231 protein-coding genes, 1 other RNA gene and 2 pseudogenes (2 of these 234 cut by a window edge) are annotated in these 230686 nt (G+C 38.3%); 181 read left to right on the forward strand and 53 right to left on the reverse strand.

Annotated elements, in window-relative coordinates; translation table 11 throughout:
- The 4 genes from AC6CH1_RS04175 to AC6CH1_RS04190 all read right to left on the reverse strand — a co-directional run.
- Window positions 1-429: the 5' portion of a glycerophosphodiester phosphodiesterase gene (locus AC6CH1_RS04175; protein ID WP_251688922.1), read on the reverse strand. Its footprint begins 270 nt before the window's first position; 429 of the gene's 699 nt are visible here — the first part of the coding sequence; the start codon lies at window positions 427-429; its stop codon lies off the left edge, out of view.
- 14 nt (window positions 430-443) lie between these two features.
- Window positions 444-686 carry an excalibur calcium-binding domain-containing protein gene (locus AC6CH1_RS04180; RefSeq protein WP_427711641.1) on the reverse strand — a complete coding sequence of 81 codons (243 nt, stop codon included), beginning with the start codon at window positions 684-686 and terminating at the stop codon, window positions 444-446.
- A 113-nt stretch (window positions 687-799) separates the two neighbouring features.
- Window positions 800-1576, reverse strand: a complete 777-nt coding sequence (gene fabI, locus AC6CH1_RS04185; protein WP_079525816.1) for an enoyl-ACP reductase FabI — start codon at window positions 1574-1576, stop codon at window positions 800-802.
- Between the two features lie 141 nt (window positions 1577-1717).
- Window positions 1718-1966, reverse strand: a complete 249-nt coding sequence (locus AC6CH1_RS04190) for a ferredoxin (protein WP_008404945.1) — start codon at window positions 1964-1966, stop codon at window positions 1718-1720.
- Between the two features lie 102 nt (window positions 1967-2068).
- On the opposite strand from AC6CH1_RS04190, the gene AC6CH1_RS04195 reads away from it, so the two are divergent.
- The 42 genes from AC6CH1_RS04195 to AC6CH1_RS04400 all read left to right on the forward strand — a co-directional run bounded on the left by AC6CH1_RS04195 (window position 2069) and on the right by AC6CH1_RS04400 (window position 39183).
- Complete coding sequence (locus AC6CH1_RS04195; protein ID WP_498316414.1) at window positions 2069-3109, forward strand: YpbB family protein; 1041 nt, start codon at window positions 2069-2071, stop codon at window positions 3107-3109.
- Window positions 3106-4551, forward strand: coding sequence for a RecQ family ATP-dependent DNA helicase (locus AC6CH1_RS04200; RefSeq protein ID WP_251688916.1), 1446 nt, complete (start codon window positions 3106-3108; stop codon window positions 4549-4551). The genes AC6CH1_RS04195 and AC6CH1_RS04200 overlap by 4 nt, the downstream gene beginning before the upstream one ends.
- An 81-nt stretch (window positions 4552-4632) precedes the next feature.
- Complete coding sequence (locus AC6CH1_RS04205; protein WP_251688914.1) at window positions 4633-5328, forward strand: LysM peptidoglycan-binding domain-containing protein; 696 nt, start codon at window positions 4633-4635, stop codon at window positions 5326-5328.
- 179 nt (window positions 5329-5507) lie between these two features.
- Window positions 5508-6266 carry a metallophosphoesterase gene (locus tag AC6CH1_RS04210; protein ID WP_498316415.1) on the forward strand — a complete coding sequence of 253 codons (759 nt, stop codon included), beginning with the start codon at window positions 5508-5510 and terminating at the stop codon, window positions 6264-6266.
- A gap of 42 nt (window positions 6267-6308) precedes the next feature.
- Complete coding sequence (locus AC6CH1_RS04215) at window positions 6309-7274, forward strand: YpdA family putative bacillithiol disulfide reductase (protein WP_251688910.1); 966 nt, start codon at window positions 6309-6311, stop codon at window positions 7272-7274.
- 12 nt (window positions 7275-7286) lie between these two features.
- The gene (locus AC6CH1_RS04220; RefSeq protein WP_251688908.1) at window positions 7287-8252 is read left to right on the forward strand and encodes an asparaginase; all 966 of its coding nucleotides are present in this window, start codon (window positions 7287-7289) and stop codon (window positions 8250-8252) included.
- Window positions 8253-8380: 128 nt separating this feature from the next.
- Entirely contained in the window at window positions 8381-9055 is a 675-nt protein-coding gene (gene prsW / locus AC6CH1_RS04225; protein ID WP_251688907.1) for a glutamic-type intramembrane protease PrsW, read from the forward strand.
- Between the two features lie 162 nt (window positions 9056-9217).
- Window positions 9218-10006: a spore cortex-lytic enzyme gene (gene sleB / locus AC6CH1_RS04230; RefSeq protein ID WP_251688892.1), complete on the forward strand. Its 789-nt coding sequence runs from the start codon at window positions 9218-9220 to the stop codon at window positions 10004-10006.
- A gap of 13 nt (window positions 10007-10019) precedes the next feature.
- Window positions 10020-11303 (forward strand): PepSY1/2 domain-containing protein, encoded by a 1284-nt coding sequence (locus AC6CH1_RS04235; protein WP_251688890.1) that lies wholly within the window; start codon window positions 10020-10022, stop codon window positions 11301-11303.
- A gap of 108 nt (window positions 11304-11411) precedes the next feature.
- Window positions 11412-12065, forward strand: coding sequence for a flagellar brake protein (locus tag AC6CH1_RS04240; RefSeq protein WP_251688888.1), 654 nt, complete (start codon window positions 11412-11414; stop codon window positions 12063-12065).
- 427 nt (window positions 12066-12492) lie between these two features.
- Window positions 12493-13167 carry a (d)CMP kinase gene (cmk, locus tag AC6CH1_RS04245; protein ID WP_079525837.1) on the forward strand — a complete coding sequence of 225 codons (675 nt, stop codon included), beginning with the start codon at window positions 12493-12495 and terminating at the stop codon, window positions 13165-13167.
- Between the two features lie 115 nt (window positions 13168-13282).
- Window positions 13283-14425: a 30S ribosomal protein S1 gene (rpsA, locus tag AC6CH1_RS04250; RefSeq protein ID WP_251688885.1), complete on the forward strand. Its 1143-nt coding sequence runs from the start codon at window positions 13283-13285 to the stop codon at window positions 14423-14425.
- Between the two features lie 384 nt (window positions 14426-14809).
- Window positions 14810-16120, forward strand: a complete 1311-nt coding sequence (der, locus tag AC6CH1_RS04255) for a ribosome biogenesis GTPase Der (protein ID WP_251688883.1) — start codon at window positions 14810-14812, stop codon at window positions 16118-16120.
- Window positions 16121-16233: 113 nt separating this feature from the next.
- Entirely contained in the window at window positions 16234-17247 is a 1014-nt protein-coding gene (locus tag AC6CH1_RS04260; protein WP_251688881.1) for an NAD(P)H-dependent glycerol-3-phosphate dehydrogenase, read from the forward strand.
- Between the two features lie 144 nt (window positions 17248-17391).
- Window positions 17392-17661 (forward strand): DUF2768 domain-containing protein, encoded by a 270-nt coding sequence (locus AC6CH1_RS04265; RefSeq protein WP_251688880.1) that lies wholly within the window; start codon window positions 17392-17394, stop codon window positions 17659-17661.
- A gap of 20 nt (window positions 17662-17681) precedes the next feature.
- Window positions 17682-18404 (forward strand): YphF family lipoprotein, encoded by a 723-nt coding sequence (locus AC6CH1_RS04270; protein ID WP_427710652.1) that lies wholly within the window; start codon window positions 17682-17684, stop codon window positions 18402-18404.
- 97 nt (window positions 18405-18501) lie between these two features.
- Window positions 18502-20016 (forward strand): stage IV sporulation protein A, encoded by a 1515-nt coding sequence (gene spoIVA / locus AC6CH1_RS04275; RefSeq protein ID WP_285848802.1) that lies wholly within the window; start codon window positions 18502-18504, stop codon window positions 20014-20016.
- 199 nt (window positions 20017-20215) lie between these two features.
- A complete protein-coding gene (gene hbs, locus AC6CH1_RS04280; RefSeq protein ID WP_004232618.1) occupies window positions 20216-20488 on the forward strand; it encodes a non-specific DNA-binding protein Hbs in 273 nt (90 codons plus the stop codon).
- Between the two features lie 400 nt (window positions 20489-20888).
- Window positions 20889-21458 carry a GTP cyclohydrolase I FolE gene (gene folE / locus AC6CH1_RS04285; protein WP_079525849.1) on the forward strand — a complete coding sequence of 190 codons (570 nt, stop codon included), beginning with the start codon at window positions 20889-20891 and terminating at the stop codon, window positions 21456-21458.
- Window positions 21459-21513: 55 nt separating this feature from the next.
- Window positions 21514-21729, forward strand: coding sequence for a trp RNA-binding attenuation protein MtrB (gene mtrB, locus AC6CH1_RS04290; RefSeq protein ID WP_008404919.1), 216 nt, complete (start codon window positions 21514-21516; stop codon window positions 21727-21729).
- Between the two features lie 70 nt (window positions 21730-21799).
- Window positions 21800-22540, forward strand: coding sequence for a heptaprenyl diphosphate synthase component 1 (locus tag AC6CH1_RS04295; RefSeq protein WP_498316416.1), 741 nt, complete (start codon window positions 21800-21802; stop codon window positions 22538-22540).
- Between the two features lie 25 nt (window positions 22541-22565).
- Window positions 22566-23267: a demethylmenaquinone methyltransferase gene (locus AC6CH1_RS04300; RefSeq protein ID WP_251688873.1), complete on the forward strand. Its 702-nt coding sequence runs from the start codon at window positions 22566-22568 to the stop codon at window positions 23265-23267.
- 22 nt (window positions 23268-23289) lie between these two features.
- The gene (hepT, locus tag AC6CH1_RS04305) at window positions 23290-24264 is read left to right on the forward strand and encodes a heptaprenyl diphosphate synthase component II (protein WP_065216960.1); all 975 of its coding nucleotides are present in this window, start codon (window positions 23290-23292) and stop codon (window positions 24262-24264) included.
- A 114-nt stretch (window positions 24265-24378) separates the two neighbouring features.
- Window positions 24379-24798: a nucleoside-diphosphate kinase gene (ndk, locus tag AC6CH1_RS04310; RefSeq protein ID WP_008404915.1), complete on the forward strand. Its 420-nt coding sequence runs from the start codon at window positions 24379-24381 to the stop codon at window positions 24796-24798.
- Window positions 24799-24954: 156 nt separating this feature from the next.
- On the forward strand, window positions 24955-25170 hold the full coding sequence (locus tag AC6CH1_RS04315) for a hypothetical protein (protein ID WP_498316417.1): 216 nt from the start codon (window positions 24955-24957) through the stop codon (window positions 25168-25170).
- Window positions 25171-25209: 39 nt separating this feature from the next.
- Window positions 25210-25431 carry a hypothetical protein gene (locus AC6CH1_RS04320; protein ID WP_251688871.1) on the forward strand — a complete coding sequence of 74 codons (222 nt, stop codon included), beginning with the start codon at window positions 25210-25212 and terminating at the stop codon, window positions 25429-25431.
- Window positions 25432-25452: 21 nt separating this feature from the next.
- The gene (locus AC6CH1_RS04325; protein WP_251688869.1) at window positions 25453-25692 is read left to right on the forward strand and encodes a hypothetical protein; all 240 of its coding nucleotides are present in this window, start codon (window positions 25453-25455) and stop codon (window positions 25690-25692) included.
- A gap of 80 nt (window positions 25693-25772) precedes the next feature.
- Window positions 25773-26543 (forward strand): CheR family methyltransferase, encoded by a 771-nt coding sequence (locus tag AC6CH1_RS04330; RefSeq protein ID WP_251688867.1) that lies wholly within the window; start codon window positions 25773-25775, stop codon window positions 26541-26543.
- A 265-nt stretch (window positions 26544-26808) separates the two neighbouring features.
- Window positions 26809-27990 (forward strand): chorismate synthase, encoded by a 1182-nt coding sequence (gene aroC, locus AC6CH1_RS04335; RefSeq protein ID WP_079525863.1) that lies wholly within the window; start codon window positions 26809-26811, stop codon window positions 27988-27990.
- Between the two features lies 1 nt (window position 27991).
- Complete coding sequence (gene aroB / locus AC6CH1_RS04340; RefSeq protein WP_498316418.1) at window positions 27992-29077, forward strand: 3-dehydroquinate synthase; 1086 nt, start codon at window positions 27992-27994, stop codon at window positions 29075-29077.
- 2 nt (window positions 29078-29079) lie between these two features.
- Window positions 29080-29442, forward strand: coding sequence for a chorismate mutase (gene aroH / locus AC6CH1_RS04345; protein WP_251688863.1), 363 nt, complete (start codon window positions 29080-29082; stop codon window positions 29440-29442).
- Between the two features lie 25 nt (window positions 29443-29467).
- Complete coding sequence (hisC, locus tag AC6CH1_RS04350; protein WP_498316419.1) at window positions 29468-30568, forward strand: histidinol-phosphate transaminase; 1101 nt, start codon at window positions 29468-29470, stop codon at window positions 30566-30568.
- A complete protein-coding gene (locus AC6CH1_RS04355; protein WP_498316420.1) occupies window positions 30565-31662 on the forward strand; it encodes a prephenate dehydrogenase in 1098 nt (365 codons plus the stop codon). The genes hisC and AC6CH1_RS04355 overlap by 4 nt, the downstream gene beginning before the upstream one ends.
- Before the next feature lie 35 nt (window positions 31663-31697).
- On the forward strand, window positions 31698-32984 hold the full coding sequence (gene aroA, locus AC6CH1_RS04360; RefSeq protein WP_498316421.1) for a 3-phosphoshikimate 1-carboxyvinyltransferase: 1287 nt from the start codon (window positions 31698-31700) through the stop codon (window positions 32982-32984).
- A 153-nt stretch (window positions 32985-33137) separates the two neighbouring features.
- Window positions 33138-34382, forward strand: a complete 1245-nt coding sequence (locus tag AC6CH1_RS04365) for a tetratricopeptide repeat protein (RefSeq protein ID WP_251688856.1) — start codon at window positions 33138-33140, stop codon at window positions 34380-34382.
- Between the two features lie 15 nt (window positions 34383-34397).
- The gene (locus tag AC6CH1_RS04370) at window positions 34398-34946 is read left to right on the forward strand and encodes a ReoY family proteolytic degradation factor (protein ID WP_079528701.1); all 549 of its coding nucleotides are present in this window, start codon (window positions 34398-34400) and stop codon (window positions 34944-34946) included.
- A gap of 70 nt (window positions 34947-35016) precedes the next feature.
- Complete coding sequence (locus tag AC6CH1_RS04375; protein ID WP_427710638.1) at window positions 35017-35460, forward strand: YpiF family protein; 444 nt, start codon at window positions 35017-35019, stop codon at window positions 35458-35460.
- A 175-nt stretch (window positions 35461-35635) separates the two neighbouring features.
- Window positions 35636-36142 (forward strand): Rieske (2Fe-2S) protein, encoded by a 507-nt coding sequence (locus AC6CH1_RS04380; RefSeq protein WP_251688852.1) that lies wholly within the window; start codon window positions 35636-35638, stop codon window positions 36140-36142.
- A 22-nt stretch (window positions 36143-36164) separates the two neighbouring features.
- Window positions 36165-36839: a menaquinol-cytochrome c reductase cytochrome b subunit gene (qcrB, locus tag AC6CH1_RS04385; RefSeq protein WP_008404891.1), complete on the forward strand. Its 675-nt coding sequence runs from the start codon at window positions 36165-36167 to the stop codon at window positions 36837-36839.
- A gap of 39 nt (window positions 36840-36878) precedes the next feature.
- Entirely contained in the window at window positions 36879-37673 is a 795-nt protein-coding gene (locus tag AC6CH1_RS04390) for a menaquinol-cytochrome c reductase cytochrome b/c subunit (RefSeq protein ID WP_079525881.1), read from the forward strand.
- Window positions 37674-37853: 180 nt separating this feature from the next.
- Window positions 37854-38453, forward strand: coding sequence for a lipoprotein heptaprenylglyceryl N-acetyltransferase LhaT (gene lhaT / locus AC6CH1_RS04395; RefSeq protein WP_427711639.1), 600 nt, complete (start codon window positions 37854-37856; stop codon window positions 38451-38453).
- A gap of 55 nt (window positions 38454-38508) precedes the next feature.
- Window positions 38509-39183 carry a zinc metallopeptidase gene (locus AC6CH1_RS04400; RefSeq protein ID WP_251690030.1) on the forward strand — a complete coding sequence of 225 codons (675 nt, stop codon included), beginning with the start codon at window positions 38509-38511 and terminating at the stop codon, window positions 39181-39183.
- Between the two features lie 155 nt (window positions 39184-39338).
- Here the strand turns inward: AC6CH1_RS04400 and AC6CH1_RS04405 are convergent, their stop codons facing one another.
- The gene (locus tag AC6CH1_RS04405; RefSeq protein WP_251688848.1) at window positions 39339-40205 is read right to left on the reverse strand and encodes a YitT family protein; all 867 of its coding nucleotides are present in this window, start codon (window positions 40203-40205) and stop codon (window positions 39339-39341) included.
- Window positions 40206-40396: 191 nt separating this feature from the next.
- On the opposite strand from AC6CH1_RS04405, the gene dapB reads away from it, so the two are divergent.
- The 19 genes from dapB (at window position 40397) to AC6CH1_RS04500 (ending at window position 59589) form a co-directional block, all read left to right on the forward strand.
- Window positions 40397-41194, forward strand: coding sequence for a 4-hydroxy-tetrahydrodipicolinate reductase (gene dapB / locus AC6CH1_RS04410; RefSeq protein WP_251688846.1), 798 nt, complete (start codon window positions 40397-40399; stop codon window positions 41192-41194).
- A 16-nt stretch (window positions 41195-41210) separates the two neighbouring features.
- Window positions 41211-41615 (forward strand): methylglyoxal synthase, encoded by a 405-nt coding sequence (gene mgsA / locus AC6CH1_RS04415; protein WP_251688844.1) that lies wholly within the window; start codon window positions 41211-41213, stop codon window positions 41613-41615.
- Between the two features lie 74 nt (window positions 41616-41689).
- Entirely contained in the window at window positions 41690-42862 is a 1173-nt protein-coding gene (gene bshA / locus AC6CH1_RS04420; protein ID WP_498316422.1) for an N-acetyl-alpha-D-glucosaminyl L-malate synthase BshA, read from the forward strand.
- Complete coding sequence (locus AC6CH1_RS04425) at window positions 42822-43991, forward strand: CCA tRNA nucleotidyltransferase (RefSeq protein ID WP_251688840.1); 1170 nt, start codon at window positions 42822-42824, stop codon at window positions 43989-43991. Before bshA ends, AC6CH1_RS04425 begins: the two co-directional genes overlap by 41 nt.
- Window positions 43969-44955, forward strand: coding sequence for a biotin--[acetyl-CoA-carboxylase] ligase (locus AC6CH1_RS04430; protein WP_498316423.1), 987 nt, complete (start codon window positions 43969-43971; stop codon window positions 44953-44955). The genes AC6CH1_RS04425 and AC6CH1_RS04430 overlap by 23 nt, the downstream gene beginning before the upstream one ends.
- Before the next feature lie 316 nt (window positions 44956-45271).
- Window positions 45272-46108, forward strand: coding sequence for a 3-methyl-2-oxobutanoate hydroxymethyltransferase (gene panB, locus AC6CH1_RS04435; RefSeq protein ID WP_251688836.1), 837 nt, complete (start codon window positions 45272-45274; stop codon window positions 46106-46108).
- The gene (panC, locus tag AC6CH1_RS04440; RefSeq protein ID WP_251688835.1) at window positions 46108-46971 is read left to right on the forward strand and encodes a pantoate--beta-alanine ligase; all 864 of its coding nucleotides are present in this window, start codon (window positions 46108-46110) and stop codon (window positions 46969-46971) included. Before panB ends, panC begins: the two co-directional genes overlap by 1 nt.
- The gene (gene panD / locus AC6CH1_RS04445; RefSeq protein ID WP_498316424.1) at window positions 46964-47347 is read left to right on the forward strand and encodes an aspartate 1-decarboxylase; all 384 of its coding nucleotides are present in this window, start codon (window positions 46964-46966) and stop codon (window positions 47345-47347) included. The genes panC and panD overlap by 8 nt, the downstream gene beginning before the upstream one ends.
- 197 nt (window positions 47348-47544) lie before the next feature.
- Entirely contained in the window at window positions 47545-48123 is a 579-nt protein-coding gene (locus AC6CH1_RS04450; RefSeq protein WP_285848801.1) for a 3D domain-containing protein, read from the forward strand.
- A gap of 138 nt (window positions 48124-48261) precedes the next feature.
- Entirely contained in the window at window positions 48262-49599 is a 1338-nt protein-coding gene (gene lpdA, locus AC6CH1_RS04455) for a dihydrolipoyl dehydrogenase (protein WP_498316425.1), read from the forward strand.
- 113 nt (window positions 49600-49712) lie between these two features.
- Window positions 49713-50051, forward strand: coding sequence for a transketolase (locus AC6CH1_RS04460; protein WP_498316426.1), 339 nt, complete (start codon window positions 49713-49715; stop codon window positions 50049-50051).
- A 166-nt stretch (window positions 50052-50217) separates the two neighbouring features.
- A complete protein-coding gene (locus AC6CH1_RS04465) occupies window positions 50218-51366 on the forward strand; it encodes a cation:proton antiporter (protein WP_427710622.1) in 1149 nt (382 codons plus the stop codon).
- A gap of 501 nt (window positions 51367-51867) precedes the next feature.
- Entirely contained in the window at window positions 51868-54654 is a 2787-nt protein-coding gene (gene dinG / locus AC6CH1_RS04470) for an ATP-dependent DNA helicase DinG (protein ID WP_498316427.1), read from the forward strand.
- A gap of 76 nt (window positions 54655-54730) precedes the next feature.
- Entirely contained in the window at window positions 54731-55213 is a 483-nt protein-coding gene (locus tag AC6CH1_RS04475; protein WP_251688829.1) for a cell wall elongation regulator TseB-like domain-containing protein, read from the forward strand.
- 13 nt (window positions 55214-55226) lie between these two features.
- Window positions 55227-56420: a pyridoxal phosphate-dependent aminotransferase gene (locus AC6CH1_RS04480; RefSeq protein WP_251688828.1), complete on the forward strand. Its 1194-nt coding sequence runs from the start codon at window positions 55227-55229 to the stop codon at window positions 56418-56420.
- A 32-nt stretch (window positions 56421-56452) separates the two neighbouring features.
- Window positions 56453-57748, forward strand: a complete 1296-nt coding sequence (gene asnS, locus AC6CH1_RS04485) for an asparagine--tRNA ligase (protein ID WP_498316428.1) — start codon at window positions 56453-56455, stop codon at window positions 57746-57748.
- Between the two features lie 84 nt (window positions 57749-57832).
- Complete coding sequence (locus tag AC6CH1_RS04490; RefSeq protein ID WP_251688826.1) at window positions 57833-58564, forward strand: DnaD domain-containing protein; 732 nt, start codon at window positions 57833-57835, stop codon at window positions 58562-58564.
- A gap of 18 nt (window positions 58565-58582) precedes the next feature.
- On the forward strand, window positions 58583-59245 hold the full coding sequence (gene nth / locus AC6CH1_RS04495) for an endonuclease III (RefSeq protein WP_251688824.1): 663 nt from the start codon (window positions 58583-58585) through the stop codon (window positions 59243-59245).
- Window positions 59242-59589 (forward strand): YpoC family protein, encoded by a 348-nt coding sequence (locus AC6CH1_RS04500; protein WP_251688822.1) that lies wholly within the window; start codon window positions 59242-59244, stop codon window positions 59587-59589. Before nth ends, AC6CH1_RS04500 begins: the two co-directional genes overlap by 4 nt.
- Before the next feature lie 89 nt (window positions 59590-59678).
- On the opposite strand, the gene AC6CH1_RS04505 is transcribed toward AC6CH1_RS04500, so the two are convergent.
- Window positions 59679-62372 (reverse strand): PBP1A family penicillin-binding protein, encoded by a 2694-nt coding sequence (locus AC6CH1_RS04505; RefSeq protein ID WP_251688820.1) that lies wholly within the window; start codon window positions 62370-62372, stop codon window positions 59679-59681.
- The gene (gene recU / locus AC6CH1_RS04510; RefSeq protein ID WP_251688818.1) at window positions 62359-63042 is read right to left on the reverse strand and encodes a Holliday junction resolvase RecU; all 684 of its coding nucleotides are present in this window, start codon (window positions 63040-63042) and stop codon (window positions 62359-62361) included. Before recU ends, AC6CH1_RS04505 begins: the two co-directional genes overlap by 14 nt.
- Before the next feature lie 181 nt (window positions 63043-63223).
- On the opposite strand from recU, the gene AC6CH1_RS04515 reads away from it, so the two are divergent.
- The 9 genes from AC6CH1_RS04515 (at window position 63224) to AC6CH1_RS04555 (ending at window position 73488) form a co-directional block, all read left to right on the forward strand.
- Entirely contained in the window at window positions 63224-63454 is a 231-nt protein-coding gene (locus tag AC6CH1_RS04515) for a molecular chaperone (RefSeq protein WP_251688817.1), read from the forward strand.
- Between the two features lie 108 nt (window positions 63455-63562).
- Window positions 63563-63928 carry a YppE family protein gene (locus tag AC6CH1_RS04520; protein WP_251688815.1) on the forward strand — a complete coding sequence of 122 codons (366 nt, stop codon included), beginning with the start codon at window positions 63563-63565 and terminating at the stop codon, window positions 63926-63928.
- Window positions 63921-66197 carry a DEAD/DEAH box helicase gene (locus AC6CH1_RS04525; RefSeq protein ID WP_251688813.1) on the forward strand — a complete coding sequence of 759 codons (2277 nt, stop codon included), beginning with the start codon at window positions 63921-63923 and terminating at the stop codon, window positions 66195-66197. The genes AC6CH1_RS04520 and AC6CH1_RS04525 overlap by 8 nt, the downstream gene beginning before the upstream one ends.
- Window positions 66198-66201: 4 nt before the next feature.
- A complete protein-coding gene (locus tag AC6CH1_RS04530; protein WP_498316429.1) occupies window positions 66202-67464 on the forward strand; it encodes a ribonuclease H-like domain-containing protein in 1263 nt (420 codons plus the stop codon).
- Window positions 67465-67564: 100 nt separating this feature from the next.
- The gene (gpsB, locus tag AC6CH1_RS04535) at window positions 67565-67864 is read left to right on the forward strand and encodes a cell division regulator GpsB (RefSeq protein ID WP_079528712.1); all 300 of its coding nucleotides are present in this window, start codon (window positions 67565-67567) and stop codon (window positions 67862-67864) included.
- A 63-nt stretch (window positions 67865-67927) separates the two neighbouring features.
- An RNA gene (gene rnpB / locus AC6CH1_RS04540) (RNase P RNA component class B) lies at window positions 67928-68311 on the forward strand.
- Between the two features lie 195 nt (window positions 68312-68506).
- On the forward strand, window positions 68507-70255 hold the full coding sequence (locus AC6CH1_RS04545; protein WP_498316430.1) for a putative bifunctional diguanylate cyclase/phosphodiesterase: 1749 nt from the start codon (window positions 68507-68509) through the stop codon (window positions 70253-70255).
- 4 nt (window positions 70256-70259) lie between these two features.
- The gene (locus AC6CH1_RS04550) at window positions 70260-71399 is read left to right on the forward strand and encodes a THUMP domain-containing class I SAM-dependent RNA methyltransferase (RefSeq protein WP_251688807.1); all 1140 of its coding nucleotides are present in this window, start codon (window positions 70260-70262) and stop codon (window positions 71397-71399) included.
- 187 nt (window positions 71400-71586) lie between these two features.
- Complete coding sequence (locus AC6CH1_RS04555) at window positions 71587-73488, forward strand: ATP-dependent DNA helicase (protein WP_251688805.1); 1902 nt, start codon at window positions 71587-71589, stop codon at window positions 73486-73488.
- A 280-nt stretch (window positions 73489-73768) separates the two neighbouring features.
- On the opposite strand, the gene AC6CH1_RS04560 is transcribed toward AC6CH1_RS04555, so the two are convergent.
- Complete coding sequence (locus tag AC6CH1_RS04560) at window positions 73769-74233, reverse strand: chemotaxis protein CheX (RefSeq protein WP_427710604.1); 465 nt, start codon at window positions 74231-74233, stop codon at window positions 73769-73771.
- A 365-nt stretch (window positions 74234-74598) separates the two neighbouring features.
- Here AC6CH1_RS04560 and AC6CH1_RS04565 point away from each other — a divergent pair, with 365 nt between their 5' ends.
- Window positions 74599-75393 carry an alpha/beta fold hydrolase gene (locus tag AC6CH1_RS04565; protein ID WP_251688801.1) on the forward strand — a complete coding sequence of 265 codons (795 nt, stop codon included), beginning with the start codon at window positions 74599-74601 and terminating at the stop codon, window positions 75391-75393.
- A 20-nt stretch (window positions 75394-75413) separates the two neighbouring features.
- Complete coding sequence (locus tag AC6CH1_RS04570) at window positions 75414-76400, forward strand: GGDEF domain-containing protein (RefSeq protein WP_498316431.1); 987 nt, start codon at window positions 75414-75416, stop codon at window positions 76398-76400.
- Between the two features lie 116 nt (window positions 76401-76516).
- Here AC6CH1_RS04570 and AC6CH1_RS04575 read toward each other — a convergent pair.
- A pseudogene (locus tag AC6CH1_RS04575) lies at window positions 76517-77505 on the reverse strand (S66 family peptidase).
- Window positions 77506-77650: 145 nt separating this feature from the next.
- Here AC6CH1_RS04575 and glsA point away from each other — a divergent pair.
- Complete coding sequence (gene glsA, locus AC6CH1_RS04580) at window positions 77651-78571, forward strand: glutaminase A (protein WP_251688796.1); 921 nt, start codon at window positions 77651-77653, stop codon at window positions 78569-78571.
- Between the two features lie 51 nt (window positions 78572-78622).
- On the opposite strand, the gene abc-f (AC6CH1_RS04585) is transcribed toward glsA, so the two are convergent.
- A complete protein-coding gene (gene abc-f / locus AC6CH1_RS04585) occupies window positions 78623-80083 on the reverse strand; it encodes a ribosomal protection-like ABC-F family protein (RefSeq protein WP_498316432.1) in 1461 nt (486 codons plus the stop codon).
- 427 nt (window positions 80084-80510) lie between these two features.
- On the opposite strand from abc-f (AC6CH1_RS04585), the gene AC6CH1_RS04590 reads away from it, so the two are divergent.
- The 4 genes from AC6CH1_RS04590 to AC6CH1_RS04605 all read left to right on the forward strand — a co-directional run bounded on the left by AC6CH1_RS04590 (window position 80511) and on the right by AC6CH1_RS04605 (window position 83112).
- Complete coding sequence (locus AC6CH1_RS04590) at window positions 80511-81245, forward strand: DUF2087 domain-containing protein (RefSeq protein ID WP_498316433.1); 735 nt, start codon at window positions 80511-80513, stop codon at window positions 81243-81245.
- 14 nt (window positions 81246-81259) lie between these two features.
- Entirely contained in the window at window positions 81260-81604 is a 345-nt protein-coding gene (locus AC6CH1_RS04595) for a DUF6176 family protein (protein ID WP_498316434.1), read from the forward strand.
- A gap of 220 nt (window positions 81605-81824) precedes the next feature.
- Window positions 81825-82874: a YeeE/YedE thiosulfate transporter family protein gene (locus tag AC6CH1_RS04600; RefSeq protein WP_251688788.1), complete on the forward strand. Its 1050-nt coding sequence runs from the start codon at window positions 81825-81827 to the stop codon at window positions 82872-82874.
- Window positions 82875-82887: 13 nt separating this feature from the next.
- Window positions 82888-83112, forward strand: coding sequence for a sulfurtransferase TusA family protein (locus tag AC6CH1_RS04605; protein WP_008404823.1), 225 nt, complete (start codon window positions 82888-82890; stop codon window positions 83110-83112).
- A 351-nt stretch (window positions 83113-83463) separates the two neighbouring features.
- On the opposite strand, the gene AC6CH1_RS04610 is transcribed toward AC6CH1_RS04605, so the two are convergent.
- Window positions 83464-84381 (reverse strand): LysR family transcriptional regulator, encoded by a 918-nt coding sequence (locus tag AC6CH1_RS04610; RefSeq protein WP_251688786.1) that lies wholly within the window; start codon window positions 84379-84381, stop codon window positions 83464-83466.
- Between the two features lie 175 nt (window positions 84382-84556).
- Between AC6CH1_RS04610 and AC6CH1_RS04615 the strand changes: the two genes are divergently transcribed.
- The gene (locus tag AC6CH1_RS04615) at window positions 84557-86476 is read left to right on the forward strand and encodes a penicillin-binding transpeptidase domain-containing protein (protein ID WP_498316435.1); all 1920 of its coding nucleotides are present in this window, start codon (window positions 84557-84559) and stop codon (window positions 86474-86476) included.
- Between the two features lie 65 nt (window positions 86477-86541).
- On the opposite strand, the gene AC6CH1_RS04620 is transcribed toward AC6CH1_RS04615, so the two are convergent.
- Both AC6CH1_RS04620 and AC6CH1_RS04625 read right to left on the reverse strand, forming a co-directional pair.
- Window positions 86542-87192: a ZinT family metal-binding protein gene (locus tag AC6CH1_RS04620; RefSeq protein WP_435368073.1), complete on the reverse strand. Its 651-nt coding sequence runs from the start codon at window positions 87190-87192 to the stop codon at window positions 86542-86544.
- A 140-nt stretch (window positions 87193-87332) separates the two neighbouring features.
- Window positions 87333-88343 carry a DUF2332 domain-containing protein gene (locus AC6CH1_RS04625; protein ID WP_498316436.1) on the reverse strand — a complete coding sequence of 337 codons (1011 nt, stop codon included), beginning with the start codon at window positions 88341-88343 and terminating at the stop codon, window positions 87333-87335.
- A gap of 78 nt (window positions 88344-88421) precedes the next feature.
- On the opposite strand from AC6CH1_RS04625, the gene AC6CH1_RS04630 reads away from it, so the two are divergent.
- A complete protein-coding gene (locus AC6CH1_RS04630) occupies window positions 88422-89339 on the forward strand; it encodes a LysR family transcriptional regulator (RefSeq protein ID WP_251688777.1) in 918 nt (305 codons plus the stop codon).
- A gap of 92 nt (window positions 89340-89431) precedes the next feature.
- Here AC6CH1_RS04630 and AC6CH1_RS04635 read toward each other — a convergent pair whose 3' ends face one another.
- Both AC6CH1_RS04635 and AC6CH1_RS04640 read right to left on the reverse strand, forming a co-directional pair.
- Entirely contained in the window at window positions 89432-89893 is a 462-nt protein-coding gene (locus AC6CH1_RS04635; protein WP_251688775.1) for a DUF2691 family protein, read from the reverse strand.
- Window positions 89890-90342: a DUF4275 family protein gene (locus AC6CH1_RS04640; RefSeq protein WP_251688773.1), complete on the reverse strand. Its 453-nt coding sequence runs from the start codon at window positions 90340-90342 to the stop codon at window positions 89890-89892. Before AC6CH1_RS04640 ends, AC6CH1_RS04635 begins: the two co-directional genes overlap by 4 nt.
- Window positions 90343-90629: 287 nt before the next feature.
- On the opposite strand from AC6CH1_RS04640, the gene AC6CH1_RS04645 reads away from it, so the two are divergent.
- The 5 genes from AC6CH1_RS04645 (at window position 90630) to AC6CH1_RS04665 (ending at window position 98058) form a co-directional block, all read left to right on the forward strand.
- Entirely contained in the window at window positions 90630-94241 is a 3612-nt protein-coding gene (locus AC6CH1_RS04645) for a dynamin family protein (protein ID WP_251688771.1), read from the forward strand.
- 14 nt (window positions 94242-94255) lie between these two features.
- Entirely contained in the window at window positions 94256-95053 is a 798-nt protein-coding gene (locus AC6CH1_RS04650; RefSeq protein ID WP_251688769.1) for a sulfurtransferase, read from the forward strand.
- Window positions 95054-95202: 149 nt separating this feature from the next.
- On the forward strand, window positions 95203-96009 hold the full coding sequence (locus AC6CH1_RS04655) for an MBL fold metallo-hydrolase (protein ID WP_251688767.1): 807 nt from the start codon (window positions 95203-95205) through the stop codon (window positions 96007-96009).
- A 394-nt stretch (window positions 96010-96403) separates the two neighbouring features.
- Entirely contained in the window at window positions 96404-97024 is a 621-nt protein-coding gene (locus tag AC6CH1_RS04660) for a DUF47 domain-containing protein (RefSeq protein WP_079525974.1), read from the forward strand.
- 17 nt (window positions 97025-97041) lie between these two features.
- Entirely contained in the window at window positions 97042-98058 is a 1017-nt protein-coding gene (locus AC6CH1_RS04665; protein ID WP_251688765.1) for an inorganic phosphate transporter, read from the forward strand.
- 292 nt (window positions 98059-98350) lie between these two features.
- Here the strand turns inward: AC6CH1_RS04665 and AC6CH1_RS04670 are convergent, their stop codons facing one another.
- Window positions 98351-99166, reverse strand: a complete 816-nt coding sequence (locus AC6CH1_RS04670) for a S1C family serine protease (protein ID WP_498316437.1) — start codon at window positions 99164-99166, stop codon at window positions 98351-98353.
- 388 nt (window positions 99167-99554) lie between these two features.
- Here AC6CH1_RS04670 and AC6CH1_RS04675 point away from each other — a divergent pair, with 388 nt between their 5' ends.
- The gene (locus tag AC6CH1_RS04675) at window positions 99555-100769 is read left to right on the forward strand and encodes an NAD(P)-dependent malic enzyme (protein WP_251688761.1); all 1215 of its coding nucleotides are present in this window, start codon (window positions 99555-99557) and stop codon (window positions 100767-100769) included.
- A 96-nt stretch (window positions 100770-100865) separates the two neighbouring features.
- Here the strand turns inward: AC6CH1_RS04675 and pepF are convergent, their stop codons facing one another.
- Window positions 100866-102671: an oligoendopeptidase F gene (gene pepF / locus AC6CH1_RS04680; RefSeq protein ID WP_498316438.1), complete on the reverse strand. Its 1806-nt coding sequence runs from the start codon at window positions 102669-102671 to the stop codon at window positions 100866-100868.
- A 158-nt stretch (window positions 102672-102829) separates the two neighbouring features.
- Between pepF and AC6CH1_RS04685 the strand changes: the two genes are divergently transcribed.
- Together AC6CH1_RS04685 and AC6CH1_RS04690 are read left to right on the forward strand one after the other, a co-directional pair.
- Complete coding sequence (locus AC6CH1_RS04685) at window positions 102830-103687, forward strand: patatin-like phospholipase family protein (RefSeq protein ID WP_498316439.1); 858 nt, start codon at window positions 102830-102832, stop codon at window positions 103685-103687.
- A gap of 171 nt (window positions 103688-103858) precedes the next feature.
- Complete coding sequence (locus tag AC6CH1_RS04690) at window positions 103859-104998, forward strand: cation:proton antiporter (RefSeq protein ID WP_498316440.1); 1140 nt, start codon at window positions 103859-103861, stop codon at window positions 104996-104998.
- A 53-nt stretch (window positions 104999-105051) separates the two neighbouring features.
- On the opposite strand, the gene AC6CH1_RS04695 is transcribed toward AC6CH1_RS04690, so the two are convergent.
- The 4 genes from AC6CH1_RS04695 to AC6CH1_RS04710 all read right to left on the reverse strand — a co-directional run bounded on the left by AC6CH1_RS04695 (window position 105052) and on the right by AC6CH1_RS04710 (window position 108471).
- Window positions 105052-105765, reverse strand: coding sequence for a DUF2812 domain-containing protein (locus AC6CH1_RS04695; RefSeq protein WP_251688755.1), 714 nt, complete (start codon window positions 105763-105765; stop codon window positions 105052-105054).
- Window positions 105762-106076, reverse strand: a complete 315-nt coding sequence (locus AC6CH1_RS04700; protein ID WP_014824262.1) for a PadR family transcriptional regulator — start codon at window positions 106074-106076, stop codon at window positions 105762-105764. The genes AC6CH1_RS04695 and AC6CH1_RS04700 overlap by 4 nt, the downstream gene beginning before the upstream one ends.
- 160 nt (window positions 106077-106236) lie before the next feature.
- Entirely contained in the window at window positions 106237-107619 is a 1383-nt protein-coding gene (gene nhaC, locus AC6CH1_RS04705; protein WP_251688754.1) for a Na+/H+ antiporter NhaC, read from the reverse strand.
- 165 nt (window positions 107620-107784) lie between these two features.
- The gene (locus AC6CH1_RS04710; RefSeq protein ID WP_427710554.1) at window positions 107785-108471 is read right to left on the reverse strand and encodes a phosphoribosylaminoimidazolesuccinocarboxamide synthase; all 687 of its coding nucleotides are present in this window, start codon (window positions 108469-108471) and stop codon (window positions 107785-107787) included.
- 175 nt (window positions 108472-108646) lie between these two features.
- Between AC6CH1_RS04710 and AC6CH1_RS04715 the strand changes: the two genes are divergently transcribed.
- Entirely contained in the window at window positions 108647-109069 is a 423-nt protein-coding gene (locus tag AC6CH1_RS04715) for a universal stress protein (RefSeq protein WP_251688750.1), read from the forward strand.
- 51 nt (window positions 109070-109120) lie between these two features.
- Here AC6CH1_RS04715 and gdhA read toward each other — a convergent pair whose 3' ends face one another.
- Window positions 109121-110488, reverse strand: coding sequence for an NADP-specific glutamate dehydrogenase (gene gdhA / locus AC6CH1_RS04720; RefSeq protein WP_251688748.1), 1368 nt, complete (start codon window positions 110486-110488; stop codon window positions 109121-109123).
- A gap of 171 nt (window positions 110489-110659) precedes the next feature.
- Here gdhA and AC6CH1_RS04725 point away from each other — a divergent pair, with 171 nt between their 5' ends.
- Genes AC6CH1_RS04725 through AC6CH1_RS04735 form a run of 3 tightly spaced genes read left to right on the forward strand, consistent with a single transcriptional unit; the run spans window position 110660 to window position 112812 of the window.
- Window positions 110660-111118 (forward strand): YaiI/YqxD family protein, encoded by a 459-nt coding sequence (locus tag AC6CH1_RS04725; RefSeq protein WP_353056572.1) that lies wholly within the window; start codon window positions 110660-110662, stop codon window positions 111116-111118.
- A complete protein-coding gene (gene dsdA / locus AC6CH1_RS04730; RefSeq protein WP_498316441.1) occupies window positions 111119-112447 on the forward strand; it encodes a D-serine ammonia-lyase in 1329 nt (442 codons plus the stop codon). It begins immediately after the preceding gene.
- Window positions 112448-112461: 14 nt separating this feature from the next.
- Window positions 112462-112812: a DUF4181 domain-containing protein gene (locus AC6CH1_RS04735; RefSeq protein ID WP_251688744.1), complete on the forward strand. Its 351-nt coding sequence runs from the start codon at window positions 112462-112464 to the stop codon at window positions 112810-112812.
- Window positions 112813-112854: 42 nt separating this feature from the next.
- Here AC6CH1_RS04735 and AC6CH1_RS04740 read toward each other — a convergent pair whose 3' ends face one another.
- The gene (locus AC6CH1_RS04740; protein ID WP_251688742.1) at window positions 112855-113676 is read right to left on the reverse strand and encodes a squalene/phytoene synthase family protein; all 822 of its coding nucleotides are present in this window, start codon (window positions 113674-113676) and stop codon (window positions 112855-112857) included.
- 331 nt (window positions 113677-114007) lie between these two features.
- Between AC6CH1_RS04740 and AC6CH1_RS04745 the strand changes: the two genes are divergently transcribed.
- The 26 genes from AC6CH1_RS04745 (at window position 114008) to AC6CH1_RS04870 (ending at window position 141994) form a co-directional block, all read left to right on the forward strand.
- Window positions 114008-114139, forward strand: a complete 132-nt coding sequence (locus AC6CH1_RS04745; RefSeq protein WP_427710549.1) for an RAxF-45 family protein — start codon at window positions 114008-114010, stop codon at window positions 114137-114139.
- Window positions 114140-114237: 98 nt separating this feature from the next.
- A complete protein-coding gene (gene abc-f / locus AC6CH1_RS04750; protein WP_498316442.1) occupies window positions 114238-115851 on the forward strand; it encodes a ribosomal protection-like ABC-F family protein in 1614 nt (537 codons plus the stop codon).
- Entirely contained in the window at window positions 115848-116288 is a 441-nt protein-coding gene (locus AC6CH1_RS04755) for an ASCH domain-containing protein (RefSeq protein WP_251688738.1), read from the forward strand. The genes abc-f (AC6CH1_RS04750) and AC6CH1_RS04755 overlap by 4 nt, the downstream gene beginning before the upstream one ends.
- 230 nt (window positions 116289-116518) lie before the next feature.
- Window positions 116519-118420: a lipoteichoic acid synthase gene (ltaS, locus tag AC6CH1_RS04760; RefSeq protein WP_251688736.1), complete on the forward strand. Its 1902-nt coding sequence runs from the start codon at window positions 116519-116521 to the stop codon at window positions 118418-118420.
- A gap of 533 nt (window positions 118421-118953) precedes the next feature.
- Entirely contained in the window at window positions 118954-120072 is a 1119-nt protein-coding gene (locus tag AC6CH1_RS04765) for a thiolase family protein (protein ID WP_498316443.1), read from the forward strand.
- A gap of 97 nt (window positions 120073-120169) precedes the next feature.
- Window positions 120170-121345 (forward strand): acyl-CoA dehydrogenase family protein, encoded by a 1176-nt coding sequence (locus AC6CH1_RS04770; RefSeq protein WP_427710544.1) that lies wholly within the window; start codon window positions 120170-120172, stop codon window positions 121343-121345.
- A 68-nt stretch (window positions 121346-121413) separates the two neighbouring features.
- Window positions 121414-122607: a thiolase family protein gene (locus AC6CH1_RS04775; protein ID WP_498316444.1), complete on the forward strand. Its 1194-nt coding sequence runs from the start codon at window positions 121414-121416 to the stop codon at window positions 122605-122607.
- A gap of 21 nt (window positions 122608-122628) precedes the next feature.
- Entirely contained in the window at window positions 122629-123915 is a 1287-nt protein-coding gene (locus tag AC6CH1_RS04780) for an acetyl-CoA hydrolase/transferase family protein (RefSeq protein ID WP_498316445.1), read from the forward strand.
- A 35-nt stretch (window positions 123916-123950) separates the two neighbouring features.
- Window positions 123951-124862: an SDR family NAD(P)-dependent oxidoreductase gene (locus AC6CH1_RS04785; protein ID WP_498316446.1), complete on the forward strand. Its 912-nt coding sequence runs from the start codon at window positions 123951-123953 to the stop codon at window positions 124860-124862.
- A 34-nt stretch (window positions 124863-124896) separates the two neighbouring features.
- The gene (locus AC6CH1_RS04790; RefSeq protein ID WP_498316447.1) at window positions 124897-126072 is read left to right on the forward strand and encodes an acyl-CoA dehydrogenase family protein; all 1176 of its coding nucleotides are present in this window, start codon (window positions 124897-124899) and stop codon (window positions 126070-126072) included.
- 54 nt (window positions 126073-126126) lie between these two features.
- Window positions 126127-126534 (forward strand): FAS1-like dehydratase domain-containing protein, encoded by a 408-nt coding sequence (locus tag AC6CH1_RS04795; RefSeq protein WP_251688721.1) that lies wholly within the window; start codon window positions 126127-126129, stop codon window positions 126532-126534.
- 12 nt (window positions 126535-126546) lie between these two features.
- Window positions 126547-126927, forward strand: coding sequence for a MaoC/PaaZ C-terminal domain-containing protein (locus AC6CH1_RS04800; protein ID WP_498316448.1), 381 nt, complete (start codon window positions 126547-126549; stop codon window positions 126925-126927).
- 102 nt (window positions 126928-127029) lie between these two features.
- Window positions 127030-127941 (forward strand): R2-like ligand-binding oxidase, encoded by a 912-nt coding sequence (locus AC6CH1_RS04805; protein ID WP_498316449.1) that lies wholly within the window; start codon window positions 127030-127032, stop codon window positions 127939-127941.
- 57 nt (window positions 127942-127998) lie between these two features.
- Window positions 127999-129516, forward strand: coding sequence for an aldehyde dehydrogenase family protein (locus AC6CH1_RS04810; protein WP_498316450.1), 1518 nt, complete (start codon window positions 127999-128001; stop codon window positions 129514-129516).
- 24 nt (window positions 129517-129540) lie between these two features.
- Window positions 129541-130743, forward strand: coding sequence for an iron-containing alcohol dehydrogenase (locus AC6CH1_RS04815; protein WP_498316451.1), 1203 nt, complete (start codon window positions 129541-129543; stop codon window positions 130741-130743).
- A gap of 77 nt (window positions 130744-130820) precedes the next feature.
- The gene (locus tag AC6CH1_RS04820) at window positions 130821-132344 is read left to right on the forward strand and encodes a class I adenylate-forming enzyme family protein (protein ID WP_498316452.1); all 1524 of its coding nucleotides are present in this window, start codon (window positions 130821-130823) and stop codon (window positions 132342-132344) included.
- 144 nt (window positions 132345-132488) lie between these two features.
- Window positions 132489-133250 carry a 3-hydroxyacyl-CoA dehydrogenase gene (locus AC6CH1_RS04825; protein WP_251688710.1) on the forward strand — a complete coding sequence of 254 codons (762 nt, stop codon included), beginning with the start codon at window positions 132489-132491 and terminating at the stop codon, window positions 133248-133250.
- A gap of 12 nt (window positions 133251-133262) precedes the next feature.
- Window positions 133263-134057: an enoyl-CoA hydratase/isomerase family protein gene (locus AC6CH1_RS04830; protein ID WP_498316453.1), complete on the forward strand. Its 795-nt coding sequence runs from the start codon at window positions 133263-133265 to the stop codon at window positions 134055-134057.
- Between the two features lie 76 nt (window positions 134058-134133).
- A complete protein-coding gene (locus tag AC6CH1_RS04835) occupies window positions 134134-135246 on the forward strand; it encodes a CaiB/BaiF CoA transferase family protein (protein WP_498316454.1) in 1113 nt (370 codons plus the stop codon).
- A gap of 192 nt (window positions 135247-135438) precedes the next feature.
- Window positions 135439-136200 carry a membrane protein insertase YidC gene (gene yidC / locus AC6CH1_RS04840; protein ID WP_251688704.1) on the forward strand — a complete coding sequence of 254 codons (762 nt, stop codon included), beginning with the start codon at window positions 135439-135441 and terminating at the stop codon, window positions 136198-136200.
- 382 nt (window positions 136201-136582) lie between these two features.
- Entirely contained in the window at window positions 136583-137434 is an 852-nt protein-coding gene (locus tag AC6CH1_RS04845) for an alpha/beta fold hydrolase (protein WP_498316455.1), read from the forward strand.
- 44 nt (window positions 137435-137478) lie between these two features.
- Window positions 137479-138060 (forward strand): GNAT family N-acetyltransferase, encoded by a 582-nt coding sequence (locus AC6CH1_RS04850; protein ID WP_251688698.1) that lies wholly within the window; start codon window positions 137479-137481, stop codon window positions 138058-138060.
- A 191-nt stretch (window positions 138061-138251) separates the two neighbouring features.
- The gene (locus AC6CH1_RS04855; RefSeq protein ID WP_498316456.1) at window positions 138252-139322 is read left to right on the forward strand and encodes a 3'-5' exonuclease; all 1071 of its coding nucleotides are present in this window, start codon (window positions 138252-138254) and stop codon (window positions 139320-139322) included.
- Window positions 139323-139425: 103 nt separating this feature from the next.
- Window positions 139426-140262 carry a type II pantothenate kinase gene (gene coaW, locus AC6CH1_RS04860; RefSeq protein WP_014824241.1) on the forward strand — a complete coding sequence of 279 codons (837 nt, stop codon included), beginning with the start codon at window positions 139426-139428 and terminating at the stop codon, window positions 140260-140262.
- A 137-nt stretch (window positions 140263-140399) separates the two neighbouring features.
- Window positions 140400-140798: a MarR family winged helix-turn-helix transcriptional regulator gene (locus AC6CH1_RS04865; RefSeq protein WP_498316457.1), complete on the forward strand. Its 399-nt coding sequence runs from the start codon at window positions 140400-140402 to the stop codon at window positions 140796-140798.
- A 5-nt stretch (window positions 140799-140803) separates the two neighbouring features.
- Entirely contained in the window at window positions 140804-141994 is a 1191-nt protein-coding gene (locus tag AC6CH1_RS04870; protein ID WP_498316458.1) for an MFS transporter, read from the forward strand.
- 144 nt (window positions 141995-142138) lie between these two features.
- Here AC6CH1_RS04870 and AC6CH1_RS04875 read toward each other — a convergent pair whose 3' ends face one another.
- A complete protein-coding gene (locus AC6CH1_RS04875; RefSeq protein ID WP_251688693.1) occupies window positions 142139-142528 on the reverse strand; it encodes a reverse transcriptase-like protein in 390 nt (129 codons plus the stop codon).
- A 111-nt stretch (window positions 142529-142639) separates the two neighbouring features.
- Between AC6CH1_RS04875 and AC6CH1_RS04880 the strand changes: the two genes are divergently transcribed.
- On the forward strand, window positions 142640-142831 hold the full coding sequence (locus AC6CH1_RS04880; RefSeq protein ID WP_008404740.1) for a zinc-finger domain-containing protein: 192 nt from the start codon (window positions 142640-142642) through the stop codon (window positions 142829-142831).
- Between the two features lie 310 nt (window positions 142832-143141).
- On the opposite strand, the gene AC6CH1_RS04885 is transcribed toward AC6CH1_RS04880, so the two are convergent.
- Window positions 143142-144137 (reverse strand): YecA family protein, encoded by a 996-nt coding sequence (locus AC6CH1_RS04885; RefSeq protein ID WP_251688691.1) that lies wholly within the window; start codon window positions 144135-144137, stop codon window positions 143142-143144.
- 234 nt (window positions 144138-144371) lie between these two features.
- Complete coding sequence (locus AC6CH1_RS04890) at window positions 144372-145271, reverse strand: DMT family transporter (protein ID WP_498316459.1); 900 nt, start codon at window positions 145269-145271, stop codon at window positions 144372-144374.
- 206 nt (window positions 145272-145477) lie between these two features.
- Here AC6CH1_RS04890 and AC6CH1_RS04895 point away from each other — a divergent pair, with 206 nt between their 5' ends.
- From AC6CH1_RS04895 to AC6CH1_RS04905, 3 genes are all read left to right on the forward strand, one after another.
- Entirely contained in the window at window positions 145478-146350 is an 873-nt protein-coding gene (locus tag AC6CH1_RS04895) for a LysR family transcriptional regulator (protein WP_251688687.1), read from the forward strand.
- Between the two features lie 14 nt (window positions 146351-146364).
- Entirely contained in the window at window positions 146365-147027 is a 663-nt protein-coding gene (locus tag AC6CH1_RS04900; RefSeq protein WP_251688685.1) for a phosphopantothenoylcysteine decarboxylase domain-containing protein, read from the forward strand.
- Window positions 147028-147111: 84 nt separating this feature from the next.
- Entirely contained in the window at window positions 147112-147918 is an 807-nt protein-coding gene (locus AC6CH1_RS04905; protein WP_498316460.1) for a VOC family protein, read from the forward strand.
- 42 nt (window positions 147919-147960) lie between these two features.
- On the opposite strand, the gene AC6CH1_RS04910 is transcribed toward AC6CH1_RS04905, so the two are convergent.
- Window positions 147961-148161 carry a cold-shock protein gene (locus AC6CH1_RS04910; RefSeq protein WP_008404734.1) on the reverse strand — a complete coding sequence of 67 codons (201 nt, stop codon included), beginning with the start codon at window positions 148159-148161 and terminating at the stop codon, window positions 147961-147963.
- Window positions 148162-148350: 189 nt separating this feature from the next.
- Between AC6CH1_RS04910 and AC6CH1_RS04915 the strand changes: the two genes are divergently transcribed.
- On the forward strand, window positions 148351-150030 hold the full coding sequence (locus AC6CH1_RS04915; RefSeq protein ID WP_498316461.1) for a formate--tetrahydrofolate ligase: 1680 nt from the start codon (window positions 148351-148353) through the stop codon (window positions 150028-150030).
- A gap of 158 nt (window positions 150031-150188) precedes the next feature.
- On the opposite strand, the gene AC6CH1_RS04920 is transcribed toward AC6CH1_RS04915, so the two are convergent.
- Entirely contained in the window at window positions 150189-150341 is a 153-nt protein-coding gene (locus tag AC6CH1_RS04920; RefSeq protein ID WP_008404730.1) for a hypothetical protein, read from the reverse strand.
- A gap of 275 nt (window positions 150342-150616) precedes the next feature.
- On the opposite strand from AC6CH1_RS04920, the gene AC6CH1_RS04925 reads away from it, so the two are divergent.
- From AC6CH1_RS04925 to AC6CH1_RS04940, 4 genes are all read left to right on the forward strand, one after another.
- The gene (locus AC6CH1_RS04925) at window positions 150617-151249 is read left to right on the forward strand and encodes an HD domain-containing protein (protein ID WP_251688679.1); all 633 of its coding nucleotides are present in this window, start codon (window positions 150617-150619) and stop codon (window positions 151247-151249) included.
- Window positions 151246-153132 carry an ABC-F family ATP-binding cassette domain-containing protein gene (locus AC6CH1_RS04930; protein WP_498316462.1) on the forward strand — a complete coding sequence of 629 codons (1887 nt, stop codon included), beginning with the start codon at window positions 151246-151248 and terminating at the stop codon, window positions 153130-153132. Before AC6CH1_RS04925 ends, AC6CH1_RS04930 begins: the two co-directional genes overlap by 4 nt.
- A 10-nt stretch (window positions 153133-153142) precedes the next feature.
- Complete coding sequence (locus AC6CH1_RS04935) at window positions 153143-154264, forward strand: virulence factor (protein ID WP_251688676.1); 1122 nt, start codon at window positions 153143-153145, stop codon at window positions 154262-154264.
- A 130-nt stretch (window positions 154265-154394) separates the two neighbouring features.
- Window positions 154395-155591 (forward strand): aldehyde dehydrogenase, encoded by a 1197-nt coding sequence (locus AC6CH1_RS04940; protein ID WP_498316463.1) that lies wholly within the window; start codon window positions 154395-154397, stop codon window positions 155589-155591.
- 72 nt (window positions 155592-155663) lie between these two features.
- Here the strand turns inward: AC6CH1_RS04940 and AC6CH1_RS04945 are convergent, their stop codons facing one another.
- From AC6CH1_RS04945 to proB, 3 genes are all read right to left on the reverse strand, one after another.
- On the reverse strand, window positions 155664-156557 hold the full coding sequence (locus AC6CH1_RS04945) for a DMT family transporter (protein WP_498316464.1): 894 nt from the start codon (window positions 156555-156557) through the stop codon (window positions 155664-155666).
- Window positions 156558-156647: 90 nt separating this feature from the next.
- Window positions 156648-157913: a glutamate-5-semialdehyde dehydrogenase gene (locus AC6CH1_RS04950; protein WP_498316465.1), complete on the reverse strand. Its 1266-nt coding sequence runs from the start codon at window positions 157911-157913 to the stop codon at window positions 156648-156650.
- A 14-nt stretch (window positions 157914-157927) separates the two neighbouring features.
- Complete coding sequence (gene proB / locus AC6CH1_RS04955) at window positions 157928-159010, reverse strand: glutamate 5-kinase (protein WP_251688668.1); 1083 nt, start codon at window positions 159008-159010, stop codon at window positions 157928-157930.
- Between the two features lie 677 nt (window positions 159011-159687).
- On the opposite strand from proB, the gene AC6CH1_RS04960 reads away from it, so the two are divergent.
- A complete protein-coding gene (locus AC6CH1_RS04960) occupies window positions 159688-160164 on the forward strand; it encodes a sigma-70 family RNA polymerase sigma factor (RefSeq protein WP_498316466.1) in 477 nt (158 codons plus the stop codon).
- Between the two features lie 53 nt (window positions 160165-160217).
- On the opposite strand, the gene AC6CH1_RS04965 is transcribed toward AC6CH1_RS04960, so the two are convergent.
- Window positions 160218-160610 (reverse strand): glucosamine 6-phosphate synthetase, encoded by a 393-nt coding sequence (locus AC6CH1_RS04965; protein WP_498316467.1) that lies wholly within the window; start codon window positions 160608-160610, stop codon window positions 160218-160220.
- 648 nt (window positions 160611-161258) lie between these two features.
- Here AC6CH1_RS04965 and AC6CH1_RS04970 point away from each other — a divergent pair.
- The 4 genes from AC6CH1_RS04970 to AC6CH1_RS04985 all read left to right on the forward strand — a co-directional run bounded on the left by AC6CH1_RS04970 (window position 161259) and on the right by AC6CH1_RS04985 (window position 163345).
- A complete protein-coding gene (locus tag AC6CH1_RS04970; RefSeq protein WP_498317736.1) occupies window positions 161259-161954 on the forward strand; it encodes a Type 1 glutamine amidotransferase-like domain-containing protein in 696 nt (231 codons plus the stop codon).
- A gap of 38 nt (window positions 161955-161992) precedes the next feature.
- Window positions 161993-162517: a P-loop nucleotide/nucleoside kinase family protein gene (locus AC6CH1_RS04975; protein WP_498316468.1), complete on the forward strand. Its 525-nt coding sequence runs from the start codon at window positions 161993-161995 to the stop codon at window positions 162515-162517.
- A 34-nt stretch (window positions 162518-162551) separates the two neighbouring features.
- Window positions 162552-162914 (forward strand): hypothetical protein, encoded by a 363-nt coding sequence (locus tag AC6CH1_RS04980; protein WP_427710486.1) that lies wholly within the window; start codon window positions 162552-162554, stop codon window positions 162912-162914.
- Window positions 162915-162985: 71 nt separating this feature from the next.
- Entirely contained in the window at window positions 162986-163345 is a 360-nt protein-coding gene (locus tag AC6CH1_RS04985) for a Clp protease ClpB (protein WP_498316469.1), read from the forward strand.
- Window positions 163346-163419: 74 nt separating this feature from the next.
- On the opposite strand, the gene AC6CH1_RS04990 is transcribed toward AC6CH1_RS04985, so the two are convergent.
- A complete protein-coding gene (locus AC6CH1_RS04990; RefSeq protein WP_498316470.1) occupies window positions 163420-165594 on the reverse strand; it encodes a DNA topoisomerase III in 2175 nt (724 codons plus the stop codon).
- A 385-nt stretch (window positions 165595-165979) separates the two neighbouring features.
- On the opposite strand from AC6CH1_RS04990, the gene AC6CH1_RS04995 reads away from it, so the two are divergent.
- From AC6CH1_RS04995 to AC6CH1_RS05020, 6 genes are all read left to right on the forward strand, one after another.
- Window positions 165980-167341, forward strand: coding sequence for an aspartate kinase (locus AC6CH1_RS04995; RefSeq protein ID WP_498316471.1), 1362 nt, complete (start codon window positions 165980-165982; stop codon window positions 167339-167341).
- A 115-nt stretch (window positions 167342-167456) separates the two neighbouring features.
- Window positions 167457-168107 (forward strand): DsbA family oxidoreductase, encoded by a 651-nt coding sequence (locus AC6CH1_RS05000; protein WP_251688652.1) that lies wholly within the window; start codon window positions 167457-167459, stop codon window positions 168105-168107.
- 30 nt (window positions 168108-168137) lie between these two features.
- The gene (locus AC6CH1_RS05005) at window positions 168138-169916 is read left to right on the forward strand and encodes a glycerophosphoryl diester phosphodiesterase membrane domain-containing protein (protein ID WP_498316472.1); all 1779 of its coding nucleotides are present in this window, start codon (window positions 168138-168140) and stop codon (window positions 169914-169916) included.
- 10 nt (window positions 169917-169926) lie between these two features.
- Complete coding sequence (locus AC6CH1_RS05010) at window positions 169927-170457, forward strand: tubby C-terminal domain-like protein (RefSeq protein ID WP_498316473.1); 531 nt, start codon at window positions 169927-169929, stop codon at window positions 170455-170457.
- Between the two features lie 12 nt (window positions 170458-170469).
- A complete protein-coding gene (locus AC6CH1_RS05015) occupies window positions 170470-170724 on the forward strand; it encodes a thymidylate synthase (protein WP_498316474.1) in 255 nt (84 codons plus the stop codon).
- Window positions 170725-170828: 104 nt separating this feature from the next.
- Entirely contained in the window at window positions 170829-171086 is a 258-nt protein-coding gene (locus AC6CH1_RS05020; protein WP_498316475.1) for a hypothetical protein, read from the forward strand.
- A gap of 56 nt (window positions 171087-171142) precedes the next feature.
- On the opposite strand, the gene AC6CH1_RS05025 is transcribed toward AC6CH1_RS05020, so the two are convergent.
- Entirely contained in the window at window positions 171143-171334 is a 192-nt protein-coding gene (locus AC6CH1_RS05025) for a hypothetical protein (protein WP_008408460.1), read from the reverse strand.
- Window positions 171335-171495: 161 nt separating this feature from the next.
- Between AC6CH1_RS05025 and AC6CH1_RS05030 the strand changes: the two genes are divergently transcribed.
- Window positions 171496-173712 carry an S-layer homology domain-containing protein gene (locus AC6CH1_RS05030; RefSeq protein WP_251688641.1) on the forward strand — a complete coding sequence of 739 codons (2217 nt, stop codon included), beginning with the start codon at window positions 171496-171498 and terminating at the stop codon, window positions 173710-173712.
- Window positions 173713-173943: 231 nt separating this feature from the next.
- Window positions 173944-174375 (forward strand): homoserine dehydrogenase, encoded by a 432-nt coding sequence (locus AC6CH1_RS05035; RefSeq protein WP_251688640.1) that lies wholly within the window; start codon window positions 173944-173946, stop codon window positions 174373-174375.
- A 131-nt stretch (window positions 174376-174506) separates the two neighbouring features.
- On the opposite strand, the gene AC6CH1_RS05040 is transcribed toward AC6CH1_RS05035, so the two are convergent.
- Window positions 174507-175853, reverse strand: coding sequence for an MATE family efflux transporter (locus AC6CH1_RS05040; protein WP_427710471.1), 1347 nt, complete (start codon window positions 175851-175853; stop codon window positions 174507-174509).
- A gap of 323 nt (window positions 175854-176176) precedes the next feature.
- On the opposite strand from AC6CH1_RS05040, the gene AC6CH1_RS05045 reads away from it, so the two are divergent.
- Complete coding sequence (locus AC6CH1_RS05045; protein WP_427710469.1) at window positions 176177-176758, forward strand: 3D domain-containing protein; 582 nt, start codon at window positions 176177-176179, stop codon at window positions 176756-176758.
- Window positions 176759-177067: 309 nt separating this feature from the next.
- Here AC6CH1_RS05045 and AC6CH1_RS05050 read toward each other — a convergent pair whose 3' ends face one another.
- Window positions 177068-177283: a hypothetical protein gene (locus AC6CH1_RS05050; protein ID WP_498316476.1), complete on the reverse strand. Its 216-nt coding sequence runs from the start codon at window positions 177281-177283 to the stop codon at window positions 177068-177070.
- Between the two features lie 111 nt (window positions 177284-177394).
- Here AC6CH1_RS05050 and AC6CH1_RS05055 point away from each other — a divergent pair, with 111 nt between their 5' ends.
- Both AC6CH1_RS05055 and AC6CH1_RS05060 read left to right on the forward strand, forming a co-directional pair.
- On the forward strand, window positions 177395-177727 hold the full coding sequence (locus AC6CH1_RS05055; RefSeq protein ID WP_251688632.1) for a redox protein: 333 nt from the start codon (window positions 177395-177397) through the stop codon (window positions 177725-177727).
- A 51-nt stretch (window positions 177728-177778) separates the two neighbouring features.
- Complete coding sequence (locus AC6CH1_RS05060) at window positions 177779-177988, forward strand: hypothetical protein (RefSeq protein ID WP_241368462.1); 210 nt, start codon at window positions 177779-177781, stop codon at window positions 177986-177988.
- 75 nt (window positions 177989-178063) lie between these two features.
- Here AC6CH1_RS05060 and AC6CH1_RS05065 read toward each other — a convergent pair whose 3' ends face one another.
- The 4 genes from AC6CH1_RS05065 to AC6CH1_RS05080 form a co-directional block, all read right to left on the reverse strand.
- Entirely contained in the window at window positions 178064-179086 is a 1023-nt protein-coding gene (locus AC6CH1_RS05065) for a hypothetical protein (RefSeq protein WP_498316477.1), read from the reverse strand.
- A gap of 12 nt (window positions 179087-179098) precedes the next feature.
- A complete protein-coding gene (locus AC6CH1_RS05070) occupies window positions 179099-179236 on the reverse strand; it encodes a hypothetical protein (protein WP_498316478.1) in 138 nt (45 codons plus the stop codon).
- A 1-nt stretch (window position 179237) separates the two neighbouring features.
- Complete coding sequence (locus AC6CH1_RS05075) at window positions 179238-179546, reverse strand: hypothetical protein (protein ID WP_498316479.1); 309 nt, start codon at window positions 179544-179546, stop codon at window positions 179238-179240.
- A gap of 409 nt (window positions 179547-179955) precedes the next feature.
- On the reverse strand, window positions 179956-181248 hold the full coding sequence (locus tag AC6CH1_RS05080; RefSeq protein ID WP_498316480.1) for an MFS transporter: 1293 nt from the start codon (window positions 181246-181248) through the stop codon (window positions 179956-179958).
- 191 nt (window positions 181249-181439) lie between these two features.
- Here AC6CH1_RS05080 and AC6CH1_RS05085 point away from each other — a divergent pair, with 191 nt between their 5' ends.
- On the forward strand, window positions 181440-182690 hold the full coding sequence (locus AC6CH1_RS05085) for a helix-turn-helix domain-containing protein (protein WP_498316481.1): 1251 nt from the start codon (window positions 181440-181442) through the stop codon (window positions 182688-182690).
- Between the two features lie 58 nt (window positions 182691-182748).
- Here AC6CH1_RS05085 and AC6CH1_RS05090 read toward each other — a convergent pair whose 3' ends face one another.
- Window positions 182749-183168 (reverse strand): hypothetical protein, encoded by a 420-nt coding sequence (locus AC6CH1_RS05090; RefSeq protein ID WP_498316482.1) that lies wholly within the window; start codon window positions 183166-183168, stop codon window positions 182749-182751.
- Between the two features lie 166 nt (window positions 183169-183334).
- On the opposite strand from AC6CH1_RS05090, the gene AC6CH1_RS05095 reads away from it, so the two are divergent.
- Window positions 183335-184306: an alpha/beta hydrolase gene (locus tag AC6CH1_RS05095; protein ID WP_498316483.1), complete on the forward strand. Its 972-nt coding sequence runs from the start codon at window positions 183335-183337 to the stop codon at window positions 184304-184306.
- Window positions 184307-184382: 76 nt separating this feature from the next.
- Here AC6CH1_RS05095 and AC6CH1_RS05100 read toward each other — a convergent pair.
- Window positions 184383-185755: pseudogene (locus tag AC6CH1_RS05100) on the reverse strand (aminotransferase-like domain-containing protein).
- A 146-nt stretch (window positions 185756-185901) separates the two neighbouring features.
- On the opposite strand from AC6CH1_RS05100, the gene AC6CH1_RS05105 reads away from it, so the two are divergent.
- The 6 genes from AC6CH1_RS05105 (at window position 185902) to AC6CH1_RS05130 (ending at window position 192042) form a co-directional block, all read left to right on the forward strand.
- Window positions 185902-186789, forward strand: coding sequence for a DMT family transporter (locus tag AC6CH1_RS05105; RefSeq protein ID WP_498316484.1), 888 nt, complete (start codon window positions 185902-185904; stop codon window positions 186787-186789).
- Window positions 186790-186996: 207 nt separating this feature from the next.
- Window positions 186997-187665, forward strand: a complete 669-nt coding sequence (locus AC6CH1_RS05110; protein WP_498316485.1) for a response regulator transcription factor — start codon at window positions 186997-186999, stop codon at window positions 187663-187665.
- Window positions 187662-188675, forward strand: coding sequence for a sensor histidine kinase (locus AC6CH1_RS05115; RefSeq protein WP_498316486.1), 1014 nt, complete (start codon window positions 187662-187664; stop codon window positions 188673-188675). Before AC6CH1_RS05110 ends, AC6CH1_RS05115 begins: the two co-directional genes overlap by 4 nt.
- 163 nt (window positions 188676-188838) lie before the next feature.
- Window positions 188839-189255 carry a hypothetical protein gene (locus AC6CH1_RS05120; protein ID WP_251688611.1) on the forward strand — a complete coding sequence of 139 codons (417 nt, stop codon included), beginning with the start codon at window positions 188839-188841 and terminating at the stop codon, window positions 189253-189255.
- 20 nt (window positions 189256-189275) lie between these two features.
- A complete protein-coding gene (locus AC6CH1_RS05125; protein ID WP_498316487.1) occupies window positions 189276-190043 on the forward strand; it encodes an ABC transporter ATP-binding protein in 768 nt (255 codons plus the stop codon).
- Window positions 190033-192042 carry an ABC transporter permease gene (locus AC6CH1_RS05130; protein ID WP_498316488.1) on the forward strand — a complete coding sequence of 670 codons (2010 nt, stop codon included), beginning with the start codon at window positions 190033-190035 and terminating at the stop codon, window positions 192040-192042. Before AC6CH1_RS05125 ends, AC6CH1_RS05130 begins: the two co-directional genes overlap by 11 nt.
- Before the next feature lie 170 nt (window positions 192043-192212).
- Here the strand turns inward: AC6CH1_RS05130 and AC6CH1_RS05135 are convergent, their stop codons facing one another.
- Window positions 192213-193913, reverse strand: a complete 1701-nt coding sequence (locus AC6CH1_RS05135; protein WP_498316489.1) for a M3 family oligoendopeptidase — start codon at window positions 193911-193913, stop codon at window positions 192213-192215.
- A 191-nt stretch (window positions 193914-194104) separates the two neighbouring features.
- Here AC6CH1_RS05135 and AC6CH1_RS05140 point away from each other — a divergent pair, with 191 nt between their 5' ends.
- Window positions 194105-195061, forward strand: coding sequence for an arsenic resistance protein (locus tag AC6CH1_RS05140; RefSeq protein ID WP_498316490.1), 957 nt, complete (start codon window positions 194105-194107; stop codon window positions 195059-195061).
- Window positions 195062-195188: 127 nt separating this feature from the next.
- Window positions 195189-196118: a serine O-acetyltransferase EpsC gene (gene epsC / locus AC6CH1_RS05145; RefSeq protein WP_251688601.1), complete on the forward strand. Its 930-nt coding sequence runs from the start codon at window positions 195189-195191 to the stop codon at window positions 196116-196118.
- A 56-nt stretch (window positions 196119-196174) separates the two neighbouring features.
- Here the strand turns inward: epsC and AC6CH1_RS05150 are convergent, their stop codons facing one another.
- Window positions 196175-196927 carry a CPBP family intramembrane glutamic endopeptidase gene (locus AC6CH1_RS05150; RefSeq protein ID WP_498316491.1) on the reverse strand — a complete coding sequence of 251 codons (753 nt, stop codon included), beginning with the start codon at window positions 196925-196927 and terminating at the stop codon, window positions 196175-196177.
- Between the two features lie 198 nt (window positions 196928-197125).
- Between AC6CH1_RS05150 and AC6CH1_RS05155 the strand changes: the two genes are divergently transcribed.
- From AC6CH1_RS05155 to AC6CH1_RS05165, 3 genes are all read left to right on the forward strand, one after another.
- On the forward strand, window positions 197126-197653 hold the full coding sequence (locus AC6CH1_RS05155) for a YceI family protein (protein WP_498316492.1): 528 nt from the start codon (window positions 197126-197128) through the stop codon (window positions 197651-197653).
- Window positions 197654-197779: 126 nt separating this feature from the next.
- Complete coding sequence (locus AC6CH1_RS05160) at window positions 197780-198373, forward strand: NADPH-dependent FMN reductase (protein ID WP_427711631.1); 594 nt, start codon at window positions 197780-197782, stop codon at window positions 198371-198373.
- Window positions 198374-198494: 121 nt separating this feature from the next.
- A complete protein-coding gene (locus AC6CH1_RS05165) occupies window positions 198495-199433 on the forward strand; it encodes a ring-cleaving dioxygenase (protein ID WP_498316493.1) in 939 nt (312 codons plus the stop codon).
- 53 nt (window positions 199434-199486) lie between these two features.
- Here AC6CH1_RS05165 and AC6CH1_RS05170 read toward each other — a convergent pair whose 3' ends face one another.
- On the reverse strand, window positions 199487-200002 hold the full coding sequence (locus AC6CH1_RS05170) for a GNAT family N-acetyltransferase (protein WP_498316494.1): 516 nt from the start codon (window positions 200000-200002) through the stop codon (window positions 199487-199489).
- A 65-nt stretch (window positions 200003-200067) separates the two neighbouring features.
- On the opposite strand from AC6CH1_RS05170, the gene AC6CH1_RS05175 reads away from it, so the two are divergent.
- The 4 genes from AC6CH1_RS05175 to AC6CH1_RS05190 all read left to right on the forward strand — a co-directional run bounded on the left by AC6CH1_RS05175 (window position 200068) and on the right by AC6CH1_RS05190 (window position 201890).
- Entirely contained in the window at window positions 200068-200199 is a 132-nt protein-coding gene (locus tag AC6CH1_RS05175) for a hypothetical protein (protein ID WP_498316495.1), read from the forward strand.
- Between the two features lie 13 nt (window positions 200200-200212).
- On the forward strand, window positions 200213-200452 hold the full coding sequence (locus tag AC6CH1_RS05180) for a hypothetical protein (protein WP_498316496.1): 240 nt from the start codon (window positions 200213-200215) through the stop codon (window positions 200450-200452).
- 114 nt (window positions 200453-200566) lie between these two features.
- Window positions 200567-201046: a DUF2243 domain-containing protein gene (locus AC6CH1_RS05185; protein WP_498316497.1), complete on the forward strand. Its 480-nt coding sequence runs from the start codon at window positions 200567-200569 to the stop codon at window positions 201044-201046.
- Window positions 201047-201080: 34 nt separating this feature from the next.
- Window positions 201081-201890 carry a cytochrome c oxidase assembly protein gene (locus AC6CH1_RS05190; RefSeq protein WP_498316498.1) on the forward strand — a complete coding sequence of 270 codons (810 nt, stop codon included), beginning with the start codon at window positions 201081-201083 and terminating at the stop codon, window positions 201888-201890.
- Between the two features lie 77 nt (window positions 201891-201967).
- Here AC6CH1_RS05190 and AC6CH1_RS05195 read toward each other — a convergent pair whose 3' ends face one another.
- Complete coding sequence (locus tag AC6CH1_RS05195; protein WP_498316499.1) at window positions 201968-203506, reverse strand: glycine betaine uptake BCCT transporter; 1539 nt, start codon at window positions 203504-203506, stop codon at window positions 201968-201970.
- Window positions 203507-203751: 245 nt separating this feature from the next.
- Between AC6CH1_RS05195 and AC6CH1_RS05200 the strand changes: the two genes are divergently transcribed.
- From AC6CH1_RS05200 to AC6CH1_RS05215, 4 genes are read left to right on the forward strand one after another with little or no spacing between them, the layout of a single operon-like run.
- Window positions 203752-205317: a spore germination protein gene (locus tag AC6CH1_RS05200; RefSeq protein WP_498316500.1), complete on the forward strand. Its 1566-nt coding sequence runs from the start codon at window positions 203752-203754 to the stop codon at window positions 205315-205317.
- Entirely contained in the window at window positions 205314-206360 is a 1047-nt protein-coding gene (locus AC6CH1_RS05205) for a GerAB/ArcD/ProY family transporter (protein WP_498316501.1), read from the forward strand. The genes AC6CH1_RS05200 and AC6CH1_RS05205 overlap by 4 nt, the downstream gene beginning before the upstream one ends.
- Window positions 206361-206374: 14 nt before the next feature.
- Window positions 206375-207397: a Ger(x)C family spore germination protein gene (locus tag AC6CH1_RS05210; RefSeq protein WP_231918724.1), complete on the forward strand. Its 1023-nt coding sequence runs from the start codon at window positions 206375-206377 to the stop codon at window positions 207395-207397.
- A 48-nt stretch (window positions 207398-207445) separates the two neighbouring features.
- Entirely contained in the window at window positions 207446-208282 is an 837-nt protein-coding gene (locus AC6CH1_RS05215; RefSeq protein ID WP_008408403.1) for an MBL fold metallo-hydrolase, read from the forward strand.
- A gap of 87 nt (window positions 208283-208369) precedes the next feature.
- Here AC6CH1_RS05215 and AC6CH1_RS05220 read toward each other — a convergent pair whose 3' ends face one another.
- Window positions 208370-209227, reverse strand: coding sequence for a manganese catalase family protein (locus AC6CH1_RS05220; protein WP_251688570.1), 858 nt, complete (start codon window positions 209225-209227; stop codon window positions 208370-208372).
- 257 nt (window positions 209228-209484) lie between these two features.
- Here AC6CH1_RS05220 and AC6CH1_RS05225 point away from each other — a divergent pair, with 257 nt between their 5' ends.
- From AC6CH1_RS05225 to AC6CH1_RS05245, 5 genes are all read left to right on the forward strand, one after another.
- A complete protein-coding gene (locus AC6CH1_RS05225; RefSeq protein ID WP_498316502.1) occupies window positions 209485-211479 on the forward strand; it encodes a catalase in 1995 nt (664 codons plus the stop codon).
- Between the two features lie 327 nt (window positions 211480-211806).
- Entirely contained in the window at window positions 211807-212862 is a 1056-nt protein-coding gene (locus tag AC6CH1_RS05230) for a YkvI family membrane protein (RefSeq protein WP_498316503.1), read from the forward strand.
- A gap of 241 nt (window positions 212863-213103) precedes the next feature.
- On the forward strand, window positions 213104-213322 hold the full coding sequence (locus AC6CH1_RS05235; protein WP_251688564.1) for a helix-turn-helix transcriptional regulator: 219 nt from the start codon (window positions 213104-213106) through the stop codon (window positions 213320-213322).
- Window positions 213319-213681 (forward strand): hypothetical protein, encoded by a 363-nt coding sequence (locus AC6CH1_RS05240; protein WP_498316504.1) that lies wholly within the window; start codon window positions 213319-213321, stop codon window positions 213679-213681. The genes AC6CH1_RS05235 and AC6CH1_RS05240 overlap by 4 nt, the downstream gene beginning before the upstream one ends.
- Window positions 213682-213693: 12 nt before the next feature.
- Window positions 213694-213972, forward strand: coding sequence for a DUF3784 domain-containing protein (locus AC6CH1_RS05245; RefSeq protein WP_427710404.1), 279 nt, complete (start codon window positions 213694-213696; stop codon window positions 213970-213972).
- A 44-nt stretch (window positions 213973-214016) separates the two neighbouring features.
- Here AC6CH1_RS05245 and AC6CH1_RS05250 read toward each other — a convergent pair whose 3' ends face one another.
- The 3 genes from AC6CH1_RS05250 to AC6CH1_RS05260 are packed head-to-tail and all read right to left on the reverse strand — an operon-like array spanning window position 214017 to window position 217054.
- Entirely contained in the window at window positions 214017-215567 is a 1551-nt protein-coding gene (locus AC6CH1_RS05250; protein WP_498316505.1) for a YndJ family protein, read from the reverse strand.
- A complete protein-coding gene (locus tag AC6CH1_RS05255; protein ID WP_498316506.1) occupies window positions 215536-216144 on the reverse strand; it encodes a DUF4166 domain-containing protein in 609 nt (202 codons plus the stop codon). The genes AC6CH1_RS05250 and AC6CH1_RS05255 overlap by 32 nt, the downstream gene beginning before the upstream one ends.
- 1 nt (window position 216145) lies before the next feature.
- A complete protein-coding gene (locus AC6CH1_RS05260) occupies window positions 216146-217054 on the reverse strand; it encodes a DoxX-like family protein (protein WP_498316507.1) in 909 nt (302 codons plus the stop codon).
- Window positions 217055-217231: 177 nt separating this feature from the next.
- On the opposite strand from AC6CH1_RS05260, the gene AC6CH1_RS05265 reads away from it, so the two are divergent.
- The 3 genes from AC6CH1_RS05265 to AC6CH1_RS05275 all read left to right on the forward strand — a co-directional run bounded on the left by AC6CH1_RS05265 (window position 217232) and on the right by AC6CH1_RS05275 (window position 218772).
- Complete coding sequence (locus AC6CH1_RS05265) at window positions 217232-217864, forward strand: hypothetical protein (RefSeq protein WP_498316508.1); 633 nt, start codon at window positions 217232-217234, stop codon at window positions 217862-217864.
- 94 nt (window positions 217865-217958) lie between these two features.
- Window positions 217959-218336 carry a peptidylprolyl isomerase gene (locus AC6CH1_RS05270; protein ID WP_498316509.1) on the forward strand — a complete coding sequence of 126 codons (378 nt, stop codon included), beginning with the start codon at window positions 217959-217961 and terminating at the stop codon, window positions 218334-218336.
- A gap of 34 nt (window positions 218337-218370) precedes the next feature.
- Window positions 218371-218772: a hypothetical protein gene (locus AC6CH1_RS05275; protein ID WP_498316510.1), complete on the forward strand. Its 402-nt coding sequence runs from the start codon at window positions 218371-218373 to the stop codon at window positions 218770-218772.
- Window positions 218773-218889: 117 nt separating this feature from the next.
- Here AC6CH1_RS05275 and AC6CH1_RS05280 read toward each other — a convergent pair whose 3' ends face one another.
- Both AC6CH1_RS05280 and AC6CH1_RS05285 read right to left on the reverse strand, forming a co-directional pair.
- A complete protein-coding gene (locus AC6CH1_RS05280; protein ID WP_498316511.1) occupies window positions 218890-220176 on the reverse strand; it encodes an alkaline phosphatase family protein in 1287 nt (428 codons plus the stop codon).
- A gap of 4 nt (window positions 220177-220180) precedes the next feature.
- A complete protein-coding gene (locus tag AC6CH1_RS05285; RefSeq protein ID WP_251688544.1) occupies window positions 220181-221428 on the reverse strand; it encodes an MFS transporter in 1248 nt (415 codons plus the stop codon).
- A gap of 155 nt (window positions 221429-221583) precedes the next feature.
- Between AC6CH1_RS05285 and AC6CH1_RS05290 the strand changes: the two genes are divergently transcribed.
- The 3 genes from AC6CH1_RS05290 (at window position 221584) to AC6CH1_RS05300 (ending at window position 224731) form a co-directional block, all read left to right on the forward strand.
- A complete protein-coding gene (locus AC6CH1_RS05290; protein WP_498316512.1) occupies window positions 221584-222756 on the forward strand; it encodes an MDR family MFS transporter in 1173 nt (390 codons plus the stop codon).
- Window positions 222757-222930: 174 nt separating this feature from the next.
- Entirely contained in the window at window positions 222931-223596 is a 666-nt protein-coding gene (locus AC6CH1_RS05295; protein ID WP_251688528.1) for a metal-dependent hydrolase, read from the forward strand.
- Between the two features lie 292 nt (window positions 223597-223888).
- Window positions 223889-224731: a GGDEF domain-containing protein gene (locus AC6CH1_RS05300; protein WP_498316513.1), complete on the forward strand. Its 843-nt coding sequence runs from the start codon at window positions 223889-223891 to the stop codon at window positions 224729-224731.
- Between the two features lie 172 nt (window positions 224732-224903).
- Here AC6CH1_RS05300 and AC6CH1_RS05305 read toward each other — a convergent pair whose 3' ends face one another.
- The gene (locus AC6CH1_RS05305; RefSeq protein ID WP_251688524.1) at window positions 224904-225761 is read right to left on the reverse strand and encodes an XRE family transcriptional regulator; all 858 of its coding nucleotides are present in this window, start codon (window positions 225759-225761) and stop codon (window positions 224904-224906) included.
- A 414-nt stretch (window positions 225762-226175) separates the two neighbouring features.
- On the opposite strand from AC6CH1_RS05305, the gene AC6CH1_RS05310 reads away from it, so the two are divergent.
- From AC6CH1_RS05310 to AC6CH1_RS05340, 7 genes are all read left to right on the forward strand, one after another.
- A complete protein-coding gene (locus AC6CH1_RS05310; protein ID WP_498316514.1) occupies window positions 226176-226727 on the forward strand; it encodes a sigma factor-like helix-turn-helix DNA-binding protein in 552 nt (183 codons plus the stop codon).
- Window positions 226720-226887 carry a YvrJ family protein gene (locus AC6CH1_RS05315; protein WP_498316515.1) on the forward strand — a complete coding sequence of 56 codons (168 nt, stop codon included), beginning with the start codon at window positions 226720-226722 and terminating at the stop codon, window positions 226885-226887. Before AC6CH1_RS05310 ends, AC6CH1_RS05315 begins: the two co-directional genes overlap by 8 nt.
- A gap of 14 nt (window positions 226888-226901) precedes the next feature.
- On the forward strand, window positions 226902-227087 hold the full coding sequence (locus AC6CH1_RS05320; protein ID WP_251688517.1) for a hypothetical protein: 186 nt from the start codon (window positions 226902-226904) through the stop codon (window positions 227085-227087).
- A gap of 613 nt (window positions 227088-227700) precedes the next feature.
- Window positions 227701-229401, forward strand: coding sequence for a midas domain-containing protein (locus AC6CH1_RS05325; RefSeq protein WP_498316516.1), 1701 nt, complete (start codon window positions 227701-227703; stop codon window positions 229399-229401).
- 220 nt (window positions 229402-229621) lie between these two features.
- A complete protein-coding gene (locus AC6CH1_RS05330) occupies window positions 229622-230104 on the forward strand; it encodes a DUF2975 domain-containing protein (RefSeq protein WP_427710378.1) in 483 nt (160 codons plus the stop codon).
- A gap of 11 nt (window positions 230105-230115) precedes the next feature.
- Complete coding sequence (locus AC6CH1_RS05335) at window positions 230116-230331, forward strand: helix-turn-helix domain-containing protein (RefSeq protein ID WP_251688508.1); 216 nt, start codon at window positions 230116-230118, stop codon at window positions 230329-230331.
- A 48-nt stretch (window positions 230332-230379) separates the two neighbouring features.
- A protein-coding gene (locus tag AC6CH1_RS05340) for a DUF4153 domain-containing protein (RefSeq protein ID WP_498316517.1) crosses the window boundary here: on the forward strand, window positions 230380-230686 show its 5' portion. 944 nt of this gene lie beyond the right edge of the window; 307 of the gene's 1251 nt are visible here — the first part of the coding sequence; its start codon is at window positions 230380-230382; its stop codon lies beyond the right edge, outside the window.

Here is a 230686-nt window from a genome sequence, read left to right on the forward strand (position 1 = left end):
ATGATTGAATGAAGAAATAATGACACGGTCTTCTAAATTAAAAGCATGAATTTCATTTGCAATGAGCGCTTCAATCCCGGGGTATTCAAAAATATCAGACTTTATCTCGATATTAATTTGAAAGGGGGTTGATTTAAAAATAGCCAAAGTTTCCGCTAATGTAGGTATTTTTTGACCTGCAAACTCCGGAGCAAACCATGAGCCATAGTCGAATGCTCGCAACTCTTCCAGTGTCATATCCTTCACATAGCCTTTACCTGTAGAAGTACGGTCAATTGATTCATCATGAATAACGACTAACTGGTTGTCCTTTGTTAAATGGACATCAAATTCAACTCCCCAAATGTCCATCTTTGCAGCTTCCTGAAAAGCGATCATCGTATTTTCAGGGTAGTTGGCACTGTAACCACGGTGAGCGAGAATCTTCATATAATTCACTTCTCCTATTTTTCGCAAGCAATCCCGTCTTTATCGCGATCGCTTTTCGCATTTAATTTGTAAAGCTCAGCTGATACGAAAGGTTTATATTTTGTTTTCCCGCCTTTGTTCGTAGTTTTGGCATCTTTCGCAACGCCGCCTTTATATACCTTATTTAAATCAGTGCAATTTTTATAAGCAACTGCTTTTGTAGCTGCTTCTGCTTCTATTGCCGAAAGTGAGAAACCGCCTATTAAAACAGCTCCCATTAATAATCCTGAAATATACTTTTTCACTGAATAACCCTCCACAAACAGTATTTTCCAGTATTTTAACATATAAAAAAGCGAATTCACAAGGGAGGTAGTGAATTCGCTTTAGATTAACCCATAATATTATAACCGCTATCGATATAAATCGTTTCGCCTGTCACACCGCGGGATAGGTGGCTTAACATCACAATTGTCATGTCAGCTACTTCTTCCTGATTTGTGTTGCGTTTTAGCGGAGAAGTTTCTTCGATTTTGTGCAGGATCTGATTGAAGCTAGGAACACCTTTTGCTGCCAATGTACGGATTGCTCCGGCAGAAATCGCATTAACACGAATATTATCCGCACCGACATCGGCTGCCAAATAGCGCATTGAAGCTTCCAGTGCTGCTTTCGCAACGCCCATTACATTGTAGCCGTCAAGAACACGCTGTGCACCTAAATAAGACATCGTTACGATAGAACCGCCTTCTGTCATATAAGGTTTTGCAGCTTTTGTTACAGCGATCAGCGAATAGGCACTCGTATCTTGTGCAAAGGCATAGCCATCGCGTGTTGTTTCGACGAATCGGTTGTGCAGATCTTCGGCATGTGCGAAGGCAACAGAGTGGATAATTCCATGAATTACTTTAAATTGCTCACCGATTTGATTGAATGCTTTTTCAATACTTTCGTCGCTGTTTACGTCACATTCTATCACTGTTGCATTGTGCTCTTCGTAATTTGTTAATAGTTTTTCGATTTTTCCTTTTGAACGTTCTTTACGATATGTGAAAATTACATTTGCTCCGACATCAAATAGTCGTTTCGCGATGCCCCAAGCAATACTGCGCTCATTGGCAACACCCATTACGACAATATTTTTCCCTTTTAATTGCAATAAATCCATAACGACACCCCTAAAATGATTAGTTAATATTAGTACCTACTACTAATATTAACTATAACATCTCGATTATAGATTCGCAATGAGAAAAAAGAGCAAAATAAAAAACGACCCTTGAAAGGAATCGTTTCGTATGTTTGTATACTATTCGAATTTTAATGAGTCGCCGTCAAATGTTTCATCTGCAACTTTAATTGAGTCAGTTGGACAGCCTTCAAATGCATCTTGCATATCTTCTAGTAGATCTTCTGGAACTTCAGCAGTACCCATGTTATCATCTAAAATAACGAAAGCGATTCCTTCATCATCATAATCATAAATATCCGGTGCAGCAGCGCCACAAGCGCCACATGCGATACAAGTATCTTTATCTACGATAGTATATTTTGGCATTGTTACCTCTCCTTTATCCGTTCGTTTCCATAAAGCTCTTACTTATTCTAATGGTGTTTTCGGCACTTTTCAACCTAATACTACGAAAATGAGGGATTTGATATGCTAATCCAACAAATTCTTTTAAAAATTTTACATACTTTTCAACAGGAACGCACTGTTTCCGCAGCCTATCATTTATTGAAAGGGAAGCGGTCAGGACAGACAATTCATGATGTAGGACTCTTTAATTTATATTCCTATTTTGGTCTGCTCCCAAAACTAGCTCGTCATAAATTTGATGAGCAAATTGATCTCATGTTTGCCAAGAGTATTATTATAATAGAGGAAAACGGTTTTTATACAATGACGGACAAAGGAAAACAGCTTGCTTCACAACCTTTGCCTCTTTCTTTTGATGGCTGGCATTACCGTGGCAATGAACATATGTTTTTCGGCAGGCTTTCGCTTATTATTCAAAGTCTGTCACATCAGCTCCATCATAAAAAAGCATTTATACCGATAGAAAGAAATGAACAGACACAGCAATGGGTACGTCAATTTTTAGTGCGTCACCATTATCAGAACGGCTTGCTGCAACAAGCAATTTACACAGAAATGACGGCAAGCTTATCCGAAATTGCAATTGAAGAAAACATGAAAGATATACTCATGTATCGATTAACCGGCTATAATGAACCGGGATTTACTTGGCAGCAACTTGCATTTGGCTATAATATGCAGGAAATGGATGTTCAACTGCACTACATAAGCGCATTGCATACTTGGTTGAACGAATTGTACCGTGAAAAAACACAATACCCGATATTAAATGAAATTATGCAAAATATACGTGTAGAAGTAGTGTTGACTGCTTCGACAAACTCAACCGCCCAGTTATATAGAGCGGGGAGAACATTGGAAGAAATCAGTCATATTCGTCGATTGAAAATGAGTACGATTGAAGATCATATTGTCGAACTTGCAATGAATGAACCGAACTTTTCGATTGAGCCATTTGTAACAAGTGAAGAACAGAAACAAATTCTGGCTGCAGTTGAAGGTTATGACACGAAACGATTAAAAACGTTGAAGGAACTACTGCCGCAGCTAAGCTATTTCCAACTTCGGCTAACGCTGGCGAAAGGAGCGACACCAACATGAATTTACAAAGTGCCTTAAAGCGATATTTCGGCTATGATGCATTCCGTCCAGGACAAGAAGAGATCATTAACAATATTATTGCTGGTAAAGATGTTGTTGCCATTTTACCAACCGGGATGGGGAAATCCCTTTGTTACCAGCTGCCGGGCTATTTATTTCAAAAACCGGTCCTTATTGTGTCGCCGCTTTTATCGCTCATGCAAGACCAGGTCGATCAGTTAAAGCAAATGGGGGAAAAGCGGGTTGTGGCATTGAATTCCTTTTTAACTCCAGACCAGAAAAGGTATGCCCTACACTATTTGGAAGAATACCGATTTATTTTCGTATCTCCTGAAATGCTGTTGCAGCCTCAAGTAAAGGCGAGAATCCAAGGAATGGAACTTTCATTAATTGTTGCGGATGAAGCACATTGCATTTCACAGTGGGGATTTGATTTTCGTCCGGACTATTTACGGATTGGCGAAATATTATCGGAATCGAAGCGTCCGCCAATCCTTGCGTTATCAGCGACAGCAACAGATACGGTTTTGGCAGATATCCAGTCTTATTTAAAAATGAATTCACCTTTTCACTATATGCATGATGTAAACAGGGAAAATATTCATCTAGTAAAAAAACTGTTCTCAGAGCGTGAGGAAAAGATGGAATGGATTATTGAACATGTTAAAAATACAGCCGGCCCGGGCATAATTTATACACAATCCCGGTCAAAAGCAGAGGCGATCAGTTTACAGCTTCTACAGCAAAATATTTCGGCGGCTGCTTATCATGCCGGGAAGGAAGCGCAGGACCGCCAGTTTATACAGCAGCAATTTTTAGCGGGTCAGCTTGAATGGATTGTTGCGACAAATGCATTTGGTATGGGTGTCCATAAAGAGAACGTCCGTCAAGTCATTCATGAAACAATGCCTGCAACGTTGTCGAATTATATGCAGGAAATTGGGCGGGCAGGTCGCGATGGCAAGAAAGCTGTAGCCTTTTTGTTATATTGTGATGGTGATGAGCAATTTGCAAAGTTTATCGCTTCAGAAGATTTGCCTAAAAATATACATGTTGACCGATTCGCAGAAGTGATAGCAGCCGGGGAGCAGCCGCAGTCATTACTTGCAAACGGAGAAATGTCAGAAGTGGTTTTCCGTGTTTTAAGTTATTGGCTGGCACGTGAATCAGCCGAGGAAGTAAAGAGCCGGATGCTGAATTTACAGATTAAGAAATTTGAAGAAGTCCGACTTGTATTAAAGCTTATTGAACATTCGGATTGTATGCGAAAGCAAGTAGTTCAGTACTTTGGTCAGCAATTAACAGAGCAGCAGGAAAATTGTTGTTCCAACTGTGGGATCGACCTGTCTCAACTTGTTGAAGAGAGAGATATTTCAAAAACTATGATTAAAATGACAAATTGGCAACACCGTCTCAAGAAAATATTGTTAATAAACTCTTAATCTACTATCGAACCGTTTACTTTTATGTAGAAATTGGTCATAATAAAGTTATAATTTTTAGTAGTTGGAGGGGTGCAGGCCATGACAAAAGAAGATTACCGGGAGAAGGTAGAGGAGCATCGTCAAGAGATTGACCTACATAACGAGTCAGGTACAAAAATGTCACGTGTTAGCCGACATCGAAAGAAAAACGGAAAAAAACAAACAAACCCGATTATGACGGTTTTAACAGTTGTCTTAATTTTTATTCCATTAGTTATTTTAGCTTATGTGTGGTTGATCTATGAACCGAATACATCTGCAAGTGAAAACGTAAATGCGGATAAGAAGGACGACTTAGTAGTGGAGATTCAAAAACAGGATCCGAAAACACAGCCATCTGCTACTAACGATGACGAAGAAAAAGAAGAAACAAATGATGACAATACGGCCGAAGTGGATGAGGCTAAAGCTAAAGCGGAAAAAGCTGCTGAAGAAGCGAAAAAGGCGGAAGCAAAAATCGCAAAAGAAAAAGCTGAAAAAGAAGCAGCGGAAATAAAAAAGGCGGAACAAGCACAGAAGGCAGCGGCGGCTAAAGCGAAAGAGCAGGAAGCGAAGAAAAAAGCTGCTCAAGCACAGCAAAAAACGCATACTGTACAATCGACTGACAATTTATACCGCATTGCATTAAAGTACTACGGTAATGGTGGTCCTGAATATGTTAATAAAATAAAAGCTGCCAACAATTTATCATCCGACAGTATTGCGACAGGGCAAGTTTTAGTAATTGTTCCATAATTTTTTCTATCCTGTATAACGACTAGTAAAAAGACGAACCGTTCCGGCTCTCGTCTTTTTCTTTATGAAAGAAATTTATTATTTTAGAAAACTTAATAACACTACGTTAAATTAATGGTTAATAAAACATTAAATCAGGCTATTGTATAATTAGTCTTTTTTGAATTGGAGGACCGTGTATGGTCATAATAAGTATTATCGGAATCGCCTGTATTTCAGTGCTTCTCTATATGTATAAGGAAGCGCATGAAAATAATATCCGGTCACATGAAGTGAAAGCAAATGGCGATAGTGAAACAATCCATCTATTTTTTATATCGGATACGCATGCGCGCAAAATTAATGAGGCGATGATTGATTCGATTGATCAAAATATACAAGCTGTCCTCATAGGGGGAGATTTTGTTGATCGTCGGACTTCTGAAGACACAGTGCTTCATAATATACGTATGCTTAAAAAACTTGGCCCTACCTATTTTATATGGGGGAATAATGATGTCGAATTCGGTGAACAAAAGCTGCGTCAACTACTGAAAGACCATCAAATCCATATTATAGAGAATGGGTCAATCAAGCTCGAAAGCAAAAATGATATGTCAGTCAGCGCGGTTTCATATCGTCCAGGGGAGGAGAACATCCAGCGTGCAATCGAGCAATGCGAAGAAAAGAACACCGTTTTCATTGCACATAATCCGGAGTTGTTCGGCAAAGTACATAAGCAGTTTCAGCCACTGCTCAGTATTGGGGCACATTTACATGGCGGGCAAATCCGCCTTGGGAAATTTGGACTGCAGCCGCACGGATATTTTAAAAAAATCAAAAACCGGTATGAACTTGTCAGTAACGGGTATGGTACGACTCTTGTCCCGTTGCGCCTCTCCGCTAAGCCGGAAAGTCATTTTATTACAATTAAATTTGAACAAGATGAATTGAAATGAGTAAATAATGTTTTACAGGAATTGGAATAAGGAGATGTTAGTATGCAAAAGGTAGAAGCAATCATTGTTGGTGGAGGTCCTTGTGGATTAGCTGCAGCGATTGAACTACAAAATCTCGGATTGTCGCCAATCATTATCGAAAAAGGTAATATTGTCAATGCGATTTACAATTACCCGACACATCAGACTTTTTTTAGTACGAGTGAAAAGTTGGCTATCGGTGATGTGCCGTTTATTATTGAGCAGCGAAAACCGAAACGCAATCAGGCGCTCGTCTATTATCGTGAAGTGGTGAAGGCGAAAAAACTTCACGTAAATCGTTTTGAAACAGTGGAAAGTGTTAAAAAGACGGACGGTTTATTTCATGTACAGACAGATAAAGACAGCTATGAAACACCGTATGTAGTTATTGCAACTGGCTATTACGATCATCCGAACTATTTGAAGATACCGGGGGAAAGCTTACCGAAAGTCCATCATTATTTTAAAGAAGGACACCCGTTCTTCGATTTAAATGTACTTGTAATCGGCGGTAAAAACTCTGCAATTGATGCAGCATTGGAGCTCAATAAAGCAGGCGCACATGTGACAGTCATCTATCGGGGCAATGATTATTCCCCGAGCATTAAGCCATGGGTATTACCGGAATTTTTAGGGCTTGTCCGAGAAGGTGAAATTACAATGCACTTTAATACAGAAGTAAAAGAAATTAAAGAAAACGAAGTCATTGTGGAAATCGAGGGCAAACAAGAAACAATTGCCAATGATGTCGTATTTGCAATGACCGGTTATCACCCTGATCATCGCTTCATCCGTGAAATGGGCGTAGAGATTGATGAACAAACAGGAAGACCGACATTTAATCCTGAAACAATGGAAACAAATGTAGAAAATTTATTTATTGCCGGTGTCATTGCAGCAGGAAATAATGCAAATGAGATCTTTATTGAAAACGGCCGCTTTCATGGGAACATGATTGCTCAGAAAATTGCTCGTCAAACTACATAAGGGGTGAATGTTGTGAAGAAAAAAGTAGTGCTGATTACGACAGGTGGAACGATTGCGAGTACACGCAATAAGAAAAACAAACTGGAGTCCGGCAAGCTGGATGGGCAAGCCATTTTATCGATGTGCCAGCTTGAAAATGAGATGGATATTGAATTGATTGATTTATATCAGATTCCATCGATGCATATGACATTCGAAAATTTAAATCTATTGAATCAAACGGTCAAAAATGTATTTAAAGATCAAACGGTAAGCGGAATTGTCATTACACATGGTACGGACAGTTTAGAGGAGACGGCCTACTTTTTAGAGCTGACAATTCATGACGAACGTCCGGTTATTGTAACAGGTTCCCAAAAGTCACCTGGCGATATTGGTACAGATGTTTATTCCAATCTGCGCAATTCCTTATTGGTTGCTTCGAATGAAGAGGCAAAAAATATAGGGGTGTGCGTTGTCTTTAATGAAAAAATCATTCATTCCAAATACGTAAAAAAAATGCATTCTTCAAGCATTAACGGCTTTGGTTCAATCGGCTATGGGATGCTTGGCTTTATCGATAATGACGAGGTCATCATTTATCAGAAGCCAACCCATAAAGAAGTATACGAAACAAAAGAAAGCTATCCTGCTGTTGAAATAGTATTTGCCTATTTAGGAGCAAGTTCTATTATTTTGGATGCCCTCTATGAAGCAAATGTTGAAGGTGTGGTGCTAGTCGGTGCCGGCCGAGGACAAGTTGCTCCGAAAATGATGGATGCGATCGAAAAGCTTTGTCAAAAAGGAACGAAAGTTGTACTAACAACATCGACTGAAGAGGGACGTGTTTTCCCAACATACGATTATTACAGTAGTGCGAATTACTTGAAAGATACCGGTGTCATTATGGGCGGAGACTTTGATCCAAAGAAAGCGCGTCTAAAGCTCCTGTTGATGATTGCTAACGGTAATACGGATTTTGATACATTTATGCATTAATCATAAAAACTCGGCAGGAAATTAGCCGAGTTTTTATATTTTCTAGACAAATATTGGGTATGCTACACTGTTGTGAAAAAAATAGTGCTATACTAATTAGGAGTCAAGAATCGAAAGGAGCCGGCATGATGTTTATACTTTTATCAGCAGCGATTGCGCCGGGTTTAGCCCTTTTAAGCTACTTTTATTTACGCAATGAGATGGATACCGAACCACGGCGTACACTAATGCATTCATTCATATATGGTGGGGTTATTACATTCCCCGTTTTATTTATACAGTTCGTAATAAAAGAAGAACAGACATTTTCGAATCCTTTCTTTATCAATGCTGTTTTTACCAGTTCGATAGAAGAATTCGTGAAATGGCTCATTATTTTAGCGGTAATTTTACGTCATATTGAGTTTGATGATCCGTATGATGGTATTTTGTATGGTGCAGCTGTTTCATTAGGATTTGCTACTGTGGAAAACGTCCTCTATCTATTATCTTTCGGAATTGATCAAGCTTTTATGCGTGCGTTATTGCCGGTATCAAGTCATGCACTGTTCGGTGTAGTAATGGGTTACTATTACGGTAAAGGGAAGTTTTCAAGTAACGAAATACAGAAGAAATATATCGCGCTTGCACTCTTAGCCCCTGTAGGACTTCATATTATGTATAATTCAATTTTAATGTTAGAAGAATACTTTATGTATGTGATGCTGCCGTTTATGTTGTTTTTATGGACGTTTGCATTGCGCAAAGTAAAGCAGGCACACGAACATCTAATTGAGCACTTATCCCGCAGCAATCATTTATAAAAGGTTTGTTACAAATATTTTTGTAGCAAACCTTTTTCTATGTGAAAAACGGATTAGCAAACTCAAAATAAGTGATGAGAATATTCTCTATAGACATAAAAAAGCAACTTTACAATGTATAAACTTTTCAATTTTCTCCATCCTACTGAAAAAGGAGTGGAAATGTCAGTGAAAAAAATCGTCTTGTTCGTATTCATTATATCAAGTAGTTTTGTAAGTCATACATTTGCATTTTCAGGTCAGGATGTGCAACGGGGTGCATTTGGTGACGATGTAATTGAGTTACAGGCACGACTTCAATACTTAAGTTACTATAATGGAAAAATTGACGGAAAATTTGGTTATGGAACGTATTGGGCGCTTCGTAATTTCCAGGAGCAGTACGGGCTACCTGTAGACGGAATTGCCGGAAGAGCGACGAAGGAAAAGCTCGAGAATAATTCGGATTTTGATAAAGTATGGGTTCATAAACAAATCAATGCAGGGAACAGTTTTACGTATTATGGCGGAATAGCGTTGGAAAATCAGGTGAAAAAAGGCGGGAATGGCGGTAAAAGTGCAAATGATACAACCTCCATGCAGCTTCCGCCAGGCTACACAGATCAGGACTTGCAAATTTTAGCGAATGCAGTATACGGGGAAGCACGAGGCGAGCCGTATGAAGGACAAGTTGCAGTTGCAGCCGTAATTTTGAATCGTCTGGAATCACCGGAATTTCCGGATACGATTTCGGAAATTATTTTTCAACCGTTAGCTTTCACAGCAGTTGCGGACGGCCAGATTTGGCTTACACCAAATGAACGTGCCAAACAGGCTGTATTGGATGCAATTAACGGCTGGGACCCATCCGAGAATGCTTTGTATTATTTTAATCCTGTTACAGCGACAAGTGATTGGATTTGGTCTAGACCTCAAATCAAACAAATTGGTGAGCATATTTTCTGCTTATAGGCGGGGGTAAAACATGAAAAAATTTGCATATTTATTAGGTTTATTTGTCGTCATATTAGCCTTTGTTTCCTTTGATCTATTTACACAAAATAAGGATTTGGAGCGAGCTGTTTATGCTACCCAATCAAGGGACCTTTCGGCAGCCACTGAAAAATTATCGGTATTGCATACAACGGTAGAACAATCTTTACTCTTTCAGGATGAAAAAGCTCTAAATAATGAGTTGGATTCCATATGGCGGATGAGCAGTGATTTAAGAAAAACTGTCGCCAACTTACCGATCCAGGCAGAAGTACAAAATGAATGGATGCGTTATTTAGGAAGAATTGGTGATAATGCAAAACAAGCGGCCGCTACAGGAGACTACGAAAATTGGCGCAACAAAATGGGAACGGTAGCTTCCAATTTACATGCATTCGCAGAGGAATGGAATATTGCCACTGTTGCATTTTATGAAAATGATGGAAATTTAAAAAAATGGTCAACGAATCATACGACCAATCTTAAAGATTCGCCATTTATGAACGTATCGAAACAATTAAAAACATATAATGAAACCGATTTTCCATTAACGGCGAGTGAATCGGACTATGAGAAAAAGCGGGAATTACAGCATTTAAAAGATAAAAAAATTACGAAAAACGAAGCTATTCAAAAATTCAAAAACTTTTTCCCGAATATCGATGATTCGATTGTAACGGTTACGAAAAGCAGTGATGATGCACCATATCCGTTCTATCATATTCAATTTATCCACGGTTCAAAAATCGGTTATGCTGACATAACAGAAAATGGCGGTCACCTTCTTTCGTTCCTGCTAGAACGGCCGGTTAAAAAGGATGCACGTTCACATGAGGAGATTTTGAACACTGCAAAAAGCTTTATGAATAAAGTGGGATACACTGATGTGAAGCTTTCAGAGTCACGAGAAAATCACGAAGCATGGCATCTCGTGTTTACGCGAGTGTATGGAGATGATGAAGCATTAATTTACCCGGATAGTATTCAAGTGAAAATTGCGAAAGATAACGCTGAGATTTTAGGTGTCAACGCAATGGAATATATTCAGGAAGAGAAAATTAAAGAGCAAAGCGAAGTACAGATAGATTGGGATAAATTTTTTGCAGATCATGTAGGTGTTGAACAAGTGCAAAAAATTTATACAGGCAATGGAAATCTGGAACTTCGTAAATGTTATGAAGTCATTGCAAGGCTCGACAATAAGACACAGGATACGTATCGTGTTGTAATTGATGCGGAAACACATGAAGTAATTAAAAATGAAAAAGTGTTTTAGTTGCATGTATCTGGTGCAAGGTCCAGTAAAGTTAATTGTAAAAATATAGCTATATTTACATTCCCATGAGATAATAAAGTATCAATAATTTCTTATGGGGAGAGGCAAATGGAACTTAAAATTGGAACGCAACTAACGCTGGAGCCAACCTATACGGAAAGGGCCGAAAAATTTAAATGTCGAGTTGTCGATCGACAAGACAATATGATTTTTATCGATTATCCAATTAATACGGCAACTAAAAAAATCGCTTTTTTAATAGATGGTGCACAATTCCGAGCAACATTCAGTACCGAAAAAAAAGAAAGTTACTGCTTTAATACAGAAGTTTTAGGACGTAAAGGCGGCAATGTTCAGATGATTCTGCTTGCGTGTCCACCTGCTGAAGAATTTATTAAAATCCAGCGACGCGAATATGTTCGTGTGGAAACACCTGTAGATATTGCGATAGAACATGACGGACAGAAATTTCAGTTTGCGGCCGAAGACATTAGCGCAGGGGGAACATTAATTCATATTAAGTCACCTGTTAATTTTACTGAGGGCGATACAGTTAAAGCTTTCGTCGTCCTGCCATTTGTAAATGGTGAAATTCGCTATGTCGAAACAGATGCGAGAGTCGTGAACACGTTCGAACGTAATGAAATGACGATGGCATCATTGAATTTCACGGATACGGATGATTATGATAAGCAGCAGATTGTCCGATTCTGCTTCGAACGACAAGTAATGATCCGCAAAAAAGAAATGAATGAATTATAAGCGGGATTGGCTAGAACTTTGAATTGAAAGAACACTTAAATAGAAAACGGATATTTTGTAAAATTGATTGGAATGAAGGGCGACTCCAGCGGGAATTGCGTGATGCCTGAGACTAGGAACAAAAGCTAAGAACGCCACTTCCTGTGGCAACGCTTTTGTGACCAACATCCTGTTGGCCTCACGCCAGCGCAAAGCGTCCCGGAATGGAAATTAATTTTTACGCACAGCAAAAAAATGCCATTTTTCTCCGGAGAAAAATGGCATTTTTGCATTATGTGCCAGCCTGTTTTAAATAAGTAAAACGAATGTGATGGGAGACGGTCCAGATTGTATGGAGGGGCAGCTTTTTTTCAAAAAAATATAGCGTAAAGAAGGTAAAAATTTTTTCGGTTATGATACAATAGCAACGGAAAGTAGGGAGTTAATTATGATGAAAAAAATTCAAATTGCAATTGATGGTCCTGCAGGTGCGGGGAAAAGTACCATTGCAAAAATTGTAGCCGAAGCACTTCGATTTACATATATCGACACAGGTGCAATGTATCGGGCAGTGACGTATAAAGCGATGAAAGAAAACATACAATTACATGACGCAGAAGCAATTGAAAAAATGCTGCAAGAAACGGCGATTACATTGAAACCGTCGGAGCAGGGACAACTCGTTTTTGTGGATGGACAAGATGTGTCACAGGCTATACGTTCAAATGAAGTTACGGCAAATGTTTCAGAAGTTGCGGCGCATGCAAATATTCGTGAAATTCTCGTAGCGATGCAGCAAAAGCTGGCTGCGGACGGCGGAGTTGTCATGGATGGACGTGATATTGCAACACATGTATTAAAAGATGCAGAGCTTAAAATTTACATGTCTGCCACAGTCGAAGAACGTGCACATCGACGCTTCCTGGATAATGAACGCCGCGGTATTCCTTCAACAATCGAATCCTTACAGAAGGAAATTGCACTGCGGGACAAGCTTGATAGTGAACGTGAAGCTTCACCGCTCATCCAAGCAGAAGATGCTTTATTTTTAGATACGACGCATTTATCAATTGATGAAGCAGCGCAGGAAATTTTGAAATTAGCGCAGCAAAAGATGCAGTAAACGCTAGTGCAAAATGAAGCTAACGTACGAAATTTCTGAAAATAAAGGGTTATTTTTTGTCTTTGTAGAAATTATCGAATAAAATAAAAGTGGAATACGCGAAGGAGGGCTACATATGTCTGAGGAAATGAATTTAGGGTCAAACCAAAAATTTCAAGAAGGAGATATTGTGAAAGGTGTTGCTGAACAGGTTGAAGAGAAGTCAGTAACGGTTTCGATCGAGGGGGCACCTTTCGACGGGATTATACCTATTAGCGAACTTTCAAGCTTACACATTGAAAAAGCTTCTGATATAGTTTCAGTTGGCGATCAGCTAGAGCTTATGATTACGAAAGTTGAAGAAGAGAATTTTGTATTATCAAAACGCAAAGTAGATGCACTACACGCGTGGGATGAATTAAAAGCAAAATTCGAATCTGGTGAAGTATTCGAAGCAGAAGTAAAAGATGTTGTGAAAGGCGGACTTGTCGTCGATTTAGGCGTGCGCGGTTTCGTTCCGGCTTCACTCGTTGAAGATTATTTTGTTGAAGATTTTGAGGATTACAAAGGCAAAACATTACGTTTAAAAATTACAGAGTTAGATAAAGAAAAAGGCCGACTTATTTTATCTCATCGTGCAGTACTAGATGAAGAAAAAGCGTCGAAAAAGCAACAAGTGATTCAAAACATCCATCAGGGTGATATGCTGGAAGGTACTGTTCAGCGCTTGGCGAAATTCGGTGCGTTCATTGATTTGGGCGGCATCGATGGATTAGTCCACATTTCACAAGTAGCGCATGAACATGTTGAAGATATTTCAACGGTATTACAGGAAGGACAATCTGTCACTGTAAAAGTACTTTCAGTCGATATTCCGAATGAGCGTGTTTCATTATCAATCAAAGATACGCTGCCTGGTCCGTGGACAGACATTGAAGAAAAGGCTTCTAAAGGCGCAATCTTAACGGGTACTGTAAAACGTCTTGTTACATTCGGTGCGTTTGTAGAAGTATTCCCTGGTGTAGAAGGTCTTGTCCATATTTCTCAAATTTCCCACAAGCATATTACGACACCACATGAAGTCTTAAAAGACGGCCAAGAGGTGGAAGTAAAAGTACTTGAGGTAAATGAAGCGGAAAAACGCCTTGCACTAAGCATTAAAGCATTGCAGGAAGATTCAGCGAGCGACGAGGACTTCGATTACGAGCTGCCTGAAGAAACTAAAGGCTTCTCATTCAGCGATGTTATCGGTGATCAGCTAAAAGGATTTAAAAAATAATAACACGAAAACCGCCAATGTAAGCATTGCTTATGTGGGCGGTTTTTTTTGCTTTTCGGGAAGTTGTTGTCTTCGGGGTGTGTGACTTTATTAGGACAATTTTGTAGTTTACTAGAAAAAGATAGTTAGATTTTAGAAGAACTGTAATCAATATTTGAACAAATGGCATTCATTTTAGCACTTTTGGGAACTATATTAGAAAACCGCATACTTATTAGAACAAATAAAATTATATTAGATAATCTCTAACTATTATAGAAAATCACACCGTGCGAAAAGTTTGACGATAAATCGAAATCGATTTTGAATGTTGCGAAAAAATGATATAATAGTCAAATTCGTGTATAATACGGAAAGACAAGAGTTTGGAAGGATGAAGTACAGATGACAAAACCAGTAATCGCCATCGTAGGACGTCCGAACGTAGGTAAATCGACAATTTTTAACCGAATTGTTGGAGAACGTGTATCGATCGTGGAAGATATCCCAGGTGTAACACGTGACCGTATTTATAGTTCGGCTGATTGGCTAGCACATGAATTTAATATTATCGACACTGGTGGTATTGAAATTGGAGACGAGCCGTTTTTAGAGCAAATTCGTCAGCAAGCGGAAATCGCTATTGATGAGGCGGACGTTATTATTTTTATGACTAATGGACGTGAAGGTGTTACAGCTGCAGATGAACAAGTAGCAAGAATTTTATATAAAACTAAAAAACCGGTTGTCTTGGCAATTAATAAAATCGATAACCCGGATATGCGTCATATGATTTATGACTTCTATTCATTGGGCTTCGGTGAGCCTTGGCCGATTTCAGGTTCACACGGTTTAGGTTTAGGGGATTTATTGGATGAATGTGCCAAACATTTCCCGCAGCCGGATGAAGAACAATATGATGATGATACAATTAAATTCTCTTTAATTGGACGCCCGAATGTTGGGAAATCATCTCTTGTGAATGCCTTTTTAGGTCAGGATCGAGTTATTGTAAGTGAAATTCAAGGAACGACTCGTGATGCAATTGACTCTCCGTACTCATATGATGGACAAGATTATGTCATCATTGATACTGCAGGAATGCGTAAAAAAGGGAAAGTCTATGAATCAACAGAAAAGTATTCGGTACTTCGTGCACTGCGCGCAATCGAACGTTCAGATGTTGTTTTAGTTGTTCTGAATGCTGATGAAGGTATCCAGGAACAGGATAAAAAAATCGCTGGCTATGCACATGAAGCTGGTAAAGCAGTCATTATTGTTGTAAACAAATGGGATGCGATTGAAAAAGACGAGAAAACGATGAATCTCTTTACAGAGCAAATTCGTGAGCATTTCCTGTTTTTAGATTACGCACCGATTATTTTCGTTTCAGCAAAAACGAAACAGCGTGTCCACAATATTTTACCGATCATCAAGCGTGTGAGTGAAAACCATGCAATGCGTATTCAATCATCAATTTTAAATGAAGTAATTGAAGATTCAATCGCACGTAATCCGGCACCAACAGATAAAGGCAAGCGTTTACGTATTTACTATGCAACACAAGTAGCGATTAAACCGCCTACATTTGTTGTATTCGTAAATGAACCGGAAATGATGCACTTCTCATACGAGCGCTTTTTAGAAAACCGTATTCGAGAGACTTTCGACTTTGAAGGAACTCCAATACGCCTAATTACACGTGCTCGTGACTAAATCAATAAAAAGAACGCTAGTTTATGAAAATGAACTAGCGTTTTTGTTCATAATAGGGTTTGACTTGAAGGATAAATTTTCAACTGACTTTAAGTGAAATTGGGGGTTATTTAATGGAAAATGTAGTAGTTTTAGGAGCAGGTTCCTGGGGAACGGCACTGGCCATTGTTTTAGCTGAAAATGGTCATAATACGTTAATTTGGTCGCATCGCGAAGATCAGGCAGCTGAAATTAATGAACAGCATACAAATAAAAAATATTTGCCGAATACAATTTTGCCAAGTAACTTAAAGGCGACTTCAAATTTAGAAGAGGCTGCAAAACACGGTTCTACTATTGTAATGGCAGTACCGACAAAAGGGATTCGGGAAGTTTGCGGTAAGATTTCGGGCTACTTAACTGAGAAAGCATTATTTGTCCATGTTTCTAAAGGAATTGAACCGGATACATTAATGCGTATTTCAGAGCTGATGAAGGAAAGCCTTGCTGACAATGCAGTAAGTGATATCGTAGTTTTATCAGGTCCTTCACACGCGGAAGAAGTCGTTTTAAAACATCCGACAACCGTAACGGCTGCTTGCGAAAATTTAGAAGCTGCGGAAAAAGTGCAGGATTTATTTATGAATCAGTACTTGCGTGTCTACACGAATGATGATGTAATTGGCGTTGAAATTGGCGGTGCACTTAAAAACGTCATCGCGCTTGCTGCAGGGATGACGGATGGTCTGGATTTCGGTGATAACGCAAAGGCTGCCTTGATAACACGTGGTCTAGCTGAAATTACGCGGCTCGGTGTAAAAATGGGTGGGAATCCATTTACGTTTGCCGGACTGACAGGTATGGGTGATTTAATCGTTACATGTACGAGTGTCCATTCCCGAAACTGGCGCGCAGGCAATATGCTCGGTAAAGGAATGAAACTTGAACAAGTATTGGATGAGATGGGAATGGTTGTCGAAGGTGTACGTACGACAAAGGCTACATACCAGCTCTCAAAAAAATACGATGTTTCGATGCCGATAACATCAGCCTTATATGATGTGCTGTTTAATAATATGGAACCGAGAGCATTAGTCGAATCATTAATGTTGCGTACGAAAAAAAGTGAAATTGATGAGATGAGCTGAACTAGTATATTTTGCAGGATTTCCAATTAATTTAATAATTTGTCACAAATAAGGAGGGATACTTGTATGCCTCCTGTTTTTTTTTACCTGAAAAGGCTATAATTATTAGCGGTATCAACAATAAATAGAAAGGCGGTTTTAATAGTGCAACTTACTTTGCAGCTCATGCATCCACTATCAAATTTACTCTTAAATTCTGCACGTGGCCCATTAGCGAGCATGCATGCGTTAGATGTTATGTGGATTTCTTTTTATTCGATTGGTTTACTGTTAGTATCAATTCTCATTATTACAGCAGTCCGTAAGTGGGTACATAATATGGTTTTGTCATTTTTATTGAAATTAGTAGCTTATGTCATGTTTTTTATCGGCACATTGTTAATGGTACTTGTCATACTTACATGGCCGAACTAATATAGGGGGAAATACATAATATGAAATCATCAAAATGGTTTGTTCTTTTATCGTTGGTCATTTTAGTGTTGACCGGCTGCGGCTCACCGACAAATTTTGACCAGTCCAGTTTAAGGCCGGATGTCGATATGCTTGCCGGCGTACAGCGTGCGGTCAATGAATATCGCGAAGATACAGGGGTTCTTCCGATTAAAACACGTGACCAGGATACAGATATCTTCATTAAATACTTAATCGATTTTGAAAAGCTTATCCCAAAATATATCGGCTCACCGCCGGCAAATTCCTATGAGAAGGGCGGTATTTTCCAATATATCATTTGGGATCCGGAAGAAAATCCAACTGTAAAGCTCGTCGATTTACGAACACCGGAACGTATTCGTGAGATTAATATCCGTTTCAAAGGAACAACATATCCACAATTCAAAGATAAAATAGTGGAGCACGTCTACACGGTTAATTTTGAGAATATTGGCTATAAGGAAGATATAACTGTACAAAGTCCTTATTCGAACAATCAGCTCCCGATTGTCGTATCTGCTGAAGGGGATTTATATGTCGATTATTCGATTGATTTATATAATTATATGAAAGACAATAATATTACAGCAGAACCGGGTGATGACATTCGCGAAATATTGGTGGAAAACTTTCCGGTTGTCCCTGCTTACTCATTGCCATATACGGTAGATGAGAACAATGAGCCTGTCATTATGTATGATCCAACCAAAAAAGAAAATTAAACTAAAAAAGGTGTGTAAAAAGTTAAATCTTTCTGCACACCTTTTTCATATTTAAAAATGTCAGTACATATAGTGTTTTGATAATGAATACTTCTAATTGGAGAAGATTACGGTATATAAAGGAGGCAATACAATTAGCGAGCATATTTTTCAGCAATTGGCAGAACGTACGAATGGTGATCTTTATATCGGCGTTGTAGGACCTGTTAGGGTAGGGAAATCCACGTTTGTTAAGAAGGTAATGGAAGGCGTGATTTTACCTAATATCGAAAATGCCGAGGACCGTATGCGGGCAATGGATGAACTTCCTCAAAGCTCACCTGGACCAACAATTATGACGGCTGAGCCAAAGTTTGTCCCAGCACAGGGAACTACGGTTGCCTTTGGGGAAAGTGCAATACCGTTTCGTGTTAGATTGGTAGATTGTGTAGGTTATGTAATTGATGGAGCAAAAGGCTATGAAGATGAGTCAGGACCGAAGTTTGTGCAAACACCTTGGCATAATGAAGCGATAGCGTTTCAGGAGGCTGCTAAAATTGGTACCGACAAAGTTATTCGGGACCATGCCAATATCGGAATTGTTGTAACAACAGACGGAACTGTAAATGGCATGTCGCGAGCAGCGGTAGAAAAAGCGGAGCAGCAAATTATTGAGCAGCTTACAGAGATCGGAAAGCCTTTTGTCATTGTGCTCAATAGTACGACACCGCATTCAGCTGAAACACTGCACTTACAAAATGCCCTGGCACAAAAATATGATGTTCCTGTTATTCCGACAGCCATTCAACATATGCAGTTGAATGACGTAATGCTCATTTTGCAAGAAGCATTATTTGAATTTAATGTGAATGAAATTCAAGTGGAAAAACCGGATTGGTTGGATGTTTTAGATGATACTCACCATTTAAATGAAACATTGGCATTTGCGACGGCGCAATTACAAGATGATGCAATGAAAATCCGTGATGTGGAAGCTGCAAGTCAACTGCTTCGCGAAATAGATTTTGTAGAAAGTTGCACCGTTGAAAATATTGATGCTGGACAGGGGATTGCGACATTACGTGTCAACATTCACAATGATTACTATAAGGAAACGTGTACCGAGTTTCTTGAAAAACCAGTCGATACAAAGAAAGAGTGGCTCCTATTTATTAAGGAAGCTTCAGAGGCAAAAGCAGCACAGCGAAGATTCCGCGATGCGATTGAACAAGCGAAGGAACACGGCTATGGTGTCACACTGCCTGCGATGGATGAATTTGATCCGAGCGAGCCGGAGCTGATCGAGCAAAATAATTTCTATGGTGTTCGTATGAAGGCGAAAGCCCCTTCTTATCACATTATCCGAATTGATATGGAAGCGGAATTCTCACCATTAATCGGATCTGAATTCCACAGTCAGCACTTGCTGAAAGACTTACAGCATGCGTATGAATTTGACCGCCAGGCATTATGGCAAACGCAATTGTTTGGGACACCGCTTCATGAAGTACTGACGGAAAGTATCCGTTTCAAAATGAAAAGTGTTCCGACACATGCGAAAAATAGAATGCGCCTCATGCTGGAAAGATTAATAAACGAAGGCGAAAGAGGTTTAATCACGTTTATTATCTAACATACTAATTGAATAGGAAGTACCAACGATTACAGGACCGTTCACTTTTATAGGTGAATTGTCCTGTAATTTTAGTTTTTTTTCAAAAAATGTTGAAATATATACAAAACATGAAGGAATTCAGTTGCGTCGCGGTTTTCTGTATGTTAATCTTTTTACAGGATTTAGATTCATGACCCTTTGAGAGGAGGTGAATGGTGTGAATAAAACAGAATTAGTAAACTCTGTTGCTGAAGCTGCAGGTCTTTCTAAAAAAGACGCTTCTAAAGCAGTTGAAGCTGTATTTGATACAATTCAAGATGCTCTTGCAAAGGGTGACAAAGTACAATTAATCGGTTTTGGTAACTTTGAAGTTCGTGAGCGTGCAGCACGTAAAGGTCGTAACCCACAAACGGGTAAGGAAATCGAAATTGCTGCTTCTAAAGTACCTGCTTTCAAGCCAGGTAAAGCACTTAAGGACGCTGTAAAATAATTCAGTTTCTCGAGGTACATAGAGCAGCTCTCAGTCTAACTGAGAGCTGCTCTTTTTTACGTCTAGGCTCAAGCGCCAGCTCCCGGCACCATTAGGTCCCTCGTACAAAAGTGGTGAAGCGTTTACTTTTGCGTCGGGCCCTCCAATGTCTGTCGGAGCTGAACGGGCGCTTTAGCGCTTTTGTTCATTTCAGTTGTTTTTACCTAACTATGCTAAAAATAGTATAACTGTTTTGAACTTATGAGCTTTATGTGCTACGATTCAAGAGTGTATTTAACCTTTTTTGCTAAGGTATTATCAACTAGCGAAAAATTTAATATAGAATAAAAATTAATTAAAAATTAATTAGATATAGATTTGTACATAATAAACGTTTTGGTTTGTAGGAGGAATTTGTTTCATGTCAAATGTCGATTTAAAAAAGATAGAAGAAGCAGTAAAGATGATTTTGGAAGCAGTTGGGGAAGATGTAGAGCGTGAAGGATTACTGGATACACCAAAACGTGTTTCAAAAATGTATGCAGAAATGTTCAGTGGCTTACAAGAAGATCCGCGTGATTATTTCAGTACGGTATTCCATGAAGATCACGAAGAACTAGTTTTAGTGAAAGATATTCCATTTTATTCAATGTGTGAACATCACTTAGTTCCTTTTTACGGAACAGCCCATATCGCCTACATACCTAAAGACGGAAAAGTTGCAGGATTAAGCAAACTTGGACGCTGCCTCGAATCAGTAGCACGCCGCCCTCAACTTCAGGAACGCATTACATCAACTGTAGCGGATACAATTATGGAAATGCTGAATCCTAAAGGAGTGTATGTTGTCGTGGAAGCGGAACATATGTGTATGACGATGCGCGGATTAAAAAAACCGGGTTCTAAAACAGTTACAGCGGTTGCGCGCGGTATTTATGAACAGGATGATGTAAAGCGCAATGAAGTGAATACATTCATCCAAATGAAATAATAATAACAATTATGGTATTATAGACAAAGAAATTAACACGTGGGGAGATTGTATAATGGGACAATCAGAGTATATTATTATCGAAGCAGAAGAAGATGGTGTACATGTTATTGGTTTAACACGCGGGACAGATACAAAATTTCACCATTCAGAAAAGCTGGATGCTGGTGAAGTTATGATCGCCCAATTTACTGAACATACATCGGCCATGAAAATACGCGGAAAAGCTAAAATTCACTCTGCACATGGTACGGTACAAAGTAAAAAGTAGCATATCGTAATTCTCACATAAATATAAAAATCGTACTTATGCTTTATAACATTGAAATGGAGTAATTTCTATGAATGCAACATCTATTACACAATCGGTTCAGACGCTAAAATCTAATATTCTTCAGCATGTTCATCATAGAGCATTACTTCAAAATGTTGGACAACCGACCTTACAGGAAGAACAGCTTTTTTTCATTCAGCTCCCTTTTTTAAATGGCGCTCTTATGACTGATGAACACCAAATAAGTGCGGTCACAGTCGGGATTGTACATGCTTCACTTACAGAGCACGAAAAAGTGAAGGAAGTGGAAGCGACGAGTAAAGAACAGCAGCTGCTTGTCCTTTCCGGTGATTATTATAGTGGTCGGTATTATCAGTTACTCGCAAAAACGGGCAATATTTTCTTAATCCATAAGTTATCGGAAGGAATCGTAAAGCGCTGTGAGCATCAAATCCGTATTTACGAGGACCAAAAACGGTCACTTGAACAGTGGATTGAGAGTTTAATGACGATAGAAAGCGAATTGATTGCCCAATATTATGATGTATACGGTTTCACATCCTATACAGAACTGATGCAGCAAACTTTAACATATATTCGATTGAAAAAAGAGCTGGATTTATTGAAAAAGGGGCAGCAAAGCTTTTTAAATAAGGCGTTTGCAGCTGATTTGACTATGATGAATTCTATTATTGAAGCCTTCCAGGATCATTTAAATGACATGGAGCGACAATTGAGAGGAAATTTGACGAATATTGATTTAACAGATGAATTAAAACATTCCATTGAGCAATACATCACTTTTTAGTGGATTTAGAAAGGTCTTGAAAAAAATGGCGAAATCGAAAGAACAACATGTTCATGAAGTGTTTGAAAGCATTTCAGAGAGCTACGATAAAATGAACTCGGTCATTAGTTTCCAAATGCATGTTGGATGGCGTGAAGATACGATGAAACGTATGGCAGTAAAAAAAGGTTCGAAATGCCTTGACGTATGCTGCGGTACAGCTGATTGGACAATCGCTTTATCGAAGGCAGTCGGTGAAGAAGGGGAAGTAAAAGGGCTTGATTTCAGTGAAAATATGCTGAAAGTCGGTAAGCAGAAAACCGAAAATATCCCGAATATTGAACTGATTCACGGAAATGCAATGGAACTACCATTTGAGGATAATACATTTGATTATGTAACAATTGGCTTTGGCTTACGAAATGTACCGGATTATATACAAGTTTTGCGTGAAATGAACCGGGTCGTTAAACCAGGCGGAATGGTTGTATGTCTGGAAACTTCTCAGTCCGAAATTCCGGTATACCGCCAACTTTTCCGTTTTTACTTTAATCATATTATGCCGCTGTTCGGAAAGATTTTTGCGAAAAGCTATAAAGAATATTCTTGGCTGCAAAAGTCGGCCAATGATTTTCCTGGCATGAAAAAATTAGCGCAAATGTTCCGGGAAGCCGGATATGAGAATGTCACATATAAACCATATAGCGGTGGGGCAGCAGCTATGCACATGGGTTTTAAGAAGAAATAAAAGTGGGAGTAGGTTTTGACGCGTGGAAAAGATGAAAATCAAAATGCTATATGCCGATATTAAATCAGATATAGAAGTCATCGAAAACGAATTGGAACAAGCGTTGAATTCATCTTCACACTTATTGAATGATGCCTCAGTCCATTTACTGCAAGCTGGTGGAAAACGTATTCGACCAGTATTTACGTTACTAAGTGCCAAGTTTGGTGACTATAATATTGACCGAATGAAAAACATTGCCGTCCCCCTGGAATTAATTCATATGGGTTCATTGGTGCATGATGATGTAATTGACAATTCGGATATGCGCCGTGGCCGGGAGACGGTGAAAGCACAGTGGAACAACCGTGTGGCGATGTATACAGGTAATTTTATATTTGCACGTGCATTACAATATGTAACAAGCATAGAAAATCCAAGAGCCCATCAAATATTAGCAAAAACAATGGTTGAGCTAGTAAATGGTGAAGTCATTCAAATTGAGGATAAGTTTCGTTTAGATCAAAGTTTGAAAGATTACTTCCGACGTATTAAACGTAAAACAGCATTACTGATTGAATCGAGTTGTGAACTTGGAGCAGTCGTAAGTGGTGCCGATGAAAAAACAGCAAGGCATTTAAAGCGTTACGGTTATTTTGTAGGAATGAGCTTTCAAATAGTAGATGATATATTAGATTTTACAGCGACAGACAAACAGCTCGGGAAACCGGCTGGCAGTGACTTAATGAACGGGAATGTCACATTGCCGATATTGTTGATGAAAGATGATCCGCAGCTTGCCCCTTATTTGACGAAAGTGGCAGAAGCAGGATTAACGGAAGAAGAGCGTCAAAGTATGCTGGCACTAGTTCGGAATTCGGAAGCAATAAAAGAAGCAACCCATATTAGTAATTTGTATTTAAAAAAGGCTTTAAAAGAGGTCGAGGCATTGCCGAAGCACCCAATGAAGAAAAAATTGCGTGATATTGCGCTGTTTATGGGTAAGAGAAAATCTTAAAATAATCTAGCCAATTTATGGGCAAATCTAATATTTGTTGCAGTATGAGTAGGATTTTGGTAATATTTATCGGTAGGTGTAAAACCTTTTACTCAAATTTAAGGAGTGTTTATAATGGCAATCGAAAAAACATTTTTAATGGTTAAACCAGACGGCGTAGAACGTCAAGTAATCGGAGATATCGTTGATCGTTTTGAGCGTCGCGGTTTCGTAATGCGCGGAGCAAAATTAATGGTACCAACTCGTGATTTAGCTGAAAAACACTATGCAGAGCACGCTGAGCGTCCTTTCTTCGGTGAATTAGTAGACTTCATCACTTCAGGCCCAGTATTCGGTATGGTTTGGGAAGGCGAAAACGTTATCCAATTATCTCGTATCATGATGGGTGCTACAAAGCCAGAAGAATCAGCTCCTGGTACAATCCGCGGTGACTACGCTGTAACTTTATCACACAACGTAATCCACGGTTCTGACTCTTTAGCTTCTGCTGAGCGTGAAATCGGTTTATGGTTCCCAGAAGGAATCGCTGAATAATTAAACTTACAGAAAAGCTATCACTTTTAAGTGATAGCTTTTTTTATATGGAACAGGAAAAAGATGGACTATTAATGGTATAATAAATCGGAATAATGAAACTATTTTTGGAATACATACGTATAAAAAGTACTGATTGAAATTAGGGGGATGTATATGTGGGTTTTGGCCGTTATTTCAGTTATGGCAGTAGGGGCGATTGCAGTCATCACCGATGCACGCAATGAAAGTAAACGGATTGAAGTAAATAAATTAACAAAAGAAATTGAGCTGGAACAATTACGTCTTGAAAATTACGATAAAGAAACAAAAAAAATGAGACTGGAATTGGAACATTCAAAGCAGATATTGTTGGAGCATAACCAAAAATAATTTTTCTTCTAATTTAACTATTCATAAGGGGTGACATCCATGTTCTGGGTAATGATTACAATAGTCGCTGTAGTAGGGATTTTAACGGATACGTACACGAAAAATAAAAATATTGAACTAAAACGCCTTGATAAAGAAATCAAGCTGGAAAAACTAAGACTCGAAACTTACGATAAAGAAACAGCGAAGATGCAGCTTGAATTGGAACAGACAAAGCAATTGCTGCTTGAAACACAATTGACAGATCGATCAGACAGGTAAAATAATAATTAGAGGAGCGTAATGAAACGTATGGAAGATATTATTATTATATGTATTATTTTCGGGTCAGGGGCTTTGATTGCATTAACGGCAATTCTGACAGCACATAAACGATCGAGTATGAAACTGCAAATTAGAATGTTGGAGAAAGAGGCCGAACTTGAACAGATTCGTTTGCAGAGCTACAATTCCGAGACGGAAAAGATGAAGCTTGAACTTGAACAATCGAAACAACTTTTGCTGGAAAGACACATTGATTAACGTTTATGGACGAAATCTGTTTCGGGTTCTGAAATTTTCAGCTATAATAGGCATACGTTAGATGAGGGGAAAGATGAATAATGTCAGATTATGTACAATTTATTGATGGCATTAAGCGCAAAACGGGCATTGATTTAGCCCTTTATAAAGAAGCGCAAATGAAACGTCGGTTAACATCATTATATGAAAAAAAGGGATATCGGGACTTTGTTGATTTTTATAATGCATTGATAAAAGACCGTGAACTGATGAATGAATTTTTGGATCGCATGACGATAAACGTTTCTGAATTTTACCGAAACGGAAAACGCTGGGAAGTATTACAAAATAAAATTTTCCCTTTACTGCTTCAATCTAACAAACGCCCGAAAATATGGAGTGCAGCTTGTTCAACTGGAGAAGAACCGTATAGTTTGGCAATGGTGTTGTCCCACCACTTACCGTTGTCCCAAGTGAATATACTGGCAACGGATTTGGATGAAAATGTTATCCAAAAGGCGAAGTTGGGTCTTTACCCGGAACGGTCTCTTGCAGAAGTGCCAAAACCTGTTCAATCAAAGTACTTCGTTCAAGAAGGTCCGTTTTACAAAGTGAAAGATGAGATTAAGCGTACGGTTAATTTTAAGAAACATAATTTACTGAATGATCCTTATGAATCGAATTTTGATTTGATTGTTTGCCGGAACGTGATGATTTATTTCACTGAAGAAGCGAAAGATCAGATCTATGCAAACTTCAGTAAAGCATTGCGTCCAGGCGGCATTTTGTTTGTAGGCTCAACTGAGCAGATATTTAATCCTGCAAAATATGATTTTGAAGTAGAAGATACATTTTTTTACCGTAAAAAATAATAGTACAATATTAGATGCTCTGTAGAACGTAGAAGCTTAAGTTGAGATATACTTTAAAAAGCTATATATGAATGCGCTTTTCGGATAATAGAGCGAAAAGCGTATTTTTGTTTCTTTTTGCTGATAAATGTGTCATTTTCTAGTTGGAACGTTCAGAATATTCTAAAATAGCTTATCAGATGGCGGAAACAGTACTGTTATTTAATTTGAAATATGTTATAGTGAAAAATACATACTTTAGCGAGTTGAAGGGAGAAAGTGTTTAATGCGTTATTTAACAGCAGGTGAGTCACACGGACCACAATTAACAACAATTATCGAGGGGTTGCCTTCTTTACTTCCAGTAACAGCAGAAAAAATAAATTATGATTTAAAACGTCGTCAAGGTGGTCACGGTCGTGGTCGTCGCATGCAGATTGAAACAGATACAGTGGAAATTGTATCAGGAGTTCGTCACGGGAAAACATTAGGCTCACCGGTCGCATTAGTCGTTACAAATGATGACTGGAAGCATTGGACAAAAATTATGGGTGCGGCAGAGTTGCCGGAAGATATCGACCCATCTGAAATTAAACGTCAAATCTCACGTCCACGTCCAGGTCATGCCGATTTAGTCGGAGGGATGAAATACGGTCACCGTGATCTGCGTAACGTACTGGAGCGTTCAAGTGCACGTGAAACGACAGTGCGTGTGGCAGTTGGCTCTGTTGCAAAAGCATTGTTAAACGAGCTTGGAATTTCGATTGTTTCTCATGTTACGGAAATTGTAGGGATTAAAGCAGACAGCAGTTTGTTGGAAGGTAAAACAGCAGATGAAATCCGTGCAATTATTGAAAACGATCCATGTTACTGTATCGATCCTGAAGCATCAGCAAAAATGGTTACAGCCATTGATGAAGCAAAGCAAGCTGGAGACTCAATCGGCGGTGTCGTAGAAGTCATCGTGGAAGGTTTGCCGGCAGGTATCGGATCTTATGTACATTACGACCGCAAACTGGATGCGAAACTGGCATCTGCAATGCTGAGCATCAATGCATTTAAAGGCGTTGAGTTTGGAATCGGTTTTGAAATGGCACGCAAAAAAGGTTCAGAAGTACATGATGAAATTTTATGGGATGAAGAAAAGGGCTATACGCGCGCAACAAATCGTTTAGGCGGTTTGGAAGGCGGTATGACGACAGGAATGCCGATTGTCGTTCGCGGTGTGATGAAGCCAATTCCAACATTATATAAGCCATTGCAAAGTGTTGACATTGAAACAAAGGAGCCGTTTAAAGCAAGCGTGGAGCGTTCTGACAGCTGTGCAGTACCTGCAGCATCAATCGTTGCCGAACATGTTATTGCCTGGGAAATCGCAAACGCAATTGTAGAGCAGTTCCATAGTGATCAATTACCACAATTAAAGGCGCAGTTAGATGAAATGCGTCAGTACACGAAGGAGTATTAATATGGAGATTCCGGTTCGAACTCCTTCACACTCGTACGCTGTAACGATTGGGAAAGGTATATTACGTGATGCTTTGACAGCACAGCATGACTTGCTTACAAAAGCAGATAAAATCATCTTATTGACAGATGAAAATGTTTGGACAGCACAGCAAAGCTATTTTGAAGCGAACTTTCCATATACTTTCGAAGTACATGTTATGCCGGCAGGGGAAAAGTGTAAAAGCTTTGAAAACTATAACGACGTGCAAACATATTTACTTAAGCAAAAGTGTACTAGAAAATCGCTCATTATCGCATTTGGCGGTGGTGCAGTCGGTGATTTGGCCGGTTTTGTTGCAGCCACTTATATGCGGGGCATTCCGTTCATCCAAGTGCCGACAACAATTTTGGCGCATGATTCAGCTGTTGGCGGAAAGACGGCCATCAATCACGAATTAGGAAAAAATATGATCGGTGCTTTTTATCAGCCTGAAGCCGTAATTTTCGATACAGAATTTTTACATAGTCTTTCCGAAAAAGAAGTGCGTTCAGGGATGGCGGAAGTGATTAAGCATGCTTTAATTTCCGATGCACAATGGGTGGAAGAGCTGCTCGAGGGAGATCATGTAACGGAACTTCCGGAAGATCTGTTGGCAAATTATTTGGCGCATGGCATTCAAGTAAAAGCTACGATTGTTGAGCAGGATGAAACAGAACAGTCCGTCAGAAAGTATCTTAACTTAGGCCATACATACGGGCATGCGATTGAAGCTGCTGCAGGCTATGGACGTGTAGCACATGGTGAAGCTGTGATGATTGGCCTTATTTATTCACTTCTATTAAGCGAAAAATACGGTAAAGTCAATCATCAGTTTACAAAGCGCTTTTTACATTTTGCAATGGAAAACGGCTATCCGTTTGAAGCGGTTCATGAATTTACATTCGATCAACTGATTGAATATTTACTTAAAGATAAAAAAGCCGACTACGGACAATTGCAGTTCGTGCTGCTTGAAACGATCGGACAACCATTTGTCCAAAAAGTTGAACTTGAACAATGCAGAGAAATTGATCGTCAACTTAGAGCATTATTAGCGGAGGTGTAGCAATGATTCGTGGAATTCGCGGTGCAATTACGATTGCTGAAGATAAAGCCGAGTACGTATGGGGAGAAACGGCAAGACTAGTGAAAGAAGTTGCGAAACAAAATACTATTGAACCGGAAGATATTGCCTCTGTGACAATTTCTACAACACCGGATATTCATTCCGCCTTTCCTGCAAAGTCGGTACGGTCAATGCCAGGATGGCAGTATGTGCCGATTATGTGCATGCATGAGATGGATGTGCCGGGTGCGCTGCCATTATGTATCCGTGTATTATTACATGTAAATACGGATACACCACAGCATGAAATTCAACATGTATATTTAGAAGATGCTGTAAAATTAAGACCAGATTTAGTGAAATAATTGCGAGTTAGAGGAGACGTTGAGGATGAAGTGGAAACAACAGTTATTTGGAATGAAAGCTTACCAACCGGGAAAACCAATCGAAGAAGTTAAGAAGCTTTTCGGATTAGATGAAGTCGTGAAGCTTGCTTCAAATGAAAATCCCTTTGGCAGCTCACCAAAAGTAAAACAATTTTTACAAAAAGATGAATCCAATCATGCAATATATCCGGACGGTTATGCTCAAAGCTTACGAACATCATTGGCGAATTTCTACGGCGTTGCCGAGAATGAACTCATTTTAGGGAATGGTTCGGATGATTTAATCGCAATCATTACCCGTGCATTATTATATCCAGGTGTGAACACAGTCATGGCAGATTTGTCATTTTCTCAATACTGGCATAATGCCGAGATTGAAGGAGCAGAAGTGCGTAAAGTACCATTGAAAAATGGAGTCCATGATTTAGAAGCAATGCTGGAGGCAATTGATGAAAATACATCGGTTGTTTGGGTATGTAATCCGAACAATCCGACAGGTACAATCGTATCGGATGAAACATTGAGTGCTTTCTTGGCTAAAGTGCCTAAGGATGTTTTCGTTGTATTGGATGAAGCATATGTGGAATACATTAACGATGTCTCTTATAAAGATACATTGCATTATTTCCGTGACTACCCGAACTTAATTTTATTGCGTACATTCTCAAAAGCGTATGGACTGGCTTCTTTCCGTGTCGGCTACGGAATTGCCCAAGCAGACATTATTGCGAAGCTTGATCCGGTGCGTGCACCATTCAATAATACGATTCTAAGCCAACAAATTGCGCAGGTCGCTCTACAGGACCAGGAATACATTGCCAGCTGCCGTGAAGCGAATGAAATCGGCAAAAAGCAGTTTGTTGAATTTTGCGAGCAGTACGGTTTAAATTATTTCCCTTCGCAAACGAACTTTGTCATGTTTGAAGTGAAAGCTCCAAGTAATGTTGTATTTGAAGAAATGATGAAGCGCGGATTTATTATCCGAAGCGGAGCAGCATTAGGATTGGAAGGCTATATTCGCGTGACGATCGGTACAGAAGCTCAAAATACAAGATTTTTACAACTACTGGCAGAAGTCTTAAATGAGCAAGGAGTACTTGCATGACACGAAATGTCTTCGTAATCGGACTAGGGTTAATTGGTGGATCTGTAGCGATGGCTTTGCAGAAGGCACCACATACAAAAGTGTTCGGCTATGATGCTCATGAACAAACACGACAATTAGCGGATACATTACAAGTCGTTCATGAAGTAGTTAAAAATCCTGCTGAGTTTGCAAAAGAGGCGGACGTAATTATTTTTGGTACACCGGTAAATGTCACACACGACTTTATGGAACAGTTGAAGTCGTGGGAATTAAAACGCAATGTCATTATTACAGATACTGGCAGTACAAAAGCAAAAATAATGGAAAAAGCATTAGAGCTGCGGCAACTGGGTATTACCTTTATCGGCGGGCACCCAATGGCGGGTTCCCATAAAAGCGGAATTACAGCAGCAAAGCCATATTTACTGGAAAATGCCTACTATATGCTGACACCCCATGAAGGGGAAGAACTTGAAAAACTTGCTGCACTGGACGATCTGCTGAAATTTACGCTCGGGAAAATGGTCGTTGTCGATGCAAAGGTACATGATCATATGACAGCGGTTGTCAGCCATTTCCCTCATATTATCGCGGCATCTTTAGTACATCAGCTTAATAGTGAAAAACAGACATATCCAATGACCTCTTCGTTAGCTGCTGGCGGTTTCCGTGATATTACACGTATTGCTTCCTCAAACCCTGCTTTATGGCGTGATATTACTATGCAAAACAAGCAGGAATTAGTCGGACAGCTTGATAATTGGCTTACTGAAATGCAGCGTGTCCGTGATCTATTGGCTGAAGGTGATGCGAAGGCAATCGAGAACTATTTCAGTGAAGCGCGTGATGTCCGGGACAGTTTGCCGGTTGCCAACGGTGCCTTGTATATGCCGTATGATCTTTATGTCGATATACCGGATTATCCAGGGGTCATTTCAGAAGTAACAGGCTTATTGGCGGAAAATAATATAAGTATTACAAATATACGTATCGTTGAAACACGTGTTGATGTATTCGGTATTTTGGTCATTAGTTTCCAGACAAACGAAGACCGTGAACGTGCCGCACAATGCATTGCACACAAGGCAAAGTTTGATACTTATATTTCATAAAGACAAATGGGATTTTCTTAAAAGGGGGTTCATATATGAGTACAACATTGCAATACAGTCAACCGTCATTACAAGGAGATATTACGGTACCGGGTGACAAATCGGTATCGCATCGCTCGGTGATGTTCGGCTCCATTGCAAAAGGAAAAACGACTGTCAGAGGCTTCTTATTAGGAGAAGATTGTCTGCGTACAATTGACTGCTTCCAAAAGCTTGGGGTAGATATCGAAGTTGACGGGACAGATGTAACGATTAACAGTCCGGGAATCGACGGTTGGACAGAACCGAAAGAAGTGCTTTACACAGGAAATTCGGGTACAACAACGCGTTTAATGCTAGGCCTGTTATCCGGCACGAAACTACATACAATCATGACAGGTGATGCATCGATTGGTAAGCGTCCAATGCGTCGCGTTGCAGACCCTTTACGTTTAATGGGTGCGCAAATAGCAGGACGTGACAATGGACAATATACGCCACTCGCGATTCAAGGTGGACCGTTAAAAGCGATCGACTACAAAATGCCTGTAGCAAGTGCCCAAGTGAAATCAGCTATTCTACTTGCCGGTATACGTGCGGAAGGTACAACGGTTGTGCGTGAGGAAGAGATTTCACGTGACCATACAGAGCGTATGCTGCGACAGTTCGGGGCAACGGTAACTGTTGAAGATGGTGTCGTGTCATTGCAAGGCGGCCAGACACTGACAGGAACACATGTAAATGTACCAGGTGATATTTCCTCGGCTGCATTTTTCCTTGTTGCTGGTGCCATTGCGAAAAACAGCAAAATTGTTCTGAAAAACGTGGGTGTCAATGAGACGCGTGACGGCATTTTGGAAGTGCTTCAAAAAATGGGTGCTGAAATGTCGGTTGCAATCGATGACGAGAATGCGGCAGAACCAACTGCTACTATTACGATTGAAACGTCCGATCTAAAAGGAACGACAGTGGAGGGCGCTATTATTCCTCGCCTAATCGATGAAATTCCGATTATTGCGCTGCTAGCTACACAGGCAGCTGGTAAAACAGTCATTAAAGATGCGGAAGAACTTAAAGTGAAAGAAACAAACCGTATTGATGCGGTTGTAAATGAGTTAAAGAAGCTAGGCGCAAATATTGAAGCAACAGATGACGGTATGGTTATCGAAGGTCCGACATCTTTACATGGAGGAAGCTTAAAAACATATGGTGATCACCGTATTGGAATGATGGGTGCAATCGCTGCCCTTATAGTGGACGGAGAAGTGGAATTGGATGATGCTGACTGTATCGCTGTTTCCTACCCAACTTTTTTTGATCATATCAATAATATTTTAAAATAATGATTTGCGGAGATGTAAAAAGAACTCACTTTTTACATCTCCTTTTCACTTTGCCAAGAGGAATTTTATAAAACAACCAGATTCTTTTTCTTGTGATGCATTGCTTCGTCATGTAGCATAATATTGAGAACAAAAGAAAAAGGTGAACTACACATGGAACTATTACTACAAGCGATTCAAGAAGGAAATTTAGAGGAGATTAACCGACTTCTTGAATCTTTTTTAATGGATGCTGAACCCGCAGCACAATATGAAGTAGCAGAAGCACTTATGCATTACGGATTTTTAAATGAAGCAGACCGTGTATTTGAACATCTGCAATTTTTATTTCCTGAGGAAGCGCAAATTTCAATCGATCGTGCAAGCGTATTAATTGAGCTAGGTGAAGAGGATAATGCCCTTGATTTATTAATGGGGATCGCCGATGATGCACCAGAATATCCTCAGGCATTGTTAGTATTGGCGGACTATTATCAAATGCAGGGATTATTTGAAGTGGCGGAACAACGAATTAATGATGCGTTGCAAATTTTACCGCATGAGCCATTACTGCAATTTGCCAAAGCAGAATTATTATTTGAAACAGGACGTTTTACAGAGGCTGTTCGAATTTATGAAGAGCTTTATGCAATCGATAAAAAGTTTGCTGGTATAATTTTAGCCCAACGTCTTGCGGAAGTTTATCGTGCAGGTGCAGGCTATGAAACTGCCCTGGATTATTATATGGAAGCACTTGAAGAAGAAGTTACAGCAGACTTGCTGTTTGGCTCGGCCTATGCAGCTTTCCAGACGGAAAAATATGAGCTAGCTATAAAACAGTTGGAAGATTTAAAAGAGTTGGACCCTGATTATTTCTCAGCGTATTTACTGCTGGCTGAAAGTTATGCAATGCTCGAGGATAATGAGCGTGCATTAAAAGTTATTAAAGAAGGTCTTAAACGAGACGAATACGATAAATCCCTCTACTTATTTGCAGGGAAAATGGCGATAAAAAATGGCAAACAACAGGAAGCGATAGAATTTTTAAGTGAGGCCATTGCCTTGGATCCGGAATATATGGAAGCGATTTTAGTATTGATGTCTGTTTACAATACGGAACAACGCTATGAAGAAATTATTTCACTATATGAACAATTGCATCAAAATGAATTCGAATGGGTCGCATTATATCCATTTGTAGCCAATGCTTATAATGAAGAAGAACTGTTCGAAAAAGCATACGAAATTTACAAAGAGGCATATAATGAATTTAACGATGATGTTGAGTTTTTAGAGAAATATTTCCTGTTTTTAGTTGAGGACGGCAAGCGTGATGAAGCAAAACAAATTGCCGAGCGACTTGTCCAATTACAGCCTTCTGAACAGCAATGGACTGATTTATTAGAACGCTTTGAGTAAAGGGAGGATTGCATGTTGACATATTCCGTACCACTGAATGACAAAAAGTTGTTTATCAGGTGGTTTTTAAAAAATTTTCAGTTAAAAAGACGTGAAGGTGTATGGATTTTAAATTACTTATTAAGTAATGACGACTTGTTGCAAAACGTTCATTTCGTTGACGAAGCACATTATTGCCCGCGCTCCATTGTAATGTCGACAATTGAGACAACGAGTATCCCATTCCGATTTTATAAAGAAAATATTATGACATCCGATGCTGAAAAAGCATTTCATGATTTACGAATCAATGCACATGAAGCAATTTACTTTCAGCTGAACTTCCCGAGTGTACCGCCTGATCCTCTGTATTTGGCGGTACTGGAGGAAAACCCGTATGTACCTGCTGATATCTTTATTAGTGAAAAAGACCGTCTAGCAGCAGAGCGTTTACTGGAAAATAGTGTACTAGAATTCCAGGAACAGCAACTGTTAAAAGAAATAGATGAAGCGCTGGACAGTGGAGATAAAGATCGTTTTTTCGAGTTATCTAATTTATTGCAAGCATTAAAGCATACGAAGTAATTTTGAACTTTATTAAAAAAATTACTTCTTTCCTATTTTCAGAAGTTTAAAGGTACTAGGAGGAAAGAATATGAACTTTATTGTAAAAGATGTAGAGCAGTTCCAGGCACAAAAGCAGTTTATAGATACGGCAATTGTCCCGCTCGTGCAATTGGATTTTTCTGATCAAGGAATAAAGCAGAGCAGTTCTGCTTCAGAATATTTAATGACGTTGACCAATTTCATAGAACAGCAGTTTAAAGGTCGTCTTTTATTATTGCCCCCCTTTTCATATACGATGGGAACCAAGTCAGATAATATGCCAGCAACAATGGAAAAAGAATTGAAGGAAGCAGGTTTTAAAGCAGTGGTCTTTATTACCTGTGACCATTCATGGACTGAATTTAAAGAATATTTAAATATTATTTGGCTTCCGGCTATCCCACTTGAGTCCATGGATCAGGGTGTAAAACAGAGAATTTTGGAAGACCAGTTAAAACAAGTCATCCCAACTTTTACGAAAATTTGGGTTTAACGAGCATATATGTGCGACATTTGTTTCATTAAATGTTCACAAACTACACTTTTGGAAATGAATGCTATATTGACCAACTTATTCAGTTGATATATCATAGATATGTCCTAGTTATTTACTATTTTTAAAAGTATATGTCCGTTGGACTGACCTTTTAGTAAGAGGGGGGAAAAGGATGAGTAGGAATCGAGTTACAAGACGTCAATTTTTAACTTATACAATTACTGGTGTAGGTGGATTTATGGCGGCAGGAATGTTAATGCCAATGGTACGTTTTGCTATTGACCCAATTCTTCAGTCAAAAGAAGATGGTGATTTTGTACAAACAAGCAAAAAAATTGCCGAGATTACAGAAGTTCCAGTCAAAGTGGATTTCTCGTATGAACAGACGGATGGTTGGTACAAATCAGAAGTAGCAGATGCTGCTTGGGTTTACAAAGAAGGCGACGAAATCATCGCAATCTCACCTGTATGTAAACATTTAGGGTGTACTGTAAACTGGGAAGGTAATCCAGAACACGCAAATCAATTCTTCTGTGCATGTCATGCGGGACGTTATGAAAAAACAGGCGTAAACGTAAAAGGTACACCGCCTCTTGGACCACTGGATATGTATGAAGTGTCAGAAAATGATGGTTTCTTAATGCTTGGGAAAAAAATCGCTAACACACACAGTAACTAAATAAGTTAGGGGGTACGACACAGTGCTAAATAAAATTTATGATTGGGTCGATGAACGTTTAGATATTACTCCTATTTGGCGTGATATTGCCGACCATGAAGTGCCAGAGCACGTTAACCCTGCCCATCACTTTTCAGCATTCGTTTACTGTTTCGGAGGATTAACATTCTTTATTACAGTAATCCAAATTCTATCAGGTATGTTCTTGACTATGTATTATGTACCAGATGTAGAGAATGCTTGGAAATCAGTTTACTATTTACAAAACGAAGTAGCATTCGGTGAAATCGTTCGTGGTATGCACCATTGGGGGGCATCTTTAGTAATTGTTATGATGTTCTTACATACACTTCGTGTATTCTTCACAGGTTCTTATAAAAAACCGCGTGAATTAAACTGGTTAGTTGGTGTAGGTATCTTTGCCATTATGTTAGGTTTAGGTTTCACAGGTTATTTATTACCATGGGATATGAAAGCGTTATTCGCGACTAAAGTAGGTATCGAAATTGCTGCATCTGTTCCGTTTTTAGGTGAAACGATAAAAATATTATTAGCTGGGGATTCTACGATTATCGGGGCGCAAACTTTAACTCGTTTCTTTGCTATTCATGTATTCTTCTTACCAGCAGCACTATTTGCTCTATTGGCAGTTCACTTTATTATGATCCGCCGCCAAGGTATTTCAGGACCTCTATGATCCGAAACTAATTGTACTATTTTTTAAGGAGGGGACACTATGCAACGCGGAAAAGGTATGAAGTTCGTAGGTGATTCACGTGTAAAAGCGAGTAACCGTATGCCGAACGTGCCAAAAGATTATTCCGAGTATCCAGGGAAAACAGAAGCTTTCTGGCCTGACTTCTTATTAAAAGAATGGATGGTTGGTGCAGTTTTCTTAATCGGTTATTTATTATTAACTGTCGCACATCCTTCACCACTTGAAGGCCCGGCAGATCCAACAAATGCATCGTATATACCGTTACCGGACTGGTACTTCCTATCAATGTACCAACTATTAAAATACTCTTATGCGTCTGGTCCATATAACGTTATTGGCGCAATGGTTATTCCAGGTATTGCATTTGGTTCATTAGCATTGGTACCATTTTTAGATAGAACACCTGAACGTCGACCATTTAAACGACCATTACCTACAGCATTTATGTTGTTGGCAATAGCAGCACTTATTTATACAACATGGGAATCTGTTCAGGCTACTAACTGGGAAGCAGTTCATGCTCAAGGTGAAATTACGGATAAACATTTAGGCTTACTTCCGGATGTTGAAGTAGATGAAACGTCCGAAGGATATGAAATCTATCAAGCTCAAGCTTCATGTATCGGCTGTCATGGTGGAGACTTGGCTGGGGTTTCCGGGCCAATGCTTCTTGGCAATGAGTTATCAGCTGAAGAAGTTCAAGAAGTAATTGTGAATGGACGTGGCGGTATGCCGGCTGGAGCATTTACAGGTACAGAGGAAGAACTTCAAGTTTTAGCTGAATTTATCGCAGGATTAAAAGAAGCTGAATAATTTTTACACTGGAGAGTCAGAATATTGACTCTCTTTTTTATTTTCATTTATTTGTATTTTTTAACGAAAGCTTGCGTAACAAATAAGAACATATATAATTAAAGACGTACAATATTTGGTTTAGTTGCACACACTACATAATAAGGAATAATGAAGAATGAGGAAGAAAAAGGTGAACAAATGAAAGCATATATGATGCAATTGTGGTACGTATTAAACCATCGTGCCTTTTTAACATTACTGCTTATTATTAACTTGCTTGGTACAGTTTACGGCTATTACTGGTATCGAGGGCAGTTGGCAGTAACAGACCCGATTTACTATATATTCGTACCGGATTCGCCCACTGCAAGCTTATTTTTCTGTTTTGCCATTATTGGTTGGCTGATCGGTAAAAACTTCAAATTAATGGAAGTTCTTGCCTTTATCACGTTAATTAAATATGGATTATGGGCAGTTGCGATGAATCTTCTAACATTTGCGGAGAATGGACAGTTGGGAGCAGACGGGTGGATGCTCGTTGCTTCACATTTTTTAATGGCAGTACAGGCTGTTCTGTATTTACCGAATTACCGATTTAAAATGTGGCACGTGATGGTTGCGGCTATTTGGACATTGCATAACGATATAATCGACTATTTATTTGGCCAAATGCCATTTTACAGAGTCATTTACCAGTATCCAAGCGAAATCGGCTACTTCACTTTTTGGCTTTCGATGGCATGTATAGTCTTTGCTTTTCTTGAAAGCCGTAAGCGTGAATATTTGCAACAAGACTAGAAAGCCTTTAAAATTAAAGCATAGAAAGAGATAGAAAGGGAGTTTGATAATAGTGATGTATATTATTTACTTTATCATCATTTTGCTGTTACCGTTGTATGCGCAAATGAAGGTAAAGAGTACTTACAAAAAGTTTGCTAAAGTTCCAGCTGAAAAAGGAATGACAGGTGCTCAAGTAGCACGTTATATTTTAGATCAACATGGTTTAACAGATGTTCGTGTAGTACCGACTCAAGGTTTTTTAGCTGACCACTATAATCCTGCAACTAAAACGGTTGCCTTGTCTGAAGACAACTACTACAATTCTTCAATCGCCGGTACATCTGTAGCAGCGCACGAAGTCGGTCATGCGATACAGCATGCGGAGGCTTATTCATTCTTAACATTGCGTTCGAAATTAGTGCCGGTAGCTAATATTTCATCGAATATGTCTTGGATTTTTGTAATAATCGGTATTTTAGCTTCATCTTCAGGTTTCCTGTTGCTGGGTATAGCTTTATTATTAGCGGGTGTTGTGTTCCAAGTTGTAACATTACCGGTAGAGTTCGATGCATCCAAACGTGCGATGAATGAAGTCGTATCTTTAGGGATTATCAACAATACTGAAGAACGCTCAGCGCGTAAAGTTTTAAATGCAGCGGCAATGACATACGTGGCAGCAGCAGCTGTAGCAATAATGGAACTATTACGTTTAATCCTGATTTATACAGGCATGACTTCGGAAGATTAATTTTTAAACTAATAGAAATTAAAAAAGTCATTTTCTCATTAGGGAAAATGACTTTTTTGTTTGAACATTATTCAAGCATTGAATGTTCTTACTAAGTTGTGTCCGTTAAATGGATACTGTAGGAGAGGGCAAAACGATTAGATAACTTATTTAGCCTAATGAAGAGGCTGTTTTTTATCGTCCAATGTGAAACCTTCTCCAGTTACATCGCGGACATCCATGACGGATACGAATGCATGCGGATCGATGCCGTGGACAATATTTTTTAGACGGACAAGTTCATTTCGTCCGATTACACAGTACAGAACATCCCGGTGTTCTTTTGTAAAATGACCATGACCGTCAAAAACGGTTACGCCACGGTCCATATTATTCGTAATTAGGTTTGCGATCTCATCGGACTTCACCGAAATAATAAATGCACCTTTTGCTGAATAGGCGCCTTCCTGCACTAAATCAATGACACGGCCGCCAACATATACGGCTACTAATGTATACATCATCGAACGGGCATCCAAAAATGTCATCCAGGAAAGGATAATGACAAAGAAATCAAAGCCGAACATCGTTTTACCCATACTCCAACCAAGATATTTATTTGCAAGTCGGGCTAAAATATCGACCCCGCCGGTTGTCCCGCCGAATCGAAACACAATCCCTAAACCGATCCCGACAAATACCCCTGCAAACAACGATACAAGGAATAGATCATCCTGCAAGTTCATATCGACTTCGTATATTTGGAAGATTTTTAAGAATACCGATACGCTAAGTGTACCGATGATCGTATAGATAAATGATTTTTTCCCTAGTAAACGCCATCCTAGAATAAACATTGGAATATTTAATAACAAATTCATTAATGCTGGGTCCCAATTTAGTGTAAAATATAAAATAAGTGTAATACCACTAAATCCACCTTCACCCAGTTGGTTTTGCATATTGAAGTGGACAAAACCGAAACTGAATATTGCGGAACCGATAAGAATTCCGATGATATTCTGTATTTTTATTCCTTGCATAGTAATCCCCCTAAAATCAGTTGAGTAAGAATATATGTGTTGGAGCAGAAAAAAGGTTACATTGTTTATTATGTTTGATTTTGTCGTATTTGACAACAATATGGATGAACGCAAAAATGGCGCATCTTATTACTCAAGATTATTTAAATAAGGATAAAAAGCAACTAACAGTAAAAAGGAGTTTTTTTAGTATGACAATCAGAGTAGCTATTGCCGGTGCACGAGGCAAGATGGGAACAGAAGCAGTACATACAATCATGAATAATGACGGAATGGAGCTTGTATCAGCACTTGATTATAAAGAGGTCGGTACATCACTAGCCTTACTTGAAGAGTTTCCGAATCATTATGAAGTTCCGATTTATACTAATTTTGTTGAGCTTGTGCGTGAAACAAAGCCGGATGTACTTTTAGATTTAACAAATCCGCTTTGTGTTTATGAACGAACAAAACAGGCATTATTACATAACATACGTCCAGTTGTAGGGACGACCGGTTTTACCGACGAACAACTTGAAGAACTGCAGCAAATGGCAACAGAAAAACAATTAGGCTGTATTATTGCGCCAAATTTCGCGATTGGTGCAATATTAATGATGAAGTTTGCCAAAGATGCCGCAAAATATTTCCCGGATGTGGAAATTATCGAAATGCATCATGATCAAAAGCTAGATGCGCCATCTGGTACTGGTATTAAAACAGCACAAATGATCAGTGAAGTTCGAAAAGCGAAAAAGCAAGGGCATCCGGAAGAAAAAGAAACACATACTGGTGCAAGAGGCGCAAACTTTGACGGCATGCATATCCATTCAGTAAGACTTCCGGGTTTAGTTGCGCACCAGCAAGTACTGTTTGGCAGCACAGGTGAATTATTAACGATTCGTCATGATTCATTAAATCGCGGAAGCTTTATGAGCGGTGTTACATTTAGTATTGAAGAAGTAATGAAAACCAATACATTAATCTACGGATTAGAGAACATCATTTAGAAATGGGTTGATAATTATGAAAATAGCATTAATAGCACATGACCGGAAAAAAGATAATTTAATTCAGTTTGCGATTGCGTATCGCGATATTTTAAAAGAGCATGATCTATATGCGACAGGCACTACGGGTACGATGATTGAAGCGGAAACAAGACTTCCGATTACGAAGTTTCGCTCAGGTCCATTAGGGGGAGATCAGCAAATCGGTGCGATGATCGCCAATAATGATATGGATATGGTATTTTTCTTCCGTGATCCATTGACAGCACAGCCACATGAGCCGGATGTCATGGCATTAGTGCGGTTATGTGACTTGTATCATATACCGCTTGCGACAAATATGGGAACAGCAGAAATTCTATTAAAAGGGCTTCAGGAAGGTTTTGTTGACTGGCGCATTTTAGAAGAACGCAGAAAATAAAAAGGCAGTCAATTTTACTTTGTTTCATTTTTGAAGAAAGTTAAAATCGTATAGTTGAAAGGATGGGGAGCCGAATGAAAAAATTAAAAATTGGTATTACATGTTACCCGACAGTGGGAGGTTCGGGTGTAATTGCAACAGAGTTAGGCAAAATGTTAGCAGAACGAGGACATGAAATTCACTTTATTACTTCAAGTGTGCCATTTCGACTTAATAAAATTTATTCAAACGTTTTTTTCCACGAGGTGGAAGTGAATAATTATTCGGTATTTCAATACCCACCATACGATATTGCATTAGCAAGTAAAATGGCTGATGTTGTTAAAGAGGAAAAACTTGATTTATTACATGTTCATTATGCGATTCCTCATGCGGTTTGTGCGGTTTTGGCCCGCCATATGAGCGGCGAGAACTTTGGCATTGTCACAACACTTCACGGAACGGATATTTCTGTTTTAGGCGAAGATTCTACATTGGCACAGGCGATCAAGTATGGCATTGATTGTTCCGATGCAGTAACGACTGTTTCGGAATCATTGAAACAGCAGACATATGCTATGATCGATACGAAAAAACCGATTGAGACGATTTATAATTTCGTTGATGAGGACGTATTTAAGCCTGTGGATCCCGGCAATTTAAAAGAGCAATTTGGTATTTTGCCGCATGAAAAAGTAATTATCCATGTCTCGAATTTCCGTAAAATAAAAAATCTGCCTGACGTGGTCGATTCATTCCTGAAGATTCGTGAGCGCATGCCGGCCAAATTATTATTAGTCGGGGATGGACCGGAAAAGCATCGTGTCACAGATATTGTTAAAGATTCACCTTATACGGATGATGTATTGTTTTTAGGCAAGCAGGAAAACATTACAGAACTTTTTGCAATCAGTGATTTAAAGTTATTGCTTTCAGAAAAAGAATCGTTCGGGCTTGTATTATTGGAAGCTATGGCATGTGGTGTACCTGGCATAGGTACAGCGATAGGCGGGATTCCTGAAGTGATCGAACATGGTGTGAACGGCTATTTGGTTCCGCTTGGAGATACGCAAGCTGTCGCGGATTATGCGGTCGAACTGCTGCAGGATGAGAAAAGACATAAAGCTTTCAAAGAAGCCGCACTACAATCGGTACGCGAACAATTCCATGAATCAAAAATGGTTGAACAATATGAACGTATATATGAAAGTGTGGTTGAAAAAAAGAATGATTCCGCAACAATGGCAAGCGGCAAAGGAAGTCATTAAAAAGATTGAACATGCCGGTTTTGAAGCTTTTATTGTAGGAGGAGCGGTGCGGGATTATTATTTGCAAAAAGAAAATAATGATGTCGATATCGCAACGAGTGCATTGCCAGAAGAAATTCAAACAATCTTTTCCCAAACAATTGATGTCGGCATCGCTCACGGGACGGTCATTGTACTGGACTGTGGAGAACCAATCGAAGTAACAACTTACCGGACAGAGTCTACTTACAGTGACCATCGTCGTCCAGATACAGTAGAGTTCGTTCGAAATTTACAAGAGGATTTAAAACGCCGGGATTTTACAATGAATGCAATGGCCCTAAGTCAAACGGGAGAGTACATCGATTATTACAATGGCCGCCACCATATCGACAGCAAAGTTATTTGTGCTGTAGGGGAGCCTGATCAACGTTTTGAAGAAGATGCTCTCCGAATGCTGCGGGCTGTCCGATTTGCTGCACAGCTTCACTTCTCAATCGAGGAAAACACTTTCGAAGCAATCCGGAAAAAAGCAGCATCGATTGAATATGTTGCAATCGAGCGCATTCAAGTAGAACTTTCAAAGATTTTTATCTCTGCTCATGCTGCATTCGGTATTGAATATATGGAAAAAACGAATTTGGGTAATTTTCTATATGGCGATTTTACTTCTTCTGATTGGGCATGCTTTTATTCGGAAGACCGACAAGTTGGCTGGGCATATTTCTGTTTAGTAAACGGCAGTGAATTGACGCTCCTTACGAAGTATCGCTGTTCGAATAAGGATAAGCTCTTCGTGAAAACGGTGTTGGAAGCTTATGAAAGCCTGCTCAGTGGGATGAGCCTTGGTGATCTAATGCGCTTTGATACAACGATTCTTAAAACAGCCCACCAATTTACTATTTGGCAAAATCATAAACTTGAATTGAGTTATGAAGAATTAGTGGCACGAAAGAGCGTATTGCCGATTCAGCATGTGCATGAGCTTGCGATTACAGGAAAAGACTTGTTGGAGTGGTCCCCGAAAAAACGCGGCAGCTGGATTAAACAGACGCTTGATGCAGCAGTGGAAGTGGTCTTAAATGGGAAAGTCCAAAATGATAAACAACAATTAAAGGAATGGTTTTATGCATTTCACGATGAAGGATGAAATTTTGAAACGATTTTTGACTGCGGATGGAGAACCGATTTCCGGCCAAGTGTTGGCGGATGAGCTTAACGTCTCCCGAACAGCAATATGGAAGCATATGCAAACATTGAAACAGGAAGGCTATGAGTTTGAAACGGTAAAAAAACGCGGGTATAAACTGTTATCTGTACCGGATAAAGTGGATATGGGTCAATTACAGCAATTTTTGACAACGGAACGCTATGGCCGACAAGTTCATTATTATGAAACGGTTGAGTCGACACAGCTTGTTGCGCATGAACTTGTCCGAGCGGGTGCACCGGATGGCACGGTTGTTATCGCTGAGCACCAAAAGGCAGGGCGAGGGCGCATGATGCGTGAATGGGAATCGACAGAAGGACAAGGGATTTGGATGACTGTCATCATACGCCCGGATGTTGCCCCGCACCAGGCCCCACAATTTACTTTAGTTACTGCTGTGGCCATTGTTGAAGCGATGAAGTCGAGTTTTAAAAATTTCACACCTGAAATCAAATGGCCGAATGATATTTTAATCAACGGCAAAAAAACAACGGGAATTTTGACTGAAATGGTAGCTGAGGCTGATCGTATCCAGGCTTTACTCATTGGTATTGGGATTAATGTCAATCAGCAGAAGAGTGATTTCCCTGAACAGCTGCAATCGATTGCAACTTCGATTGCGATTGAAGAAGGAGAGCCGATTGAACGTGTGCATTTCGTCGCCGATGTGCTTGAATCATTGGAGAAATACAGTGACGAATACGTGAAAAACGGTTTTGGTCAAATTAAACAACTATGGGAACAGTCTTCGGGGACAATCGGAAAACAGGTGAAAGCAACAACACTCCGTGAAGTCGTTGAAGGGGAAGCTGTCAGTATTACTGAGAGCGGTGTCCTGGAAATTCGTAAAGAGAACGGAGAAATTATTGGTATTTATTCTGCTGATATTGAACTTTTATCGTAAAGGCCTCGTTAAAAAAAGTTTTTACAGTAATTATTTATTCTGTACGTTTTCTTCCAAACTTGTTATAGTAACTCTAGGACAGTATCTTAATAGAACTGTACCTGCAACTGCTAGTCAACATTAAAAAAATCTGCTTTGATCTACACAAGACAGAGACGGAAGAAAACGCGCATAAATTAATTCATTTTATACTGGTAATTCGATTCTATTTCCACTTAAAGTATGAAATGTGTTGAATTTACGTATGGTACTACCCTTCTGTCTAATTTTAGATAGAAGGGTATTTTTGTTTTCTTTCCACTTAAGGAGGAAGAATATGAAAACAACTGCACAGTTTTTAAAAATGAAAGAGCAAGGCGAAAAAATTGTCATGATTACCGCCTATGATTATCCCGCAGCGAAATTTTCCGAAGCGGCAGGTGTTGATATGATACTTGTCGGGGATTCCCTCGGGATGGTTGTACTAGGCTATGAATCGACAATGCGTGTAACTGTGGAAGATATGATTCACCATAGTAAAGCGGTTCGCCGAGGTGCACCAGATACGTTCATCGTCGTCGACATGCCATTTGGTTCTTATCACGGAGATGTGAACGAAACATTGAAAACGGCTGTGAAAATGATGCAGGAAACGAATGCAAATGCCGTAAAAGTAGAAGGGGCCGATGATATCGTACCTGTTATTAAGAAGTTAACCGATGCGGGTATCCCGGTAGTGGCACATTTAGGATTGCTGCCACAATCGGCAGGAGTTCTTGGAGGTTATAAAGTGCAAGGCAAAACAGCCGAGCAAGCGGAAAAATTAATAAAAGATGCTCTACTTGTTGAACAGGCAGGTGCATGTGCTGTCGTGCTGGAATGTATTCCACATCAGTTGACGGAAGTTGTCTCGCATAACTTAACGATCCCGACAATTGGCATCGGTGCAGGTGTAAAAGCTGATGGGCAAGTACTTGTATACCATGATTTATTACAATACGGAAAACATCATATACCAAAATTTGTTGAAGCATTCGCACAAGTCGGTGAAGAGGTAGCGAAGGGGATTACGAATTATACAAATGCTGTAAAATCAGGTACATTCCCGACCTTACAACAAAGTTTCACAATGAAAGAGACAGAGCTAATCGAGCTCTACGGAGGCGTAAAATAATGAACGTATTAACAACAATAGCCGAGTTGCGGGAAGTAGTTCAAATGGCAAAATACAATCGCCAATCAATCGGTCTTGTCCCGACAATGGGTTATTTACATGAAGGCCATCTAACATTGGCTGCAAACGCACGCAGCGAAAATGAACTTGTTATCATGAGTATATTCGTCAACCCAACACAATTTGGTCCAAATGAAGATTTTGAATCATACCCAAGAGATTTACCACGCGATACAGAATTGGCAAAATCGGTAGGGGTAGATTATATATTTGCACCGTCTGTAGAGGAAATGTATCCACACAATGGAGGGATTTCTATTCGTGCAGGACGGCAGGCGCATATTTTATGCGGAGCGACCCGTCCTGGTCATTTTGACGGAGTTTTGCAAGTCGTGGCGAAGCTCTTTAATTTAGTACAGCCGGACCGTGCTTATTTCGGTCAAAAGGATGCCCAGCAAGTGGCGATCATTCAAACAATGGTACGCGATTACAATTTCCCGGTGACAATCCGTGTTGTTCCGGTTGTACGCGAAGAGGACGGTTTGGCAAAATCAAGCCGCAACGTTTATTTGTCTGCTGAAGAACGTTCACAGGCACCTGCAATTCAGCAGGGACTACAACTGGCGAAAAGAGAGCTGTTGGAATCCGGAAGTGTGGAATCGGCAATTGCACTCGCAAAAAGAATCATCCATGACAACACAGATGGCCACGTTGATTATTTAATGATTTTATCTTACCCGGATTTACAGGAAATTGATGATCGGACAGAGCAAATCGTTGTTGCAGCTGCCGTTCAAATTGGTAAAACACGTTTAATCGATAATTTAATTTTTTCATTAAAAGGGGAAGTAATCCATGTTTAGAATGATGATGAACAGTAAAATCCACCGTGCCCAAGTGACCCAGGCAGATTTGAATTATGTTGGATCCATTACAATAGATGAAGATATTTTGGATGCGGTTGGAATGCTGCCGAATGAAAAAGTTCATATTGTCAATAACAACAACGGAGCACGCTTTGAGACATATATTATCGCCGGAGAGCGTGGTACAGGAGTTATTTGCGTAAATGGAGCAGCAGCTCGTCTTGTTCAAAAAGGTGATATTGTCATCATTATTTCTTACGTGTATGTGGATAATAAAGAAGTTGCCGAACATACTCCGACTGTTGCGATTATGGGGGAAAACAATACAATTAAAGAAATAATCGAATACGAACCGGAAGCAACAATTATGTAAAATTTATATATGAAAAGCTGTCATGAAGGATTATTCCTATATGACAGCTTTTTTTATATTACATTTTTGGTTTAAAAAGGATATTTTTGTAATTTTTATATCATCTCCTTGTAATCTTTTTGAAATATTAAATGTGTAGACTTGGATTTAGCTTTATTTTACAAAATAGACAAAAGATACAGGGGGAAATAATTAATATGTTTCAAAATAAACTATTATTTAGCTTTGCCTTCTTTGTGGTCACTGCCTTATTCTTCACAAGCGCGGCAATTGCAGCAACGCATACTGTGAAGAAAGGTGAGGAATTGGATGAAATTGCAGATCTTTATGACACATCAGTATATACATTGCTTGAATTAAATGAAGTTAACGACATAGAAGAAGTAACGGAAGGCTTCGTACTGAAATTACCGGATCATATTCAAAATAAGAAGGTTCCGGTTGAAAAAAAGGAGAAAAAGGAAACAATTGATGACTTTGAAGTTGTTAAAACTTTAACAGTTGAAGCAAGCGCTTTTACAGCATACTGTAAAGGATGTTCGGGAAAAACGGCGTCGGGAATTGACTTGAAGAAAAATCCGGATATTAAGCTGATTGCGGTTGATCCAAAGATTATCCCGCTTGGAACGAAAGTATGGGTGGAAGGGTACGGAATTGCAGTTGCTGGTGATACAGGCGGTTCGATTAAAGGAAACCGAATTGATGTTTTTGTTAAAACAAAAAAAATCGCGCTTAATTGGGGACGTAAAAATGTAGAAATTAAAGTATTAAAATAACGAATAAATGGGCGGCGAATGCGATTGGCATTTCGCTGCTTTTTATTTGTGTGAATATTGGGAATTGGAAGAATATCGGTGGGCGAATTGTTGCATTCACCATACTGTAATGCTAATGTGAAAAATGAGGTGGTATATATGGAAAAATTTGATTTAGCCGTCATTGGTGCAGGGCCTGGTGGATATGTAGCGGCAATCCATGCTGCAAAAAGCGGGTTAAAAGTAGCGCTTGTCGAAAAAGATAAAGTTGGTGGTGCCTGCTATAATGTCGGCTGTATTCCATCAAAAATTATGCTTGAGCATAGTAAGCTGGTGCAGGAAATTCGGCGCGGAACTGATTGGGGTGTGACGGTACCAACGATTAATATTGATTTTCCGAAGTTAATGCAGCGAAAAGATCAAGTGGTTGATGAACTGTTATCTAATATTGAAACATTTATCGGAAATGCACAGATCACAATGTTTCGGGGGAAGGCGACAGTGACCGCAGAACGAAAAGTGATTATCGGTAATGAGGCGTTTACAGCAGATCATGTCATTTTAGCAACAGGCAGCCGTCCGTTCGTTCCGCCATTTAAAGGGCTTGAAAACGCCAATTATCATACGACGGATACGTTTTTTTCGATCCAGGAGCTGCCGAAACAATTAACAATCATCGGAGGCGGGGTCATTGCAATTGAAATGGCATTTGCTTTAGCGCCAATGGGAACAAAAGTAACCGTATTAAACCATAGTAAAGATATTCTGCAAACAGAAGAACCGGATGCACGACCGATTATTAAAGAAAAAATGAAACAACTGGGAATTGAACTTGTGACCGACTTTACATTTGAAGAAATCCATGCTGACCATGTTCAAACATCAATCGGCAATTTCCCGTTTGAAAATTTACTGTTTGCTACAGGGCGCCGACCAAACACTGAAATTGCTGAAGCGCTGGAAATGCAGATGGATGGCCGTTTAATTAAAGTAAATAATCACTATGAAACGAGTATTTCCGGTATTTATGCGATAGGTGATTTAGTCGGCGGATTCCAGCTTGCCCACTCTGCAAGTGCAGAAGGTGTACATGCAGTAGACTATATTTTAGGAAAGCATCCGAAAGTGATCAATCAGCAGGAAATCCCGCGATGTGTATATACACATCCTGAAATTGCGACTTTCGGCATGCTGGAACACGAAGCACCTGCAGATAGTATTGTAACGAAGATGTATTTACCTACGAACCCTAAAGCATTGCTTGAAGGAAATACACAGGGCTTTATGAAGTTTGTGGCGAGTCCTGAAGGTGATATTTACGGGGCATGTGTCGTTGGTGATGGCGCGACGGAAATGATTAACTCTATGCTTGCGGCAAAAGTATTAGGAGGATCAGTAAAAGATTTGGCAAGGCTTATTTTCCCGCATCCGACGGTCAGCGAGCACGTCGGCGATGCGGCACGTTCTGTTTTCGGAAAAGCGATTCATGCAAAATAACTTGTTGCTACGGTGCAGTTGAGATGTACCGTAGCTTTTTTCAATCCAATTTCTTTTTTATTGTGCTGAATACTACTATACTTGTTGTATACAATTCCAACATGAGGTGACATATGAAAAATCAGTCAATGGAGCTTGTAGAAAAAGAAGTGGAAAACACATTATATCGATGTATTGATTTTAATATAGAAGAAAACTATATTGCGATGGGACAAGAGTTTGCTAAGGTGCTCGCGCTACTGCAGGAACATGGTCTTATTAGTCCGGCATTAAAAGTGATTACTGACCCGGAACAATGTCTGACGGAAACGCGTATATTGCTCGAAAGTCTGCAGGAAGCGCAAAAAAGGCATGCTTCACGGAGAAAACTGCTGACACATCGGCATATTTTAAATGTATGGCTCAGAAAAAATCAGTATTTTCAGCGAGAGGTTTTACCGGGTTTTTTCTAATCTATCTCTTTGTTTATGTATAAGAAATATTCACATAATGATAAAATGTTATTGCTTTTTCTTTTTTTATTGTTTAAAATAAAGCTAATCTTATACGAAGCAAGGCATGGTGGAGTCAGTCAAATCTGGCTCCTTCATGCCTTTTTGTATGGAAAAGGGGTATATTATGTTTATTTTTCAAATTGTTATCGTACTATTGGCTACTAAACTCGCAGGACATTTATCAGTACGTTTAGGCCAGCCTTCAGTACTCGGTAAAATTCTGATCGGTATCATTATCGGTCCTGCAATGCTTGGCTGGATTACTGACAATGAAATTATGCAAACATTCAGTCAAATAGGGGTGATTTTATTAATGTTTTTAGCCGGTTTGGAAACAGACCTGGAAGATTTAAATGCAAATATGAAGGGGGCAATTTTCGTAGCAATTGGCGGTGTCATTTTACCGATTGCAATGAGTTATCCGTTAGCATTGGCATTTGGCCTTACACAAGGTCAGGCGATTTTCATCGGATTAACATTAGCCGCTACATCTGTAAGTATTTCGGTTCAGACATTAAGTGAAATTGGTTGGCTGAAGAGTAAGGAAGGTTCTACTTTGCTAGGAGCTGCTGTACTGGATGATATTATCGTCGTTGTGTTAATTGCAATTGCAATGAGTTTCCTTGTAGGGGATGATGTTTCGATTCCAGCATTAATCGGCGGAAAAGTATTCTTTTTTGTTCTATTGGCTGTCGTAATGATATGGGTGATTCCGACATTCTTAAAACTGTTTAGCCGCCTGAAGGTAACGGAGGCCCTGTTAAGCGGAGCACTTGTTGCATGTTTTGCTTTAGCTTACATAGGAGAACATTATTTTGGTATTGCTACAATTATCGGAGCGTTCTTTATCGGTATTGCGATTGGACGTACTCCATTTAAAGATACAGTCGAACATAAAGTAGAACCGATTGCAAACGGGTTATTTGTGCCATTCTTCTTCGTAAGTATCGGATTGTCCGTTACATTCGCTGGAATTACAGAAAATATCTGGTTCTTAGTGATTTTCTCGATCGTGGCAATTATATCGAAGCTTATCGGTTCTGGTCTTGGTGCAAAATTGGCAGGCTTCAGCTGGAAATCTTCAACAGGTATCGGTGCCGGGATGATTTCTCGTGGTGAAGTTGCACTGATTCTCGCGGGTATGGGATTATCAAGCGGATTGCTGCCGGCGGAAGATTATACACCAATGGTAATCGTAATTATTATTACAACGTTGGTTACACCACCAATGTTAAAAGGTATTTTCGGAAATCGTTCAAATTTAATTGATTAATCTAGTTGAATGATTCCTCAAATTGTTGTATTCTATGTTTTAGGTGCCAAAACCTCGGTGAAGATTTAGTCTTCACAACAAAAGCCTCCACCAACAGCACGGATTTGCTGGGAAGCTTTTGAATTGTGCAGGGAGATGAGCCCCTGCACACCTATACATAGTATATTAACCTAGTGTTGTCCTTGAGGCGGCACTAGGTTTTTTTGTCGCCAAATAAAGTAGAGGTGCCCTTAAATTTTATTAGAACATTTAAGATATATTAGAAAACTTGGATGGATATTCGAATAACCGGAAAGGATATTAGCACAAACGGGACTTATTTTAGAACAGTTAGCGGTTATATTAGAAAATCGTGGCTTTATTAGAATAAATAAAATTTTATTAGATGGTTTTCGCAGCATTCCGCCTCCACGTTTCAGCCGTTCTATCCAATTACATGACCTCATCACCTCCAGTATGATAAAATGCCGTTATATTACTTGAACTGTGAGTTGAAGAAAAATGAAGGAAAGTCAAAAATATGCGATTGTCGACATTGAAACAACAGGGCATTCCCCTGCAAGCGGCGACCGTATGATTCAAATCGCCATTGTCATTATGCAAGGTTGGGAAATCGTTAAAAAATATTCTAAATTTATTAATCCGGGAAAACCGATTCCGTTATTTATACAGGATTTAACTAATATTACAGATGAAGATGTAAAAGATGCTTTACCATTTGAAGCGCATGCGGATTATATTTATGAGCTGCTTGAAGGGGCTGTATTTGTAGCCCATAATACAGATTTTGACTTGAATTTTTTACAGGCGGAGTTTAACCGTGCCGGAATATCGAAATGGCACGGAAAGAAAATCGACACGGTTGAATTGACTAAGATTTTGTTCCCGATGTCGTTAAGCTACAAATTATCGGATTTAGCGAATGATTTTCATATCGAGCTGCAAAGTGCACACCGCGCGGATGACGATGCACTCGCGACAGCGTACCTGCTTAAACATTGTTGGGAAGAGCTGTTAACATTGCCGCTCGTTACTTTGGAGCAATTGCATAAACGTTCTTTCCGTTTGAGAACAGACTTGTCCCAGTTGTTTTTTGATGCGCTTGTCATTAAACGCAATAAAGCATTAACGGATGAAGGGCATGTCTTTTACCGTAAAATAGCCATCCGCAAAATGGCACCGACGCCAAAAAGTGATGGAGATGAACTTGTTTACCCGCAAACAACAGATGAAAAGATGGCCTTATTATTAAAAGGGATTCCCGATTTTGAAGAGCGCCCGCAGCAGTTTCAAATGATGGACAGCATATGGCATGCATTCAACGCAAAGGCGGAACATGTCATTGAAGCATCAACGGGAATCGGAAAAACAATGGGTTATTTAGTGCCGTCGATTTATTATGCTAAGAAAACAAATCAGAAAATAGGAATCAGTACGTATACTTCCCATTTGCTGGATCAGCTTATGCAAAATGATATTCCGATATTGGAACAGGCGCTTGGCCAGCCGATTAAAATGACCTTGTTAAAAGGGATGAATCATTATATCGACGTCGAAAAATTCGAGAAAGAGCTGAAGACACAGGATGTTTCATATGATCAGACATTTACAGTACTGCAAACACTTATCTGGCTTTCGAAAACGGAGACGGGTGATTTAAGTGAACTGAATGTGTCGGGTGGTGGCCAGCTGCTCATTGATAAAATCCGAAAGACCGCATTGCCGAAAACGACAATGCCACTTTATGATTTTTATTCACGTGCAATTCAAAATAGTCGCCAGGCGGACATTATTGTAACAAACCATGCGATGCTGCTCAGTGATCTTGTACGCAATGAACAGATTTTTAATTCATTAGGCGGCTGGGTAATCGATGAGGCCCATCAGTTTATACAAGCTGCAATCAATCAGCACGAAAAAATATTCACTTATATGAATTGGAAATATTTATTTGGACAAATTGGTATACAGGAAGATGAACAGCTATTTTATAAGATCCGTCGAGTAGCAATAAAAAAACAGTTGTTGAATTATCAAACACTTGATCAGCTGGAAAAGCGCTATATTCAAATGGTCAATGCATTTGATACGGCAATGACGGTATTGCTTCGAGGAGTGAAAGAAGCGCATCATCACCAGACTAAGCAACTTCAGAAAATCGAAGTGTTCATTTCTGAATTGAAATTAGGTCGTGAAGTTTTAATGAAAGTTTCACTCACTGTGCAGCAATGGGTGGATGAAGCGACCGAGCTTATCCGGAAGTTTACTTCAAGTGTGGAAGAGCTTGCACCGGAGCATGAATATTTAATTGAGCAATGGCAGTATATCGTCAATGAGTTTACAATAAAACTGGCAGAATGGGATGATGTATTTTTAAGTGAAAATCCTGACTATTCATGCTGGCTTGAATTGGACCAGCGCAGTGTACCTGGCAGTATCCAGCTCTATAAAAAACCGATTGAAGTGACATCAACGATCAGGAAACTTTTTGATCCGATCCGTGAAAAAAGCGGCATTGTCTGGACATCCGGTACGTTAACAGTACCAAGTAATGAGCGTTTTATTACGAACCAGCTTGGGATCAATCCGATGATCCCGATTGAAAAGCTGCATGCGGACCCGAGTTATTATGACGGGGCAGAAGTGTATATTGTCAATGACATGCCTGACATTCAGGCCGTTTCACAGTCTGAGTATATCGAAGAGGTTGCACATGCCGTTACAAATACAGTGCGCATGACGAATGGAAGATGCTTTGTTTTATTCACGTCACAGGACATGCTACGTAAAACAGTCAACCTTATACAGGAAAGTGAATTGTTAAGCGACTATATGATTTTTGCGCAAGGTGTGACATCCGGAAGCCGTATGCGATTATTAAAGTCTTTCCAAAAGTTTAATCATTCCGTATTATTCGGAACGAACAGCTTCTGGGAAGGGGTCGATGTACCGGGCGACGGTTTGTCTGCGGTCATTGTTGTAAGGCTGCCGTTTTCTTCACCGGAAGAACCAGCGTTTAAAGCGCGGGCTAATTATATAACGCAGCAAGGGCGCAATTCCTTTACAGAACTGGCCCTGCCGGATGCCATTATCCGGTTCAAGCAAGGATTCGGCCGATTAATTCGTTCCAGCCATGATAAAGGGGTATTTATCGTTTTGGATCGACGGATTGAAACGAAATCATACGGACAACAGTTTATCGAGTCATTACCGCCAATTTCTATACAAAAACTGCCTCTACACAGTATGGTGCAAAGCTTAGGAAATTGGTATAATGAAAAACGATGAGGAAGGAAAGCAGGTTGACAAAAATGAAACAAAACTTTAAACAACATACAAATACATCGGATTGTAAGGTGCAGTTATGAAAAACTGGATTATCTTTTCGGTTGTCTTTATTTTATCTTTGTCGCTTGTTATTTCAGTGTTCGTATTTTGGAAGGCCAATGCACCGTTTAGTGAAATAGAACAAAAGGCGGAAAGTTTTGCGCTGGATACGAAAGCACTTGCTGTTGTTGATGATTCCTATGTTTACAATGGGAATAAGCCATATGTCACTGTTTTCGGAGTGGATGAGTATGGGAAGGAAAAGGCAGTCTTCGTCCCGATGAGTTTAGATGAGAATTCAATGCAGGAAGTATTTTTAGCAGATGGCATCACTGAAGAAAAGGCGTTGTCTGTTTTTCAGGAAGATACTGCTGCGAAAGAGATTCTTCATATGAAGTTAGGATTCGAGGAGCCGGGTCCAGTATGGGAAATTACCTATAAAAATGAATCCGGCAGCTTGAATTATGTCTATCTTCTATTTGAAGATGGGCAATGGTGGAAACGCATATTGAATTTGTAGAGGAGAGAGCAACATGAAACAATTGTTGGCAAATCGTGTAAAAACTTTAACACCATCTTCTACTTTAGCGATTACAGCTAAAGCGAAAGAGTTAAAGGAGCAAGGTATTGATGTAATTGGTTTAGGTGCAGGGGAGCCGGACTTTAATACACCGGAGAATATTTTAAATGCGGCAAAACAATCGATGGATGCTGGACTGACAAAATATACACCGGCTGGAGGTTTACCTGCTTTAAAGAAAGCAATTATTGATAAATTGGCTCGAGACAATAATCTTACATACAAAGCAAATGAGATAATCGTTGGTGTCGGAGCAAAACACGTTCTGTATACATTGTTCCAAGTTATTTTAAATGAGGGCGATGAAGTAATTATCCCAATTCCTTACTGGGTATCTTACCCTGAACAAGTGAAGCTTGCTGGCGGTGTTCCTGTATATGTGGAAGGAACACAGGAACAGAACTTTAAAATTACAGCACAGCAACTACGTAATGCCATTACAGAGAAAACAAAAGCGGTGATTATTAACTCGCCGTCCAATCCTTCTGGTATGATTTATTCGAAGGAAGAATTGGCTGAGCTTGCACAAGTGGCAGAAGAAAAGGATATTTTAATCGTTTCAGATGAAATTTATGAAAAGCTTGTTTACAATGGAATAGAGCATTATTCAATTGCGGAAGTTTCAGACGCAGTGAAAGCACGTACAATTGTTGTGAACGGTGTTGCAAAATCTCACTCTATGACAGGATGGCGCATTGGCTATGCAGCTGGTGACGCGACAATCATTAAAGCGATGACGGATTTAGCTTCTCACTCTACTTCAAATGCAACAACAACAGCACAATATGCAACGATTGAAGCATATAACGGCTCGCAGGATGCAGTAGAAAAGATGAGACAAGCGTTTGAATCACGTTTAGAAGCGATTTTCCCGAAATTAGCAGCAATTCCTGGTGTGAAAGTATTAAAACCACAAGGTGCTTTCTACTTATTGCCGGATGTTTCGGAAACAGCCGAGAAAACAGGCTATACTTCAGTGGACGATTTTGTATCGGCACTATTAACAGAAGCAAATGTTGCGGTCATTCCAGGTTCAGGATTTGGTGCACCAGCGACAATACGTTTATCGTATGCGACATCTTTAGAATTATTAGAAGAAGCAGTTCGCCGAATCGATGCCTTTGTTAAAGCAAAATGGCAAGATTAAGCGTCCTTGCAACATAAGCTTTGGAGGACTTTATGAAAAAAATTATGATTAAAGATATGCCAAATCATATTGGCGAAACAGTAAAAATTGGTACATGGTTAGCTAACAAACGTTCTAGCGGTAAATTAGCTTTCCTTCAGTTACGTGATGGCTCAGGCTTTGCGCAAGGTGTAGTTGTAAAAACAGAGGTGGGCGAAGAACTATTCGCAGTAGCTAAAGGCATGACACAGGAAACATCGATGTATGTTATTGGTGAAGTTAAAGCGGACGAGCGTTCTTCTTTCGGTGCTGAGTTAAATGTTACAGGTATCGAAGTAATCAGTCCTGCTAAAGACTACCCAATTACACCAAAAGAGCATGGTACAGAATTTTTAATGGATAACCGTCACTTATGGTTACGTTCTCGTAAACAACATGCAATCATGAAAGTACGTAACGAAATTATTCGCGCAACATATGAATTTTTCAATGAAAATGGCTTTACAAAAATGGATCCGCCAATCTTAACAGGTTCTTCACCTGAAGGTACGTCAGAGCTGTTCCATACAAAATATTTCGATGAAGACGCATTCCTATCTCAATCTGGTCAGCTTTACATGGAAGCTGCTGCAATGGCATTAGGAAAAGTATTCTCGTTTGGTCCTACATTCCGAGCAGAAAAATCTAAAACACGTCGTCACTTAATCGAATTCTGGATGATCGAGCCTGAAATGGCATTTGTTGAGCATGATGAAAGCTTGGAAGTACAGGAACAATACGTATCTCATATCGTACAATCTGTACTGAAAAACTGTAAGCTTGATTTAGAGCGTCTAGGCCGTGATACATCAAAACTTGAAAACGTGAAAGCACCATTCCCGCGTATTTCTTATGATGAAGCGATCGAGTTCTTACATGAGCAAGGCTTTGATGATATCCAGTGGGGTGATGACTTCGGTGCACCACACGAAACAGCAATTGCCAACCATTACGACAAACCAGTATTTATCACATGCTACCCGATCGGTATTAAACCGTTCTACATGCAGCCACACCCAGAGCGCGATGATGTCGTTTTATGTGCAGACTTAATCGCTCCTGAAGGCTATGGTGAGATTATCGGTGGTTCTGAACGTATTTATGATTATGAATTAATGAAATCTCGTTTAGAACAACATAACTTATCGATGGATGCATATGCATGGTATTTAGATTTATGTAAACAAGGTGCAGTACCTCACTCAGGCTTCGGTTTAGGGTTAGAGCGTACAGTTGCATGGATTTCCGGAACAGAACATATCCGTGAATCTATTCCGTTCCCACGTTTATTAAACCGTTTATATCCATAATTAATTTTAATTTATACAACGAGAAAACGTCCGGAATTTTGCCGGGCGTTTTGTCGTTACGAGCGCACAAAGGGGGATTCAACTATGTCTAAAAATTTTAATCGAATCCGCGTTTGGACGGAGCAATTACAAATTACTATTCCACAATTATTTTTTAAACATTATAGCGAACTAAATATACAAGATGACGAAGCATTAATCATTCTACATTTATTAACGTTCGAACAGGAAGGAATCGACTTTCCGACACCAAATGATTTAATGCAGCGGACAAATTTTCAATTGACGGCTATTTCTCAAATAATTCAACGCTTAATGCAAAAAGGATATGTCGAAATTTCTCAAAGCACTGATGAGTCTGGACGCCTTGCCGAGAAATATTCGATTTATCCTTTATGGGAAAGACTGCTGGATCTGCTGCAATCAAAAGCACAACAACAGGTTTCAACTGCCAACAAATTGGACGAGGCGAAAATTTTTCAGCTGTTTGAACAAGAGCTGGGACGCCTGCTTTCTCCAATGGAAATTGAAACAATCGGTATGTGGATGGACTTGGATCAGCATAGTCCTGAAATTATAAAAGCTGCATTAAAAGAAGCGGTACTTGCTGATAAAGTGAACTTACGCTACATTGACCGTATTTTGATCGAGTGGAAGAAGCGCAACATAAAAACACTCGCACAAATTGAAAAACATAGTGAGCAATACCGGAAAAATACGATGGCCGCAGCACCGATTCAACCGGTACATCAGCAAGAAACAGTTCAGAAAACGGAAAAAGTTTCTTTCTATAATTGGTTAGAGGAGCGAGAATAGGAGGACACCAAAACTTTTATGTTAACAAAAGCAAAATGGAATCACTTTTTAGATGAGATGGATCGCATGTTTCCGGATGCACATTGTGAATTAGTGCATGACAATCCGTTTGAGTTGACGATTGCGACATTATTATCTGCGCAATGTACAGATGTCCTCGTCAATAAAGTGACGAAACAATTATTTCAAAAATATAAAACTCCGCAGGATTATTTAAATGTTTCGCTTGAGGAACTGCAAAATGATATTCGTTCAATTGGCCTTTACCGGAATAAAGCGAAAAATATTCAATTATTATGTGCGCGTCTGTTAAATGAATATGGCGGGGAAGTTCCGGCATCTCGTGAAGATCTTGTCACATTGCCAGGTGTCGGCCGTAAAACAGCGAATGTTGTCTTGTCGGTTGCATTTGATATTCCTGCGATGGCTGTCGATACGCATGTAGAGCGTGTCTCGAAGCGATTAGGGCTTTGTCGTTGGAAAGACAGTGTGCTGGAAGTAGAAGAAACAATCATGAAAAAAACGCCGATTGAACGATGGAGCCGTGCACACCATCAAATTATTTTCTTTGGCCGTTATCATTGTAAAGCGCAAAATCCCGGCTGCGGGTCATGTCCGTTATTGGATGACTGTCGAGAAGGGCAAAAACGTTTGAAAAAAGGTTTGGTAAAAATAGGATGATTTCAGTTCAACAAGAGGCAATTTCAAAAGAAGTGGTGGACGCTTGGTACGGTGAATGGGAGACAATGCGTGAAACGATTCACGCAGCCCATGAACGACGTGACGGATCAGCACTGCAATTCATGGTAGAAGGAATCGAACATTTTGAACAGTTTATTGTAAACGGTTCTATTACAGATATACCGTTTTCAGTGCAAAGCGAGTATGAGCTCATGCCAATCAACGGGATGGAACGTCTGCAGTTTATAAAAGCTCGTCCAGGGCAATATGCATGCTATCGTCAATTGGACGAACTTTATAAAGAAACGAAAAAGCGCTGCGCAAGGCTGAGAATGAAAAAGTAAAATAACCGAACAATCGTTATTTTTCAACTTAAATAAAAAAGAAAAAACATCAATTTTTCTCCTTGTGAGAAAAATTGATGTTTTTTAGTTTAATCTTCTTCTGAGTCTTCAGGCCTTGTTTCGCCGCCCGAAGTAGGAGGGTTTGGTTGGTTCGGTACTGATGGATCAGGGTCGGACTCATCCGGCTCTACAGTATTACCGCTGCCATTGCCGTTGCCGTTATTTCCATTGCCATTGCCGTTTCCATTGTTTCCATTCCCGTTCCCGTTGTTGCCATTGCCATTGCCGTTATTCCCATTGTTGTTCCCGTTACCAGGCTGTTCCGGTTGTTCTGCTTCATTCGGATCTTCAATGGAGTCATTCGGATCTTCTGGCTCTGTTGTCGCATCGCCTTCGACGAATAATGCAACGCTTGCCGGATCACTTCGTAAATCACCCGAAATGGCTGTAACTGTAAATGTATATTCTTTACCTCGTTCGATGTTAGGTACTTGAATTGCGGTTGCGCTTGTCGTAGAAATGACCGTTGCCGGACCGCCATCAACTTTCATCGATACTTCAAATGTAACAGGATCTGTATCTTCACCGGAACCGTCAAGTGATGAATGTGACCAGGAAACATCTGCTAGTTGTGCTGCTTCATTGTATGCCGCTTGTAAACTAGTAGGTGAATCTAGATTTTGAGGTACAAATTCCTGCGTATACTCAGTTGGCTCGGTTCCTTTAACAAACAGCTCTGTTGCTTTTTGTGTAGCTGGTGTATATTCATTCGCCAGTTTTAATGGATTCGATCCGACAACAATCGAAGCCGATACGACACTGCTTGGCTGTTTAAATGATGACGACGGGTTATGCTGATTTAAATCCGTCATGATCGATTTGAACAATGTTTGTGGCAACCAGCGCTCTTCCCATGTTGTAATGGCATCTTTCCGCTGTGAATAACCGCCCCAAATAGCGATTGAGTAGTTTGTTGTATACCCGGCAAACCATGTATCCGGTACTGAGCCACTCTTTAAATTGAACTTTTCAAATTCATCTGAGCCATAGTTTGTTGTACCTGTTTTACCGGCGATATCAACGCCTGATACTATCGCACGTGTCGCAGAGGCATTGCGTTTGTTACTAACTACATCACGTAAAATATCCGTTACCATATAAGCGGTATAATCACTCATTGCTTTTTTGGATTCCGGTTTAAACGATTTTGATGTTTTTCCATCACGGAAAACAATCTTAGTAATGGCATGCGGACTATTATAAGTACCGTTGTTGCCGAATGCTGCATAAGAAGCGGCCATTTGGACAGGAGAAATATTGACGCGTCCTCCACCTAAAGCCTCGGATTCTGTTAATCCGCTTGACTCAATACCTAAATTGCCTAAAAACTCTTTAGCACGTTCCGGACCAACTTCACGGAAAGTCTTCACTGCCGGAATATTTCGTGATGTATAGAGTGCTTCACGTACTGTCATCGTACCTAAATAGCGGCCGTCCCAGTTCCCGATAACTTGATCTGAACCGGAATACGTAATTTTTTCATCGACCGTTGTTTGACCAGTCGACCATTTTAAATATTCAATGGCAGGACCATAATCAATTAAAGGTTTTAAAGTCGAACCAGGCTGGCGGGTTGTCATATCGTAGGCGAAGTTATAGTTGAATTCACCTGTATAATTGCGTCCGCCGCCAATTGCACGAATTTCACCTGTTGGTGTATCGATGACTGCAACACCGGCCTGCATCTCTTCAGTAGGGAAGTTGCTGTCATTGTTCATCAAATCTTCTACAATCGTCTGTGCTTTTGGATCTAGCGTTGTATAAACTTTGATCCCTTCGGAAGTCAGTTCGCTATCACCATTTTTTTCGAGTTCTGCTAAAACGACATCCAAAAATGCAGGATATTTCGTTGTACTGTTTGCTACACGCTCTTCTTCAGGAATGAGCCCGCCAGTAATAGGTTCCTTTTTCGCTTTTTCCGCTTCAGCTTCGGTAATTTTCCCGTGCTGAACCATTAAGCCTAAAACGATATTACGGCGTTTTTTTGCACGGTCCGGCTTTTTGTATGGGTTATAATTGTTCGGACTTTGCGGCATCCCTGCTAATTGAGCATATTCAGCCAATGATAATTCACTTAATTCTTTTCCGTAAAATTCTTTTGCTGCTGTACCAAAGCCATGAATTCTACCTGACATTAGGATTTTATTAAAGTACATTTCAAAAATTTCTTCTTTACTATATTGACGTTCCAGCTTAATTGCGAGCCAAGCTTCCTGCGCTTTACGCTCCAGCTTTTTCTCATTGGTAAAGAATGAGTTTTTTACAACTTGCTGTGTAATTGTACTCGCACCTTGAGCACCAAATCCATCACGGAAGTTGGCAAGTACGGCACCGCCAAGGCGCCACAAGTCAACACCGAAGTGATCAAAAAATCGTGCATCTTCTGTTGCGATAATCGCGTCAATCATTTGCTGTGGAATATCTTCATATTTTACATAATTTCGTTTTTCTGCACCAATTGTTGCAAAAAGTTCTCCATTTATATCATAAAATTCCGATGAAATCGGATCCTTTAATGCATCCTCATCCAGTTCAGGTGCTTTGCTTACATAGTAGCCAAACAATGCGGCACCACTTAAGAAACCAATTACCCCAATTAAAACGATTGCTAAGACAATGCGCTTAATCCATTTCCCTGCAGAAGTTTTCGGTTTTCTGGATTTTTTGTTTTTTTGTTGACGTTCGCGCTTAATTTGTTCGCGTGTTTTTCTATTTTCCGTCACGATGTTTCTCCTCACTTTCACAAACATTATTGTTTGCGATTAACTTTTTTACCGCCTGTAAGTAATCGAGCCTTGGCAAATAGCCTTCGGATATTTCGATGGCATCCTGCTCAAAAACGGCGATTGGTATAGATTTTCTTCCCCCTTCATCCATTGCTGAAAACCATTTTGCCACAGCATGATACGAAATGACAAAATTACGGTTTAACGTGCTGAATCGTACAATGAAAAACGCAACTCCTCGTTGATTTGTCACGGAATGCATATGATCCATTTGGTGAGGGTGAATGTTTTTTAATGGAAAGGATGTTTTACTATCCGTTTCTTTTGCTTCAAAGTCAATGTAATATCCATTCCATACGCCATTATAATCCGTCGTTGAAGGGGTGCGGAAATAAGCCTCTTTAATAACAGCAGCACTTCTAGCCGGATAATCTACTTTGACGATTTGTATAGGAACAGGTTTCTTGTGTATATTTGCCATATTCCTATGTAAATAAAACATATTTGTTTCATTTAGGTCATCTTCTAAGCTTTTTCCACGGTTACTGTAATTGACGGCTCTTTTATTTTTTTCTTTAGCAACCGATTGAGATTTAGCGGATTCCTTTTTTTTCTCAATCTTTGGCGCACTTTCATAGAGTTTCCCGTTTGGATAACGAATCACCATGGAATCACCTTCTTTCCTGGAAGAAATAATACTTTAATAGTGTATCACAAACAATGTACCCGTTAATAATTTTGTAAAAGCTATGCAAAATATAACTTCTTTTAGCGAATGGACACTATTTTTGCCACATGACAAGGATTCCGTGGAAAAAGAAAGAATCATTGTGAAAAGGGGGCATTATATGTCGAAATTATCACGCTTAATCGAACAAGTAGAAATGGCACAAACATTATTATCATTGCAAATGGAACGCGAACAATTAAGAATGAAAGTGGAGCATTTAACCAATCTACTCACAGTTTATCAAAAAGTTAGCTTAGCAGAAACAAAGAGTCAAGTAAAGAATGCCTGTTCGCATATGAGTAGTACAAACGATGAGAATTTGATACACTTAAGAACAAATATACTTTAGCCTGAATGGGCAAAGATGAATAAATTAATAAAAAAGTAGCTGTTGTAGCGAACTATGATATTTTACGCTACAAGGTTAAAACAGATGAAATTACTCGAGGTGCTCTTTATGCAATTAATAGATGAAACATACCAATTAATAGAAGAATGTGATGCGTGTTTACACCGTTTTCATGAAATGCGACGTTTAGACAAGGAGCCGGATTTCTTTAATGAGGTCAAGCCACATGTCGATGAAGTCCATACACGTATTCACGAATGGCAGCAGCATGCGACAAATTGGATAAAAAGCCAGCACCCAAAAAATTTATATGTACAACAAATTGACCACGCAGCCGATGCAATGGAGCAATTTGTTGTACAGTCTTTCTTTAAAGGAACGAGCAAAAAACGGTTTATTCAATCGATCCAATCTGCCCAATATACATTAAAGCTACTCGCAACAAAGGTTGAGGAAGGTGAAGACGATGCTTAGCAAAAAAAGAACCATTTCGCAGCTTGTCGACGAGTGGCAATATGATGAGGAAATGAAGCAAAATATTGTCGCCATGCATACGATTGATGAAAAGCAGGCCCAATATGCAGATTTTCCGTCTAATTTACACCCATCGATCATTAAAGCATTGCATGGGCGCGGTATTGAGCAGCTTTATATCCATCAGCGCCAAGCATTCGACTATGCACAACAGCAAAAGCATTTTACTGCGATTACACCGACTGCTTCGGGAAAATCGTATTGCTACCATCTGCCGGTTTTACAGCAAATTTTAGAAGATCGCTCAAGTCGCGCTATTTATTTGTTTCCTACAAAAGCGCTTGCACAGGACCAGAAATCAGATCTTAATGAATTGATTGAACTGATGGATGAGGATATTTTGAGTTACACATATGATGGAGATACTGCACCAGGCATTCGCCAAAAAATCCGGAAAGCCGGCCATATTGTCATGACAAATCCCGATATGCTGCATTCAGGCATTTTACCGCACCATACGAAATGGGTATCCCTTTTTGAAAACTTGAAGTATATCGTCATTGATGAGTTACATACGTATAAAGGCGTGTTCGGTTCACATGTCGCGCATGTTATAAGAAGACTTCAGCGTATTTGCGAATTTTATGGAAGCAATCCGATTTTTATTTGTACGAGTGCCACAATCAAAAACCCTAAAGAACTGGCGGAAAGCCTGACAAACAGTAAGCATGAGCTGATCGAACAATCAGGTGCGCCTATCGGGAAGAAGACATTTATTTTTTACAACCCGCCGATCGTCCATCCGACATTTGGAGTTAGACGGAGCGCAGTGCTCGAAGTACGCGATATTTCGAAGCGCTTGTTTGAAGCGGGCATACAAACGATTATTTTTGCGAAATCAAGAGTTCGTGTGGAAATGCTCGTGACGTATTTAAAGTCGTTAACATCGAAAAAAATTATGGACGAATCGATTCAAGGATATCGTGGCGGTTATTTGCCGAGTGAACGGCGGGAAATCGAAAAAGGCTTACGAACAGGATCAATACAGATGGTCGTTAGTACGAATGCACTTGAATTGGGTGTTGATATCGGTCAATTACAGGCATGTATTATGACAGGCTACCCAGGGAATATCGCGAGTGCGTGGCAGCAAGCGGGCAGAGCAGGAAGACGTCAGGACGAGGCGCTCATTGTTTATGTTGCGCAATCAACGGCATTGGATCAATATGTTGTCCAAAATCCTAGTTATCTATTAGGAAGTTCACCAGAAGAAGCGCGTATTAATCCGGAAAATCTGTTAATTTTAATGGAGCATTTAAAATGTGCGGCATTCGAACTGCCATTTTCGATGGAAGATACGTATGGGGAATATGAAGTTCAGGAACTATTAGCCTATTTAGAAGAAGAGGGTGTTCTTGTCCGTACAAGCACGAAATGGCATTGGATGAGCGACAGATTCCCGGCACATGAAATTTCACTGCGTTCAGCTGCACAGGAAAATGTTGTCATTATCGATATTTCAACACCTGCCAATACGAAAGTAATCGGTGAAATGGATACGTACAGTGCAATGACTCTTTTACATGAAGAAGCCATCTATTTGCATCAAGGTATTCAGTTCCAGGTCGAAAAGCTCGATTGGGAAGAGAAAAAGGCATTCGTTCGTGAAGTGGATGTCGACTACTTTACAGATGCAAATTTGGCTGTCGAGCTGAAGGTGCTAAGTGAAGATAAATCGGCCCCATTTAAAAACTCGACAGTAAGTTACGGAGATGTCAGTATCTTAGCTATTCCGACCATTTTTAAGAAAATCCGTTTTAATACCCATGATAATATCGGATCTGGTCCGATTACGATTCCTCCAATGGAAATGCATACAAATGCGACATGGATGAGCTTTGAGTTGCCGAATAACTGGACGGAAGAACAACTGACCGATGCGCTGACAGGAGCTGCCTATGCAATGGGAAGCTTTATCCCGTTATTCATTCACTGTGACCGGTCGGATGTGTCGGTAGTCCCGCAAGTGAAAGCGGTTCATAATGAAAAACCGACATTGTTTATTTATGACAGTTATCCTGGTGGTATCGGTTTAAGTGAACGTGTGTACGATGTTTTACTGTCGCTGCTTGAAAGAACAGCTCAGCATGTGGAGAACTGTCCGTGTCAGCAAGGTTGTCCTTCATGCATTGGTGCGCAGGATAGTTTGGGAGAAAACAAAAAACAAGTTATGAAAGTGTTAAATATTTTAATCAACGAAATGATGTGAGAACATGTCGTATGAAAATAAGCTATTGCAAATGAAGAAACTGCTAGGCAAAAAAACGGAGCAAAAAAAAGAGAAACCAAAATTCATCAAACCTGAACCGCCTTTATATAGCGAACAATGGCAACAGGAAGGGCTTGAACTGGTAGAAAATGAATTCGGCATGCTTTTTAAACGGGAAGTGCATTATCCATTTGATTATCAGCACGGTGACTACAAGCTTGGGGAATTGTTTCCTTCCTTAAAGCGCTGGAAGTCCCAAGCTGAGGATCATCCGTTTGCCATTAGCGGTGATGAAACGATCGTGTTTTTTGATACAGAAACAACCGGTTTAAAAGGCGCGGGTACCCATATTTTTTTACTTGGTTTCCTGGAAGCAAATGATGAAGATTTTACGCTCACACAATATGTATTGGCGGACCCTTCGAATGAAGCGGCACTACTGTTTGAATCAAAGCTATGGCAGCGAAATGTAACGATTGTTTCCTATAACGGAAAAAGTTTCGACTGGCCGCAGCTTCAAGTGCGCTGGACATTGAACCAGCAATTTTTGCCGCCGCTGAAATCACAGCGGCAAATTGATTTGCTGCATAGTACGAAACGACTTTGGAAAGACGATTTATCACGCATGAAGCTTACCCAAGTTGAACAGGATAAGCTTGGGTTTTACCGAATCGGGGATATACCGGGTCATTTGGCTCCGATTATATATTTTGATGCGGTCAAAAGCGGGAATGCGGAAACGCTGATGAAAGTACTGTTGCATAATGAATGGGATTTACTGTCGCTGATTACATTGTATATTCATTCGACGAATTTATTGTTTGATGATATATCAACGGAGTCGGCAACAACGTATACGAATATCGGAAAATGGTTTGGCGATTTGAAAAAGCGGCAAACAAGTACGGAAATACTACAGGCAGTGACGGCACATTTCGAAACAAAAGATACCGGTTATGCACATTTTTATTTGGCATTTGAATTAAAGCGGATTGGAGAAACGGATTTAGCGATCCAATCATTCCAAACAGCACTTCCGGCCATCCCTGTCAGAAAACAGCTGCAGGCATACGAACAACTGGCAATGCTATATGAACATAAATTAAAAGACTACGAGCAGGCATACATTTATACGGAAATAGGGAATAATTTACTTCCTGAAATCCCGTTTCAAAAAGAATCACAGCTGCAAAATCAGCAAAGAAATTGGCAGAAAAGGCTTAGTCGTTTGGCCAATAAAAGAAATAAAAATTTTTTCGACAAATAATGAAAAATTTTTCGACAACTAGAACATATGTAGTCGTCCCATTTGTCAGACCTATGCTATAATAAATCAAAGAAGTAGCGTGATGGAAGGACGAGGAATAATGGATATTAAATTAACAGCTGACCATATATTGGAAAAAGAATTTAAAAAGAGTATGAAAGGTTATAACATTGACGAAGTGGATCAATTTTTGGATCTGATTCGTGAAGATTATGACACATTTACTGCAAAGATTGCTTCTTTAGAAGAGGAAAACGAGCGCTTAAAGCAAGAGCTGGCAAACTCAAGCCGCAAATCGGCGGTAGCTCCTGCTCCAACAGCGAATAGTACAAACTTCGATATTTTAAAGCGACTTTCAAACTTGGAGAAGCATGTTTTCGGGAGTAAGCTTTACGAATAGTTAAACTATTCATGGGAATATTGTTTTTTTTCTATTATTGCAGTATACTTTATTCATACATCAATATTCGAGTAATCGCTGCGACTTTTAAGGTCGTAGAGGAAAGTCCATGCTCACACGGTGCTGCGATGCCCGTAGTGTTCGTGCTTACTGAAAAAATAAGGTAAGGCAAGAGAATTTCTCTTGACGGCGGAAGGAACTCCTAAGTCTTTTAGATATGGACGAAACTTCCTGAAAGTGCCACAGTGACGGAGCTTATAGTGAAAACTATGAGGTGGAACGAGGTAAACCCCATGAGTGAGAAACCCAAATTATGGTAGGGGCACTCTCCTGAAGGAATTGAACGGATGGAGGGACGGTCAGCTTGGCCGTAGATAGATGATTACTACCTAGTCGTACGAGGCGCAAGCTGCTTGAGTACTTAGGAACAAAACATGGCTTATTGATTATTGATGCTTTTTTTTGAACATATAAAAGGGCTCTCCATTCTTTTGTGGAGAGCCTTTCTTAGTAGAAAAAATTATTATAAATATAAAAATAAAGGTTCATGACGGGGAATTAGGGAACTAAATCAATACAACAATACCTCCTTCTGTCGGAGTGAATATATAAAAACTGTTCTTTATATAAGGGTGAGATGTCTTGAGCGAATTGAAGTCTAATAAATCCATCATACAAGAGCTGGCATTGTCACAGTTTCCAAAAGAATTAATCGAAAGAGTTTTTGAAAATATTGCGGAAGGTATTATGATTACCGATCGATATAGAAGAATTTTATCGATTAATGTTGCTTTTGAGTTTGTTACAGGCTTTAAATTGGAAGAGGTACAAGGGAAGAAACCGTCTATTTTGCAGTCTGGCGTGCATGACAGAGCTTTTTATATTGATATGTGGAAACAAATTGGCAAGGCAGGCATGTGGCAAGGTGAAATTTGGAATAGACGCAAGACGGGTGAATTATACCCCGAATGGCTGACAATACTAGCAATTAAAGATGAAGCAGGTAAAATTACAAATTACTGCGGCATTTTTACAGATTTATCTGAACGTAAAATCGTGGAAGACGAACTTGAAAAAAGGGCTCTTCATGATTCATTAACAGATGTGTGCAATCGTTTTGCCTATATTGAACGTATGAATGCACTTCTGGAAGTGACAGAGAACAAGGTGATGTCGATACAGCATGCGGTTCTTTTTATGGATTTAGACCGCTTTAAGCAAGTGAATGATTTGCTCGGTCATGCCATTGGTGATCAGTTATTGGTAGAAGTATCCAAACGCGTGAAAACTTTAGTGAGAAATAAGGATATTTTAGCGCGCTTTGGTGGGGATGAATTTGTCATTACATTAGCAAATATCCAACATCCAAGAGAAGCTGCAAAATTTGCTGAGCAGGTGCTCCGGGTTTTTGAAACGCCGATTAAAATTCACGATCAGGATATTTATATATCGACAAGTATGGGAATCAGCATTTACCCGGCGGACGGTATGACAACAGAACAACTATTGAATCGTGCTGATCGGGCCATGTCATTTTCAAAAGACAATGGGCGCAATTGCTACTCATTTTACTTCGACGATTTGGAAACTGATTCGAATCGAGTGCTGACACTTGATAGTGAGCTCCGTAAAGCGATTGAAAACAGGGAATTTACGCTTGCCTACCAGCCGAAAGTTAGTACCGAAAACAATGAAATTATCGGAATCGAAGCATTAGTACGTTGGAACAGTGAGAAACTTGGCTTTGTATCACCTGCTGAATTTATCGAACATGCTGAAGAATCGGGTTTAATTATCCCACTGAGCGAAATGATTTTCGAGCTTGCATGTGAAGGCTATCATCAGCTTGTTTCTGCCGGGTACCCAAATGTACCGATAGCAGTAAATGTTTCGAGCATTCACTTCCAGCAGCAAAGCTTCTTAGATTCGGTTCAAAAAATTTTAGAGCGGAATAATGCTTCGGCACAAAGCTTTGAAATCGAAGTGACTGAGCGGACAGTGATGAACAGTGCGCAGGAGACAGTGAGTAAACTAGTAAAACTGAAGCAATTAGGTTTTAAGCTTTCGATCGACGACTTCGGGACAGGGTATTCTTCATTAAGTTACTTAGTGCGATTCCCGCTCGATGTGCTGAAAATTGACCGCAGCTTCATTCAGCATATTTGCTCGCTTGATGATAAGCAGGCAATTGTCGATGCGATTATTCAAATGGCGCATCGCCTGCAAATGAAAGTAGTAGCTGAAGGTGTGGAAACAAGCCAGCAAGTCGATTTGCTTAAATCGATGGGCTGTGATTATATTCAAGGGTATTACTACAGTAAACCTTTGCCTATGGAAGAATTAATCGACTTCATCCAATTTTGGGAAGTCGAGCATCAAGGAAGGATTTAAACGCATGACAAAATTTAATTTAGTTGCAACAGCTGCGATGGGCCTAGAGGCAATTGTAGCAGAAGAAGTACGTGATCTAGGATACGAAACACGTGTCGATAACGGCAAAGTATATTTTGAAGGCGATGAGATGGCGATTGCTCGCACGAATCTATGGTTGCGTGTAGCAGACCGTGTGAAAATCGTCGTTGCCCAATTCCCGGCTAAAACATTTGACCAGCTATTTGAAGGTGTAAAAGCTGTTCAATGGGAAAAATACTTGCCGGTGGATGCAAATTTCCCGGTGTCAGGTAAATCGGTCAAATCAACATTATTCAGTGTACCGGATTGTCAGGCAATCACGAAAAAAGCGATTGTTGAACGAATGAAGCTTGCCTATAAACGTTTAGGGTTTTTAGATGAATCCGGCCCGACATTTAAAATCGAAATTTCGATTTTAAAAGATATGGCAACATTAACGATTGATACATCGGGTGTAGGCTTGCATAAACGCGGATACCGCACGACACAAGGTGAAGCACCATTAAAAGAAACACTTGCAGCAGCATTAGTGAAAATTTCAAAATGGTCACCAAGCCGTCCGTTCGTAGACCCTTTCTGTGGTTCGGGAACGATTGCATTGGAAGCGGCTATGATTGGCCAAAATATCGCACCAGGCTATAACCGTGAATTTATTTCGGAATCATGGCCGTGGATGAAGCAGGATATTTGGGATAAAGCGCGTGATGAAGCGGATTCTTTAGCGAATTATGATCAGGAATTAACGATCATCGGTACAGATATCGATCATAAAATGGTTGCCATTGCGCAAGAAAATGCACTTGAAGCAGGCTTTGGCGATTTATTGACATTCAAGCAAATGCAGGCGACGGATTTCACAACGAAGCTGACAGACGGGGTTATTGTTACAAACCCTCCATATGGTGAGCGTATCGGTGAAGTAGAAGAAATCGAGAAAATGCTGCGCCAGTTTGGTCAAGTTATGCAAAACTACCCAACATGGTCAGTATACATGCTGTCATCAATGGAAGACTTTGAAGTACATTACGGTAAAAAAGCGACGAAAAAGCGTAAATTATTTAACGGATTCATCCGCACAGATTTATACCAGTATTGGGGTCAAAAATCTAAGCGCGAAAATTAATAACGAAGAGCGTGTCCGAGAAGACATTCCGGAGAGCGCTCTTTTTGTTGCATATTATTAGTCTTTTTTATGTGAATCGTTGTATAATGATAAGTACGGAATTTTTTGATATAAATTGTAAATTGTTAGTATTTGCGGGAGGAATTGTATACGTTCCTTCCGCCTCATATTGAGGGGGAACATCCATTTGAGAAAATCTTTACCTTTTGAATTATCGAGAGAGAAAACTTTCTTCGACTCTTTAGGCGATTGGTTAGGCGATGTCCTGTATGACGAATTGCCTGAACGAGGATTTGAATGCCGTGACGAACAAATTTTCATGGCTTACCAAATAGAGCAAGCTTTAAAAGAAAAGAACGTGTTATTTGCGGAAGCTGGGGTAGGAACAGGAAAAACAATTGCCTACTTATTACCGGCAGTATCTTATGCACGTTATACAGGAAAACCGGCACTTATTGCCTGTGCAGATGAAACTTTAATCGACCAGCTCGTAAAAGAGGGCGGCGATATTCATAAACTTCGTGATGTATTAGGACTGGATATTGATGTCCGTCTTGCAAAATCACGTGACCAATATTTATGTTTAAAACGCTTTGAAGAAGCGGAAAAAACGGAAACAGAAGAGTGGATTGATGATATTGCATTTTCAATTCCGGATGGGGTATATGCACAGGGCAGTATGATTGCCGTGCAGCCATACGGGGAGCGCTCGGATTATCCGTTAGTGACGGATGAAGACTGGGAGAAAGTAAACTATAATTCAATCATGCAATGTGCGGTTTGTGATTTACGTAATCGTTGCGGCCAAACATTACACCGTGCACATTACCGTAAATCGACGGATCTTATCATTTGTTCACAAGACTTTTTAATGGAGCATTTGGCGACAAAGGAATCACGTGAACGTGAAGGGCAATTACCGCTATTACCGGAAGTTTCAATGATGGTGCTTGATGAAGGACATTTACTTGAATATGCAGCCCAAAAAGCATTAACGTACAAAGTTCAGGCGTATACGATTGTAGAGTTATTGGAACGATTAATGGTAGATGGTGTTCGTGAGCGTACATTATATGCGATGGAACATTTACAAGATCACCATGAACTGTTTTTTGACCAGTTGCGTGAAGATGTCATTAAATCAGAAGAAGACCGTAAACGTATTGTGAAATCAGAGCGACTGATCCACTTAGGCGAGCGCGTCATTGCATATGTCGATCAGCTGCTGGAAGAATTCGTTTTTGAATCGGAACTCTATATGATTCCGGAATATGAGCTGAATATGGCGGAAGAGTTTTTAGAGCATTATGTAGCGGCAATTCGTATTTTTGTTGCACAAGGCGATGCTGTTGATTGGCTGGAGGATAATGATGGAGAAGAGACGCTCGTCATTATGCCGCGCCTGATTACAGATGTTCTTTCTGAAACGTTATTCTCGAAAAAAATGCCAATCGTGTTCTCATCGGCTACACTATCGGTAAATAAGGATTTCAGCTATATCGCATCAAGCTTAGGTATCGAACAATACCAAAGCTTCAGTGTACCATCACCGTTTGATTACGAAGAAGTAATGAAAATTTATTTACATGAACTTTCGCAATCCGAAAAAACTGCAAAAGTAGAGCAGCTTTTGAAAGATGGTAAACAAACATTAATTTTATTTAAATCAAAACAGGCAATGAATCACTTTAAATCTAATGTTGGTTTAATGGAACGCTTAAATATCGCATTTGAAGGCGACCGTGAGCTTTCGGCAATTGTCCGTGAGTTCCAAAACGGTGAAGTGAAAACATTATGTTCGTATCATTTATGGGAAGGCTTGGATTTACCGGAAGAAGCGTTAACGCGCGTCATTATTTTCGACTTGCCATTCCCGCCGCATGACCCATTATTTGATGCAAAACGTTCATTTGCACAAAATCCATTTGAAGAAGTTGAGTTACCATTCATGCAACTTCGTCTTCAGCAAGGAATGGGCCGTCTGATTCGTACATCGAATGATCATGGTGACATTCATATTTTATTAAATAATGAAGAAGCAAGCGTGAAATCACACTTCACAGATATTTTAGCAGTGGATCCACAATAATGTTCAACCCCGTTCGAGTGTTTCGAGCGGGGTTTTCCTTTTGGATTTGTAGGGGCGCGCTATTTTCTATTTAGTAGTAGTGATGTTCTAATTTAATGAAAAATCTTCTAATAAAATGCTGATTTTCTAATAAGTGAATCATTTCTTTTTAATATGAAGATGAAAAGTTCAAAGATAGTAGTGAAATCTTCTAATAATTATTAGGGTTGTTCTAATATCCGTAATTTTCTTCAAATAAAAAAACCTTTCATTGAAAGAATCAACAAAAGGCAAAAATGATTTACTCTTCTTCTTCAGTATCAATGGTATATAGAATAATTAAATCCCCGATACCTTCTAAAGTAGCAGGTATTTTAAATGCTTGCTTAAAGCCGTATAATTTTGTATGACCAACCATCACGGTAGGTGGCGTAATATCAAGTTCCAAATCATGTTGGACTGTGTATGTACATAAATTACCGGCAATCATATTCCCGAGTTCGCCTGTAAAGGACTCAAGCATAGCACCTTCTAAAGGCATTCCGAACATCGCAGAGCCGATTGCACTAAAACTTTCCGGTGTGCCGTCAATGATAATGCGTCCTTTAACATCACCAACTAATCCTATAAGCACACCCATCTCAAGTTGTTCGTACGGTTCATTTATGATGGAAGGAGATTTCACATCTATAATCATAGGTAATATAGTTTTTAGTGAATGGATTGTCCCGTTTAAGATAGTTTGAATATGCGTCGAATTACTCAATAATAATTTCTCCTTCCTAGACTTTTAATTCATATTAACATGTTGCTTCGGTATATGTATAGAAGAAAATTAAAAGACACTGTATTGACAGAAAATTTCGGAGCATATATAATGAAAATGATAATTATTATCAACAAATGGGGCGGTGTTTAAAATGTTGTATGCTTTTATTGGAGCAACAGTGATCGTTTATGTGGCAATTGGAAACTATGTTATGAAAAATACAGCAAATTAAAAATAAAATATTAAAAACTATTCATCGCATTGTCACATTGACAATGCGATTTTTATGTAATAGAGTAGAAATTTCATGAAATATGTTCCAAAATAGGAAGTATAGATATTTGATAAGTGAGGTCATCACATTGGTCAACGTTGTAAAGAGAAATAATATTTCGATCAAGGGTAAGGGAGAGCAAGTTTTATTATTTGCGCATGGGTTTGGCTGTGATCAAACTTTATGGCAAAGTTTGATTTCTTATTTTGAGGAATCGTACAAAATTATTCTTTTTGATTATGTAGGTGCTGGTAACTCCGATATAACGGCATATGATAGGGTGAAATATAATAGCTTAGATGGTTATGTACAGGATGTCATTGACATTATTGAGGCATACGATCTTAAAAATATTATTTTTATTGGTCACTCTGTAAGTTCGATGATCGGTATGCTCGCTGCTATAAAAATGCCGCAATACTTTTCAAAGCTTATTATGATAGGCCCTTCCCCTTATTATTTGAATGATGGAGATTATAAAGGGGGATTTGATCGAAGTGAAATTGATGAACTGCTTGTAACAATGGAAATGAACTTTGAAGGTTGGGCAAGCTATATGGCCCCAATTGCAATGGATCAATCAAGTGATGCACCATTAACAAAGAGACTTGAAGAAACATTTGTATCAACGAATTCAAGTATTGCGAGACAGTTTGCAGAAGTCACTTTCTTTAGTGATTCACGATATCGATTAGGGGAGACGCAAATTCCTATATTAATCCTGCAATGCGCGAATGATAGTATTGTACCGATTGACGTAGGCTATTATTTAAGCGCTCATATTCCGAACAATGAATTGGTAATATTAGATACTAGAGGTCATTATCCACATTTAAACGACCCGAAATTAACAGCAGAAATCATATTAAACTATATAAAATAAGAATAGGGGCGTATGCATTGATGGAGAGACGTCTAGCTCAATTGCCTTGTGGATATATTGTTACAAACGAGCAATATACAATTATTGATGTAAATGAAACATTTTTGCAATGGACAAATTACAGGCTTGAAGAGTTATATGGACAACATCTTGAAAAGTTGTTTTCATCCAGTAGTAAATTAATTTTCCATTCGTATTTTTATCCTAATATGGCAATGTATCAATTTGTAGATGAACTTTTTATTAATATACAGAATGCTGTTGGACAAACAATGCCATGTTTAGTCAATGCAAAACAAGTAAATAAGGAAGGTAAGAATTTTGTCGATATTGTCATGATGCCAATGAACAAGCGAATTGAATATGAGCGTGAAGTTCGACAAGCGAAACTATTATTGGAAGAAGCATATAACGAAAAAACAACCGCCCATGAACATTTGCAGCGAATTAATAAAAAAATTGAAGAGAAACAGCAGCAATTAATTCAACTGAACGAAGAACTACAGTATATTTCCAATACAGACAACTTAACCGGTATTGGCAATCGCCGTTTTTTTCAGCAAAAGCTTCAAATCCATATTGAGCAGTTTGATAAACATGGAATTCCATTTTCCTTGCTCGTAATGGATATTGACCATTTCAAACAGGTGAATGATATATATGGACATGCAATAGGAGATTTGGTTTTAGCACAATTAGGAGTTCTATTGAAAACAGCTGCTCGTGACCAGGATATTCCTGCACGATTTGGGGGCGAAGAATTTATTTTACTGTTAGGCCAAACAGATGAAGAGAAAGCGTTTGAAATTGCCCAACAGTTGATTAAACAGTTTGAGAAAACAATATGGCCATCAGTTGGTCGGTTAACGGTAAGTATCGGCTGTACAACATTTAAAAAGGGTGATACTGAGAGCTCTGTTTTTGAACATGCGGATGATGCACTCTATGAATCAAAGCGAAATGGACGCAACCAGGCAACACAGTATGAAGCGATGAAAAGGATGTAGCTTTCTTTTTTAGTTTTAGGATAATAGATACATACAATAAAAGGCTATTGAATTAATTACTTCATTAGCCTTTTTAATGTCGATGAAGTTTTCGTACAATTACATTTTCTTAATAGCTAAAGCCAATGTTCAATACAAGTAATTGATTGGTTGATCGTATCCAGACGGATTTTTTTGCCGATCGCCAAAGGGAACATCGGGTGGGTATGGGCACAGTCGATATCGGCAAGAATAGGAATAATTTTATCATCCAGCTGTTCCAATAACAGGTCAAGCGGCAGCTTGCCTGTCCCTTCATCATCAAAGAGCTCGTGTTTTCCAAGGATAATACCGCCAACTTTGTCGAATATCCCGTGCAATTTCAACATCGCAAAATTCTTTTCTACAGTTGACGCACACTTCAATGAATCCTCAATGAGTAATATATCACCGGTATTAATAACAGGAAAATAAGCTGTCCCGATGAAACCGTACATTGTATTATTATTGCCGCCTATTAAACGTCCTTCAACAACACCTTCATGAACACTGATCCATTTATTTGAGTAGAGTGTTTTTGGCTTCTCATAATCTAGCCAGTTAATCATTTCATCTGACCAAATTCGTGGCATTGGAATCGAGTACGGAACGCTTGGTTGACAAAAATAGCGGTCAAAATAATTGTATGTTTCATGGACAAGCGGCTCAAATTCTCCGAACGAAGGGATGAGTGCCGGACCGTAAAATGTAGGAATATTCGTTTTGGCAAAAAGAGCCAATAAAATTGCAGTAGTATCAGAGTAGCCGACCACAATTTTCGGGTCATTTTTAAACGCATCGTAATCTATATAGGGGAGAAGGCTATTCGAATTCGTACCGCCGATTGAGGACATGATCATTTTAATTGATGGATCTCTTAGTAGCTGATTAAATTCTTCAGCACGTTCCTTTGGCGTCCTGACCGATATCCATCTTGTTTACCTGTAAGATTTCCCTCGATAATTTGAAATCCTTTTTCCTCCAAAAATTCTTTACCGCGACTGTATCGCAACTTTGCGGTAGTAGTTGCCGGTACAGAAGATGAGAAAATGCCGATCTTATCTCCACGTTGTAATGGATGAAACATATAATCACCTATCTTTGCTAATTTATAGTTTCGGGTATATGTTAAAATTATACAATATATTCGAGCAGAAAAAAGGAAATAATAAATGTAGAGTATATGATAGAAAATGAGGAGGTGAGCAGCTAGTTACGGCAACTAGTGTCCAATGAACAAATTACAAAAAATTTATGATCAGGCAAAGCAAATGACAGCAGGTGGTAAGGTCGCCTCATATATACCAGCACTTGCTGCAGCAAATAGCGATTTGTTTGCGGTGAGTTTACTAAGTGCAGAACAGGAAATTGAATTAGGTGATTGTACAGAAACTTTTACACTTCAAAGTGTCGTGAAAGTAATCAGTTTTATGGTTGCTGCAAATCATCACGGTATTGAGGAAATCATGCATTATGTTGATGTGGAGCCGACAGGAGACTCATTTAACTCAATTGTGCGATTGGAAGGGCATAATAATAAGCCTTTTAACCCGATGATCAATGCAGGGGCGATAACAATTGCTTCGTTACTTCCGGGTGAGACAATGTTCGAAAAAGTGAAATCTGTGACGACTTATTTAGAACGCATGATCGGAAAGAAAGTGCATATTAATAATGAAATCTATTTTTCGGAATACCAGTCAGCTGATTATAATCGGGCAATCGCCTATATATTACAGGCGAACGGTTTCCTGAAATCTGATGTTGAGGAAGCTCTCCAAGTCTATTTACAGCTTTGCTCGATTTCAGTAGATGTGACCGACTTAGCGAAAATGGCATTTTATTTTGCGACTAATGGAAAAGATAGTGAAGCTTGCTGCAATAAAGAGGTAATTAATATTGCAAAAGCTTTAATGCTCACATGCGGCATGTACAATGCATCCGGAAAATTTGCAGCGTTTGTAGGGTTGCCGGCAAAAAGCGGTGTATCCGGTGCAATCATTGCCGTAGTCCGTAATGGTGAAATAGAACAACTGCAAGGTCCGATTGGAATTGGCATTTATGGACCAGCCATTGATCAAGTCGGCAATAGTGTAGCGGGTATCGAGTTTTTGATGCACCTGTCAAAGGAATATGATTTGTTTTGTTTATAACAGGAAAAGGAACATTCTCTCAAAAAAATGAAGGAATGTTCCTTTTTTAATTTAACGATAAGGAAGGAGCTCAATAACTTTCGTTGCTGTGTTTTTTACAAATGTGGCATCATGCTCCACAAATAACAAAGTTGGTTTAAATTGAGCAATCATTTTTTCAATCTGTTGATGGTTAAAAACATCTAAATAGTTCAGCGGTTCATCCCAAATATAAAATTCTGCTTCGAGTCCGAGCGACTTTGAAAATTCGACTTTCTTTTGCTGACCCATGCTCATCTTTTCAATTGGTACTTGAAAAACATCACGGTTAAATCCGAAAATACGCAAATTGTTTAAAAATAATGTGTAGTCGATTTGCTGCTCAAAGGCAAAGTCTTTTAACATCCCTTGATTATCCTCATAATTTTGGCGGATAACACTTGTGCTCAACCCTTGTGGCATAATCATTTCGCCGTCTACAGTACCAGGAAATGTACCCTGTAAATATTGAACAAGTGATGTTTTACCACTGCCATTCGGACCGACAATGGCAACTTGCTCCCCTTGGAAAATTTCAAATGAAATAGGTTGGAACAGAGGTCGATCATTGTAGCCCAACGTAAGGTTTTTCACGCGAAGTACAGGATTCCGATGCTTCAATTGGCAGTTAATCGTCAAATCGCTTATTGTTTCAATATTTTTCAGCAGCTTCGTTTTATCCTCAATTTTTTCCTGTGTGCGTTTTTCAATTGCTTTTGCTCGTTTATTCATGCGCTTTGCAATTGCATTTCCGAATGGATCATTTCCTGAAGGCTTTTCACGTTGCGCGGCCCAGTTAGACTTTTCGCGAGCCGTTTTTTGCAGGCGGTTGATTTCAGCGTTTAATGAGCGATTTTGCTCGAGTTCAAACTCGTCCTGTAGCTTCTTCTGCTGTTCATAAACTGAAAAGTTTCCTTTGTATACGCTAATTTGATTTTTTTCAATCGCCAAAATATGTGTGACAACTTCATCGATAAATTGACGGTCATGACTGACAACGATAAAGCATTTTTTCTTTTTTAAATAGTTTGCAACGATGGACCGGCCTTTCAGATCGAGGTGATTCGTAGGTTCGTCAAGCAGAAGAAAACGGTTTTCTTCACCGAAGACAGCAGCAAGCATTACTTTTGTTTGTTCGCCGCCCGACAATTGTTCAAAAGGCATCCATAACAACGATGAGTCAAGCGACAAAAGCTGGCATTCCCGCTCGAGCTTCCATAACTCAACGGGCATGACCTCATTAATCGCATAATACGTAGTAACCTTTGGATCACGAATGGCAAAGGGAAAATAATGAAATTCTTCATCACTTATTACTGTTCCGCTATATGGTAATTTATTTTGCAGTAAATGAAGTAAAGTTGTTTTTCCGCGACCATTACGTCCTATTAGACCAAGCTTCCAAGTATTATCGATCGTTATGTTTATATTTTTAAATAATGGTTCTTCGAGTAAATCATAGCTAAATGATACGTTTTTCAATTCTATTGGCATATAGCATACCTCCAAATTTTGATTTGAAAGTATACGCATTCACAAAGAATATTTATATATAAAAAATCCTTCTGAAAGTGTCAGAAGGATTAGTAATCATACGTAAATAAGCCTTTAAGTTCGCTAAAGGAGTATAAATGGGCAGACTAATCCTATTTTATGTGAAAATGCGTATACATTTTTACGTGTAAAATAGAATTACTTATCCATCAGCCATTCATCTTCCTTTCCAGTAAATTATTAGTAGTATGCCATAGATTGTTCGGAAATTCAACCCCCTAATTCTAGAGGAAACAACTCCTATAGAAGATCCTGTTGTTCTCTGGAGAAAATTATAAAATCAGAATGGCCCAAAATAGTAAACATAAAATAAAAATGTTTACAAATATAGTAACGTATATTATAAATGTTATAGAGGTGATATTTTTTGGAAATTCAAAATATTTCAACGAAAGTACTTATAAAAGGATATGAAATGAAACAGGAAAGGTATCAATGTTTGTTTTGTAAACAGTCCTATCATTTAGATGAAGTCTTTCCATATAACAATCGTTTTCTGACAGCGAATGGCATGATTAAAAAACACATTGAGCTGGTACATATTTCACCATTTCACGCATTGCTTGCTTTAGATAAAAAAGTAAGCGGGTTATCAGATGTTCAAATTGAAATGTTGCAGCATTTTTTCGAAGGCAAAACCGATCAGGAAATTGTAAATGATAGCAATGTATCGAGTGTATCGAGTGTATCAACAGTTCGCCAGCACCGCTTTAAATTTCGCGAAAAGGAAAAACAGGCGAAAATTTTTGTTGCTCTCATGCAGCTAATGAAAAACCCTGAACATTATCAAATACATAAAGGGGCGAGACAAGTGGACGAACGTTATAGTATTGAACAGAAGGAACGAGAAAAAGTATTGACTACCTATTTTAAAAACGGGTTGGATGCGGGGGTTGAAACAATTCCTAGTAAGGAAAAGAAAAAGATCATTATCCTCCAGCATATTTTAAATCGTTTTGATGCAGGCAAGCACTACCATGAAAAAGAAGTAAATGAAATTTTAAAGACTGTCCACGATGATTTTGTATCACTGCGCCGTCATCTGATTGAGTATGGCTTTATGGAGCGGAGTGACGATGGTTCAGAGTACTGGGTGAAATGATAGGGGGTCTTTCAATGAAGGTAGAGCTGACACGATATCGTGTAAAAGCCGGGAAAACTTCTAAAGTAAAAGAATGGATGGATTTTTTAAATGATCATATGGAAGATGTACTTGTAACACTTGAGGGAGAGAAAATGTTTGTGGAAACGATTTTCCACGAACATTTGAATGGTGAAGAATATTTATACTGGTATTCGGTACAAGGAAGCGGTGGGGTGGATGTAGATGATTCTACCCATTGGATTGATAAAAAGTATTTGGAATACTGGGAGGAATGCATCGATGAAAATTTTGGTTCTATCGATTTGAAAACAGAAGTCGTAATGATTCCTGAAAATGTACGGGCTAGTATGAACTGATAAAAGTATAATTTGTAATATTAGGAAAGTAAATTTGCTGAAAATAAATTTTACTCTGTAGGATTTCAATAAAATACATTCATTTTCGTCCTTTAAACCATAAAACCAACTAAATTTATACGATTATCTTAATCTTAAACAAAATACTTGTATTATAGTAGTAAAATATTATATTATATCCCTATTGATAAACTTGGTTTTAATAATAGGAGGAATTATTTTGTTGCAAATGGCAATTACGGGTATCCTTTGTGGTGCTCTTTTAGGCTTTGTGATGCAACGTGGACGTTTCTGTTTAACAGGCGGTTTCCGTGATATGTACATCGCTAAAGATAATCGTATGTTTTATGCTTTACTAGTAGCCATTGCAGTTCAAGCGGTAGGTGTATTCCTACTAATTGAGGCAGGGGCGTTTGAATATACAGCAGGTCAGTTCCCATTATGGGCAACGATTGCAGGCGCATTTATTTTCGGTATCGGGATTATTTTTGCAGGCGGTTGTGCTACAGGTACTTGGTATCGTGCAGGTGAAGGCTTAATCGGAAGCTGGATAGCATTAGCATTTTACATGTTGATGGCAGCTATTATGAAGTCAGGTCCATTAGCACAATTTACAGTTGATGCACGTACACCGGTAGTAGGTACTGATTCAATTGCCGATACATTTGGCATTAATGTCTGGTTTTTAGTCATTCCATTTGTTGCATTGGTGGCGTTCATTGTTTACCGTGAATTACGCAAACCACGTGTGAAAATTCCAGGCTTGAAACCTAAGAAAACAGGCTTGGCACATATTTTATTCGAAAAACGCTGGAATCCTTATGTGACAGCAACTTTAATCGGTTTGATCGCAACATTGGCTTGGCCGTTAAGTGCGGCATCAGGACGTATTTTCGGTTTAGGGATTACAACACCTTCAGCAAATATTCTACAGTTTTTAGTAACTGGGGACTTAGACATCATTAATTGGGGAGTATTCCTTGTAATGGGTATTTTATTCGGTTCTTACTTCGCTGCTAAAATGAGCGGTGAATTCCGATTACGTACACCAGATACAAAAACAGTTGTCCGAAGCTCTGCCGGCGGTATTTTAATGGGGTTCGGCGCAAGTCTTGCAGGCGGCTGTTCAATCGGGAACGGTCTTGTAATGACATCAATGATGACTTGGTCAGGTTGGGTTGCTTTACTATTCATGATTTTGGGTACTTGGACAGCATCGTACTTCGTATTTGTGCGTCCATCAAAAAAACGTGCAACAGCGCGTGCTTAAGGAGAGAATTTAAATGAAAAAAACATTAGAAGTATTAGGAATGGTTTGTCCGTTTCCGTTGATCGAAGCAAAAGAAGCAATTAAAGAGTTAAACACAGGTGATGAGCTGGAAGTACAATTCGATTGTACTCAAGGCACGGAATCAATTCCGCGCTGGGCAGCAGAAGACGGCCATGAAGTAACAAACTACGAGCAATTAGGCGAAGCTTCTTGGACAATTACAATTAAGAAAAAATAATTTATGAGTTACGGGCAGCATCTCGATTTATGAGGTGCTGTTTTTTTAATGGGGTGACAGGATAGATAGGGATTACATATTACCCGACACTATAATTTGTGAGATTTTATTTATTATGAAGCTATTAAGGCAAATTAAATTTAAAATAAATTTAGGCTATGGCAGAGCTTTTATTAGAACATTTAGGGGAGTTATTAGAAAAAAACGGAGCGATGTTAGAAGTTTGAACAACGATATTAGAATATAGCGTGCCAAAATTTATTTGAAGATTTCCGATTATATTAGAAGAACTCCCATCATCACAGCCCTTCATCTTTTAATAAATGACAAAAGGGACTATTGTATAGCCCCTTACAATGAATTAGCAGACAATGACAACTGATAATTTGTCAGCGCAGGTTTCAATAAATCAAGAAACGCTTTAAAAGCTGGTGATTGCTGGCGCTCCTTCTGATAGATCAGCAATGTTTCTCTTTCCAGTATAGGGTGCTGAATGATATGAGCCTGCAGTTTGTCCGACGCATGTAAATCAAACAATGTTTTGGCTACAATCGTTCCGCCAAGGCATTGCTCGACAAACTGAAAAATAGCCGGAATGCTGGAAGTTTCAAACTTTGGCTCAACCGTTAATTTGTCCGATTTAGCTGCAGCATTTAATATCCGCCGGCAAAGATGCGCATTTGGAAACAAAACAAGTGGTTCTTTTAAAATATGGCACAATTGCACGGGTTCTTCAAGTCGTGTAGCAGAGTCTTTGCTTTCTACATAGCAGAACTTTTCAGTGTATAAAGGAATCTCCACAAACTGTTCATCGTAGTTTTCAATTAGTGGTGAAAAAGTAAATCCGAAATCGATGGTATTGTTTTTTATTAATGAATGAATATCTTCACCGGAAGTAACCGTTACTTGTATATGCGGATATTTATGCATGAACTTTAAAACTAAATCTGACACAATATTAGTCAATTCACCAGGCAACGCGCCTACACGAAGAATCCCTTTTTCAAGTGAAGCCAATTGTTGCATTTGCATTTTAGTTGTATGCAATGTTTGAAATATCGTTTGTGCTTGGCGATAAAGAATCTGACCAGCTTCCGTAAGGGTGATTTTCTTACCAATCCGGTTAAACAACGGGGTATTCACTTCATTTTCGAGCACTTTAATTTGCTGGCTTAAAGTTGGCTGTGCAATATTAAGCCGTTCAGCAGCTCGAGTAAATTGCATCTCCTCACATAACATTAAAAAGTATTCTAAATGCCGTAATTCCATAGAAAACGCCTCACTTTTATAGTTATAAACTATTATATGTACTGTTTATATAATTAATATCTATTGTAAGGTAGAACCATATAAATAGAAAGGGGGTTTAATATCCCTATTCGACTGGCAGCTGCTTGAATAGAAATTCCCTTTTATTCATAACGTGAATATTGAGGTGAATTTTTTGAAGTGGATTTCAACTATTTCCAAAAAAAGATTGAGATTAATCTTTTCTGCTTTTATTCTTTTCGGAGTAATTGTTTTTATAAGACTGTTTTATGTGCAAATTATTCAGCATGATAAACTAACGGAACTTGCCAAGACGAATTGGGATCGGGAAATCCCGTTTACTTCAGAGCGCGGAAAAATTACGGATCGAAACGGTAAACTTATTGTTACGAATGAATTAGCGCCAACGCTTTATTTCATGCCAACACAGAATGAGAATATTGAAGAAGCTGCAAACCAGATTGCAGAGGTGCTTAAGTTGGACGCCAAAAATTTATACGAAAAAATGAATTCTAAAAGCTATCTAGTCAAACTTGCACCGGAAGCGAAAAATATTTCATACGAACAAGCCGTTAAAATTCAAGAATTGAAAATTGACGGACTATATAGTGGTGTAGATTATGACAGGAGTTATCCGTACGGGAATTTGTTATCACGACTAGTCGGATTTACAGGGTATGATTCGCAGGGACTTGCAGGAATTGAATATCAATATGATAAACTTTTGACTTCTAAAGATGCAGCAATTAAGTTGTTTACTGATGCAAAGGGGAAGGCATTACCCCATGTGAATGATGAATGGCGGGAAGGGAAGCAAGGGGCAACGGTAGGCTTAACAATTGATGTGGAAGTTCAGAAAGTAATTGAACGAGAACTGTCTCAAGCTATGACAAAATATAACGCAGAACAGGCACTGGCCATTGCGATGAATCCTAAAACAGGTGAGATTTTAGCTCTTTCTTCATATCCTACATACGATCCTTCTAAGTTTGAAGAAGTAGAATCATCTATTTATAACCGGAACTTGCCGGTCTGGATGACATATGAGCCGGGATCAACCTTTAAAATTATTACACTGAGTGCTGCTGTTGAAGAAAATGTAGTGGATCTCGAAAAAGATACTTTTTTTGATAAAGGTTATACGATGGTGGAAGGTGTAAGACTTCGCTGTTGGAAACGTGATGGTCATGGAGAGGAAACGTTTTTACAAGTAGTGGAAAATTCTTGTAACCCGGGATTTATCGAACTTGGTCAACGAGTAGGTGCTGACAAGTTAATGAAGTACATTAAGGATTTTGGGTTTGGTAAAACAACTGGTTCTAATATTGCCGGAGAAGCGTCAGGTATATTATTTTCCGAAGAGGCATTTGGACCGGTTGAACATGCCACCACTTCTTTTGGGCAAGGTATATCTGTGACACCTATTCAACAAGTGCAGGCAGTTTCTGCAGCTGTAAATGGCGGTAAACTCTTTACGCCATATGTTGTTTCAAAAGTATACAACCCGGAAAGTGGAGAAGTGGTTATAGAAAATAAGCCGACCTTAAAACGCAATGTGGTCAGTGAGGAAACTTCCAAAATAGTAAGAGACGCGCTGGAGTCAGTAGTAGCAAATGGGTCGGGGCGGGCTGCTTACCGGGATGGACTTCGCATAGGCGGGAAAACGGGTACTGCTCAAAAAGTAGAAAATGGACGCTATAAAGATGGGGACTATATCGTATCATTTATAGGTTTTGCACCGGCAAATGATCCTGAAGTTGTCGTATATGTAGCGGTTGACAGTCCTAAAGGCGAATTAGTATTCGGCAGTACAATTGTAGCGCCGATTGTTGGACAGATTATTGAAGATATTGCACCTATTTTAGGGATCGAAAAAGATCGAGAAGGCCAATTGGAAAAGCAATATCGCTGGGGTGATGAATTGACGGAGCGCGTACCTGATTTAGTAGGTGTATCTGTTAATGAAATTATGGAGTTGGAATATCCTTATCAAATTAAAGTACATGGAGAAGGCGAGACAGTAAAAGCGCAGTTACCTGAGCCGGAAAGTGTATTAGAACTAGATGGCACTATTCATCTTTATTTAGAAAAATAATATTAAACTTTTTGAAAAACAACCATTTGCTCAATGAGCAAATGGTTGTTTTTGTGTACACATTTTTAATGTGCTATCATCTCGTGTGCAATCTCATGGCCCTCCATATTTGAAGGGTAATAGGTTGGCCAATTCGTTATTTCTTTTAATAAAGCTTCACGATCATCCCCCCAGTAGATGTGGTAATGCCCTGATTTTTGAGGTGCGATTATATGGTCACTGAACTGAATATAAGCCGGGACGCCTGTTTCTTCGCCGACATGTTTGAAAATAAACCGGACCCCACGATTACCTTTTTCATAGGTTAATATTTCATAACCATCATATGTGTATTCTCCTTTATGCGCGTGACCATGATCATAAAATGTAATAAAACGATCTTCAATGACAATACGGTCCGTAGTAGTCTTATAGCCAGTTTCATAATAAGATTTAATATCCTCAAATGTTTGGCTGTCATCATGGGAAGCCTTATGTTCAAAAACTTCATCCAAAGTACCATCCTGCAAATAAGGGTAGACCGATTGCCAGTCGCCGCTCCAATCGCTTAATGGCCGGTCCTGTACTTCTTCGTCTTCAAAATAACCGTTATAAATTTTTTCCTGTTTTTCATTAATTTCATGTTGATGATCATGCTCATGAGCCTTTTCTTCTGTTACAACATCCGCAGTTGCATTGACCTCTTCTTTAGAATTTTCAGCACAACCAACCAGCATGATGCTAAACGCTAAAATACTTAAACAATTTAATTTCCTTTTCATACCTTACCTCCTAAATAGTAACTGTTACGATTTATAATATTATATAGTTGTGCCTTGCTTGTCAATACAAATCGTAATTATTACTATTTGAGAAGTTAATTCCACCTAAAATACTTCCCATGACCATCAGTATTTTCTAGTATTTTGACGGTTCTAGTTATACCAGCATCAATGAAATCCACATGTAAATCCTTATCATACATATTGTTGTAGATGTGATAAATGCTATGAATATGGCTTAGTTGCTGAAGCAGTACCAATAATTCTGACTTTAATGTAGCGGAAAACTGATTTGCTACATGTGTGTGGAAAATAATAATTTGGCTATTTTGAAGTTCATGGTTTTCAAATAGTGGGGGAATAAGATTTCTAAAATCTCCGGTTAGTAAAAGCTTTGAATATTGCCGGTGAATCACCATTGCTTTCGCTAAATTTTCTTTCCGTATAATTTGTTCGGGCCAAATTAAACTTTTCAGCCATAAATATTCATCAGAATCTTGTAGATCAATAATATTTAAATCAATTCCAAATCGGTGTACAATGTTCAGGCTTTTCACAGAAGTTATAGGCGTGCCGTAGTTTTTCGCAAAAAGAGTGAGAGGGCTATTTTCATTGCCAAATGAAATCGGCGGTTCTTGTTCAATTTCATATCGATACCCATCCAAATTAAGCAAAAGTCCTGCACTTGTACCGATTTCCAATAATGATAATGGTAGTTTCGCCTCTTCGGCAATTTCCGAGAAAATCGGGTAAAGATAGCTGGCACGTTGGACTTCATTTGTTTGAACGGATTTTGTCTGAAACAACTGCAACAGTTCATCCGAGTGTTGTGTACAGAAACCGATGAGTAATTGAAAGCTTTCTTCCAGATTTACTTCATAAGGATTTTCGAATATTCGTTTTAGAGGGGTTTCTTTTTGGGCTGATAAATACTGGACAGACCCAAAAAATAAATTCGGCTTTGGCTGTGTCTCCGGAATATGCATAATGAGATGCAATAGTTGCTCATTTGTTATAATCCTTTCACACCAATATTCGTAAAGTGGGCTATTGTTTTTCGCTTCCTGTTTGGCAAAACGTCTAAAAACTGCGACTAGTTGTTCCATTTAAAACACCTCATTTCATGTATTGCTTACAGTGTATAATAGACTTACAATTAATAGAATTAATGAGTTTTAATGTATTTGATTAATAATATTAATAAGAAGGTGATAAATATGGATATAAAATGGTTGAAATCATTTATAGCGGTTGTTGAAGAAGGGAGCTTTCGAGCGGCGGCAGAAAAACTGTATATTTCCCAGCCCAGTATTACTGTACATATGAAGTTATTGGAGGAACATTTACAAGTTCAATTGTTTCACCGGGAACATACAAAGGTAAAGGTATCTGCAATTGGTGAAAAATATTATCCTATGGCCAAAAAACTTGTGGCTGAAATAGAAGCAAGTACGAAAGAAATTCTCCTGGAATCTCTACATCCGACTGTTCCATTAATAATTTCGGTTTCACCCGCTTTGCTTCATACGAATCTATTAGAGCGAATACATAATTTTATTGAAGTACATCAACAATACAACGTGGAAATTAAAATGGAAGATCAGATGCAGTTAGAGAGTGCAATAAAAGAACAGCGAATAGATGTAGCACTAGGTTTACATAAATTCATTTCTAAAGAATTTCATTCGGAGCGAATTGACCGTTCCCCGTTGAGAATAGTATATTCTTCAAAATTTCAGCTTGCGGAAAAGGAGCTTGATTTACAGCTTAAGGCGCTTTTTAATGAGCATCCGCTTTATATAGGTTATTTAGATGAACATACCCCGTTAGTTGAATGGTTAAATAATGAGTACGATATAAAGAAATTCAACAAAATAAATGATGTTATTTTTGCTATAAAATTGATTAAGGAAGGGTTAGGTATCGGGCTATTGCCTGAAAGTTTGATTTCAGAGGAAATTGAAGCAGATTTATTAAGGGTGGTGGATATAGGTCCGATCGGGACTATTTATCCAGTTGATATTTATATGAGCCACTTAAGAAATTCTACTAAAATTATTCCTCTGACGAGTTTCATCCGAAAAAGCTCAATAGATTATTGAGGAAAAAGGGGGGAGCATAGTTAAGTTTTTTATTAGTGAATTTAAATTTAATAAAAAAAGGTGAAGCAATAATTATTGCTTCACGCATTTATTTAAAATAAGGTCAATGCTGTACGAGGGTCATTATGATCCGTAATGTAAGCTATATTTTCGTACCCATTCTGAACCGCTTTTCTATAAACACGTTCAGTTACATGTTGATCTTTTACATAAATTGTTATATAGGAACTATCAACAATTAAAAGGGCGATTTCACACTGGCTATTAAGGAAATCTTCATATGTAGCAATACCCTGTATATGTGTGTTTTCCTTAAATGCTTTTAAGTCTGCAAATAAAACATAATAGTCTTTTGCAGAGATTCGGTTGTAAAGGTCTTGACCGTTATATGTATAAGGCTGCGGGAACATTGCTTCGCCTATCTGTTTATTATCAATATAATATGCCTCTCCGTCACCTGATTTCCAAAAGTAATTTTTGATGTTGATGTCTTCTAAAATGTCATATAAATAACGGCCGTACCGGTTCGGTATTTCAAAGGATACCCCTCTCATTGCTTCATCATCTCCTCCAGTAATTTAATTGTAAAATAAGGACCGCAACTCTCCTCGTGAGTAACGACATACGTCCAAGTAAAATTTTTATCTACTATATAAATATCTTCTTCCTCTAATAAATCTTCTGCTTTTAATGAATTAGCGTCCTCAACATCGAAAACTTCAGGGAAATGTTCATAAAAAATATAGCACTCTGTTTTTTTAAGTGAATTAAAAGCTTCTTCGGCTTTAATCTGGCTCAGATGGGGAATCATTTTGTAACTGAACAGATGCCACAAGTAACCACTAAAATAATGGTCTCCAATAAGAAAAATTCTTTCTTTTTCTTCCTGAAGTAAATGATGGGCAAATGCATTTTCCCATTGCTTTTTAAAATATATCCCCCAGTGAAGATTCTCGGTAAATTTCATGTTTTTTCTACTCAATCTTTTAGATAAATCGTCCATTAGCTGCTCCAATCTTTTTATTTTCTCATTATACTGATATTATGTTGGGTAATGATAAGATTTTTTATATCTTTAGACAACAATCATAAAAATGCTTTCAAATGCGCATAATAATCTGGTTATTCCGAAATAGCAATTTCATAAGATAAAAGTTGATCTTTAATGGGAAAATAATGAAATAATAATTTTAATAAAATACTAGCCGATTTTCTTGACTGGTCATGGTACTATAGAAATATGGCGAATTTAAGGCAAAAAGATATAAATTGATATAAAGGGGTAGTAATATGACGATGTTTGACGAGAAAATTCAGGGATTGTTACAGCAATCGGCATTACAATACATAATTTATAAAGAAAATGAAGATACAGAACGAATTGAAAAGCTTCATTTATTTGCACGCAAACTTTTACAAAAGGAATTTGTTATCGGGTTTGCCGGTCACTTTTCTGCAGGTAAATCGAGTATGATCAATGCACTGTCGGGGGAAAACATTTTAGCGACAAGTCCAATTCCGACAAGTGCGAACATTGTTAAAGTGCATAAATCGGATGAAGATTATGCGATTCTATATTTGCACAATGAAAAGCCGGTAAAATTTGAAGCGGGCTATGATATTAAACAAGTAAAAGAATTGAGCAAAAACGGCGAATTGGTATCACAAATCGAAATTGGACATAGTACATCAAGCTTACCTGAAGGGGTTACTGTGATGGATACTCCGGGTGTTGACTCAACGGACGATGCGCATGCGATGAGTACGGAATCTGCGTTGCATATTGCCGATATGGTGTTTTACACAATGGATTACAACCATGTGCAATCAGAGTTGAATTTCCAATTTACAAAGCAATTGATGAAATACAATCCGAACGTGTATTTGATCGTCAATCAAATAGACAAGCACCGTGAAGCTGAACTGTCATTTGAAGATTTCAAGCAGTCAGTTCATAACTCATTTGCTGCTTGGGGTGTTTACCCGAAAAATATTTTCTTCACATCACTGCGTGAAAAAGAGCTTCCGAACAACGATTTTGAACAAGTGAAGAAAATCGTAATGGATTCAATGAATGACTGGCAGGAACAATTAATTTCAACTGCAGAAAATACATTGACGAAGCTACAGCATGAGCATGAAGCGTATTTGGAAGAGGAGAAGCAGGATCGCTTCACTACGTACGCTGAACTCGTTTCTGAAGATGACTGGCAGCATCGCGATGATATTTTAGAGCAATATGAAAAACTGACGCGTCAAACAGAACTATTCTCGTTTGATGTATTTGATAAGCAGTTCGATGAAAAACGTAAAGACTTGCTTGCAAATGCTGCGATTATGCCGGCGGATGTTCGTGATAAACTACGTGCCTATTTAGAAAGTCAGCAAGAGGACTTTAAAGTTGGCGGACTGTTTACTGCGAAAAAGAAAACAGCAGAAGAGAAAGCGCGACGTCAGGAAGAAGCATATGCAAGCTTTAACCATGTTGTCCAATCGCAAATTACCGGTCATATAAAAGCATTGATGAAGCAAGCGTTAAAAGATGTCGGTGCATTGAATGACGAACGTGCCGCAAGCATTGACAAGAAGGAATTTAATTTCCCGTTCTCGATTATTGAAGATCAAGTGCAAAAGAGCGCGATAATAACGGGAGATGCGGTATTAAACTTTGCAAATCGTGTTTCAGATGCGACAAAACGTTACTTTATTCAAACAACGGATGCATGGAAGCTAGAGCAAAAAGATACATTGGAACAGGTTGCGCGTGAAGCAGCAGCACCTGTTAAGCTTAAAATTAATGCAATGTCCGAAAAAGTGCATGCGCTTCAGCATATACTGCAAATTGAGATATTCCAGGCTTTCAGCAATACATTAATGAAACAAGTTTCCAATGAAGTTCGCGCGGAATCCAAAATTCATTTGGAAAACTGGAAGCGTGAGCATGAGCAGGCATTGAAAGATATTCGTCCATTTGATGAATCGATGCTGCAGTTAAAGGGTCAAGAAACAGAAATTGCTGCTGAACAAACGCAGGAAAAAGTGGGTTCAGGTTTGAATGTTGATAAAGTAACTGAAAAAGCATTGAAGACGGCGCATATTATTAAAGATGTTCAAGGCTTCAAAGAAGTTTCCAGCTTCTTGACGAAAAAAGTGGAACGTCTGCAAAAACGCGACTTTACGATTGCCTTATTCGGAGCATTCAGTGCGGGTAAGTCAAGCTTTTCAAATGCATTGATGGGTGAGCGCGTATTACCTGTATCACCAAACCCGACGACAGCAGCGATCAATAAAATCCGTCCTGTCTCACCGGAACATCCGCATGAAACAGCCGATGTTCATCTGAAAAATGAAGCGCAGCTACTTGAAGATATTCAAGGTTCGTATGCAGCGATTGGCCTTCAAGTATCTTCACTAAAAGAAGCGTATGATCGTGCAGATGAAGGGCTGGCTGTTCCATTAACAGATGAGCGCCTGAATGTTCATAAATCATTTATCCGTGCGTATTCGGAAGGTTATGAAACATTCATCACAAAATTGGGAACGACATTACGTGTTAACCGCCATGATTTTGAAAAGTACGTAGCACAGGAAAACCGTTCTTGTTTCGTGGACAATATCGATTTCTACTTCGATTCACCACTAACGCGTATGGGTGTAACATTAGTAGATACGCCGGGTGCCGATTCAATCAACGCACGTCATACTGGTGTAGCGTTCGATTATATTCGAAATGCCGATGCCATTCTTTTCATTACGTACTACAACCATGCATTTGCAAAAGCGGACCGTGAGTTCTTAATCCAGCTAGGACGAGTAAAAGATGCGTTTGAACTGGATAAAATGTTCTTTATCGTAAATGCGATTGACTTGGCTTCTACAATGGAAGAAGAGGAAGAAGTAAAAGGCTATGTTCGTTCAGAGCTACAACGCTTCGGTATCCGTTTCCCAAGACTGTACGGAGTATCGAGTTTACTGGCCTTAAAAGAAAAGCAGGATCAGCTCGAGCATCAGTCAGGTATGGCACCATTTGAAGATGCATTCCATCACTTCCTGAATGATGAACTGATGGGAATTGCGGTACAGGCACTTCAAGAAGAAGTGGATAAAACAGAAGCACGTCTGAATGATTTAATTACACAAACTGAAGAAAACCTGAAACGTAAAGATGAGCGTCTTGAAGAATTGGCTCATTTGGAAAAGCTAGTGCGCTCCAAGTTCCAGTCAACTCAGACAGCCATGCTTGAAAGTGAAACAAAGCAAGAGCTGGATGAACTGTTATACTATGTACTGCAACGTGTGTACTACCGCTATCCGGACTTCTACCGTGAAAGCTATAATCCGTCCACTTTCGCGCAAATGCCTGCACAGCAAGCATTGCAAACAGCATTAAAAGAAGTGCTGCAGGCGTTAAGCTTTGACTTCGCTCAGGAATTACGTGTAACGAACTTCCGTTTAGCGCAATTTGTTGAGAAGAAAATGAAGGAACTGTTTAAAGATGAGTCACGTGAATTAAAAGAACTGAACCCAAGCTTTGCATTTTTAAGCTATGAATCAAAAGAGCCGGAAATTTTGGATTTTACAGGTCCATTTACAGATTCGGCGCCATATGAAGGGGTAAAATCCCACTTTAAAAATGTAAAAGCATTCTTTGAAAAGAACGAGAAAGAGCAATTGCGCGATGCATTGGAGCAATTAACAAAACCAAATGCACAAAATTATCTGGATGCTGAAAAAGCCAAAATTATGGAATGGGCGGGAAGCTACATCGCCATTGAGGCAGAAGGATTGCGCCAGCATATGCTTGAACAGGCAGTCGAGCAGATTGAAACAGAACGTTTATTACTTCAAGAAGAAAGTCGCTTAGCTGTTTGGAAAGATATTTACGCGCAACTACAAGCGTAAGGAGGATCTTTTTAATGACGAATATTTTTGTGACCGCAAATCGAATGGAAAGAACAGGTCGTTTAATCGATACAAGATTTGATATGAACAATTTAGAGTCAGGCAGAAAGATGTATGAAGAGGGCCATATTGAAGGAGCTGTATACTGGGATTTAAATACCGACCTATCAGATTTAACGAAAGAAGAAGGCCGACATCCGCTTCCGGAAAAGAAGCAACTTCAGGCTTTGTTTCAAAAACATGGTTTAAATTACAATGATGCCATCTATATTTATGATCAAGGTGCTGCAGCTTTCGCAACTCGTGCATGGTGGATATTGCATTATGCTGGCTTCAAGCATGCCTATGTTGTAAATGGCGGTTTTGAGGCACTGAAGGAAGCTGGATTCCCAGTTTCGACAGAAGTACCTGTATTTAAGGAAAGCAAGCTTGATTTGCAGTGGAATGATGATATTTTAATAAAACGTCAGGATATTATGCATATTATTGAAGGTAAGCGAAAAGCGACAATAATTGATGCCCGCGCACCGGAACGTTACCGTGGTGAATTAGAGCCGTTTGATAAAGTGGCAGGACATATTCCGACAGCGAAAAACTATGATTGGGAACAGTTGCGTAATGGCTCAGAACTGGTTATTACGTCTTCTCTTCTCGCGCAAGTTCCAAAAGAAGAGGAAGTAGTTGTCTATTGCGGATCAGGTGTTACTGCTACACCGGTCTATACAGTATTAAAGGAAGCAGGCTATCAAAATATAAAAATCTATATGGCAGGCTATAGTGATTGGGTAAATCATCACTCTGTCGAAAAATAGATTGGAACTGCTGAATAGGCCGTTATGTAAATTAATTTTACATAGCGGCTTTTTGGCGTCCGGAAAATTTAACGAAAGTATGGCCTTGATTTCCAATATTTACAATAAAGTGGTATTGTAGAAAAATAACGGTCAAAGGAGTGAGAAATGTGTTATTGAAGAAAAGAATTGAGCTGAGTGAAAAGAACGGAGTAAAAATGATAAATGGATCTGTTCAATTTCAGGCAGTTTATTTAAATGTTCATTGCTTTGAAGTGGACGGTATATTAATTGATACGGGTTCTGCCTCACTTCTTAAGCAGTTTATGCCTTTTTTTGAACAGATGGACGTTGATCAGATTATGTTGACCCATTATCATGAAGATCACTCCGGAGGCGCGCATTATTTGCAGAAAACATACAACTTGCCGATATTTATGCATTCGCTCAACATTGAAGAATGTGCTAAGAAGGCAGGCTATCCTTTATATCGCAAACTTTTCTGGGGGGCAAGGCAGCCGTTTCTTGCACAGCCGGTCGGAGATGCTTTTTCATCAAGAACAGCAGATTGGAAAGTGATTGAAACTCCCGGACACACAGAAGACCATGTAGCCTATTTAAATGAATCGACAGGTCAACTCTTTACAGGTGATCTGTATGTGACGCCGAAAACAAAAGTCGTCTTGCGAGAAGAAAGCATCCCTCAAATTATCCGATCACTGGAGAAAGTATTAACGTATGATTTTCTTGAAATATATTGTAACCATGCGGGATATATCGAAAATGGTAGAGACGCTTTAATGCGAAAACTTAATTATTTAAAAGAGCTAAGTTATAAAATAGAAATGATGAACGAAGAGGGTTTGACAGCTGCCGAAATTACAGCGCAGCTTTTCAATAAAAAGTATCCGATTACAAAACTGTCTTTAGGTGAATGGGATGCGGCACATATCGTATCTTCTGTCTTAAACAAGTAAATAATATATGTTTACCGTCTAGTAAGTAGGAACTTACTAGGCTTTTTTTATATTTAAAATTGAAGCGGAAATAATAACTATTACGAAACTTAAAATTTACATTAGCTTTACAATTAACATTACTTAATAATGGGTATGGAAGAATAAAAGTTAACTTTTGTAGAAAATGCTGAAAAAAAGGCTGAATAAAAGCATTAAATCAACAAATAGTGATTGACTTCAGAATATTTCATCAAAAAAGGGCTAAAATTAACAAGATGTGTTTATAAAACTATGTTTCACAATTGTAAAGCTTTTGTAAATAACATAAATTAATGTTGAAGATATTGAAAACTCGGTGTTATGATTACCTAGGTTTTAATTTACAAACTTCATTTTAGGAGGATTTTATTCGATGTTTAACTCTAAAAAGCCGGATCCATTTTTTGAAGGATTATTAAATATTGCAAAAAATGTACAACAAGGTGCCAACTATGCAAAAGAATCGACAATTACTACAGTATCAGAACTAAAACAAATTCAAATTAAAATGAAGTCCTATGAAACAGCTGGGGACAAGCTGATTCATGAATTAATCGTGAAATTAAACGATTCGTTTATGACACCAATTGAACGTGAAGATATTCTATCATTAGCCATTAAACTGGACGATATTCTGGATGGCATTGAAAATACAATTGCCCACTTTGAAATGTATTCATTTACAGAAGTAAATCAGTATATGCGTGACTTCGTAGACTATATTGCCAAATCATCAGATGAAGCAGTAAAAGCAATGGAGTTATTGAATAAAAAAGATTTAATCGGAATGCGTCAACATGCCATTCTGATCAAAGATTATGAGCGTGAATGTGATGAAATTTTCCGTAAATCCATTACTGAACTATTCCAGACTGAGAAAGATCCAATTCGCTTAATCATCTTTAAAGATTTATATGAGCAGTTAGAAGAAATTGCGGACTACTGCCAAAATGTAGCGAATACAATCGAATCAATTATTATGCGAAATGCATAATGAAAAAGGAGTAAATTATGGATACGTTATTAATCATTACCGTACTCGTTGTCATCTTTGCGCTGGCATTCGACTTTATTAACGGTTTCCATGATACAGCCAATGCGATCGCCACATCTGTTTCGACGCGTGCTTTAAAACCTCGAGTAGCTGTTCTTTTAGCGGCAGTGATGAACTTCGTAGGTGCGATGACGTTTGTAGGCGTAGCAAAAGCTGTAGCATCTGGAATTGTGGATCCTTTCTCTTTGAACGCGTTTGAAGGGGATACAACAGGATCTGTAGTTATTTTGGCAGCATTATGTTCTGCCATCACATGGAACTTACTAACTTGGTATTTCGGTATTCCATCAAGTTCTTCACATACATTGATCGGATCAATTGCTGGTGCAGCAGTTGCATCGGCAGGTATGAATATTTTAAACTATGAAGGTTTCTTTAAAATATTGCAGGCGTTAATTATTTCGCCGATTTTAGCATTAACTCTTGGTTTTATCGTAATGAAGTTATTCAAATTTATTTTCCACCGCTCACCACTGTATGGAACAACGAAAGCGTTCCGTTTGACTCAAATCGGTACAGCGGCTTTACAATCGTTTACACATGGTACGAACGATGCCCAAAAAGCGATGGGTATTATTACAATGGCTCTAATCGCAGCAAACTTGCAATCAACAGATGAAGTACAGAATTGGGTACGTTTTGCCTGTGCATTGGCGATGGGTCTTGGGACATCAGTAGGCGGATATAAAATCATTAAAACAGTCGGCGGTAAAATTATGAAAATCCGTCCGGTCAACGGGGTAGCGGCGGACTTAACTTCTGCATCAATCATTTTTGGTGCAACAGTCATCGCATTACCGGTTTCGACTACACATGTAATTTCTTCTGCAATTATGGGTGTTGGTGCAGCACAGCGTGTGAAAGGTGTTAAATGGGGAATGGCGCGTAAAATTGTAGTTACGTGGTTTATCACATTGCCAATTTCCGCATTAATGGCCGCATTATTCTACTTCTTAATTAGTCTTATTTTCTAATTTTAAAACGGCGCTCAATAATTAATATTGAGCAGCCGTTTTTTGTTTGTGGGTGGAGGGTAGATTTTCTAATAAAGTTGCGAGTTGTTCTAATATAACCTGAAAAGTTCTAATATATCGCAGATCTTCTAATAAAGTGCACGTTTGTTCTAATATGAGCGCTCGATCTTCAAATAAACTATATGAAAGTTCTAAAATAGCATTCAATTCTTCTAATATCAGTCATAAATGTTCTAATATACAATACGCCGCGCTCTCACCACACCGTAACACGAGTTTTTCACTCCCCAGATCATTTCAAATATGTCTGAAACAGCGCATGCACATTTTCAACCGGAATAAATAATCCGACTTTCCCGTGCCCTTCACGAGTTCCTGTTGCAAACACAACACCAATTACATCTTCGTTTTCATTAATGACCGGGCTACCACTATTTCCGCGATAAACAGGTGCGTCCATCATAATGATATCTGGCTGAATGTCTGCGGCAGTTGTATAGCCGATAATCGTTCCTTTATTGGCAATCCCGCTAAATGCAAGCGGATTTCCGATAAAAAAGACGGCCTCATTTTTACGGAATTCGCTCGTTGTGGCAAGTGGCAGGAACGGCAAGTTTTCAGCATCCACTTTCAACAATGCCAAATCATAATCTTCATATGATTCTACAACCTCAGCTTTATAAAGCGTATCATCCGGAAATACAACGGTAATCGTCAACGCATCCTCAATTACATGATCATTTGTTATTATGTAGCCATTCTCTGATACCGCAAACCCTGTCCCTTTCCCTGAGTCGGTATTAATTGTGACAACAGATTGTTTATATGTTTGAATATTTTCCTGATTAGATAATTGTGATGATACTTTTAAAAATTCAATCGCAGGAATGGAATATACATTGAAAATCACGGCAAACGTACTAAAAGCTAATGTTAATGCCATCAACCATACTACAATTCGAACAAATGGTTTTTGCTTTGTCGTTTTTTTCGGCTGTGGGTTTAAACGTTCTTCTCGTGCTTTTGCAAGCGCCTTTTCCTGTTCTTCCAAAACAAGTTCCAAAAATTCTTCTTCTGTCAGTTCCTCAGTATTCGTTTTCTCTGTCATTGTGTTCCCTCCGATATGTATTAGTGTAACAAAAGTACACGAAATTTGAGACAAAAAGAGCAGGTTCAAATTTTTTTTTGGAAGTTTGTGAATTATTTCATATTACTAAATTGAAAATACTTCGTGCAATCCATCACATACTTTAGCTTGATAAAGCAGGATTTTAAAAATGACAGCCCTTACATTTATTATTTAGAAATAATAGATTGTGTTTGAAATCACAAATGGAACAAGCGGTTGGTAAATGATATAAGTATTGTTATATAAACGTTTTCAGCTTGTTTTTAGTAATTCGAACGATTTATTAAAGCTATCGTTGACAAAGTAAAAATTAAAGGTTAACATTCGTAATTACAAAGTATTTCAAAATTAGAAGGAGATGGTAAATATGGATTTAATGAAAAAGTCACTTGAAATGCACGAACACTTTGGCGGGAAAATGGAAATTCGTGCAAAAGTTCCGGTACAGGATAAATATGATTTGAGTTTAGCTTATTCTCCGGGTGTTGCTGCCCCTTGCCTTGCAATTGAACAGAATCCTTCAACCGTGTATGACTATACGATGAAAGGGAATTTAGTAGCGGTTATCACTGACGGAACCGCGGTATTAGGGTTAGGGGATATTGGTCCGGAAGCCGCCTTACCAGTAATGGAAGGTAAGGCGTTATTATTAAAGCGCTTTGCAAATGTTGACGCAGTACCGGTATGCTTAAACACTAAAGACGTAGACGAAATTGTCAACATTGTAAAAGCGATTTCGCCGACCTATGGAGCAATCAATCTGGAAGATATTTCAGCGCCGCGCTGTTTTGAAATTGAAGACCGGCTGCGTGCTGAATGTTCAATCCCGGTATTTCATGATGACCAGCATGGAACGGCAATTGTCGTTGGGGCAGGTTTAATCAATGCGGTGAAACTGGTGAAAAAAGATGTCAATAAGATGAAGGTTGTCATTAACGGAGCTGGGGCAGCAGGTATTGCGATTCTCCGTATTTTAATTCAAATGGGTTACACAAATGTCGTTATGTGTGACACGAAAGGCATTATTTATGAAGGGCGTCCTGAAGGGATGAATCCGGTAAAAGAACAGGTTGCTCATTTATCGAATCCGGATCAATTACGCGGTACTTTGGATGATGCATTAGTAGGAGCAGATGTGTTTATCGGGGTGTCCGCAGCAAATATTTTAACGGAAAAACATATTAAATCGATGGCTATAGATCCGATTGTCTTTGCTTTGGCAAATCCTGATCCTGAAATAACGCCGGATAATGCAAAAAAATGGGGCGTAAAAATTATTGGTACCGGCCGTTCTGACCATGCCAACCAAGTGAATAATATGCTTGCCTTCCCGGGGATTTTCCGTGGTGCACTTGATGTAAGAGCGACAGATATCAACGAGGCGATGAAGCTGGCGGCGGTTGAAGCTATTGCATCGCTAGTAACAGAAGAAGAGCTGAATGAAGACTTTATTATTCCGAGCTCGATGGATGAACGGGTTGCAGGTGTAGTTGCAAAAGCAGTTGGATCCGCAGCCATCGCATCAGGAGTTTCTGAATTGTTCCAGCAAGTAGATCTAATTAACACTTCGGTAGCCATTTAAAAAGGATGTGCATGAAGTTACATTCAGCACATCCTATAAAATAGTGAAGACGATCAATCAGTGGGAATCCAAAATCTCCACTGATTGCAGTGTCACTTAAACTGTTTGAAGCTCTGCAGTCAGTTGTTCCAATTGTGTAATTAAATCACCAATAAACGCAATTGTGTCATGTAATGGCTGTTCAGTCGTAATGTCGACACCTGCCATTTGTGCAAGTTCAACAGGTGTTTTTGTGCCGCCTGCTTTTAATACATCGATCCATTGCTCAACAGCTGCTTCGTCACCGTTTAAAATACGTTGTGATACTTGTGTTGAAATAGTTAAACCTGCAGAATACGTATATGGATATAAGCCCATATAGTAATGAGGCTGACGCATCCAAGTCAATTCTGCACCTTCAGTTACTTCAACTGCGTCTCCCCAGAATTGCTCAAGTACTTCACGTTTTAATTCATTCAGTTTCGGTGCGTTAACGCTTCCGACTTCATCGATAATTTCGTACACTTTACGCTGGTAAGCTGCCTCAAGTAAATGAGTTACGAAGTTATGGTAGTACGTACGGCTAATAATCGTTGAGATGACCCAACGTTTAAAGCGCGCATCCGTAGAATTTTTTAATAAGTGGTTGGCCATTAGCATTTCATTCATTGTTGATGGTGCTTCTATGAAGTAAAGTGATGGTCTTGCATTGAAAATATTTTGCGCATCATTTGCCAAATAGAAATGACCTGCATGACCTAGTTCATGGGCTAAAACGAATACTTCATTCATTCGGCTCGTCCATGAAATCAATACATACGGGTGTACACCATAAGGGCTTGAACAGAATGCGCCAGTTGATTTTCCGGCATTTTGTGCAAAATCAATCCATCGCTCATCAAAAGAACGATCGATCATATTCGTATAATGCTCGCCCATAATCGATAAACCGTCTTTCATATATTGACGGGATTCTTCCACCGTAATTGTTGGCTCATATGATGGGTCCAGCGAAATTTTTAGGTCTGCAAACGTCATTTTGTCCAACTGATGTGTTTTTTGCAACAGTTTTGCATAGCGGCGCATATGTGGTGCAAGCTCATTCATAATTAAATCGATTTGGCGGTTATACATTGAGCGGTCCACTTGCTGTGACTCTAATAAAGAATCAAAAATATTGTCGTAGCCGCGAAGGTCTGCTTCCGTTTTTTCAATTGCCAAGTGTGTATTATATGTTTTGGCAGTCGTATGCTGATAGTCGCGCAGTTTTTTTGAAAAGGCTTCAAATGCAGCACGACGTTTATTCGTGTCCGTTTCAAGCTCCCAATCGCCCTCAAACAAGTTATAGCTAAGCGGGAATGATTCACCATCTACTTCAAAGTTAGGGAACTGCATATCTACCAATTTTGTCGTATTGTACAGCTCATATGGCGCGTTGAATGTAGCACCGAATGCAGCCAATGCTTTTTCCGCTTCAGGATGTAACTGGTGCGGTTTTTGTACGAGCAGTTTATCAATAAAATTAGCGTATTCCGGTTTAGCAGTTTGTGCTTCTTTTAAAACAGCTTCGTCCAATGCAAGTAAATCACTTTTTACAAAGGATAACTTTGTTGCAAGTTTTGCAGCGAAAGAACCGAAGCTTGCGGCACGCATCTGATTTTCAGTGCTCGTTTGGTCAACGCTATGTGAAAGGCTCGCATATGTGCCGATTACAACCATTTTCTCCTGAATTTTTTCCGTTGCTTCAATTGCATTAATCGCGCCTTGTACATCAGTAATTGTCCCTGCAAGCCCCTCTGCAGTTTTCTCTACAAGTTGTCTTAATTCTTCGATTGCCGCTGTGTAGGCTTGTTCTGTAGCAAATAAATCTTCCAAATTCCAAGTTTCTTCAACCGGTACATCACTACGATTCAACATTGACATAAGTAGCCTCCTAATATTACGATATTCGAAATAAATAATACCATATTTCTGAAAATTTAGGAAGTAGTGAAAATTTGTTCGATAAATATTTTTAATATTATTTAGAAGACATATAGTAAAATAGAGAAACGATGGAAATAGGGAAAGAGTGTGATAATATGCAAGAAGTGAAGGATTGTAGTCTAATTCTTGAAGGCGGGACATTTCGAACGGTTTTTACTGCGGGAGTGTTGGATGCCCTTATGGAGGAACATATAAAGATGCCGTATATTGCGGCGATTTCGGCAGGTGCCATCAATGCGGTATCCTATATGTCCAATCAGCCTGAACGGACTATGCGAGTTTTGACAACGTACCGCAATGATCCCCGCTATATGGGAATGCGTAATTTTCTGAAGGAAAAAAGTCTGTTCGGATTGGATTTTGCCTATAATATCGTGCCGAATCAGCTTGATTTGTTTGATTGGGACGCCTATTACAACTATCCGGGTGAGGTGGAGTTCGGGCTGACGAATGCATATACCGGAAAAGTGGAGTATAAAAGTGCGCATACAATGACAAAAGCATGTGATATTTTACAGGCAACATGTGCCATTCCTATACTGTTCCCTGAGATTAAAATTGACAATGTTCCGTATTATGATGGGGGACTATCCGATTCGATTCCAATTAAACGTGCCATCGAAAAAGGATATAACAAGCATTTGCTAATTTTGACGAGGGAACCCGGCTATATAAAAAGTGCCTCTAAAACGAATCAGTGGGCAACGAAGCTTTTCCAAAAACGTTACCCAAGACTCGCGGCTGCGATGAGACATCGTGCGGATATGTATAATGAAACAATGCAATATATTGCTCAAAAAGAGATTGATCAGGAAGCGTTTATTTTTAAACCGGACCGTCCGATAAAAAGTTTTGAAAGCAAAGTTGATCAAATGAAAGCCAATTATGAGGTTGGCTATGAACAGGCACAAAAGCAAATGCCTGAGTTGAAGGCGTTTTTGGGGATTATTTAAAGATAAAGCATAATACTGTAATAGTTTAATATAGAATATACTTGCAAAAGCGAGTGGAATTATATTAAAATAAAGCTAAGAACATTAAATTAAATAAAAAGTGCAAGACAAGGTGGAGCCATAGTCAACTATGGCACCGCCTTGTCTTTTTTGCATTGGAAGGAGAAATTTATGTTTATTTTACAAATTGTTCTAGTTTTATTTGCTACCAAACTCGCCGGACATCTTGCTGCGAGAGTCGGGCAACCATCTGTACTAGGGAAAATAATTGTAGGTATTATTCTTGGTCCAGCACTCCTTGGCTGGGTTCATGATACTGAACTTTTAACCGTGTTCAGTCAAATAGGTGTTTTACTGTTAATGTTTTTAGCTGGTCTTGAAACCGACCTACAGGAAATGAATAGAAACAAAAAAGCGGCAATCTATGTTGCTTTAGGTGGTATTCTCCTGCCGATTATTTTAGGGTATGCAGGTTCGCAATATTACGGATTGTCTGTAGGAGAATCCATTTTTATTGGATTATTACTTTCTGCAACATCTGTCAGTATTTCGGTACAGGCGTTAAGGGAGCTTGGTTGGCTGAATAGTAAAGAAGGGTCAACATTACTTGGAGCTGCGGTTTTGGATGATATTGTAGTTGTAATTTTAATCGCCATTGCTATGAGTTTCTTTGCCGGATCAGATACGAATATCGGTTTATTAATCGGTAAGAAAGTATTATTCTTCGCCATCTTGATTGTACTGGCAAAATGGTTTATCCCACACTTTATAAGAATCTTCAAGAAATTTAGAGTTACTGAATCAATATTGAGTGCCGGCCTGATTATTTGTTTTGGTTTGTCATATTTTGCGGAATTCCTTGGTATCGCTGGTATTATCGGTGCTTTCTTTGCAGGGATTGCGGTTGCACAAACAGAATATAAAGATGAAATCGAACATAAGGTTGAGCCGATTGCCTACGGGATTTTTGTTCCGTTCTTCTTTGTTAGTATCGGATTAGCGGTTTCATTCGATGGAATTGGAGAACAAATCGGGTTTATTATCGTATTTTCAATAATTGCAGTTGTATCCAAATTTGTTGGTTCAGGATTAGGTGCGAAATTAGCCGGATTCAATACGAAATCATCGATGGGGGTCGGTGCTGGGATGGTTTCCCGAGGCGAGGTTGCACTAATATTAGCTGCAATGGGACTTGAAGGTGGCTTGCTGCCGGCTAATTACTATACATCGATTATTATCGTAATTATCGTAACAACAATCGTGACACCGCCTTTGTTAAAAGCAATTTTTGGGAAGAGAATAGTCGTATAAATTTAAGGGTTTAGATAGAAAAGATAGGCACATTTTCATGAGCCTATCTTTTTTTACGCCTTTTTTACTTTAAACCGGTAATAAAGAGACATAAACAATGTAATGAACGTTACAAAGACGGTTGCACCAATGACAGCAGCGGCTACGATTTGTACTGCTTTTAAGTCGGATTCAACTATTGCATAAACCGCCATAACTACTGCAACAGCGGGAAGCAGCTTTGTAAGTAGAACAAGCCCCTTTTTATTTTCTGCCTTCCATTGGTTACCGTAAGAAGTCAGTCCAGTCCACAGTAAAGGAATCGTAAGTATTGTCAGTAAAAGGGCTAAACCAAAGAAAAGTGTGTGTATGCTGTCAGTTGTTTGTAGTGAAATCAGCCAAGATATAATTGTACCTGGAACAAGTGTCACCATAGCAAGATTCAGCGGTTTTACTTGGTTTTTATACTTCTCAATCGTTGTATCACGGTCCGTGTAAATCGGCTTCGTGTTGGGAGAAGCACGAAATAAATGGATATCACCTGCAGAATCCACAAGTGACCAGCCTGCATCTTTGAAAAGTTCAAAGTATTCTTCATCCGTATTTTCCAGTGTCCGATAATCGATACTGTATACATAATCAGCATATTCACCTTTTTCAAGTGTGTAGCCTAAAAATGAAAAACTTCGGACATGCCAACCTTCAAGCGAAAGTTTATGCATTTTTTCCAAATCCTTTTGCTCAGAAAATGCTAATCCACCAGACATCATATACTTCGTTTTTGTCATACTTCATCCTCCATTCCTCTTTCAGCTAATTGAATCATCAGCTTTCTAATTGTTAACTCCTCTTTTAAAACGGTTTTGCCTTTTTGCGTCAGTAAATACACTTTACGCCTTGAATCCGTATCGTCGTATAAATAAATCCAATCATTTTGTAAAAGTTTTTTTATAATCGTGTACATTGAAGCTGGACCGATTGAAATATTCCCTTTAGATGTTTCTTCAATTAAATTCATAATCGCGTATCCGTGTTGGGGCGTTGTTAATGCGGCCATAATATGAAACATTGAATCGGTCAATTGCTCATTGTTTTTCACTATGTCACCTCCCGATATATCATAAAGTGATATATATGTCTGAAAACAATATATCACTTTATGATATATATGTAAACAGAATTATCGATTAATTTGATGGGGGAGTGGGAATGCGGGAAAATAAAAAGCCTGCTCGTTCTATAACGGAGCAGGCGATTTTTTAATTATTGGTGATTTTCGTAATCGTAATATTCAACCAGCCAAACAAAATCGTAATGACTGGACTTAACAGGCAAAAGAATGCGAACGGTAAATAGTCGATGACAGAAATGTTCAATGTAGAAGCAATGAACAGACCGCACACGCTCCATGGAACGAGCGGATTGATAACAGTACCTGCATCCTCAATTGTACGGGCTAAATTTTTCGGATGAAGCTGAACGGCTTTAAATTTTTCCTTAAATGCTTCACCTGTTAATAACAGCGATAAATACTGTTCACCGATTGTAACGTTAATTCCGATTGCGGTAAAAGCTGTTCCCGTAATAACAGATCCGACCGATTTCAACTGGTTTTGAAGCGCCTGCAACAAAGTTTGGATAATGCCGAGTGTAAAGAGCAATCCTCCCATAGACAGGGACAATACAATTAAAATAATCGTAAACAGCATACTGTTCATTCCGCCTCGAGTCAGTAATGAATCAATTGCTTCGACTCCTGTTTCCATTGAATAGCCGTTATATAAAATTGCAAACAGTTCGTTCAATGGAATAGAACTGTGGAAATATGATAGCACGATACCGGAAATAGCACTTATCGCTAATGTAGCAAGGCTTGGTAATTTAAAGATCGTACACACAATAAGAACGACAAGCGGAATGATTGCATACCAATGAATTAGATTTGTTGCGAACAGTGTTTCTTTAAAGCTTGTAATAAGCTCTGTGTCCATATACTGGCTTTTGGGAGAAATCCAGGCATATACGATTAGTGAAATAATAAATGCCGGAATGGTCGTGAACATCATATTTCTAATATGCGTAAACAAGTCAATACCGGCAACAGTCGCCGCCAAGTTCGTCGTATCGGACAACGGGGACATTTTATCCCCAAAAAAGGCTCCCGAAACAATTGCTCCTGCTGTAATAGCAAGTGAAGCGTCTATAGAACTCGCAACCCCTACCATTGCAACACCAACTGTTGCAACGGTAGTAAGAGAACTGCCGATCGCTGTGCCGATAATGCTTGTAATAAGGAAGACAACCGCATAAAAAAAGCTCGCAGTAATGATTGAAAGACCTATATACAATAGTGTAGGAATTGTCCCGCTTATTAACCAACTGCTGATTAAAACACCGATCAAAAGAAAAATATAAACTGCGCCGATACTTGTTGAAACAGAAGCAATCATACTTTGCTCCATGATGCGGTACGGTACTTTTCGCAGAACACCATACATGATCAGTATAATAATGGCTATGAAAATCGGAACATGCGGGACACTGCCGAGTTTCATAATGCTATAGGAGATGAGTGCAATAATAAATAAAATTAAAATAAGTGCTTCAAAAAAATGTGGTTTTACATGTTGTTTTGCATTCATGATGACTAGACCTCGCTATATAGTTTCGCGCTTCAACGCGTTGAAGTACAAAAGTTAGTGTAGCATTTTATTTAGAAAAAGGGAAGGGGGTAAAAATAAAAGGAACATACCGGAAAGTCCGAGATGTCCCTATAGTGCTTGATGAATGGCATTAAAAAAATAAAATTACTCAGCAAGCATAATCTTTTCTAATTGTAATGGTTCAATATATGTATCGCCTTGATATGCCCGCATATTACCGCCTGAAATTTCATCAATGAGTAAAATTTCACCTGTTTTTGCATCGCGGCCAAATTCCAATTTAATATCATAAAGCGTTAACCCTTTTTTCTCTAACTCTGCGCCAACAAACTTTGAAATTTCGATTGTGCGCTGTTTCAAGATGGCATATTCATCATGTGTTAAAATACCAAGCATTGAAAGCGCATCTTCTGAAATAGGAGGATCCAGGCGTTCATCGTCCTTAATAGTCACTTCTACAAATGAATCCAAATCCTGACCTTCTGTTGCATAAGCACCATAGCGGCGTAAAAAAGATCCGACTGCTTTAAAACGGCAAATAACTTCCAAACCTTTACCGAAAACAGTCGCGGGTTTAACCGTCATTGTCGCTTCATTAAAATTTGCCTCAACATAATGTGTCGGTACCTTTAATTCGTTTAATTTAGAATAAAAGAAAGAAGTAAGTTTCAATCCGGCAAGGCCTGCACCATCAATTGTTAAACCGACTGTGTTTGCGCCTGGATCAAAAACCCCGTTTTCTCCAGTTACGTCATCTTTAAATTTCAGCAAATATAATTCGTTTTCAAGTTTAAATACATCTTTTGTTTTACCAGTATACATTAATTCCATGAGAGATACCTCCAAAAGTAATTTCAAATTAATTATAACACGAATGATTTTATAATATTAGTGTAAAAATGTTCGTATTTTAAAGAAAGACGTCTAACCTTTGATATAGTATGCTCTTTGTTACCAGTATAATGGTAACATTTGTTATACTAATCTTAGACAAGGAGTGATTTAGATGCTAAAAACGTATAATAATATTGTTGTAGCAATTGACTTTTCAGAAAAAGCAAAAATTGCTTTTGAGCGCGGTATGAACGTTGCTCGATTGACGGATGCGACATTGAATTTAGTGAGTGTAATTGATACACATTCATTCGGATCAGTGGAAGCATATGATTTAAAGTATGCAAAAGCTCTAAAGGAAAAAACACTTGATCAGTTAAAGGAATACAAGGTTATAGCAGAACAGGCCGGCGTTAAAAATGTACAAGTATCCGTTGAAGAAGGATCGCCGAAAGCGGTATTGACGAACCTGACCGATGCCGATTTAATCATTATCGGAGCGACCGGTTTAAACCGTGCAGAACGTTTCTTACTAGGGTCTGTATCGGAAAATGTTGTACGCAGCGCCAATTGTGATGTTCTCGTAGTACGTTAAAAAATAAACCCGCAATACTCCTTGTTCAAAGGGGATTGCGGGTTTTGTTAATTAATATACGCCTTCTACAAGCATACCGTTTGCTACTTTAATGAAGCCGGCAATGTTTGAGCCGACAACTAAATTGCCTTCATAGCCATATTTTTTCGCCGCATCCGAACTTTCTTTGAAAATTGATTTCATAATACCGTGAAGTTTTTCATCAACTTCCTGGAAAGACCAGTAGTTACGGCCGGAATTTTGAGCCATTTCAAGTGCAGATACAGCAACACCGCCTGCATTTGCTGCTTTACCAGGGCCGAATAAAACATCGCTTGCTAAAAACTCATTGATTGCATCTAAATTCGATGGCATATTTGCACCTTCTGCAACGACTTTCACGCCATTTGCAATTAAAGTACGGGCCTGTTCACCGTTAATTTCATTTTGAGTTGCACATGGAAGAGCGATATCACATGGAATTGTCCAGATGCCGTCACAGCCTTCTGTATAAATAGCATTTGGACGATAATTTACATATTCTTTAATACGCTTCCCTTCAACTTCTTTTAACTGTTTTACAATTTTTAAGTTAATGCCTTCCGGGTCGTAAATGTAGCCTGCCGAGTCGGAGCAGGCAACAACTTTTGCTCCAAAGTGCTGAGCTTTTTCAATTGCATAAATCGCTACATTACCAGAACCTGAAACGACAACCGTTTTATCATTAATTGAAAGTTTTGCTTCACGCAGCATTTCTTCAACAAAGTATACTAAACCATATCCTGTTGCTTCTGTACGCGCCAATGAACCACCATAGCCAGGTTTTTTCCCAGTTAATACACCTGCCTCATATGCACCGCGAATACGCTTGTATTGCCCCCATAAATAGCCGACTTCACGTGAACCTACACCAATATCTCCGGCCGGAACATCGACATCAGGACCGACATAGCGGTATAATTCTGTCATGAAAGCTTGACAGAAGCGCATAATTTCTGCATTTGATTTCCCTTTTGGATCAAAGTCTGAACCACCCTTACCGCCGCCGATCGGTTGACCAGTTAAAGCGTTTTTAAAAATTTGTTCAAAGGCTAAAAATTTCATAATCGATTCATTTACTGTAGGATGGAAGCGTAATCCACCTTTATATGGCCCGATAACATTGTTATATTGAACGCGGTACCCACGGTTTACTTGTACTTGGTTTTGATCATCTTGCCAAGCGACACGGAAAGAGATGATTCTGTCCGGCTCAATGATACGTTCTAAAATATTATGCTGAATGTATTCGGGATGTTGTTCGAATACTGGAACTAGAGAAAGGAAAATTTCTTCCGCGGCTTGTAAGAATTCTAACTGATGTGCGTTCTTAGCTTTTAATTTTTCAAACACTCCATCAACATATTGCTGTGCGTTACTCGTTGTTGTCATTGTCGTCATGTTAATACCCCCAAATGGATTAATAAGTATACATTAGTATGAATTATCAAACAATTCAATTATATTTTATGTGACATCACTGTGTGAAATCGATGTTAAAAAAGAGAAAACGTTTTCAATTATTATATCTATATAATAATTTGAAGTTGCTTTTGGAAAGGATGATTAACTATTTTACAACTATTAATTGATGCAGATGCATGCCCGGTTGTTGATTTAGCGCTGTTTATTTCATCTCGATATGAGATAAGACCGATCTTGTTCTGCGATACATCACATCGAATGGAACGGGATGGTGCAAAAACAATTATTGTTGACAAAGGACCAGATTCAGTTGATTTTAAGCTTCTAAGTGTCTTAAAGCGAGGAGATATTGTCATAACAGGTGATTATGGTCTTGCTGCAATGTGTATAGCAAAAGGTGGAATTGTTATTACTCATAACGGAAAAGAACTGACGTCTGACAACATAGATCAACTGTTGGCTTTTCGATTTGAAAGTGCGAAAATAAGACGTGCAGGGGGACGTACGAAAGGTCCCAAAAAGCGCACGGAAGAAAATAATTTGGCTTTTGAAACGAAATTTCGACAAATTTGTGAACGTGCGATTTTTGAGAAGGAGGAATCATAAATGAATCAGCAAATCTTAAATTTAGACGAACTAAAAGAACGCTTTCCGTTAATTGAAAAGCTGCAATCCGAACAATATGTATTTTGGGAAAATGAAAGTGTAGCTAAAGAAAGCCAAGTATCTGACCAAGTGACACCAGATATGATTCAAGACGCAGAAAGTAGATTGAAGCGTTTTTCTTCTTATATAAAGGTTGCATTTCCAATCACGAAATTTTCAGACGGCATTATTGAATCGGAATTAAGAGAAATTGCCGCGATGAAAAAACTCATAGAAGGACGACGCGGTTTTAATATTCCTGGCAAATTAATGCTTAAATGTGATCATGCATTACCGATCGCCGGTTCGATTAAGGCGCGTGGCGGTATATACGAAGTGTTGAGTCATGCGGAAAAACTGGCAATCGATGCAGGAATGATAACAGAACAAGAGGATTACGCAAAATTCCATAGTGAAGAATTCCGGAAATTTTTCAGCAAATATAAAATAGCTGTCGGGTCAACGGGGAACTTGGGCCTAAGTATCGGTATTATTAGCGCACAGCTGGGTTTCCAGGTGACTGTGCATATGTCGATTGAGGCAAAAGAGTGGAAAAAAGAACTGCTGCGTGAAAAAGGTGTTGCAGTAATCGAATACGAATCCGATTACACTTCTGCAGTGGAAATCGGCCGCCAAATAGCAGAACAAGATCCTGCTTGCCATTTCGTTGATGATGAAAATTCAATCGATCTGTTTTTAGGATATTCGGTAGCGGGATCTCGCCTGAAAGACCAGCTTCAGCAAGCAAAAATTAAAGTTGATGCGAATCATCCGCTATTTGTTTATCTGCCATGCGGGGTTGGTGGTGCGCCCGGGGGAATTGCCTACTCTTTAAAACAAATTTACGGCGAACATATTCATATTTTCTTTGCGGAACCATTTGCATCTCCTTGTATGCTCCTAGGTTTGATGACAGGCATGCATGACAAAATCAGTGTGAATGATATTGGTTTGTCCAACAAGACAGAAGCTGACGGATTGGCGGTAGGGCGTCCTTCACGATTTGTCGGAACATTGATGGAATCCGTAATAAGCGGATGTTATACTGTGGATGACAGCTTTTTATATAGAAGTTTAAAAGGTATGTTTGAGACGGAAAACATTTTTATGGAACCTTCAGCACATGCAGGTGTGTATGGTCCGATTGAATTAATGATGCAGGGGACTTCGTATATTGAAAAGCATGGGCTTACAGATAAAATGGAAAACGCCACACATATTATTTGGTCAACAGGCGGCGATCTAGTGCCTGAAGAATTACGACAGCAGTATTTACAATCAGAGATATAGAAGGGAAGTCGCTTGTGTTAATTGTAGTAGTCATCATCGCATTTTTTGGAGCAGGTTTACTCGATTTAAACTTACGCAAAAAATATAACATCCCAAAAAACGAGAAATTTATGGATCAGTATGTGGGGATTTGGCATTTCGTCTTGGAAATCCTTCTATGTTTCATGTTTTTATCGTATGTAACTATTAATCTATTTGACCAAAAAACATTATATTCGGTATTGTTTGCGTTCATTATGATTTTATTTATAGTCCGTGGATTATTGGAGTTTTGGTTTAGAAGAGAAAAGCGTCGTCATATAATTTCATTTACTTATGTAGTGCTTTGTGCAATTTGCAGTATCGCAATTGCCATTATAATGTAAGAAAAGAAGTGTGTTGGAGGGTATCCCTCAACACACTTCTTTTTAGTCTACCTGAATTTCTTCTACTGTTGCTTCAACTTCTGAGCGGGACATTTTTTCTCGTCCTTCTCTCATCGCCTGTAACGTTTTATGTGCCAATGCTAAAGGCAGTCTGCAGAACAATTTAATCGAACGTTTATCTAAATCCTTCATATAAAGGTCGGCCTTTGCCAGGTTTTCCTCCGCATAAGCAAATAGTTCAGCCCGTGTCCAGCCATCCGGAACGAAGCTGACACCGCGCTCATCCAAATCTTCCTGCTCATTTCGTAAAATGTTTACTGCCTGTAAGCCGCGACCATAGCCAATTGCCAGCTCACGGTCTGTTTTCGTACCGGCGCTCCATTCCCAAAGCTCCGAAAGCATGACACCGACCAAACCAGCCACATAGTATGTATAGTCGTCCAAGTCTTCCTTCGTATGCACCTGCCAATTTGCGAGTGCCCATTTAGCCATTCCCTCCGCCATTTCACTCGTCGCAGAAGTGACAATCGGGAATGCCCCTTTAGGACAAACTTCCAGCCAGTCAGCTAGACGAAGTGTAACTTCAGGCATTTTGTCCTTTACAGGTGCAAGTGCAGCAAGGTAAGCATCGTTATCAAAGGCAGGAGCTTTCAATAATTCCGCTACTTTTAATAATGTCGCATTTTTCATTTCATTGGAAACATCTTCGTGATCTTCAATTTCATCAATTGCCCGCATTGCTAAATATGCAGCAGCAACCGTTAATTTTAATTCTTTATCTAAAAAAGTAATGGGGATATAAAATGTACGGCTCGTCTCTTTTAAAACGCGCATCGCATCTTTTTGTAAAGCTTTGTTCGACATAAGGAAAACTTCCTCCATTCTAAATTGCATCCACTTCCTATCGTATCGCAAATCTGTGAAAAGGGAAAATAAAAGTTCCGGCTTTTGAAGATTTGTGGCCGGGAGTGATTAGTAGGGAGAAAGAGAGCGGCGTATTAGAACATAGGAGCTCAATTGTGGAACGAGTGGAGCGAAAAATAGAAAGTTTAAATGCTAAAGTAGAACCGCTTGCCATGAAAGTAGAAACCCTGAGCCGCAACTCCCAATAAGAAAACATACACATTTCCAGTATGTACATATTAATTGAAATATGGTAATATTAGAACAATTCTAATGGACGGAGGTGAACGGAATGAAAAAGTTAGCGATCGAGACAGGTGTAAAAGTGGATACAGCTATGTATTTTGCACGTGTCATTACTTTTAAATTTGGGTCTAACGGGATAGGTATGTCCTTTTTTAGACAATTTAAAAATAATGCGTAGCTAATTAACTTCATTCTTTTCACCACTACTGAAAAGGCTGCTCTCGTTAATGAGCAGTCTTTTTGTTATTTTAGCTGCGCCGGTGGAGGCGTAGAAATATGCAGTTGAAAGCAGAAAACATAACGAAAATTATCGGTGGCAACACCATTTTTAAGGAACTTTCTTTTGAAGTGAATGCCGGTGAACGTATCGCAATCGTCGGTCGAAACGGCAGTGGGAAAACAACATTATTTAAAGTGCTGGCAGGTATTGAACAGCCGGATGAAGGGCGAATCATAAAATCGAAAGGTCAAACAATCGGCTACTTGCATCAAATACCTCAATACACGGATATATCAGTTTTTGATGTATTGTCAAAAGCATTTGCTGAATTACATGATATTAAAGATCGTCTGTCTCAGTTGGAAATGAAGATGGTAACTGATTTATCCGAGAAGATTTTAAATCAATATGGAGAGCTGCAAGAGCACTATTTAGCAAACGGTGGCTACGAAACTGAAGCGAAAATTGCAGCGATTGCCAATGGACTCGCGATTACAAAACTATTGGATCAACCTTTTCATGCGCTCAGCGGCGGTGAAAAAACAAAGGTAATGCTCGCTCAAATATTACTGCAGCAGCCCGATATTTTGCTGTTGGATGAACCGACAAATCATTTGGATCTTGCTGCAACACAATGGCTTGAAGACTATTTGCAATACTTTAAAGGTACCGTTGTTGTAATCTCGCATGACCGGATGTTTTTAAATAAAATTGTTCAGTATGTGGCAGAAATTGAAGACGGACAGATTTGGATGAGCAAGGGTAACTATGATCAGTACATTAAAAATAAAGAGGCAAAAATAGCGCAGCAGTTTGCAGCATATGAAGAACAGCAAAAAAAGATTCAGAAGATAAAAGAGGCAATTCGCCGATTACGTCAATGGGCGAATGAGGCTTCTCCTCCGAATCCTGATCTATACCGCAAAGCGAAAGTAATGGAGAAGATGCTGGCTCGAATGGAAATTGTCAAAAAGCCAAAAACCGAGCGCCAGATGAATTTACAGCTGAAGGCAGAAGACCGGACTGGAAAAGAAGTATTTATGCTAAAAAACATTTCCCACGGGTTTGAACAGGACTTTTTATTTATGGATGTTCAGTTATCGGTCCATTTTCAAGATCGGATGGCGATTGTTGGAAATAACGGAACAGGAAAATCCACGTTAATAAAAATTCTATTAGGGGAAATTGAGCCTGTTGATGGGGATGCAAAACAGGGCAGCAATTTAAAGATCGGTTACCTTGCACAGCAGTTTGACCAATTTAACGGCAAACAGCGTCTTATTGATGCTTTCCGAGAGCAGGTGTCATTAACGGAATACGATGCGCGGCATATGCTCGCCAAATTTTTATTTTACGGTCATGACGTATTTAAAAAGGTGGATCAACTAAGCGGCGGGGAAAAGATGAGGCTTCGACTAGCTCAATTAATGGTTCAAAAATGCAATGTTCTCGTTTTGGATGAACCGACGAACCATCTTGATATTGAGTCAAGGGAAGCGCTTGAAGAAGCATTGGAAAACTTTGAAGGAACAATACTTGCGATTAGCCATGACCGTTATTTTCTGCAAAAACTATTTACGAGAACGGCATGGCTGGAAAATCAGCAGCTTATCGTACATGAAGGGCCATTTGAATGGGCACAGTCGAAACAAAAGGAGTTATGCAAATGAATCAAATCGAAGCATATTGGCAGCGTTTTTGTGAGTCAGAAGGTTTGCAAAATATTCGTTATAAAGAAGCATTTCAGTTTGGTGAAAAAGCGGATTGGCTTGCAGAACTTGTAGTAGATGGCGTTAAAAGAGCAACTTGCTCAAGTTTTCCGTTGTATGAACTTGAAGAAGAAAGTTTGCCGGAAGTGGGGGACTACCAGATTGTTTTAAACAGTCATGATGAACCTGTTGCGATCATCCAATCTTATTCTATTGAAATTTATCCATTCAATGAAGTACCGGTTGATTTTGCATTGGCAGAAGGAGAAGGTACTTATGAGGAGTGGAAGGAAGCACATGTCGCGTTTTTTAGCAGAGAACTTTCCAAACTTGGTCTGGAATTTACCGAAGAAATGCTGACAGTTTGTGATCGCTTTAAAAAAGTTTTTCCTAAATAAAGATTAGAAAGTTGCAATATTAATAGCTAAACTTATACAAAATGGAGGAATTTGTTTAAGCAAACCTCCATTTTTTCACTGTTTTCGTTCAATTTCAACACTTCTTGGCAACAATTGCTATCGAAAAACGTTACATAATAGTTGCATAGGTTAATGTTTTTTTGATATATTGATTCTTGTTTTTCTAAATAAAAAAGGAAAACGTCTTGAATAGAAAGAGTGATTACAAGGTGAAAAACTTAGTAAAAAATAAAAGCTTAATAAACAATTTTCTAGGGATTTTCGTTCTTGCGGTTTTAATGCTATGGGCGAAAACTTACATTACACAATTGACGCAGTTTAAGTTGGGTGTAGAGGGGCCACTTCAACAGTTTCTTTTATTAATTAACCCATTAGGTTCTGCGGTACTATTTTTAGCAGTTGCTTTTCTGTTTAAAAGAAAAAGAAGACTGACAGCATTGATCATCATTTATACATTGATGACATTTCTATTATTTGCGAATTCTGTATATTATCGTTTCTTCAGTGATTTTATTACGCTTCCAACGATTTCTCAAACACAAAATTTCGGAGATTTAGGCGGCAGTGTTTTAACATTATTAAAACCGACTGATTTATTATTTTTTGTGGATATTTTTGTACTGATATATATTCGTTTCTCAAAGAAAATTAATTTCCAATCCGGCAAAGTCGGATTCAAAATGCCTGCAGCTGTTATAGCAGCAGCAATTGTATTATCAATTGTTAACTTGCAATTAGCGGAAGCTGACCGCCCGGATTTATTGAGCCGTGGCTTTGACCGCAGTTATATCGTGAAATATTTAGGTATGTACAATTATACAATTTATGATTCTGTTAAAACGTTTGAAGCATCTTCAGAACGTGCTTCAGCAGACAGCAGTGATATTGCTGAAATTATTAACTTTACAAATTCATTTTCAGCCCAGCCAAACGAGAAGTACTTTGGTAAAGCAAAAGATATGAATGTAATTTATTTGCATCTGGAATCCATGCAGTCATTTTTAATTGATTATGAGCTTGAAGGCCAACAAGTAACACCGTATTTAAATTCGTTAGTTAAAAATGAAAACACAATGTATTTCGATAACTTTTATCATCAAACAGCGCAGGGGAAAACTTCCGATGCTGAATTTATGTTAGAGAATTCATTATTCGGATTGCCACAAGGTTCGGCCTTTATTACAAAAGGTCAGAATACATTTGAAGCTGCACCATCGATATTAAAAGACTATGGCTATACATCAGCAGTGTTCCACGGAAATAACGGTAGCTTCTGGAACCGAAATATTATTTACAACCAGTTCGGCTATGACGAATTTTTTGACGAAGGTTCGTATGATACAGCCGATTCGAAAAATATGGCGGAGTACGGCTTAATGGATAAACCATTTTTCGAGCAGTCGGAAAGCTTGCTTGAAACATTGCCGCAGCCATTCTATACAAAATTCATTACGGTTGCCCATCACTTCCCTTACAAGATTGATCAGGATTTAGCGACGATCGGTAAGGCGACAACAGGCGATGCGAGTGTCGATAATTATTTCCAGACAGCTCGATACGCTGACGAAGCGATTGAACAGTTCTTTACGTATTTAAAAGAATCCGGGCTTTATGAAAATACAATGATTGTAATGTACGGAGACCATTACGGAATTTCCGATAACCATAATAAAGCGATGGAACAAATTATTGGTGAAGAAGTTACACCTGTTGTAAATGCAGATTTACAGCGTGTGCCGCTATTTATTCATGTACCGGGAATGGAAGGTGGCGTTAACCATACGTATGGTGGCCAAATAGACCTTCTTCCGACAGTGTTGCATTTACTTGGTGTTGAAACGAAAAACAATATCCATTTTGGGACAGACCTGCTTTCTGAAGAACATAGCGAAATCGTTCCGTTTAGAAACGGTAATTTTGTCAGCCCGACAATCTATTCGTTGGACGGCAAATACTACGATCCGAAAACAGGTGAAGAGCTCGATGAATCGAAATTGGAAACAGCAGATAAATTAAAAGCGACGGTAGAAGAAAAACTTCACTATTCCGATAAAGTTGTAAATGGGGATTTATTGCGCTTCCATTCCAAAGACGGAAGCATAAAAGAGTAAGTAGATAGTTTAAAATTGAACATATTTTCTGAGGCATCATCTAATTTGATTAATTCAAATAGGTGATGCCTTTTTATTATGGCTTAAAAAATAATTAATAAAGATTCAGAGGAAGAAAATACTTTTCAGATTGCAGTGAAATAGTCAAGGAACTCTATCTGTTTCATAATAAATTACTATCAGGTAAGAAGTTCGATTTACATAAAAACCATGCATTCATCCTGTTAATTACCTTCTGAAGTAATGTGTTAACTTATAGTGAAAGTATAAATGTAAGTATGATTTGTTATTAAAACAATAACAATTAACGTCATAAAGGTGAATTTTACTATTTAAAAGTACTAATTTGTTGAGAATATTTTAGCAGCATTATCTATATAAATTAAGAGACAGATAATTAATTGCTTAATAGGTTGTAATCTTTTTGTATAAGCAACATATATTGTTTTTTGTGAAAGCGAAATGGTTTAGAGTTTTTAGGAGGCGATCTAAATGATTCGCCAACACCCAATTTATTAAGGGGGAATGAGTTAATGAGAGAAGCCGTAATCGTCGCTGTAACACGAACACCGGTAGGCAGAAGAAATGGTGTTTTGGCAGAAGTACGGGCAGATGATTTAGCTGCAGATGTACTGGAGGATGTAGTAAAGCGAGCGGGAATTGAAAAGGCACTTGTTGAAGATGTTATTTTTGGCTGTGTCACCCAAACACTGGAGCAAGGCGGGAATATCGCACGAATTGCTGCATTGATGGCAGGCTTTCCGATTGAAGTGCCCGGTGTAACGATTGACCGGCAATGCGGCTCGAGTTTACAGGCAGTTCATTTTGCGGCGCAAGCGATTATAGCAGGTGATATGGACATTGTGATCGCGGGTGGTATTGAAAGCATGAGCCGTGTACCGATGGGATCGAATATGGAGGGCACGCGCAAAAGTGACCGTATCAAAAAATATGAGTTGATCCACCAAGGGTTATCCGCAGAGCGTATAGCTGAACAATGGGAGTTAACAGAGCAGGAAATTAATGACTATTCTGTGCTGAGCCAGAAGCGTGCCACTCAAGCAATTGAAGCAGGCTATTTTGATGATGAAATTGTAGCAATCGGTGATGTAGATACTGACGAGGGACCAAGACCGGGAACGACCGTCGAAGTTCTGCAAGGCTTAAGAAAGCTGTTTAAAGAAGACGGATTTATTTCTGCAGGAACTTCGTCACAAATGAGTGATGGTGCATCAGCAGTACTCATTATGTCGAGTGAAAAAGCGCAGGAACTTGGTGTGAAACCGATGGCGAAAATCATTGCGCGTACTGTCGTAGGTTCTGATCCGACACTTATGCTCACAGGTCCAATTGAAGCGACAAAACGTGTCCTTGAAAAGGCAAACTTAACGATTGATGATATGGATACGTACGAAGTAAATGAAGCTTTTGCACCTGTACCGATCGTTTGGGCAAAAGAGCTTGGTGCGGATCTGGAAAAATTGAATCCGGATGGTGGTGCGATTGCATTAGGTCATCCACTTGGCGCAACAGGAACAAAATTATTAACGACGATGCTTTACCGCATGGAGCGTAATAATCAGCGCTATGGCTTGCTTGCGATTTGTGAAGGAATGGGCATGGCCAATGCAACAATTATTGAGAGACTTTAAATAAAACTCTATTCATATTTTATAAATTCACGAAAAGATATGTAATCGCTTTCAATAGATAAGGTGTTAAAAATATGACGAAGAAAGAGTGAAATAAATGAATAAAACACTGGCGAAAACAAGAAAAGAGTCCCGTACGTTTTTTAATAATGATCATATTATGTTCCGGGAGTCTCTTAGAAAATTTGTAGAAAAAGAGATTGATCCTTATTTTACACAATGGGAGCATGATCGCATCGTTCCGCGTGACCTATGGACAAAATTAGGCAGTCAGGGATTTTTATGTCCTAGCGTAGAGGAAAAGTACGGCGGAATGGGCTTGGACTTTATTTTTGATATTGTTTTATCTGAGGAATTGTCAAAAGTCGGTGGTGGTCTAAGTGGAATTGGACTGCATAGTAATGTCGTAACGCCGTATATCACTTCTTTTGGAACAGAAGAGCAGAAGATGAAGTATCTTCCGAAGTTTGTAAGCGGTGAATGGATTTCAGCCATTGCAATGACAGAGCCAGGTGCAGGTTCGGATTTACAGAAAATGACGACAACAGCAATTAAAGATGGTTCCGACTATATTGTGAACGGTCAAAAAACCTTTATTACGAACGGAATTCTTTCCGATGTCATCATCATCGCCTGTAAAACAGATCCAAAAGCGGTACCAGCCCATAATGGGGTAAGCTTACTAATTGTTGAAAGAGGAATGGAAGGATTCTCACGCGGCAGAAAATTAGACAAGGTTGGCATGCATAGCCAGGATACAGCAGAACTTATTTTTGAAAATGTACGAGTACCTGCAGAAAACCTTCTTGGTGAAGAAGGAAAAGGTTTCTTGTATTTAATGCAAAAGTTGCAGCAAGAACGCCTATTGACAGCAGTAGGGGCAATTACCGCTGCAAAAGATATGCTCGACTTAACACTGCAATATGTTAAAGAGCGGGAAGCGTTTGGGAAACCGATTGGTAAATTCCAAAATACACAGTTTACTCTGGCTGAAATTGCGACACAAGTAAAAATCGGCCAAACATTTGTAGATGATTTGATCATTCGTCATTTAGAAGGACAGGATATTGTGACGGAAGTATCAATGGCAAAATGGTGGATAACGGATATGGCTCGGAAAATTTCGGTAGAATGTATGCAATTACATGGCGGATACGGCTATATGGAAGAATACAAAATTGCAAGACGGTTCCGCGATATTGCAGTTACACCAATTTTCGCCGGTTCCAACGAAATTATGAAAGTCATCATTGCCAAAAATTTAGGACTGTAATGAATCCGAAATTACTTCATCTAGTTAAAGCACATGATTCGTACTATGAATTTATGAGGTGAGATGAAATGAAAAATGCCGTAATAATAGACTCTGTACGTACAGCAGTCGGTCGCATGGGCGAGACATTAAAAGATGTGGAAGTAGATTATCTTGCGGCAAAAGTGTTGGATGAAATTACTGTCCGTACCGGTATCGACAAGAGTAAAGTCGATGAAGTCATTATTGGGCAAGCGAAGCAAAGTACAGACTCGCCGAATCTGGCCCGTTTAGCCCTTTTACGTGCAGGTTTTCCGATTGAAATTACCGGTTATACTGTTCACCGGCAGTGCGGATCGGGACTGCAGGCGATGAATAGCGGTGCTCAGCAAATCATGTGTGGACTGTCCGATATTATTATTGCGGGCGGAGCTGAAAGTATGAGCACTGCGCCGTACTATTTACGAAATGTCCGATACGGTTATGGTGCAGGAAACGGTGAAATTCTCGATTCAAACACGGAAAGTCAGCCCCGTGCCCAGCCGATTGAAACATATGGCGCATTAACGATGGGATTGACTGCTGAGAACTTGGCTGTAAAATACTCGATTTCCCGAAGTGAACAAGACGAGTTCGCCTTAAGAAGCCAGGAAAATGCGAAAAGAGCGATCGAGTCGGGATTGTTCACGGATCAAATTGTCCCATTTGAGGTGAAGACGAAAAAGGGAATCGTCGAATTTAAAGTAGACGAGCATCCAAGGGAAACAACATTTGAGAAATTATCACAGTTAAAACCTGTTTTTAAAGAAAATGGCACAGTAACTGCCGGAAATACTAGTGGTCGTAATGATGGGGCGGGTGTAATTATGCTGATGTCGGAAGAAGCGGCTGCACAGTATGATAAAAAGCCTAAAGCAAAAATCATTGCGCAGGCTGTAGCAGGGGTTTCGCCTGATATTATGGGAATTGGCCCTGCGCCGGCAACTAGAAAAGCATTGAAAATGGCGAATTTAACACTCGATCAGATCGGGTTAATTGAATTAAATGAAGCATTTGCAGCTCAATCTTTAGCCGTCATTAAAGAACTTGGCATGGACATAGACCGAGTCAATGTAAATGGTGGCGCAATCGCCCTAGGTCATCCAATTGGAGGCACAGGCGGTGTATTAATGACAAAGCTGCTTCATGAAATGGAAAGGCGCGGAGAAAAATACGGTTTAGTTACATTCTGTATCGGCGGCGGACTTGGTATTACAACAATTGTTGAAAATATGCAGTTGTAAATATGTACTGGAGCTGATCAAATGAACAATACCGATTGGAAATACCACTATACAAAAAAATGTACCACTGCTGAAAAAGCAATCCAGCTTATTGAATCCTCTCAAACAATATTTTTGGCACCGATGTGTAATGAACCTCAAGTACTTGTAGACGAATTAATTCGTCAAAAGGCACGGTTACAAGAGATTTTATTATATACCATCGTTTTAGGTAGTCCGTGTAAATATGCGGATATATCATGTCAACCACACTTTACAATCCGAACATTTTTAAATTCATCCTTATTGAAAAAAGCATACAAAAATAACCATTGTGATTACGTTCCTTTGAATTTCTCGGACATCCCTAGGTGGATCAAAGAAGAGAAAATTGATGTTGTACTTATACAGGTTTCAAAGCCAAATGCAGATGGTTTTTGCAATCTCGGTCTTTCGGTAGATGTTGTACAGACATTGATTAAGGAAGCGACGGTTGTGATCGCGGAAGTAAACAGCAATCTTCCTTACACATCCGGTGAAACACTGGTTCATGTATCCCAGATTGACCGTTTTGTTTCATCCGACAGACCGTTACTTACGATTCCTAACAGTCAACCTGCCAAAGAAGACAATACTATCGGCAATTACGTAGCAGCGCTGATTCCTGATTATGCGACGATACAAGTAGGGGTCGGCAAACTCGCAGGCAGTATTGTCCGATCACTTCGGTCAAAAGTGGGCTTAGGTGTGCATTCGGGTTCGATTTCTGATGACATTATGCAGCTCATCAATCTGGGAGTCATTACGAACGAACGAAAAGAAATCAATCGTCATAAAACCGTATGTACAACACTTACCGGAACAAACGAGTTATATGAGTTCTGTCATCACAATAAAAGTGTTGAACTGTATCCGGTCAGCTACACACATAATGCGGCAGTTATAGCGAAAATAAGCCACTTCTATTCAATTAACTCGGCGTTGGAAGTAAGTCTGTCCGGGCAAATCAATGCCGAGCAAGTTGAGGATTCCTATGTTGTTGCGGGAGTTGGCGGTCAGATGGATTTCATTCACGGATCAAAACTTTCTCCTGGTGGAAGAGCAATTATTGCCCTTCCTTCTACGGCAAAAAATGGAACGGAATCCCGGATTAAGGTTCATACAAAATACGTGACGTCGCTGAAGTCTGAAGTCGACTTCGTTGTCACAGAGTATGGTATTGCAAAACTGTTTGGAAAATCTTTAAGCGAACGGGCAGAAAGCTTGATTGCCATTGCGCATCCGAAGTTCCGGGCTGCTCTAACTGAACAATACAAACAATTAGTATAAATAGAAAATTAGCCAAATAAGAAAGGGTGTTAACTATGACATATTTAAAAGATAAAGTTGCAATCGTTACTGGTTCCGGCCGAGGCATTGGACGAGATATTGCGTTACTTTTAGCAAAAGAAGGGGCAAAAGTAGTTGTCAATGATTTAGGCGGAGGATCTGACGGGCAAGGGAATGATACAAAAATTGCAGATGAGGTAGTGCGGGAAATACAGGAACTTGGCGGAGAAGCTGTAGCCAACTATGATTCCGTTGCGGACTATGAATCTGCTTCCAATATTATAGATACAGCACTTTCAAGATTCGGGCGCTTAGATATTGTCGTAAATAATGCAGGTATTTTACGGGACCGCATGTTATTTAAAATGAGCGAGGAAGAATGGGATGCGGTTATTGCGGTTCATTTAAAGGGTTCATTCAATATGACGCGAGCAGCATCAACGATTTTTAAGGAGCAAAAAAGTGGGCGCTTTATTCATTTCACTTCCACTTCAGGGTTAATCGGTAATGTTGGGCAGGCCAATTATTCAGCTGCCAAATTAGGAATTGTCGGGTTAAGTAAAAGTACGGCGTTGGATATGGCACGGTATAATGTCACATCGAATGCGATTGCCCCGTTTGCTTGGAGCCGATTAATCGGGACAATCCCTGCAGAAACAGAGGATGAAAAAGAGCGTGTGGACAGACTGAAACAGCTTTCACCAGCACATATTGCGCCATTAGTTGCCTTTTTGGCATCGGATGAAGCTGCCGACATTTCCGGTCAAATATTTGGTGTGCGAGGAAAGGAAATTATGGTGTTTTCTCAGCCGCGCCCGATTCGTTCGGTCTTCAATGCGAAAGGCTGGTCTGTTGACAGCTTAAGTGCAATTAAAGGGTCGCTTCAATCAAGTTTTACACCGCTTGAAGGTAGTGCACAAGTCTTCCCGTATGCTCCGTTAGTGTAATTGTTTGGACTGCTAAATGGAAGGGAGAGAAAAAATGGACTTTCAGCTGCCACCCGATTTAATAGATATGAAAAAATCGATTCGGGATTTTATAGACAATGTAGTGGACCCACTTGCAGACCAGATTGACCGTGAAGACCGTATACCAGACCATATTATGAGAATGTCAAAAGAAATGGGCTTATTCGGTCTAAGCATCCCTGCAGAATATGGCGGTATAGGCATTGATATGGTCGGGAAATGTAGTCTCTTTGAAGAAATCGGCCGTACATCGAACGGATATATGACGGTAATTGGTGCTCACACAGGAATCGGGTCTGTCGGAATTGTGGAATTGGGGACGGAAGATCAGAAGCGAAAATATTTACCGCGCATGGCTTCCGGTGACATTATTGGTGCGTTTGCTTTAACCGAAACGACTGCAGGTTCCCATGCAGTGGCTTTAAAAACAACTGCCGTTCGTAAAGGGGACAAATATATTCTGAATGGCGCAAAGCAATATATTACGAATGCACCGATTGCAGGAGTCTTTACAGTGATGGCTGCAACCGATCCAACTAAAGGTGCAAAGGGGATAACCTCATTTCTCGTAGATAAAAGCGCTCCCGGTTTAATCATCGGAAAAACAGAAGAAAAAATGGGGCTTCGCGGATCCCATTCATCTGAAATCTTCTTCGAGGATTGTGAAGTTCCGGCTGAAAATGTGCTTGGTGAAGAAGGCTTAGGTTATGTCAATGCTTTAACTATTTTGGCAAATGGCCGTGCGGGACTCGCAGCGAGAAATTTAGGGTCTTCGCAAAAACTTTTTGAGCTATCCGTCAAATATGCGCATGAGCGTGAACAGTTCGGTAAACCAATTTTTGACCAGCAAATTATCCAACATTACTTGGCAGAAATGGCATTGGATATTGAAACGTTGAGAGCCTTTACGTACCGGGTAGCATGGATGGTGGACCAAGGGGTGAATGTCATGAAAGAAGCCGCGATGGCAAAGCTTTTAGGTTCGGAAATTTATAATCGCATAGCGGATAAAGCTGTTCAAATCCACGGTGGCCTTGGTTACATGAAAGATTTTCCAGTTGAAAGATATTACCGTGATGCCCGTATTACAAAAATATATGAAGGTACGTCCGAAAACCAAAAAAATATTATTGCTGCTCAAATTCATAAAGACTATTTGAAGAAAGCACCGCCGGCAACAATGAAATAATATGATTTAAATTATCTGAAAATAATGATAAATGAAATTGGAGGAGGTGATTTTTTGAGTACTGGGCTTAAGGAAAAAGTTGGCCTGAAATTAGAATCCTACACTTTTAGAGTAGAAAAAGGAAAAATCAAAGAATTGGCACAAGCGATTGGCGATCTGAAAGAGGAGTTTTTGAGCGGAGAAGCAGTTCCACCTACATTCCCGACAGTGATCGACTTTTGGGGTGGAGGTGCCTCCTCATCCGAGTTATTGAATTTAAATATGAAAAAGGTTCTCCACGGTGAGCAGGAGTATGAATATTTCAGGGGAATTGTTCCCGATGAGGAAATTACAGTGCATGGTGTCATTGAAAAAGCTTATACAAAAGCGGCGATGAACTTCTATGTCATACGCAAGGACTACTTGGACAAACAAGGTAAAACGGTTTTAATCAGTCGATCCACGATTATCGAAAGGCATTAGGGGGGGCATTTTATGGAAGTCGGTCAGACACTGGAACCTTTACAGAAGGAAGAAATAACACATACACAGCTCATTCGATATGCGGGTGCATCCGGAGATTTCAATCCGATCCATACCGTTGTTCCTTTCGCGGAGGCAGCAGGTTTAGGCGGGGTCATTGCACATGGCATGTTGGTTATGGGATTTGTCGGCCAGGCAATTGGACAATGGTTCGAAGTGAAGAATCTGAAGAAATTCACAACGAGATTTAAAGCAATGACAAGGCCCGGAGAAAGAATAACAGTTCAAGGGCGGATTGTTGATGAAAATGATACTTGCTGGATTTGTGAGGCGGAAGCTGTCAATGAATCTGCTGAAGTAAAGGTAAAAGCATTTTTTGAAATAAGAAAATAATTACTTTTACGGTTGTTCTAGAGAGATGGCTCGATACGTAAAATTTGTGATGTTGACTGCAATTATTACAGGAGAATCTCTTTAATACTCAAGCAGTTATAGATGAAGCGAACAAAATTTAAGGGGGAACTGGCAATGAGAGAATATGTAACGACGAAACAGGAAATCAACAAAAACTCACTACCGTATAATTTGTACCAGAAAGCAAAAAAATTCGGAATCTGGAATCCGGTAGATATCGATTTTAGCCAAGATAAAGAAGACTGGAAGAAATTAAATGAAGAGCAGCAATTGGAGGTACTGACACAGTTTGCCCAATTTATTGGCGGTGAAGAGGCAGTCACACAAGATATTTTACCGATGATAATGGCAGTTTCAAAAAAGGGATGGTTTGAAGAGGAAACTTACTTAACAACATTCCTTTTTGAAGAAGCGAAGCATGCGGAGTTTTTCAGTCTGTTCCTGGAAGAAATCGGCGTAACGGAAGATTTGACACATTTACTTTCACCAGGCTACCGGAAGTTATTTGATGAAACATTGCCGGCAGTGATGGGTAAATTGATTGATGATCAATCACCGGAAGCAATGGTCGATGCTGCGGTTACTTACAACATTTTCGCGGAAGGTGTTTTGGCTGAAACCGGTTACTGGTTCTTCCATGAAGCACTCTCAAGATCAAATCTGTTCCCAGGGTTTATTTCGGGAATTCGAAATGTAAAGCGTGACGAAGGACGTCATATTGGTTTTGGTACATTCCTCATTCAGCGCCTAATCAGTGAAAATCCTGAGCTTGAGCTGTTTGAACGCGTACAACAAAGACTGCAGGAGCTGTTACCGATTGCGATGATGTTAACGGAAAGAAAAGAAGAAGTAACAAGCCTTGGTATCGAACGAGGAAAATCGATGGAATTTGCCATGAAGCAATTGCAGGCACGTCTGACAGTCCTTTCCCGAGCAAAAGGAAAGACTTTGGAAGAAATCTATAATACGGACATTGCTTTAGAAGAAGTGTAGGAAGTAATCAATCAGACGCTGTAACGAGACAGTTTGCTATTTAAAGGGGGATGAAAGATGACGACAGACGTACAAGTAAAGATCTTTCCGCAATTTATTAATGGTGAATGGACACCACCAGCTTCAGGTGAATTTTTTGATGTAATCAATCCGGCTACATCAGAAGTTGTGGCGAAAGTTTCAAAAGGGAACCAGGAAGATGTGAATAAGGCGGTTCAAAATGCGAAAGAAGTATTTGAATCGGGTGTGTGGTCAGGGAAAACGCAGGCGGAACGTGCACAGATCATGCTGCAATTTGCGGGGAAAATCAGGGAGCATGCACAGGAGATAATTTTCCTGGAGGGTATTAGTACGGGGGCGACACTTCGTAAACTGGGTGGCGCGGATATCCGACAGTTAATTCTTTCTCTTACTCAAACAGCAGATTTATCGCTGAAATATGAAGCCGTAACAGCGCTTCCTGTTAATGAGCAGCTCGGTCCGAACCGAAGCTTACTCGTTCGTGAACCACTTGGTGTAGTAGCGGCAATCACTCCATTTAATTTCCCGTTAGTTTTAGCAATGTGGAAAATTGCACCGGCAATTGCGATGGGGAACTCCATCATTATTAAGCCGGCTTCAAATACACCATTAGGCACATTGAAACTTGCACAATTAGCAGTTGAAGCAGGTATTCCACCAGGGGTCATCAATGTCATCACTGGTCCTGGAGCCGAAGTGGGGGATGCGCTTGTCACACATCCGGATGTATCGAAAGTGGCGTTTACTGGATCTACCGAAGTAGGCAGAAAAATTATGGCGCAAGCTGCAGGTACGGTAAAGAAAGTGACGCTTGAACTTGGAGGAAAAGCACCTGCAATAGTACTTCCGGATGTAGATCTTGAAGTGGCGATTCCGGGAATACTGCTCGGTGTATTTTTCCATTCAGGGCAAGTATGTGAAGCGAGTACACGCCTCATCGTCCATGAATCCATTTATGATATCGTCGTGCAACAACTAGTTGAAACAACGAAGAAAATTAAACTCGGCCAGCCGCTTGATATGACAACTGGAATGGGGCCGGTTATCTCTGAATCACAAATGAATAAGATCCTCGATTATATTCAGTCAGGCATTGATGAAGGAGCGAGACTTGTTAGTGGTGGTAAACGGGCAACAGGTCCAGGGCTGGATAATGGGTATTTCATCGAACCGACAATCTTCGCAGATGTAACAAATGATATGAAGATTGCGAGAGAAGAAATCTTTGGTCCGGTATTATGCGTGATTAAATATTCAACAGAAAAAGAAGCAATCGACATTGCAAATGATACAGAATACGGATTATCTGGCGGTGTCTGGGGTCGTGATGTGACAAAAGCAAATGAAATTGCTACGAAAATTAATGCGGGAACAGTTTGGATCAATGACTGGCATATTTTCCGTACTGATGCTCCATTCGGCGGCTATAAGCAAAGTGGTTTAGGTCGTGAACAGGGGGCTCAAGTGTTTGATGAATACACAGAGCTTAAAAATATTTGCACGTCCTTAACGACGGAAAATGCGCAGCGCCCAGCTTTAGGTTTAATCTTTTAATCGAAAAACGAATGGAGAGATACGATGAAAACGACTTCCTATTTTGAATTCACACATCGCCCTGAAATCCGAAGTGGTGCAGGTTCACATATATTAGTGCCGGATTTAATTCAAGGTTTAGGCGGAAAGCGCCCTGTTCTTTTTTCGGATAAAGGACTAACAGATGCCGGATTAACGCAAAAAATCAAAAGTTTATTTGACATGGTACCAGGCATAAAGCTTGCTGGTGTATTTGATGATATTCAGCAAGATGCGAAATCAAGCAATATAAACAGAGGTCTGAAGTATTTTAAAGAATGCAATGGCGACTCCATTATTGCCATTGGCGGCGGGAGTGTTATTGATACAGCTAAAACGATCAAGTGGGCTCTTTACAATGGTGTTAACCAAGTTGAGTATATTTTAACCGGGAATGTTCTAGAGGTGTGGCCTGATGCAAAGCCATTCGGTATTCCGCATATTTCGATCCCTACTACAGCTGGAACGGGTTCTGAAATTTCCAGTATTTCAGTAGTGTTCAATGAAATGCTGAACTTGAAATGCAATTTAATGAATCCATATTTAAGTTCCGATATTGCTGTATTGGATCCAGATTTAACGGTCGGTTTACCGCCAAGAGTAACAGCGTTTACAGGTATGGATGCACTAACACATGCTGTAGAAGGATTTTTCTCAACAAAATCCACGAATTTCTCGGATGCATTTGCGTTGCATGCTGCAAAAATCATTGTCGAAAATTTGACTACAGCAGTACATGATGGGAAGAACGTTGCGGCACGTGCTAATATGCTACAAGCTAGCGCAATGGCTATTACAAGTTTCCAATCGGCGATGGCCAATATTCCAATTCATAACATAGCCCATACGTACGGTGCAAAATACGGCATTCCACATGGATTGGCAAATGCAGTTCTCATGCCGAGTGTTATGAAAAACATGCCGAACATGTATTTACCGAAAGTAAATGCATTTGCTTCTGCATTAGGGGTCATTCCGAATGCAGAAAATCCTCTAGAAACATTGGATGAGTGCATCAATGTAATTGTTGACTTAAGAAATGCAGTAAATCTGCCGCCAAGCTTTGACGAGTTTAATATTGATGCGGCAGATATTCCGCAACTTGTGCCTGCTGTTCAAAACGATCCTTCGTCGTTAAGTTTCCGTATTCCTGATGACATCATTGTAAACGTTTCTAAAGAAGTAATCAGTTCTAAAGTAAGTATTTAATTTAAAGAAAGCGCTCTTGAGGAGAGGGGGGAACCTCCTTTCCTTAGATCGATAATTTGAAAGTAGGAGGTTACATTATGAACATTGTTGAATTGCTTACTTCAACAACTTCACGTTTGCCAGATCAACCTGTCATCCACTTCAAAGGGGCTCAACTTACTTATAAAGAATTGCAAGATAAAGTTTACAATATCGCTGCAGGATTAAAAGAACAAGGTGTCACAAAAGGTACAAATGTGGCGTTAATGATGACAAACCGCCCGGAATATATTATTACGTATTTTGCTGTTTTAGCAAATGGAGGTACAGTCGTTCCGATCAACCCTACATTTAAAGAGCAGGAAGTTACGTATATCCTGAACGACTCTGAAGTTGAACTTTTAATTATAGAAGATGCGTGTAGACCGGTTATCGAAAACGCATTGGCTCAATTTAAAACGGTTAAAGCAATTATTAATTACAGTGATACGGCTGATGAACAATTTTTATCATGGCATCAACTAGAGACATCCGCTTCTATTTCAGAAATTGTCCCCCTACATGAATCTGACGTCGCACAAATTATCTATACTTCCGGAACGACCGGAAACCCGAAAGGCGCCATGATTACACATGGAAATTTAAACTGGATGGCGATTACAGCAGCCGTCTACAATCAGTTAGTTCCGAGTGACCGTGTCCTATGTGTCTTACCATTGTTCCATGCTTATGCAAAACTTCAAGGCTTCCTTGCACCGATTGCCCACGGTTGCGCGATTTATTTGGAAGAACGGTTCCATCCGGTAGAAACATTAAAAGCGATTGCCGAACATGAAATTACAATTTTTTTAGGGGTACCGACAATGTATGCTTTCTTTGCCCAGGTTCCTCATTTAGTAGAGCAGCTGGACTTCTCAAAATTACGTACAGCCGGTTCAGGTGGGGCAAGTTTACCGGCGGAGCTATTGCATAAGACGAATGAATCGTTCGGTGTAAGTATTTCAGAAGGTTATGGCTTAACGGAAAGTACGGTCATGCTGTTGACAACACACCGTAGCTTACCGAAAAAAGTCAATTCAGTCGGGATGCCATTACCGGGAATCGATTTGAGACTGGTAGATCCTGAAGGCAATGAAGTAGCCAATCATGAAGTAGGCGAAATCTTATTTAGAGGGCCGAATATGATGAAGGGGTACTACAAGAAGCCGGACGAGACCGCAAATACGATTAGGGACGGCTGGTTGTATACAGGTGACATGGCCTATCGCGATGAAGAAGGCTATCACTTTATCGTTGACCGTAAAAAAGACATTATTATTCGCGGCGGGTTTAATATTTACCCTCGTGAAATAGAGGAAATGCTGTATCAGCATCCGGCTATCGTAGAATGCTCTGTGATCGGCAGACCGGACCCGGTTTTTGGTGAAAAGACGGTTGCGTATGTCGTATCGAAAGACACCGAACTTACAGAAGAAGATATTCGAGACTACTGCAAAGTGAAACTTGCCGAATACAAAGTACCGGATTATGTAAGTTTTATCGGAGAAATTCCGAAATCGGGAACAGGTAAGATTTTGAAGACAGCATTGAAAAACTTGGATAAGAATGCACTGCCTAAATAAGAAGCGGTCGGTTGGTCGGAGTTCTTAAACTTCAGTACATGAACTAGAACGCAGATCATGCCGTTATGAACAAGACGCGAACTGCGTATGCCCAGAAACGGCAAATAGGTTAAAGATTGAACACGTATAAGGAGGGGTAAATAAATGAATTTTGACCAAAAGGCGATTATCGTTACGGGTGGAGGTTCAGGGTTAGGTGAAGCGACTGCACGAAAGATTGCAGCTGCTGGAGGCTATCCGATCATATTGGACTTAAATGAAGAAAAGGGTCAAGCGGTGGCTGATGAAATAAATGGCCTATTTTTTAAAACGAATGTAGTAAAGGAAGAAGACGTACAGGCAGCGATTAACGGTGCTGTAGAAAAGTACGGTTCCATCCAAGGTGTTGTAAACTGTGCCGGTCTTGGTACTTCGACACGTGTAGTAGGCAGAAAGGGTATATTTCCATTAGATGAATTTAACTTTATTATTCAAGTTAATTTAGTTGGTACATTTAATGTCATTCGTTTAGCGGCAGCTGCCATGATGACAAATGAACCAAATGAACACGGGGAACGCGGGGTTATTGTGAATACAGCTTCTGTAGCGGCATTCGATGGGCAAATCGGCCAGGCTGCCTATTCTGCATCTAAAAGTGGAATTGTAGGAATGACATTGCCCATCGCAAGGGACCTGGCAAGCTATGGCATCCGAGTTATGACGATTGCACCGGGAATATTCGATACACCTTTAATGAACAGTGCACCTCAAGCACTTAAGGAAGCGTTAGGAAAACAAATCCCATTCCCTTCCCGTTTAGGTGAAGCAGATGAATATGCACATTTAGTAAAGGCGATTTTTGAAAATCCAATGTTAAACGGTGAGACAATTCGACTTGATGGTGCGATTCGCATGGCCCCAAGATAAGGAGGAAAACGGATGAACCTTGAAACAATGACGATAGAGAAGTTGGATTACGGTGTACACATCGTAACAATTAATAACCCGCCAGCCAATACATTAAATGCGGGAATTCAACAGGACTTATTGCAGCTGATTGAAGAAGTCGAGAAAAATCCGGCAATCCGGGCCATTGTGTTTAAATCTGCCAACCCGAAAATCTTTATTGCAGGTGCAGACCTGGGGGCAATGGGCAACTCTGATGAAAACGTGGATTTTGCCGAAAGCTCAAAACATGTACAAGAGATTTTCAATCGACTGGAAGCATTAAGGGTACCAACAATTGCCGCAATTAATGGCCATGCATTAGGCGGTGGATGTGAATTCGTACTTGCATGCGATTTCCGTATTATGGGTGCCGGCACAATTGGGTTAACGGAAGCATCATTGGGCTTATTGCCAGGTGCTGGGGGTACACAGCGTATGACAAGGTTGGTGGGCGGAGCAAAAGCACGTGAATTAATGTATTTAAGCAAACGTTTAAAAGCTGACGAAGCTGCAGCAATCGGCCTAATTACAGAAGCGGTAGCTCCGGAAGAGTTGGAAGAAAACGCTATCGCATTCGCAAATAAGCTTGCTCAAAGTGCGGTAGGAGCTATCGGGCTCATTAAAGAGAGTATTTTGGCTGCAGAAGAATTGCCGTTGGAACAAGGTTTATTAGTTGAACGGGAAGCTTTTGCGAAAACATTTACTACAGGGGAAGTAAATGAAGGCATCCGTGCGTTCTTTGAGAAACGCCCTCCGAATTTTTTAAAAACAGTTACAAATCAATAAATAGGACAATTGGGGGCCGTGTTGAAAGTTCAGCTTTCAGTACGGCCTTAATTTATTATGGAAGGATGAAGAATTAATGCTGTTAAAAGGATTAAAAGTATTGGATTTCTCCACATTATTGCCAGGTCCGTTTGCGACGATGATGCTGGCGGATCTTGGAGCGGAAGTGATACATGTCACAAAACCGGTAGAAGAGGGCAAGCAATGGGGACCGGACGAGTATTTGCAGCGCTCTAAAAAATCGCTGGCGGTCGATTTAAAATCTCCGGAAGTTATCGCATCTCTGAAGGAACTTTTAAGGGAACAGGAATTCGATATTGTTGTTGAACAGTTTCGCCCTGGCGTGATGGCGCGTCTTGGTCTCGATTATGAAACATTGAGAGCGATCAATCCTGGCTTAATATACTGTTCTATTACAGGCTACGGTCAAACAGGGCAGTACCGTGAACGCGGCGGGCATGATATTAACTATGTAGCCTTATCGGGGGTGCAAGGATATTCAGGTACAAAAGAAAATGGCCCGGCAAATATAGGCTTTCAGGTGGCTGATTTGGCGGGGGGATCAATGCATGCGGTAATCGGTATTTTATCGGCTGTCATTTATCGTGGAAAAACAGGACTGGGGCAGCATCTGGATATTAGTATGACTGATTGTGCTTTAACGTTAAACGCCTTATTTGCCCATGACTATTTAGCAGAAGGAAAACCGCTTGCGCGTGAAGAACTGATCTTAAACGGTGGATCATTATATGGTTATTATGAGACGTTGGATGGTCGGTACCTTTCTATCGGCAGTCTAGAACCGAAATTCAGGCAGCAGTTATGTCAGGCAATCGAATCCCCGGAATTACTCCGATTAGCAATGAGTAATAAACCAGATGATATTGCCACGCTGAAAGAACAGCTGCAAAGTACTTTTATGCAAAAGACATTGGAAGAATGGCAATCTATTTTCTCCGAAGTAGATGCTTGTGTGGAGCCGGTATTGACCTTTGAAGAAACAGTTGCCCATCCACTTTTCAAGGAACGGGAAATGTTTGTGGAAGTAGCAAAGCCGGATGGAACGACACAAAAACAGATCGCATGTCCGATTAAATCCAATCTTTTCAAGGCATCTTATGGGGAAATCGGGGTAAAAGCAGGAACACATAATGACGAAATTTTTGGGAGCCTATTAAAGAAGTCATAAGGAATGGAGTAGGTATAAATAGGTATCCTCAACTTCCTGTAAGCAGGGAAATAAATATAAAAATGTAAATAAAATTATGTTTTATTACGTTCATATTAAAAAAACTTAACATTTGTAAGAGTAATTACTGTCTTTTTATTGAAAAATATTTTAAGATATAAACGAATTACAAGATTGTTGAGCAGGTGAACTATGAAAAACTTAAAACTTAGTGTTTTCCTTCTATCCGTTCCACTTTTACTGGCAGGCTGTGAAAGTGTTGAAAACAAAGAAGGCTTCTTCTATTCAACATTTGTACGTCCGATGGATTGGACGTTAAACACATTTGGTGAATTATTTAACGGCAGCTATGGTTTGGCTATTATTGCTATTATTTTAATTATTCGTCTCGTACTAATGCCGTTTATGCTTAAAACTTACCGCAGTCAAGCTACAATGAAAGTGAAAATGGATTTTGTCCGTCCACAAATGGAGGATATCCAGAAACGTTTAAAAGCAGCAAAAACTCCGGAAGAAAGAACGGCGGTTCAGCAGGAAATGATGTCGCTCTACAAAGAACATAATATTAATCCGTTAAATATGGGCTGCCTGCCAGCGCTTATACAAATGCCGATTATTATGGGCTTATACTATGCGATTTTATATTCGACTGAAATTAAAACACATTCATTCCTATGGTTTGATCTTGGCTCTACAGATATTTGGATGACTGCAATCGCAGGTATCGTTTATTTTGTACAAGCGAAAGTATCGCTTCAAACCGTACCGGATGCTCAGAAGAACCAAATGAAACTGATGATTTATGTATCACCAATTATGATTGTCATTATTTCATTGTCTTCGATGGCTGCACTCCCACTGTACTGGGCAGTCGGAGGGTTATTCTTAATTGTCCAAACCTTTATTGGACGCAAATTTTTTTCAAACATCCCTGAAACTAAGGGAAATGAATAGATGTAACTTATGCCTCTGCTAAAGGCTTACTGAACTAAAACTACTGAGACGATGATTTCAGTAGTTTTTTTGTTTTCCGCTCATGGTAAATGTTGAATTTTGAAGGCGAAACAGGTCCATATGTACAATACACTCATGCCCGTATCCATTCAATTTCACAAAAGGCAAAATTTAAAGTTAATAAGGAAATACCCGTAATAGAATTTATTTCTTACTATTTAATAATTCTTCCAATGTATTATAAAAACCTTCCCATTAGTGTTTTTCAAAGTGATTTATCAATATTACTAAAGAAAAATAGTTAAATATTAAATCGCCATTGTATCCACTCATTAACTATGCGAAAATTTATTAGAATATTGGAAAAATAAGGAGTGGGATTATGTGGGAACAGCAGCTAATTGAAACAACGCGAGGAGTTTTCGAAGTTTTTACAAAAGGCGAGGGGAAACCGCTCTGTGTGACGCATTTATACAGTGAATTTAACGAAAATGGTAATCGGTTTGCGGAAATGTTTACCCCGTATTATAAAGTGCATTTAGTGAATTTGCGTGGCTGTGGAAAATCAACGGATGATGTGTCTGTCTTTAATTATGGTATGCAGGATAGCGTAGAAGATCTGGAGGCTATCCGCGCAGCATCAGGTTATGACGCATGGGGCTTTGCGGGGCATTCAACAGGAGGGATGCTGGCATTAGATTATGCTATTTTGCATCCGAAAAGTGTGGAATTTATCGTCGCTGGCGGTCTTTGTGCTTCTGCGGAATATATGCATCATCCTGCGAGCATTTACTGCAAGGAAAATCCGAACAACAAAAGAATACTTGAAATTTTAACAATGCTGGGTGATCCAACATCAACAATCGAGCAAAGAAGGGCTGGCTCTAAAGAATGGGCGCTTATGTCGTTATATAAAGAACAGAGCTATGAAAATATGATAAGCCGTCCGAACAGCGGGAAAACCGTTTCGAAAAGACTGGATTATTTTTCGTATAAAGAGCTGCCAGAATTCGATTTGCGACCGGAATTACCAACAGTGAAAACAAAAGCTTATATTTATGGCGGGTTATATGATGCGCAATGTCCATATGAATTTGCAGTGGAAGCAGCGGATTTATTGGCGAATGCGACATTGACGACCTTTACAGAAAGCAATCACAATCCGTTTATTGAGGAAGAAGAAAGGTTCTCGGAATTTGTGCGGAATCTATCTCAGGTTCATTCCCTTCGATAAATAGCGGGAATATTCGTTCAAATACAGTAAAAAGGGAGAATCAAATGGAAGAAATAATATTAGAAAATGACATCATCAAGTTAAGACCAGTCCAATTAAGTGATATCGAAGCAATCACAAATGCCGCGAATGATGAGCGGATTTGGGAGCATATGTCGGTAACATTGCTTTCAAAAGAAGGGGTACAAAACTATATTGAAAATGCGATTAAAGAGCGGGAAAAAGGGATTTCGTATATGTTTGCGATCATCGATAAAAAAACAGATGAAATTGTAGGCTGTACATCTTTTCTTGATATTTCATTTCCCCATAAACGGCTGGAAATTGGGGCTACTTGGTATAATACGAGTGTTTGGCGTTCTGCGATTAATACAAATTGCAAGTTTCTATTGTTTCAATATTGTTTTGAAGTCCTTAAATTAAATCGTATTCAAATAAAAACAGGGCACGAAAACTACCGTTCACAGAAAGCCATCGAACGCATTGGCGCAGTGAAAGAAGGCGTTTTGCGCAATCATATGATTCGAAAAGAAGGAAGCATTCGTCATACCGTTATGTATAGTGTCATTTTGGAAGATTGGGAAAAACTTAAAGATATGTTCATCGATCGCTTATTAAAATATTGAAAATTTGCAGGACCATCAATAGCATTGATAATAATTTATAATAAAATCACATTTTTTCAAGCCTTTTAACACGAATTGTGTGGAATAAACGAACATTATCGTGTCATATCTCATATTTTCATATACAATGAGAGAAGTTAATCTTTAATGGGGAATTCTTATCCTGTTAAATTTAGATAGATTCGGTGTAGGTGAAAAATTTGGGACGAACGAAAACATATATAAGTATAGATATAGAAGCCGCTCTTATACGCGGTAAACAGTATATTATTGAGATTGGTGCTGTTAAGTGGTTACCGGATGGTACGACAGAAACGTTTACACAGCTAATTCAGCCATATAAATTCAAAAAACTGAATGCGCATATTCAAAAGTTAACAGGTATCACTACAGAACAGCTAGTTGATGCCCCTTCTTTTAAAGAAGCTTTTAATAAGTTTAAACGCTGGTGCAAGCAGGATTATGTATTTTTGACATTTGGCGAATTTGATCGGAAAGTGCTTGAAGAAGAGCTGTCGCGCAATTACTTAAAAAATGATTGCTTATATCCAATGATCGATTTTCAGCAAAAATATATGATTGCCAATGGTTTAAAAGAGCAGCCTTCATTAGGAGGATTAATGGCACAGCTTGGTTTGGAAAACGAAACACAGCACCGTGCTTTAGCCGATGCGGCAAGTCTGCTCTCAATCTTTGTTAAAGTTGATGGAGATCAGCTAATTGAACAGCAGCAAACAAATGATTTTATTTTATTGCTGACAAATTTTAGAATGCTGGAAACGACATACGAACTAGTCATTTCTGCGACAAATTGCAAAGTCGAGGGTGATTGCATAACGGTTGAATCAATGAAAACTTTCCGTGATGAGCTTCCATTTACTGTTCAAATGATTGAACGTCAAGGGGAAGACGGGGAAACAACGATAATGGAAAAGATTTCGATTAAACCGAATGCGCAGGCAAAACAGTTCTTGCAGCAAATTTCCGAGAATATGAACGGGAAAATCTTAATTTCACGAACGGCATTACGTTCAATGTCAAAAATATTGAAATTACATCAAGTAACTTTACCAAAAACAGAAGTAATGACATTAGTAAATTTATTGAAAAAAGAAGAGATTATTGCAAGATTTAATTTGGATGATGAACCAACCAATACATATGAGGCAAGGGTTCTGCATTTGCTTAATAAGTATGAGCATATGTTTGTTGCTGAGTTTTATAAACGGGCATTAATCGAGAAAAATATAATACAAGTATAATAAATTCTCCGTTTTTAGGAGAATTTTTTCTTTAATGCCGACTCCTATTACGTTATGATAGGGGGGTACGAATCACTCGTGGGATAATAAAGGAGATTAATTTATGTCAGCATGGATCGGAATTGATACAGGGGGTACGTTAACGAAGCTTGCCTATTTAGATGAACGTCAGGAGCTTAAATTAACGGTCTTTCCATCTAACGAAATGCATTTAGTAAAAGAATGGTTGGAAAATCATCCTCAAGTGGAAGAAATCGGCTTAACTGGAGGACGCACAGAGCAATTGCTGGACGTTTTAAAGACGATGAAGTCGATTGAATATATTGTAGAATTTGAAGCAACTTTAAAAGGTGTGCGCTATTTGCTGGAGAAAGAAGGCCACACAATAGATCAAAGTATCATTACAAATATCGGTACGGGTACATCGATTCATTATATGGATGGCAATACTCATGCCAGAGTTGGCGGTACTGGAGTAGGCGGTGGTACCCTGATTGGACTATCAACGATTATGACCGGAATTTCAGATTTTGATGAGATAAAAGCAAACGCTTTCAAAGGAAAGCGGGAAGGCATAGATTTACTCGTAAAAGATATCTATCAAGGAATGGATACACCGATTGACGGGAATTTAACAGCCAGTAATTTCGGAAAGGTCGGGATTACCGATCAACGTGAATTTGAACAAAATAATGTACTGGCAACAACACAGGGTCTCATCGGTGAAGTGATTTCCACGTTAAGTATTCAGCTTGCCGTACAGCATGAGACAGAGCATATCGTATATATAGGATCAACGCTGATCGACAATGAACAGCTTGTAAAGGTAATTGAACATTATACTATATTAAAAAAACATAAACCTATTTTCTTAGAGGATTGCGGATTTTCCGGTGCAATTGGTGCATTGTTGAATATTCGTGAGCACAGCAGAAAATAAAGGACAGCATTTAGGCTAGCAACATAGTTTAAATGCTTCTTTTTTGCCATTTTTATCTCAATTACTTTACTTAGGTTTTTAGGAAGCGTAGAATGGGAAAGTAAATTATTTAGTTAGGTAAATAAGGAGTGATTGCGATGAATCCGTTATTTCATATATTTTTTCAGCAAAATCGTTATTTAGTAAATCAGTTAAATGATGTTTTAAAACAGCATGGACTATTCAGCTCACAATGGACGGTTCTTTTTTTATTGCATCAAAACGGACCAATGACACTCACAGCTATATGGAAATACCTTGATGTAGAAGCGCCAACTGTTACGCGAACAGTCACTCGTCTGGAGACGCTTGGATGGGTGGAGAGAGTTCACGGAGCGGATAAACGTGAAAAAATGATTGATTTAACGACCAAAGCAATTGAACAATTTCCTCAAATAGAAGGATCCGTCGTTTCGTTCGAGAAAAAAATGACTGATAATCTGTCTGAGGAAGAACAGGTGCTCCTAATTCACTTACTAAAAAAGATGGAAGGTTAGAATAAATGGAGCTTCAAGAACAAACAAATAAAATTTTCACGAAACGATTTATTAGTCTATTCTTTACAAATATGTCCATATTCCTTGTGTTTTACGGATTAATCACAACATTGCCATTATATGCTATCGGTGAGTTAGGGAAATCGGATGACGATTCCGGTCTCCTTGTCACGGTATTTTTAATTTCAGCGATTATCGTTCGTCCATTCAGCGGAAAACTGCTTGATCTCTTTGGCAAGAAGCGATTGTTGATTTTAAGTCTAGTACTTTACTTTGCATGCACAGTGTTGTACTTATTTTTTAAACCTTTTCTGCTATTGCTTGCACTTCGTTTTTTCCAAGGGATATGGTTTAGTATTGCAACGACTGCATCGGGCTCTTTAGCAGCCGATATTATTCCGAAAAGACGTAAAGGAGCAGGATTGGGCTATTTTGCAATGTCTACGAACTTAGCTGTCGTATTCGGTCCTTTTATTGGGTTGCTCATTATTCAATATTCAGGATTTGATATGCTATTTATCGTATTATCTGTATTGGTGGCAATTGGCGGTTTACTGGCATTGACTATTCAAACAAAGGACTTGCCAAAACCAGTAGTAACAGACCGCAGCTTTAAATTTTCATTTAATGATTTATTTGAACGAAGTGCCTTGCCGCTTGCCGCACTCGCAAGCTTAGTCGCTTTTTCTTATGCGAGTGTTCTGTCGTTTCTATCTCTGTATGCCGAGCAGAAAGACTTGCTGAGTGTTGCAAGTTATTTCTTTGCGGTATTTGCAGTTGCAATGATTTCGGTTCGTCCATTTACAGGAAGAATCTATGATACAATAGGCGCAAAATTTGTTATTATTCCGTCGTTCTTTATTTTTGCATTAGGGCTGATTATTCTAGGGAATGCAGATCAGGAAATTCCGTTCTTATTATCGGCGATCTTTATCGGTGCAGGGTACGGTACGTTAACAACAAGTTTACAGTCACTATGTATTCAAGCAACGACAATCCAGCGTAGCGGCTATGCTACGGCCACTTATTTTACGCTGTTTGACATAGGGATTGCTATCGGGTCGTATTTACTGGGGATGGTAGCGGTGAGTCTTGGCTATGAATATGTGTATTACATTGCGGCATTCATAATAGTTGTCGTATTCGCACTGTATATGCTGTTGCTCAATCGTCAAAAACATAAAACAGAACAATAAGAAAAACGATTCATCGTTCCATTAGTGGGATAGATGGATCGTTTTTTGCCACAATTAGTTTTAGAAGTTTTCGGTTTAAAATATGGATCGAATAGCGAATGTAGAAAGTAAATTATATTACGTTCTTTCCAGTGGTACACGTATCTAATTATTTTTTAAAATCGCTTCACGTGCAAGAACGTCCGCTGCTTTGTTTTCTTTATCGGGAATCCACTTTATGAAAAATAGGTCAAATTGTTCGATTAAAGCGAGTGCCTGCTCTAAATAAGGTTTGAATTCCTCGTTTTTCACATATGCTTTGTCGATTGAGCTTACGACTATTTTTGAATCCGAGCGCATTGAAACAAACGATGAACCGATTTTCAATGCTTCTTCCAAACCACGTAAAAGCGCAGTAAATTCGGCTTGATGATTATTTGTGATGCCGATTGGTTCACTGATTTTTACTTGCTGACCTTCACCTTTTATAAAGATCCCAATTCCGCTTGGACCGGGGTTGCCGGCACTGGCGCCATCTATATAGACTTCTAACATAATTTCGCTCCTTTTATGTTCTGTTCGTTTAAGTATAACAAATACATGTAAGTTGGAGAAAATAAAAAAATAGCGTACAATAGTAAAACAAATTATCGGGAGGTACATGACTTGAATAAAGTAGATGTTATGAAAGATATTGATGAATTAATGGATATGTACTGCGCTGATTGTCTAGTCATTCAGGACCTTCGTAAAGAACGCGGTAAACATGGTGCACACCGTTTCTGCATTGAATCTTGTACGGTAGGGGAACAGCTTCAGTTTCTTGGTAAAGAAATAATGAAAGTTTCCGAAAAATAATAATTTTAGAACATTGTTCTTACTATTGAATAATAATGTTTTTTTGATATAATAATTAAGTATTTCTTATTTACCTAGTATAAATCTCTGGTACAGATTTATTTTATAATAGGTAAATGACTTCAGCGGAGTGGTTACCGTTGAAAAATTTCTTTATTTTTAAATCCTTTTTATAGCTGAAAAGGGGGAGACAACTTGTAATGTGTAGCGCATAACTACTATATTACAAGTTGTTTTTTTATTGTCTTATTTAGATCAGCGCAAAATAAAAAGCTACTTTCGACGTCTCGAAAGTAGCTTTTTGCATTTATTAACTATTAACAAGTTGCTTTTCATTATAGAAAGCATTTAATTCTTGATAATATTTATTTAAAGATGATGGAGAAACACTGAAGCTTTCGCCGATTTCTTTAACAGTGAATTTTTGATCGAATAAATCATTATCCTGACCGAATCTTACAGCACCAGCTGCGATAGCGCCTGCCTTACGAGCTGTAGGCTGCTTTTCGACTAAGTAATCTTCAACGATTGCTACGAAGCTCTCGTTGGTGATTGCTTTTTCCGCCATAAATGCTTTTAACTGTTCCACGACTTCCTGCTCGAAAGGTGTAAACTCTTCCCCTTCATAGCCGTTTTCAACTAGACCTTCCCATAATAATAAATGGTTTTCTTTTGTGAATTGCTCAACAGGTAAACGGCTTGCTTTGTAAGCTTCTGTAAACTGTTCAAAAGAAATCGCATGTTCTTTATGGAAGAAGATTAGTGTAGAGACAGCTAATACGTGGTTTTCCTTGTTTGAACCATCCGGTAATAAAAAGGCGAACACACGCATTCCTAGAGGGATTGATTTGTGGCTTTCACGTTGAATATGATATGTTGTGCCAGTTAATGCAGAGATAGCTGTAAAGTAATCATCTTTCACATCATCAACAGTACCGATGAAGAAAATCGGCTGTTCCCATGATTTCAATAATTCCATCATAGATGGGCGAAGCACTTTTTTAGCTGTTTTTGCTAAAAAGTTCTGCCAAATATCAGGTCGTTGATGGAAGAAATATTCGTCCAAAGCAACGGCTTCCACTAATTCCTTGTGTAATTTCTTTTCTAATTTCGGTGCCCAATTTCGAACCAATTCCATAAATTCACGGATATCTTTTCGTTCTGGGTAATTACTATAGAAAGTTTGTAATACGTTTTCAATTTCTTCCTGGAAAACGTTTTGTGAAGTTACTTGATTTTTTCCTTCACAACATTTTTTGTATTTTTTTCCACTACCGCATAGACATGGGTCATTACGTCCAATCATTGTAACACTTCCTTTAATACAACTTTTAAATACTAATGTCGCAGTATTGCTACTAATAATAATAACGTCAGATTGTTATTATGAAAACTGATTATGTTTTTAGAACTATCAGAAAAATTGTTGCATTTTACATTATATTAAACTTTACATAAAAATAGAACAATAATAGAGTTAATTCTATCAATAATTTATAAAAAAAGAGACATGGCACGCTCGATGCGATGTCTCTTCCTATTATAACGTAGTTTCAGAGTGAGTAGGTGATGGGATTTTTTTCATTGCTATAAATTGTTCGAGTTGAGCAACACTATTCCCGATTAAAATAAATGCGCCACCAATCACAAGTTGTGCAGTTAATCCTTCCCCTAGGAAAAGCATCGCGAATATGGCTGCAAAAATAGGTTCAAGAGAAAAGATCAGCCCTGTATGTGTAGGTGAAGTATATTGTTGTACAACAGCTTGCGCGATAAAACAAAACGCGGTACAAATAATACCTAACCCAAGTACAGCAATCCAACTAGAAGAATTGGACGGGAACATTGGAGATTCGAACATTATTGTAAATACTGCTCCAAACAATCCGGCAATACCTAATTGATATACTCCATAAGAAATGGATTCAACGTTTTTAGTAAACTTACTATTTAATATTAAATAGATCGAATAGCAAACTGCTGCGATCGCAACCAATATATCTCCAGTCTGGAACGTCATAGAGTCTTTCATTGTCAAAACGGTAATTCCGATCATTGTAGCAACAACAGCGAAGCTCACTGCTCGTGAAGGGAGCCGTTTTTCAATAAAGCTTGTCATGATCGGTACTAAAACAACTGTTAAACTAAGTATAAATCCTGCATTACCAGCTGAAGTTGTTTTTAGACCTAACAAAGATAAGGCGAAAATTGTAAACAATAAGAAGCCTTGAACCGATGCATATAAAATCGTTTTAATATTCACATGCAACATCTTCGGTAAAAAGATTAGCCCTGCAATGATAAATGCGATTAAGCATCGAAGTGCTACAACATTAAAAGCTTCTAAACTTTCCAGTCCCATGACCATAAACGTATAGGATAGCCCCCAAAACATTGTAACAATCACCATTAAAATATTTGCTTTACCTTGTAAACTCAAAGATGTCACCACATTTCTAAAAAGTAAGTTTTAAATAATCAGTAAAAATATGTATAAGATTAAGAGATATAAAATATCGTATCATCTATAAATCCGATCTGTTATAAAACAGTATAAACAGGAAGTTGTGATTAGTAAAACGAATGTTTATAATGAATGATATGAAAAAAATTCATGTTTAAAATTGATTAGTGGAGTGAATTATCATGAGTTTAGTCAAGTACGAAATTTTAAATAAAGTGGCGGAAGTACATAGCTTTACAAAAGCGGCCTCGGTTCTAGGGCTTACACAATCAGCTGTAAGTCATGCAGTATCAAGTTTGGAAAAGGAATTTGGTTTTAATTTAATTCACCGTAACCGTACAGGAGTAACATTGACAGAAGACGGTATAAAAATGCTTTATGAAATGCGCAAAGTATTATTGGCGGAAGAACATCTGCAACAGACTGCGTCGAACATTTTAGGGGTCAGCCAAGGGACAGTGCGAATTGGGCTAATTTCAACGATTTCTACACATTGGATGCCAAACATCATTCATATTATGGATTCAGAATATCCGGGAATTCGGATTGAATTGCGTGAAGGGGATTACTACGAAATAGAACAGTGGCTATTACAAGGTGAAGTCGACTGCGGATTTTTAAACCGGACAAGCTCCAAGCAGTTCGAATTTATGCCGTTAAAACGGGATCCTTTGTTATGTATTGTGTCGTCGCATAGTCCGCTATATGATAGAGAAGAGATCGATTTATTTGAAATTGAAGAAACGCCGATTATAATGCCTTCCTATAAAGGGACGAATGATGTGATGACGACATTTGAAAAATATGGTGTATATCCGAATATACGTTTTGAACTTTATGACGAAAAGGCCATAGTATCAATGGTGGAACATAATCTAGGCATTAGCATACTGCCTGAAATGGCGATTTCAATGTTGCCGGATACTGTAAAAGCGCTGCCTCTTGTACAGGAAAGTTACCGAATCCTCGGGCTGTCGACAAAGCAGAAGCTGTCACCGGCATCGCAAAAATTTGTAGAAATATTAAAACAGTGGCTGGAAAACGAAGAACAGTAAAAGGGGAAACAACTATGCTGACAGGGAAAAAAGTTTTAATTACGAGTGGCGGGACATTTGAGAAATGGGATAATGTTCGAGGCCATACGAATTTATCAAAAGGAACGATGGGGTGTTATTTAGCAGAAGCAGCGCTTGAAAAAGGTGCGAACGTCATTTATATGCACGGCGTATTTACACAGCTGCCGGAACACCAAAACGAAATGCAACTCATTAAATTTGAAGGGATCGAGGATTTAGGCGATAAGCTGAAAACAATTCTTGAAACCGAGCAAATCGATTATGTCATTATGGCGGTGGCAGGCTCTGACTGGCTTATTGACAAAGTGTTCGATCAGCAAGGGAATGAACTGACTGAAAAAGGGAAAATGCCTTCGGATGAACCTCCGATTATCCATTTTAAAAAAGCGCCGAAAATTTTGGCCCAAATTAAAAACTGGTCGCCAGGTACGACATTAATCGGCTTTAAATTGGAAGCGACAGAAGACGAATCGTTTTTATTGGAAAGAGCTTCTGCAAGAATGGAAACTGCAAAAGCGGATTATATGGTCGCAAATAGTTCCAAATCTTTGTACGGTGCAATGGAGCCTCATTATATTATTCATAACTCCGGGAAGACCGTTAAAGTTGACGGAAAAATGGCAGCTGCAACGGAATTAATTAATGTCATCTCTTAAATAATGATTGCTCATTTTTCAAATGCCTTTATATGTTATAATTTAGAATATTTAATTTATTTAATAGTGAAAAGGGGTTGAAGCATGTACCAGTTCGATCATCTCGTCCATTTTGTCCCTTATCCAGAGCAGACATTGTTAAAACTCAAAGAAGAAGGTCTCCATGTTGTCAATGGAGGAAGTCATGAAGCGTGGGGTACATATAATACACTAAGCTATTTTGATTTGGCTTATATTGAATTAATCGGCATTGAAAATGAGGAAAAGTTTCAGGAAGCAGCCAAAAAGAAGTATTCACTACATGCGAGCTACAAAGAAAATCGCCGACGTGATGGATTGACACGTTTTGCTGTTCGTACAACGACAATCGAAGAAGACGCGAAGTTATTCGCTAAAGCCGGTTTGGAAGTAGTTGGACCGGAGCGTTTTTCCAGAAGACGGGAAGACGGCTCTGAAGTAAGCTGGCAACTGCTTTATATTGGTCATCCGAAATCGAAAATTGAATTCCCTTTTTTCATTCAATGGGATGAAGCAGATACAATTCGGCGCAAGGAACTGACGGATCGCGGTATTATAGCGCAACATCCGTTAGGGAATTTAACGCTTCAGGCTGTCCATTTTGTTGTACCGAATTTTGATGCAGTGGAGCAAATTGCCCAACTATGTGGTGCGACAATTTTAAAAAAGGTCAATGAGGAAGAGAATGTAGAATACTCGATTATTCTGCTTGATGAAGTGAAGCTTATATTTGTCAAGCCAATCGGTGAAGGAGTCGCCTGGAATTATATGCTCGAACATGGCTACGGCATAAAAAAGGTCGTCATATCAGGTGCGACAGAGCAAAAGCATTTTACAATTGATGGTGCACAATACGAAATTAATAAGAAATAAAAAAAGCTGTAAACGATGAAAATCTTTCGTTTACAGCTTTGTCTATTTTTTTATAACATTCGCTGCCTGTGGACCCCGGATACCATCGACTAAATCGAATTCAACCACTTGTCCTTCATCCAGTGAACGAAATCCTTCTTCTTGTATGCCAGTAAAGTGTACAAAAACATCTTCACCATCTGCAGATTCTATAAATCCATAACCTTTTTCATTATCAAACCATTTTACAGTGCCTTGGTGCATCCGCTTTCTCCTCCGATACTGTCAAAATCAATTGATGAAACATAAAGATTCCAGAATATTACGAATAAACTATATCCTATAAAGATAAGAACTGTCAATAATTTGTCGATTTACATCGCTTTTTATATTTATTAATTCAGACAAAACAGACTATAATAAAGTGACTACATATAGAAAGCAGGGCAAAGCATGACAACAACTACGAAAAAACCATTATCAGATATTGAAATAGCCAACAAAGCGACAATGAAGCCAATTTTGGAAATTGCTGAAAATGCACAAATTCCATTAGATGCGGTTGAACAATATGGTCGCTTTAAAGCAAAAATTGATACAAGTAAAATTAGTGGTGAAGCAACGGCAAACGTGGTGCTTGTAACAGCGATTAGCCCTACACCAGCAGGAGAAGGAAAATCAACGGTAACTATCGGTTTGGCGGATGCATTGCACTCATTGGATAAGCGAGTAATGGTCGCTTTACGGGAGCCTTCATTAGGTCCGGTAATGGGTGTGAAGGGCGGCGCTACTGGCGGCGGATATGCACAAGTATTGCCGATGGAGCAAATCAATTTGCATTTCAATGGCGATTTCCATGCGATTACGACTGCAAACAATGCATTATCTGCATTGATTGATAATCATATCCACCAAGGGAATGCATTGAACATTGATCCAAGACGAATTGTCTGGAAGCGTGTACTGGACTTAAATGACCGTGCACTGCGCCATGTAACGGTCGGGTTAGGTGGTCCGATGCAAGGCGTACCTCGTGAAGACGGATTTGATATTACAGTAGCTTCTGAAATTATGGCCATTTTCTGTTTAGCAACAGGCATGAAAGATTTGAAACAGCGTTTGGCACGTATTGTAATTGGTTATACGTACGACCGGAACCCGGTAACAGTTGGTGACTTACAAGTAGAAGGAGCACTCGCCCTTATTTTAAAGGAAGCAATGAATCCAAACTTGGTTCAAACAATTGAAGGCACACCGGCCCTGATCCATGGAGGACCGTTTGCCAATATTGCCCATGGATGTAATTCGATTACAGCTACGCAAACAGCACGTAAGCTTGCAGATATTGTTGTAACAGAAGCAGGATTTGGTTCCGATTTAGGGGCGGAGAAGTTTTTAAATATTAAAGCACGTGAAGCAGGATTTAAACCGAGCGCTGTTGTTATTGTTGCGACAATTCGTGCACTGAAAATGCATGGCGGTGTAGCAAAGGCTAACTTAGTGGAAGAAAATGTGGAAGCATTAAAACAAGGTATTGCCAATTTAGCACAGCATGTAGCCAATGTTCGTAACTTTGGACTGGAGCCGGTAATTGCTTTAAACCGATTTATTACGGATACTGAACAGGAACTGAAAGCTGTTTTACAATGGGCCGCAGCAAATGAAGTTCGGATTGCCCGTACGAATGTTTGGGAAGAAGGCGGTAAAGGCGGTATTGAGCTTGCCGAAAAAGTACTCGAAGTAATTGAACAGCCGAATACTTTCCACCATTTATATGATTTGCAAGAAACCGTGGAACAAAAATTAACGAAAATTGTACAACAGGTGTATGGTGGTGCAGGTGTGCAATTAACGGATGCTGCGAAAAAACAGTTAGCAGTCATCGAAAAAAATGGGTGGGACACTTTGCCGATCTGTATGGCGAAAACACAGTATTCATTATCGGATCAACCAAGCTTAGTAGGCAGACCAACCGATTTCGTTGTTACAATTCGTGAAATTCTTCCAAAGTTAGGTGCGGGATTCCTTGTTTGCTTAACTGGGGATATTATGACAATGCCAGGCTTGCCTAAACAGCCGGCAGCACTGAATATGGATGTGGCTGAAGACGGAAGTGCACTTGGATTATTTTAAAATGAAAATATATAGCGACCGACAAGAAATTTCTGTCTGAGGACAAAATAACGCCGGAGCGATTAATAAAAGTAAAAGAAACGTATTCGTTTGATTATTCATTCGAATACGTTTCTTTTATTTGCTGTGAATATTTAGTTTGAATTTACGTTCGTCCATTAAAACATGATTTGTAGAAGGTTAGTCGCAATCATAAAAGTGGCACTTAATCCGTATGCAACCGATCCAATTAAAATTGGTGAAATAACAATTAGTCCCTTACGTTGACTTTCATTCATATTTGGTGCTACAGCTTGCATCATTCTTTGCATAATTAACACTCCTTTTTCCTGTTTTATGTTTTCTTATTTCTAGTATATGTCACAAATTTGTAAAAAACAAGCATTTAGTTCACATTTTGGACAAAAATTATCTCCGCATAATAAAGGATACTTGATTTTTCGTGTAAAAGTTGCTAAGAGGGGGTTAGGGCAAGAGTGGGGAAGTCGGAATCTTTTAGCAATAAGCATGTCAAATAACTGAAGTCATCCCACTTCTCGTGGTAATATAATTATGTAAACTATAAAAAGAAAATGGTGAATGTAACATGTCCGAAGTAATCGTACGTTGTGAACAATTAGTAAAAGGAATTTATGAAACAATGGATGCAAGCCATGATTTTCAACATATTGAACGTGTCTATCAAAACGCTATGACAATCCTGAAATCAGAACCTTTAGCAAGTGGAAAAATCGTGAGTTTAGCCGTGCTGCTGCATGATGTCAGTGACGAAAAATATGCTGTTGATAAACAGCAGGAGCAGCGAATCCTGGATGAACTTGATTTAACGGATGAGGAAAAACAACATATCCAAACGGTTATTGCAGAGGTTTCATTTAATGGGGGCAATGAACGGGATATTACAACAGTAGAATCAAAAATCGTTCGCGATGCAGACCGGTTGGATGCAATAGGTGCGGTTGGGATTGCGCGTACGTTCGCTTACGGTGGTGCGAAGGGACGTAAGTTATATGATGATGCTGAAGAAGTGCGCGTAAATATGACGAAAGAACAATATCGCAGTCAATCCACAGCGTCTGTTACGCACTTTTATGAGAAGCTTTTATTATTGAAGGATTTAATGGTAACTGCAAAAGGGCGCGAAATGGCTGAAGAACGTCATGCCTTTATGGTACAATTTTTAGAGCAGCTAAAAAAAGAAAGAGACGGGATTTCATGAGTCATTTAATCGTATCAAATCTAACAAAAACAGTTGGCGATAAAACGCTATTTCAAAATATTGAATTTACCATTTATGAAGGCGAAAGAGCAGGCTTAATCGGGATAAACGGGACAGGGAAATCAACTTTATTATCGATTATCGCTAAAAAACAGGATGCGGATACAGTGGAATTTGACCATCCGAATAAGTACCGCATTGCCTATTTGGAACAAGATCCGCAATTTCCACAAGATTTAACGGTTTTACAAGCGGTATTTAGTGGAGATTCACCGATCTTACAATTAAACCGTGCGTATGAAGAGGCGGTAGCAGCATTGTCTCAAAATCCGCAATCTGAAAAGCTGCAAAATGAACTATTTCGATTACAGCAGCAAATGGATACAGAAAATGCCTGGGACGTCAATGCATTGGCAAAGCAAGCATTAACAAAGCTTGGAATCGATATGTTTGATCAAGAAGTAACGTGTCTTTCAGGTGGACAGCAAAAACGTGTTGCATTGGCAAAAGTATTAATCGAACCGGCAGACTTGTATTTACTGGACGAGCCAACGAACCATTTGGATGTTACATCGACAGAATGGCTGCAAGAAATGGTATCACGTCTAAAAGGGGCCGTTATCTTTATTACCCATGACCGTTATTTCCTGGATGAAACAGCGACACATATATATGAATTGGCAGATAAAACGTTATACCGTCATACAGGATCGTATGGTGATTTTCTTGAATCAAGAGCAATTCGTGAAGAAATGAATGCAGCATCACAAGCCAAATTACGAAATCGTTATCGCTCAGAACTAAAATGGATTCGTCGCGGGGCAAAAGCGCGAACAACAAAGCAAAAGGCACGTATTCAGCGTTTCGAAACTTTGGATGAATCTATTGATCGCTCGAATGACCAGTCGGATCTTGAATTGGGATTGGCCACAACACGTTTAGGAAAAAAAGTGTTGGAATCAGATGGAATTTCCAAAGCTTACGGAGACCGTGTCATTATTCAGGATTTCGAATTTTTACTGCAGCACGGGGACCGTATTGGCATAATCGGTGCAAATGGCTACGGAAAATCGACACTTCTTAACATGATTGCAGGTGAAATTGAACCCGATAGTGGCGAGGTAATTGTCGGAACAACAGTAAAACGTCTTCATTTCAAGCAGGCACTGCCACCAATGAATGAAAATGCACGAATGATCGATTATATTCGTGAAGCTTCGAATGATATTACCGATTCTGACGGGGTTCGCTACTCTGCATCTCAAATGCTCGAACGTTTTCTATTCCCGCTTAATACACACGGTACACCGATCAGCAAATTATCAGGCGGGGAACGCAAAAGGCTTCACTTGCTTCGACTATTGATGGAACAACCAAACGTTTTGCTTTTAGATGAGCCGACGAATGATTTGGATATTGAAACATTGGGTGTACTTGAAGATTTTATCGAAAACTTCCCTGGCGTTGTCATTACAATCAGTCACGATCGTTTCTTCCTTGATCGTATTGCGAAAAAGCTGTGGATTTTGGACGGAAAAGGCGGCGTATCGGAAAGCTTGGATGTCTATACCGATTATTTAGCAAAACGCGATTCTGAACTGCAGCAGGAAGCAAAAGAAATGAAGCAGGAAAAGCCAAAAGTTGAAAAACAGAAATCAGATAAGAAAAAGCTATCATTTAAAGAGCAGAAAGAATGGGAAACTATTGCTGATAAAATTGCTCAAGTTGAAGAAAAAATTATGACGGCAGAAGATGAAGTTTCAACAGCAGGTTCGGATTTTACAAAACTTCAGCAACTGACGTCGGATTTAGAAAAGCTAAATCAGGAATATGAACAATTAATCGAGCGATGGAGCTATTTAGACGAAATTGCAAATGGATAGGAGCATAACAATGAAAATTTTATCTATTGAACCAACACCAAGTCCAAATTCAATGAAAGTAATTATTGATCAGGATTTACCATTTGGTAAAAGTTTTAATTATACGAAAGACAACATTGGTGATGCATCTCCTGAGCTGCAAGCCATCTTTGGAGTAGAAGGTGTAAAAGGCATTTATCACGTATCGAACTTCCTGGCGATTGAACGTAACGCAAAATTTGCATGGGAAAATATTTTAGCTGATATTCGTCGCGCAATTGGCGGAGAGGCAACTGAAAGCACGGAATATGAGATGAATGACCATTATGGGGAAGTAAATGTGCATGTTCAAATGTATAAAGCAATTCCATTGCAGATCAAAGCATTCGATGGTGAAGGGGAAGTGCGAATAAGCGCAGGAGACCGTTTCACAACAGCTTTCAAACGACTGCAATTCAGTGTGACTGACGAAAACTATATTTTTGAACGAAAATGGGTCGATTTCGGTGTTCGCTACGGTGATAAAGAACAAGTTGTACAAGAAGTGCTAAAAGAGGTGGATGCACTATATCCGCAAGATCGTGTTGAAACAATTGTTCAGTCAGCAAATGAACAAGTTGTCACAGCAGCTCAAGAGCGTAAAGAAGTGACATTGGAACAATATGAGCAGGTTGAAGATTGGCAGCAACGTTTCCAGTTGTTAGATCAATTACCGGATCCGGAAGTGAAGGATATACCGTTGTTCGAAAAAGCGCTGGAAGACGAGCAAATGTCTATCCGACGTCTTGCAACCGTTTATTTAGGAATGATTGAAGACATCGCGGTTGTACCAGCTTTAACGAAGGCATTGAATGATAAAAGTGCAGCCGTTCGCCGTACAGCGGGCGACTGTATGAGTGATTTAGGCTTACCTGAGTTTGAGCCAGCGATGATCGCTGCATTAGGTGACAAAAATAAACTTGTCCGCTGGCGTGCCGCTATGTACTTGTATGAAGTAGGTACGGAGCAAGCAATTGACGCATTAAAAGCAGCGAGCGAAGATAAAGAATTCGAAGTAAAGCTGCAAGCAAAAATGGCACTTGCCCGTATTGAAGGCGGGGAAGAAGCAAAAGGTTCTGTGTGGAAACAAATGACAGAAAGTCGTAAAGCTTAAAATTAAGCTGCTAACGTAAATAATCGTTAGCAGTTTTTTTATTTTAATTAAACATTATTTTTTAATCGAATGGCATAATTTGATAAAATGGTATATATTTAGGAATATACAAAAGAAAGGTGGGTCCATAATGGAGGAGCTATTGTTGAAAAATCCTAGCTCATTAAGTGATGAGCGTAAAGAGGCACTGTTAAATTTACTTTACTCCGAACATTGTAATGACTCCATACTATTAGAAAGTGATGATTTTTATTTATTTTTTCATGATATTTGGTCACTTTTTGAAATTGGGGAAGAGTACGAAAGCGAAATTGTAGAAGAAGATATTAGGCTGAAAGAATGGCGAATTTTCATATTGGAATTTTTCTCAGCTCGAAATTTAGAAAAATTGCACTTTGAGTACTTAACGAATTCCTCTGTAAAAAAATTTTTTGTAGCACTATACATATGGAAAAAAATTAAAAAAGATTATTTTTATGATATGCGTAAAGCGTTGAAAATCGAAAAATTAAAAACTGAATATGAAAAGGATCTTGCTGATAATCAAGATATTAAGGATATTTATCATGAAATCCATTTAAAAATACAAAGCTATTGGTATATGAATTTATTTAAATTCAATTCCATTTATGACAGGATTTTAGAAGAAGTATTAGAAGAAACGAAAGCGGTTGAATTGCTCTTCGGTGACAATATATGGGAGACAATCAGCAATGATAATTTAAGAAAATTTATGAGTTATATTGAATCAAGACACTTTTCCGAAGTTTTGTTTTGGAAATCCAAATTTCAGACAGAACAATTTTTAGAAGTTGGTCTCGATCCGAACAGTACATATGTATTTTGTGTTCAAAAAGATATATCGATGAAACGTAGCCTTACTTTACAAAATGGATTGGCATTGGCCGTTTCGGAATTTTCACAACAACATGAGCACAATTTTGTTTTTTTATCATTCATTAAAGCAATTGATCAGGAAATGATTACACATAAAGAGACGATAGATTTTAATCATTACTTCGAGCTGGATAAATCATTTGGACTTAAAACGGAACCGATTAATTATAAAGGCGTTATCAATTATGCCTTTACGATGTTAAAGTTAGAATTATCTCATAGCAATAGCGGTAAAATCTATTTAATCTGCAATGAATTACTATTTGACGATTTTCCTAATGAAGAAGATTGGATATCAGCCGTTACGCATTATAAAAAGTTGAAAAAAATTGAAATTGTCGTAATTTATATGGGCGATAAAACGAAACTCAAGCAAATATGGTTTGCAGATAAAATACTGATACCAAAACAACTGGCTCAGTTTAAATAGAAAAAAATAAACTCTAAATAGTGTGCGGGTTTAAATCGCTCCTATTTAGAGTTTTTTTCGTTTTTATATAGTTTATTGTGAACTACTTGTTTTTAGCTTCTTCACGGTTTGTTCAGGGGCAAAAACGGTATACAAAATACTACCGAAAATCAGGGCAATTCCGAGCACTTGCAATAAACTTGGTCGGAATGATAGTAATACAGCATCCAATAATATCGCTACTACGGGATCGACAAATACGAGTACCGAAACGATGACAGTAGGAAGATCTCGAACACTGTCAAAAAATAAGTAGTAGACAAATCCTGTATGAATTAAACCTGTACCAAGTATGTAAAGCCAGTTTGTATTTGTTAAACCTTCAAATGCTGCAAAATCGCAAAACGGGAGCAACAGTATTATTCCAGCAATCGTTTGAATAAAAGTAAGAGCATACGATGACATACCGTGAATCGTTTTACTCGTAAACATTGTCAGTGCATAGCAAATGGCCGAAAGTAATGCCCAAATAAAACCAGAATTCATAAATTGTGAAACGCTTGTAAAGCTTTCAATTCCGATAATGAGGATACTACCAAAAAAGCAAATAACGGTTGCACAAATTGCGCGTATTCCCATTTTTTCTGCCAAAAATACCGAACCTAATATTAATACAAAAATCGGTGCCAAATTATAAATTGAAATGGCGATAGAAATCGACATTACTTCGAACGCTTTAAATAAAAACACCCAGTTTAAGACAAGAAATACACCGCAAATGACCGTTTTCATCACTTCGCTTTTGTTCCAAACTTCAGTTTTATGACCGCCTGTAACAAACCATAATCCGCCTAAAAAGAGTGTGGCACAAATACAACGAACAAAAACGAGCTCTACTGCAGGCAAGCCGGTTTGCGTAGTAAAGAAACCGATAGAGCCGAAAATAGCCATGGAAAGAGTAAGTTTAAGCATCGAGCGTGCATTCATATGGTGAACCTGCTTTCTATATCCCGCAATATCGGGTAGTAATTTTTCTGCCTCGAAAGCAAAGCGGCAGAGGCAAAAGGAAGATGAATACTATTCACGAATCTGACCGTTGCCATGTATATAGTATTTCGTAGATGTTAATGCTGGTAAACCCATTGGACCGCGAGCATGAAGCTTTTGAGTTGAAATACCGATTTCAGCACCATACCCGAATTCAAAGCCATCCGTAAAGCGTGTGGATGCATTATGATACACAGCTGCCGCATCAACCGAATTTAAAAAGATTTCAGCGTTTTGCAGATTGTCAGTGATAATAGCTTCCGAATGATTAGTTCCGAACTGATTAATGTGATGGACCGCTTCGAATACATCATCCACTACTTTAACACTTAGTGTCAGAGCCAAAAATTCTTCAGCATAATGCTCTTCTGTTGCCTCGATCGCTTCTGGCAAGACGGTACACACATTTTCATCGCCATAGATTTTTATTTCAAGTTCATTCTGTAAGTAATGCAAAAATTCTGTACCATGATTTTTGAAAAATTCCTGATGAAGTAATAAACTCTCAGCTGCATTGCATACAGATAAACGCTGTGTTTTCGCATTTTTTACAATTGATTTTGCCATCTCAAAATTAGCGAATTCGTCCAAATAAATATGGCAATTCCCGGCACCGGTTTCGAGTACAGGAACCGTCGATTCACGCACGACTAAATCAATCAGTTTTTTTCCTCCGCGCGGAATTAGCACATCCAAGTATTCCGTCAATGTAAATAAAAATTTCGCTGTTTCACGGCTAGTATCTTCGATGAGCAATACGGAATCTTTCGGATAGTCAACAGCGTCCAATGCGCGGTGAATCGATGCAACGAGTGCAATATTTGAGTATTTTGCAGATGAGCTGCCACGTAAAAGTACCGCATTACCAGTTTTAATTGCAAGTGTTGCTGCATCAATCGTTACATTCGGGCGTGCTTCATAAATCATGCCAATTACACCTAATGGTACACGCTTTTTAGTAATTTGAAGGCCATTTTCTTTCGTAATTTGTTCGACTACTTCACCGACAGGATCCTCTAATTCAATTAGCTGCATGATTGCATCACTCATCGCTTGAATACGGTTCTCATTCAGTAAAATGCGGTCCAGTGTCGCTTGGTCGAGTCCGTTTGTTTTTCCATCAGTAATATCTTTGTTGTTTTCCGTCAGTAATATGTCCATATCGGCAAGAAGTTGTTGTGCAATACTTCTTAATGCTTTATTTTTTTCTTCTGTAGATTTGATATTCGTCATATAGCTTGCTTTCTTTGTACGCTTGCCTTTTTCAATAAATTCATTTGTAATTGTTTTCGTCATATAATATAACCTCCCTAAATTTTGACCCATTGATTACGGTGAATAACTTCAATCGGGTAATGCATGAGTTCTGTTGTCCGTTTACCCATTGCATGCTCCAATTCAGCTGAAGAATAAAGAATTTCTCCACGACCGATACATGTATGTCGGTCAAAAACTTCTACAACATCGCCTTTTTCAAATTGTCCTTCATAGGCGTAGACACCGGCTGGCAGTAAACTTTTTCCTCCATACTGCAATGCTTGGACTGCACCCTCGTCGATAAAAATCTTTCCGGAAGATTTTGAAAGTTGGACCCACTGTTTATTTGTTGGAACATACTTTTCATTGCGTTCAAAATACGTACCGTCACCATTGTTTTCAAGGATTTCAGTCAGTTTTGTATGGCCGGAACCTGTGCCGATAAATACTTCGACACCTGTATTAATCGCATAATTGGCTGCGGCGAGCTTTGACTGCATGCCCCCGGTACCGACTTTTGAGCCTGATCCTGTAGCAAATAGAAGCATCTCTTCTGTGATTTTTTCTATTCGATCAATTCTAATTGCATCTGTGTTTGTTAATGGATTTGCCGTATAGAGCCCGTTGACATCCGTTAAAATAATTAACTGATCTGCATGAACAAGACCACTTACTAAAGCGGAAAGCATGTCATTATCACCAAAAGTCAATTCAGCAACAGATACAGTATCATTTTCATTTATAATTGGGATTATTGAACGTTCCAATAACTCTGTTAATGTTTCATAAGCATTTCTGTAACGTTGCTTATCGTTAAAATCAGAGCGAGTCAGTAAGATTTGGGCGGACGTCTCATTATATGTGGCAAATTCATCTGCATACGCTTGTATTAATATGCTTTGACCAACTGCAGCGGCCGCTTGTTTTCCTTTTAGCGTAATCGGTCGAGAAGGGTAGCCGAGCTTTCTGAAACCTGCTGCTACTGCGCCTGAAGAGACTAAAATAACTTCATGACCAGCTTGTTTCAATGTAGCAATGGCAGCAACATGGTCATGAAATTTCTCATGATCAAGCTCCCCTTTATTATTTGTTAAGGAACTGCTTCCGATTTTTATTACAACACGTTTTCTTTCCACCCAAAAATCCTCCTCAATAGAAATATTGAAATTACACCATAAACGGGTAGTAATTTATCTGCCTCGAAAGCGTCACGGCAGAGACAAGACTTCCGCCTCTATGCGGAAGGTCAACTACCCGTAAAAGCCCGATTGGTTCAACTAACACTCAGTGGGATAAAGCCCCCCACTGAGTGAAGTTTCACTTTATTACATTAAAAAAGCACATTTCAATCCTATTGATTAGGACGAAATGTGCTGTTTCCGTGGTACCACCTAAATTGAATGCCAATACTTGCATTCCACTTCATCTCATAACGCTGAGTCTGCGCCTATTTTTGTAGGAGCTGTTGAAGTAGGTTCGGCAGGTTTTGCTATGCCATCCTTTCAGCCTGTGGAATGTGCTCTCTTGTTTAGCCAATTGCTGCGTACTCGTCTTCAATATGCCTTTATATTTTCTAATAGCATGCATGATAGCTCATTTTTTGTCAATATCATTAAGTCTGATTTATTTGAAAACTATGCGAAAATCTTCTTTTTGGACCGATTTACCGCATAAAAGTGTGAATTTTACGACTATTTACTATTCAAATTTAATTTTTCATGATAAATCCGTACTTTGTCTCTTTTTCAGCTATTTTTTAAATTTGTAGTACCTAGGAATAATCAGTTGTGCACAGCTTAAAGGATTTGTAGAAATGCAGGATGCAGAACAACTTATTTTTGAAAATGAGACATTAATAAAAAAGGTCATCTATAAATTGAAAATTTATCGAGATTTGGATGAATATATGCAAGTAGGAAGGATTGCTCTATGGCAGGCATTGCAGAAATTTGATGATACTAAAGGGGATTTTGCGATGTTTGCTTACATGACCGTAAAATATGCTATTATTCGAGCATTAACCAAAGAAAATCACGTATCAGAACATGAACTAGCAGTGGAAGAAGATGTAATTATCGTTAATTCGCAGCAATACTTTTTAGATACAGCAAGTTTTGAATGGCCCGAATGGTTTGAGGAATTAAATAAAGAAGAGCAATTTCTGTTGATCGCCTTGTATGAAAAAGAGCTTTCGTTAAAGGAGATTGCTGACAAGTATATGCTGAGCTATGAAACAATAAAGAAAAGACATCAACGGTTATTGTCTAAGTTAAGGGGTTTGTTAATATAGATTTTTTGGGATAAAAAAAGTGGAAGCTTATGAAGTTTCCACTTTGTAATATCTTATTGGATTATATTCAAAAACTCTGTTCTCTGCTCTTCGGATTGCTGTTCGCCATTAACAAGCATTGCCCCAATACGGTAATCTGTTTGTCCTTTTTCAACAACATACTGTAAATTAACAGGCTGTACTTTGTTATCAACTTTGCATTTCCCTTTAAATTCCACAACATGCTCCATCATTTTTGTTTGGAAATACTCCCAGCTGCTTTCTTCACAATAGTTTTTGAGGGCTTGTTCTATTGTAGTATCGCTATTTTCCATGACGGGTGTAGCATGAACATATGTAATATAGTCATTATCTGTTACGGCTTTTTGTGGACCGAAAAAGTAAAAAAATACACCAATTACCCCGATTGGTATGATCCATAATATCGTCCGCCTTCTTTTCACCATGAAATAAATCCCCCTTTTTGTATCATTAGTATAACATTGGAATGTTAATATTTTCTACATTGAGATAATATTTATCTCGAAAGAGGGAGACTGTTGGTCAACGGCGCTGTTAATGGTTTCAGATGACGTTTGAACATATATTTCAAAGTAGCATATCTTCAAAGGTGTAACCTTTTTCATAACGTTGCTCCTAATCATTGTTTAGGAACCAAAGGGATTATTACGAACATTATAGAATATTAATGATTAAGTGGTTTGAAATTTCCAATGAAAGGAAGGAGAGAAATGAAGAAAACTCTTATAATAGGAAATGTAATTGTCAGTGGATTTGTTGTTTTATTGATTTCCTGGTTCTTTGCAGCAGGAGCATTATGAGATACGGATTCAATAACTCCCGAATTCTTTTTAATTATACCGCTATGGATTTTTAGTGTACTTATCATGTGTCATTCTGTTTCTATAAATAAACTAAAAAATACTTCCTATTTAAAAATAATATTAAGCAATATTTTGCTTTGGTTAATGATTCCTGTAGGATTAATCGTCGCATTTTTAATGATATAAAATTTGAAAGAGGTGAGTAGCAACTGAAAACCAAATGGCAATATATAAAACATATAAACAACTGAAAGGAGTACACAAATGAAAATGAAACAAATAATTGCGATGGGCGGTGGGGGCTTTTCAATGGAACCTGATAACCCGTTATTGGATCGTTATATCTTAAATCAAGCGGATACGGCAAAACCGAAAATTTGTTTTCTTCCTACAGCTAGTGGAGATTCTGAACAATACATATCCAGGTTCTATAATTTTTTCAATCAACAAAATTGCGACCCATCACATTTATCTCTATTTAGCCCGCCAACTCGGGATTTAGAAAATTTCATTTTAGAGAAAGACATTTTATATATTGGCGGGGGAAACACGAAAAACCTTTTAGCTGTGTGGAAGGATTGGGGATTAGACATTATTTTTAGAAAAGCTTGGGAGGAAGGGGTTATTTTAGCTGGGTTAAGCGCAGGGGCAATCTGTTGGTTTGAACAGGGGGTGACAGACTCCTTTGGGGATGGACTTGAACCAATAACCTGCCTGGGATTCTTAAAGGGGAGTAACTGTCCGCATTATGATGGAGAAACGGAAAGAAGACCTGCATATCATAAACTGATTGAGTCCAAAAAAATACAATCAGGAATTGCTGTTGATGATGGGGTTGCGATCCATTATAAAGGGCATGAAATCCATAAAATTTTAAGTTCCAGACCTGATGCTAAGGCGTACAGTGTGTTTTGGGAAAAGGGCATAATTGAAAGGAAACTTCCAACAGAATATTTGGGAACTTAATAGTTTAATAAAATTACGAAAAAAGTGAGTTGTTAAACATGTTTTTCATACAAATGTCCGGATTCCCGGGGTCCGGCAAGTCGACGCTTTCTCGACATATTGCAAAGAGAACAGGGGCAGTCATAATAGATCATGACATTGTAAAATCTTCATTATTATCGTCATTTGAAGAAATTTCAATAGAGAAAAAATTTGTTGGTAAAATTGCCTATAATGTTGATTGGTCATTAGTGGAATTTCATTTATCACAAGGACAAAATGTCGTTTTAGATAGTCCTTGTCTTTATCAGGAAATGGTGGATCGAGGCATAAGATTGTCAAAAAAGTATAATGTCACATACAAATACGTTGAGTGTTATCTGAATGATTTTCAAGAAATTAATAATAGATTAAAAAATCGAAATAGAATGGTTAGTCAAATTGAAGCGGCTTACTCAGAAGAAACATTTAAATTCACTATTGAAAATAGTAAGAAACCTAATGAAGGTTCATATATTGTTGTAGATACTAATGAACCTTTAGAGAGTTACATAGATCGAGTGATTGGTTTCATCAAGGAGTAAGCCATACTGAGATCTGGACTGTGGAGGTGTTGTATTGAAACTCGTTAGTTCGAAAATAGGAATACTAATATTGTTTAGTGCTATTCTTTTATCTGCCTGCATACAAAAAGATTATGTGTTTTTTGGTGAAAGTGAAAATTGGAGAGTTCAATATGCAGTGACAGATGATAATGGCTGCAATTCTACTAAAGGCTATATAAAATACCTAGGTAACGATCCGATGCCAGAGCAACTGGAGTTTAGTGTTGATAATAAAGAAGGGGCCTCCATTTCTTTAGATGAAAATGGCATGTTTTTTCTGCCTTATGGCTGTTCGAATGCAACGGAAGGATCAGAACTTAAAGCGACAATAAAGTGGAACAGTCAATCAGAAACAATCCAATTACCTTTAAAATGATAGTTGTAATAGATGCCTTATCAAGTAGAAAAATAGCGTTTTCACATTTTATTTAAGTAGGAGGCACTGATTTGAGACAATCAACATATTTAATTGGGATAGTACTGTTGGGGTTATCCATCATAATAGCTGCTTTTATAGTAAATAATACAGCTTCGAACACAACTAATATTGATGAAGGTACAGAAATTGCCACCAGTTCTATATCTGATTTAATGACAATGACCCAGCTTGCTGAATATCTTCAAATAAGCGAGCAATCCATTGACATTATTATCTCGCATGATGATTGGCAAAGGGAGGGATTAAGCAGCTATGATACTTATCAGTTTATCCCGTACCTTTTGCTCGATAATCAGAAAAGATTTATTAAAACAGAAATAGATGCATGGTTAAAATACAGAAATGATAACAAGTTAAATTATGATTAAAGAAAAGAAAAATCTCCCCGAAAGTTAAATGTTCGACACTAACTTTCGGGGGGCTATCTTTTAAAGGAAGTTGATTACTTTGTATTTGTAAACTTAAAACTTGTCTTTCGTTCCTTCTCATCCCAAATGAGGTGGGCGTTGAAGATTTTACCGCCTTTTTTAAATCCTTTGATCAAGTCTGTTTCACCGGAAGCCAATAATTTCTTCAGATTCGTTTGTGTAATTGTTTTTCCGAGTATTTTTTTGGAAACCGAAAATTTACAGCTGGCTTTTTTATAATTCGAACAGCCGTAAAAAGTACCGTGGTCGACAATGGATCCATCACAAAGGATGCATTTACCGACAACAGTTTTCACTTTGTTATACTTTTTCGTATATGGATTGTTTTCGGTAATTTTCTCTACATCATTTTGATTGAATGCCCATTCTTTTTCCCGCTCGCCGGCATCAACTATCAACTTATCTGCCAGTTTTTTTACCTGTTCCATAAATACTTGTGGAGATGCGTTCCCTTCACCAATTTCAGAAAGGCGCTGCTCCCATTTAGCTGTCATTGAAGCGGACGTTAAAATGCTTTCACCTAGGGCTTCAATGAGCAGCATTCCTTTCGTCGTTGCAAACACTTGGTTTTTCCTCACTTCGATATAGTTCCGGTCTTTCAGTGTGCCGATAATTCCGGCGCGTGTCGCTTCCGTACCTAATCCTTCTGTTTTCGATAAAACCTTTTCCAGTTCCGCATCTTCCAAATGTTTGCCTGCTGTTTTCATGACAGTAATTAAATTACCTTCAGAATAGCGGTTTGGCGGCTGGGTTTCACCTTTCTTTACATTCGCTTTTACAACTGTCCCTTGCTCATTTTCCTGAAGAAGGGGGAGCAGTTCATCTTTGTCAGCACTATCTTTTGAATGATGAATGACTTTGCGCCAACCTTCCTCCAGCAATACTTTTCCTTTAGAAATAAACTCAGCTCGATTATCGACAAGTGAGTGAATCGTTGTATAGGAGAATACGGCATTATTGTAATGTGCCGCAATGACTTGCCTTGCAACTAAATCATAAATTTTTGCTTCCTCGGCACTGAGCTTTGCCATATTCGGAACTTGTTCAGTAATAATAATGGCATGGTGATCGGTTACCTTTTTTTCATTCACGAACCGTTTATTGTTCATAAGTGAAGTTTTCGGTGGAGGCAACAGATTTTTATATTGATCTAACTTACCTAGCTGATCGAGAATGGCCGGCAATGTTTTTGCTTCCTCATTCGTTAAAAATTGGGAATCTGATCTAGGATAGGAAACGACACCTTTTAAATAAAGCTTCTGTAAAATATCGAGCGTCATTTGTGGTGAAAATTTAAACGCTTTGTTTGCTGTTGCCTGTAGGGCAGACAGATTGAACAAAAGAGGTGGCGCATATTCCTTCGTTTCCTTTTTGATGTTCGTAATTTCTACGTTTTTATTGATGCAAAAATTGGCGGCAGCAATTGCCTGGCGTTCCTCTAGAAGCCTTGTCACGCTATTTTTATGCCATTTCGCTTTTAGTATTTTGCCGTTAAAATTAAATTCCGCTTCCACTTCCCAGAACGGTTCAGGTTTAAAGTTCGCAATTTCATGTTCCCGTTTTACGATGAGCGCTAAAGTCGGTGTTTGTACTCTTCCAATGGAGAAAACATCTTTTACTCCATTACGTTTAAGGAGCACCGTGTACAATCTGGATGTATTAATACCGATTAACCAATCAGCACAGGAGCGGCTTAATGCTTCAAAATAAATGTTTTTAGTTTTTTCTTCCGGCAATAAGTTTGCAAATCCGTTTTTCACCGCATTTTCCGTTAAAGAGGATATCCATAATCGTTTCATCGGTTTATTCACACCGCATACTTTTAAAATCGTACGTATTATAAGCTCGCCTTCGCGCCCCGCATCCCCGCCAATAATAATTTCCCGAATGTCCGGTCTTTTCACGAGTGTTTTTATAATATTGAATTGCTTATATTTTGTTTTAGTAACTTTATATTCGAAACGGTCTGGGATGATCGGCAATGTTTCCAACGTCCATTTCTTCCAGGAAGGGTTATATTCTTCCGGGGCCTTCAATTCACAGAGGTGACCGATCGCCCATGTAATGAGAGCACCTTCTGGAAAGTAAGTGTTTTGCTTAACTTCAAAATAACCAGCCTTTTTAGTGAATGAAAATGGGGCAGCCAATTTTACTGCCTGATCTGGTTTTTCTGCAATTACTATTTTCATATATCCTTCTCCTACTAATAATAATTACAACTTCTATTGTAATAATTATAGATTAATTTACAGTCGAATGGGGGAACAAACATTTATTCATTACTATGGATTGTAGGGAAGGTTGTTTAACTATTTTGTCACTTCATTTGCCTAACAGGATATAATTATTTTTTTATTGTAAAGATGCTCTAAAATTGAACAAATAAATATCATTTTTTATAAAAATCTCATATAATATATTGACAAAATGACGAATTATTCGTATTTTGACTAAATAGATTAATGAATTTACTGAATAGTCTTGACTGAAATAGGATAAATTTGTACACTGTGTAAAGTCAAATGTTTTTTCGGTGAGTACAAATATCAATTTTGAGAGTAAGGATATGATGAGATGATAGTATGTAAATTTGGCGGCACATCTGTCGCGAGTGCAGAACAAATCAAAAAAGTAGCAAGCATTGTGAAGTCTAATCCTGAAAGAAAGATTGTCGCTGTTTCTGCGCCTGGTAAGCGTTCAGGTGATGATATTAAAGTTACGGATTTATTAATAGATTTAGCAAACACCGTGATTAATAAGGGTGATGTTGAATCAAAAATTAAGGCTGTAGTAAATCGTTACCGTAATATCGCTGAAGATCTTGGTTTAGACAATACAATTTCAGATATTATTGAACAGGATATACGCGGGCGTGTGACAGAAAATTGGTCAGACAAAGACTTATTCTTAGATAATATAAAAGCAAGCGGTGAAGATAACAACGCAAAACTGATTGCGTGTTATTTTAATGCAATTGGTATGCCGGCAAAATATGTAAGTCCAAAAGATAAGTTAATTTTAAATGACTTCCCGGAACGTACGTATGCACTTCCAGAAGCATACGAAAACTTAAGTGTATTGAAAAATACAGAGGAGATTATTATTTTCCCTGGATTCTTCGGTTATACAAAAGCAGGCGTATTACGTACATTTGACCGTGGTGGATCGGATATTACAGGTTCAATTTTAGCATCTGCCGTTGGGGCAAAGCTTTATGAAAACTTTACGGATGTAGACTGCGTTTTCGCTGCTAATCCTAAAGTCGTAAATGATCCAGTTGATATTAAGGAAATTACGTATCGCGAAATGCGTGAATTATCGTATGCAGGTTTTTCCGTATTCCATGATGAAGCACTAATGCCGGTCTATAAACAAGGTATTCCGGTCAATATTAAAAACACAAATAACCCATCTGCATCCGGGACGTTAATTTTACCAACTCGTCCGGCAACAAATCGCCCGGTTACAGGGATTTCCGCAGACAGTGGTTTTTCAATTCTATATGTATCGAAATATTTAATGAATCGAGAAGTGGGCTTTGGCCGCAAGCTTCTTCAAATTATTGAAGAAGAAAACATTTCTTATGAGCATACACCATCTGGTTTAGATGATATTTCAGTTATTATGCGTTCAAGCCAGCTGATACCTGAAATTGAAGAGCGTATTGTAAAACGCGTTAAATATGAACTATGTGCAGATGATGTTCAATTCAGCCATAACTTTTCAATGATTGTCATTGTCGGGGAAGGCATGCGCCATAATACAGGCTTGGCAGCACGTGCTGCAACTGCTATTTCTGCAACAGGTGCGAATATTGAAATGATTAATCAAGGTTCTTCGGAAGTTAGTCTTGTGTTTGGCGTTCGTTCGGAATTTGAAGATCAAATTTTAAAGGGACTTTATGAAGAATTTTTTGCAGCAATTACTTCATTTTAGATAATATTTAGTCGAATCCATGTTGGGTTCGGCTTTTTTCTTTGAATTTTTGGGTATTGTATAAAAAAAGCCATAGAATAGAGGAATAAATACATAATTATTAGGGGGAGAGAATATGAAAATAGAAATTTTTTCCGATTTTGCTTGTCCGTTTTGTTATATCGCAAAAACGAAATTATTCCAAGCAATTAAGCAGTTAAATTTAGGTGAGGAAACGGAAGTCGTTTACAGGGCGTTCGAACTAAATCCTACTGCTTCAAAGACGGAAACAATACCTTATGTCGACACAATCTTTAAAAAGAAAAACAATGATCTCCGTAAAACGGAAGAATTTATGGAAGCGTTGGAGATGCATGCACAGGATGCAGGAGTCTTATTCAACTTTGATAAGGTAGTGCTGGCCAATACAAAAAATGCCCATCGTTTATCTAAGCTCGCAAAACTTTATGAAAAAGAACTGGAATTTGTAGATATTGTGATGGAACATTTATTTTCGGAAGGTCTTAATTTAAATGACAGCGCGGCACTGTTGGCCATTTGCGAACAGATTGGCATCGACCGAAACATGGCACAAAAAATAATAAGGGAAGGACAATTCACCCAAGAGCTAATGCTGGATCGATATGAGGCACAGCAGCTGCAAATATCAAGTGTCCCTTTTTTCGTCTTTGAAGACCATTACGGAATCAGAGGGGTGGAGCCAATAGAAGTATTTACAAATACATTGCTTCAAACGAAGGAATATATAAAGAAAAACCAAAAATAGAGATAGAATTTAATAGTCGGAGGAAGTCTTGTGGACAGAATTAAACGAGTTATTAAACTAATTTTCAGAAATCTATATTATTATCGAGTCGATTATATACGGACGTTTGCGATATTACGGATTGTGCAGGCATTTATTCTACTGCCGCTCATCTGGCTGATAACAGCGATTGTCATGGATATCACAGGGGTGCAGGTAATTACGCAAGACAGTATCCTTTATTTACTGACACATCCGTTTGCGTTATTTGGAATAGGGATCATTTTTTTTATCGGGATTCTATTCATCTATTATGAATTAGGATTTTTAATTCTACTGGCATACTATCAGCAGCGTGCGATTCCATACACATGGAAAGAGCTCTTAAAACGATTAAATCAGAAGGTTGTCTATTTTATCAGTTTGCAGACCTTACTGATTGTTGTATACCTACTATTATTAATCCCGCTTATTTCATCATTATTACCAGTTTCATTGATTCAAAATATAAATATACCAAGCTTTATTATAGATGAACTTTTGAACTCTCGTAATGGCACGATTTTATATGTTGTGCTAATAATTATATTGAGTTTTATAAGCTTACGCTTTATTTTTACATGGCCATTTTTTACGGTTTACCAAGAGGTTACAATATTTAAAGCATTAAAAATGAGCTGGCAGTTTTCGAAAAGAAAATTATTTGAGACAGTCGGTATGATCGGGCTTATTGTTATCGTCAATTTAACGCTTTTATTGTTCGCGTTATTCATAATATTGACACCGCTATTTATCATTGAAAGTTTTAAACCGAGCTGGGGACTTGTTACCGCAAGCTTTACATTAACACTCGCACAGGGGATCATCATCCTGTTTTTTACAATATTGCAAGTTTTCTTTACTCAGTTAATCGTTATGGTAGCATTTCAGTTAACACGCCATAAACCGTTAATTGTTCAGGAAGAACCATTTAGACAAACGATTCGTCAATGGACCTTTATAATTGTTGTATTCGCGTTTTTCCTTGTGAGCGGTTTTAATTTGATCAATTTGGAAAAAACGATTTACGAACCTGATACAAATATCGTTGCCCATCGAGGTTTTATGGATGGTGGTGTGGAAAACACATTGAATGCGATTGAGGCGGCAAAAGAAGCAGAAGCGGATTTAGTGGAAATCGATATTCAGCAAACGAAGGATGGGGAGTTCGTTGTTTATCATGATAAATCTTTAACACGTTTGACAGGTGAAGATGATATTGTCTATGATTTAACGCTGAATGAATTAGTCACAACAACTGTTTTGGCGGATGGGTTTAGCGACACGATTGCTTCATTTGAGGAAGTGCTTGAAATGAGTCGTGATTTAAATATAAAATTGCTTATTGAGCTGAAAACACATGGTTTTGAAACAGAAGACTTTCTGCAGCGCTTTGTTGATCAGCTTGATGAATATGATGCCTTGGATTATCATTATGTTCAATCACCGGATTTACCGACAATGGAACTGCTGGAAGAACTGGAACCCCGGATTCATACCGGTCATATATACTCTATCGCATACGGTAAGTTACCGGAATCAAATGCCGACTTTATTTCGGTAGAACAGTCCTTTGCAACGAAAAATATTCAAAAGCAGGTTGAAGAGCGCGGTATGGAGTTGTTTGTATGGACGATTAATGATGAGTCGGATATGCAGAAATTTTATGAGAAAAATGTAAATGGCGTCATTACCGACCATCCGGATGAGGCACTAGCTAAACGTGAAAAATTTGATGAAAAGCAAAATTTTTTACAACGGATACTCAATAAAATTAAGATTATTTATTAAGGGGAAATCAATGCAGACTTATACGTACGAAGTATTAGGGGATATTAAATCTACGGAACAGCAGCCTGTTTATAATGAAGCGGGGGAGCAAGTCCTGAAAGTTCAGCGTATTTATGATAACGGTTTGAAAAAACTGCTGGACGGCTATTTCGATCATCGCTATTTTTTGAAATACGCGGTGCTTCGTAATGATGGACAATCATTGTTCGAGGTGAAGAAGATTTTCAGACGCGGGAAAGTGTGGTTTGAAGGGAAAGATTTTGTTCTAAACGAAAAATATATCATTAATTATGAAAACTGGCGTATTGGCGTTCCCGAACTTTTTATTTCAAGCGATAAATTTAAAATGAAAATTGATAAAGAAATGGAAGACTGGTCCAACTTTATTATAAATGACGAGGTTATCGCAAGGTGGCTTGCTGTTTATAATGAACAATCGGATATGTTTTCAGTTAAGCTGGTTGTTTGGGATGAAGCACCGGTACAGGACCCGGCGTTTTACATTGCCATTGCGCAGGCGACACTATTTATAGGGGTATAGGAGAGTAAAAAGATGAATGTTGTATTTGTATTAACAGAAACGGCTGAAGAAGTATTGCAAATGGTCAGTAATGATGTTGCGGGACTGCTCGCTGCTGTAAAAGGCGAAAGTGTTTCGTTCCCATTTGGCGGTTATCAGTATGACAGCCACACATTAGATCATTATTTACTGGAAAATGGTACATACCAGCAAGAACTTGTCATTTATTTAAAGCCAGAGCAGAAAAATAATGAAACGATTTTGCCATCACCAAAAATGCAGGATTAATGTAGCTGATTTGCATCAATTTTATATACGTTTCGCCTAAATAAAGGAAATTAAATTCACTTGTCGAATGTAATTGTTGAATACATGTTGGCAGGTGAATTTTTTTGCGGCAGCTAAATTTATTTGATCTGGAGTTAGAACAGCATCAGCCGAAGTTTCAATTGATGGATACTGTGAAGGTAATCTTAATCGATGAACAACTGGATAGTGAAACTTATCATTATCGCAAATTTTATGAAGCCCATATTATCAATAAAGTAGGGGAAATTACTAATATTCATATAAGTACAGCTGGAATCATTACCTATGAAGTGGAAATATACGGATCAAAATATTATTTGCTTGAAGAGGAACTTATTTAAATAATGAATATGCAAATGGAAAAATCCCGAGTACTTAAAGTGGTACTCGGGATTTCCTATTTATTTTTCCGTTCAAGTTTCATACCGATAATACGGATGACGATACCAATTAGAATGAACACCCATCCGATGCCGATAAATACATAATTCAATGTTTGGTTAGTGTTAGGTAGGATGCCAAACAAACCTAAACAAACGACTATAATGCCGGAAAATGATACAAGCATTCCTGCTGTTACAATATTCACGAACTTCACCTCTGAAAGATTCTATCATGACTCACTTTTGAACACAATCTCTCCATCGATTCTTGGGTAAAAAGGAATAATTTTATTAAATAAACAATATATTGAAACTATTGCCAATAATTAGGCGTATAATAAAGAGAACATAAAAGGAGGAATTTATTATGAAAAAATGGACAACCGCTTTAGGCATGTCGATTGTTTCACTAGGATTGCTTGCCAGTCCTGCTCTTGCAGAGGCATCTGTGAACCCTAAAGAAGAAAGGGTACCCATCTATGTAGCGATGACAGATGAGAGTGTAACAAAAGAACAACTGATCCAAGTTTTAAAAACGAAATTACCAGATATGTTTGCTGGATACTCCAACAGTGATTTCCAAATGACATCAATGAGTTATCATTATGCCGATGATTTGACGACGCGCTACGAGTTAACATTCCAGAAAAAAGTTAATAAACAAATGGAAAGCGGCAGTGTTTCATTCAGATCGGACAATCTTGAAATAGAGTATTTATATTTCAGTCCTGCAAGTGTGAAGGATGCTTTATTCCCAGGTAAAATAACAGAAGAACAAGGACGTAAAATTGCGGAAGATTTCGTTAAAAAGGTGGCCTCGTCATCCAATTACGTGATATCAACTGAAACACCTAGTTATTTCAGCCGCTTAATTACGGAGCCAATCACGTATAACTACAGCTTCACTTCAACTGAAAAAAATATTCCTATCCAGGATCAATCAATTGTAGTGAGTGTACTTGGCGACGGCAAAATCCAGTATTTCACACAAATGAGCCCGGATCAAAAACGCATGTCGTTTGAAGAGGCGACAAATGTTGTGACAAAAGAAAATGCGCTTGAAAAAATGAAAGATCAGTTAAATCTGACATTGCAGTACTCGCTTGATTATTCTCTAACATCTTCAAAACCTTCTGTAAAACTTGTTTACTTGCCAGCGCCAAATGTAATTGGATTGCATGCAACATCGAATAAATGGGCAACAGCTACGGGCAAGGTGGACTCTTTAAATGGCAAGGTTGCATTACAACCGCTTGCTCCTAAACAATTAAAAGCACCATCGCCAATTACAATTGACGACGCTAAGGGAATTGCAAAACAGTTAGTAGAAAGCCAGGGGAACACAACTAAATTCACAATCGACCATGCTTATGAACATGAAATGAATGACCAGGCCGTAATCAGTGTTTCTTATTCATACCGTTACCGAAACGGTTCATTCGGTTCATCGATTGAATTCAATAAAAATACAGGGGAACTCATTTCATACTCTGACTTCTATAGCCCAATGCCGTTTGAAGATGATGAAACGGAAAACACAGTACCAAGGCTGGATAAAGATAAGGTCCTAGCAGCAGCGGAAAAATATGTGAAGGAGCTTGCTCCTACATCCGTACATGAATATGCAAAGGCAAATACAGATCCGGTTTATGATAAAGAATCGAAAGTGCACTATGTGAATTTCCCTCGAATTAAAAATGGACTGATTGTAAATGGGGACAGTCTATCGGTAACAATTGATGATGAAGGGAAATTAAAATCATTCTACCGCTATCCATTAGATATTGAGGAATGGCCAGATGCTGCTGCATCAGTTTCAAGCGAAGAAGCGAAGAAACTGTTTGCTGATGCATTGGATGTAAAGCTTGTTTACCACAGACTGCAAAATGAAGATGGGAAATACGAGCTTGTTTATGTGCCGACGGTTAATGGACAAGAGTACTACCAGATTGATGCCAACAGTGGCGAGATTATCAGCCCATATGCACAAACTGAAAAAGCGAAAGTTACTCATCCGACTGCCGAAAAGGAACTGAACTATTTAATCCAGGCAGGTGCAATTGAAGTGAAGGATCCGAAAACTTTCAATGCGGATACGGCCATTTCACAAGGGCAGGCGCTTCAAACAATTATAAAATCCATCACTTATTTCTATGAGGATTATTATGCATATCGCCAGGAGCAGCCACCAGTGTCGTTCGATGATATCAATCCGGATCACCCATACTATAATGTAGTGGAAACAGCAACACGTTTAGGCATTTTAAATCCGCTGGAAGACGAATTGAACATCGACCAAAAAGTAACAAATGAGCAATTAGCCGTCTGGTACATCCGTGCACTTGGACTTGAACAAGCAGCAAAGCATCGGGATATTTATCAGTTAACGATTAAAGATGCGGCTGATGTCGATCCGAAAAAAATCGGATATGTGGCGATTTCCCATGTGTTAGGACTTCAAGGTGCGGAACAATCGATGTTCCAGCCGAAAAAGGAAGTAACATATGCACAGCTGGCTAAATCTGTTATTGAGCTTGCTTACGTAATTGCAGAAAAGCGAAATAGTGGTTCGTATTACTACTAGGCTCTATTATATTTTTAAACTCGTGAAGTTTTAAAGACTTCACGGGTTTTTTTATATTTTTTTCGTAAAACAAGGAATATATGTTCTCTTTTGTGCAATAGTTAGTGGTTTAACTGTACCGACTTGTGATAAAATAATTTAAAGTGCTAAACTGAAAAAAATCGCGATAATTTTTTTAAAACGTTGTAAGATAGTACAAGTAACGAATCAATAATGGAAGTTGGGAAAAGAATGCAAAAAAATAAATACCGAATTCATAGTAATGTTCTATTTGAAATTGCGCAAAGCCGTTCATTCACAGAAAAGGATAATATCGATGAACGCTTTGATGAAGAGGGCAAAATTAAATTATTAAGTGACCGTGCTGGAGCGGACTTATCACTATCTATTGTAAAAACTGAAGATGGAATCGCTTATTCGGTGAAATGGGACGACTCTGAAGAAGTTTTCAAAGGTTGGAACATGGCATGGGAAGAATTTATTTGGTGCTTAGGTGTTGTCAACAAACCACTTGAAGAAGCGGCAAAAAAAGCAGCTGAAGAAGCAAAACGTCGTGCAGCTGAAGAAGCATTGCTTGCAGAAGAAAATGCAGAGCTTGATGAAGCTGTAGCAGAAGAAGCTTCAACTGAAGAGGCTGCTTCAACTGAAGAATCATCTAAATAATAATGGAAAACGCCTTCGCAAAAATTGCGGAAGGCGTTTTTTCGATTCTGCCGTGCAAGTGTAAGTGCTAATGGTTTCCTACAGCAAAAAAACATCCAGATCCTCATTAGGAAATGGATGTTTTTTTCATGCTATTTATCTGAACCAACAATCGCATAGCGTTCCCATTTTCGACTGCGCCAGCGGAAAATAACGAGCACTGCACGAATCCATTCATCACATGCAATAGCTAGCCACACACCGACAAGACCTAAATCAAGAACGAAGACGAATAAATAACCTAGAGATAAACCGATGACAATCATGGAAACGAATCCAATACGGACAGGATAAGCGGCATCCCCTGAAGCACGCAATGAGTTAATGATTGTAATGTTAATCGTACGTCCTGTCTCCAGGAATATACTTAATAACAGTACACTCGCCCCGATTTTAATAATTTCTTCATTATCAGTAAAGAGGCCCATGAATGGTTCTCTGAAGAGGATGATGATTACGACCATTGACAATGTAAAAATTAACGCCGATTTTACACCAAACCATACTTTATTATAGGCAAGTTCTTTCTCGCCTGCTCCGACATACCGGCCGACCAAAATAGCTGTTGCCATCCCGATAGCCATTGCGAAAAGATAAGTAAACATCGAGATATTCACGGCATACTGACGCGCTGACAATGCCTCAGCTCCTATAAATGTTACATAATAGAGAAGGACGATTTGATTTGTCTGGTAGAGCACCTGCTCAAGCGCAGATGGAACCCCGATTTTTAGGATTTTAGAAATATAGTTTTTAGACAATCTATAATAATCTGCCCATTCGATACGGACTTCTAATGCCTGGTATAAAAGCCAGAAAAATACAGCCGCGGCGAGCACACGACTAATAACAGAAGATATCGCTGCACCTTCCACACCAAGTTCCGGCATTCCGAATTTACCAAAAATTAAAATATAGTTTAAAACAACGTGCACAATATTCATCGCAAGCGACACATACATCGTTTGTTTCGTCCAGCCTTGTACACGAATAATTGAAGACATGGAAGTAATTAAAGCCTGAACGAATATAAATCCTCCGACTATGACTAAGTAGCTTTGGGCTGCTTCCAATACAGCACCCTGCAGATTCATCATCTTCATTAAAAAATCGGAAAACAAAATAAATAACCCGCTAATGACTAAACCGACGAGTAGGTTGAGTGTTACCGATAATGCTGCGATTTGTGATGCTTCTGCAATTAGGCGAGATCCTAAATATTGCGAAACAACAATGGATGCACCTGTACCGATTACCCCCAATATTAAAATTGCTATTTGTATATATTGATTGGCTGTTCCTACGCCTGCTACTGCATCATCCGACACAGCACTTAACATAAATGTATCTGCTAACCCCATCAGCATAAATAGGAACAACTCTAAAAATAATGGCCAAGTTAACTTAAATAAACTTAATTCCTTCGTGCTTTTTTCCAATCAGTTCACTCTTTCTATTGTTTAAATCAAAACAAAAAATATATTAGCATAAATTGTTACTGTAGGATAGTTTTTTACTCTTAGGTTTAAAAAGGGTAAAAAGTCATGAGAAAATTGTAAAAAAATAGGGCTAATTAAGTTGGACTATTAAGTTAATTCAGATATTTGTAATATATTATCGACATAATTCGACTTTTTGTTATCGAATTGTAATATAGGCGGTATGAAGTTGTCATGTTACTGAAATATTGAAAGGTTATGCTAGTTCATGTTGAATCAAAAAGATTTTTCACGACACTTTTTCTGGAGGGAAATATTCAAGTATGATCAAGAAATTAGTAGCATTTATTGCAGTTATGATCGCAAGCACATTTATTTTTGTAGGAACGTCAGAGGCAGCTTCACATACAATTAAAAAAGGCGAGAATTTAACAATGCTTGCAAAGAAATATGATACATCAGTAAAAGAACTCATGGCATTGAATGATTTAAAGACAACAAAAGTACAAGTTAAACAAGTCCTTAAATTACCAAGCCATATTAAAAATAAACCCGCTGTAAAGAAATCAGCAACGACAACAAAAAAATCTGCTACACATCCATCTAATGTAAAAAAGACGATTAAAATGTCAGCAACAGCCTACACTGCTAATTGCAAAGGCTGTTCAGGAATCACGAAAACAGGTTTAAACCTACGTAAAAACCCTAGTTTGAAGGTTATTGCAGTTGATCCGAAAATCATTCCACTTGGCTCTAAAGTTTGGGTGGAAGGCTATGGAATTGCAGTTGCAGGTGATATTGGCAGTGCCATTAAAGGAAAGAAAATCGACCTCTTCATGAGTAAAAAATCGACAGCTAAAAATTGGGGACGAAAAACAGTTACGGTTAAATTATTAAAATCATAAAACAAAGCCTATTGCGAAGAAACTTTTACTTCCCGCAATAGGTTTTTTTCATTTTAAGTTATAATAAAAAAAGATTTTGCGGAAGGAATGAATCAGAAATGTTTTTTTATGAGACAACTTGCCGATATTGCCGGAAGCCATTCAAATTAATGGAAGGCACTAAAAAATATCAGCAATTTAAGATAAATCGACAAGTGAGCATAAATTGTGATGATTGTGAACGACGGATTGAAGCAGATTCAAGAAAGTATTTGTTTAATCGGGATTAGGGTGTACCCATCATTTTCCTTATTTGCCGAAGTTCCCGAATTAATTTATCGATTTCATCTGCATTTGCTTAAAATCAGATTCACTGCCATAGGAAGCCGAAGCCTGCTGTCCGTTTTGCTCCTCAAGCAGCTTTAATGAAATTCCTGTAGAAATCATAGACAATACATCGCCAATCGTTGTAACAGCAGCACCTGCATAGGCAAGCCTGGCTGCGATTATTTCTAAAGAGGGTGTAGAATCGGAACCATTTTTCAATTATATTCCTCCTATTCATAGGCAGATGCCTTTACCATATGTATATACGCCTGAAAAATTTTCATTACAGGTATCATTGCGTTAAGAACGAAATAAAAGGAGTTGGTAATCATGGATGGCAAAAAGGTAGAAATTGAATGTAGAAATTGTCAAGAACGAATGATAATAGACTTTTCTAAGGATCGTTTTTCGTCGCAAATACAAATATTTAACGGGAGAAAACAACAGAAAAGAACATATATTAAAGAGTGTCCGAATTGCCGTACAGTCAACTCTGTCACGAGCGATAAAAAAGAAGAGTGGGGCAATCGGAAAGGACCGAATATTAAACTGTTTATGTTTTCCGGATTATTTGGCTGCCTAGGATTTATTGTTGTTGGTCTTCTTTTACTTTATTTTGCGTTTAAAGGATTCGGTTTTGTGGTAGATTGGTTATTTAATTAAGGAAATAATAAACTTTCGTGCTATAATAAATAGCTTGTGGAGGTGTAGTTAATGTCAAAAAAATGGACAATCCATTCTATTCGCGAATATGTAGAAAAGAATACAGATACAAAATTATTATCAACAGAATTTAAAGGTTTTTCACAAAAATTAGATTTCCAATGTGCCTGTGGGAACACATTCCAAAAACCTTGGAAAAAGTTCAAAGAAAACAAGCAGCAAAAATGTGAAGTGTGCCAGCCACCGAAAGAATCACGATAATCGAATAATCGATTTGTATGTAACGCCAAAACGCTGTCTAGTTTATTGCTAGACAGCTTTTTAATTGAAGCGGCTTTATTTATGACCGACGATTAATAGATTCAGTTCACTATATAATTCGTAAAAACTTCTTTGTTCGGTAATTTCTGCAGAACCGATATAAATTACACTATTTTTAAAGTGCCTATTATCCATCAGTACATTTTTATATTTTTCTGTTGTGATCAGTAAAAACTTCTGTTCACTGTAAGGGTAGATAATGAGCTGATTGTTGGCAGATTCACTGTCAATCAACTTAAATAATTTCCTGAAATTCATTTGACCTTTAAGCTCTAATTTATACATTGAAATAAGGTTATTTTCTTTAATATGCTCTGTAAAAAAAATGCTGGCAAGTTGATAAAAATGCCTTGAGTTATAAATCAAAACACTTTGAGTCATTTTCAGTTCAGCAGGAATATATGACTTATGACGTTCAATTATTTGTTCGCAAAATGTCAATAGATCGCTATATAGCAAGTTCGCCTCAGGATGTGTCTTGATAATCCGATAAAAATGCCGTGCTAAAAAGGACGTATACATAATTTCGTTTGATTCGTTAAATCTCTTTAACAACGAAGACATTGCAAAAACGGCCATTTCGTAATTTTGCTTTAAGAAGTTAGTACTTGCCTGAATAGAATGGACAAAAACAACTTCCGTATCGTTTTTACAATGCTCAATATACCAGTTGAAATGGTCGATATATTTTTTAGCTTCTTCAAAACTCCCGCTTTCCAATAGAGCGGTCACGAGCTGTAACTGGGCATTACATTCATAAAATAATCGGTCCTTTTTCATTTCCAAAGCATAAAAGTATGCACTTTTAGCATATTGAACCGCTTCCTGATTGTTATTGTTTTCAAGTGCATGGATGCTTAATAAATAGTGGCACATAGACAAATTTTGAGGGAAAGAATCTGTATCAATAGTGTGAATGATTGAGTTGATCAGCATATCGCTTTGTGGAATGGAAGAGACGATGGAAGCAAAATTAACACAGCAAACTAGCGCTTCTGTCACATGTTCCGGGGTGTTGGATCTTTCTATGACTGCCAAAATAAATTGAAGCTACTCAAATGCTTCATCAAACTGTTTGTTCGCATAAAAAGTTTTAAATTGCTTTATGCTCCGTGTGAATGAGCGTTCGAACAATCGCAATTCGTTGTTCAAACTATGATGTAATGGTGTATCGGAACGAGTATGCATATTAAAACTCCTTTTGATGTATTAAATAATACCGATTTGTACGGTCAATAGTATCTTTTATCAATTGACTGAAGTAAGTGCCGACAAAAATTTGTTCTTTTAATCGTTGAAGGAACTGAATATGAATATGATTGACGGTCTGACTGGATGGGGATGTAATGGGATTGTTGTCGTAAAAGTTTATTAACTCCAATGGCAATTCCGATTCGAAACCGGTTTCCTCAACAATGTTTTGTATTGTCTGCTTTAATTTACTTTTTAGAAGAACAGAAAATATTAAACAAATTAATGTATCATTGCTTTTTCTCATTTTAAATCTCTGTAGCTCGTATTGCTTAATGATTATTTCATGAAGATAAGACTGAAAAGGATAGTGAAAACGTATGTGATCATCCATTATTAATACGTAATCTTCCGTAGTTAAATATGTATACAGATTATAAACAAATTGATAATAAAAATTATAACCTTGATTATAATCTTCTAATTGGACGTCCAGAGATGGGTTATTTGATAGGAGCTGCTGAAATTCTGAATATTTACCTTCTGGAATAAAATAATAGTTGTGGAAATTCAACGATATCAGCCTCTCTAATATGAAAATTATTACAATATAAATTGTACAGAAACTTTGACAGTATATCAAACTTATATAGGTTCCAATCAAATAAAAAAAAGAGCTAACATAGAAAATTAGCTCTAATTAGAGAAAATATATATTATTCAGTTACTGGTTCTGTTTCTAGCTTTACCTTTTTCAGTTCAGGGTGAGCCATTTCTAGTATTGAAGGGCGAAGTAATAATAAAACAAAACCAATTAAGATCAGCCCGCTGACGATTAAAATATATTGTGCCGGAATGAATTCATATAAAATTCCAAAGACTAGTGTACCGACAGGCATAGCACTCATCGCCATCATTTCGATTATCCCAAAAACACGCCCCCGATACTCTTCTTCAATTGAAGTTTGCATCAACACGCCAAGAGGAGTATTTGTAATAACACCCAATGCTCCGAATAAAAACATGATGATTAAATAATAGACGAAATTCATCATTGCCGAAAATGATATCATGAGCGGCAGTGCCGATAAAATGACAACAACAGACGAGCCGAACACGGATCGTTTAACTGTAAGTAAAGGAAATTTGACGTTTGTTCTTGATGCAAAATAAACCGATGTAACTAAAACCCCGATTGCACCACCAGCCTCTGTAAAACCGATATATTTTGGATCTAACTTCAAAATCGTCAATAAAATATAGTCACCGCCAACATTGATTGCTGTGAAAAATAAATTTAACCAAAGTGCAGTCCATAAAATTGCTTTTATAATCGGTTTTGAATTGACATAACGAAAACCGGCTTTGAAACTTTCAAACATCGATTCGTTTTCAGCATTCTCATTTACTGTTTCTTTCTTATAAAGAACAAAATTCATCGTAGATTCCAACATAAGTGTGATTACAGCAGCACAGATGAAGATTATGAGGAACATTTCCATCGATACAAAACCAAATAACATCCCGCCGAAGATCGGTCCGCCAATTCCCGAAATAGAATAGGACAACTGATTAAAGCTCATCGCCTTTTGCAGTCGAGCTTCATCGACCAGATTGGCAATCGATGCGGAAAACGCTACACCGGAAAAAGTACTGAAAATACTATTGAACACTGTTGCGATATAAATTGCGATTAGTGATAATCCAAATTCATGCGTGTAAAACAATAAGCCGCTTACTGTCAGGATAACTCCGGCTTGCCCGCCGAGTACAAGCCACTTTCTTGGTAAACGATCCCCTAAGAGACCTGCAATCGGTGAAAATATTGTTCGCGGCAAGTAGCTTAAAATAATATTTGTCGCAAAACTAAGCGAAGAGCCTGTTATCAATAAAATATACATACTGATTCCAAAGCTGTAAACATGTGATCCAAGCGCACCAATCATTTTACTTATTAGAAACGTGTATAAATGGTACGTTGCTTTTTTTAATTTCTGCTGTTCATTCATAAATAAAACCCCTTTGTTTAATTTAATTAAACTTATTATATGGTAGGCTTTTTTAAAACGCAATACGAAAGTTTAATTTAATTAAAATAAATTCGAGGGATTAAATGTAAAAATATATAAAATGTTTAATTTGGTTAAATCATTCGCCTTTTATATGATTTTTGGTAAACTATATTTAATGAGGTGACGACGTGTTAAATATTGGTGCCAAAATAAAAGAATTAAGAAAAGAGCGTAAAATGACGCTTGCCCAAGTAGCAGGAGACCGAATTACAAAAGGGATGCTCAGTCTGATTGAAAACGGGAAGGCACAGCCATCTATGGAAAGCCTTCAGCATATTGCAAAACAGCTCGAAATCGATGTTTCCGAGCTCATGCAAACCGAAAATCATCAGCAAATGAAAGATTTATACCGGGATGTTGAAATAAAACGCTTAGCTCTTAATAAGGAGCATGATGATAAAAAAATAAACGAAAAAGTTCTCGAACTGTATCATCTTATCCATCCATTTTATGAAAACGGCAGTCTTAAAGGAGCTACTTTTGAGGAAGTACGCATTTACGAAGTGTATTTAACAATGCGCTACTTTGCGAAAATGGATTTATCGGAAAAACCTTTTGCGAAGTTAATCAAAATGTATGAGCAAGTACATGGCTACTCAAAAATATTGAAGATTTATGCCCGCATGGGAAACATTAAGTTTCTGGAAAATGATTATGTGGAAGGGCTTCGCTATTTACATGAAGGGGAAAAGTATATCGAGAAATACGGTGATTTGATAGACGACCTTGAAAAACTCGATTTATACTATAACATTACGGTTTCCTATGCAGCATTGAATGATGATTTGCAAATGGAGAACTACTTGGATAGAGCATTAAAATTAGCAAAAGAAAAGAAAATCGTCTATCGGTTAAATGATTTTTACCGCTTTTTGTTTTTCATTCACTGTTCAAAAGAAGAAGGGGAAAAGGCTTATTATTATTTAAAGAAAATACGGGCATTTGCAGAAATTATGGAAGACCCGAATGAAACACTCATGGAGCAGCTAGTTACGCTTCTATATACAAATCAAATCGAAAAAGATTACGAGAAAACGGTTGCGACCAGATTTGAAAATAGTTTTGTATTGGAAGGCTTTTCATACAGCGCGGACATTTTCTTTAATGGTCAATATGGCTATGCCTACTACATGCTTGAGCGGTATGAAGAAGCATTGCAAACTTTGAAAGATATCGTAATAATAGAATACAATCAGCACCCGCTTGATTTGTCGATGATGTACTTGGCGTTTGCTGTAAGGGCATTATGCTACTTCAAGCTAGGAGACAAAGAAAACGCAAAGCGCGATATTTTATATGCAATGGATGGTGTAAAAGATTTAAAAGTCACAAGAGAAATCCGGTTCATTATCGATGCGTATGAGGAAATAATGAAATAATACAAGTACACGGATAATCCTGGAGATTATCCGTGTTTTTCTTCGTTATTAGTTTAAATTACTCCACTTGATTCAAAATATATTCCATACCATATTCATCTACAAGAATATGTTCTTTAAACTTCATAAACTCCATTGAAAAGCCTTCAATTAAAATAGTGTATATATTATTTTTTGTTGTAATTTTTACGTCATCGTATTCTTCAAATACAGTATCACCGGCTTTTTTCCCCTGATCGTTTAGGAAATCAGTCATGATGGATTTACTGTTTTCTATACTATAAGGGAGCCGCCCCGTAATAAGCATGTGATGATCGTTTAAGTAAATTTGATATTCATTGTTCGCAAAAGAGTATCCATGTAAGTCCTTCGCTTCAACCTTTAAATCGGATTGATAGCCGTTCGTCTCTTCTGAACAACTTGCTAAGATTAAAGAAAATAACAAAATAAGAGTAGTGGAAAATAAATACTTTTTCATATGAGATCACCCCCTACATGTGTATTAACTCATTTACGATTGGTTATGGGGAAAGTTTCAAGTTTTGTTTTAAGCAGCAATTTTCAAGGTTACTGAGTTCTATTCATTTAATTAAACGAATAGATTAGTAGGGTGAGTTTAATTTTTGAGACATGGAGGAATGAAGATGATCAAACGAGTAAATCCAGAATTTTTAGCCGGGTTAGAATCATTTACGGACTTTGATTTTAAAGTAGAACACTTGGAATCAATGCGTGAAGGTATGGCACAGGCGGTACTACCTTTAACGAGCACTGAAACAGTGAATATTATCAATAAAACTATTACTGGCATTGATGATAATGAAATTCGCGTTCGTATTTATAAACCAGCCCACCAGCATCAGGAATTACCGGTTTTACTATGGATTCATGGCGGGGGTTATGTATTAGGTTCCATTGAAGAAAATGATCATCTTTGTGTACAAGTTGTAGAGACAGCAAACTGTGTCGTTGTTTCCGTTGATTACCGTTTAGCTCCGGAACATCCTTATCCTGCACCGCTTGAAGATTGCTATAGTGCGCTGGCATGGATTGCAGACAATGCAGCAGAACTGCAAATCGACAAAAATCGTATTGGCGTAGCTGGAGCAAGTGCTGGTGGTGGTTTGACAGCCGGTTTAACATTGCTAGCGCGTGACCGTGAGTATCCTTCAATTTGTTTCCAAATGCCGCTTTACCCGATGATTAATGACAGCAACGATACACCTTCTGCGAACGAAATTACAGAAGGTATGATCTGGAACCAAAAAACGAATGATTTTGGCTGGAAATGCTATTTAGGGGACTTGCACGGGCATGATGTACCGATTTATGCTGCACCGGCAAGAGCAGAGGATTATCGTAATCTTCCATATACGTATACATGTGTTGGGCAATTGGATCCATTCCGTGACGAAACAATTACGTATGTATCTAAATTGGCACAGGCAGGTGTTGATGTGGAATTCCACTTATATCCTGGCGCATACCATGGTTTTGAATCATTGAACCCTCAATCAGAACTTGCTCAGAAAGTGATTAAAGAATATGTGAATGCGATTAAGGTAGGCTTTGAACGCGTGAAAGCAACTGCTGATCAAGTGGAAGAAGTAAAATAAATTCTTAGCTTCAGGTGGACGTATGCTCGGTTCTAAATTGAACCGAGCATTTTTATTTTGAATACTGTTAATGAATTTAAAGATACGCTTTAAACGAGAGCGCATTATAATTCCGTTTTTCATATAGATCAATTATAAGAGCGGCTAATTGCTGAATACCGAGATGGATTTTGTTTTCGTTTACTTGTGAAATACTTAGACGAATTGCTTTCTGTCTGTTCTCGCTTAAGAACATCCTTGAAGCATTATCTACATAAACATGTTTTTCATTAAGCATGTAGATCAATTTATCGACATCAATAACGGAATGCAAGAAGATGGTGAGGTAAAAACCGCTTTTGGGCTTTGTAAATTGTACATAGGAAGGTAAATACAAAGAACAAGCCTCTAATAATAGATTCATTTTAGTTGAATATAAATTTTTCACTTTTTCTAAATGGTATTGAAACATCCCGTTTTTTAAATAGATTTCCAAAGCCCCCTGTGAAAGAGGCGATGTATTGAAATCTGCACTGAATTTACTGTGCACAAAGGAGGGAATCATTTTTTCAGGTAGAACTGCTGTTGCGATTCGCAGTCCAGGCAAAAATACTTTGGAAAAGCTCTTAACATAAATGACTCTTTCATTAGGTTCATATGCAAACAAAGGATCGGACTTTAAATCTGTATCAAGTTCTGCCAAGAAATCATCTTCTACAATATATACGTCGTATTTTTCTGCAAGAGCTACGATTTTTTTCTTTTCCGCATTCGTGTAATGATGACCTAATGGATTGTGGCATCTTGGAATGATGTAAAAAAATTTAATGTCAGCGGAGCGAAATAACTTCTCCAGTTTTTCAAAATCGATTCCTTCCATCGTCACTTCTATTCCGAATGTTGTAATCCCGTTTACCTGTAAGGCATCGATCATCCCAAAATATGTAGGCTGCTCAATTAATACATTCTTTTTTCCATTTGGAAACGGCATGGCTGAAAGAATATGAAGTGCCTGCTGTGATCCGGACGTAATGACCAGTCGATCGGGTTTCGCAAATACTTGTAAATGTTGCAAATACTTCGCAAGCTCCTTACGTAAAGAAAAAAGGCCCTGTTGATCACTATAAGTAAATAATTGTTCTTTATAATGATCGATTGCCTGGTTAATGCAATGCTGGAAATCTTCATACGGCATAATCCTTTTATCCGGACCGGCCGATAAGAAATCAATCTCACTTTCCTGATTGTCAAATGTTTGACGATCATCCACTACATAATAGCCGCTTTTAGGCTTCGCATAAATAATATGCTGTTTTTCCAATTCAAGTAATGCTTTCACAACCGTATTTTACTGCATTGAAATTGTTCAGCGAGCCGTCTGATTGACGGTAACTTACTTCCTGTCTTTAAGTTCTCATCCATAATTTGTTGTTTGACCCATTCCAAAATGCCAATATATTTAGTTGTCATCTAGTTCTCCTTTGCTATCTGTCCCATGACAGACCGGAAATTCCCTTATTTTAAAAAGAGCAGATTTTCAATACAATCTATTTAATTAGTTTATTCGTATTAACTAATTATGGAATATTTTTTTACAATTGTGAAGGGGGAACGAAATGGAGATCAGCATGAAAAAAGGGATGCTATTAGGCTTTATTGGAATCGTTTGTTTCAGTTTTACATTACCGGCTACAAGCATTGCTGTCCCTTATTTTGGTGAGACAATTGTCGGATTAGGCAGGACAGTTATTGCAGCAATTATTGTCGGAACAGTATTTACTGTAAAAAAACAGTCTTTACCGAGTAAAGCCCAATTTAAAAGTTTACTTATTGTCGCTGTTGGAGCTGTACTGGCTTTTCCGTTATTTACAACTTATGCGATGAAGTCATTACCAGTTTCACATGGTGCTATTGAATTGGCTTTACTTCCGCTTGCGACAGCTGGATTTGCGATGTGGCGAGGTGGTGAGAGACCTTCGAAACGCTATTGGATTGCGAGTGTAACCGGGGCAATAACGGTTATTATGTACGCTGTTTTTTTAGGATTAGGACAGTTGCATAAAGGGGATTTTGCGCTGATTGCAGCGGTCATATTACTTGGATTAAGTTACGCGGAAGGCGGCAAACTTTCTAAGGAACTTGGCAGCTGGCAAGTAATTGCTTGGGCCATTTTAATTGGAGCCCCCTTTTTTATTATTCCTGTAGGCCTCGGCTTATCTGACAGTATGCTGCAAGCACCTATCGAAGCTTGGATCAGTTTGTTCTATTTAGGGATAGTCAGTCAGTTTTTAGCTTATGTAGCATGGTACGGAGGTATGTCTTTAGGCGGCATTGCGAGAGTAGGACAGATTCAATACTTGCAGCCTTTTTTAATGATTGGCTTTTCTGTATTATTTTTAGGAGAATCGGTCACTTGGATCACAATTATTTTAGCTATGGTCGTTATGCTTTGCGTTATAGTAGGAAAAAATGCTGACAGCAGACAAAGCTTGAAACAGAAATAGAGAGAGGCAAAATTTAAAGTTCAGATTAAGAATGATTTCCGTATTGGATTTCATTCTTTTATGTGGTAAAAAAAGGGTAAAAATGTTTTTTGTTGAAGTTAATCACATAGATCTGCCTGTACATATGTTTGTGATAAATGATTAAGAATGGTATAAGTGTAAATGTGTTTTAATCTGGAATTCCAAACGTTATAAGGGAGTGTACGCATGTCAAAAATCGTTATTATAGAAGATACGGAAACGATAAGAGAAGAATTGAAAACCTTTTTAATCACATATGGATTTGATGCTGTTGCACCGACAAACTTTGAAAATATTATTCAGGAAACGCTAAACGAAGCGCCGGATCTTATTTTACTGGATATCAATTTACCCATTTTTGATGGTTACTATATTTGCAGAGTAATAAGGAAACAATCGGATGTGCCGATCATTGTCGTGACGAGCAGGGATAACGAGATGGACGAACTGATGAGTATGAATTTAGGCGCGGATGATTTTGTCACAAAGCCTTATAACACTCAAATTCTTTTGGCGAGAATTGAAACCATTTTAAGAAGAGTCCAGGGGTCGAGCATGCGGGATACTCTTGTCTATAATGATTTAAAGCTCAATTTATCCAACGGTTCTGTTACATATAAAGGGGAGAAGGCAGAGCTCACTAAAAATGAAATTAAAATACTTTCCTGCCTTTATAAAAACAAAGGAAAAATCGTATCAAGGGACGATCTCATGGATTTTATGTGGAACGCAGATGTCTTTGTAGATGATAATAACTTATCGGTCAATGTTACGAGATTAAGAAAAAAACTGGAAGCGTTAGGTATGGAGAAAAATATTGAAACGAGACGCGGGTTAGGATATATACTTCCATGACACTAAAAGAATATGTTAAAGACAGAACCGTTTTCCTGCTCATTAATTTCATCTTATTTATCATTATTGGCGGGATTATGATACTTGTCGGGGTGAATATCCAAATTGTTTTTCTTATTTTCTGTATTTGGTTTTTCCCTCTCATCATATATGTACTGATCGAATATTTTAAGCAGAAAACATTTTATAACGAAATAACTAGCATTATGGAAAATTTAGATCAGAAATATTTGCTGCCGGAAGTTATGAAAGAACCTGAAACTGTGGAAGGTAAGGCATTGTATGAGGTATTGCGTCAGGCAAACAAAGATATGCATGAGCATGTAAAGAGTTATCGGGACCGGGAAAATGAGTATAGGGAATATATTGAAACATGGATTCATGAAATTAAAACACCCATTGCCTCAACACGGCTGATTATTGAAAATAATCATAGTAACGTTACCCGAAATATTAAAGAGGAAGTAAAGAAGATTGAAGAATATATTGAGCAGGTTCTCTATTATTCAAGAAGTAACAATGTGAGCAAGGATTACCTCATAAAAGAGGTGTCTTTAGCAGGTCTTGTAAGAAGTGTTATAAAGAGAAATTCAAGGGACTTTATTAGTAAAGGGATTTCGATTGATCTTGTAAAAGTTGAAGGGACCGTTTTCAGTGATGCAAAATGGATGGAGTTTATCTTAAATCAGCTGATCGGGAATGCAATTAAGTATATACGTGAACGTGATGGAAAGGTGATCATCCATACGGTCCAAAATGAAAATAATATTGTCCTTACGATTGAGGATAACGGGATAGGGATAACAGAAAAGGATATACATCGGGTTTTTGAAAAGGGGTTTACCGGGGAAAATGGACGAAAATTCGGAAAGTCTACCGGTATCGGTCTTTATTTATGTAAAAAACTTGCAGATCAGCTTGGTCTAGGTCTTACCATCACTTCAAAAATTGGCGAAGGAACAAAGGTGAGTATTATTTTCCCTTTGGGCAGTGTAGTCTTCATGCAGTAATTCAACTTTAGAATAGCGGATTTATAGCGATTGTACATTACAATTGCTATAAGTCCGTTTTTTTTATCTTGCAAAAATGTCACTTAAATAAAATATAAAGCAATATGTCTTCCCGATAGCTATTGATAAGATACAGTTAGAAATCAATTAGGGGGAATAAAAAATGAAAAAAGCAATTCCAATAATATTAGGAATCTTTCTGTTAGGTCTTGGAATTTTCCTGGTGTATGAATATGCAACAGAACCAAAAATTGTAGAAGGTGTCACGTCAAAAGCGATTGATGAAAAGGGCAAACCTTCTGATATAACGAATATATTTACACAAGGGGATACAGTTTATTTTTCCGCAAAGAGAAACCGATTCTGGACCAATGAAGCCGAAGTGGTTTGGTATAAAGGCGAAATAAAACAAGAGAATCGATTTTTAGTGGAAGAGGAAGTACTTGTGAACGATGCGAAATATTTCACTGCCGAGCTATCCGTTCCGGAAGGTCTTGAAGAAGGGCATTACGGTGTCACGATATATGTAAAAGGGAAAAAAATTATGGAAACAAAAGCCGAATTTGATGTGAAAAAATAGATGTATCTTGGAGGAAAAGCATGCAACCGATATTAAGTGTAGAAAAAATAGAAAAATACTACGGAAACAAAGGTAATATTACAAAAGCAATAGATAATATCAGCTTTAAAGTAAATGAAGGTGAATTTTTAGGAATTATGGGTCCTTCAGGGAGCGGAAAGACAACGCTCCTGAATTGTATTTCGACAATTGATCATGTTACAACTGGCAAAATAATTATCAATAATCAGGATATTACAACTTTAAAGAAGAAAGGGCTTGAAGCATTCAGACGGGACGAGTTAGGTTTTATCTTTCAGGATTTTAATCTGCTGGATACTCTGACAGCTTATGAAAACATTGCTTTGGCTTTGACGATTCAAAAAAGAGAAGCAATGGAAATCGATCAACTCATTAAAGCCGTTGCGGAAAAGCTTGATATTTCGGGCATCCTTAGCAAATTTCCATTTCAATTATCGGGAGGCCAAAAGCAAAGAGTCGCTTGTGCAAGAGCGATTGTAACTGAGCCTTCCCTCATTTTAGCCGATGAACCAACGGGTGCACTTGACTCAAAATCATCACGATTATTGTTGGATTCCTTTGAAAAGCTGAATAAAGAATACCACTCAACAATTTTGATGGTTACCCATGACTCGTTTACGGCAAGTTATGCCAATAGGATATTGTTTATAAAAGATGGTCGGATCTTTAATGAGCTCGTGCGCGGAAATGATACGAGAAAGGAATTCTTTAATAAAATCATTGAAGTGGTGACTTTACTTGGAGGCGATGTTAGCAATGTTCTCTAAAATCGCAATCAACAATGTTAAAAGAAGCTTTAAGGATTATTCAATCTATTTTCTGACATTAACTCTGGGAGTATGTATATTTTACAGTTTCAACTCTCTTGACTCGCAATATGCTATCCAGGAAATGAATAAGAATACGATTTTTCGTGAATCATTGGAATTGCTTATGTCTGGAACATCAGTGTTTGTATCAGTTATTCTTGGAGGTTTGATTGTATACGCCAATAACTTTTTGATTAAAAAGCGGAAAAGAGAACTTGGCTTATACATGACATTAGGTATGTCAAAAGGGAAAATCTCGAGAATTTTAATTGTCGAAACTCTCCTAATCGGTGTAGTCTCTTTAATCGTAGGTATTGGACTTGGGATTATTGTATCGCAGGGTCTGTCAGTGCTGACGGCAAACATCCTGTCTATGGATCTTGATAAATATAAGTTTGTTTTTTCATTTGGCGCCATGATGAAATCGATTGTCTACTTTGGCATCATCTATTTACTTGTCATGATTTTCAACCAGTTTACGATTTCCAAATACAAACTGATCGATCTATTAAATGCTTCAAAACGTAATGAAGAAGTAAAACTGAAAAATCCTTTCGTATCAGTGCTAACCTTTATTTTATCAGTAGCATTTCTGATATTCGCATATATGAGAATCCTAGAGACAGGCTTAAATGCTGAAGATACGGATCTGATAATTACGATCTTAATGGGGGTCTTTGGAACGCTCCTATTCTTTTTCAGCCTATCGAGCTTCTTTATACAAATTGCGCAAAAGAATAAGGGGTTCTATTTTAAAAATATAAATATTTTTGTCTTAAGACAAATAAACAATAAGGTCAACACGAACTTTCTTTCGATGACAATTATCAGTCTAATGCTTTTTTTAACTATTTCACTCATCTTTACCGCGTTTGATTTAAAAGGAACGATTGATAAAAATACAGCAAATACAACTCCTTTTGATGCTTCGGCATTTCTTGTTGTTAATCAAGAGGAAGAGGATCCTGCGGTAAATGATATTGAAGCTTACTTAAACAATATAGACTTTACATTTGAAGCATATGAAAAACATGCCTTCTTTGATGAATATCTTCTTGATTTAACTATTGAGGATCTGTTAGCACAGTATTTAAGCGACGAAGAAAAGATTGCTATACAGGAAAATTACATGTATGGTCCGGTATCTGCACTAAAAATATCGGATTATAATGCAATTATCAATCTGACGGGGCAAGAGTCTGTTGATTTAAAGGAAGACGAAATACTCGTTGTATCAACCTATGGCAAGATGATTCAAGCTTTGCCTGAGTATATGAAAAATGAAGAAAATATTATCATTGAGGATAAAGCATATAAAATAAAAAATGATATGCCTATTGAAGAAAATATAAAAATTAACAGGGGCAGTAACTTCTTTTATTTTATTATTCCTGATAATTTTACAGGAAACCTTCAATTAGAGTATACAAGTTTTAATGTAATATATGAAGATCGCTACATTGAAAAATCAGAAGAGAAATTTACAACCCTGTTTAATGACCTTGATGAAAATAAATATAGATCCATTAATCCAGGATTAGTCATTGGAAGTACAGAAAATCAGATTAAAGAGCAAGAAAAGGGTTCAGCAGCATTATTTATATTCCTTGGCCTGTTTTTAGGGCTCATCTTTATTATATCGAGCGCGGCCGTAATGGCATTGCAGCAGTTATCTGATGCAAGTGACAGCTTGGAACGCTATAAATCACTGAAGAAAATCGGTGTCACGGATAAAATGATAAATGGGGCTATATTAAAACAATGTCTCATCTATTTTTTACTCCCTTTAGGACTGGCTGTCATTCATTCCATTGTCGGAATCAAGGCGGTAAGCGAAATGTTCCATTTCAACTACGAAAGCGTCCTAATCAGTTCAATAATTCTTGTCATCATTTATGGCGGGTATTTCTATGCAACATATGTCGGTGTAAAGAACATTGTTAAAGGAAGTAACTAGGTAACAGGAAGAGCTTTAATTAAAAGAAGAGGTTAGGTATGTTTGATCATTATAGAAACCCTTACTAAGAATGGGGGTTTTTACCGCTTAGCAAAAAAATGCTATTTTTCCCAGAGGAAAATAGCATTTTTGGTTTATATCCTAGCTTCTTTCATATTGTTCTACACCGGTTATGAATTAATATCCTGAATCACTTTTTCCAAGAATTCACCCATTCGTTTTACAGTTGACTCTGAAAAGTCAAAATCAACGCCGGTCTCTTTGTAAACCGCTGCAATGGATTGATTGTAATCGGCACCTGCACCTTTTTTATAAAATTCGACAGCCTGCTGGGGATTCTGTTGATATTTTTCAAGTAATTGAAGCGCACCGAGCATTGACATCGAGTATTCAATATCATAGAAAGGGTATTGAATAAAGTGCAGCGTACCGATCCAGCTCATGCCAATTTCCTCTTCATATCCATTAGTGTCGACTGGGTTCAAGCCGTAACGTTTTGAAATTTCATAGAACATTTCATCACGTTCCTGCGCAGTATGCTGAGGATTTGTATACATCCAGTGCTGGAAAAGGTCTCCTGACAATGGACCGAATAACATCGTAAATGCCCGTCTCAGCTCTTCACGTTGCGCGCTTTTGAATTCCTCTTCTTCCGGATAAAACAGGTCAAACTTATCCAATAATAACAATTCCATTCCGTGTGAATACAATTCAGCTACTTCCGCCCGCCACTGGAATTCTTCAATCGGGCCTTGCTCTGAAGCTTGGAGGTAACCATTCACCGCATGGCCCATTTCATGAATTAATGCAATGAGCGAGAAAAAGGAAGGACTAAAGTTTGCAAAAACGAATGTATCCCCGGATACAGGTAAAGGGACACAGAAGCCACCCGGACTTTTACCTTTACGGTCTCCAAGATCAAGCAATCCATTTGCTCTCATGTACTCCAAACGGTCAGAAAAGTACGGGTCGGTCTTTCCTAACATTTCAGCAACACCGTCCAAAAGCACGGACGTTTCAGCGTAAGGCGGATTTTTCAGCAGTTTTGCGGTGTTATCCCATGGGCGATATGTATCGACACCAAGTTTAGACTTGAAAACTTCTGCAAGCCTGTTCCAAGCCGGAATAATATGCTTTTCAACATTTTCATGAAAGTCATAACAATCCCGGATAGTGTACTCACGGTTTTTTGCGACAAACATATAATCACGGTAATTATCAAAGCCAGCATTGATTGCGATTTGGTGGCGTAGCTGAACGAGCTCATTCATGAGTGCATCCGTTTCAGGTTTAATTTGACGGTAGGCAGATCTAATTAAATGATAAGCTTTTTCCCGAACGCTTCTGTCCAAATTATCCAGCTGGGATTCGATAAACGGAAAAGGTTTTTCTTCTCCATCCCATTCAACTGTCAGTCCGCCCATAATTTCACTATACTTTGTGCTTAGTTCTTGTTCCTTTACAAACAGCGGGATATTTTCTTCTCTAAACAGTTTCACTTTTGATTCCCTAAAACGTCGCATTAAGCCGTAATGTTTTTCATCTAATTCATTGAAATAAGGTGATTCACAGCATTTTTCATTCAGCTTTGCCTCGTATTTCATTAACAGAGGCTGAATGATTTGCTGATCGTGAAGGTAAGTGGATTTAATATCGGAATCTTCTGTATTTCGGTAGAAGTCGACTAGGTGGCCTGTCAACGCTTCTTCAATTTCAAAACGTAACTTCTTTTCATCCTCAATCCAATTTTCCAGATCAGTTATGGATTTAATTGAAACATCAAGGAAACGTTGAAACCGGGCTTCAATTCCTTCGACATCTTTCAAATCAATTAATTGTTTATAATAGTTAACACTCTTCGCATGAGACATGAATAATTCTCCCTTTACCTTCAGATTATTTTGACTAATGAATTAATTATATTATAGTTTGCTGGTCATTCATTCTTTTTTTGAAAATAAATTACTAAATAATAAGAGGATGAAGAGAACAGTTTGTAAATGAAGAAATAAAAGGATAACATTTTCTCGATGGAATTCAATCGGATAAAGGAGTTTTTGTCATGATTTTAAAAGATAAACTGGAAAAGAACCAAGTAACAATATATATCATAACTTTATTATTGGCGGGATTTATAGGATTGAATTTTTCACAGTTCCAAAGTCAACTGGAAAATTTAATCCCGATTTTCCTTGGTATCTTAATGTACAGTATGTTTGTTCTAATTCCTTTTGCTGCTTTGAAAGAATCTTTATCAAACCGACGCTTTTTTTACGCCCTCTGTATAGTGAATTTTATTGCGGTACCGATTGTCGTATGGGGGCTTACGTTCTTTTTTCCAGATTATCCGCCACTACTATTAGGTATTTATCTAGTTTTACTTACCCCATGCATTGATTACGTTATTGTATTTACAGCGCTTGGCAAGGGGAATGAAAAAGCGATGCTCAGTGCGACACCTTTTTTATTTGTTGCACAAATGCTGTTACTGCCGTTTTATTTATGGCTGTTTATCGGCGAACAGGCGGCAAATGTAGTAGAGGTCGCGCCATTTGTTAAAGCATTTGTCACATTTATTGTATTGCCATTAAGTGTTGCACTGATTGTACAGCTCTTATCGAAAGAGGGGGGGCGTGTTTATGAGATGTCTTCCTGGCTTCCGGTACCATTCATGGCTTTCACTCTTTTTGTAATAGTTGCTTCACAAATTGGCAAATTGGCGGGTTCATTTGAATGGATTTTGAAAGTAATACCCATTTACATAGCATTTATGATTATTATGCCTTTTATCTCAAAGATGGTCGGGAAATGGTTGAAGCTCGATATCCGGACAGGTCGTGCACTTATATTTAGCGGATCAACACGTAATTCACTTGTTGTATTACCGTTTGCACTTGCAATGCCTGTAGAAATCCGTTCGCTCGTTGTAGCGGTTATTGTAACCCAGACAATTGTTGAGATTATAGGGGAGCTTATATATATTCGTATTATTCCGCAATTTGTTTTGCGTGATAAATAGAGTATAAGCTCTTTACTGGCTATTGCTCCTGGGCTGCTTTACAATTTTGAAAAGAAGGACCAAACTGCGCGTTTTGTGTAGTATAATCTTCATTACTATGTATTTTAAATAGAAAAGGAGTTTTAACATGAAAATCGAGGACTGGTTAAATAAAGAAACATCAACAATCGCAAATAAGTTAATCGACTATAACAAAAAACATATTGAAGTTGAAAAATCGATTGGATTCACGGGCCGTGATCAAATCCATCATATATTGGATAGTTTTTATGAGGTTTTCTTCCCGACGATTTATAATCAAGGAGTTGTCGATGAAACACGTACACTGATGAAACTGAATAATAACCTTCGTCAATCAGCATTGGATTTGCGTGATATTATCGAAAAAGTATTAGTTTACCAAAACTTTGATAATTGTGATGGCCAATGCCGAGAAAAAGCGGATCATGTTGTGATGAAGTTAATGGACCGTTTCCCGGAAATCCGTGAAACGATTCAAACAGATATCCAAGCTGCTTATAATGGAGATCCGGCTGCTACATCGACAGAAGAAATCATGTTAAGCTACCCGTCAATCCGCGCTGTATTTATCCACCGAATCGCACATGAGCTATATAAAATGGATGTTACAATCGTACCGCGTATCATGTCTGAATATGCACACCAGTTAACAGGAATCGATATTCATCCAGGGGCAAAAATCGGCCATTCATTTTTCATTGACCACGGTACAGGTGTTGTTGTTGGTGAAACATGCACAATCGGCAACAATGTTAAAATCTATCAAGGTGTGACGTTAGGTGCTTTAAGTTTCCCGCTCGATGAAAACGGAAACCCGATTAAAGGTGTAAAACGTCATCCGAATATTGAGGATAATGTTGTCATCTACGCCGGTGCTACAATTTTAGGCGGGAAAACGACAATTGGCCATGACACAGTGCTTGGCAGTAATATTTGGCTGACATATTCGGTTCCGCCATATTCACGTGTTTATAATTCGCAGCCATCACCGAATATCAGCAATAGTAAAGAAGTTGTTATTGAATACGAAATTTAAGTTGAATAACCAGGTATGAGAGATAAAGTACTAACTTTATCTCTTTTTTATTTTGTTCATTTTTTTATTGTTTTGTGAATTTTACCCAATAATAAGGTTGTTATTAATACTAAGCTAAATATAAGGAACTTTATCAAGTCAGTCATATGTTTTGATAGAAGAATATGAATACCATCACTAAAATAAAAGACGTTCATCAATCCGTGAAAAAAAGCGGCAGGTAATACAGAATCGCTCCATTCCCTCAAATAGCTGAGGAGACAGGAAGTGAAAAAGAGAATTAAAAGATAACTTAATGTACCGATGAACAGATTTGTGTATTCTTTATAAAAAAGAGCGATTGGTAAATGCCAAATGCTCCAAATGACTGCAACAATAATAGCAGTCTTCTTAAATGTGTAGATCTTTCTTAAGCTGTTATGATAAAATCCTCGCCATACAATTTCTTCAAGAAGGGCAGATCCTGTTGAAGCTGTTAGTCCTATTAAAACTATGAAGAGTAATTTAATGGGATTTTCAAATAAGAAGTGGCCTTGATTAATTGTAAAAAAGAATAAGTGAACGAGTAAACCTAAGACAATCGGGATAATAATGGAGAGCAGAAGGGGGGCCATTTTAGGTTTCTTAATAATAAACTGCTTCAATTTGATTTTTTTACGGGTAGCATAATGATAAATAAGTAGTGTTATTAAAGGAATAATCATAATAAAACCTAAATACAATTGTTCCAAAAGCGCTAATACATAAAAGTAAAGCATAGTAAAAGTAAAGATTAGAAACGTAAGTATCTTTAAATCTTTTAAATTCAATTCAATACCTTCCTTCATATGTATTCTTACGAGCTTATGTATAAGTTCAATAAAATATAGTACATAAAAAATTTATAAACAATACTTGACGGATATTATTATGTTTGTTATATTTATCTCAAGTTCGAGATATTTAATTTCGAAATTTTATTTTGGGTATATATCTTGAAATCGAGATAAATTGGAGGAGAATATAAAATGACAACATTTACAGTCGATCAAACACACTCAACAATCGGTTTTGAAGTAAAACACATGATGGTATCAAAAGTTAAAGGTCAATTCAATAACTATACGGCAAACGTGGAAGCCGCAGACTTAACAGATTTAACTACCGCATCAATCAGCTTTGAACTGGATGTAGCAAGCATAAATACAAACAATGAAGATCGCGATAATCACCTGAAATCAGCAGACTTCTTCAACACAGAAGAGTTTGGGGAAATCAAGTTTATGGCAACAAATATTGAAAAAGATGGCGATGACTACAAAGTAACTGGTGACTTAACAATTAAAGACGTTACAAAACCGGTAACATTTGATGTTGAATACGGTGGTAAAGGTACAAACCCATGGGGCGTAGAAGTTTATGGTTTTGAAGCAGAAACAAAAATCAACCGTGAAGATTTCGGATTAACATGGAATGCTGCTTTAGAAACAGGCGGCGTACTAGTAGGGAAAGATATCAAAATTAAAGTAGAGTTAGAATTAAACCCTGCTGCGTAATAATATTGAAGGTATTTATAAGGATAAATTGTCAGCAAAACGGAAATAATGATTTACGTTACTGATAAGAATGCATAAAAGTACAGTCGATATCTCGAATCCGAGATAATTGAAGAAGTGTAAGAAATGGGATTCATCAGTAAACTATTTGGAAATAAGAAAGTGGAGGAAACTACAATGGAAAAATTAAACATCGGTATTATTTTAGGATCAACTCGTGAAGGTCGTGTAAGCCCTCAAGTCGGTGCATGGGTGAAAGAAATCGCAGATAAACGCGGTGATGCTAACTATACAATTATTGATATTGCGGATTTCAAATTGCCATTACTAGGAGAGCCGGGTGCGGATGCATCGGGTGCTGCAGGCTGGTCTGAAGCAATCGCAAAACAAGACGGATTTGTATTCATTGTTCAAGAATACAATCATTCTATTACAGGTGCACTTAAAAATGCATTAGATTACTTACGTGATGAATGGAACAACAAAGCAGCGGGTATCGTATCTTACGGTTCTGTTGGTGGAGCACGTGCTGCTGAACATTTACGCGGTATTTTAGGTGAATTACTTGTTGCGGATGTGCGTGTACACCCAGCTTTATCATTATTCACTGATTTCGAAAACGGTACAACTTTCAAGCCGAAAGATGTGCAGGCAGATTCAGTAAACCAAATGCTGGATCAAGTAATTCCATGGTCAAAAGCTTTAAAAACAATTCGTTAATTAACATATCATCGATCTAGCACATGTTATGGCATGTGCTAGATTTATTACATAAAAATTGGACAGAGTGTTTTATCAAATGGAATGTTGTGTTCAGTTTTTACGAATGGAGGAAATGTACATGAAAAAACATACAACCGGTATTCATCACATTACAGCAATCGTTGGTCATCCTCAGGAAAATGTCGATTTCTATGCGGGTGTTCTTGGATTACGTCTTGTAAAGAAAACAGTCAATTTTGATGACCCTGAAACATATCATTTATATTTCGGGAATGAAGGCGGAGAGCCAGGGACAATCATTACATTCTTCCCTTGGCCGGCAGCATATAAAGGCAGAATCGGCAATGGTCAAGTTGGTGTGACAACATACGTTGTACCAATGGGAGCAATGGATTTCTGGAAAGAACGCTTAACAAAATTCAATATACTATTTAAAGAAGAAACAAGATTTGAAGAGAACTATCTACAATTCGATGATCCACATGGTTTGCATCTCGAAATTGTCGCACGTGAAGGGGGTTCTCTAAATGGCTGGACGTTTGGTGGAATATCTGCTGATGTAGCGATTAAAGGCTTTGGCGGTGCAATTTTATATTCATCAAAGCCGGAAGAAACGATCAATACATTAGTTGACGTGATGGGACTAGTTGAGATTGCCCGAGAAGGAGATTTTGTAAGATTAAAAGCAACAGCATCAATCGGCAATATTGTAGACGTGAAAATGACAGTCGGTAATCGAGGGGCGATGGGTGTCGGAACTGTACATCACATTGCATGGCGTGCAAATGACGAACAGGATCATCAAGAATGGCAGCAATACGCGATGGATAAAGGTCAGCATGTAACGGATATAAAAGACCGTAATTACTTTAATGCGGTTTACTTCCGTGAGTCGGGAGAGATTTTATTCGAAATCGCGACAGACCCCCCAGGGTTTGCGCATGATGAGACGCCGGAAACAATGGGTGAGCAGTTAAAGTTGCCGGTACAATATGAAGAATACCGTGACCGATTGGAAAACTCGCTGTTCCCAATTAAAGTTAGAGAGTTAGATTAATAGTGTGACAACTAAAAGGGGTTACTCAATTTTTTGAGTAGCCCCTTTTATAATTAAAGCAATTTCGCCATATACAGTTCATTTACATAGTGTCCGTCAATTAGTAATGAATGCATTTTCACGCCTTCAACTTCAAACCCCATTTTCTTATAAAGATGGACTGCTTGTTCATTATGTTCAATGACCGTTAATTCCAGGCGGTGAAGCTTCGACTCTTTGGCACACTGAATCATATAGTCGAACAAAGCGGTACCAACTCCTTTACCACGACTTTTACTATGTACACCGACAGCAATTTGAGCTCGGTGAGAAGTACGGGATAACGTTTCCGCTTTTAATAGGAGATAACCTAAAATCTCATCCTGATGCTCTGCGATAAAGAAACCGGATGTTGGTGTCTGATTTATGGAATTGATTAACTTGCTTAAAGCAGCTGGTGCCAAGTTTCGTTCCTCGGGTGCAAAGAGCATAAATCCGGAATTTTCCGCATCTTTCATCACTGCAAGTATTTGTGAAGTATCATTTTCGTTCGCTTTTCTGATTATACTTTTTTCACCGATTGTGTTCATCTAATTCACCTCATTCTCATTGTAATAAAATTATATCATTTCCAGAATATTTAAATTAAACTAAAATGGATAAGATTGAGGTATTGGATTTTACGGATAAATGGCTGATTCCAGGATTGATTGATATGCATGTCCATATAAAAAAACACTTTGCCAATTACTTAACAGCAGCAGGTATTACAGCAAGCTACAATTAATGCAGCGAAAGCTTTGAAAGTAGCTGATTTAGGAGATATAAAAGCAGGTTTTACTGCGAATCTATTAGTATTGAATGAAAATCCCCTTAGCGATATAAAAAATACAATGAAAATCGATAGGATAGTAAAGGATGGCAAACTGTATACGATTCCTGAGCTACTTGAAAATATTCCGACGGAGCAAGAGATAAACGATTATACCAAAGAATTAATTAAAACTTTTGAAGAACTAGGATTAAATGCAGGAAATTAGATATCATCAGGTTTAGTCTTGTGGGCAAGAGGGGAATTTCTATTATCGAATATGTTGTGAAGTATTTGGAGAAATTAAATGTAAGTAATTACACGTAAAGGAGCTCTAAAGTACATGAAAAATAACAACGATAAAGAAGTTTCGCGCCGTAACATGTGGTCAGGAATCCTGTTTGGCGTCGGTTTGATTGCCTTTATTGATGAAACCGTTTTTCACCAGCTGTTAAGATGGCATCATTTTTACGACAAATCGACAACGGATATCGGGTTAATTTCTGATGGTATTTTTCATGCCTTCAGCTGGTTTGCTACGATAGCAGGGTTATTTTTATTTGCTGATCTGCGTCGGAGAAATGGGCTGATCTTTCAACGATGGCTTGGCGGCGTATTATTAGGGGTTGGTATATTCCAATTGTATGACGGTATCATTCAGCATAAATGGATGCGAATTCACCAAATTCGATACGTGGACAATGTCATTGTGTACGATATTGTGTGGAATGTCGGTGCTCTGATTATTTTACTCATCGGTATTTATTTATTATTCCGCACATCAAAAATCAGTACTTTAAAAGAGAAGACTGCAAATGAATAGCCTACACTTGCTGCACAGTCATGGACAGAGTACTATGAATCATTCAGTACCTGGAATGAACGTTCAATTATTGCTCGGGGTCGTTTTCATATTTTCATTGACAGCATATATAACCGCTGTCATCATAACAAATCAGCGCTATAAAAAATGGCCCATTTTCCGTATGATTTGCTGGACAATTGGTATGATTATTGCACTCGCTGCAGTTGTCGGTCCGTTGGCAAACATTGCGCATTCTAGCTTTACGGCACATATGGTGAGCCACTTATTATTAAGTATGGTCGCACCAATTTTTTTGGCAATTGCTAAGCCGATAACTTTGCTGCTCAGAACAGCAAACACATTAATTGCACGTAAGCTGACGTCCATTTTGAAAAGTCGCTTGCTTAAATTCGTTTCGCATCCGATTACTGCCGCAGTTTTAAATGTGGGGGGACTTTGGCTGTTATATACTACGAATTTATTTGTTTACATGCATGAAAATGCGTTTTTTGCTTTATTTGTACATTTGCATTTTTTTATTGCTGGCTATGTATTCACGATCTCCATTATTTATTTCGATCCGGTCTACCATCAATATTCCTACCGATTCCGGGCGGCAGTTTTAATCATTGCAATTGCCGGCCATGATATATTGTCGAAGTATATGTACGCGAATCCGCCTGCAGGAGTATCACAGCAAGAGGCGGAAATGGGAAGTATGGTCATGTACTATGCAGGAGACTGGATAGAAGTCGCCCTCATTATTATTTTCTGTTGGCAATGGTATAAATCAGCAAAGCCACGCAAAAATGTTACAGTGGAGTTCAAAAGGAAGGAACAGGTTGCTGTACATGGAAAATAAGGTAGTTGTTACGGCTTATCACAATAGTATTAAAAAAAAGCATCGCAAATTTGCGATGCTTTTTTATTTGGGATATATTAGCTCTCTTTCTTGTGAGCATTCGAAGGTGGCTGTTTTTTCGGTCGGATGTAGAGACCTAATTTTTTCCGCTCAGCCATTAATGATTTGTAAAGCGAAAGTATCATCAGCAAAATGATGAACGAGAATGGGAAGGCGACAATAATCGCGGCATTCTGCAGTGCGGTCAGACCACCTGAGAACAATAAACTTGCCGCAATCGCAGCCTGTAAAATTCCCCAAATCAACTTAATTCTGAATGACGGGTTCATCGAGCCAAATGTTGTTTGCATCCCTAATACGAATGTAGCAGAATCAGCCGAGGTGATGAAGAATACTGCGACAAGTAAGAGCGCAATAATCGATAAAATAAAGCCGAGTGGCATCTGATCAAATACACCGAATAAAAGCTGCTCTGTCGGTAAATCAACAAGCCCTTCATCTTTTGTCAAATACGTTTCAATCGCTGTCGTTCCAAACGTAGCAAACCAGAAAATACTAACAAGTGTTGGTGCTAAAATAACACCCATTAAAAATTCACGGATAGTACGTCCTTTTGAAATACGCGCAATGAAAATGCCGACAAATGGAGACCAGGACATCCACCATGCCCAATAGAAAATCGTCCAGCTGTTAATCCAATCACGGCTGCCCGCATCACCCGGTTCCATACGTAAACTCATTTGTACGAAGTTTTGTAAATAACTGCCGAGTCCTGAAGTAAAGTCGTTCATAATGGCAACAGTAGGACCAATAAATAAAGTCAATATTAATAAGACAGCTGCCAAATAGAGGTTCCAATTACTTAACAGTTGAATTCCCTTATCAAGACCGGTTGAAGCGGAAATGATAAACAATACCGTAACGATAACAATGATGATTAATTGAACAGTAAAGTTGATTGGAAGGTCAAATAAATAGGAAAGACCGCCATTAATTTGCTGTGCACCTAAACCGAGTGTTGTGGCAACACCGATTACTGTAGCGAAGACCGCGATAATATCAATTATATATCCAATAGGACCCTTTGTTTTTTCACCGAAAAGAGGAAAAAGTGTGGAACTTATTAAACCGGGTGCCCCTTTACGGAAATTGGAGTAGGCGAGTGCCAATGCGACTACACCATAAATGGCCCAAGCGGAAATTCCCCAATGGAAGAACGTGTATCGAAATGAATCTTTCAATGCTTGCTGGGAACCTTCAGGAGCCTGTGGGGAACTAATAGCAAAATGTGATAATGGTTCCGCTGCCCCCCAGAATACTAAACCAATTCCCATTCCCGCACTAAATAGCATCGCAAACCATGATGCATTGCTGTAGTCCGGCCGGTCAGTCGGCTTACCAAGACGTATGGCTCCAACAGGACTCAATATAAGGAAAACACAAAACGCAATAATGATTGCAACGACTAATAAATAATACCAGCCAAAATTATAAGTAAGTAAATTTTGAATGTTTTTGGTGACATTTTCTAATGTCTGTGGAGCAATTACACCGACTAGAACAGCCAGCATTACTAACGTAAACGAGCTCCAAAAAACAATGCCTACTTTTTTCATTTTATAACCCCCGTTCAATAACTGATGAATTCATTTCCGAATTTGAAAAATAAACACTTTTTTTCATTTATTAATTGTAAAAGTATAATTAGTAATTCAATTTTTACAATTTGCTCTGCTTTAAAATGTTTATACACAAATGAAGCCAATCTTTCTTTATTTTTCCCCCGTTTTTGCTCCTTAAACAAAAATGAATAACTCTTTTAAAAATATCCTATACTTGTCAAAAAAGGGGGGGAGTCGTATTGACACAAACACTGGAAATAAAGCAGGAAATTAAACGACTTAATAAGCAATTCCTCCATTCATCAGACTTTGTTGCAAAAGAAATTAAGCTTGGTAAAGAAGAAAACGTCATTTTATGTTATTACTCATCACTTGTTAATAAAAAGGATGTCGAACAAAGCCTTATTAATCTGAAGCAGTTGAATGGTTCTTCCTCGCAAGAAGATCAGGAAAAGAACGAACATACTGACAAACCGAAACAAAGTGATACAGAAGATAACGAAATTGATAAAGATGATGCACAAAATAAAGAGATAAGTGGTACAAAAATTAATAATGATTATGCTGCAAAAAAACAACTGGCTAAAGATGAATCGGTAATAATCACTACTGAAAAATATGATGAGCAAAAACTGGTTGATTATGTTTGTAACGGTGAAACGTTAATTATCCTATTGCAGTCAAACCAAATGATACGTTTGAACAATGCAGAATTTGCCCACAAAACACCTGAAGAGCCTGAAAATGAGCAAATTCTAAGAGGATCGCATGAAGGTTTTGTTGAAAATTTTGAAGTGAATATGCAACTGATTCGAAAACGTATAAAAAATAATAAGCTTGTTGTAAAACAAATCACTCTTGGAAATGAGACTAAAACAACGGTTTACTATATGTTTGTGGAAAATGTAGTTGACAACGAGGCTCTTAAAACGGTAGAAAACCGATTAAATGCGGTTGATGTCGATATGTTTTATAGCATCGGGCAGCTTAGTGACTATTTGGAAGATCAAGTATGGTCTCCGTTTCCACAACTTTTGAATACAGAACGCCCAGATCGTGTTGTAGCAAATATTTTGGAAGGCAAAATCGCCATAATGACCGATTTATCACCAAATGCTCTCATTGGGCCTGTAACATTTTTTTCTTTTTATCAAACACCGGATGATTTTAACGCACGCGTATTTGTCGGAACATTTTATCGGCTGATGCGACTATTCAGTGTCTTTTCCGCCATTTTTTTGCCGGCATTTTATATCGCCATTGTAAGCTTTCATTTTGAAATTTTGCCGCTTGAACTTGCAAATAAAGTGAAGACGGATATTAACCAGATTCCATACCGGCCGCTTATAGAAGCGATGATTATGGAAATAACGATTGAATTGATTCGTGAGGCGAGTGTTCGACTGCCGAAGTCGATTGGACAGACAATCGGTATTGTTGGGGGGCTTGTAATTGGGGATTCGATTGTGAGCGCGGGGCTTGTATCAAATTTAATGGTAATTGTCGTAGCATTTACAGCAATATCAAGCTTTGTAGTCCCATCTGTCGAACTCAACACAACTATTCGAATGCTTCGTTTCCCATTTATGTTTTTAGCATCACTTTTTGGTTTTTTTGGAATTGTCATCGGAACATTTTTATTAGTTGTTCATTTATTGAATTTAAGCTCTTTAAAACATCCCTATTTTTCACCCATTATTCCTTTTGATCCAGTTGGAGTGAGAAAGATTTTTTTCCGAGGACCTTATTATGGAGCAAATAGGCAGGCAAAAGATTTTTCAATGAAAAAGGAAGATAAAGCATGAGTGTACAGTTGACAAAGGCTCAATTATTTCTTCTGATGTTCGTTATACAAACTGGCTTTGTCTATATATCCGTTCAACATCAAATTATCGAGCATGCACATCGGGATGCTACAATTCAATATTTAATAATAGCTGTTGTTTTTTTCCTGCAATTATTATTTTATGAACGAATGCATCAATACCTCTATTTAAATAGTTTTGTAAAAGCAATTTATCTGATTTATTGGACGATTTATATTACGGTTTTTGTCAGTTATATTACGTATATATTAACGATATGGGTGTTTCCAAATACACCTACATTGGTTTTAATAACAATATTTTTATCTGTATGTCTTTATGCCAGTATCAGTAGACCTGAAACTGCCGTTAATGTAGGTGTTGTACTCATTCCAATGCTTTTATTATTTTTAATATTCATGTTTTTAACAGTGCCGAATTTGAATGTGACCAATTTGCTTCCTCTTTTTTATGATCGGTCAAATACTTGGTTTAAAGGTTTTATTTATTGTACTTATGCATTTGGCGGTGCGGAAACGTATATAATTCTTCGAAAGTATTTGGCGAGTAATGGGAAAATTTCCAAAAAGGCAATTGCTATTTATTTCATTATCTTAACAAGCTTTTATTTATTATCGATATCTTTTACTTTAATGTATTTTTCACTAAATGAAATTACACTCATTCCTGAACCAATTTTGTATATACTACACTCTGTTGAAGTGACATTTGTAAAACGGCTGGATTTGTTTTTTGTATATATTTGGCTTTCCTGGTCATTGGTTACAATTGTCAATTATGTACTTGTGATGCGCCTTGTATATTTTGAGAAAAAAATAAAATCACCTAAAATAAAGCTATTTATTTTTTTTACCGTTGTTACCATATCAGCCAATTTACTAATCCGTTTTTCAATAATTAATTTTTTTAAAGTTTACTTAGTTTATGGTACTGTTCTTTTTACCTTTTTGTTGCCGATGATTATTATTCTTTTCAATAGAGTGAGGGGGCGAACTTTATCCGAATCGGAAAAATCATCTTAATAATAACACCACTTATACTAGCGGGATGCTGGGATGAGAGGCTTTATAAGAATTCATCCGTCGTATCGCTTACTGGCATAGAAGGTGAAATAGGAGAATTGACTGCTTATTATGCCTATCCGGAAGCTACAGCAACAGAAATGAAAACCATTGTTATTTCCGGTGAGGGGGTTTCACCTCGTGATGTACGTCAGGATGCAGAGTTAAAAGTTGAGCAGACGATGGATTTATCTGTTTTATCAACAGTTCTTATATCAGAGGATACCGCAGAACATAATATTTATGAGTATTTGGATATTTATTTTCGGGATGCAAATAGTCCGATAACATCAAAAATGGCAATTATACAAGGGGATTTAAAACCGTTTTTTGAACTAAGCGAAAATAAGCAAAGTACCGCAGGAGAATTTTATGACCGTTTTATTACAAGTCTGGAAGATAACTCTTTTGTAATACCTTATACATTGCAAACAGCTTCTACTGTAATTTTCGAAGATGCTCAGGATTTGGCTTTGCCCTACTTGAAAATGGGTGAGGATAATCGTCCCAAAGCAGAAGGGGTTGCCTTATTTTCAGGTAAATCTTTTACTGGCAAGACTTTAAACGCTGATGAAGGACTATTATTAAGTATTTTAAATGACTCACTTGGTTTTTCAACGCGTATTGCTCATTTATATAAAGATAGTCCTTTAACTGTTCGGGTCAATAAATTAAAAAGAAAGCTTAATATAACAGAAAATAAAATTGTAATTAATTTGAAAATCGATTTTATGCTTTCTGAATTCCCTCAGGATAACATAGATAATGCAAATTTAAGAAAAGAGCTGGAAAAATTTCTTCAGGCAAAGATTGAGCAAGATTTGAACGAAGTCATTAAAAAATTGCAAGAAGCAAAGAGTGATGCCATAGGACTTGGTCGCAGTGTTCGAGCATTTCATCCGGAATGGTTTAAAAAAGATTGGAACGAGCGTTTTTCAGAATTGGATATTTCGGCTAAGCTAAAAGTAGAAATTGTGAAAACGGGTATATTGGAGTAACTGTAAACAACAAAAACACAGTTGAATATTTGAAAAGGAGTGTCATCGATGGAAAAAAATATGAACTACGGCAACGATTATAAATTTATTCCTGCTACATCTGTACAAAGTGGTGTGAGCCAGGAATTATTGCCAGACTTGTACGCACATACAATTCAAATCGCCAATATTGCTTTTTACAGTTGTCCAGGAAGTAACGACTTTGTCTTAATAGACGCGGGGATGCCGAAAAGTGCAGAAGAAATTATTTCTGTAGCGGAAAAAAGATTTGGCAAAAATGCAAAAGCAAAAGCAATTATTTTGACACATGGACATTTTGATCATGTAGGCGCAATTATTGAACTTGTTGAGCACTGGCAAGTACCGGTTTTCGCTCATAAATTAGAACTGCCGTATCTAACGGGCTTAGAAAATTATCCGGAGCCGGACTCTACTGTTGATAGTGGGTTAGTTGCTAAAATGTCCCCTTTGTTCCCGAATGAAGCGATCGACTTAGGGGAATCTGTCCAGGAACTTCCTCCAGATGGAACCGTACCTTTTATGGAAGGATTTAAGTGGATTCATACACCGGGACATACACCTGGACATGTTTCGTTATTTAGGGAGCGCGACGGAGCACTTATTGCAGGGGATGCATTTGTTACGGTCAAGCAGGAATCCTTATATAAAGTATTTACCCAGGAAAAAGAAGTGAATGGACCACCGAAGTATTTGACGCCGGACTGGGGCGCAGCTTTTGAATCAGTAAAAAAGCTGGCAGCGTTAAATCCTTCTGTAGCGGTTACAGGACATGGGGTGCCGATGAGCGGGCCAGAGCTAAGCGAGGGGCTGCGTAAACTTGTCGATGATTTTGATCAAATAGCATTGCCAAAGAATAAGAAATAAGATAGTTTAATACAAAAAAATCATCCGTTTACTCAGCTAATGAGCAAATGGATGATTTTTTAAAGTATATAGATAGTGGGGTTTAATTTAATTATTCAAATCATATAACCCAGGACTATGTTCATTTGGCATATCTGGCATTAATGGCACAGGGAAACCTACTGGTGGCGGTGTTACTTGATATTGTCCGCCATTTCGGCTTGGAGATTGTCCTTGGAGAATTTCACCTATTCTTGTCGGATCCAGACGGAAGTTAAATTGACAGTTATGGTAACCCATATCGACAAATTTCCGGCATTCAGGATATTTGTTGATATCATAATTCGGTACCGGGAATAGTTTGCCCCAATTTACGCCTAATGTTTCGAGTGCTTTGGCAAAAGCGTTTTGATGTGCGTTATCACGAACAATCAAAAATGCGAGCGTTTCACGGAACGTTTGGTTTGAGCTCATTTCATAAATTCGAGTTTTTTGCAGTACTCCTGTAGATTCCAATACGAGGTTATTCAGTAAATCGGCGATAAGGTTGCCGTGTGAGTAAACCCATGATCCATTCCATGGATTTCCTGCTGCATCTACAGGCAATGATGCTTGTGCGCCCATAATGAAATGGTGGGGATTTGCATGGCGGACCGCTTCATCTAATGGGGATTGGTCCATTCCATTGTTACCCGGAGCTGATGACTCTCCGGAATCGTTCAATAGCTGATTGATTGTATTTTGAACAAGCTCGACGTGGGCAATTTCTTCTAAGAAAATACCGCGCAGCAAGTCTCTAAATTGAGTATCTTTTCCTCGGAAATTGGAACTTTGGAAGAAAAATTGCATCATTGTGCGCATTTCCCCATAATGTCCGCCTAAGATTTCCTGTAAAACGCGGGCAGCTGCCGGATCTGGTTTATCCGGTTTAATAATATTGATCAGTTCTTCTTTGTAGTAGTACATAGTTTCCCTCGCTTCTTTCATGGTATTTCATAAAGAATGCATTTTTCACATCCTTTTGAAAGTAGTATGTTCAATTCAAAGGAAGACATGCCAATTTTTTTATAATTAAAGTTAGAAGGTACTAACTTTAAAGAATTAAATATTACGATTATATTTCATAGGACTACTTTTCGGGAAATAGGGTAGAAAAGTAACAGAGATGGTTGAGTATAACTAATCTTGTGGAACTTGCTATTTTGGAATTAGGAGGATGTAAATTGGAGAACAACAATAAAAAAGTCGAGCAATTGAAACAGTTTACTACGAAAGATGAAGGTCAGCCGCTAACAACGAATCATGGATTAAAGTTAACGAATGACGAGCATTCATTAACGATAGGTGAACGTGGCCCAACAATTATGGAGGACTTTCATTTTCGTGAAAAAATGACCCATTTTGACCATGAACGTATTCCGGAACGAGTAGTACATGCCCGAGGTTCGGGGGCGCATGGTGTATTTGAAAGTTATGGCGATGCAACAGATATAACGATGGCTCATTTTTTAGGAGAGAAAGGTCGCCAAACACCTGTCTTTGTTCGATTTTCAACAGTAGCAGGATCACGAGGTTCAGCAGAAACAGTTCGTGATGTGCGAGGATTTGCGACGAAGTTCTATACAGAAGAAGGGAATTATGATTTAGTAGGAAATAATATACCCGTTTTCTTCATTCAAGATGCGATTAAATTCCCTGATTTCGTTCATGCGGTAAAACCGGAGCCGCATAATGAAATTCCTCAAGCGCAAAGTGCTCATGATACATTTTGGGACTTTATTGTCAGTAATGAAGAGACTGCACATATGACCATGTGGCATTTGTCGGACCGTGCAATTCCAAAAAGCTATCGAACAATGGAAGGATTTGGAGTCAATACATTCCGCTTTGTCAATGCCAAAGGGGAAGCTCACTTCGTAAAATTCCATTGGAAACCTGTATTCGGTGCTCATTCTTTAGTATGGGATGAAGCTCAAAAAATTGCGGGGAAAGACCCGGATTTCCATCGCCGTGACCTTTACGATAATATTGAAGCCGGAAACTTTCCTGAATATGAACTTGCTGTTCAGCTAATTTCACAAGAAGATGAGTTCAAATTTGATTTCGATATTTTAGATCCGACGAAAATTTGGCCGGAAGAATTGATTCCTCTTCGCAAACTCGGAAAAATGACATTGAATCGAAATACTGATAACTTCTTCGCAGAAACAGAACAAATTGCTTTCCATGTAGGGCATGTTGTACCGGGAATCGATTTTTCAAACGATCCTTTATTACAAGGCCGTTTATTCTCTTATACAGATACACAACTGATTCGATTAGGCGGGCCAAACTTCCATGAATTGCCGATTAATCGTCCTGTATGCCCATTCCATAATAATCAGCGTGATGGGTATGGTCGAATGACGATCAATAAAGGACGTGTGGCATACGGGAAAAACAGTTTACAAAACAATACACCGCATGTAGTGACGCAAAAGGAAGGCGGCTATGCTCATTACCAGGAAAAAATCGAAGGACGAAAAGTACGAGCTCGAAGCTTATCGTTTGAAGACCATTATAGCCAAGCGCGTCAATTCTGGTTAAGCCAAACGGATGTGGAAAAACAGCATATTATAAATGCTTTCAGTTTTGAACTTGGGAAAGTAGAAACAATCGAAATCCGCAAAGCAGCAGTCGATATGTTTGCTCGTGTTGACCGTGCAATGGCTGAGCAAATTGCACAAAATATCGGGGTTACACCACCAGATGAATCGATCCAGCAAGTTGCGGATCAACAGCCATCTGATGCTGTGAGTATCTTAAAAAATCAGGTACCATTTTTAAAGTCGAAAAAAGTCGGTATTATTGTTGATACAAGCAGCAATTTGGAAGAACTTATCATGCCATTGGAAAATGAAGGCGTTACAGTTGAGTTGATCAGTGATAAACAAGGAAGAATCGGTGAGCGTGAAATTGATCACACGCTGGAAACGGCAGATCCTGTACTTTATGATGGTCTAATTGTTGCTGCAAATTTTGAAAGTGTCGTGCCTAAACGTAAAGTTCAACGATTTGCTGATGAAATTTTCAACCATTATAAAGCATTAGGGTATGCTTCAACTGAAATTTTAGATAAAGACTATGCAAATACACCTGGTGTCGTAGCAGGTATTTCAGAATTTGTAGAAGCATTGAAAAAAGGTCGCCACTTTGACCGAACAAATGCAACGGGTTGATTATTCTTAGAAGATTTAAGAATTACAAAGACTCAAAAAACATTTTTCTCATTGAGAAAAATGTTTTTTTATTGAACTATGTTTCAATCTATACCTCTATTTTCCTACTCACTCTCTAAAAAATGAATATTTTGAATAATAAAATATCGTAATAAAAGTATGCTATAATATTAAAATTGTAATTAATTTTGTGTCGGAGGAGGGATAACTAGGGAGAAATTTGAAAAGGGCTATAATAATCGGAAAAGTCGAAATGGGGAACATGGCCTTAGTAATTATTTTAAGAAAATACATATTGATCGAAGGATTAAAAGGGGAGTTAGACGTGTGAAAAATATATTGAAAATTGCAAGCGCTTTTATTGGCGTGATCGTAGGCGCAGGATTCGCTTCAGGACAAGAAATACTGCAATACTTTACGAGCTTTGGAATACTCGGGATATTCGGAGCTATTTTATCAACGGTACTATTTTCGGGTATTGGTATGCTTTTAGTATGGCTTGGCAGTTATACAAAAACGACATCTCATAAAGACGTTATTTACAGAATTAGCGGGCGATATCTTGGAACTGTAATCGATTTTATTCTTATTTTTACGTTGTTTGGTGTAGGTGTCGTGATGCTGGCTGGAGCCGGTTCGAACTTAAATCAACAGTTTGGTTTACCGGTCTTTGTAGGTACGACTCTTATGACAATACTCGTATTACTAACAGGTTTTTTGAAAGTAAATCGGGTTGTTGCCATTATAGGAAGCATTACGCCGGTTCTCATTATTTTTGTTATATTTATTGCGATCTACAGTTTTCTAACGATGAGTGGAACTTTTACATCGTTAAACGATGTAGCGCAAGCAACACCGACTACTTTACCAAACTGGTTTATTTCCAGTATTAATTACGTTTCATTTAATATCGCGGTTGGAGCTTCAATGTCAATTGTAATGGGCGGAGTTGAAAAAAATCCAAAAACTGCAGCGATAGGCGGATTGGTTGGAGGACTTATTTTAGGAGTTCTCATATTATTAATTCATTTAGCTATTTTCTCTAAAATCGAAGAAGTTGGCACGTTGGACATGCCGATGCTGGGAATTGTGAGTAATTTATCGCCGACACTAGGTATTATCATGTCATTAGTTATTTTCGGCATGATTTATAATACAGCGGTTGGAATGTTCTTTTCTTTTTCAGCACGTTTTGCGGAATCAGGAACACAGAAATTTAAAACTTTCTTTACGATTACAATGATTGTTGGTTATTTGGCAAGTTTTGTAGGCTTTACTGGTCTAGTGAGTTATTTCTATCCTCTGATTGGTTATCTGGGGATTATCCTCATCCTTGCTTTAGTGGCAGCACCCTTTATTATTAAGAAACAAGAAGCACGATAATTTTCTATTTATATATGCAAAAAGCTACCTTTTTCTGATAAAGAAAATTGGTAGCTTTTTGCTGTATTAAAAATTTGATTTTCATTTTAGTACCCACAGTTTTAACGGATTAAGTGTCATATATAATTGACTAAGTTAATTTATATGTTACAATATTAGGTGAAAGGTATTTTTTTCCTGACTTTATCATGACAGCAGTTTCAACAAAGTGACATCGATTTTAGGAAGGGAGGGTGTTGAATTGAAAGATATTCAAATACAAAACTGTGTAAAATTAAGAAGAACTGAATTGGGCAATTTAACACAAAGTGATTTAGCAAAGCAGATTGGTGTCACGAGACAAACGATGAATTTAATCGAAGCACAAAAGTATAATCCTACAATTAAAGTATGTTTGCTGATTGCGAATGCACTGGATACTTCTATTGAAAAATTGTTTTGGATGGAGGAAGAATCATGACAAAGTTATTCACCTATATCCCGGTTCTTTGCTGTATTATTGTTATTTTATTTATTGAAAGTTCATTATTGAAATGGATTCTGTTAGCGGGAATCGGTTGTTTAATGATATTTGCGAAGTATAAGCGAGGTAAATTAATGAACGACGAGCTCGAATTTGATGATCGCGTAAACGCAAATGTTTCGAAATGGTCATTACGAAGCATGATTATGTTAAATACACTGCTCATACTGATTTTAGTGATTGGAAGTAAAGGGGACATGAATTGGACGATAAATGTAGAATTGATTTTGGTGTATTTGGTAGCTACACTTTGCATTCCATTCTATATTATTCCAGCAGTTATAAAAAACTTTTAGGGGGACTGGGAAATGGAGATGAATTTGGTTTTAATTGGCGTAGTATTTTTAGTGCTGGGTTATTTAGTCGGAGTTAAAAAATTAACATGGCTATTAGCGGGGTATAATGAAAAGCGAGTAAAAGATAAAAATAAATTGGCTCTACTTGTCGGTGGAACATTTGCTTTACTAGGCATAGGAATCGCCATAAGCGGATTTGCAGGCATACAACAAGCAGAAACGATTATGTATGTTACAGTGGGCATCATCTTACTTGAGTTGGTATATGTTAATGTAAAAATGGTTGAATAAATTTTACCCGGCCCCTTTATTGTACTTAGGGAAGCCGGGTATTTTTATTTTTTCCGTATTTGATAATCAATATGTAAAAACTTCATACCAAACAGTTTCATCTCATGGGTTGCGGTAAGGGTTCCTTGTTGTTCTTTAATCACAAAGTACTCATGTAACGGCAATTTGAATACATAAGAGCCGATCGCCAAATACGTACCGGCATCGCCTTGTCCATCACTTGTTAAGTACAGTGCACAGTCTTTTACGGAAAGCTGCAATATACCGTGCATTGTAGAGAAGGGCAGGGGCAAAGCAATATTCATATAGGTATTGGAGGCATCATGATGCTTCGAATATATCGCGTTGAATACCGGGTCACCATTAATCGATCTTTGCCAGACGCGCGGCTTTTCTCGGCCGTCATTTTGCGGATCAACTTGCCAAATTTCTCCGTCCATCACAATCGATTTTGAAGAGAACGGTAAATTCAGCTGTCCCATTTTCCTGCTAATGAACTGATACACAAAAGCAAAAGGTTTAAACCAAGCAGCCCATTTAACAGACGCTTTTAATTCAAAGTTTGTAGTACGTTCATAAAACTCACTTACCAATTCAGGAATGTTCTCTTTATTAACATAAGATGCCATATCATCGACCAATCCACGAGCCGGTTTGTTTGTTGGAGAAAATCGCCCGCGAATTTTACTTATTGGAAATGTATAGTCACGATGTTTTGAAGGTGGCAGTAATAAGCTCCAAGCGATCAATACAGAAATACCAAACCCTAAACAATTTAAAAGACCATGGAAGTCCAGCATATCCGGAATATCAACAAGATTCGTTCCTGTTAAATTGCTGTATGCGTATAAAAGCGACCAAATAATTGTAAAGCATAATGTCAAAAATGCCAGTCGGATGAACAGACGCTGCACACGCGGCAATGGCCATTTCATAACAAAAAAGCTAATGCTGAAGATGGCGACTACATATAGGCTAACAGAAATGATTTCAACAATCCTTGAAAAGGTAATCCCGACAGCTACTAGCATTGGTCCTGCAGCGATTACGGCGCAGCAAAATTTGTAATAGCGGGTCATATGAAGACGCCCAATCAAACCGACTGTTATGCATAGCAGAAAGGCCGAGTAATGAAAATGAATAGCGGTCAGCCATGTAATAATCGGACTGAACCCTGCATTCAGCTGCAGATGAAATGCCAAAAACCATAGTCCACCCATCACAATATATATTAGACCGATATCTATCATCATTTCAGCTGTATTGACAAAGCCTCTTCTCAAAAATCGTTTGACCCCATGGGAGGCAATAATAAGGGTACTTAGTAAGTAGGTAAGTACACAAAGCAGGATGAGGAAATCGTTTTGTGTGAAATATAGTATTGTAACTGCAAACTGACCAGTTGCAATAATGAATTTTTGCCAATTTTTCAGTAAAACTAACTGTTCCAGTATGACTGGAACAAAGATTAGTTGAGCTAGCGTCAAATAATAATACATAGATGTTGGTGCGTTAAATAATAGAAGCCAAGCCATACAAACAAGGCCAATGATTGTTAAAGGTCTACTGAGCACAAGGCGTAAATTGACCAGCATACATCATCATCCTTCCAATAAGATCATTATAAATGGAGACATGAATCGTATACACATCGAGCACATCATCATACCCTTCCGTTACAACAACTCGGCCTGTCAGTTTCTTCGGCAAGCCAACTTCTTTTTGACCGATTACGGCACGCTGTTCTGCGGAGCGGATCATTAAGGAACCGTCCTTTGTAACATCCATTCTTAAATCGGAGTAGAATAATGCCGGATCCCCTAAATAATCTTTTACGATTTGCCGTTCCAAATCGACTGTCATCGTTGCATTGAATTTGCGTATTGCCAGTGGAAAATGGAAAGTGCGCTCCCAATAGACTTCGGCTTCCTTTTCATTGTTCATTCTTGCGGTATTCGTTATTGTAAAAGGAATTTCCTTGCCGTATTCGGGAAAAAGGAAATTTGTTTTCGTAAACAATTGATACATCGTTCGTAAAAAACGTGGTCCGGAATGAATAACTTGCATTGTTCCTTGTGCATGAAATGGTTTGCCTAATGGAAGGCGGTATCTTTCCTGCAACTTTGGATGCAACCTGTTAAAATCATTGGCAAGCAATGTTTCGTAAATCATATTAAGCACCTCTTTTTCGTTTGCAAAATCTTGCTGTCGGTAATTCTTTTGTCAGCAGTAAAGTAATAATTGAAGCAACCCACAAACCAATGTTAAATGTAACGACATTAAATGGAGCTGTTGCAACAGAAGGTGCAGCAATAATTGCGCTTAATGTCAGCAATGGGAATAATAAAATTTGCGCCTTTATCAGCAGCGGTTGCAATTTCGGGATCAAAAAGAGTAACCCGATGATCATCTCCAAAATACCTATCCAAATAATGGCCGTTGATGCTTGACCTAACGTTAGCGGTGACAGTTTCATCAGCATATCAATTTCGAGCGGATGCTTCATCCATACTTTCGGAATGAGACCTTGGTAGAGCCATGTAAAACTGAACAGGAAGCACAGTAAATAATAGCTGAAAAATCGCCGGTATTGGGTTGCCGGTTTTTCTCCTATTTCAATCCACCTAGCCAGTACATTAAAACTAAGTGCAGTTGCCCAACCGATAACAGGGCGGAACAGTAGATCAAATAATTGCCCGAATCGACCGAACCGGGCGTCATAGTCGTACTGGGTCAGAAAGGTTACGCGGTCGCCATTCGGGATATATTGCCAATAGCCGCGTCCTTCCTTAATAGGGGAAATCAGTTGCGGTGTCCCGAAATGGAGAGATGATGTTCTAACACCACTTGCTTTTTCATGTGTACCTTTACTTTCACCCCAACCTGCAACTGACAGGCCCGGCATTATTTTAGTTGTATATGTAAAAGTTTGAGGCGCGTCCACATGCTGTTTTTCATTGTAGATGATGGATGTAAAACGTAAATCCCATTGTTCATGCAGCTCGGGCTGTTGTGTATAATGCCATACTTCTTCAATCGAGCTGTCTATTACGGTTTCCACATAAATCGGCTTTTTCTTCAAGACATTCAGCTCCTCTATCAAAATGTATTTACTTATTCATCATCATACCTTAATATCATTACTGTGATTAGTCAGAATTTAAAGGGAATAAATTTACCGGAAAAAATGTTAATATATTACTTTATCAAGTATTATAAGAGTGGATAGATCAAGTAACCGATTTTAAGGGAGGAAGCAATGGACTTTATTTTGGATTATAAGTGGTTTTTCCTCATTACTGCAGAAGTTGTATTCTGGGTATGTGCGATTGCCTTTTTGCTCTTGCGCTACTGGTTTCAGCTAAAAAAGCTGAGTTTATTCGTCTTTATTATTTTTATCGTAAATGATTTATGGATTGCGCTTTTGGCTTATTTTGATTATCAGCGAACAGGTGAATTTTCGATTTATCAAATTATTATTGTCATCATTATTGTGTATGCGATGACATTCGGGAAATCCGACTTTAAAAAGCTCGATGCCTTTATAAAAAGGTGGGTTGCTAAAAAACGAGGGGAGCCGATCAATGAATCACTCCAACCTGTTAAATTGTATGGTAAGGCTTATGCGATACAAGAATGGAAGCAATTTGCGGGGCATTTCGTAGTTTTTATCCTTGTTCATATAGGATTTGCTATTGCGGTCGGCTTTTCAGACAGTTTGCAGCAAACGCCCCTGAATGAATTATTCGGAATGTGGTTTGATGACGAGAACGGTAATTTCCCTTTTGACAATGAAGGGATCAATAAATTCAGTCAAGTATGGCTGCTTATTCTTACCATTGACTTTGTAATTACATTATCGTATACATTATTTCCGAAAAAGAGATCATAAAAGTGATATTTTAAATCCGGCGAACCAAACATTTTAAATTTAACAAATAGCCACTTGTATAAAACGAGGGCCAATCAAGGAATGGGGACTTAACTTGAGAAAACTATTATCATTAATGTTTGTTTCAGCAATAATATTAGCAGCTTGTAGTTCATCAGAATTGAGTATTACGGAAGTGCAAAAAATTCCTACAAAAGTGCAAGAGATTATTGATACCGATTACACATTGCAGCTGATTAATGACAGTAAAAGCGATGTGAAGTATATTATTTTTCAATCTGCAGGAACAGTAACAACCGAAATTGAAGAGAGGGATAACATATTAGATATAAAGTTGGAGACTGAAAACGAAGAACATAGTGAGTTAAAACAATACGTCTATAAAATTACTCGTGGTGATGCACAGTATGATTCAATTAATGTAAAAATAAACGGTCAAGATACACCTATAGGTAATTCCACAGGTTTTTAAAGAGTCGAGTCGGTTAGGTTAGATGGAGGAAATTTTGAAGAAATTATTAATAGTGTTTGTTATACTAATTTCATTTTTTATTGTAAAGGGATTTAATGGTAATTACCCTAATCAAATCAAAGCGGATTACTTCGATATCGGTTATGGGCAGAGCTTGTATGAGGGTCTAAACAAAGTAGATAAAGAAACGGTCCAGTCACTTGTGAAGGCTTACAATCAAATTGAAGATAGTGGACAGACAAACGTGGAAATTGATTATGATAAGGCGTTAACGATCCATTTTATTTATAATGACCAAATATCAGGGACTTTAGTAATCGATGATATGGGGATTTTCCATCTGGGAGATCGTTCTGGAAATTATCAAATCGATGCAAATAATGATATTTATGAAAATGCATTAGACATTTATAATGAAGTGAAGAAACAATATTAAATTTTCGTTATAGAGACTTTATAAATTAAAACTATTACTATGCAATAAAAATCCCTTTTGATTTATTCAAAAGGGATTTTCTAAACACTTTTTTATGGGAGAGATATATTGGCTATATTATCGCTTAAAAAATTCAGTCAATGCTCTGCCATCTGTATTTCTAAAGTCCAAATCTAAAATATGCGCAATTGTCGGACCGATATCAACGACACAAGCTTCGCCAATATGAGAACCGGCTATAACACCGTTGCCGGAAATAATAAGGTTGCTCGTATAATCGGGTTTGTTTGGTGAGTAGCCGTGTGTCGCATACTTTTTGCCGAGTGTATGTAAGTCGATGATAGCTTCCTGTAAATGGTCATCTTCAAAGGCATACCCTTCTTTTGCTTCAATCATATATCGGAATGTACTGGCTATATGAAATTCCTGCAATTCCTGAGTACCTAAAATGGCTTCTATACCGTAAGATTCTTTCCGTGCAGCATCCTGTAAAATGGTAAGGGCTATTTGTTCTGCTTCCGTATCGTCTTGCTGTACATGTAAATAAGCGGCTCCACCTGCACCTTGAACATATGCGCGCCAATGCCATTTTCCGTTTTTCTCATAAATAAGACCTTCTTCGTATAAAATCCGATTCAAATACACTTTGTACTGAACATCGAGCTGACTATGGTCTCCGACGATTATAAAAGTCGTTTCTTCATAAATATCTGCATCTTTTGTCGCCTGGACAAGCTCTCCTATCCGGCGATCCATCCGTTCAATGACTTCTTCAATATGAGGTCCAATTGTTCCATGTAAATGCTTCGTATCATCGAGATCAATTAAATGCATTAATAGTAAATTCGGCTTTTTCTTTTTAATCGTATCTACTGCACATAGGGTTGTGAAATCATCCAAATAAGGCTGCTGAATCCCTTGCCGAACTTTTCCGTACTTCATTTCCATTTGCAATGTAAACAATTTACTGCCGCTTTTCAGTATTTTTAGTGCCTGGTTTTCATTTTTTATCGCTTTTATTTCAGGGATATTAAAGTTAATATCAGCTTTTCCTGATACTGGCCACAAAAGCCCGGCTGTCGTTAGTCCTTTTTCTCGAGCTGCTTCATATACAGTTGGAGCTTGGATATCACTGCGGAACCAGTGCCAGTTTTGCTCGTTTTCAGAGACGAAAGGCTGAAACGGATTATTATGGAAAACCCCGTGCCGGTCTGGATAGACACCAGTCACATAGGAACTGTGTATGACATACGTGAGGGTTGGGTACACACTTTTCAGTAAATTTGTAGAGGCCCCTCGTTCAATCAGTTTGGCTAAATTCGGTTTAGACGCTGCACTTTCCCAATTATCCTTAGAAAAGGCGTCATACGAAACAACAATCACATAATTACTTTTATTCTGCATCTGATCACCTTACTAATTTAGTTTGTTCATGCGCATCTTTTGGCAGCATTAAAAAGACTATGAGCCCAATAATGAATAGAGGGATAATCGATAAAATGCTATATCGGGCATCACCAGTCATCGTTGTTGTCAGTGCCATTAGAAAAGGTCCGATAATTGCAGCAAATTTACCGAAAATATTATAGAAACCGAAAAATTCGTTGGAACGCTCTTTCGGAATAATTTTACCATAATAGGAACGGCTTAATGCCTGAATACCGCCTTGAGCAGATCCAATCATAATCCCTAAAATAAAGATATGCCACATTTCCGAAATGAAAAATGCTGCGATACAGGCGATGACATAAGTCGTTATCCCGACAATAATTAATGCCCGTGTCGAATATTTTTTAGCAAGCGACCCATAAAGCAGCGCAAACGGGAACGCTACAATTTGAATGACGAGTAAAATGGCCAAAAGCATAAAGGTATTTAATCCATCGGAACCTAAAACACTTGTCGCGTACGGAACAACCATTTTTATAATTGTATCGACACCATCGATATAGCAGAAATAAGCGATTAAAAACATGAATACTATTTTATAGTCTTTAATATTTAAAAAGGTTTGACCTAGACGTTTGAAACTATTGCCGATGGGATTTGGTTCGGGTTCTATATAGTGGCGCTGTTTGACGTCTTTAATCATCGGAATCGTCAGTAATCCCCACCATAGCGCGGTAATACAAAATCCGATTTGATATCCGATCGCTGCATCCATCCCCATGATTAAGATGACGACTAAACTAATCCCAAATGGAATGACACTTGAAATATAGCCGAAAGCAAAGCCGGATGACGATACTTTATCCATTTTCTCATCTGTCGTCACATCGACCAAGAAAGAATCATAGAAAATATTGGCGCCGGCAAAGCCGATACATGAAAGAATGTACATGACGATTAAAAGCTGCCATTGCCCGCTATCCGGTGAAATAAATGTAAAGGAAAGAGTAGAAATAATGCCGACTAACGCAAAAAATGTGAAGAAACGTTTCTTCTTGTCCTTATAATCAGCAAAGGCTCCTAAAATAGGACTAAGAACGGCGACAAATATACTTGCGAGTGAATTGAAATAGCCTAAATCCATGTTGTTCACACCTTGAAACATCCCAAAGACAATGGGGAAAAGGGCGGTCGTGATTGCAATGGAATAAGCAGAATTCCCGCAATCGTATAAAATCCAGGACTTTTCTTCTTTTGTCAGCTTCACTTACATAAAACCTCCCAACCTACTATTTTCAGTCATTATACCATTATCTTGAAATTGATAAGTGGAACCAAACAGAAATTTCATATTAAAGAAATATTCTTTACGCAAACTCTGTATAATGGAAGTTATCTCTAAAAATTTACAGGAGGCGGGCTATGGCAAGAATTATTAACTATTTTCATCCACTTGTATGGATCATATTAAGTGGGACGATTTTTGTACGGACTGCGAGCTTTATGGCAATCCCGTTTTTAGCTTTATATTTACATAATGAACTTCAAGCCTCGCCTTTATTAATCGGGGTTACTATTGGGATCGCCCCTTTGTTTTCAACATTCGGCGGATTAATCGGCGGCTATTTAACCGATCGATTCGGACGAAAAGTGGTTATTGTTATTACGGTCTTTATATGGAGCCTGACATTCGTTGGGTTTGCACTAGCTCCTTCAGCTGGTTACTTTGTCGTGTTGAATGCGGTGAATGGGTTATGCCGCTCATTTTTTGAACCGGGTACTCAAGCTTTGATGATTGATTTTACGGAAGATCCGAAAAAAAGACGGTTATTTTCTGTACGCTACACGGCCATTAATATTGCGGCCGTTATGGGTCCATTGCTTGGTGTATGGGTCGCAAGCTTATCAAGCCCGGCGACACCTTTTATGATTACCGGAATAATGTATGCTTTGTATGGCATATTTTTACTCGTCGTGTTAAATCGCTATGAAATGAAACAAAAAAGACTTGGTTCAAACCAACAAATCCGAACGATATTACGTGCAGTTATCCAAGATCAAAAGCTGTTGCTGTTTATCGCAGGAGGTATTTTGATTACAGTTGGTTATTCCCAGTTCGACTCGACACTGCCGCAATTCATTAATATGAATGTGGAAGATGGGGTGAAGCTCTTTTCCTATGTGATTGTCGCAAACTCCATTACAGTGCTGGCATTTCAGCTGCCATTAACAGTATTAAGCGAAAAAATTTCAATTTACAGTTCACTGAAAATCGGCGTTGTTATTTTTGCGGTCGGATTATTTCTGTTTGGCGTTTCCGGCAGTTCTTGGATGTTCATTGCGAGTATGATTGTATTTTCAGTTGGAGAGATTTTCTGTTTTCCGATGATGAACGCGGTTATTGAGGAAATTGCACCTGAGGATCAGAAGGGAACATATCTTGGTGCGTCACAGTTTAAGAATATAGGAGGATTTATCGGACCAATTATCGGTGGCTGGCTGTTAACGGTTTATATAGATTATATGTTTGCGATTATTTCATTAATCATGCTTTGCAGTATTTTTATATATAACCGCGCTCAAAGACTGGCTTGAAATGTTGAACAATCGGTAAGTAATAAAACAAATGGGCAGCTCATAAAGTAAATCAGGTTCCTATAATGAAAAAACTTGATTAATAGAACTTCGTTAAGTACAATGAACACTTTGAATACATAAGAAGTTCGCGGTATATTCCGTTAAAAGACTTTACAACAAAGAGGTGACAACATGAAAGGTCGAACACATTTAACAATTGGTTTAGGAATCGGAGCAGTCGCATCTGTCAGTCAAGAACCAGAAATGATCCCGGTCGTTTTAGCTGTATCCGCTGTGGCTTCGCTTGCTCCGGATCTGGACGGAAACAACTTGTTGAATAAACATGTAACGAAGACGGCGAAAAAAATAAAAAAGGGCGGACAAATGGTCGGTGGAATCATAATGCTTCTGTCCTTGGCAGCCTACTTAAATCTTTTGCCTTTTCTGGATGGTGAATGGTTTACCCAACAAAATAAACTGCTGTTTTTAGCACTGGGTGCAATTATTATCGCATTGTCCATGAGAAGTCAGGAAACGCTGAAAAATATTTTAATGACCATTTTAAGTTTATTCCTTCTGTATTATGCAATTACCGATGAGCTGTGGTGGCTCGTACTGTTTGCTGTATACATAGGGGCAGCTGGATGGTTTCCGCATCGAGGGTTTACCCATACAATTTGTGCAGTGGTCTTTTGGGCATATATGTCCCATCTGCTGGAAGTGAGTACAGGCGCGGAAAATTTAGCAATCATCTCAACGATGGCGTATTTATCTCATATTTTAGGTGATATGATGACGGTAAAAGGGGTTAAATTTCTCGCTCCGATTACGAATAAAGTATTTAAAATACGAATATAGATTTTAGGGGAGGTCTTTCATCAGTTTCAATGAACTGTCGGGAGATCTTTTCTTTATTTAGTTAATTATTATTCAACTGCATAAGCTATAATAAATTAAATGTTTACAATAATTTCTGCCCAATACGGATGTTAGAGGAAGGTGAATTATGATTGAAATGCATCGGAGAAATTCATTATTGCTTCTATTAATAAGTATTTTTTATTTTACACATATAATAATTAATATTTTTATTGAAGGAATAGAGAGTATATTTCCTCCAGCAATGTTTTTTGGAGTATTTGGGCTTATCATGATATTGCTGATTCAAAAGAAAGTGAATGCCAAATTTACAATGTATGTAATGATCGGCAGTATGTATATTTATTTTTATTACTTGCTTAATGAATCTCCGTATTTAGTAAATTATTTCTTCATGTGGCTCGCACTTCCGCTAAGTGCCATTTATCAACAGATAAAAGCCGTATTGATGGCAGGGGTCGCTTCGATTATTCTTACATTCTATTCATTTTTTTACCTTCACGATGAAATTTTTCCGAATGTCATCCAGGAAGACTTTATTTATTTAGTACTGTTTGGAATATTTATAACCATTTTCCTCATTGTTTTCATTCTTAAAGTGCGGGAGGCCAACGACAAGTTACAAGATTTAGCCTACCACGACCCTTTAACCGGAGCAGCAAACCGTTCAATGCTTAAGGAAAAGTTTGATTTGATGAAGCATGAAAATGTCGACTCACTTGCATTATTGTTCCTTGATATGAACGGCTTTAAAAAAATAAATGATACATATGGACATGAAGTTGGGGATCAATTACTGCAGATTATTGTTTTGAGGATAGATGGCGTATTAAGAGAGACGGACTTACTTTGCCGATTGGGTGGAGATGAATTTGTCATTTTAACGGCTAATATTAATCAATCGATCGTAAAAAAGATTACGGATAGAATAAAATCTGCACTTGAGAAACCAATGATTTTAGATCAACATATAATTAATGTTTCGGCAAGTATTGGATCATACTTCACAATAGAAGTTTTAGATGCAAATTTAGATGAGATGATTAAAGAAGCCGATCGAGCGATGTATAAAGAGAAAGAATTAAGAGGTTTGCCAGACGATACGATTAACTAATTCAAAATCAAAAGCCGTTCAAATTTGAACGGCCTTTTTTGTGTCTGCTTCGTTGCCGTTGTTCCCCATTATGGCTGAGGTTTTTCCAAGGGGCAAGAGGACAACTCGCCGTTTTTACTCCGAACAAATAATTTCATTTAGCAGATGTTTATTTCCTCGTTATAAAACTAAATTAATTTGAGTATTTTTCGACTTCTGTCTCTAAAATAGAAAGCAAATCAATCTCATCTAAAGCTTCTAACATATTCATCCCTTTATTTCGCCAATATAATCCGCAATGGCCCAAATTATTTAAACAAATTCCCTTACGTATATAACATATAGACAGATTAATAAAAAGCTTTTCTATTTTACATAGTTCGATAGAATTTTCTAATTGTTTTAAAGCCATATTATAATCTTGTTTTTTTAGATATAACAAGGATAGATTAATTAAAAAATTTATTTTTATACGGTTTATATTCTGGAAATTTTTATATTTTTCAATATGCCGAAAAGCAAATTTTTTCATTTCGACAGCGGTTTCAATTGGAAAAATATAAAGTATAGAATTTAGTAAAAAGATATCGGACAAGTACAAGTCGTCTCTGCGAGATAATTCTATCCAAATGGGCTCGGCAAGTAATTTTGCATGATGAATGTCGTTAGTATTGGCTAATATTGCTAAACTTTTTATAATGATAAATATTTTATTAATTAGTTTATCCTCAGGAAATTCCTTTAAGAATGAAATACAACTCCTCTGTAATTGCAATAAATTTTCCGAATTATTATATGTTTGATTATAAAAATTGTTAATGATTTCATCCCTTAAAGGCATGGTATAACCATTATCAATATATCTAAATTCTTCATATGAAGTTTCTATTCGTACTAGAAATTCACTTAAGGTTGAATGTTTAATATCTTTATTTTCACCTAGTTCAAATTTGGAGAAATTACCTTGTGTACAAATATTGTTGGATACATATTTCTGTGAAAACCCTTTGCCAACTCTAATTTTTTTTAATGTTTTCCCGTAATTGTTCATAATACCCTCCAAATATTCATTTACTAATATTATAAGTTGGCAGAGAGCAATTTATGTAAAATAAGTAAAAAAAGGGGGGTGAGAAAATGATTGAATTAATTATTATCGCTCTGGATTTATGGATAGTAGGAATTGGTGGGGGTTAAGAAGACAGTAGTAACGGTAACATTTGGTGTAATAAAATTGATGACACCAGTCGTAGTAAGATTGCCAACTCCTACGTCTGGTGCTCCTCTTATATATTCTAATGCATTCTTTATTTTGAAAGATTACAATAAAACTTAATGTTTTGGTTGTATTCTTGTTAAGAAAATCCCCTTTATATAGTAAGGGATAAGCGTTCTATTCAGTCTTTTTAATTAAAAACGAACAGTAGTTCATGTTTTAAGACTAAAAAGATAAGGGGTATGACGAATGAAGATTTTAAATCCTGATGTCGTGAATAGTAATGTGTTTAAAATGTTTATAGAGATTGAAGAATATAACAAACTGTATAATGCATACTTACAGGAGCCGACAAGTACAAATGCGGATTCTTTAAATGAGCAATTCAAATACTTTGAAAAACTGATTATACGTATTGCCTATATAAAAAAAGCAATTATATATGAATCCAAAAAATTTGATTCAAAGCTAAGAGAGTACAATAAAAAATATGAATTAAATTTGGATGCACCTATAAATGAAAGCCTGGCAATGGTAGACACAGTTCAAGATGAAAATTCTTTTATACAATTTGAAAGCATATTTGAGAATGACTTAGAGAGCTTGTTGAGTGATGAAATGTTAATAACTTTGTTAAAACGTTTAAATACTAAGCAAAAACAAGTTTTGTATTACCGGTATGTAAGCGAGTTAACTGAGAAGGAAATTGCGAAGATTTACAATGTTTCACAACAAGCCATTTCTAAGATGATTCATAAATCAATAAATATATTAAGAGAAGGGAGGGAGGGAAATGATTGAGGGACAGCTTTTTCAAATATTAGGGAATTTCGGGTTTCCAATTACCATTGCAATTTATTTATTAATGAGATTTGAAGGCAAAATTGATTCATTACGAAATTCAATTGATTTATTATCGAACGACCTCACTAATACAAACCATGAAAGGAGTAAAAAATAGAGGGGAGGTTAACTATGGTCGAGCAATTTGATCCAAATGAAATTATTCAATTATTAAAAAGAATTGAACCTGTCATTTCTTATTCTTCTCTGCAAACGAGAATGGAAAATCGGGATGACCTTAAGCAGCACCTTTATGAAGTTACCATTAAAACTTTAAAAAATACGGTTTTTGTACAACCAAAAGGATTGTTTAAATGAATAGAATAGCTGGCGAGGCATTTTGATATCTAAGGAGTTAGTTTCATCTTTGGATTATTAAGATGCCTTTTTAATTATGTTAGCTGGGGTGTTGTATAGAAACCCCAGGTATTACAGGAATATTAAAATGCAAGATACATAATTAAGATAGGGTTTTACTGATAATCTCAACTATTTGGGGGTTTTCCGATTCATAAACTTTTTAATCCGTAATAATCGGGGAGGAAATGTCTTTTTTGTTTAGACAATTTTTACTGTCCCGTGATATATGTAAAATAATTTCATCAAGTTTTACAGTAGGGGAAATTACATTAAATGTCCTGGAGAACAAATATGGAAGCGTAATCATTCTATTAAAATAGATTGTTTTTGTCTAATATATTATTTCACATATTGCAAAATTCGCAAAATTCGTAATGGAGGCCTCAATTCTTTTAATCAGAGTAAAACAATATTGTAATATAATTTTGTTATATTCTAAACAGGCAGTAGATGGTGCTGCCAAAAAAATTGAGGAATTTTACTCGGTTCAATCAGAGGTGAAACTTCAAAACCGGGATCAATGAAAAATCCATCCTATCAGTACAAAATACGAATTAGGAGCGATCAAGTAATGAATAAAAAACAAATGGACTCTAAAACAGCAAATAAAAATTTTTCTAAGAAAGTAGCGCCACTTGTGATGTCAACATCATTTATAGCTGCATCATTTTTAGCGGCTGGTGCACCTATTTCTGCAGCGGAATTGGATGCAAAGGATGTAAATCCGGAAATTACTGAACACGCAAAAAATCATGGACAGAAAGTGTCTGAATTTGCAAAGAGCCTGCCAGGTTCTCCTGAAAAAGGGAAGCTTATCAGCCAAGTTGCCCAGCAGAAAACTGAAACTACGGATGAATTAGAAGATAATGATAATATAGATGATACAACGAATGATGTTGTTGAAGATGGTGTAGCAGAAGAACCGGAGACACCGGCGACTGAAGATGATGTAACAGTAGATGGACCAGTAACTGACGATGATCAAGCACAAGATGTAACAGAAGAACCGACAGCACCAGTAACTGATGATCAAGCGGGAGAAGGTGAAACTGAAGAAAAAGAAACACCGGCAACTGAAGATGGTCAGGCAGAAGAAGTTGTAACTGATGAGACAGAAACACCGGTATCTGAAGAAGAGCAAGCAGACGAGGATGTAACAGAAGAATCGGCAGTACCAGTGTCTGAAGAGGATCCAACAGAGGAGGTTGAAACTGAAGAAACAGAAACACCGGTATCAGAAGATGATCAAACGGACGATATAACAGAGGAACCGACAGCACCAGTGTCTGAAGAGGAACCAGCAGAAGAAGATGTAACTGAAGAAACAGAAACACCGGTATCAGAAGATGATCAAACGGACGATGTAACAGAGGAACCGACAGGACCAGTGTCTGAAGAGGAACCAGCAGAAGAAGATGTAACTGACGAGACAGAAACACCGGTATCAGAAGATGATCAAACGGACGATGTAACAGAGGAACCGACAGGACCAGTGTCTGAAGAGGAACCAGCAGAAGAAGATGTAACTGAAGAAACAGAAACACCGGTATTAGAAGATGATCAAGCGGAAAACGGTGAAACTGAAGAAACAAAGACACCGGCGACTGAAAATGGTCAAACAGAAGAAGATGTAACTGATGAGACAGAAACACCGGTATCTGAAGAGGAATCAGTAGAAGAAAATGTAATCGAAGAACCAACAGCACCAGTAACTGATGATGATCAAGTAGAAGAAGGTACACCAGATGATGATTTTACTACATGGGTAGAAGAATCTTATCAATTTATCGATAACAGCTACCAAAGCTTAATTAACTACTACCAAACTCATATTGAACAATATTTAAGTGATGCCGATTCTGAACAAACTAATGAACAAACTGAAAATATTCCACTAATTGATGAAGCAACTGATGTTTCATCTGATGTTGAAGAAACGGTACCAACAACTGTAGAGGAAGATACAGCTCCAGATATCGCGGCTGAAAATACAGCTCTACCAACTGAAACTGAAGAAAATCTGGAAACTCCAGTCGTTGAAGAAACTGAGGAGCTACCTTCAACTGTTGAAACTCCAGAGCAGGTAACTGAAGTGGAGAATATTGTTTCAGAACCGGTACAAGCACCCGTACAAACTGATACGGAAGAAATTAGTGTAGATCCAGAACCAGAACAAGATCAAAGTGAAAAAATCGTATTAAAAGATAAAGTGGTTGGTTACTACAAAGATCTTGTAGCATCATTCTCTAGCTTTTTAAGCTTCCTAAAATAAGAGGGGCAAATTGATAATAATTAAATAGCAATAAGTAAAAGCTTGGAAAGCCTTAATTATTAAGGTTTTTCCAAGCTTTTTGTTTGGGATAACGAAATTCATTCCGAATAAAATTGCTATTATGCAATAAAAAATTCATGAAATTTGATATATATTTATTGATTTACGATAAATAATGTATTAAGATCAAAAGTGAAAATAAATAAGTGAGGTGCGATTTATGGAAAAGGTAACTACTTTGTTTTTAAAAGTTGCTGTTATTTTTTTAGGAATTCCTGTTTTGGCTCTATGTATGTTTTTAGTACCTGAACTGGCAAATGTAGCAGCAAAAATGCTTCCGGAGTTTGCTGTCGTGAAATATTATGTTTACATCGTTTTCGATGCTTCGGCAATTCCTTTTTTCTTTGCTTTGTATCAGGCATTCCTACTTTTACGCTATATCGACAATAATAAAGCGTTCTCCGATTTAGCTGTGAAACCTTTAAAGAAAATAAAGTTTTGTGCCATAACAATCAGTGTTTTGCATTTATTAGTTTTGCCGCTGTTTTATGTGTTTGCGGAATTGGATGATGCGCCGGGAGTTATTTTTGTCGGATTAATTGTTCCTTTTGCTTCATTGGTAATTGCGGTTTTTGCAGCTGTTCTTCAAAAACTTTTACAAGAAGCAATTAATATTAAATCTGAAAACGATTTAACGGTCTGAGGTGAATAACAATGGCAATTATAATTAATATTGATGTGATGTTGGCAAAAAGGAAAATGAGTGTAACAGAACTATCGGAAAAGGTTGGGATCACGATGGCAAACCTTTCTATATTGAAAAATGGGAAGGCGAAGGCAATTCGGTTAACAACATTAGAAGCCATCTGTAAAGCGCTGGATTGTCAGCCTGGAGATATTTTAGAATACAAAAGTGATGAAGACAGTTAACTATTACAGCGGAAATATTGTATGACAATAATTAGGGGAGGGAAGGCAATGGAGAGTAATAATTTGATTATTAAAAACATTACTAAACCCGATGTACTTGAGAGAATGTATCGAAAAGACCCGAAAGCTTTTACCAAGTCATTCAAACAGGCATGGGAACATAACTCTGATTCTCCAATTTTGAGTGTTTGGTATGAAAGATTGAATTTCAGCGAAACGGAAAGTACAAAAAAGTCTGCATCATTTCAAAATGGATTTATTTTCATGGGTATATTAGCGATCATGGCAGGGGTAATCACAAGAATTATATTCCATTTTGTTGAACAGGAAGCAATTGCTCCGATTAATCTGGCAT

The sequence above is a fragment of the Solibacillus sp. GQ1 genome, assembly GCF_059758555.1.

Coding starts and splice junctions, on each gene's coding strand:
- yidC (WP_251688704.1), top strand. CDS start 135,439: ATGAAAAACTTAAAACTTAGTGTTTTCCTTCTATCCGTTCCACTTTTA.
- AC6CH1_RS04850 (WP_251688698.1), top strand. CDS start 137,479: ATGGAAGAAATAATATTAGAAAATGACATCATCAAGTTAAGACCAGTC.
- AC6CH1_RS05165 (WP_498316493.1), top strand. CDS start 198,495: ATGAAAAAACATACAACCGGTATTCATCACATTACAGCAATCGTTGGT.
- AC6CH1_RS05215 (WP_008408403.1), top strand. CDS start 207,446: ATGGAAAAAAATATGAACTACGGCAACGATTATAAATTTATTCCTGCT.
- AC6CH1_RS04515 (WP_251688817.1), top strand. CDS start 63,224: ATGTCGAAATTATCACGCTTAATCGAACAAGTAGAAATGGCACAAACA.
- pepF (WP_498316438.1), bottom strand. CDS start 102,671: ATGTCAATGTTGAATCGTAGTGATGTACCGGTTGAAGAAACTTGGAAT.
- AC6CH1_RS05240 (WP_498316504.1), top strand. CDS start 213,319: ATGACAAAGTTATTCACCTATATCCCGGTTCTTTGCTGTATTATTGTT.
- aroB (WP_498316418.1), top strand. CDS start 27,992: ATGGAGATTCCGGTTCGAACTCCTTCACACTCGTACGCTGTAACGATT.
- AC6CH1_RS04915 (WP_498316461.1), top strand. CDS start 148,351: ATGACAACAACTACGAAAAAACCATTATCAGATATTGAAATAGCCAAC.
- AC6CH1_RS05105 (WP_498316484.1), top strand. CDS start 185,902: ATGGAGATCAGCATGAAAAAAGGGATGCTATTAGGCTTTATTGGAATC.
- AC6CH1_RS04740 (WP_251688742.1), bottom strand. CDS start 113,676: ATGTCGAACAAAGCTTTACAAAAAGATGCGATGCGCGTTTTAAAAGAG.
- AC6CH1_RS05045 (WP_427710469.1), top strand. CDS start 176,177: ATGATCAAGAAATTAGTAGCATTTATTGCAGTTATGATCGCAAGCACA.
- AC6CH1_RS05075 (WP_498316479.1), bottom strand. CDS start 179,546: ATGAGAAAAAGCAATGATACATTAATTTGTTTAATATTTTCTGTTCTT.
- AC6CH1_RS04205 (WP_251688914.1), top strand. CDS start 4,633: ATGACAAAAGAAGATTACCGGGAGAAGGTAGAGGAGCATCGTCAAGAG.
- AC6CH1_RS05305 (WP_251688524.1), bottom strand. CDS start 225,761: ATGAACAATTACGGGAAAACATTAAAAAAAATTAGAGTTGGCAAAGGG.
- AC6CH1_RS04775 (WP_498316444.1), top strand. CDS start 121,414: ATGAAAAATGCCGTAATAATAGACTCTGTACGTACAGCAGTCGGTCGC.
- AC6CH1_RS05195 (WP_498316499.1), bottom strand. CDS start 203,506: ATGAAAAAAGTAGGCATTGTTTTTTGGAGCTCGTTTACGTTAGTAATG.
- coaW (WP_014824241.1), top strand. CDS start 139,426: ATGTCAGCATGGATCGGAATTGATACAGGGGGTACGTTAACGAAGCTT.
- AC6CH1_RS04820 (WP_498316452.1), top strand. CDS start 130,821: ATGAACATTGTTGAATTGCTTACTTCAACAACTTCACGTTTGCCAGAT.
- ndk (WP_008404915.1), top strand. CDS start 24,379: ATGGCAATCGAAAAAACATTTTTAATGGTTAAACCAGACGGCGTAGAA.
- panC (WP_251688835.1), top strand. CDS start 46,108: ATGAACGTATTAACAACAATAGCCGAGTTGCGGGAAGTAGTTCAAATG.
- AC6CH1_RS04825 (WP_251688710.1), top strand. CDS start 132,489: ATGAATTTTGACCAAAAGGCGATTATCGTTACGGGTGGAGGTTCAGGG.
- AC6CH1_RS04865 (WP_498316457.1), top strand. CDS start 140,400: ATGAATCCGTTATTTCATATATTTTTTCAGCAAAATCGTTATTTAGTA.
- AC6CH1_RS04780 (WP_498316445.1), top strand. CDS start 122,629: ATGAACAATACCGATTGGAAATACCACTATACAAAAAAATGTACCACT.
- AC6CH1_RS05190 (WP_498316498.1), top strand. CDS start 201,081: ATGAATCATTCAGTACCTGGAATGAACGTTCAATTATTGCTCGGGGTC.
- AC6CH1_RS04970 (WP_498317736.1), top strand. CDS start 161,259: ATGAAACAAATAATTGCGATGGGCGGTGGGGGCTTTTCAATGGAACCT.
- AC6CH1_RS04450 (WP_285848801.1), top strand. CDS start 47,545: ATGTTTCAAAATAAACTATTATTTAGCTTTGCCTTCTTTGTGGTCACT.
- AC6CH1_RS04920 (WP_008404730.1), bottom strand. CDS start 150,341: ATGCAAAGAATGATGCAAGCTGTAGCACCAAATATGAATGAAAGTCAA.
- folE (WP_079525849.1), top strand. CDS start 20,889: ATGTCAAATGTCGATTTAAAAAAGATAGAAGAAGCAGTAAAGATGATT.
- abc-f (WP_498316432.1), bottom strand. CDS start 80,083: ATGCCAATAGAATTGAAAAACGTATCATTTAGCTATGATTTACTCGAA.
- abc-f (WP_498316442.1), top strand. CDS start 114,238: ATGCAGTTGAAAGCAGAAAACATAACGAAAATTATCGGTGGCAACACC.
- dinG (WP_498316427.1), top strand. CDS start 51,868: ATGAAGGAAAGTCAAAAATATGCGATTGTCGACATTGAAACAACAGGG.
- AC6CH1_RS05090 (WP_498316482.1), bottom strand. CDS start 183,168: ATGAAAAAGTATTTATTTTCCACTACTCTTATTTTGTTATTTTCTTTA.
- AC6CH1_RS04990 (WP_498316470.1), bottom strand. CDS start 165,594: ATGAAAATAGTAATTGCAGAAAAACCAGATCAGGCAGTAAAATTGGCT.
- AC6CH1_RS04475 (WP_251688829.1), top strand. CDS start 54,731: ATGAAAAACTGGATTATCTTTTCGGTTGTCTTTATTTTATCTTTGTCG.
- AC6CH1_RS04645 (WP_251688771.1), top strand. CDS start 90,630: ATGACGATGTTTGACGAGAAAATTCAGGGATTGTTACAGCAATCGGCA.
- bshA (WP_498316422.1), top strand. CDS start 41,690: ATGAAAAAATTAAAAATTGGTATTACATGTTACCCGACAGTGGGAGGT.
- AC6CH1_RS04785 (WP_498316446.1), top strand. CDS start 123,951: ATGACATATTTAAAAGATAAAGTTGCAATCGTTACTGGTTCCGGCCGA.
- AC6CH1_RS04195 (WP_498316414.1), top strand. CDS start 2,069: ATGCTAATCCAACAAATTCTTTTAAAAATTTTACATACTTTTCAACAG.
- AC6CH1_RS05255 (WP_498316506.1), bottom strand. CDS start 216,144: ATGATTTACGAAACATTGCTTGCCAATGATTTTAACAGGTTGCATCCA.
- AC6CH1_RS04885 (WP_251688691.1), bottom strand. CDS start 144,137: ATGATTGGACGTAATGACCCATGTCTATGCGGTAGTGGAAAAAAATAC.
- AC6CH1_RS05250 (WP_498316505.1), bottom strand. CDS start 215,567: ATGCTGGTCAATTTACGCCTTGTGCTCAGTAGACCTTTAACAATCATT.
- der (WP_251688883.1), top strand. CDS start 14,810: ATGACAAAACCAGTAATCGCCATCGTAGGACGTCCGAACGTAGGTAAA.
- AC6CH1_RS05265 (WP_498316508.1), top strand. CDS start 217,232: ATGGACTTTATTTTGGATTATAAGTGGTTTTTCCTCATTACTGCAGAA.
- asnS (WP_498316428.1), top strand. CDS start 56,453: ATGAAAAAAATTATGATTAAAGATATGCCAAATCATATTGGCGAAACA.
- AC6CH1_RS04625 (WP_498316436.1), bottom strand. CDS start 88,343: ATGGAACAACTAGTCGCAGTTTTTAGACGTTTTGCCAAACAGGAAGCG.
- nth (WP_251688824.1), top strand. CDS start 58,583: ATGTTAACAAAAGCAAAATGGAATCACTTTTTAGATGAGATGGATCGC.
- AC6CH1_RS04755 (WP_251688738.1), top strand. CDS start 115,848: ATGAATCAAATCGAAGCATATTGGCAGCGTTTTTGTGAGTCAGAAGGT.
- AC6CH1_RS04910 (WP_008404734.1), bottom strand. CDS start 148,161: ATGCACCAAGGCACTGTAAAATGGTTTGATAATGAAAAAGGTTATGGA.
- AC6CH1_RS04670 (WP_498316437.1), bottom strand. CDS start 99,166: ATGACAGAGAAAACGAATACTGAGGAACTGACAGAAGAAGAATTTTTG.
- AC6CH1_RS05335 (WP_251688508.1), top strand. CDS start 230,116: ATGGCAATTATAATTAATATTGATGTGATGTTGGCAAAAAGGAAAATG.
- panB (WP_251688836.1), top strand. CDS start 45,272: ATGAAAACAACTGCACAGTTTTTAAAAATGAAAGAGCAAGGCGAAAAA.
- AC6CH1_RS04240 (WP_251688888.1), top strand. CDS start 11,412: ATGGAACTTAAAATTGGAACGCAACTAACGCTGGAGCCAACCTATACG.
- AC6CH1_RS04235 (WP_251688890.1), top strand. CDS start 10,020: ATGAAAAAATTTGCATATTTATTAGGTTTATTTGTCGTCATATTAGCC.
- AC6CH1_RS04965 (WP_498316467.1), bottom strand. CDS start 160,610: ATGGTGAAAAGAAGGCGGACGATATTATGGATCATACCAATCGGGGTA.
- AC6CH1_RS05175 (WP_498316495.1), top strand. CDS start 200,068: ATGGATAAGATTGAGGTATTGGATTTTACGGATAAATGGCTGATTCCA.
- hisC (WP_498316419.1), top strand. CDS start 29,468: ATGAAGTGGAAACAACAGTTATTTGGAATGAAAGCTTACCAACCGGGA.
- AC6CH1_RS05125 (WP_498316487.1), top strand. CDS start 189,276: ATGCAACCGATATTAAGTGTAGAAAAAATAGAAAAATACTACGGAAAC.
- AC6CH1_RS04190 (WP_008404945.1), bottom strand. CDS start 1,966: ATGCCAAAATATACTATCGTAGATAAAGATACTTGTATCGCATGTGGC.
- AC6CH1_RS04960 (WP_498316466.1), top strand. CDS start 159,688: ATGCAGGATGCAGAACAACTTATTTTTGAAAATGAGACATTAATAAAA.
- AC6CH1_RS04685 (WP_498316439.1), top strand. CDS start 102,830: ATGCAAGAAGTGAAGGATTGTAGTCTAATTCTTGAAGGCGGGACATTT.
- AC6CH1_RS04490 (WP_251688826.1), top strand. CDS start 57,833: ATGTCTAAAAATTTTAATCGAATCCGCGTTTGGACGGAGCAATTACAA.
- AC6CH1_RS04315 (WP_498316417.1), top strand. CDS start 24,955: ATGTGGGTTTTGGCCGTTATTTCAGTTATGGCAGTAGGGGCGATTGCA.
- AC6CH1_RS04390 (WP_079525881.1), top strand. CDS start 36,879: ATGCAACGCGGAAAAGGTATGAAGTTCGTAGGTGATTCACGTGTAAAA.
- dapB (WP_251688846.1), top strand. CDS start 40,397: ATGACAATCAGAGTAGCTATTGCCGGTGCACGAGGCAAGATGGGAACA.
- AC6CH1_RS04770 (WP_427710544.1), top strand. CDS start 120,170: ATGAATAAAACACTGGCGAAAACAAGAAAAGAGTCCCGTACGTTTTTT.
- AC6CH1_RS04295 (WP_498316416.1), top strand. CDS start 21,800: ATGAATGCAACATCTATTACACAATCGGTTCAGACGCTAAAATCTAAT.
- AC6CH1_RS05330 (WP_427710378.1), top strand. CDS start 229,622: ATGGAAAAGGTAACTACTTTGTTTTTAAAAGTTGCTGTTATTTTTTTA.
- mtrB (WP_008404919.1), top strand. CDS start 21,514: ATGGGACAATCAGAGTATATTATTATCGAAGCAGAAGAAGATGGTGTA.
- AC6CH1_RS05320 (WP_251688517.1), top strand. CDS start 226,902: ATGGTCGAGCAATTTGATCCAAATGAAATTATTCAATTATTAAAAAGA.
- AC6CH1_RS04835 (WP_498316454.1), top strand. CDS start 134,134: ATGCTGTTAAAAGGATTAAAAGTATTGGATTTCTCCACATTATTGCCA.
- AC6CH1_RS04675 (WP_251688761.1), top strand. CDS start 99,555: ATGGATTTAATGAAAAAGTCACTTGAAATGCACGAACACTTTGGCGGG.
- AC6CH1_RS04270 (WP_427710652.1), top strand. CDS start 17,682: ATGAAATCATCAAAATGGTTTGTTCTTTTATCGTTGGTCATTTTAGTG.
- AC6CH1_RS04790 (WP_498316447.1), top strand. CDS start 124,897: ATGGACTTTCAGCTGCCACCCGATTTAATAGATATGAAAAAATCGATT.
- AC6CH1_RS04640 (WP_251688773.1), bottom strand. CDS start 90,342: ATGGACGATTTATCTAAAAGATTGAGTAGAAAAAACATGAAATTTACC.
- AC6CH1_RS04430 (WP_498316423.1), top strand. CDS start 43,969: ATGCATTTCACGATGAAGGATGAAATTTTGAAACGATTTTTGACTGCG.
- AC6CH1_RS05130 (WP_498316488.1), top strand. CDS start 190,033: ATGTTCTCTAAAATCGCAATCAACAATGTTAAAAGAAGCTTTAAGGAT.
- AC6CH1_RS04660 (WP_079525974.1), top strand. CDS start 96,404: ATGTTTAACTCTAAAAAGCCGGATCCATTTTTTGAAGGATTATTAAAT.
- AC6CH1_RS04950 (WP_498316465.1), bottom strand. CDS start 157,913: ATGACGAAAACAATTACAAATGAATTTATTGAAAAAGGCAAGCGTACA.
- AC6CH1_RS05015 (WP_498316474.1), top strand. CDS start 170,470: ATGAATGTTGTATTTGTATTAACAGAAACGGCTGAAGAAGTATTGCAA.
- AC6CH1_RS04945 (WP_498316464.1), bottom strand. CDS start 156,557: ATGAATGCACGCTCGATGCTTAAACTTACTCTTTCCATGGCTATTTTC.
- AC6CH1_RS04905 (WP_498316460.1), top strand. CDS start 147,112: ATGTACCAGTTCGATCATCTCGTCCATTTTGTCCCTTATCCAGAGCAG.
- AC6CH1_RS04715 (WP_251688750.1), top strand. CDS start 108,647: ATGCTAAAAACGTATAATAATATTGTTGTAGCAATTGACTTTTCAGAA.
- AC6CH1_RS04355 (WP_498316420.1), top strand. CDS start 30,565: ATGACACGAAATGTCTTCGTAATCGGACTAGGGTTAATTGGTGGATCT.
- AC6CH1_RS04895 (WP_251688687.1), top strand. CDS start 145,478: ATGAGTTTAGTCAAGTACGAAATTTTAAATAAAGTGGCGGAAGTACAT.
- AC6CH1_RS04400 (WP_251690030.1), top strand. CDS start 38,509: ATGTATATTATTTACTTTATCATCATTTTGCTGTTACCGTTGTATGCG.
- AC6CH1_RS04800 (WP_498316448.1), top strand. CDS start 126,547: ATGGAAGTCGGTCAGACACTGGAACCTTTACAGAAGGAAGAAATAACA.
- AC6CH1_RS04595 (WP_498316434.1), top strand. CDS start 81,260: ATGAAGGTAGAGCTGACACGATATCGTGTAAAAGCCGGGAAAACTTCT.
- AC6CH1_RS04210 (WP_498316415.1), top strand. CDS start 5,508: ATGGTCATAATAAGTATTATCGGAATCGCCTGTATTTCAGTGCTTCTC.
- AC6CH1_RS04460 (WP_498316426.1), top strand. CDS start 49,713: ATGAAAAATCAGTCAATGGAGCTTGTAGAAAAAGAAGTGGAAAACACA.
- dsdA (WP_498316441.1), top strand. CDS start 111,119: ATGAATCAGCAAATCTTAAATTTAGACGAACTAAAAGAACGCTTTCCG.
- AC6CH1_RS04215 (WP_251688910.1), top strand. CDS start 6,309: ATGCAAAAGGTAGAAGCAATCATTGTTGGTGGAGGTCCTTGTGGATTA.
- gpsB (WP_079528712.1), top strand. CDS start 67,565: ATGGATATTAAATTAACAGCTGACCATATATTGGAAAAAGAATTTAAA.
- AC6CH1_RS05080 (WP_498316480.1), bottom strand. CDS start 181,248: ATGAATGAACAGCAGAAATTAAAAAAAGCAACGTACCATTTATACACG.
- AC6CH1_RS04300 (WP_251688873.1), top strand. CDS start 22,566: ATGGCGAAATCGAAAGAACAACATGTTCATGAAGTGTTTGAAAGCATT.
- AC6CH1_RS05110 (WP_498316485.1), top strand. CDS start 186,997: ATGTCAAAAATCGTTATTATAGAAGATACGGAAACGATAAGAGAAGAA.
- AC6CH1_RS05245 (WP_427710404.1), top strand. CDS start 213,694: ATGGAGATGAATTTGGTTTTAATTGGCGTAGTATTTTTAGTGCTGGGT.
- AC6CH1_RS05030 (WP_251688641.1), top strand. CDS start 171,496: ATGAAAAAATGGACAACCGCTTTAGGCATGTCGATTGTTTCACTAGGA.
- AC6CH1_RS04260 (WP_251688881.1), top strand. CDS start 16,234: ATGGAAAATGTAGTAGTTTTAGGAGCAGGTTCCTGGGGAACGGCACTG.
- AC6CH1_RS04520 (WP_251688815.1), top strand. CDS start 63,563: ATGCAATTAATAGATGAAACATACCAATTAATAGAAGAATGTGATGCG.
- aroH (WP_251688863.1), top strand. CDS start 29,080: ATGATTCGTGGAATTCGCGGTGCAATTACGATTGCTGAAGATAAAGCC.
- AC6CH1_RS05325 (WP_498316516.1), top strand. CDS start 227,701: ATGAATAAAAAACAAATGGACTCTAAAACAGCAAATAAAAATTTTTCT.
- AC6CH1_RS04995 (WP_498316471.1), top strand. CDS start 165,980: ATGATAGTATGTAAATTTGGCGGCACATCTGTCGCGAGTGCAGAACAA.
- prsW (WP_251688907.1), top strand. CDS start 8,381: ATGTTTATACTTTTATCAGCAGCGATTGCGCCGGGTTTAGCCCTTTTA.
- AC6CH1_RS05070 (WP_498316478.1), bottom strand. CDS start 179,236: ATGCATACTCGTTCCGATACACCATTACATCATAGTTTGAACAACGAA.
- AC6CH1_RS04805 (WP_498316449.1), top strand. CDS start 127,030: ATGAAGCGAACAAAATTTAAGGGGGAACTGGCAATGAGAGAATATGTA.
- AC6CH1_RS05205 (WP_498316501.1), top strand. CDS start 205,314: ATGAGTGTACAGTTGACAAAGGCTCAATTATTTCTTCTGATGTTCGTT.
- AC6CH1_RS04365 (WP_251688856.1), top strand. CDS start 33,138: ATGGAACTATTACTACAAGCGATTCAAGAAGGAAATTTAGAGGAGATT.
- AC6CH1_RS04330 (WP_251688867.1), top strand. CDS start 25,773: ATGTCAGATTATGTACAATTTATTGATGGCATTAAGCGCAAAACGGGC.
- AC6CH1_RS04900 (WP_251688685.1), top strand. CDS start 146,365: ATGCTGACAGGGAAAAAAGTTTTAATTACGAGTGGCGGGACATTTGAG.
- AC6CH1_RS04320 (WP_251688871.1), top strand. CDS start 25,210: ATGTTCTGGGTAATGATTACAATAGTCGCTGTAGTAGGGATTTTAACG.
- recU (WP_251688818.1), bottom strand. CDS start 63,042: ATGGTGATTCGTTATCCAAACGGGAAACTCTATGAAAGTGCGCCAAAG.
- AC6CH1_RS05095 (WP_498316483.1), top strand. CDS start 183,335: ATGATCAAACGAGTAAATCCAGAATTTTTAGCCGGGTTAGAATCATTT.
- mgsA (WP_251688844.1), top strand. CDS start 41,211: ATGAAAATAGCATTAATAGCACATGACCGGAAAAAAGATAATTTAATT.
- lhaT (WP_427711639.1), top strand. CDS start 37,854: ATGAAAGCATATATGATGCAATTGTGGTACGTATTAAACCATCGTGCC.
- AC6CH1_RS05185 (WP_498316497.1), top strand. CDS start 200,567: ATGAAAAATAACAACGATAAAGAAGTTTCGCGCCGTAACATGTGGTCA.
- AC6CH1_RS04480 (WP_251688828.1), top strand. CDS start 55,227: ATGAAACAATTGTTGGCAAATCGTGTAAAAACTTTAACACCATCTTCT.
- AC6CH1_RS05315 (WP_498316515.1), top strand. CDS start 226,720: ATGATTGAGGGACAGCTTTTTCAAATATTAGGGAATTTCGGGTTTCCA.
- AC6CH1_RS04635 (WP_251688775.1), bottom strand. CDS start 89,893: ATGAGAGGGGTATCCTTTGAAATACCGAACCGGTACGGCCGTTATTTA.
- AC6CH1_RS05290 (WP_498316512.1), top strand. CDS start 221,584: ATGGCAAGAATTATTAACTATTTTCATCCACTTGTATGGATCATATTA.
- cmk (WP_079525837.1), top strand. CDS start 12,493: ATGATGAAAAAAATTCAAATTGCAATTGATGGTCCTGCAGGTGCGGGG.
- AC6CH1_RS04830 (WP_498316453.1), top strand. CDS start 133,263: ATGAACCTTGAAACAATGACGATAGAGAAGTTGGATTACGGTGTACAC.
- AC6CH1_RS05035 (WP_251688640.1), top strand. CDS start 173,944: ATGCAAAAAAATAAATACCGAATTCATAGTAATGTTCTATTTGAAATT.
- AC6CH1_RS04815 (WP_498316451.1), top strand. CDS start 129,541: ATGAAAACGACTTCCTATTTTGAATTCACACATCGCCCTGAAATCCGA.
- AC6CH1_RS04425 (WP_251688840.1), top strand. CDS start 42,822: ATGATTCCGCAACAATGGCAAGCGGCAAAGGAAGTCATTAAAAAGATT.
- AC6CH1_RS04325 (WP_251688869.1), top strand. CDS start 25,453: ATGAAACGTATGGAAGATATTATTATTATATGTATTATTTTCGGGTCA.
- lpdA (WP_498316425.1), top strand. CDS start 48,262: ATGGAAAAATTTGATTTAGCCGTCATTGGTGCAGGGCCTGGTGGATAT.
- AC6CH1_RS05115 (WP_498316486.1), top strand. CDS start 187,662: ATGACACTAAAAGAATATGTTAAAGACAGAACCGTTTTCCTGCTCATT.
- AC6CH1_RS05300 (WP_498316513.1), top strand. CDS start 223,889: ATGATATTGCTGATTCAAAAGAAAGTGAATGCCAAATTTACAATGTAT.
- AC6CH1_RS05280 (WP_498316511.1), bottom strand. CDS start 220,176: ATGCAGAATAAAAGTAATTATGTGATTGTTGTTTCGTATGACGCCTTT.
- AC6CH1_RS04620 (WP_435368073.1), bottom strand. CDS start 87,192: ATGCTGGTTGGTTGTGCTGAAAATTCTAAAGAAGAGGTCAATGCAACT.
- sleB (WP_251688892.1), top strand. CDS start 9,218: ATGTCAGTGAAAAAAATCGTCTTGTTCGTATTCATTATATCAAGTAGT.
- AC6CH1_RS04570 (WP_498316431.1), top strand. CDS start 75,414: ATGGAGAGACGTCTAGCTCAATTGCCTTGTGGATATATTGTTACAAAC.
- AC6CH1_RS05060 (WP_241368462.1), top strand. CDS start 177,779: ATGTCAAAAAAATGGACAATCCATTCTATTCGCGAATATGTAGAAAAG.
- AC6CH1_RS04870 (WP_498316458.1), top strand. CDS start 140,804: ATGGAGCTTCAAGAACAAACAAATAAAATTTTCACGAAACGATTTATT.
- AC6CH1_RS04180 (WP_427711641.1), bottom strand. CDS start 686: ATGGGAGCTGTTTTAATAGGCGGTTTCTCACTTTCGGCAATAGAAGCA.
- nhaC (WP_251688754.1), bottom strand. CDS start 107,619: ATGAATGCAAAACAACATGTAAAACCACATTTTTTTGAAGCACTTATT.
- AC6CH1_RS04940 (WP_498316463.1), top strand. CDS start 154,395: ATGGAGGAGCTATTGTTGAAAAATCCTAGCTCATTAAGTGATGAGCGT.
- AC6CH1_RS04500 (WP_251688822.1), top strand. CDS start 59,242: ATGATTTCAGTTCAACAAGAGGCAATTTCAAAAGAAGTGGTGGACGCT.
- AC6CH1_RS04605 (WP_008404823.1), top strand. CDS start 82,888: ATGAAAAAAACATTAGAAGTATTAGGAATGGTTTGTCCGTTTCCGTTG.
- AC6CH1_RS04550 (WP_251688807.1), top strand. CDS start 70,260: ATGACAAAATTTAATTTAGTTGCAACAGCTGCGATGGGCCTAGAGGCA.
- AC6CH1_RS04765 (WP_498316443.1), top strand. CDS start 118,954: ATGAGAGAAGCCGTAATCGTCGCTGTAACACGAACACCGGTAGGCAGA.
- AC6CH1_RS04405 (WP_251688848.1), bottom strand. CDS start 40,205: ATGCAAGGAATAAAAATACAGAATATCATCGGAATTCTTATCGGTTCC.
- fabI (WP_079525816.1), bottom strand. CDS start 1,576: ATGGATTTATTGCAATTAAAAGGGAAAAATATTGTCGTAATGGGTGTT.
- AC6CH1_RS05140 (WP_498316490.1), top strand. CDS start 194,105: ATGATTTTAAAAGATAAACTGGAAAAGAACCAAGTAACAATATATATC.
- AC6CH1_RS04875 (WP_251688693.1), bottom strand. CDS start 142,528: ATGTTAGAAGTCTATATAGATGGCGCCAGTGCCGGCAACCCCGGTCCA.
- glsA (WP_251688796.1), top strand. CDS start 77,651: ATGAACAAATTACAAAAAATTTATGATCAGGCAAAGCAAATGACAGCA.
- AC6CH1_RS04465 (WP_427710622.1), top strand. CDS start 50,218: ATGTTTATTTTTCAAATTGTTATCGTACTATTGGCTACTAAACTCGCA.
- panD (WP_498316424.1), top strand. CDS start 46,964: ATGTTTAGAATGATGATGAACAGTAAAATCCACCGTGCCCAAGTGACC.
- AC6CH1_RS05135 (WP_498316489.1), bottom strand. CDS start 193,913: ATGTCTCATGCGAAGAGTGTTAACTATTATAAACAATTAATTGATTTG.
- AC6CH1_RS05120 (WP_251688611.1), top strand. CDS start 188,839: ATGAAAAAAGCAATTCCAATAATATTAGGAATCTTTCTGTTAGGTCTT.
- AC6CH1_RS04695 (WP_251688755.1), bottom strand. CDS start 105,765: ATGACAAAAACGAAGTATATGATGTCTGGTGGATTAGCATTTTCTGAG.
- AC6CH1_RS04710 (WP_427710554.1), bottom strand. CDS start 108,471: ATGGAATTAATGTATACTGGTAAAACAAAAGATGTATTTAAACTTGAA.
- AC6CH1_RS04845 (WP_498316455.1), top strand. CDS start 136,583: ATGTGGGAACAGCAGCTAATTGAAACAACGCGAGGAGTTTTCGAAGTT.
- AC6CH1_RS05220 (WP_251688570.1), bottom strand. CDS start 209,227: ATGTACTACTACAAAGAAGAACTGATCAATATTATTAAACCGGATAAA.
- AC6CH1_RS04930 (WP_498316462.1), top strand. CDS start 151,246: ATGAGTCATTTAATCGTATCAAATCTAACAAAAACAGTTGGCGATAAA.
- AC6CH1_RS04375 (WP_427710638.1), top strand. CDS start 35,017: ATGAACTTTATTGTAAAAGATGTAGAGCAGTTCCAGGCACAAAAGCAG.
- AC6CH1_RS04525 (WP_251688813.1), top strand. CDS start 63,921: ATGCTTAGCAAAAAAAGAACCATTTCGCAGCTTGTCGACGAGTGGCAA.
- AC6CH1_RS05295 (WP_251688528.1), top strand. CDS start 222,931: ATGAAAGGTCGAACACATTTAACAATTGGTTTAGGAATCGGAGCAGTC.
- AC6CH1_RS05055 (WP_251688632.1), top strand. CDS start 177,395: ATGGATGGCAAAAAGGTAGAAATTGAATGTAGAAATTGTCAAGAACGA.
- AC6CH1_RS05000 (WP_251688652.1), top strand. CDS start 167,457: ATGAAAATAGAAATTTTTTCCGATTTTGCTTGTCCGTTTTGTTATATC.
- AC6CH1_RS04665 (WP_251688765.1), top strand. CDS start 97,042: ATGGATACGTTATTAATCATTACCGTACTCGTTGTCATCTTTGCGCTG.
- AC6CH1_RS05155 (WP_498316492.1), top strand. CDS start 197,126: ATGACAACATTTACAGTCGATCAAACACACTCAACAATCGGTTTTGAA.
- AC6CH1_RS05310 (WP_498316514.1), top strand. CDS start 226,176: ATGAAGATTTTAAATCCTGATGTCGTGAATAGTAATGTGTTTAAAATG.
- AC6CH1_RS05160 (WP_427711631.1), top strand. CDS start 197,780: ATGGGATTCATCAGTAAACTATTTGGAAATAAGAAAGTGGAGGAAACT.
- gdhA (WP_251688748.1), bottom strand. CDS start 110,488: ATGACGACAATGACAACAACGAGTAACGCACAGCAATATGTTGATGGA.
- AC6CH1_RS04925 (WP_251688679.1), top strand. CDS start 150,617: ATGTCCGAAGTAATCGTACGTTGTGAACAATTAGTAAAAGGAATTTAT.
- AC6CH1_RS04650 (WP_251688769.1), top strand. CDS start 94,256: ATGACGAATATTTTTGTGACCGCAAATCGAATGGAAAGAACAGGTCGT.
- AC6CH1_RS04610 (WP_251688786.1), bottom strand. CDS start 84,381: ATGGAATTACGGCATTTAGAATACTTTTTAATGTTATGTGAGGAGATG.
- AC6CH1_RS05170 (WP_498316494.1), bottom strand. CDS start 200,002: ATGAACACAATCGGTGAAAAAAGTATAATCAGAAAAGCGAACGAAAAT.
- AC6CH1_RS05010 (WP_498316473.1), top strand. CDS start 169,927: ATGCAGACTTATACGTACGAAGTATTAGGGGATATTAAATCTACGGAA.
- AC6CH1_RS04530 (WP_498316429.1), top strand. CDS start 66,202: ATGTCGTATGAAAATAAGCTATTGCAAATGAAGAAACTGCTAGGCAAA.
- AC6CH1_RS04380 (WP_251688852.1), top strand. CDS start 35,636: ATGAGTAGGAATCGAGTTACAAGACGTCAATTTTTAACTTATACAATT.
- aroA (WP_498316421.1), top strand. CDS start 31,698: ATGAGTACAACATTGCAATACAGTCAACCGTCATTACAAGGAGATATT.
- rpsA (WP_251688885.1), top strand. CDS start 13,283: ATGTCTGAGGAAATGAATTTAGGGTCAAACCAAAAATTTCAAGAAGGA.
- aroC (WP_079525863.1), top strand. CDS start 26,809: ATGCGTTATTTAACAGCAGGTGAGTCACACGGACCACAATTAACAACA.
- AC6CH1_RS04935 (WP_251688676.1), top strand. CDS start 153,143: ATGAAAATTTTATCTATTGAACCAACACCAAGTCCAAATTCAATGAAA.
- AC6CH1_RS04975 (WP_498316468.1), top strand. CDS start 161,993: ATGTTTTTCATACAAATGTCCGGATTCCCGGGGTCCGGCAAGTCGACG.
- AC6CH1_RS04810 (WP_498316450.1), top strand. CDS start 127,999: ATGACGACAGACGTACAAGTAAAGATCTTTCCGCAATTTATTAATGGT.
- AC6CH1_RS04745 (WP_427710549.1), top strand. CDS start 114,008: ATGAAAAAGTTAGCGATCGAGACAGGTGTAAAAGTGGATACAGCTATG.
- epsC (WP_251688601.1), top strand. CDS start 195,189: ATGAAAATCGAGGACTGGTTAAATAAAGAAACATCAACAATCGCAAAT.
- AC6CH1_RS04690 (WP_498316440.1), top strand. CDS start 103,859: ATGTTTATTTTACAAATTGTTCTAGTTTTATTTGCTACCAAACTCGCC.
- AC6CH1_RS04200 (WP_251688916.1), top strand. CDS start 3,106: ATGAATTTACAAAGTGCCTTAAAGCGATATTTCGGCTATGATGCATTC.